At 72.0% G+C, this 230,686-nt stretch carries 188 protein-coding genes, 6 tRNA genes, 4 pseudogenes and 1 riboswitch (1 of these 199 only partly in view); of the genes and pseudogenes, 109 read left to right on the forward strand and 89 right to left on the reverse strand.

Annotated features, from left to right (window positions below; all coding sequences use genetic code 11):
- Nucleotides 1-2,307, forward strand: the 3' portion of a protein-coding gene (gene pepN / locus BX283_RS16270) for an aminopeptidase N (RefSeq protein ID WP_101388326.1). Its footprint begins 273 nt before the window's first position; 2,307 of the gene's 2,580 nt are visible here — the last part of the coding sequence; its start codon lies off the left edge, out of view; the stop codon is at nt 2,305-2,307.
- A gap of 135 nt (nt 2,308-2,442) precedes the next feature.
- Complete coding sequence (locus tag BX283_RS16275) at nt 2,443-3,522, forward strand: hypothetical protein (protein ID WP_101388327.1); 1,080 nt, start codon at nt 2,443-2,445, stop codon at nt 3,520-3,522.
- A gap of 19 nt (nt 3,523-3,541) precedes the next feature.
- On the opposite strand, the gene BX283_RS16280 is transcribed toward BX283_RS16275, so the two are convergent.
- From BX283_RS16280 to BX283_RS16290, 3 genes are all read right to left on the reverse strand, one after another.
- On the reverse strand, nt 3,542-4,759 hold the full coding sequence (locus BX283_RS16280; RefSeq protein ID WP_101388328.1) for a serine hydrolase: 1,218 nt from the start codon (nt 4,757-4,759) through the stop codon (nt 3,542-3,544).
- A 118-nt stretch (nt 4,760-4,877) separates the two neighbouring features.
- Nucleotides 4,878-5,765 (reverse strand): pyridoxamine 5'-phosphate oxidase family protein, encoded by an 888-nt coding sequence (locus BX283_RS16285; RefSeq protein WP_101388329.1) that lies wholly within the window; start codon nt 5,763-5,765, stop codon nt 4,878-4,880.
- Nucleotides 5,766-5,929: 164 nt separating this feature from the next.
- The gene (locus tag BX283_RS16290; RefSeq protein ID WP_101392379.1) at nt 5,930-6,385 is read right to left on the reverse strand and encodes a VOC family protein; all 456 of its coding nucleotides are present in this window, start codon (nt 6,383-6,385) and stop codon (nt 5,930-5,932) included.
- A gap of 150 nt (nt 6,386-6,535) precedes the next feature.
- Here BX283_RS16290 and BX283_RS16295 point away from each other — a divergent pair, with 150 nt between their 5' ends.
- Together BX283_RS16295 and BX283_RS16300 are read left to right on the forward strand one after the other, a co-directional pair.
- Entirely contained in the window at nt 6,536-7,078 is a 543-nt protein-coding gene (locus tag BX283_RS16295; protein ID WP_101388330.1) for a CGNR zinc finger domain-containing protein, read from the forward strand.
- A 157-nt stretch (nt 7,079-7,235) separates the two neighbouring features.
- Complete coding sequence (locus BX283_RS16300; protein WP_180357170.1) at nt 7,236-10,562, forward strand: S8 family serine peptidase; 3,327 nt, start codon at nt 7,236-7,238, stop codon at nt 10,560-10,562.
- A gap of 68 nt (nt 10,563-10,630) precedes the next feature.
- Here the strand turns inward: BX283_RS16300 and BX283_RS16305 are convergent, their stop codons facing one another.
- The gene (locus BX283_RS16305; protein ID WP_101388331.1) at nt 10,631-12,121 is read right to left on the reverse strand and encodes a M28 family metallopeptidase; all 1,491 of its coding nucleotides are present in this window, start codon (nt 12,119-12,121) and stop codon (nt 10,631-10,633) included.
- 268 nt (nt 12,122-12,389) lie between these two features.
- On the opposite strand from BX283_RS16305, the gene BX283_RS16310 reads away from it, so the two are divergent.
- Nucleotides 12,390-13,418 carry an aspartate-semialdehyde dehydrogenase gene (locus tag BX283_RS16310; protein WP_101388332.1) on the forward strand — a complete coding sequence of 343 codons (1,029 nt, stop codon included), beginning with the start codon at nt 12,390-12,392 and terminating at the stop codon, nt 13,416-13,418.
- A gap of 292 nt (nt 13,419-13,710) precedes the next feature.
- Here BX283_RS16310 and BX283_RS16315 read toward each other — a convergent pair whose 3' ends face one another.
- On the reverse strand, nt 13,711-14,886 hold the full coding sequence (locus BX283_RS16315) for an MFS transporter (RefSeq protein ID WP_101388333.1): 1,176 nt from the start codon (nt 14,884-14,886) through the stop codon (nt 13,711-13,713).
- A 111-nt stretch (nt 14,887-14,997) separates the two neighbouring features.
- Between BX283_RS16315 and BX283_RS16320 the strand changes: the two genes are divergently transcribed.
- Complete coding sequence (locus BX283_RS16320) at nt 14,998-15,930, forward strand: LysR family transcriptional regulator (protein WP_101388334.1); 933 nt, start codon at nt 14,998-15,000, stop codon at nt 15,928-15,930.
- Here the strand turns inward: BX283_RS16320 and BX283_RS16325 are convergent.
- Nucleotides 15,881-16,396: a DUF1203 domain-containing protein gene (locus tag BX283_RS16325; RefSeq protein ID WP_101388335.1), complete on the reverse strand. Its 516-nt coding sequence runs from the start codon at nt 16,394-16,396 to the stop codon at nt 15,881-15,883. The genes BX283_RS16320 and BX283_RS16325 overlap by 50 nt on opposite strands.
- 161 nt (nt 16,397-16,557) lie before the next feature.
- Between BX283_RS16325 and pepN (BX283_RS16330) the strand changes: the two genes are divergently transcribed.
- Entirely contained in the window at nt 16,558-19,128 is a 2,571-nt protein-coding gene (pepN, locus tag BX283_RS16330) for an aminopeptidase N (protein ID WP_101388336.1), read from the forward strand.
- Nucleotides 19,129-19,418: 290 nt separating this feature from the next.
- Here the strand turns inward: pepN (BX283_RS16330) and BX283_RS16335 are convergent, their stop codons facing one another.
- The 3 genes from BX283_RS16335 to BX283_RS16345 are packed head-to-tail and all read right to left on the reverse strand — an operon-like array spanning nt 19,419 to nt 22,376.
- A complete protein-coding gene (locus BX283_RS16335; RefSeq protein ID WP_101388337.1) occupies nt 19,419-20,381 on the reverse strand; it encodes a LysR family transcriptional regulator in 963 nt (320 codons plus the stop codon).
- Between the two features lie 10 nt (nt 20,382-20,391).
- On the reverse strand, nt 20,392-21,297 hold the full coding sequence (locus BX283_RS16340; RefSeq protein ID WP_257584309.1) for a DMT family transporter: 906 nt from the start codon (nt 21,295-21,297) through the stop codon (nt 20,392-20,394).
- A gap of 50 nt (nt 21,298-21,347) precedes the next feature.
- Nucleotides 21,348-22,376, reverse strand: a complete 1,029-nt coding sequence (locus BX283_RS16345; RefSeq protein WP_101388339.1) for an EamA family transporter — start codon at nt 22,374-22,376, stop codon at nt 21,348-21,350.
- Between the two features lie 80 nt (nt 22,377-22,456).
- Here BX283_RS16345 and BX283_RS16350 point away from each other — a divergent pair, with 80 nt between their 5' ends.
- A complete protein-coding gene (locus tag BX283_RS16350) occupies nt 22,457-22,954 on the forward strand; it encodes a MarR family winged helix-turn-helix transcriptional regulator (protein WP_101388340.1) in 498 nt (165 codons plus the stop codon).
- Nucleotides 22,955-23,057: 103 nt separating this feature from the next.
- Here the strand turns inward: BX283_RS16350 and BX283_RS16355 are convergent, their stop codons facing one another.
- Genes BX283_RS16355 through BX283_RS40640 form a run of 3 tightly spaced genes read right to left on the reverse strand, consistent with a single transcriptional unit; the run spans nt 23,058 to nt 25,637 of the window.
- Nucleotides 23,058-23,285: a hypothetical protein gene (locus BX283_RS16355; protein WP_101388341.1), complete on the reverse strand. Its 228-nt coding sequence runs from the start codon at nt 23,283-23,285 to the stop codon at nt 23,058-23,060.
- A 20-nt stretch (nt 23,286-23,305) separates the two neighbouring features.
- Nucleotides 23,306-25,450: a 4-alpha-glucanotransferase gene (malQ, locus tag BX283_RS16360; RefSeq protein ID WP_101388342.1), complete on the reverse strand. Its 2,145-nt coding sequence runs from the start codon at nt 25,448-25,450 to the stop codon at nt 23,306-23,308.
- 4 nt (nt 25,451-25,454) lie between these two features.
- Nucleotides 25,455-25,637 (reverse strand): hypothetical protein, encoded by a 183-nt coding sequence (locus BX283_RS40640; protein ID WP_373979583.1) that lies wholly within the window; start codon nt 25,635-25,637, stop codon nt 25,455-25,457.
- 201 nt (nt 25,638-25,838) lie between these two features.
- On the opposite strand from BX283_RS40640, the gene BX283_RS16370 reads away from it, so the two are divergent.
- A complete protein-coding gene (locus BX283_RS16370) occupies nt 25,839-28,910 on the forward strand; it encodes a beta-N-acetylglucosaminidase domain-containing protein (protein ID WP_180357171.1) in 3,072 nt (1,023 codons plus the stop codon).
- 62 nt (nt 28,911-28,972) lie between these two features.
- On the opposite strand, the gene BX283_RS16375 is transcribed toward BX283_RS16370, so the two are convergent.
- Nucleotides 28,973-29,509 carry an HNH endonuclease gene (locus BX283_RS16375; protein WP_101388345.1) on the reverse strand — a complete coding sequence of 179 codons (537 nt, stop codon included), beginning with the start codon at nt 29,507-29,509 and terminating at the stop codon, nt 28,973-28,975.
- A gap of 254 nt (nt 29,510-29,763) precedes the next feature.
- Here BX283_RS16375 and BX283_RS16380 point away from each other — a divergent pair, with 254 nt between their 5' ends.
- From BX283_RS16380 to BX283_RS16445, 14 genes are all read left to right on the forward strand, one after another.
- Nucleotides 29,764-30,846, forward strand: a complete 1,083-nt coding sequence (locus BX283_RS16380) for a mechanosensitive ion channel family protein (protein ID WP_101388346.1) — start codon at nt 29,764-29,766, stop codon at nt 30,844-30,846.
- 241 nt (nt 30,847-31,087) lie between these two features.
- Nucleotides 31,088-32,413 (forward strand): ROK family transcriptional regulator, encoded by a 1,326-nt coding sequence (locus tag BX283_RS16385; RefSeq protein ID WP_101388347.1) that lies wholly within the window; start codon nt 31,088-31,090, stop codon nt 32,411-32,413.
- A gap of 85 nt (nt 32,414-32,498) precedes the next feature.
- On the forward strand, nt 32,499-33,863 hold the full coding sequence (locus BX283_RS16390) for an ABC transporter substrate-binding protein (RefSeq protein ID WP_101388348.1): 1,365 nt from the start codon (nt 32,499-32,501) through the stop codon (nt 33,861-33,863).
- Between the two features lie 7 nt (nt 33,864-33,870).
- Nucleotides 33,871-34,812, forward strand: coding sequence for a carbohydrate ABC transporter permease (locus BX283_RS16395; protein ID WP_101388349.1), 942 nt, complete (start codon nt 33,871-33,873; stop codon nt 34,810-34,812).
- 13 nt (nt 34,813-34,825) lie between these two features.
- Nucleotides 34,826-35,707: a carbohydrate ABC transporter permease gene (locus BX283_RS16400; RefSeq protein WP_101392381.1), complete on the forward strand. Its 882-nt coding sequence runs from the start codon at nt 34,826-34,828 to the stop codon at nt 35,705-35,707.
- Between the two features lie 4 nt (nt 35,708-35,711).
- Nucleotides 35,712-36,977, forward strand: a complete 1,266-nt coding sequence (locus BX283_RS16405) for a 6-phospho-beta-glucosidase (RefSeq protein WP_101388350.1) — start codon at nt 35,712-35,714, stop codon at nt 36,975-36,977.
- The gene (locus BX283_RS16410) at nt 36,974-37,948 is read left to right on the forward strand and encodes an N-acetylglucosamine kinase (protein ID WP_101392382.1); all 975 of its coding nucleotides are present in this window, start codon (nt 36,974-36,976) and stop codon (nt 37,946-37,948) included. Before BX283_RS16405 ends, BX283_RS16410 begins: the two co-directional genes overlap by 4 nt.
- A gap of 264 nt (nt 37,949-38,212) precedes the next feature.
- On the forward strand, nt 38,213-39,613 hold the full coding sequence (locus BX283_RS16415) for a hypothetical protein (RefSeq protein ID WP_373979176.1): 1,401 nt from the start codon (nt 38,213-38,215) through the stop codon (nt 39,611-39,613).
- A gap of 61 nt (nt 39,614-39,674) precedes the next feature.
- Nucleotides 39,675-40,655 carry a glutamate ABC transporter substrate-binding protein gene (locus BX283_RS16420; protein WP_101388351.1) on the forward strand — a complete coding sequence of 327 codons (981 nt, stop codon included), beginning with the start codon at nt 39,675-39,677 and terminating at the stop codon, nt 40,653-40,655.
- Nucleotides 40,656-40,716: 61 nt separating this feature from the next.
- Nucleotides 40,717-42,045 (forward strand): hypothetical protein, encoded by a 1,329-nt coding sequence (locus BX283_RS16425; protein WP_101388352.1) that lies wholly within the window; start codon nt 40,717-40,719, stop codon nt 42,043-42,045.
- 50 nt (nt 42,046-42,095) lie between these two features.
- Nucleotides 42,096-44,786 carry a serine/threonine-protein kinase gene (locus tag BX283_RS16430; RefSeq protein ID WP_101392384.1) on the forward strand — a complete coding sequence of 897 codons (2,691 nt, stop codon included), beginning with the start codon at nt 42,096-42,098 and terminating at the stop codon, nt 44,784-44,786.
- A gap of 3 nt (nt 44,787-44,789) precedes the next feature.
- The gene (locus BX283_RS16435; protein WP_101392385.1) at nt 44,790-46,091 is read left to right on the forward strand and encodes a PP2C family serine/threonine-protein phosphatase; all 1,302 of its coding nucleotides are present in this window, start codon (nt 44,790-44,792) and stop codon (nt 46,089-46,091) included.
- Nucleotides 46,092-46,157: 66 nt separating this feature from the next.
- Nucleotides 46,158-47,516, forward strand: a complete 1,359-nt coding sequence (locus BX283_RS16440) for a VWA domain-containing protein (protein ID WP_101388353.1) — start codon at nt 46,158-46,160, stop codon at nt 47,514-47,516.
- A gap of 106 nt (nt 47,517-47,622) precedes the next feature.
- Nucleotides 47,623-48,777, forward strand: coding sequence for an FHA domain-containing protein (locus BX283_RS16445; protein WP_101388354.1), 1,155 nt, complete (start codon nt 47,623-47,625; stop codon nt 48,775-48,777).
- 19 nt (nt 48,778-48,796) lie between these two features.
- On the opposite strand, the gene BX283_RS16450 is transcribed toward BX283_RS16445, so the two are convergent.
- Complete coding sequence (locus BX283_RS16450; RefSeq protein WP_101388355.1) at nt 48,797-49,768, reverse strand: methyltransferase domain-containing protein; 972 nt, start codon at nt 49,766-49,768, stop codon at nt 48,797-48,799.
- 168 nt (nt 49,769-49,936) lie between these two features.
- Here BX283_RS16450 and BX283_RS16455 point away from each other — a divergent pair, with 168 nt between their 5' ends.
- From BX283_RS16455 to BX283_RS16470, 4 genes are all read left to right on the forward strand, one after another.
- The gene (locus BX283_RS16455; RefSeq protein ID WP_101388356.1) at nt 49,937-50,341 is read left to right on the forward strand and encodes a globin; all 405 of its coding nucleotides are present in this window, start codon (nt 49,937-49,939) and stop codon (nt 50,339-50,341) included.
- A gap of 159 nt (nt 50,342-50,500) precedes the next feature.
- Complete coding sequence (locus BX283_RS16460) at nt 50,501-53,815, forward strand: FtsX-like permease family protein (RefSeq protein WP_101388357.1); 3,315 nt, start codon at nt 50,501-50,503, stop codon at nt 53,813-53,815.
- Between the two features lies 1 nt (nt 53,816).
- Entirely contained in the window at nt 53,817-56,540 is a 2,724-nt protein-coding gene (locus BX283_RS16465; RefSeq protein WP_101388358.1) for an FtsX-like permease family protein, read from the forward strand.
- A complete protein-coding gene (locus tag BX283_RS16470) occupies nt 56,537-57,520 on the forward strand; it encodes an ATP-binding cassette domain-containing protein (RefSeq protein ID WP_101388359.1) in 984 nt (327 codons plus the stop codon). Before BX283_RS16465 ends, BX283_RS16470 begins: the two co-directional genes overlap by 4 nt.
- Before the next feature lie 267 nt (nt 57,521-57,787).
- Here BX283_RS16470 and BX283_RS16475 read toward each other — a convergent pair whose 3' ends face one another.
- The 7 genes from BX283_RS16475 to BX283_RS16505 form a co-directional block, all read right to left on the reverse strand.
- Nucleotides 57,788-58,462: a hypothetical protein gene (locus tag BX283_RS16475; RefSeq protein WP_101388360.1), complete on the reverse strand. Its 675-nt coding sequence runs from the start codon at nt 58,460-58,462 to the stop codon at nt 57,788-57,790.
- Entirely contained in the window at nt 58,459-58,926 is a 468-nt protein-coding gene (locus tag BX283_RS16480; RefSeq protein WP_101388361.1) for a thioesterase family protein, read from the reverse strand. Before BX283_RS16480 ends, BX283_RS16475 begins: the two co-directional genes overlap by 4 nt.
- A 5-nt stretch (nt 58,927-58,931) precedes the next feature.
- Nucleotides 58,932-60,596 (reverse strand): energy-dependent translational throttle protein EttA, encoded by a 1,665-nt coding sequence (gene ettA, locus BX283_RS16485; RefSeq protein ID WP_101388362.1) that lies wholly within the window; start codon nt 60,594-60,596, stop codon nt 58,932-58,934.
- Nucleotides 60,597-60,807: 211 nt separating this feature from the next.
- Nucleotides 60,808-62,247, reverse strand: a complete 1,440-nt coding sequence (locus BX283_RS16490) for an LAETG motif-containing sortase-dependent surface protein (protein ID WP_101388363.1) — start codon at nt 62,245-62,247, stop codon at nt 60,808-60,810.
- Between the two features lie 219 nt (nt 62,248-62,466).
- Nucleotides 62,467-63,078, reverse strand: coding sequence for a single-stranded DNA-binding protein (locus BX283_RS16495; protein WP_101392386.1), 612 nt, complete (start codon nt 63,076-63,078; stop codon nt 62,467-62,469).
- A gap of 331 nt (nt 63,079-63,409) precedes the next feature.
- Nucleotides 63,410-65,086 carry a GTPase gene (locus BX283_RS16500; RefSeq protein ID WP_257582943.1) on the reverse strand — a complete coding sequence of 559 codons (1,677 nt, stop codon included), beginning with the start codon at nt 65,084-65,086 and terminating at the stop codon, nt 63,410-63,412.
- An 857-nt stretch (nt 65,087-65,943) separates the two neighbouring features.
- Entirely contained in the window at nt 65,944-67,542 is a 1,599-nt protein-coding gene (locus tag BX283_RS16505; protein WP_101388364.1) for a dynamin family protein, read from the reverse strand.
- A 342-nt stretch (nt 67,543-67,884) separates the two neighbouring features.
- Between BX283_RS16505 and BX283_RS16510 the strand changes: the two genes are divergently transcribed.
- Nucleotides 67,885-67,957 (forward strand) — tRNA-Arg (locus BX283_RS16510).
- 146 nt (nt 67,958-68,103) lie between these two features.
- Here BX283_RS16510 and BX283_RS16515 read toward each other — a convergent pair.
- The 10 genes from BX283_RS16515 to iolC form a co-directional block, all read right to left on the reverse strand.
- Entirely contained in the window at nt 68,104-68,775 is a 672-nt protein-coding gene (locus BX283_RS16515) for an HNH endonuclease (protein ID WP_218976520.1), read from the reverse strand.
- Between the two features lie 119 nt (nt 68,776-68,894).
- Nucleotides 68,895-69,782 (reverse strand): ABC transporter permease, encoded by an 888-nt coding sequence (locus BX283_RS16520; RefSeq protein WP_101388365.1) that lies wholly within the window; start codon nt 69,780-69,782, stop codon nt 68,895-68,897.
- Nucleotides 69,779-72,400: an alpha/beta fold hydrolase gene (locus BX283_RS16525; protein ID WP_101388366.1), complete on the reverse strand. Its 2,622-nt coding sequence runs from the start codon at nt 72,398-72,400 to the stop codon at nt 69,779-69,781. The genes BX283_RS16520 and BX283_RS16525 overlap by 4 nt, the downstream gene beginning before the upstream one ends.
- Nucleotides 72,401-72,512: 112 nt before the next feature.
- Nucleotides 72,513-73,307: a maleylpyruvate isomerase family mycothiol-dependent enzyme gene (locus tag BX283_RS16530; protein WP_101388367.1), complete on the reverse strand. Its 795-nt coding sequence runs from the start codon at nt 73,305-73,307 to the stop codon at nt 72,513-72,515.
- Between the two features lie 84 nt (nt 73,308-73,391).
- Nucleotides 73,392-74,789: an APC family permease gene (locus tag BX283_RS16535; protein ID WP_101388368.1), complete on the reverse strand. Its 1,398-nt coding sequence runs from the start codon at nt 74,787-74,789 to the stop codon at nt 73,392-73,394.
- A 443-nt stretch (nt 74,790-75,232) separates the two neighbouring features.
- Nucleotides 75,233-76,735: a CoA-acylating methylmalonate-semialdehyde dehydrogenase gene (mmsA, locus tag BX283_RS16540; protein ID WP_101388369.1), complete on the reverse strand. Its 1,503-nt coding sequence runs from the start codon at nt 76,733-76,735 to the stop codon at nt 75,233-75,235.
- A 12-nt stretch (nt 76,736-76,747) separates the two neighbouring features.
- Nucleotides 76,748-78,628 carry a 3D-(3,5/4)-trihydroxycyclohexane-1,2-dione acylhydrolase (decyclizing) gene (iolD, locus tag BX283_RS16545; protein ID WP_101388370.1) on the reverse strand — a complete coding sequence of 627 codons (1,881 nt, stop codon included), beginning with the start codon at nt 78,626-78,628 and terminating at the stop codon, nt 76,748-76,750.
- Nucleotides 78,625-79,446: a 5-deoxy-glucuronate isomerase gene (gene iolB / locus BX283_RS16550; protein ID WP_101388371.1), complete on the reverse strand. Its 822-nt coding sequence runs from the start codon at nt 79,444-79,446 to the stop codon at nt 78,625-78,627. The genes iolD and iolB overlap by 4 nt, the downstream gene beginning before the upstream one ends.
- Before the next feature lie 9 nt (nt 79,447-79,455).
- Complete coding sequence (locus tag BX283_RS16555) at nt 79,456-80,349, reverse strand: deoxyribose-phosphate aldolase (protein ID WP_101392389.1); 894 nt, start codon at nt 80,347-80,349, stop codon at nt 79,456-79,458.
- Between the two features lie 2 nt (nt 80,350-80,351).
- Nucleotides 80,352-81,308, reverse strand: coding sequence for a 5-dehydro-2-deoxygluconokinase (gene iolC, locus BX283_RS16560; protein ID WP_101388372.1), 957 nt, complete (start codon nt 81,306-81,308; stop codon nt 80,352-80,354).
- A 140-nt stretch (nt 81,309-81,448) separates the two neighbouring features.
- Here iolC and BX283_RS16565 point away from each other — a divergent pair, with 140 nt between their 5' ends.
- The 5 genes from BX283_RS16565 (at nt 81,449) to BX283_RS16585 (ending at nt 86,796) form a co-directional block, all read left to right on the forward strand.
- Entirely contained in the window at nt 81,449-82,351 is a 903-nt protein-coding gene (locus tag BX283_RS16565) for a sugar phosphate isomerase/epimerase (RefSeq protein ID WP_101388373.1), read from the forward strand.
- 4 nt (nt 82,352-82,355) lie between these two features.
- Nucleotides 82,356-83,375 carry a Gfo/Idh/MocA family protein gene (locus tag BX283_RS16570; protein WP_101388374.1) on the forward strand — a complete coding sequence of 340 codons (1,020 nt, stop codon included), beginning with the start codon at nt 82,356-82,358 and terminating at the stop codon, nt 83,373-83,375.
- Nucleotides 83,376-83,722: 347 nt separating this feature from the next.
- Nucleotides 83,723-83,926, forward strand: a complete 204-nt coding sequence (locus tag BX283_RS16575; protein ID WP_101388375.1) for an AlpA family transcriptional regulator — start codon at nt 83,723-83,725, stop codon at nt 83,924-83,926.
- Between the two features lie 130 nt (nt 83,927-84,056).
- Nucleotides 84,057-84,368 carry a heavy-metal-associated domain-containing protein gene (locus BX283_RS16580; protein ID WP_101392390.1) on the forward strand — a complete coding sequence of 104 codons (312 nt, stop codon included), beginning with the start codon at nt 84,057-84,059 and terminating at the stop codon, nt 84,366-84,368.
- 79 nt (nt 84,369-84,447) lie between these two features.
- Nucleotides 84,448-86,796 (forward strand): cation-translocating P-type ATPase, encoded by a 2,349-nt coding sequence (locus tag BX283_RS16585; protein ID WP_101388376.1) that lies wholly within the window; start codon nt 84,448-84,450, stop codon nt 86,794-86,796.
- 422 nt (nt 86,797-87,218) lie between these two features.
- Here BX283_RS16585 and BX283_RS16590 read toward each other — a convergent pair whose 3' ends face one another.
- Both BX283_RS16590 and BX283_RS16595 read right to left on the reverse strand, forming a co-directional pair.
- Complete coding sequence (locus BX283_RS16590) at nt 87,219-88,517, reverse strand: citrate synthase (RefSeq protein WP_101388377.1); 1,299 nt, start codon at nt 88,515-88,517, stop codon at nt 87,219-87,221.
- A 179-nt stretch (nt 88,518-88,696) separates the two neighbouring features.
- Nucleotides 88,697-90,913 carry an ATP-dependent RecD-like DNA helicase gene (locus tag BX283_RS16595; RefSeq protein WP_101388378.1) on the reverse strand — a complete coding sequence of 739 codons (2,217 nt, stop codon included), beginning with the start codon at nt 90,911-90,913 and terminating at the stop codon, nt 88,697-88,699.
- 290 nt (nt 90,914-91,203) lie between these two features.
- Between BX283_RS16595 and BX283_RS16600 the strand changes: the two genes are divergently transcribed.
- A complete protein-coding gene (locus tag BX283_RS16600) occupies nt 91,204-91,614 on the forward strand; it encodes a DUF937 domain-containing protein (protein WP_101388379.1) in 411 nt (136 codons plus the stop codon).
- A gap of 69 nt (nt 91,615-91,683) precedes the next feature.
- On the opposite strand, the gene BX283_RS16605 is transcribed toward BX283_RS16600, so the two are convergent.
- Both BX283_RS16605 and BX283_RS16610 read right to left on the reverse strand, forming a co-directional pair.
- Nucleotides 91,684-92,490: an SDR family NAD(P)-dependent oxidoreductase gene (locus BX283_RS16605; RefSeq protein ID WP_101388380.1), complete on the reverse strand. Its 807-nt coding sequence runs from the start codon at nt 92,488-92,490 to the stop codon at nt 91,684-91,686.
- A 142-nt stretch (nt 92,491-92,632) separates the two neighbouring features.
- Nucleotides 92,633-93,700: a LacI family DNA-binding transcriptional regulator gene (locus tag BX283_RS16610; protein WP_101388381.1), complete on the reverse strand. Its 1,068-nt coding sequence runs from the start codon at nt 93,698-93,700 to the stop codon at nt 92,633-92,635.
- Between the two features lie 217 nt (nt 93,701-93,917).
- On the opposite strand from BX283_RS16610, the gene BX283_RS16615 reads away from it, so the two are divergent.
- From BX283_RS16615 to BX283_RS16635, 6 genes and pseudogenes are all read left to right on the forward strand, one after another.
- On the forward strand, nt 93,918-95,081 hold the full coding sequence (locus tag BX283_RS16615; RefSeq protein ID WP_257582953.1) for a Gfo/Idh/MocA family protein: 1,164 nt from the start codon (nt 93,918-93,920) through the stop codon (nt 95,079-95,081).
- Nucleotides 95,078-96,232 (forward strand): dihydrodipicolinate synthase family protein, encoded by a 1,155-nt coding sequence (locus tag BX283_RS16620; protein ID WP_101388382.1) that lies wholly within the window; start codon nt 95,078-95,080, stop codon nt 96,230-96,232. Before BX283_RS16615 ends, BX283_RS16620 begins: the two co-directional genes overlap by 4 nt.
- Nucleotides 96,229-97,062 (forward strand): annotated as a pseudogene (locus tag BX283_RS41590) (sugar phosphate isomerase/epimerase family protein); the annotation flags it as partial. The gene BX283_RS16620 and the pseudogene BX283_RS41590, both read left to right, overlap by 4 nt.
- A gap of 171 nt (nt 97,063-97,233) precedes the next feature.
- Nucleotides 97,234-97,992, forward strand: coding sequence for a sugar phosphate isomerase/epimerase (locus BX283_RS41595; protein WP_257584313.1), 759 nt, complete (start codon nt 97,234-97,236; stop codon nt 97,990-97,992).
- 344 nt (nt 97,993-98,336) lie between these two features.
- Nucleotides 98,337-100,157, forward strand: a complete 1,821-nt coding sequence (locus BX283_RS16630) for a glycoside hydrolase family 3 protein (RefSeq protein ID WP_101388383.1) — start codon at nt 98,337-98,339, stop codon at nt 100,155-100,157.
- A 60-nt stretch (nt 100,158-100,217) separates the two neighbouring features.
- Complete coding sequence (locus BX283_RS16635; RefSeq protein ID WP_101388384.1) at nt 100,218-100,793, forward strand: hypothetical protein; 576 nt, start codon at nt 100,218-100,220, stop codon at nt 100,791-100,793.
- 178 nt (nt 100,794-100,971) lie between these two features.
- Here the strand turns inward: BX283_RS16635 and BX283_RS16640 are convergent, their stop codons facing one another.
- From BX283_RS16640 to speB, 6 genes are all read right to left on the reverse strand, one after another.
- The gene (locus BX283_RS16640) at nt 100,972-102,378 is read right to left on the reverse strand and encodes a S28 family serine protease (RefSeq protein WP_101388385.1); all 1,407 of its coding nucleotides are present in this window, start codon (nt 102,376-102,378) and stop codon (nt 100,972-100,974) included.
- Between the two features lie 129 nt (nt 102,379-102,507).
- A complete protein-coding gene (locus tag BX283_RS16645; RefSeq protein WP_257582956.1) occupies nt 102,508-102,903 on the reverse strand; it encodes a hypothetical protein in 396 nt (131 codons plus the stop codon).
- Between the two features lie 137 nt (nt 102,904-103,040).
- A complete protein-coding gene (locus BX283_RS16650) occupies nt 103,041-106,748 on the reverse strand; it encodes an ABC transporter ATP-binding protein (RefSeq protein ID WP_101388387.1) in 3,708 nt (1,235 codons plus the stop codon).
- Nucleotides 106,749-106,888: 140 nt separating this feature from the next.
- A complete protein-coding gene (locus BX283_RS16655; RefSeq protein WP_101392392.1) occupies nt 106,889-107,797 on the reverse strand; it encodes a serine hydrolase in 909 nt (302 codons plus the stop codon).
- A 232-nt stretch (nt 107,798-108,029) separates the two neighbouring features.
- The gene (locus BX283_RS16660) at nt 108,030-109,697 is read right to left on the reverse strand and encodes a thiamine pyrophosphate-binding protein (protein WP_257582958.1); all 1,668 of its coding nucleotides are present in this window, start codon (nt 109,695-109,697) and stop codon (nt 108,030-108,032) included.
- 128 nt (nt 109,698-109,825) lie between these two features.
- Nucleotides 109,826-110,791 carry an agmatinase gene (gene speB, locus BX283_RS16665; RefSeq protein ID WP_101388389.1) on the reverse strand — a complete coding sequence of 322 codons (966 nt, stop codon included), beginning with the start codon at nt 110,789-110,791 and terminating at the stop codon, nt 109,826-109,828.
- Nucleotides 110,792-110,947: 156 nt separating this feature from the next.
- Here speB and BX283_RS16670 point away from each other — a divergent pair, with 156 nt between their 5' ends.
- The 3 genes from BX283_RS16670 to BX283_RS16680 all read left to right on the forward strand — a co-directional run bounded on the left by BX283_RS16670 (nt 110,948) and on the right by BX283_RS16680 (nt 114,518).
- The gene (locus BX283_RS16670; RefSeq protein ID WP_101388390.1) at nt 110,948-112,423 is read left to right on the forward strand and encodes a PucR family transcriptional regulator; all 1,476 of its coding nucleotides are present in this window, start codon (nt 110,948-110,950) and stop codon (nt 112,421-112,423) included.
- 77 nt (nt 112,424-112,500) lie between these two features.
- Complete coding sequence (locus tag BX283_RS16675) at nt 112,501-113,658, forward strand: acyl-CoA dehydrogenase family protein (RefSeq protein WP_101388391.1); 1,158 nt, start codon at nt 112,501-112,503, stop codon at nt 113,656-113,658.
- The gene (locus tag BX283_RS16680; protein WP_101388392.1) at nt 113,655-114,518 is read left to right on the forward strand and encodes an acyl-CoA thioesterase II; all 864 of its coding nucleotides are present in this window, start codon (nt 113,655-113,657) and stop codon (nt 114,516-114,518) included. Before BX283_RS16675 ends, BX283_RS16680 begins: the two co-directional genes overlap by 4 nt.
- A 130-nt stretch (nt 114,519-114,648) precedes the next feature.
- Here BX283_RS16680 and BX283_RS16685 read toward each other — a convergent pair whose 3' ends face one another.
- Both BX283_RS16685 and BX283_RS16690 read right to left on the reverse strand, forming a co-directional pair.
- On the reverse strand, nt 114,649-115,428 hold the full coding sequence (locus BX283_RS16685; RefSeq protein WP_101392393.1) for a phosphatase: 780 nt from the start codon (nt 115,426-115,428) through the stop codon (nt 114,649-114,651).
- Nucleotides 115,429-115,516: 88 nt separating this feature from the next.
- Nucleotides 115,517-116,110: a TetR/AcrR family transcriptional regulator gene (locus BX283_RS16690; protein ID WP_101388393.1), complete on the reverse strand. Its 594-nt coding sequence runs from the start codon at nt 116,108-116,110 to the stop codon at nt 115,517-115,519.
- A gap of 122 nt (nt 116,111-116,232) precedes the next feature.
- On the opposite strand from BX283_RS16690, the gene BX283_RS16695 reads away from it, so the two are divergent.
- From BX283_RS16695 to BX283_RS16745, 12 genes and pseudogenes are all read left to right on the forward strand, one after another.
- Complete coding sequence (locus BX283_RS16695) at nt 116,233-117,864, forward strand: carboxyl transferase domain-containing protein (RefSeq protein WP_101392395.1); 1,632 nt, start codon at nt 116,233-116,235, stop codon at nt 117,862-117,864.
- Between the two features lie 14 nt (nt 117,865-117,878).
- Entirely contained in the window at nt 117,879-119,834 is a 1,956-nt protein-coding gene (locus BX283_RS16700) for an acetyl-CoA carboxylase biotin carboxylase subunit (protein ID WP_101392394.1), read from the forward strand.
- 8 nt (nt 119,835-119,842) lie between these two features.
- Complete coding sequence (locus tag BX283_RS16705; protein ID WP_101392396.1) at nt 119,843-120,772, forward strand: hydroxymethylglutaryl-CoA lyase; 930 nt, start codon at nt 119,843-119,845, stop codon at nt 120,770-120,772.
- 6 nt (nt 120,773-120,778) lie between these two features.
- Nucleotides 120,779-121,077 (forward strand): annotated as a pseudogene (locus BX283_RS41600) (acyl-CoA dehydrogenase family protein); the annotation flags it as partial.
- Nucleotides 121,078-121,137: 60 nt separating this feature from the next.
- A complete protein-coding gene (locus BX283_RS16710; RefSeq protein ID WP_257584315.1) occupies nt 121,138-121,938 on the forward strand; it encodes an acyl-CoA dehydrogenase family protein in 801 nt (266 codons plus the stop codon).
- Nucleotides 121,939-122,296: 358 nt separating this feature from the next.
- Nucleotides 122,297-122,473 (forward strand): hypothetical protein, encoded by a 177-nt coding sequence (locus tag BX283_RS40650; protein WP_180357173.1) that lies wholly within the window; start codon nt 122,297-122,299, stop codon nt 122,471-122,473.
- A 98-nt stretch (nt 122,474-122,571) separates the two neighbouring features.
- On the forward strand, nt 122,572-123,606 hold the full coding sequence (locus tag BX283_RS16720) for an ABC transporter substrate-binding protein (RefSeq protein ID WP_101388395.1): 1,035 nt from the start codon (nt 122,572-122,574) through the stop codon (nt 123,604-123,606).
- A 2-nt stretch (nt 123,607-123,608) separates the two neighbouring features.
- Nucleotides 123,609-124,448, forward strand: a complete 840-nt coding sequence (locus BX283_RS16725) for a siderophore-interacting protein (RefSeq protein ID WP_101388396.1) — start codon at nt 123,609-123,611, stop codon at nt 124,446-124,448.
- Between the two features lie 208 nt (nt 124,449-124,656).
- Complete coding sequence (locus BX283_RS16730; RefSeq protein ID WP_101388397.1) at nt 124,657-126,102, forward strand: aspartate aminotransferase family protein; 1,446 nt, start codon at nt 124,657-124,659, stop codon at nt 126,100-126,102.
- Nucleotides 126,083-127,357, forward strand: coding sequence for a lysine N(6)-hydroxylase/L-ornithine N(5)-oxygenase family protein (locus BX283_RS16735; RefSeq protein ID WP_101388398.1), 1,275 nt, complete (start codon nt 126,083-126,085; stop codon nt 127,355-127,357). Before BX283_RS16730 ends, BX283_RS16735 begins: the two co-directional genes overlap by 20 nt.
- Entirely contained in the window at nt 127,354-127,905 is a 552-nt protein-coding gene (locus tag BX283_RS16740; RefSeq protein WP_101388399.1) for a GNAT family N-acetyltransferase, read from the forward strand. The genes BX283_RS16735 and BX283_RS16740 overlap by 4 nt, the downstream gene beginning before the upstream one ends.
- Complete coding sequence (locus tag BX283_RS16745; RefSeq protein WP_101388400.1) at nt 127,902-129,680, forward strand: IucA/IucC family siderophore biosynthesis protein; 1,779 nt, start codon at nt 127,902-127,904, stop codon at nt 129,678-129,680. Before BX283_RS16740 ends, BX283_RS16745 begins: the two co-directional genes overlap by 4 nt.
- Before the next feature lie 264 nt (nt 129,681-129,944).
- On the opposite strand, the gene BX283_RS16750 is transcribed toward BX283_RS16745, so the two are convergent.
- Nucleotides 129,945-131,528 carry a beta-N-acetylhexosaminidase gene (locus BX283_RS16750; RefSeq protein WP_101388401.1) on the reverse strand — a complete coding sequence of 528 codons (1,584 nt, stop codon included), beginning with the start codon at nt 131,526-131,528 and terminating at the stop codon, nt 129,945-129,947.
- A 144-nt stretch (nt 131,529-131,672) separates the two neighbouring features.
- On the opposite strand from BX283_RS16750, the gene BX283_RS16755 reads away from it, so the two are divergent.
- The 3 genes from BX283_RS16755 (at nt 131,673) to glmS (ending at nt 134,820) form a co-directional block, all read left to right on the forward strand.
- Nucleotides 131,673-132,548: a DUF4429 domain-containing protein gene (locus BX283_RS16755; protein WP_101388402.1), complete on the forward strand. Its 876-nt coding sequence runs from the start codon at nt 131,673-131,675 to the stop codon at nt 132,546-132,548.
- Between the two features lie 111 nt (nt 132,549-132,659).
- Nucleotides 132,660-132,941 (forward strand): hypothetical protein, encoded by a 282-nt coding sequence (locus BX283_RS16760; RefSeq protein WP_101388403.1) that lies wholly within the window; start codon nt 132,660-132,662, stop codon nt 132,939-132,941.
- Between the two features lie 61 nt (nt 132,942-133,002).
- Nucleotides 133,003-134,820 (forward strand): glutamine--fructose-6-phosphate transaminase (isomerizing), encoded by a 1,818-nt coding sequence (gene glmS, locus BX283_RS16765; protein WP_101388404.1) that lies wholly within the window; start codon nt 133,003-133,005, stop codon nt 134,818-134,820.
- Between the two features lie 139 nt (nt 134,821-134,959).
- On the opposite strand, the gene BX283_RS16770 is transcribed toward glmS, so the two are convergent.
- Together BX283_RS16770 and BX283_RS16775 are read right to left on the reverse strand one after the other, a co-directional pair.
- Nucleotides 134,960-135,529, reverse strand: a complete 570-nt coding sequence (locus BX283_RS16770) for a GPR1/FUN34/YaaH family transporter (RefSeq protein ID WP_101388405.1) — start codon at nt 135,527-135,529, stop codon at nt 134,960-134,962.
- 258 nt (nt 135,530-135,787) lie between these two features.
- Nucleotides 135,788-136,309, reverse strand: coding sequence for a universal stress protein (locus BX283_RS16775; protein WP_067159339.1), 522 nt, complete (start codon nt 136,307-136,309; stop codon nt 135,788-135,790).
- A 369-nt stretch (nt 136,310-136,678) separates the two neighbouring features.
- Between BX283_RS16775 and BX283_RS42445 the strand changes: the two genes are divergently transcribed.
- From BX283_RS42445 to BX283_RS16795, 4 genes are all read left to right on the forward strand, one after another.
- A complete protein-coding gene (locus BX283_RS42445; RefSeq protein WP_373979177.1) occupies nt 136,679-137,098 on the forward strand; it encodes a hypothetical protein in 420 nt (139 codons plus the stop codon).
- A gap of 387 nt (nt 137,099-137,485) precedes the next feature.
- The gene (locus BX283_RS16785; protein WP_101388406.1) at nt 137,486-138,718 is read left to right on the forward strand and encodes a helix-turn-helix domain-containing protein; all 1,233 of its coding nucleotides are present in this window, start codon (nt 137,486-137,488) and stop codon (nt 138,716-138,718) included.
- 5 nt (nt 138,719-138,723) lie between these two features.
- On the forward strand, nt 138,724-139,326 hold the full coding sequence (gene orn, locus BX283_RS16790) for an oligoribonuclease (RefSeq protein WP_101388407.1): 603 nt from the start codon (nt 138,724-138,726) through the stop codon (nt 139,324-139,326).
- 157 nt (nt 139,327-139,483) lie between these two features.
- A tRNA-His gene (locus tag BX283_RS16795) sits at nt 139,484-139,556 on the forward strand.
- A 79-nt stretch (nt 139,557-139,635) separates the two neighbouring features.
- On the opposite strand, the gene BX283_RS16800 is transcribed toward BX283_RS16795, so the two are convergent.
- Together BX283_RS16800 and BX283_RS42450 are read right to left on the reverse strand one after the other, a co-directional pair.
- Complete coding sequence (locus BX283_RS16800) at nt 139,636-140,487, reverse strand: helix-turn-helix transcriptional regulator (protein ID WP_101388408.1); 852 nt, start codon at nt 140,485-140,487, stop codon at nt 139,636-139,638.
- A gap of 24 nt (nt 140,488-140,511) precedes the next feature.
- Nucleotides 140,512-140,862: a DUF6879 family protein gene (locus BX283_RS42450; RefSeq protein ID WP_101388409.1), complete on the reverse strand. Its 351-nt coding sequence runs from the start codon at nt 140,860-140,862 to the stop codon at nt 140,512-140,514.
- 203 nt (nt 140,863-141,065) lie between these two features.
- Between BX283_RS42450 and BX283_RS16810 the strand changes: the two genes are divergently transcribed.
- Both BX283_RS16810 and BX283_RS16815 read left to right on the forward strand, forming a co-directional pair.
- Nucleotides 141,066-141,248 (forward strand): hypothetical protein, encoded by a 183-nt coding sequence (locus tag BX283_RS16810; RefSeq protein ID WP_101388410.1) that lies wholly within the window; start codon nt 141,066-141,068, stop codon nt 141,246-141,248.
- Entirely contained in the window at nt 141,245-141,562 is a 318-nt protein-coding gene (locus tag BX283_RS16815) for a hypothetical protein (RefSeq protein WP_101388411.1), read from the forward strand. Before BX283_RS16810 ends, BX283_RS16815 begins: the two co-directional genes overlap by 4 nt.
- A gap of 10 nt (nt 141,563-141,572) precedes the next feature.
- Here the strand turns inward: BX283_RS16815 and BX283_RS16820 are convergent, their stop codons facing one another.
- Complete coding sequence (locus BX283_RS16820) at nt 141,573-142,613, reverse strand: LacI family DNA-binding transcriptional regulator (protein WP_101388412.1); 1,041 nt, start codon at nt 142,611-142,613, stop codon at nt 141,573-141,575.
- Between the two features lie 236 nt (nt 142,614-142,849).
- Between BX283_RS16820 and BX283_RS16825 the strand changes: the two genes are divergently transcribed.
- From BX283_RS16825 to BX283_RS40065, 6 genes are read left to right on the forward strand one after another with little or no spacing between them, the layout of a single operon-like run.
- Nucleotides 142,850-144,202: an ABC transporter substrate-binding protein gene (locus BX283_RS16825; protein ID WP_101388413.1), complete on the forward strand. Its 1,353-nt coding sequence runs from the start codon at nt 142,850-142,852 to the stop codon at nt 144,200-144,202.
- Nucleotides 144,199-145,260, forward strand: a complete 1,062-nt coding sequence (locus BX283_RS16830; protein WP_373979178.1) for a carbohydrate ABC transporter permease — start codon at nt 144,199-144,201, stop codon at nt 145,258-145,260. Before BX283_RS16825 ends, BX283_RS16830 begins: the two co-directional genes overlap by 4 nt.
- Nucleotides 145,257-146,156 carry a carbohydrate ABC transporter permease gene (locus BX283_RS16835; protein WP_101388415.1) on the forward strand — a complete coding sequence of 300 codons (900 nt, stop codon included), beginning with the start codon at nt 145,257-145,259 and terminating at the stop codon, nt 146,154-146,156. The genes BX283_RS16830 and BX283_RS16835 overlap by 4 nt, the downstream gene beginning before the upstream one ends.
- Before the next feature lie 59 nt (nt 146,157-146,215).
- Nucleotides 146,216-147,709: a glycoside hydrolase family 1 protein gene (locus tag BX283_RS16840; protein ID WP_101388416.1), complete on the forward strand. Its 1,494-nt coding sequence runs from the start codon at nt 146,216-146,218 to the stop codon at nt 147,707-147,709.
- Between the two features lie 60 nt (nt 147,710-147,769).
- The gene (locus BX283_RS16845; RefSeq protein WP_101388417.1) at nt 147,770-148,540 is read left to right on the forward strand and encodes a MerR family transcriptional regulator; all 771 of its coding nucleotides are present in this window, start codon (nt 147,770-147,772) and stop codon (nt 148,538-148,540) included.
- Complete coding sequence (locus BX283_RS40065; RefSeq protein WP_143676430.1) at nt 148,537-148,725, forward strand: hypothetical protein; 189 nt, start codon at nt 148,537-148,539, stop codon at nt 148,723-148,725. The genes BX283_RS16845 and BX283_RS40065 overlap by 4 nt, the downstream gene beginning before the upstream one ends.
- Before the next feature lie 36 nt (nt 148,726-148,761).
- Here BX283_RS40065 and BX283_RS16850 read toward each other — a convergent pair whose 3' ends face one another.
- The 3 genes from BX283_RS16850 to BX283_RS16865 form a co-directional block, all read right to left on the reverse strand.
- A complete protein-coding gene (locus BX283_RS16850; protein ID WP_101388418.1) occupies nt 148,762-150,207 on the reverse strand; it encodes a cellulose binding domain-containing protein in 1,446 nt (481 codons plus the stop codon).
- Between the two features lie 433 nt (nt 150,208-150,640).
- The gene (locus BX283_RS16860) at nt 150,641-152,008 is read right to left on the reverse strand and encodes a HAMP domain-containing sensor histidine kinase (RefSeq protein ID WP_101388420.1); all 1,368 of its coding nucleotides are present in this window, start codon (nt 152,006-152,008) and stop codon (nt 150,641-150,643) included.
- Nucleotides 152,005-152,706 carry a response regulator transcription factor gene (locus BX283_RS16865; protein ID WP_180357174.1) on the reverse strand — a complete coding sequence of 234 codons (702 nt, stop codon included), beginning with the start codon at nt 152,704-152,706 and terminating at the stop codon, nt 152,005-152,007. Before BX283_RS16865 ends, BX283_RS16860 begins: the two co-directional genes overlap by 4 nt.
- Nucleotides 152,707-152,826: 120 nt before the next feature.
- Here BX283_RS16865 and BX283_RS16870 point away from each other — a divergent pair, with 120 nt between their 5' ends.
- Nucleotides 152,827-153,366, forward strand: coding sequence for a hypothetical protein (locus BX283_RS16870; RefSeq protein ID WP_101388421.1), 540 nt, complete (start codon nt 152,827-152,829; stop codon nt 153,364-153,366).
- A gap of 13 nt (nt 153,367-153,379) precedes the next feature.
- Here BX283_RS16870 and BX283_RS16875 read toward each other — a convergent pair whose 3' ends face one another.
- A complete protein-coding gene (locus BX283_RS16875; RefSeq protein ID WP_180357175.1) occupies nt 153,380-154,294 on the reverse strand; it encodes a spermidine synthase in 915 nt (304 codons plus the stop codon).
- Nucleotides 154,295-154,301: 7 nt separating this feature from the next.
- Complete coding sequence (locus BX283_RS16880; RefSeq protein WP_257582969.1) at nt 154,302-154,754, reverse strand: hypothetical protein; 453 nt, start codon at nt 154,752-154,754, stop codon at nt 154,302-154,304.
- A gap of 230 nt (nt 154,755-154,984) precedes the next feature.
- On the opposite strand from BX283_RS16880, the gene BX283_RS16885 reads away from it, so the two are divergent.
- Entirely contained in the window at nt 154,985-156,418 is a 1,434-nt protein-coding gene (locus BX283_RS16885) for a hypothetical protein (RefSeq protein ID WP_257582971.1), read from the forward strand.
- Nucleotides 156,419-156,459: 41 nt separating this feature from the next.
- Here BX283_RS16885 and BX283_RS16890 read toward each other — a convergent pair whose 3' ends face one another.
- Nucleotides 156,460-157,065 carry a histidine phosphatase family protein gene (locus BX283_RS16890; protein ID WP_101388422.1) on the reverse strand — a complete coding sequence of 202 codons (606 nt, stop codon included), beginning with the start codon at nt 157,063-157,065 and terminating at the stop codon, nt 156,460-156,462.
- Between the two features lie 193 nt (nt 157,066-157,258).
- Between BX283_RS16890 and BX283_RS16895 the strand changes: the two genes are divergently transcribed.
- From BX283_RS16895 to BX283_RS16925, 7 genes are all read left to right on the forward strand, one after another.
- On the forward strand, nt 157,259-158,140 hold the full coding sequence (locus tag BX283_RS16895) for a phosphatase PAP2 family protein (protein ID WP_101388423.1): 882 nt from the start codon (nt 157,259-157,261) through the stop codon (nt 158,138-158,140).
- On the forward strand, nt 158,031-159,236 hold the full coding sequence (locus tag BX283_RS16900; RefSeq protein WP_373979179.1) for a hypothetical protein: 1,206 nt from the start codon (nt 158,031-158,033) through the stop codon (nt 159,234-159,236). The genes BX283_RS16895 and BX283_RS16900 overlap by 110 nt, the downstream gene beginning before the upstream one ends.
- Nucleotides 159,227-160,813, forward strand: a complete 1,587-nt coding sequence (locus BX283_RS16905) for a hypothetical protein (RefSeq protein ID WP_101388425.1) — start codon at nt 159,227-159,229, stop codon at nt 160,811-160,813. Before BX283_RS16900 ends, BX283_RS16905 begins: the two co-directional genes overlap by 10 nt.
- Nucleotides 160,810-162,153 (forward strand): AAA domain-containing protein, encoded by a 1,344-nt coding sequence (locus tag BX283_RS16910; protein ID WP_101388426.1) that lies wholly within the window; start codon nt 160,810-160,812, stop codon nt 162,151-162,153. Before BX283_RS16905 ends, BX283_RS16910 begins: the two co-directional genes overlap by 4 nt.
- A 115-nt stretch (nt 162,154-162,268) precedes the next feature.
- Nucleotides 162,269-162,610: a hypothetical protein gene (locus tag BX283_RS16915; protein WP_101388427.1), complete on the forward strand. Its 342-nt coding sequence runs from the start codon at nt 162,269-162,271 to the stop codon at nt 162,608-162,610.
- Between the two features lie 365 nt (nt 162,611-162,975).
- Nucleotides 162,976-163,569, forward strand: a complete 594-nt coding sequence (locus BX283_RS16920) for a bifunctional DNA primase/polymerase (protein WP_180357176.1) — start codon at nt 162,976-162,978, stop codon at nt 163,567-163,569.
- Nucleotides 163,560-163,633 (forward strand) — tRNA-Lys (locus BX283_RS16925). The genes BX283_RS16920 and BX283_RS16925 overlap by 10 nt, the downstream gene beginning before the upstream one ends.
- Before the next feature lie 90 nt (nt 163,634-163,723).
- Here BX283_RS16925 and BX283_RS16930 read toward each other — a convergent pair.
- Entirely contained in the window at nt 163,724-164,992 is a 1,269-nt protein-coding gene (locus BX283_RS16930) for a M6 family metalloprotease domain-containing protein (protein ID WP_257582973.1), read from the reverse strand.
- Nucleotides 164,993-165,322: 330 nt separating this feature from the next.
- On the opposite strand from BX283_RS16930, the gene BX283_RS16935 reads away from it, so the two are divergent.
- Nucleotides 165,323-167,182 carry a putative bifunctional diguanylate cyclase/phosphodiesterase gene (locus BX283_RS16935; RefSeq protein WP_373979180.1) on the forward strand — a complete coding sequence of 620 codons (1,860 nt, stop codon included), beginning with the start codon at nt 165,323-165,325 and terminating at the stop codon, nt 167,180-167,182.
- Between the two features lie 94 nt (nt 167,183-167,276).
- Here the strand turns inward: BX283_RS16935 and BX283_RS16940 are convergent, their stop codons facing one another.
- Both BX283_RS16940 and BX283_RS16950 read right to left on the reverse strand, forming a co-directional pair.
- Entirely contained in the window at nt 167,277-168,989 is a 1,713-nt protein-coding gene (locus tag BX283_RS16940; protein WP_101388429.1) for a glycosyl hydrolase family 18 protein, read from the reverse strand.
- 303 nt (nt 168,990-169,292) lie between these two features.
- Entirely contained in the window at nt 169,293-170,399 is a 1,107-nt protein-coding gene (locus BX283_RS16950) for an LLM class flavin-dependent oxidoreductase (protein ID WP_180357457.1), read from the reverse strand.
- 93 nt (nt 170,400-170,492) lie between these two features.
- Between BX283_RS16950 and BX283_RS16955 the strand changes: the two genes are divergently transcribed.
- The 9 genes from BX283_RS16955 (at nt 170,493) to BX283_RS16995 (ending at nt 179,069) form a co-directional block, all read left to right on the forward strand.
- On the forward strand, nt 170,493-171,881 hold the full coding sequence (locus BX283_RS16955; protein ID WP_101388432.1) for an amidase: 1,389 nt from the start codon (nt 170,493-170,495) through the stop codon (nt 171,879-171,881).
- A 42-nt stretch (nt 171,882-171,923) separates the two neighbouring features.
- Nucleotides 171,924-172,778 carry an ectoine/hydroxyectoine ABC transporter substrate-binding protein EhuB gene (gene ehuB / locus BX283_RS16960; RefSeq protein ID WP_101392404.1) on the forward strand — a complete coding sequence of 285 codons (855 nt, stop codon included), beginning with the start codon at nt 171,924-171,926 and terminating at the stop codon, nt 172,776-172,778.
- Nucleotides 172,775-173,434, forward strand: coding sequence for an ectoine/hydroxyectoine ABC transporter permease subunit EhuC (gene ehuC / locus BX283_RS16965; protein WP_101388433.1), 660 nt, complete (start codon nt 172,775-172,777; stop codon nt 173,432-173,434). Before ehuB ends, ehuC begins: the two co-directional genes overlap by 4 nt.
- A complete protein-coding gene (ehuD, locus tag BX283_RS16970; protein ID WP_101388434.1) occupies nt 173,434-174,111 on the forward strand; it encodes an ectoine/hydroxyectoine ABC transporter permease subunit EhuD in 678 nt (225 codons plus the stop codon). Before ehuC ends, ehuD begins: the two co-directional genes overlap by 1 nt.
- On the forward strand, nt 174,101-174,886 hold the full coding sequence (gene ehuA / locus BX283_RS16975; protein WP_101388435.1) for an ectoine/hydroxyectoine ABC transporter ATP-binding protein EhuA: 786 nt from the start codon (nt 174,101-174,103) through the stop codon (nt 174,884-174,886). Before ehuD ends, ehuA begins: the two co-directional genes overlap by 11 nt.
- A 177-nt stretch (nt 174,887-175,063) precedes the next feature.
- Nucleotides 175,064-175,822: an IclR family transcriptional regulator gene (locus BX283_RS16980; RefSeq protein ID WP_101388436.1), complete on the forward strand. Its 759-nt coding sequence runs from the start codon at nt 175,064-175,066 to the stop codon at nt 175,820-175,822.
- Between the two features lie 73 nt (nt 175,823-175,895).
- Nucleotides 175,896-175,969: transfer RNA gene (locus BX283_RS16985), tRNA-Lys, on the forward strand.
- A 741-nt stretch (nt 175,970-176,710) separates the two neighbouring features.
- Nucleotides 176,711-177,796 carry a hypothetical protein gene (locus BX283_RS16990; RefSeq protein WP_101388437.1) on the forward strand — a complete coding sequence of 362 codons (1,086 nt, stop codon included), beginning with the start codon at nt 176,711-176,713 and terminating at the stop codon, nt 177,794-177,796.
- A gap of 592 nt (nt 177,797-178,388) precedes the next feature.
- Nucleotides 178,389-179,069: a DUF6082 family protein gene (locus tag BX283_RS16995; protein WP_143676431.1), complete on the forward strand. Its 681-nt coding sequence runs from the start codon at nt 178,389-178,391 to the stop codon at nt 179,067-179,069.
- Nucleotides 179,070-179,117: 48 nt separating this feature from the next.
- On the opposite strand, the gene BX283_RS17000 is transcribed toward BX283_RS16995, so the two are convergent.
- On the reverse strand, nt 179,118-179,306 hold the full coding sequence (locus BX283_RS17000; protein ID WP_306822807.1) for a hypothetical protein: 189 nt from the start codon (nt 179,304-179,306) through the stop codon (nt 179,118-179,120).
- A gap of 448 nt (nt 179,307-179,754) precedes the next feature.
- Between BX283_RS17000 and BX283_RS17005 the strand changes: the two genes are divergently transcribed.
- From BX283_RS17005 to BX283_RS17015, 3 genes are all read left to right on the forward strand, one after another.
- Entirely contained in the window at nt 179,755-180,306 is a 552-nt protein-coding gene (locus tag BX283_RS17005; protein ID WP_101388440.1) for a hypothetical protein, read from the forward strand.
- Complete coding sequence (locus tag BX283_RS17010) at nt 180,303-180,785, forward strand: group II truncated hemoglobin (protein ID WP_101388441.1); 483 nt, start codon at nt 180,303-180,305, stop codon at nt 180,783-180,785. The genes BX283_RS17005 and BX283_RS17010 overlap by 4 nt, the downstream gene beginning before the upstream one ends.
- Nucleotides 180,786-180,912: 127 nt before the next feature.
- Nucleotides 180,913-182,430, forward strand: coding sequence for an MFS transporter (locus BX283_RS17015; protein ID WP_101388442.1), 1,518 nt, complete (start codon nt 180,913-180,915; stop codon nt 182,428-182,430).
- Nucleotides 182,431-182,664: 234 nt separating this feature from the next.
- Here the strand turns inward: BX283_RS17015 and BX283_RS17020 are convergent, their stop codons facing one another.
- The 3 genes from BX283_RS17020 to BX283_RS17030 all read right to left on the reverse strand — a co-directional run bounded on the left by BX283_RS17020 (nt 182,665) and on the right by BX283_RS17030 (nt 186,148).
- Nucleotides 182,665-183,255 carry a lytic polysaccharide monooxygenase gene (locus tag BX283_RS17020; protein ID WP_101388443.1) on the reverse strand — a complete coding sequence of 197 codons (591 nt, stop codon included), beginning with the start codon at nt 183,253-183,255 and terminating at the stop codon, nt 182,665-182,667.
- Nucleotides 183,256-183,404: 149 nt separating this feature from the next.
- The gene (locus tag BX283_RS17025) at nt 183,405-184,556 is read right to left on the reverse strand and encodes an SPFH domain-containing protein (RefSeq protein ID WP_373979181.1); all 1,152 of its coding nucleotides are present in this window, start codon (nt 184,554-184,556) and stop codon (nt 183,405-183,407) included.
- An 11-nt stretch (nt 184,557-184,567) separates the two neighbouring features.
- Nucleotides 184,568-186,148 carry a peptidoglycan-binding protein gene (locus tag BX283_RS17030; protein ID WP_101388445.1) on the reverse strand — a complete coding sequence of 527 codons (1,581 nt, stop codon included), beginning with the start codon at nt 186,146-186,148 and terminating at the stop codon, nt 184,568-184,570.
- A gap of 193 nt (nt 186,149-186,341) precedes the next feature.
- On the opposite strand from BX283_RS17030, the gene BX283_RS17035 reads away from it, so the two are divergent.
- From BX283_RS17035 to BX283_RS17045, 3 genes are all read left to right on the forward strand, one after another.
- A tRNA-Lys gene (locus BX283_RS17035) sits at nt 186,342-186,415 on the forward strand.
- 504 nt (nt 186,416-186,919) lie between these two features.
- Nucleotides 186,920-188,911 (forward strand): glycosyltransferase family 2 protein, encoded by a 1,992-nt coding sequence (locus BX283_RS17040; protein WP_101388446.1) that lies wholly within the window; start codon nt 186,920-186,922, stop codon nt 188,909-188,911.
- A complete protein-coding gene (locus BX283_RS17045; protein WP_101388447.1) occupies nt 188,908-190,845 on the forward strand; it encodes a kelch motif-containing protein in 1,938 nt (645 codons plus the stop codon). Before BX283_RS17040 ends, BX283_RS17045 begins: the two co-directional genes overlap by 4 nt.
- A 208-nt stretch (nt 190,846-191,053) precedes the next feature.
- Here the strand turns inward: BX283_RS17045 and BX283_RS17050 are convergent, their stop codons facing one another.
- From BX283_RS17050 to BX283_RS17115, 14 genes are all read right to left on the reverse strand, one after another.
- Nucleotides 191,054-192,070 carry a glycoside hydrolase family 6 protein gene (locus BX283_RS17050; RefSeq protein WP_101388448.1) on the reverse strand — a complete coding sequence of 339 codons (1,017 nt, stop codon included), beginning with the start codon at nt 192,068-192,070 and terminating at the stop codon, nt 191,054-191,056.
- A 301-nt stretch (nt 192,071-192,371) separates the two neighbouring features.
- Nucleotides 192,372-193,058, reverse strand: a complete 687-nt coding sequence (locus tag BX283_RS17055; RefSeq protein WP_101388449.1) for a class F sortase — start codon at nt 193,056-193,058, stop codon at nt 192,372-192,374.
- 13 nt (nt 193,059-193,071) lie between these two features.
- The gene (locus BX283_RS17060; RefSeq protein WP_101388450.1) at nt 193,072-193,650 is read right to left on the reverse strand and encodes a hypothetical protein; all 579 of its coding nucleotides are present in this window, start codon (nt 193,648-193,650) and stop codon (nt 193,072-193,074) included.
- Between the two features lie 125 nt (nt 193,651-193,775).
- Nucleotides 193,776-194,555, reverse strand: a complete 780-nt coding sequence (locus BX283_RS17065) for an HAD-IIA family hydrolase (protein WP_101388451.1) — start codon at nt 194,553-194,555, stop codon at nt 193,776-193,778.
- A 91-nt stretch (nt 194,556-194,646) separates the two neighbouring features.
- Nucleotides 194,647-196,146 (reverse strand): alkaline phosphatase family protein, encoded by a 1,500-nt coding sequence (locus tag BX283_RS17070; protein WP_101388452.1) that lies wholly within the window; start codon nt 196,144-196,146, stop codon nt 194,647-194,649.
- A 112-nt stretch (nt 196,147-196,258) separates the two neighbouring features.
- Nucleotides 196,259-197,329: a 2-aminoethylphosphonate ABC transporter substrate-binding protein gene (locus BX283_RS17075; protein ID WP_101388453.1), complete on the reverse strand. Its 1,071-nt coding sequence runs from the start codon at nt 197,327-197,329 to the stop codon at nt 196,259-196,261.
- A 45-nt stretch (nt 197,330-197,374) separates the two neighbouring features.
- Nucleotides 197,375-198,172, reverse strand: coding sequence for an ABC transporter permease (locus tag BX283_RS17080; protein ID WP_101388454.1), 798 nt, complete (start codon nt 198,170-198,172; stop codon nt 197,375-197,377).
- Nucleotides 198,159-199,112 carry a 2-aminoethylphosphonate ABC transporter permease subunit gene (locus BX283_RS17085; protein ID WP_101388455.1) on the reverse strand — a complete coding sequence of 318 codons (954 nt, stop codon included), beginning with the start codon at nt 199,110-199,112 and terminating at the stop codon, nt 198,159-198,161. Before BX283_RS17085 ends, BX283_RS17080 begins: the two co-directional genes overlap by 14 nt.
- Entirely contained in the window at nt 199,105-200,190 is a 1,086-nt protein-coding gene (locus tag BX283_RS17090) for an ABC transporter ATP-binding protein (protein ID WP_101388456.1), read from the reverse strand. The genes BX283_RS17085 and BX283_RS17090 overlap by 8 nt, the downstream gene beginning before the upstream one ends.
- Complete coding sequence (locus tag BX283_RS17095; RefSeq protein WP_101392405.1) at nt 200,187-200,876, reverse strand: phosphonatase-like hydrolase; 690 nt, start codon at nt 200,874-200,876, stop codon at nt 200,187-200,189. Before BX283_RS17095 ends, BX283_RS17090 begins: the two co-directional genes overlap by 4 nt.
- A gap of 14 nt (nt 200,877-200,890) precedes the next feature.
- A complete protein-coding gene (locus BX283_RS17100) occupies nt 200,891-202,012 on the reverse strand; it encodes a TIGR03364 family FAD-dependent oxidoreductase (protein ID WP_101388457.1) in 1,122 nt (373 codons plus the stop codon).
- Between the two features lie 135 nt (nt 202,013-202,147).
- The gene (locus BX283_RS17105; protein ID WP_101392406.1) at nt 202,148-202,915 is read right to left on the reverse strand and encodes a GntR family transcriptional regulator; all 768 of its coding nucleotides are present in this window, start codon (nt 202,913-202,915) and stop codon (nt 202,148-202,150) included.
- Between the two features lie 64 nt (nt 202,916-202,979).
- Nucleotides 202,980-203,729: a hypothetical protein gene (locus tag BX283_RS17110; RefSeq protein ID WP_101388458.1), complete on the reverse strand. Its 750-nt coding sequence runs from the start codon at nt 203,727-203,729 to the stop codon at nt 202,980-202,982.
- 113 nt (nt 203,730-203,842) lie between these two features.
- A complete protein-coding gene (locus BX283_RS17115; RefSeq protein ID WP_101388459.1) occupies nt 203,843-204,976 on the reverse strand; it encodes an ROK family transcriptional regulator in 1,134 nt (377 codons plus the stop codon).
- Between the two features lie 56 nt (nt 204,977-205,032).
- On the opposite strand from BX283_RS17115, the gene BX283_RS17120 reads away from it, so the two are divergent.
- Both BX283_RS17120 and BX283_RS17125 read left to right on the forward strand, forming a co-directional pair.
- The gene (locus BX283_RS17120; RefSeq protein WP_101388460.1) at nt 205,033-206,136 is read left to right on the forward strand and encodes a Gfo/Idh/MocA family oxidoreductase; all 1,104 of its coding nucleotides are present in this window, start codon (nt 205,033-205,035) and stop codon (nt 206,134-206,136) included.
- On the forward strand, nt 206,133-206,600 hold the full coding sequence (locus BX283_RS17125) for a heme-degrading domain-containing protein (RefSeq protein ID WP_180357178.1): 468 nt from the start codon (nt 206,133-206,135) through the stop codon (nt 206,598-206,600). Before BX283_RS17120 ends, BX283_RS17125 begins: the two co-directional genes overlap by 4 nt.
- A gap of 178 nt (nt 206,601-206,778) precedes the next feature.
- Here the strand turns inward: BX283_RS17125 and BX283_RS17130 are convergent, their stop codons facing one another.
- The 4 genes from BX283_RS17130 to BX283_RS17145 form a co-directional block, all read right to left on the reverse strand.
- On the reverse strand, nt 206,779-207,636 hold the full coding sequence (locus tag BX283_RS17130; RefSeq protein WP_101388461.1) for a fumarylacetoacetate hydrolase family protein: 858 nt from the start codon (nt 207,634-207,636) through the stop codon (nt 206,779-206,781).
- A 116-nt stretch (nt 207,637-207,752) separates the two neighbouring features.
- Complete coding sequence (locus BX283_RS17135) at nt 207,753-208,508, reverse strand: YidC/Oxa1 family membrane protein insertase (RefSeq protein ID WP_101388462.1); 756 nt, start codon at nt 208,506-208,508, stop codon at nt 207,753-207,755.
- 161 nt (nt 208,509-208,669) lie between these two features.
- A complete protein-coding gene (locus tag BX283_RS17140; RefSeq protein ID WP_257582991.1) occupies nt 208,670-208,990 on the reverse strand; it encodes a DUF6412 domain-containing protein in 321 nt (106 codons plus the stop codon).
- A 229-nt stretch (nt 208,991-209,219) separates the two neighbouring features.
- Complete coding sequence (locus tag BX283_RS17145; RefSeq protein ID WP_101388463.1) at nt 209,220-209,750, reverse strand: helix-turn-helix domain-containing protein; 531 nt, start codon at nt 209,748-209,750, stop codon at nt 209,220-209,222.
- A gap of 156 nt (nt 209,751-209,906) precedes the next feature.
- Between BX283_RS17145 and BX283_RS17150 the strand changes: the two genes are divergently transcribed.
- Nucleotides 209,907-211,325 (forward strand): MFS transporter, encoded by a 1,419-nt coding sequence (locus BX283_RS17150; RefSeq protein WP_101388464.1) that lies wholly within the window; start codon nt 209,907-209,909, stop codon nt 211,323-211,325.
- Nucleotides 211,326-211,407: 82 nt separating this feature from the next.
- Here the strand turns inward: BX283_RS17150 and BX283_RS17155 are convergent, their stop codons facing one another.
- Nucleotides 211,408-212,253: a class E sortase gene (locus BX283_RS17155; protein WP_257582994.1), complete on the reverse strand. Its 846-nt coding sequence runs from the start codon at nt 212,251-212,253 to the stop codon at nt 211,408-211,410.
- A gap of 188 nt (nt 212,254-212,441) precedes the next feature.
- On the opposite strand from BX283_RS17155, the gene BX283_RS17160 reads away from it, so the two are divergent.
- From BX283_RS17160 to BX283_RS40070, 4 genes are all read left to right on the forward strand, one after another.
- Nucleotides 212,442-213,458 carry an SEC-C domain-containing protein gene (locus BX283_RS17160; RefSeq protein WP_101388465.1) on the forward strand — a complete coding sequence of 339 codons (1,017 nt, stop codon included), beginning with the start codon at nt 212,442-212,444 and terminating at the stop codon, nt 213,456-213,458.
- 82 nt (nt 213,459-213,540) lie between these two features.
- Nucleotides 213,541-216,705, forward strand: a complete 3,165-nt coding sequence (locus tag BX283_RS17165) for a DUF3427 domain-containing protein (RefSeq protein ID WP_180357179.1) — start codon at nt 213,541-213,543, stop codon at nt 216,703-216,705.
- Nucleotides 216,706-216,774: 69 nt separating this feature from the next.
- Nucleotides 216,775-217,992, forward strand: a complete 1,218-nt coding sequence (locus tag BX283_RS17170; RefSeq protein ID WP_180357180.1) for a DUF262 domain-containing protein — start codon at nt 216,775-216,777, stop codon at nt 217,990-217,992.
- A 12-nt stretch (nt 217,993-218,004) separates the two neighbouring features.
- On the forward strand, nt 218,005-218,625 hold the full coding sequence (locus BX283_RS40070; RefSeq protein WP_373979182.1) for a HEPN domain-containing protein: 621 nt from the start codon (nt 218,005-218,007) through the stop codon (nt 218,623-218,625).
- A gap of 6 nt (nt 218,626-218,631) precedes the next feature.
- Here the strand turns inward: BX283_RS40070 and BX283_RS17175 are convergent, their stop codons facing one another.
- The gene (locus BX283_RS17175; protein WP_101388467.1) at nt 218,632-219,282 is read right to left on the reverse strand and encodes an ATP-binding protein; all 651 of its coding nucleotides are present in this window, start codon (nt 219,280-219,282) and stop codon (nt 218,632-218,634) included.
- A 207-nt stretch (nt 219,283-219,489) separates the two neighbouring features.
- On the opposite strand from BX283_RS17175, the gene BX283_RS17180 reads away from it, so the two are divergent.
- From BX283_RS17180 to BX283_RS17190, 3 genes are read left to right on the forward strand one after another with little or no spacing between them, the layout of a single operon-like run.
- Nucleotides 219,490-220,335: a helix-turn-helix transcriptional regulator gene (locus BX283_RS17180; RefSeq protein WP_101388468.1), complete on the forward strand. Its 846-nt coding sequence runs from the start codon at nt 219,490-219,492 to the stop codon at nt 220,333-220,335.
- Complete coding sequence (locus BX283_RS17185; RefSeq protein WP_101388469.1) at nt 220,335-220,535, forward strand: DUF397 domain-containing protein; 201 nt, start codon at nt 220,335-220,337, stop codon at nt 220,533-220,535. The genes BX283_RS17180 and BX283_RS17185 overlap by 1 nt, the downstream gene beginning before the upstream one ends.
- Nucleotides 220,536-220,588: 53 nt before the next feature.
- Complete coding sequence (locus BX283_RS17190) at nt 220,589-220,912, forward strand: hypothetical protein (RefSeq protein ID WP_101388470.1); 324 nt, start codon at nt 220,589-220,591, stop codon at nt 220,910-220,912.
- Nucleotides 220,913-221,184: 272 nt separating this feature from the next.
- Here BX283_RS17190 and BX283_RS17195 read toward each other — a convergent pair whose 3' ends face one another.
- The 4 genes and pseudogenes from BX283_RS17195 to BX283_RS41605 all read right to left on the reverse strand — a co-directional run.
- Complete coding sequence (locus BX283_RS17195; RefSeq protein ID WP_101388471.1) at nt 221,185-222,495, reverse strand: DUF445 domain-containing protein; 1,311 nt, start codon at nt 222,493-222,495, stop codon at nt 221,185-221,187.
- Between the two features lie 135 nt (nt 222,496-222,630).
- On the reverse strand, nt 222,631-223,260 hold the full coding sequence (locus BX283_RS17200; RefSeq protein ID WP_101388472.1) for a DUF1707 domain-containing protein: 630 nt from the start codon (nt 223,258-223,260) through the stop codon (nt 222,631-222,633).
- Between the two features lie 51 nt (nt 223,261-223,311).
- A pseudogene (locus BX283_RS17205) lies at nt 223,312-224,250 on the reverse strand (ATP-binding cassette domain-containing protein); the annotation flags it as partial.
- A pseudogene (locus BX283_RS41605) lies at nt 224,237-224,798 on the reverse strand (ABC transporter permease); the annotation flags it as partial. The pseudogenes BX283_RS41605 and BX283_RS17205, both read right to left, overlap by 14 nt.
- Nucleotides 224,799-224,967: 169 nt before the next feature.
- On the opposite strand from BX283_RS41605, the gene BX283_RS17215 reads away from it, so the two are divergent.
- Nucleotides 224,968-227,493: a transglycosylase domain-containing protein gene (locus tag BX283_RS17215; RefSeq protein ID WP_101388473.1), complete on the forward strand. Its 2,526-nt coding sequence runs from the start codon at nt 224,968-224,970 to the stop codon at nt 227,491-227,493.
- On the opposite strand, the gene BX283_RS17220 is transcribed toward BX283_RS17215, so the two are convergent.
- From BX283_RS17220 to BX283_RS17230, 3 genes are all read right to left on the reverse strand, one after another.
- On the reverse strand, nt 227,490-227,810 hold the full coding sequence (locus BX283_RS17220; RefSeq protein WP_101388474.1) for a multidrug efflux SMR transporter: 321 nt from the start codon (nt 227,808-227,810) through the stop codon (nt 227,490-227,492). The two genes, BX283_RS17215 and BX283_RS17220, sit on opposite strands and share 4 nt — an antisense overlap.
- Nucleotides 227,811-227,858: 48 nt before the next feature.
- A riboswitch (guanidine-III (ykkC-III) riboswitch) is annotated at nt 227,859-227,923 on the reverse strand.
- 81 nt (nt 227,924-228,004) lie between these two features.
- Nucleotides 228,005-228,337, reverse strand: coding sequence for a co-chaperone GroES (locus tag BX283_RS17225; protein WP_067159470.1), 333 nt, complete (start codon nt 228,335-228,337; stop codon nt 228,005-228,007).
- Nucleotides 228,338-228,398: 61 nt separating this feature from the next.
- Entirely contained in the window at nt 228,399-228,722 is a 324-nt protein-coding gene (locus BX283_RS17230; RefSeq protein ID WP_101388475.1) for a DUF3618 domain-containing protein, read from the reverse strand.
- Nucleotides 228,723-228,876: 154 nt separating this feature from the next.
- Here BX283_RS17230 and bcp point away from each other — a divergent pair, with 154 nt between their 5' ends.
- From bcp to BX283_RS17245, 3 genes are all read left to right on the forward strand, one after another.
- Nucleotides 228,877-229,344, forward strand: a complete 468-nt coding sequence (gene bcp / locus BX283_RS17235) for a thioredoxin-dependent thiol peroxidase (protein WP_101388476.1) — start codon at nt 228,877-228,879, stop codon at nt 229,342-229,344.
- Nucleotides 229,345-229,487: 143 nt separating this feature from the next.
- Complete coding sequence (locus BX283_RS17240) at nt 229,488-230,561, forward strand: HNH endonuclease signature motif containing protein (RefSeq protein WP_257582998.1); 1,074 nt, start codon at nt 229,488-229,490, stop codon at nt 230,559-230,561.
- A 33-nt stretch (nt 230,562-230,594) separates the two neighbouring features.
- A tRNA-Leu gene (locus BX283_RS17245) sits at nt 230,595-230,677 on the forward strand.
- Nucleotides 230,678-230,686: the final 9 nt, after the last annotated feature.

The following is a 230,686-nucleotide window of genomic DNA, read 5'->3' on the forward strand; positions in this document are numbered from 1 at the left end:
CTGGCGGACCTGGCGGCGGAGAACGTGCTGGTGGTGGACGCGAACTGCGCGTACAGCCGCACCGGCGAGGGCCTGCACCGCTTCGTCGACCCGGAGGACGGGGAGGTCTACCTCTACACGCAGTACGAGCCGGCCGACTCCCGGCGGGTGTTCGCGAACTTCGAGCAGCCCGACCTGAAGGCCACCTTCCGCTTCGAGGCGACAGCGCCCGAGGGCTGGACGGTGTGGTCCAACGGCGAGGGCGCCCGGGGCGAGGACGGGGTCTGGCGGTTCGCCGAGACCAAGCCGATCTCCACGTACATCACCTGCGTGGTGGCCGGTCCGTACCACTACGTGACGGACAGCTACCGCCGCACCTTCGACGACGGCACCACCCTGGAGATCCCGCTCGGCGCGATGTGCCGCAAGGGCCTGGCCCGGCACTTCGACGCGGACGACGTGTTCCTCGTCACCAAGCAGGGCCTCGACTTCTTCCACGACCAGTTCGACTACCCGTACCCGTTCGGCAAGTACGACCAGGCCTTCGTGCCGGAGTACAACCTCGGGGCGATGGAGAACCCGGGCCTGGTGACCTTCCGCGAGGAGTTCATCTTCCGGGGCAAGGTGACGCAGGCGGCCTACGAGCGGCGCGCCAACGTCATCCTGCACGAGATGGCGCACATGTGGTTCGGCGACCTGGTCACCATGCAGTGGTGGGACGACCTGTGGCTGAAGGAGTCGTTCGCCGACTTCATGGGCAGCTTCTCGCAGGTCGAGGCGACCCGGTTCACCAACGGCTGGATCACCTTCGCCAACGGCCGCAAGTCCTGGGCGTACCGCGCGGACCAGCTGCCGTCCACGCACCCGATCACGGCCGACATCCGTGACCTGGAGGACGCCAAGCTCAACTTCGACGGCATCACCTACGCCAAGGGCGCCTCGGTCCTCAAGCAGCTGGTGGCGTACGTGGGGCGGGACGCGTTCCTGGAGGGCGCCCGGCGCTACTTCAAGCGCCACGCGTACGGGAACACGCGCCTGGGCGACCTCCTGTCGGTCCTGGAGGAGGTCTCCGGCCGGGACATGGCGTCCTGGTCGCGGTCCTGGCTCCAGACGGCGGGCGTCAACTCGCTCACCCCGGTGGTCACTTACGACGCCGGTGACCGCATCACCGAGCTCGCCGTGGTCCAGGAGGCCGTCGACGCCCATCCGACGCTGCGCCCGCACCGGGTCGCGGTCGGCCTCTACCGCTCCGAGGCCGGGGCGCTGGTGCGGTACGCACGCGCCGAGGTCGACGTGGACGGGCCGCGCACGGTGGTGGCGGAGCTGGCCGGGGCCGAGCGGCCCGAGCTGATCCTGGTCAACGACGACGACCTCACGTACTGCAAGATCCGCTTCGACGAGGGCTCGCTCGCCACCCTGCGGGCCCACCTCGGCGACATCACAGATCCGTTGGCGCGCGCCCTGTGCTGGTCGGCGCTGTGGAACCTGACGCGGGACGCGCTGATGCCCGCGCGGGACTTCATCGAGCTGGTGCTGGCGCACTCCGGGCGCGAGACGGACATCGGCGTGCTCCAGATGCTGCACGCCTGGACCCGCTCGGCGCAGACGTACTACGCGGCGCCCGAGTGGCGCGAGCAGGGCGGGCGGCTGCTGGCCGAGGGCGCGCTGCGCGAGCTGCGGATCGCGGCGCCGGGCAGCGAGCACCAGCTGGCCTGGGCCCGCTTCTTCGCCTCCACGGCGACGACCGACGCCGACTTCCAGCTCCTCGAAGGCCTCCTGGAGGGGACCGCGAAGATCGACGGGCTGGACGTGGACCAGGAGCTGCGCTGGGTGTTCCTGGAGCCGCTGGCCGCGCACGGCCGCGCCGACGAGTCGGTGATCGGCGCCGAGCTCGCCCGCGACGACACCGCCTCCGGCAAGCGCCACCAGGTGCGCTGTCTGGCGGCCCGGCCGTCGGCGGCGGTCAAGGCGCAGGCCTGGGCGCAGGTCGTCGAGTCGGACTCGCTCTCGAACGCGCTGGTGGAGGCCACCATCTCCGGCTTCGGCCAGCCCTCGCAGCGCGAGCTGATCGCTCCGTACGCGCCGAAGTACTTCGAGGTGATCGAGCGCCTGTGGGCCGAGCGGTCCATCCAGATCGGCATGGACGTCGTGCGGGGGCTCTTCCCGAGCCTGCGGGACAACCGCTCGACGCTCGATTCCACGGACGAATGGCTGGCCGCCCACCAGGACGCGGCCCCGGCACTGCGCCGCCTGGTCCTGGAGGCCCGTGACGACCTGGCCCGCACCCTGCGCGGCCAGGACTGCGACGCGGCGGCGGCCGCCCGCTGACGCCCGGCGGGGGGCCCGGCGACGGGCCCCCTGATCGGCACTCGAACGCCCGTACTTTAGGACGGGGTTGTCCGGAATTGTCGACGGGCTTGTAACAGCGGTTAAGGGCCGCTCCGGGCGCGGAACACCCCCGGCATGAACCACAACACCCCGACCTTCGGCGGCGAGACCCCCTCCCCGCTCTCCCCGCGCCCCCTCAGCCACCTCACCGACGTGCACCGGCGCGTCTACTCGGCAGCCCAGCTGCGCGCCCACGGCATCCCGGCCGCCAGCGCCGCCGCCCAGTGCCGCCCCGGCGGCCCCTGGCAGCAACTCCTGCCCGGTGTCTACGTGTTGCACCCGGGACCGCCCACCAGCGAGGAGCGGCTGCACGCGGCCCTGCTGTACGCGGGACGCCCGGCCCCCGAGCGCGCCAAGGCGGTCCCCGCCCAGGGCCAGGCGCACGCGGCGCCGTGCGACGCGGTCGTCACCGGCCTCGCCGCGCTCGCCCTGCACCGCTTCTCCTCCGCTCCCCCGCTGCTCTCGCTCGACCGGATCGACGTGCTGGTGCCGCGCACCCGGCGGCTGCGCTCGACCGGCTGCGTACGGCTGGTGCGGGCGCATGTGATGCCGGTGCCGGAGCCGGTGGCCGGGGTGCCGGTGGCGCCGGTGCCGAGGGCGCTGGCGGACGCGGTGGCCCAGCTCACCGACGCGCACGCGGTACGCCGGCTGCTCACCGAGGCCGTACGCGGCGGACACTGCGAACCGGCCGCACTGGTACGGGAGTTGACGCAGGCGCGGCTGCTGACACGGGCGCATGTGGTGGACGCGGTGGACTCGCTGCTCGCCGAGGGGCGGGCGATCGCCGAGAACCGCCTCTACGAGCTGGTGCGCGTCCACGACCTGCCCGACCCGCTGTGGAACGTGGACCTTCGGCTGCCGGGCGGGCCGCACATCGGGGGCCTGGACGCGTACTGGCCGGACCAGGCGGTGGCGCTGGAGCTCGACACCCGGGCGCCGCGCCAGGGCAGGCCGCGTGGGGAGGACGAGGACGAGCTGTGGTGCGAGTACACCCGCAAGCGGGACACGCTGGAACGGCTCGGGATCACCGTCGTGCACGTCACGCCCAGGAAGCTGCGCGAGTCGATGGAGCAGCAGGCGACCGTTGTGCGCACCGCCCTGATGGCCTCGGCGGACCGGGAGCCCGCCGCGTATGTGGTGGTGCTCCCCCGGTGAACGGGGGAGCACCACAAGGTCACTTGACGAGCGCGACGGGCTTGACCGGCTTGACCGCCTTGGCCGCCGGGGTGGTGCCGCAGAACTCGGCGAGGACGACCGCGTCGGCGTCGCCCGACCAGTCGCCGTTGAAGTTGAACGCCAGCGAATGGCGCCCGTCCCCGGTGGTGACCGCCATGGACGACGAGCCGTGGATCCCGCCGCCGTGGCCCCAGACCTCCGTGCCGCAGGGCAGCTTGTTCACCTGGAGACCGAGCCCGTAGCCGGCGTCGGGGGTGTCGGCGCTCATCGGGACGGCGGTCTTCATCTCCTTGAGCTGGCGGGAGGGAAGCAGCTCGCCGGCCAGCAGGGCGCGGTAGAAGCGGTTCAGATCGGCCGAGTCCGACACCATCTCACCGGCCGAGCCCGCCATAGACGGGTTGAGCGCGGTGACGTCGTACGTCCTGCCGACCGGCTCCGTGGACAGCTTGGAGTAGGCGCGGCCGCTGGGCCGCGGCATCCGGGAGTCGGTGCCCGGGAGCGTGGTGGAGCGCAGGTGCAGCGGGCGCAGGACGCGGCGCTCGATCTCGGTGGCGTAGGAGTGGCCGGTGGCCTTCTCGATCACCATTCCGGCCAGGACGAAGTTGGTGTTGGAGTAGCGCCAGGAGGTGCCCGGCTCGAACTCCGGCGCGTGCCGCATCGCGATGTCCACCAACTGCCGTGACGTGTAGGTGTCATAGCGGTGCTGGAGGAACTCCGTAGTGAAGATCCGCTGCCCGAAGGCCGGGTCCTGGGTGTAGTTGTAGATGCCGCTGGTGTGGTTGAGGAGCCGGCGCAAGGTGATCTTCGTGCCGTCGTGGCCGTTGCCCCGCACCACGCCCGGCAGCCAGTGCTCGACGGTGTCGTCCAGGCTCAGCCTGCCCTCGGCTTCGAGCTGGAGGACGACGGTGGCCACGAACGTCTTGGTGATGGACCCGACCCGGTAGCGGTCCTCGGCCTGCCGCTCGCGGCCGGTGCGCAGATCGGCGACGCCGGAGTCCCCGCTCCAGGCGCGCCCGTCCTGCTGAGCGATCCCGACGACGCCGGGCACGCCGTCGCGCACGGCCGCGTCCATCGCCTGCTGGGTGGCCCGGTGCGGGACCGGCGCCGCCTCCCGCGCGGCGGCCGGGCCCGCCGCGCACACGGTCGCGGTGATCCCCGCGGCCACCACCCCGGCGAAGACGGTGGTCCCGACTCTCCTGCCCGTACGTACCGACATGCGCTCTCCCTGTCGCCCGCGGCGCCCAGGACGGCGCCGTCGGCGGACAGGACTCCGTCCCCGCCGGACGCGTTGCCCGGCGGGGGCGGGGTTGAGCGGATTTCAGCCGATCCCGGATTCACCCCGCGGGGTTGGCCGGTGAGTAGTCGGGCGCGGACCACCGCAGCGGGCTCGCCCCCGGCGATTCCACCACCCGCTCGACGGTGAAGCGGACCGTGCGCTCCCCCGCCGAGAACGCGGTGCGGGCCGTGCCCGAGAGCTGGAGCGTGGTGCCGTGCGTCCAGTCCACGAGGAGCAGCCCGGCGCGCGGGTCGGCCTCCAGGTTGCCGAGGGTGAGGAACATGGAGTTGCCGGGGTAGTCGCGCCACTCCAGACCGGTGGGCGAAGTGACGTGCACGAAGCCGGGGTTGCCGCCCCGGTGGCTGGCGTCCACGCCGTCCGGCGCGGTGGTCGCGATGAAGAAGGTGTCGGCGGCGCGGACGAACTCCTCCTGGGCGGAGGTGAGTTTTTCCCCGCGCCGCACGGCACCGGCCTCGCCTTGCCCCTCCTCGTACGCCTCGATCTCGCGGTGCTGGAGGTACTTGGGGCAGTTCGAGAAGACCTGCTCGGCCTCGACTGCGAGGCCGCGCGGGGTCGGGCGGGCCGTGCCGTTGAGCCGCATCCGGCGCCGGGTGCGCGGGTCGAGCGCGATCGTGCCGACGGGGCCGCTCCCGGCCGCCAGGACCCCGGCGAGGGGGTCGCTCCCGGCGGGGCCGCCCGTGACCGAGATCTGGTGGGTCCCGGTGGCCCGGACGAACCCGGGGCGACCGGTCAGCAGCGAGGCCCACATCCGGCCGCCCTCGTCCGCGGCGCCGAGCACCAGCATCGGCTGGAGTTCGAGGAAGGCGGCGGCGACCGGCCGGATGCCGGGGCCGATCGCGCGCCCCACGTGGTCGGCGGCCTCCCGGACGCCGACACGGTCCTGCACGGCCCGGGAACCGGGGTGGTAGGGGGTGGGCACGGTCATCGGGCTGTCCTCCGTTTCGAGTTCGTCTGCGGGCCGTGCCGGGTTGCTCGCGCCCACGCGGCGGAGCCGCAAATGTCACAGCCCCGCGCCCCTTTAATGCCGCTCCGCGGCAACCCCCTGGGGCGCCCCGAAGGGGCGCGCTCATGGGCGCGGGAAGGCCGGGCCTAGAAGAAGCCGCAGGTGGGGGCCGCCGACGGGGCGGGGGCCAGGTCCGCGCCCAGGGGAGCCGAGATCTCCAGGCGGATCCCGTCCGGATCGTGGAAGAAGATCCCCCCGGAGGCCGCGCCCTCGCGGTGCGCCACGATCCCCTCGTACGCGAACTCCACGCCGTACGCCCGCAGTTCGCTCTCGTACGCCTTCACCTCCTCGATTGTGTCGACGGCGAAGGCGAGGTGGTGCAGCCCGGCGCGGTTCGGGGCGAAGGCGCCGTCGGCCTGCTGCCAGAGGGTGAGCGAGAGCTGTCCGGCGCGGCCGAGGAGGGCGAAGCGGCGGCCCTCCTCCTTGCCCTCGGACAGGACCTCGAAGCCGAGGAGGTCCCGGTAGAAGCCGAGGGAGCGGTCGAGGTCGGTCACATTGAGGCCGATGTGGCCGGTGCGGAACGTGCTGGTCGTCGCCGTCATGGCGGTCCCCTTCCCGAGCGAGGAGGTCAACTCGTATAACCTCTCAATTTGAGGTTAGAGGTTAGATGCGGGGGATGCAACCGGTCACGTAACCTTTAGTGGTTAGCGACCCCGCCCGCCGGGGCCCGCCGCCCACGAGAGGAGACCGGGATGTCCGCGCCCGATCCGCGTCCGCTCACCGGAGAGCCCGTCTCCCTCGACCTGCTGAACACACGGTGGATGCGCGACGGGGAGCGGCAGGACCTGCTGGCCTCGGAAGGCGGGCTGGCCGTCTGGCTCGCCGCCAACGGCCTCGACGCGCGCTTCCCCGCCGACGAGGCCGCGCTCGGGCCGCTGCTGCGGGCCCGGGAGGCGCTGCTGCGGGCTGTGGAGTCCCCCGGCGACCCCGCGGCGACGGCGTACGTCGACGCGATCCTCGAACACGGCCGTATTCGCGCCACTTTGTCCGCCGAGGGGCCGGGCGAGCGCGCCGAGTTCGCCGATCCGGCCTGGGGGCCCGCCTGGACGGCCGCGCGCGACTACCTCGATCTGCTGCGCACCGCGCCGGACCGGATCCGCGCCTGCGCCCATGACGCGTGCATCCTGCACTTCTTCGACGTCTCACGGAACGGGACCCGGCGCTGGTGCTCGATGGCGGGGTGCGGCAACCGAGCGAAGGCGTCCCGTCACTACGCCCGCACACGCGAGGGCTGATTCGCCCCGGTTCACCCCGCCTCGCTCCCGATGGCGTATGGCGGGATCACGCCATGTCCGTTTCCGGACCCGGTCAACTCTCCACAAACAACAGTCACATACGAAATGCTCAGCGGTCATCCGGCCCCGTATTCCGGACCCTTTCTGACCATTAGGGATGCTGATGACCTCCGATTCGCCGCGCGCCGTACCCGGCGCTAGACGCACGGCCCGAATAGCGGCCGCGGCCGGCCTGGTGGCCGCGCTCGTCGCCGCCGGTGCCGCCCCCGTCTTCGCCGCCCAGGCGGCCGATCCGACGCCCGCTCCGGTGAAGTCCACCCCCGCCAAATCCCCGGCGGACCCGGCGGCCAAGCTCGGCGCGGCCGACGAGCAGCGGCTCGCCGAGGCCGAGGCCAAGGGCGAGAAGACCGTCACCGTGATGGTGGCGACGGCCCCCGGCGCCACCGGCGCCGTCTCGCACCAGCTCGACTCGGTGCCGGGCGCCACCGTCGGCAAGACCGACGACAAGCTCGGCTATGTGCGCGCCACCCTGCCGACCGCCACCGCGGAGTCGACCCTGAAGGCCGCCGCGAAGCTGCCCTCCGTCCACGGGATCGACCTCAAGCAGGAGATCCAGCTGGACGACCCGACCCCGTCGGCCGACAGCGCCAAGGGCGCGAGCGCCCCGCGCAGGTCGCTCTCGGGCTCGTACCCGGCGCCGGGCAAGGACACCCCCGCGAAGAACCCGTACAACCCGTCCTTCGAGACGGGCGCGGTCGACTTCGTCAAGCAGCACCCCAAGGCCGACGGCCGCGGCATCACCATCGGCGTCCTGGACTCCGGCGTGGACCTGGGCCACCCGGCGCTCCAGAAGACCACCACCGGCGAGCGCAAGATCGTCGACTGGGTCACCGCAACCGACCCGGTGGCCGACGCCGACGGCACCTGGCGCCGGATGAACACCGCCGTCTCCGGACCGGAGTTCACCTTCCAGGGCCGCACCTGGAAGGCCCCGGCGGGCTCGTACGACGTCAGCCTGTTCTCGGAGAAGATCACCGCGGGCGGCGACGCCAAGGGCGACGTGAACCGCGACGGCGACACCACCGACACCTGGGGCGTGCTCTACGACCCGGTCGCCGGTACCGTCCGGGTGGACCTCAACAACAACGGTGACTTCACCGACGACGAGGCCATGAAGCCGTACAAGGACGGCTACCAGGTCGGCTACTTCGGTACCGACAACCCGGTGACCGACGTCGTCGAGCGGATGCCGTTCACCGTCGAGATCCGCAAGAACGTGAAGTACGACGCGGCCGGGCACACCTCCGACTACGTCAACATCGGCATCATCGAGTCCGAGCACGGCACTCACGTCGCGGGCATCACCGCCGCGAACGGCCTGTTCGGCGGCAAGATGAGCGGCGCCGCCCCCGGCGCCAAGATCGTCTCCTCGCGGGCCTGCAACTGGTCCGGCGGCTGCACCAACATCGCGCTGACCGAGGGCATGATCGACCTGGTCACCAACCGCCACGTCGACATCGTCAACATGTCGATCGGCGGTCTGCCGGCGCTCAACGACGGCAACAATGCGCGCGCGGAGCTCTACAAGCGCCTGATCGACAGCTACGGCGTCCAGCTGGTCATCTCGGCCGGCAACTCGGGCCCCGGCGTCAACACCATCGGCGACCCGGGCCTGGCCGACCACGTCATCTCGGTCGGCGCCTCCATCTCGCAGGAGACCTGGGCGGCCAACTACGGCTCCAACGTGTCGAAGAAGTACGACATGATGCCGTTCTCCTCGCGCGGTCCGCGTGAGGACGGCGGCTTCACGCCGACCCTGTCGGCGCCGGGTGCCGCGATCAACACCACGCAGACGTGGCTGGAGGGCTCCCCGGTCAAGGAGTCGGGCTACTCGCTGCCGGCCGGCTACTCGATGCTCCAGGGCACCTCGATGGCCTCGCCGCAGGCGACGGGCGCCGCGGCACTGCTGCTCTCGGCCGCCAAGCAGAAGCACCTCGACCTGGCCCCGGCCGACCTGCGCACCGCGCTGACGTCGACGGCCAAGCACATCAAGGGTGTCCAGGCGTACGCCGAGGGCGCGGGCCTGATCGACATCGTCGACGCGTGGGACGCGATCGAGGACGGCGCCACGGCGCACGAGTACAGCGTCAAGGCGCCGGTGAAGACCGCGATCGACTTCGCGCTGAAGACGCCGGGCTTCGGCACCGGCATCTACGACCGCGAGGGCGGCCTCAAGGCGGGCGAGAAGAAGACGTACGACGTCACCGTCACCCGCACCACGGGCCCGGACAAGGCCGTGAAGCACAAGCTGTCGTTCAAGAACAACGACGGCACCTTCAAGGTCCTGGGCTCCGACGAGGTCGCGCTGGCGCTGAACACGCCGGTCACCGTCAAGGTGCAGGCGCAGCCGAAGTCGGCGGGCATCCACAGCGCGATCCTGGAGGTCAACGACAAGCGGACCAAGGGCGTGGACCAGCAGATCCTCGCCACCGTGATCGTCGCCAAGCCGCTGGCCAAGCCGTCGTACACCTTCACGGACTCGTCCTCGGTGCAGCGCAACAGCACCAAGTCGTACTTCGTGAGCGTCCCGGCGGGCGCCAAGGCTCTTGAGGTGTCCATGGGCGCGCTGCGCTCGGGCAGCCAGACCCGGTTCATCGCGATCCACCCCTACGGTGTGCCGGTCGACGAGACGGGGACGCCCAACTGCTACCCGAACTACGACAACCCGGCCAACAAGTGCCGCCCCGACCTGCGCTCCTACGCGGACCCGCAGCCCGGTGTGTGGGAAATCGAGGTCGAGTCGCGCCGTACGTCGCCGTACCTCGACAACCCGTACAAGCTGGATGTCGCGCTGCTCGGCGCCGCCTTCGACCCGGCCGTGAAGACCGTGCCGGAGGCCAGGATCGGCACCGCGACGCCGGTCGAGTGGAAGGTCACCAACGGCTTCGCCGCCATCGACGGCAAGCTCCAGGGCGGTTCGCTGGGCTCCGCGAAGGTCGCCAAGCCGACCATCAAGGCCGGTGAGGTCCAGACGACCACGCTGACCGTCGGCGAGGGCGTGGAGCGCCTCGACGTCGCCATCGGCGGCGTCTCGGACACCGCGGCCGACCTGGACCTGACGGTCCTCAAGGACGGCGTGCAGGTCGGCTCGTCCGCGGACGGCGACTCCGAGGAGGCCGTCAGCCTGGTGAAGCCGGCCGCCGGCACCTACACCATCCAGGTCGCGGGCTACGCGATCCCGTCCGGCTCGACCACGTACAACTACCGCGACGTGTACTACGCGCCGTCGCTCGGCACCGTCAAGGTCGACGACTCCAAGGCCGTCAAGCTCGCCAACGGCGCCTCGGCGACCGTCGGCGCGCAGGTCCTGGTGAGCGGCGCGGCCCCCGAGGGACGCCAGTTCTTCGGCGACGTCAAGCTGGTCAACGCGCGCGGCACCGCCGCGGGCACCGGCAGCGTCGTGATCGAGAAGGTCACGCCGTAACGGTGTGAGCAGGCAGAAGGGCCCGGCGTTCGCGACGAACGCCGGGCCCTTTGCGCTGGGTACGGGGGTCAGCCCTTGAGCGAGCTCAGGTCCTGGGCGTAGGTGCCGACCGCGTGCGCGATGACGTCGATGTTGAGGTCGAAGTACCTGCGGTCGATGTTCTTCAGGGTGTCACCGGCCGCGTGGTAGTTGGCGTCGTAGGGCTGCTTGGCCGTGCCGCCCGCCTTGGCCGCCTGCTCCTCGGTCTTGAGGCCCTCGGCGCCGGTGAAGGTGCCGCCCGCCGGGATGCCCTGCTCGATGAACGGGCCGTAGTCGGAGCGGCCGTCGAAGTCGGTGCCCCAGTGCGGGACGCGCTTCTTGTCCAGGTAGCCGTTGATCAGCCGCTCGATCTGGGCGGAGCCGGCCGGGCCCGCGCCCGCGCCGGTCCGGTCGGAGTCGTCGCCGTCGTAGACGAGCTCGGCCGGGTTGGGCGAGCCGATCATGTCGAAGTTGAGGTACAGCTTGATCTGCTGCTTCTGCTTCTCCGTCAGGGACTTGACGTAGTGCTCGGAGCCCAGCAGGCCCAGCTCCTCGCCCGACCACCAGGCGAACCGCACCTTGTTGGCGGTGGGCCTGGGGTGCTTCTTGGTCTGCTTGGTTTCCTTGGCGAGCTTCAGGGCGACTTCGAGCAGACCGGCCGAGCCGGAGCCGTTGTCGTTGATGCCGGGCCCGGCCGGGACCGAGTCGAGGTGGCTGCCGAGCGCGACGACGTTCGACGGGTCGCCGCCCTTGGTCTCCGCGATCACGTTGCGGGTCTTGTGCGCGACCGCCTCGGTGGCCACGTCCAGGGTGACGGTGACCTCGCCCTTGGCGACCTGCGCGGCCAGCGCCTCGCCGTCGGCGAGCGAGATGCCGGTGGCCGGGATGTGCGCGTTCGCGGGGTCGCTGACGGTGCCGCGGACAGGGGCGTCGCCGGAGTGGTTGTAGAGGATGATCCCGGCGGCGCCCGCCTTGGCCGCGACGGCCTCCTTCTGCAGGAAGGTGCAGCTGCCGCGCTTGACCAGGGCGATCTTGCCGGTGAAGGTGTCCGACGCGTAGTCGTCGAGCTCGCAGCCCGGGGTGGCGTCGACGCGGGCCGCCTTGACCTGGGCGGTGAGGCCGCCGGCCGGGCTCGCCTTGCTGAACTGGAAGGCGGTGGTCTTGAGCTCGCGCGGCTGGGGGGAGACGACGGTGAGCTTCTCGCGCAGGGTCTTGGACTCGTAGATGTCGAAGTCCTGGTACGAGACGTCGTACCCGGCCTTCTTGAGCTGGCCGTAGACGTACGCGGCCGAGGCGTCGTAGCCCGGGGTGCCCGCGGCGCGGTTGCCGCCGTTGGCGTCGGCGATCTTCTGGAACTGCTCCAGGTGGCGGTAGGCACTCTCCCCCGACGCCTGCGACACGAGCTTCCTGGCGAGCCGCTCGGCCTGCTTGTGCGGGTCCTTGTGGCTGTGCGAGTGGGCCACGGCGGGGCTTGCGGCCGCCAGGAGTACGGGGGCTGCCGCCAGGACCGCTATGGCCCGGCTGCGGCGGGATGCGCGCACGGTTTCCTCCGGAATACGGGTGCTGGTGATCGTTTATCGGTGCTGACTGCAGGACCGTAACCAGCGAAAGGGCCGTCCGGGGGCATTCCGGGTCGGATGCAACAGAGCTGCCATGAACTCGTCACAAGTGGGAAGGGATCTTCAGGTTCCGGACCGGGGCGCTCCCCGGGCCGTCCCATCCCCCGGACAATGGATTGGACAAGTCCGCCGGGCTCCGACGCATGATGGGGGCGCCGGAGCCGTACATACGCGCACAGAAGGAGTCACCGTGAGGGTCGGAATCGTCGGAGCCACCGGACAGGTCGGCGGAGTCATGCGGAGCATCCTCGCCGAGCGGAAGTTCCCGGTCGACGAGCTGCGCCTGTTCGCCTCCGCGCGGTCCGCGGGCTCCACCCTCACGTGGGAGGGCCGCGAGATCACCATCGAGGACGCGTCCACGGCCGACTACACGGGCCTGGACATCGTGCTCTTCTCGGCGGGCGGCGCGACGTCGCGCGCGCTGGCGGAGAAGGTCGCCGGGCAGGGCGCGGTCGTGATCGACAACTCGTCGGCGTGGCGTGGGGACCCCGAGGTGCCGCTGGTCGTCTCCGAGGTGAACCCGGAAGCGATCAAGGACCGCCCCAAGGGGATCATCGCCAACCCGAACTGCACCACGATGGCCGCGATGCCGGTCCTGCGGCCGCTCCACGAGGAGGCCGGGCTGACCGCGATGGTCGCCACGACCTACCAGGCCGTGTCGGGCTCGGGCCTGGCGGGCGTGGCGGAGCTGCACACCCAGGCGTGCGCGGTGGCCGAGGCGGCGGACCAGCTCGCCTTCGACGGGGACGCGGTGTCGTTCCCGTCCCCCGGCGTCTACAAGCGGCCGATCGCCTTCAACGTGCTGCCGCTGGCCGGGTCGATCGTGGACGACGGGTCGTTCGAGACGGACGAGGAGCAGAAGCTCCGCAACGAGTCCCGCAAGATCCTCGGCATCCCGGAGCTGAAGGTGTCCGGCACGTGCGTACGGGTCCCGGTCTTCTCGGGCCACTCGCTCCAGGTGAACGCGCGGTTCTCGCGGCCGATCGGGGTGGAGCGGGCGTACGAGCTGCTGCGCTCGGCGCCGGGGGTGGAGCTGTCGGAGATTCCTACGCCGCTGGAGGCGGCGGGCAAGGACGCGTCGTATGTGGGGCGGATCCGGGTGGACGAGACCGTGGAGAACGGTCTCGCGCTGTTCCTCTCCAACGACAACCTCCGTAAGGGGGCTGCGCTGAACGCGGTGCAGATCGCGGAGCTGGTGGCGGAGGAGCTGCGCGGCTAGCCCACGGGGGTTTTGGCCCCACCCCGCCCCTTCCCTAAACCCTCCGGGGGCGGGAGGGGGCGGAGGTGTTTTCCCGGGGGCTTCGTCTGCGGGTTGTCTGTGGCTGGGCGCGCAGTTCCCCGCGCCCCTGAAAGGCTCGGCTTCGCCCTCGCCATCGCCCGCACCCCCTAGGGGCGCGGGGAACTGCGCGAGCAACCCAGCACGGTCCGCGGACGAACACGGGGCCCGGGGCGAAGCCCCCGGCCGTCCGCCAGAGGGCTTTAGGGAAGGGGCGGGGTGGGGGAAGGACACCTCAGCCCTGGGGCCGCGCGCACACCCCGATCGCCGCCGCCCCCAACCCCGCCCCCACCACAAGCACCCCCACCACCCCCACCCCGTCCACCACGCCCCCGCCCACCGCCGCCCCCAACGCGATCGCCGCGTTGAACACCGCCGTGAACAGGGCAGAGGCCGCCTCCGGGGCCTTGGGGGCCGCTTGGAGGAGCCAGGTCTGGGTGGTGACCGAGACGCCGCCGTACGCCAGGCCCCACAGGGCCAGGAGGGCCACGGACACGTAGGCGCTCCGGGACGACACCACCAGCCCGGCCAGCGTCAGCGCCAGCAGTCCCGAGATCACGAGCAGCACCCGGCGCGGACCACGCACCGCGCCCGCGAGGAAGTTGCCCGCCACCCCCGCCACCCCGTAGAGCAGCAGCAGCCCGCTCACGGCCCCCGCCCCGATCCCGTCGACCCGCTCAAGCACCGGGCGTACGTACGTGTACGCCGCGAAGTGACCCGTCACCAGCAGCAGGACCAGCGCCAGGCCCGTCCGGACGGACGGCACCCGGAGCAGGTCGAGCGCCCGGGACCGGCGCGCCGCCCGATCCGGCGGCAGCGGCGGCAGCAGGGCCGCCAGCAGGCCCGCCACCACCAGCGCCAGCACCCCCACCGCCGCGAAACCCCAGCGCCAGCCCGCCAGTTCACCCATGAGCGCGCCCGCGGGGACGCCCACCACCGACGCCACCGCTATCCCGCTGAAGATCACCGCCGTGGAACGGGCCACCGCTTCCGCGCGGACCAGCCGGGGCGCCAGGCCCGCCGCCACCGCCCAGACCCCGCCTATGCACACCCCGACCAGCAGCCGCGCCGCCAGCAGCACCCCGAAGCCGGGGGCCAGCGCCGAGGCCAGGTCGGCCGCCGCGAGCAGGAGGACGAGGGCGACCAGGAGCGTACGGCGGTCGGCGCGGCCCGCCAGGACCGGCAGGAGCGGGGCCGTCAGGGCCGCCACCACGCCCGGCAGGGTCACGGCGAGCCCCGCCCTGCCCTCGCTCACCCCCAGCGCGTCCCCGAGCGGGCTCAGCAGGCCGACCGGCAGCATCTCGGTGGTGACCACGGCGAACGTGGTGGCCGCGACCGCGAGCACGGCCGCCCGGCCGCGCGCCGGACTCCAACTACCGCTCCCCACGGGGCTTTCAGTGATCGTTTCCATGCCCCACAGCCTTCGCGCCCCGCGCCAGGGGAACAACGGCGGAGTTCTCATCCTTTGATTAGCCGGATTGATCAATCAACGGGATGGACCGATCAAGGTGAGGGGGATCCTTTGCGCGCCCTTGAAGTCCGCGCCCTCGAAGTCCGTGAGCTCGAATGCTTTCTCGTCCTCGCCGACGAGCTGCACTTCGGGCGCACCGGCGAGCGGCTGTACGTCTCGCAGAGCCGCGTCAGCCAGCTGCTCGCCGCCCTGGAACGGCGGCTCGGCGCGCGGCTCGTGGAGCGCACCAGCCGGCGCGTGCGGCTCACCCCGTTCGGGGAGGAGTTCCTCGCCGAGCTCCGGCCTGCCTATGACGCGCTGGCCGGTGTCGTCTCCCGCGCGCAGGCACACGCCCGGGGGCTCACCGGCACCCTTCGCATCGGCTTCCAGGGCACGGCCACCGCGTATCTCCTGCGGGCCATCGAGGCGTTCAGGGTCCGCCATCCCGACATCCGGCCGCACCTCGTCGAAATCCCTCTCTGCGATCCGTTCGGGGCACTGCGGCGCGGGGACGTCGACACCGCCGTCGTCCTGCTCCCGGTGGCCGAGCCGGATCTGGAGCTGGGGCCCGTCTTCTCCGAGCAGCGGCAGACCCTGGCCGTGTCGGTGCGGCACCCGTACGCCTCCCGCGACCGGCTGTCCGCCGCCGAACTGGCCGGGGCCGATCTGATCGCCCCGGCCGCGCCCGCCCCCTCCTACTGGCGTGCCGCCCAGGCGCCGGGCGCGGCGGGCGGGCCCTCCGTGGCCACGCTCCAGGAGGGGCTCACACTGGTCGCGGCGGACATCGGCGCGATGCTGCTGTGCCGCCCCACCGCCGACTACCACGCCCGCGACGACATCGCGTTCGTCCCGGTGGACGGGCTGCCCGACTCTGCCCTCGGGGTGGTGTGGCGCGCGGGCGGCGACACGGCGGCCGTGCGGGCCTTCGCGGGCGCGGTGGCGGGGACGCGCCCGGTCAGGGGCGGCGGACCTCGAAGTGGAAGCAGCCGTACTCCAGCGCCCTGACGTGGACCAGCGCCACCTCCGGGTCCGCGAACGCCTCCGCGAAGGCCGTCTCGTACCCCGCCGTGGTGTCCTCGGGGATCTCCAGGAGGCGGCCGCCCACGATGCGGCCCTCCGCGTCGTAGCGGCGGACCGTGCGCAGCGCGCCCGGGCGGGCGAAGGGGTACGACCGCGGCTCGCCGCCCGGCCCGTCGCACCGCTCGCAGATGAACACCGGGCCCTGCTCGTCGTACGCCCCCGGCTTCGCCCACGTCTCGGCCGCCCAGCGGCGCAGCGGCGCGTACGAGACGAGCGCGATGCGCTCGCCCGGCTCACTGAGGCGCAGACAGCAGCGCAGCGGGGCGCCGCCCTCCTCGTCGGTGAAGGGCGCGCAGGGGCGCCCGGCGTCGTCGGTGGCGCGCAGCTCCCCGAGCGCGGCGGGCGGGATGGGGCGGGCGTCGTAGGTCAGTGTTCCCGTCTTCGTGTTCATGGCTCCACGGTGCCGACCCGGCCCGCCCCGCACCGGCGGAATTCGGACCTGGAGCCCCCCGGGCAAAAGCCCTGTACGCCCCCGGGACGTCTCGTGCAAGGATGGCCGGAACCGTCACGATCTGATGGATCCAGCTGAGTTTTTCTGAAGGAGATGGCCGGGTGCCTGGCACGAATCTGACCCGTGAAGAGGCGCAGCGGCGCGCGGAGCTGCTGAGCGTCGACTCGTACGCGATCGAGCTCGATCTGAGCGGCGCGCAGGAGGGCGGGACCTACAGGTCCGTGACCACCGTGCGCTTCGACTCCGCCGAGGCCGGTGCGCAGACGTTCATCGACCTCGTCGCGCCCGCCGTGCACGAGGTCGTCCTCAACGGGACCGCGCTGGACGCGGCCGCCGTGTTCGCGGACTCGCGGATCGCGCTGACCGGTCTGGAGGCGGGCCCGAACGAGCTGAAGGTGGTCGCGGACTGCGCGTACACCAACACGGGCGAGGGCCTGCACCGCTTCGTCGACCCGGTCGACAACCAGGCGTACCTGTACACCCAGTTCGAGGTGCCGGACGCGCGCCGCGTCTTCGCCTCCTTCGAGCAGCCGGACCTGAAGGCGACCTTCCAGTTCACCGTGAAGGCCCCCTCGGGCTGGACGGTCATCTCCAACTCGCCGACGCCGGAGCCCTCCGACGACGTGTGGGTCTTCGAGCCGACCCCCCGGATCTCCAGCTACATCACGGCCCTGATCGTCGGTCCGTACCACTCGGTCCACTCCTCGTACGAGAAGGACGGGCAGTCGGTGCCGCTGGGCATCTACTGCCGCCCCTCGCTCGCCGAGTACCTCGACGCGGACGAGATCTTCGACGTGACCCGGCAGGGCTTCGACTGGTTCCAGGAGAAGTTCGACTACGCCTACCCGTTCGCCAAGTACGACCAGCTCTTCGTGCCGGAGTTCAACGCGGGCGCGATGGAGAACGCGGGCGCGGTGACCATCCGCGACCAGTACGTGTTCCGGTCCAAGGTGACCGACGCCGCGTACGAGGTGCGCGCCGAGACCATCCTGCACGAGCTCGCCCACATGTGGTTCGGCGACCTCGTCACCATGGAGTGGTGGAACGACCTGTGGCTGAACGAGTCGTTCGCCACCTACACCTCCATCGCCTGCCAGGCGTACGCGGAGGGCTCGAAGTGGCCGCACGCGTGGACCACCTTCGCCAACTCCATGAAGACCTGGGCGTACCGGCAGGACCAGCTGCCGTCCACGCACCCGATCATGGCGGACATCCGCGACCTCGACGACGTGCTCGTCAACTTCGACGGCATCACGTACGCCAAGGGCGCCTCGGTCCTCAAGCAGCTCGTCGCGTACGTCGGCATGGACGAGTTCTTCCAGGGCGTGCAGGCGTACTTCAAGGCGCACGCGTTCGGCAACACGCGCCTGTCCGACCTGCTGGGCGCCCTTGAGCGGACCTCGGGCCGCGACCTGACCGCCTGGTCGAAGGCGTGGCTGGAGACGGCGGGCATCAACATCCTGCGCCCGGAGATCGAGGTCGACGGCGAGGGTGCCATCACCTCGTTCACCGTCCTCCAGGAGGCCCCGGCGCTGCCCGCCGGCGCCCAGGGCGAGCCCACCCTGCGCCCGCACCGGATCGCGATCGGCTTCTACGAGCTGAACGAGACGGGCAAGCTGGTGCGCACCGACCGCTTCGAGCTGGACGTGGACGGGGCCCGTACGGCCGTCGAGCTCCCGGCGGGCACCCGCCGCCCGGCCGTCGTCCTCCTCAACGACGACGACCTCTCGTACGCGAAGGTGCGCCTGGACGAGGAGTCCCTGAAGGTCGTCACCGCGCACCTCGGCGACTTCGCCGAGTCGCTGCCGCGCGCGCTGTGCTGGGCCTCGGCGTGGGACATGACCCGCGACGGCGAGCTGGCGACCCGCGACTACCTGGCGCTGGTCCTGTCCGGCATCGCCAAGGAGTCCGACATCGGCGTCGTGCAGTCCCTGCACCGCCAGGTGAAGCTGGCCCTTGAGCTGTACGCGGCGCCCGAGTGGCGCGAGACGGGTCTGGCCCGCTGGACCGAGGCGGCCCTGGAGCAGCTGCGCGCGGCCGCGCCCGGCGGCGACCACCAGCTGGCGTGGGCGCGGGCGTTCGCGGCCACGGCCCGTACGGACGCGCAGCTCGACCTGTTGCAGGGGCTGCTCGACGGCACCGAGACGGTGGACGGCCTGGCCGTCGACACCGAGCTGCGCTGGGCGCTCCTGGAGCGGCTCGCGGCGACCGGCCGGGCCGACGAGAAGGCGATCGCGGCGGAGCTGGAGCGGGACCGTACGGCTGCGGGCGAGCGCCACGCGGCGACGGCGCGCGCGGCCCGTCCGACGGCCGAGGCGAAGGCCGAGGCGTGGGCGTCGGTGGTCGAGGGTGACACGCTGCCGAACGCCGTGCAGGAGGCGGTGATCGGGGGCTTCGTCCAGTTCGACCAGCGCGAGCTGCTCGCCCCGTACACGGAGAAGTTCTTCGCCTCGGTGAAGGGTGTGTGGGAGTCGCGTTCGCACGAGATCGCGCAGCAGATCGCGACGGGTCTCTACCCGTCGCTCCAGGTGTCGCAGGCGACGCTGGACACGACGGACGCGTGGCTGGCCTCGGCGTCGCCGAACGCGGCCCTGCGGCGGCTGATCTCGGAGTCCCGGGCGGGGGTTGAGCGGGCGCTGCGGGCGCGGGAGGCGGACGCGGCGTCGTCGTAGGTGGTTTTGCCCCCACCCCGCCCCTTCCCTGAACCCTCCGGGGGTGGGAGGGGGCGGAGGTGGCTCTCCCGGGGGCTACGCCCCCGGACCCCGTTTGCGGGGCCTGCGGCCCCTGCACCCCGCTGAGTTCGGCTGCGGACCGTGGGTGGCTGAGCGCGCAGTTCCCCGCGCCCCTAAAAGCGCCCCTCCGGGCCGCCCCGGGGATCGCCGCGCAGCGGCATCTAAGGGGCGCGGGGAACTGCGCGAGCAACCCACCACGGTCCGCGGCCGAACGGGATCCCCCGGAGAGTTTAGGGAAGGGGCGGGGTGGGGGAACTCTCCCGCAGCGCGGACAGCACCCGCCCCACCCCCGCCCCACCCTCCGCCCCCCTCCGCACCGCAGCCACCACATGCCGATACGGCCGACGATCCACGGGCAGCTCCCGCATCACCACACCCCCACGGGACACCGCCGCCATCCGCGGCACCAACGCCACCCCCATCCCCCCCGCCACCATCGACAGAATCGCCGTCCACCCCGCCGCACTGTGCGCCTGCTCCGGCACGAACCCCGCCGCCTCGCACGCCGCCGTCGTGATCTGGGACCACGGTCCGCTGCCGCCGAAGATCCACGGCTCGGCCGCGAGGTCGGACAGGCGCAGGTCCGGTGCGGTCGCGAGCGGGTGGTCGGCGGGGAGCGCGACGTCCAGCGGGTCGGCCAGCAGCGGGACCACCGTGAACCGGGGGTCCCGGGCGCTCGGGGCGTGCGCGGCCAGCGACAGGGCCAGATCCACCGCCCCGGCCGACAGCAGCTCGTACGCCTCGGCCGCCTCCGCCTCCCGTACCCGTACCTCAAGCGCGGGATGGCTGCGCCGCAGCCGCAGCGCCGCCGGGACGACCAGCGCGGGCACCGCCGTGGAGAAGGCCCCCACCCGCACCACACCCGCCTCGCCCCGCAGATACCCCGCCAACTCCGCGTCCGCCCGCTCCAGTTGGGCGAAGACCGCCTCGGCGTGGCGCAGTACGAGATGGGCTGCGTCGGTGAGGCGGACCCGGCGGCCGTCCGCCTCCAGGAGGGGGACGCCGAGCTGCTTCGCCAGGTTGGTCAGCTGCTGCGAGACCGCCGAGGGCGTCATCAGCAGCGCCTCGGCGGTCGCGGTCACGGTTCCCCGGTCGCGCAGGGTCCGCAGGATGTGGAGCTTCTTGATGTCCCAGTCGTGCCGTTGGCCCTCGTTCCGGTTGCCGAACAGCTCTGCGGGATCGTTCGCGCGCATGCCCGTCAACCTATCGGCGTGAGCCCAGCACCACGCCGCCCAGGATCAGCGCCATGGACACCAGCCCGCCCACCCCCGTCGCCTCGCCAAGGAGCGCGTAGGAGAGCAGGGCCACGAAGACCGGCTGGAGGTAGTAGACGACGCCCGCCCGGGCCGCGCCGATCAATGCGATCGCCTTGTTCCAGGCGAAGAAGGCGACGGCGGAGGAGAGGACGCCCACGTACACCAGCGGCCCGGCCGTCCCCGGCGTCACCGCGAAGCCGCCCTGCACCGCGAGGCTCACCCCGTACGCCGGCGCCAGCATCAGCGCGCCCAGCGCGAACGTGGTGAACAGGAAGGCCAGGCCGCCGAGTCCGGCGGGGCGGCGGCGCAGCAGGGCGCTGTACGAGGCGAAGGAGACGGCGGCGGCGACCATCCACAGGTCCCCGGCGGCGAAGCGCGGCGCGAGCGAGCCCTTGCTCATCAGGAGCAGCACCCCGGCGCAGGCGACGAGCATCCCGGTCGTCCGGCGCGCCCCGAGCCGCCCGCCGCCGAGCCGCTCGTACAGCGCCATCAGCACCGGCGACGCGGCCATGATCATGCCCATGTTGCCCGCGGAGGTGGAGAGTCCGGCCTGGTTGACGAGGGTGTTGTAGACCGTGACGCCGAGCAGGGCGGCCAGCAGGACGAAGCGGAAGTGGCGGCGGATCAGGGCCCGTTGGCGCCAGGTCTCGCGGGCCGCGAACGGGGCGACCGCCACCAGGGCGATGATCCAGCGCCAGAACGCGGCCTGGACGGGGGGCACCGAGTCGTGCAGGGCCCGGGAGGCGACGAAGCTGCCGGACCAGACGACGGTGGCAACGCCCGCGAGGGCGAGTCCGGGGCCTGTGGCCCGGCTCGCCCTCGCGATGATCGGGGTGGTGCGGTCTCGCTCCAGGACTGCCACGGCGGTCGCTGCTCCTTCGACGGTCGGCGGTGGGTGCCGGATTACCGTCGCACCGCGGGAACCATCGCGTCCATCGAATCTTTCTGACCGATTCGTTCAGTTGAAGTGAACGGTTCTGCGGGGAGGTCCACCCGGCGTTCCACCTTGGGCTCTGCCTTGAGCTCCGGCATGAGTTCCGCCTTGAGCTCCGGCTTCGCGGGCTTCGCCGTCCTCGGTACGTACTGGCCCGCCAGCGTCGCCCCGAAGGCGATCGCCATTCCCGTGAGCTGGAGCGGGGTGAGCGTCTGGCCGAGCGCGGCCCAGCCGAGGACGGCGGCGGTCAGCGGCGACAGCGGGCCGAGGAAGGTCACCGAGGTGGCGGTCAGGCGGCCGATGCCGCGGAACCAGAGCCAGTACGCGACGGCCGTGTTGACCAGGGCGAGGTAGAGGTAGCCCGCGAGGTTGCGCCCGTCGAGCGCCGGAGGCGCACCCTCGACCAGGAAGGCGACCGGCGCGATGAGCAGTCCGCCGGCGGTCAGCTGCCAGCCGGTCATCACCAGCGGACCGACCCCCTCGGGGCGCCCCCACCGCTTGGTGAAGACGGTCCCGGCGGCCATCGACACCGAGGAGGCGACGCCCGCGATCACTCCGACGGTGTCCAGTGCCCCGGTGGCCTTCAGGACGACCAGGCTGACCCCAAGGGCCGCCGCTATACCGGTGAGCAGCGTCCGCAGCGACGGCCGCTCCCCCAGGAAGAGCGCGGCGAGCCCGGCCACCCACAGCGGTCCGAGGGAGCCGATCACGGCGGCCATGCCGCCGGGCAGCCGGTAGGCGGCGAGGAAGAGGAGCGGGAAGAAGGCCCCGATGTTGAGCGCCCCCAGGACCACCGCCTTCCACCACCACTCCCCGCGCGGCAGTCTCCGGGTGACCAGGAGGAGCGCGAGCCCGGCGGGCAGTGCCCGCATCATGCCCGTGAACAACGGCCGGTCGGCGGGCAGGAATTCGGTGGTCACGGCGTAGGTGGAGCCCCAGGAGATCGGGGCGAGGGCGGTGAGGGCGACGGTGGCCATGCGGCTCTGGGTTCGCTTCATGGGAAGTAGCTTACTCCTAAGCTACTTTTAGTCAAGCAACTTTCTTGCGCCCGATCAAAATCGCTCGGATACTGGTGCCCATGACAACGACCCCCCGTGACCCCGTCGACGCCATCACCGCGCAGTGGGCGGAGGTGCGGCCCGACCTCGACACCGTTCCGATGGCCGTCTACGGGCGGATCTACCGCATCTCCCGGGCCATGGGCGACCGGATCGAGAAGGAGTACAAGCGGTTCGGGATCTCGCGCGGCGAGTTCGACGTCCTGGCGACGCTACGGCGCTCCGGCGAGCCGTACACGCTCTCGCCGCGCCAGCTCTCGGCGACCACGATGCTCACCACCGGCGGGATGACCGGGCGCCTGGACAAGTTGGAGAAGGCCGGGCTGCTCAGCCGCAGCCCGGACCCGAACGACCGGCGCGGGCTGCGCGTCACCCTCTCCGAGAAGGGCCGCGAGATCGTCGACGAGTCGGTGACGGCGGGCCTGGAGATGCAGCACGAGGTGCTGGACGGGGTGCTCGACGCGGCGGAGGCGGAGCAGCTGAACGGCCTGCTGCGCAAGCTGCTCTCGGCGCACTGAGCCGCCGGGAGGGGCCGCCGGGAGGGGAAAGAAGAAAAGGCGCTTCGCGGTACGAGTGGTACTCGTACCGCGAAGCGCCTCACAGCGCGTGAAGCGTGGTCGGTCAGGCCTTCTTCGACTTGTCGAGGACCATGACCAGACCGGCGATGACCGCGAACAGCGCGATGGGCGCGATCACGTACAGGCCGATCGTGTCGAACACGCTCAGGCCGGAGCCCGGGTCGTCGCCGTCGTCGCGGGTGACCGCGAGGGCGGGGGCCGACATGAGCAGCATCATCAGCGTCGTACCGGCTGCCACGGCGCCGGCGCGCAGGGTGTTCTTCTTGTCCACGGTGCAAACGTAGCGAACGCCTAAGCGGGGCGCGCGCCCGGGGGTGCCGTACGAGTCCCCGCGCCCGCCGCCGCGGTCTCCGGCCCGGACGCGAACACCCGCATCAGGCCGTGCAGCCGGGGCGAGGAGACCACGTCCTCCAGGGCGAGCGGGCGGCCGTCGGGACCCGCCACCGGCAGGCGCCAGTTGGGGTACTGGTCCCAGGTGCCCGGCAGGTTCTGCGGACGGCGGTCGCCCACCGCGTCCGGCAGCCACACGCCGACCATCCGGGCCGGGGTGCGCAGCAGGAAGCGGTAGACCGCCCGCACCGCGCCCTCCTCGCCCCGGGCGCCCTCGGGCAGCAGCCCGAGCCGGGCGAGATAGGCCAGCCACTCTCCCACCTCCGCCGCGTCCTCGGCCTGCTCCTCGGCCAGCGGGCGGGTGAGCAGCCCGAGGCGGTGGCGCAGACCGACGTGCTCGCCGGTGAGCCGAGCCGCCGTGGAGGGCAGGTCGTGGGTGGTGGCGGTGGCCACGCACGCCTCGCGCCAGGCGGCCGGGGGCAGCGGGCGGCCGGTGCCCTCCCAGTCGCGCTCGAACCAGAGCACCGAGGTGCCGAGCACTCCGCGCCGGCTCAGCGCCTCCCGTACGCCGGGCTCGACCGTGCCCAGGTCCTCCCCTATGACCACGGCGCCCGCCCGGTGGGCCTCCAGGACGAGCACGGCGAGCATCGCCTCGGCGTCGTAGCGCACATAGGTGCCCGCCGTCGGCTCCTCGCCGCGCGGCACCCACCACAGCCGGAACAGGCCCATCACATGGTCGATGCGCAGGGCTCCGGCGTGCCGCAGCAGATCGCGCAGCAGGCCGCGGTACGGGGCGTAGCCGGACGCGGCGAGGACGTCGGGGCGCCACGGCGGCAGGCCCCAGTCCTGGCCGCGCGCGTTGAAGGCGTCGGGCGGCGCGCCCACCGACATGCCCCGGGCGAAGGTGCGCTGCTGCGCCCAGGCGTCGGCGCCCTCCGGGTGCACGCCGACGGCGAGGTCGTGGACGAGGCCGACCGCCATCCCGGCGTCCTTGGCGGCCCGCTGGGCGGCGGCGAGCTGGGTGTCGGTGAGCCAGGCGAGCCGGGTGTGGAAGTCGATCCGGTCGATGAGCTCGCGCCGGGCGCGGGCGGTGGCGGCCGAGCGGGGGTCACGCAGGGCGCCCGGCCAGCGGGTCCAGTCCGGCCCGTACCGCTCGGCGAGCGCGCACCAGGTGGCGTGGTCCTCCAGGGCCTGGCCCTGGTGGGCCAGGTAGTCGCAGTACGCGGCCCGCCGCCCGGGGCCCAGCGGCACCGCGTGGACGGCCTCCAGGGCCTCCCGCTTCAGCGCCCACACCGCGTCCCGGTCGATCAGCTCGCCGCCGTCGAGCACCGACCGGCGCAGCGCGTCCGCCGCCTTCAGCAGCTCGTCGAGCCGCTTGCGCTCGCGTACGTAGGCGTATTCGGGGATGTCCTCGATCCGCAGGTGTACGGGGTCGGGGAAGCGGCGCGAGGAGGGGCGGTAGGGGGACGGGTCGGTGGGGGTGCCGGGGACGGCCGCGTGCAGCGGGTTGACCTGGAGGAACCCCGCGCCGACGGACCGCCCGGCCCAGCCGGCGACCTCGGCGAGGTCCCCGAGGTCGCCCATGCCCCAGGAGCGGGCGGAGAGCAGCGAGTACAGCTGCACGAGGAACCCGTGGGTGCGGGCGGGGGGTTGGGGGGTGCGGTCGGGGGCGACGACGAGGGTGGCGCGGGCCGTGCGGCCGTCGGGCGTGCGGGCGGTGGCCCGGTGGACGCCGAGGGGCAGGTCGGGCCAGGGGGCGGCCTCCTCGGCCCCGGCGCCCGGCACCGTCCAGTCGGCCGCGCCGCCGCCCTCCGCCTCGACCCGGACACGGCTGCCGGGCGGCAGGGCGGCGAGCGACGGGGGCGGGGGCGCGGACGGCGGGTCCGGGTCCTGCCAGTGGACCACGGTCGGGGGCAACAGCCGGGCGGCCAGCGCCCGTTCGGCGGCGTCGAGGGACGCGCTCACCGCCTCCGGGGTGGCCGCGTCGACGCCCAGCGCCGCGAGGACGGCGACGACCGTGGCGTCCGGGACCGGGACCGTGCGGTCGGCCGACGGGGCGTAGGACGTGGCGACGCCGTGCAGCGCGGCGAGCCGGGCGAGGGTCATGGCGTCAGGCTCCGGCTGGCGCGGCCACCGGGGTCGGTTCGCTGGTCAGGGGCGCCGCCTCGGTCAGCGGGGGCTCACTGGTCAGCGGTTCGGCGTCGGCCAGCGGAGGTTCGCTGGTCAGGGGCTGTTCAAGGGCGGAGACGGCCACGGAGGGCTCCACGAGGATCGGCAACGGGGGACACAGCAGCCCTACCCCGTGGGCGGGCTCCCAGACGTACAACGTGGGGGGTGTCACGACCGTCACCGCCACACTGTGACCCAGGTCACCGGAACGGGCAATTCCGGCACAACAGTCATGCGCGTTGACACCCTCACCACGGGGGTGGTGGGCTCGGGGCCGGTTGCGGCGGCGGGGGTGGCAAGAGCGGTGCCTAGGCTAGGAGATGCCGTGCGGTTCGGGCGCGGGAAGCGGGCGACGGCCGTCGCGGCCGCCGTCATCGGCGGGCTGCTCGGCGCGGCGCCCGGCGCGCTCGCGGCACCCGCGGACCCCCCGGCCCCCGAACAGCCCTCCGGCACGGGCCTGTCGACGGGCACGCCGAAGGACGCGGTACGGGACGAGAGCCCCGGGATCTGGCCCCGGCCGCAGTCCGTCAAGCGGGCCGGACCGGGGCTGCGCCTCGGCTCCGAGGCCGTCCTGATCGCCGAGGAGGACGCCGATCCGTACGCGGTGGCCGCGCTCGCGGACGTCCTGGACAAGGCCGGAGTCACCACCCTGCACTACGGACTCCGGGGCGCCGGGCCGGTGTTCCGCGTCGGCGGGAGCGGCGCGCGGGACGCGCTGCGCGCCCTGCGGGTGGCCGAGCGCGGGGACCTGCCGTCCGGCGGGTACCGGATCGGAGTGGGCCGGGTCGGCGGGCGGGACACGGTCGCGCTCGACGGGGTCGGCGAGGACGGGCTCTTCCACGCCGTGCAGACGCTGCGCCAGCTCCTGGGGCAGGACCGGCGGGGCGACGCCACGCTGCCCGGGGTACGGGTGCGGGACTGGCCCGCCACGGCCGTGCGCGGTACGACGGAAGGTTTCTACGGGCAGCCCTGGACACGCGAACAGCGCCTGGCGCAGCTCGACTTCATGGGCCGCACCAAGCAGAACCGGTACCTCTACGCGCCGGGCGACGACCCGTACCGCCAGGCCCGCTGGCGCGACCCCTACCCGGCCGACCAGCGCGCCGACTTCCGGGCGGTCGCGGCCCGCGCCGCCGCCAACCACGTCACGCTCGCCTGGGCGGTGGCGCCCGGCCAGGAGATGTGCCTGTCCTCCGACAAGGACCTCAAGGCGCTGCTGCGCAAGCTCGACTCGATGTGGGCGCTGGGCGTACGCGCCTTCCAGCTCCAGTTCCAGGACGTCAGCTACAGCGAGTGGCACTGCGGGCGGGACGCGGACACCTTCGGGCGCGGCCCCGCCGCCGCGGCCCGCGCCCACGCGCGCGTGGCCAACGCCGTCGCCGCGCACCTGGCCGAGCGCCACCCGGGCGCGCAGCCGCTGTCGCTGATGCCGACCGAGTACTACCAGGAGGGCGCCACCGCCTACCGCTCCGCGCTCGCGGACGGGCTCGACGCGCGCGTGCAGGTCGCCTGGACCGGCGTCGGGGTGGTGCCGCGCACCATCACCGGGCGCGAACTGGCGGGCGCGCGGGCCGCGTTCGGGCACCAGCTGGTGACGATGGACAACTACCCGGTGAACGACTGGGCGCCGGGCCGGATCTTCCTCGGCCCCTACACCGGCCGCGAGCCCGCCGCCGCCACCGGCTCGGCCGCGCTGCTCACCAACGCCATGGCGCAGGCCTCCGCCTCCCGCATCCCGCTGTTCACGGCGGCCGACTACGCCTGGAACCCGCAGGGTTACGAGCCGGAGGCCTCCTGGCGGGCGGCGATCGCCGACCTCTCGGGCGGGGACGCGCAGCTGGGCGAGGCCCTCACGGCGCTGGCGGGCAACGACTCCTCGTCGGTCCTCAGCAGCGCCGAGTCGGCCTATCTGCGTCCGCTGCTGGACGCGTTCTGGAACTCGCGCGGCTCGGGGGACGCGGCCGTACGGGACGGGGCGGCGGCGCGGCTGCGCGCGGCCTTCACGGTGATGCGGCAGACGCCCGCGCGGCTCGCGGGCAGCGGCGAGCTCGCCGACGAGGTGCGCCCGTGGGCCGACCGGCTCGCCCGGTACGGCCGGGCCGGGGAGAGCGCCGTCGACATGCTCCAGGCGCAGGCGCACGGCGACGGCGCGGCCGCCTGGCGGGCCACGCTCGCCCTGGAGCCGCTGCGCCGGGCCGCCGCCACCGGCTCGGTCACCGTCGGCAAGGGCGTCCTGGACGCGTTCCTGACCCGCGCGGCCCGGGCGTCGGCCACCTGGACGGGCGCGGACCGGCCGCCCGGCGACGTCAGCGTCTCGCCGGACGCGTACACCGTGCGCCTGGGCCGGGCCCGCCCGGTGGAGGCGGTCACGGTCATGGACGACTCGGGCGCCGGGCCGAGCCCCTCCGTCGGTCCGGGCTCGGGTCCGCCGGCCTGGGCCACGGCGGGCGCGCCGCCCGTCGAGGACGCCGCGTGGGGGCCGGGCCCCGGGCCGGGGCGGGTCGCCTGGGCCGAGGGCGGGGCGCTGGTGCAGGTGCATCTGCCCGGTGTGGGCTGGCGCAGCCTCGGGCCGCTCTCGCCCGGCGGCTGGACCCAGAGCTCCGCGCGCGGGGTGCACGCGGACGCCGTCCGGGTGACCGGCCCGACCGCCTCCGTACGGTCCGTACGGCATCTGGTCCCGTGGTTCGCGGACGAGCCGCGCGCCCGCCTTGAGCTGGCCCGGGACGAGACGGACGCGGAGATCGGCGGGAAGCCGCAGCGGGTGGCGGCCGTACTGACGTCCACCCGCCCGGCGGATGTGCGGGGCACGCTGAGCGCGAAGGCGCCCCGGGGCATCACCGTCAAGGTCCCCGGCGCGCTCACGGTGCCGCGCGGCGCGGCGGCGAGCGTGCCGGTGGAGGTGTCGGTGGCGCCGGGCACCCCGGCGGGCGAGTACCGGGTGCCGGTCGCCTTCAACGGGCAGGAGCGCGTCCTGACCGTACGGGCGTATCCGCGCACCGCCGGTCCCGATCTGATCGCGGGCGCCGCGGCCTCGTCGTCGGGCGACGAGACCCCGGCGTTCCCGGCGCGCGCGGCGGCCGACGGCGACCCGTCGACCCGCTGGTCCTCCCCGGCGCAGGACAACGCCTGGTGGCAGGCCGAGCTGCCCGCCCCCAGCCGGGTCGGCCTGGTGGTGCTGACCTGGCAGGACGCGTACGCGAGCGCCTACACCGTGCAGGTCTCCGCGGACGGCCGCACCTGGCGCACGGCGGCGACCGTGCGCGACGGCAAGGGGGGCCGGGAGGCGGTCCGCATGGACGCGCGCGGCGCCCGCTTCATCCGGGTGCAGGGCGTGACGCGGGCGACGCCGTACGGGTACTCGCTGTGGTCGGTGGAGGCCTACGGCGTGGCCCCGTAGCCGGGCACGGACGGGCCGGGGACCGGCGGGGGCCGGTCCCCGAAGACACCGAAGGCCCGGTCTCAGGCGGAGATGCCGTCGATCCGGGCCAGGGCGTCGTCGGCGCCGAACGGTTGGAGGTACGGGAGCCAGCGTGGGTCCCGGTGCCCCGTGCCGATGATGCGCCAGGCCAGACCGCTGGGCGGGGCGGGCTGGTGGCGCAGGCGCCAGCCGAGCTCCAGCAGGTGCCGGTCGGCCTTGACGTGGTTGCAGCGGCGGCAGGCCGCCACCACGTTGTCCCAGACGTGCTGACCGCCGCGGCTGCGCGGAATCACGTGGTCGACGCTGGTTGCGACGCCACCGCAGTACATACAGCGCCCGCCGTCGCGCGCGAAGAGCGCACGGCGGGTCAGCGGAACGGGCCCCCGGTAGGGGACCCGTACGAATCTCTTGAGCCGGACCACGCTGGGGGCGGCCACGACCCGGGTCGCGCTATGCATGAAGGCGCCGGATTCCTCTAGGCAGACTGCCTTGTTTTCGAGCACGAGGACGAGCGCGCGGCGGAGCGGTACGACGCCGAGCGGCTCGTACGACGCGTTGAGGACCAGGACGTGCGGCACGGTGGATGCCTCCTTGTACGCCGGCGGCGCGTGGCTCGCGCCGGGACGATCTGCCTTCAGTCTCTCCTCATGGCTGGTCGAAGCGCCACCACGTCCGGGTAACGGCCTTGAAGTGTTTTCGACCACACCCCACTACATCCCCAGCTCGGGGCGGACTCTCCCCCGAACACGGCAACGAAGCACACGCGTTGCCCCGTTAGTGTGGTTGGCCTGCCGTCGCACTGTCGGCAGCGCACTGCCTGGAGGTTCCCCCCGTGCACTGGCCCGCCGTACTGGCCGCCGGACCCCCGTCCGATCCCACCGCTCCGCCGACCACCCCGGTCACCCTCGACGACGCCCAGAAGTCGGCCACGGAGGCCGCGGGCTGGGTCGAGGAGAACTGGTCGACGTGGCTCGCCATCGGCCTGCGCATCCTCCTCATCGTGATCATCGCGTCCGTGCTGCGGGTGCTGGTGCGCCGGGCCCTGACCAAGCTCATAGACCGCATGAACCGCAGCGCCCAGGCCGTGGAGGGCACCGCGCTCGGCGGCCTGCTGGTCAACGCGGAGCGCCGCCGCCAGCGCTCGGAGGCCATCGGCTCGGTCCTGCGCTCGGTGGCGTCCTTCCTGATCATGGGCACCGCGGCCCTGATGGTCCTGGGCGTCCTCAACATCGACCTGGCGCCGCTGCTCGCCTCGGCGGGTGTCGCGGGTGTGGCGATCGGTTTCGGCGCGCGCAACCTCGTCACGGACTTCCTCTCCGGCGTCTTCATGATTCTGGAGGACCAGTACGGGGTCGGCGACTCGATCGACGCGGGTGTGGCCTCCGGCGAGGTGGTCGAGGTCGGGCTGCGCGTGACGAAGCTGCGCGGCGACAACGGCGAGATCTGGTACGTCCGCAACGGCGAGATCAAGCGCATCGGCAACCTCAGCCAGGGCTGGGCCACGGCGGCCGTCGACGTCCAGGTCCGCCCGACGGAGGACCTGGACCGCGTCCGCGCGGCCATCACGGAGGCCGCGGAGTCCATGGCCAAGGACGAGCCGTGGAACGAGCGCCTGTGGGGTCCCGTCGAGGTCCTCGGCCTCAACGAGGTGCTGCTCGACTCGATGGTGATCCGGGTGTCCGCGAAGACGATGCCGGGCAAGGCGCTGGGCGTGGAGCGGGAGCTGCGCTGGCGGATCAAGCGCGCCTTGGACGCGGCGGGCATCCGCATCGTGGGGGGTGTGCCGTTGGTGGACCCGGACGCGTCCGCCCCGGACCCGTCGGCCTCGGTGGCCGCGCCCTCGGCCCTGAACAACCCGACTTCCCCGCAGTCGCTGGCTGTGGCGCCGATCCCTCCGGGGGGGCTGGCGAAGTAGTTCGTTCGGCTGCGGGCCGGTTGCGGCTGGTCGCGCAGTTCCCCGCGTCCCTTGAGGGGTGCGGGCCGGCCCCGGTGCTCAGTGCGCCGGGGCCGTCGTGCGTCACGTAACGCTTTGGTAGACCCCCGGGCCCACACCATTGACGCCCCGGTGAACGCCCCCTACCTTCACTGCATCCGATAGGAAACTTTCCTAACAGTGGGTTGGGGAAGCCGAGACGTGAAGGGCAGGTGCAGCCGTCGTGGCCGGTACTACCCCCGGAACGCCGCGCGTACTCCGCGCCATGAACGACCGCGCCGCCCTCGATCTGCTCCTGGAGCACGGGCCCCTGTCCCGTACCCGGATCGGGAAGCTCACCGGGCTGTCCAAGCCGACCGCCTCCCAGCTGCTCGCGCGGCTGGAGGCGGCGGGGCTCGTCGTGGCGACCGGGACCACCGAGGGGCGGCCCGGGCCCAACGCCCAGCTGTACGCGGTCAACGCGCGCGCCGCGCACGTCGCCGGGCTCGATGTGACGCCCGAGCGGATCCGGGCCGCCGTCGCGGACGTCGCCGGGGACGTGGTCGGGGAGTTCGAGGTGCGCACCCCTGGGCGCAGGCCCGCCGAGTCCGTGGTGCGGCAGGTCACCGACGCGCTCGACGGGGCCGTGAAGGCCGCCGACCTCGTCCGGGGCGATCTGCACCGCGTCGTCATCGGCACGCCCGGCGCCTTCGACCCCGGCACCGGGCGGCTGCGGTACGCCTCCCATCTGCCCGGCTGGCACTCCCCCACCCTCCTCGACGAGCTCGCGGCGGCGCTGCCGATGCCGGTCGAGTACGAGAACGACGTCAACCTCGCGGCCATCGCCGAGCAGCGGCTCGGCGCCGCGCGCGGCCACGAGGACTTCGTGCTGCTGTGGAACGAGGGCGGGCTCGGTGCCGCGCTCGTCATCGGCGGGCGGCTGCACCGGGGGTTCACCGGCGGCGCCGGCGAGGTCGGCTTCCTGCCGGTGCCGGGCGCCCCGCTGGTGCGGCACGTCACCAAGGCGAACTCCGGCGGCTTCCAGGAGCTGGCGGGCGGGCAGGTACTGCCGCGCCTCGCCCGGGAGTTCGGCGTCGCGGACATCCCCGGCGGCACGTCCATCGAGGTCGCCACCGCCCTCGTCGCACGGGCGGCGCAGGCCGTACGGCGGCGGGACGAGGAGGGGAGCGCGGACAGCGGCCCCGGCGCCCGCAGCGTGCAGGACGGCCCCGGTTCTCCCGACTCCCTGGCCGCCCCCCGCGCCGGGAGCGAGCACGCCGACCCCGACGCCCCCTCCCGCCGCCTCCTCGAAACCTTCGCCACCGGTCTCGCCACCGGTCTCGCCTCCATGGTCGCCGTGCTCGACCCCGAGCTCGTCGTGCTGTCCGGTGCGCTGATAGCCGCCGGGGGCGAGCCGCTGCGCGCGCTCGTGCAGCACGAGCTGGGCGAGCTCGCCGCCTCCCGGCCGCGGCTCGTCATCGGCGAGGTGCGCCACCACCCCGTACTGCGCGGCGCGTTGGAGAGCGCCCTCGCCGCCACCCGCGACGAGGTCTTCGACACCTCGCGCTGATCCCTCCGCACACAAGAGCCGACCCCCTCCGCACGCGAGAACCGCACATCCCCGTTCGTCCGCCCCCGCCCCGGGAGACTTCGCCATGTCCGGAAACAGCCGAATCAGCCAAAGCAACCCAAGCCGCCGCCGCTCGGCCGCCGCGCTCGCCGTGACCGCCTCCATCGCCCTCTTCGCCTCCGCCTGTACGGGCCAGAGCAACTCCGCCGCGACGGACGACGCCTCCAAGGAGACGACGATCACCTTCTGGCACGGGTGGAGCGCCCCGGAGGAGGTCAAGGCGATCCAGGCCAACGTGGACGCCTTCCAGAAGGCGCACCCCAACATCCATGTGAAGGTCGTCGGCAACATCAACGACGACAAGATCAACCAGGCGCTGCGCGCGGGCGGTTCGAACGCGCCGGACGTCGTCTCCTCCTTCACCACCAACAACGTCGGCAAGTTCTGCTCGTCCAAGGCCTTCGTCGACCTCGCCCCTTTCCTGAAGAAGGACGGGATCGACCCCGCGAAGACCTTCCCGAAGGCGATGAACGAGTACACGCAGTTCGACGGCAGGCGCTGCACCCTCCCGCTGCTCGGCGACGCCTACGCGCTCTACTACAACAAGGACGCCTTCAAGGCCGCCGGGATCGCCAACCCGCCCAGGACGTGGGGCGAGTTCGCGGCCGACGCCAAGAAGCTGACCAAGGCCAAGGGCGACTCGTACGAGCAGCTCGGGTTCATGCCGACCTACCACGGCTACGAGTCGACGACCGAGCACTACCTTGCGCAGTGGTCGCCCACGTACTTCGACTCCAGCGGCAAGTCGAACATCGCCAAGGACCCGGCCTTCGCCAAGGGGCTCGCCTTCCAGAAGCAGCTGGTGGACGACCTCGGCGGGTTCCAGAAGCTGGAGAAGTTCCGGTCCGGCTTCGGCGACGAGTTCGGCGCCAAGCACCCCTTCCACCTGGGCCAGGTCGCCATGCAGCTGGACGGCGAGTGGCGGCTTGGCATGGCCGAGGACACCAAGCCGAAGTTCGAGATCGGGGTGGCGCCGCTGCCCGTACCGGACGACCAGGCCGCGACCTACGGCAAGGGGTACATCACCGGCACCATCGCGGGGATCGCCGCCACCTCGGCCAAGCAGAACGCCGCCTGGGAGCTGGTGAAGTACATGACGACCAACACCGAAGCGGTCGTGAACTTCGCCAACGCCATCCACAACGTGCCCTCCACGCTCGACGCGCTGAAGTCCCCGAACCTCAAGTACGACCCGCGCTTCAAGACGTTCCTGGACATCGCGCAGAACCCGGCCTCGACCACCAGCCCGGCCTCCGTCAACGGCGGCCAGTACCTGGTGTCGGTCCAGAACCTCGGCTACGACGTCGAGAAGGGCAAGCAGGGCGACATCAAGGCCGGTCTGGAGAAGACCGCCAAGGAGATCGACACCGCGATCGACCAGGCCAGGTAGGCCGGGAATGACCGCGTACACACTGCGCGCCAAGCGCCGCCGGGCGGCGCTGCGGACGACCGCCTTCATGTCCCCCTGGCTGATCGGCTTCGGCGTCTTCTTCGCCTACCCGCTGATCTCCACGGTCTACTTCTCCTTCACGCACTACGACGGGTTCGCGGACCCCACCTTCAACGGGCTCAAGAACTGGTCGTACGTCTTCAACGACTACCCGCTGTTCTGGCCCGCGCTGCGCAACACGCTGTGGCTGGTGGTGGTCATGGTGACCTGCCGGGTCGCCTTCGGGCTCGGCATCGGGCTGCTCATCACCAAGATCAAGACGGGTACCGGGGTCTTCCGGACGCTCTTCTACCTGCCCTACCTGGCGCCGCCGGTCGCCGCCACGCTCGCCTTCGTCTTCCTGCTCAACCCCGGTACGGGACCGGTCAACTCGGTCCTGTCCGACCTCGGGATACCGGCGCCGGACTGGTTCACCGACCCCGCCTGGTCCAAGCCCGCGCTGACCATGCTCGCGGTGTGGGGCGTCGGCGACCTGATGGTGATCTTCATGGCCGCGCTGCTCGACGTACCGAAGGAGCAGTACGAGGCCGCCGAGCTGGACGGGGCCTCGTCCTGGCAGCGGTTCCGGTTCGTGACGCTGCCGAACATCTCGCCCATCGTGATGTTCGCGGTGGTCACCGGGATCATCCAGACGATGCAGTACTACACCCAGCCGCTGGTGGCCGGGAAGGTCGCCTCGGGGGTCATCGGCAGCTCCGGGCAGCAGTTCGAGCCCGGCTACCCGGACAAGTCCACGCTGACCCTGCCGCAGCTGGTGTACAACCTCGGCTTCCAGCGCTTCGACTACGGCTCCGCCTGTGTGGTCGCCCTGGTCCTCTTCGCCCTCTCCATGGCCTTCACCGCGCTTCTGATGCGGCGCCGTGGCGGACTGATCCAGGCAGGTGACTAGGCCGATGGCCGAGATGACGTACGCGCTGGACGCCCCGGTGGCGGCCACCTCGGCGGCCCGCGTCGCGCGCCGCAAGGCGCTGCTGCACTGGATCGGCGTGCACGCCCTGGGCGTGGCGGCGGCGCTCTTCTTCGTGCTGCCGTTCGTGTTCATCGTGCTCACCTCGCTGATGGACAACCAGCAGACGCTGACCCGCGACCTGATCCCCGACCACTGGCAGTGGTCCAACTACAAGAAGGTGTGGGACACCCCGGGCTTCTTGACCTGGTGGCGCAACACCCTGCTCTACGCGGGGCTCGGCACCGTCCTGACCGTGGTGTCCTCGGTCCCCGTCGCCTACGCGCTCGCCAAGTTCCGCTTCCGCGGCCGCAATCTGTCGATGATGCTGGTCATCTCGATGATGATGCTGCCGCCGCAGGTGATCATCATCCCGATGTACCTGTTCTGGGCGAAGCAGCTCGACCTGTCCGGCACGCTCTGGCCGCTGATCGTCCCGATGGCGTTCGGCGACGCGTTCTCCATCTTCCTGCTGCGACAGTTCCTGATGACCATCCCGAACGAGTACCTGGACGCCGCCAAGGTCGACGGCTGCGGGGAGCTGCGCACCCTGCTGCGGGTCGTGCTGCCGATGGCCAAACCGGGGATCGCCGCCGTCGCGCTCTTCCAGTTCTTCTACGCCTGGAACGACTACTTCGGGCCGCAGATCTACGCCTCGGAGAACCCGGGCGCCTGGACCCTCTCGTACGGCCTGGAGTCCTTCAAGGGCGCGCACCACACCGACTGGAACCTGACCATGGCCGCGACCGTGCTGGTCATGGCCCCCGTGATCCTCGTGTTCTTCTTCGCGCAGAAGGCGTTCGTCGAGGGTGTCACGCTCACCGGAGTGAAGGGTTAGAGAAATGAAGCTCACCGTGGTCGGCGGGGGATCGACCTACACCCCCGAACTCATCGACGGATTCGCCCGGTTGCGCGACACGCTGCCCATCGAGGAGCTGGTCCTGGTCGACCCGGCGGCCGACCGGCTCGACCTGGTCGGCGGCCTCGCCCGGCGCATCTTCGCCAAGCAGGGCCACCCGGGCCGCATCACCACCACCTCCGACCTGGACGCGGGCGTGCAGGGCGCGGACGCGGTCCTGCTCCAGCTGCGCGTCGGCGGCCAGGCGGCCCGCGAGCGCGACGAGACATGGCCGCTGGAGTGCGGCTGCGTCGGCCAGGAGACCACCGGCGCGGGCGGCCTGGCCAAGGCGCTGCGGACCGTCCCGGTGGTCCTGGACATCGCGGAGCGGGTGCGGCGCACCAACCCGGACGCCTGGATCATCGACTTCACCAACCCGGTGGGCATCGTCACGCGCGCGCTGCTCCAGGCCGGCCACAAGGCGGTCGGGCTCTGCAACGTCGCCATCGGCTTCCAGCGCAAGTTCGCCGCGCTGCTCGGCGTCGCCCCGGGCGAAGTGCACCTGGACCACGTCGGCCTCAACCACCTCACCTGGGAGCTCGGGGTGCGCCTGGGCGGCCCCGACGGGGCGAACGTGCTGCCGAAGCTGCTCGCCGAGCACGGGGACGCGGTGGCGGACGACCTGCACCTGCCCCGGCAGGTCCTGGACCGGCTCGGCGTCGTCCCTTCGTACTATCTGCGCTACTACTACGCGCACGACGAGGTCGTACGGGAGCTGGGCAGCAAGCCGTCCCGCGCGGCGGAAGTCGCCGAGATGGAGCGGCGGTTGCTGAAGATGTACGGGGACCCGGCGCTGGACGAGAAGCCGGAGCTGCTCGCCGAGCGGGGCGGCGCCTTCTACTCGGAGGCGGCCGTGGACCTGGCCGCCTCGCTCCTTGGCAACGGGGGAAGCCCGGTGCAGGTCGTCAACACGTACAACAACGGCACCCTGCCGTTCCTGGCCGACGACGCGGTCATCGAGGTGCAGGCGCGGGTGGACGCGAGCGGGGCGGTCCCGCTGGCCGTGCCGGACCTGGACCCGCTGTACGCGGGGCTGATCGCGCACGTCACCGCGTATGAGGACCTGGCCCTGGAGGCCGCGCTGCGCGGCGGCCGCGACCGGGTGTTCCGGGCGCTCCTCGCCCACCCGCTGGTCGGCCAGTACGAGCACGCCGAGGGCCTCACCGACCGGCTGATCGCGCACAACCGGGAGCACCTCGCGTGGGCATGAGCGTGCTGGCGATCGACGCGGGCAACAGCAAGACCGACGCCGCCCTGATCGGCCCGGACGGCACGGTCCTGGGCACGGCCAGGGGCGGCGGCTTCCGGCCGCCCGCCGTGGGCGTCGAGACGGCGGTGGACGCCCTGGCGGACGCGGTCGTACGGGCCTGGGAGGCGGCCGGGAACACCGGTCCGGTGGCCGTCGACCACGTCTCGGCGTGTCTGGCCAACGCCGATCTGCCCGTGGAGGAGCGCCAGTTGGCCCGGGCGCTGACCGCCCGGGGCTGGGGCGGCACGGTCAAGGTGTACAACGACACCTTCGCGATCCTGCGGGCCGGGCTGCCGAGCGGCGCCGAACCGCGCGGGGTCGCGGTGGTGTGCGGGGCGGGGATCAACTGCGTCGGCATGACGCCGGACGGCCGCACCGCCCGCTTCCCCGCGCTCGGCAAGATCTCCGGGGACTGGGGCGGGGGCGGCGGACTCGCCGAGGAGGCCCTGTGGTTCGCCGCGCGGGCCGAGGACGGGCGGGGCGGGCCCACCGCGCTGGCGCGGGCGCTGCCGGAGCACTTCGGACTGCCGTCGGTGTACGCGCTGATCGAGGCGCTCCACCTGGAGCACGTGGCGCCCGCCCGCCGCCACGAGCTGGCGCCGGTGCTCTTCGCGGTCGCGGCGGCCGGGGACCCGGTGGCCCGCTCCCTGGTGGACCGCCAGGCCGAGGAGATCGTGGCGCTGGCCGTGGTCGCCCTGGAGCGCCTGGACCTGCTGGACGAGGAGACGCCGGTCCTGCTCGGCGGCAGCGTCCTGGCCGCCCGCCATCCGCAACTGGACGACGGCGTACGGACGTTGCTGGCCGCGCGGGCCCCCAAGGCGGTCCCGCTGGTGGTGGCGGCCTCGCCGGTGCTGGGGGCGGGGCTGCTCGGCCTTGACGCGGTGGGGGCCTCGGCGGAGGTGTTCGCGAGGCTGCGCGGGCAGTACGCGTAAGCATCGGGGGCGGGGCGCGCGCAGGCGCGGCGGGGGTTGCGCGCGTAGGCGCGGGGGGTGGTGCGCCTGGATGCGCGGGCGGCGCCGTCGCATCGGTTCGCGCCGAGTGGAACCGATCCGATCCCAGCGGCGTATACATGGTGGGGAGGCAGCGGGGGCAGGGGCGGAGCAAGCGGGTAACAAGATCAGGTCAACCCTTGTGTGGTGGCTGGTCCCTGCGTCCATACTGCTGGCCAGGCACTCGGTGACCAAGGGGGAGGTCAAGTGGCACACCCGCCGAGCACACGCGCACCGCAGGCGCCGGTGACGGCACCGGCTGGGGCACCACCGGCTCCGGGGCACCCGGCCGCCCCCGCTCCGCGCCGGGGCGGCTGGGCCGAGTCCCGGGAGCGGCTGCGGGCCGCCGCGACGACCGAGCCGGGACGGCTGTGGATCATCGGCACGGTGGTCGCGCTGCTCGTCGTGGCGTTCGGCGCGGTGACCGCGTGGGAGGTCTCGGACCGGGCGGCCGCCGCCGACGACGTGGTGAGCCGCAGCCAGCCGCTGAGCGCCGACGCGGCCTCCATCTACCGCTCGCTGGCGGACGCGGACACGGCGGCCGCCAGCGGCTTCCTCGCGGGCTCCAAGGAGCCCCACGCCGTCCGGCTGCGCTACGAGTCGGACATCGCCACCGCCTCCCGCCTGCTGGTGAAGGCCGCGGCCAACACGACGGGCGCCTCCGACTCCGGCCGCTCGATAGCCGCGCTCAACGAGCAACTGCCCCTCTACAACGGCCTGATCGAGCAGGCCCGCGCCAACAACCGCCAGGGCTTCCCGGTCGGCGGCGCCTATCTGCGGTACGCGAACGAGCGCATGACCCAGCAGCTGCTGCCCGCCGCCCAGAAGCTCTACGAGGCGGAGACCGGCCGGCTCTACGACGACTACGACCAGGCGGAGACCTGGCCGTACGCGGCGCTGGCGGTCGGCGCCGTGGCGCTCGGCGCGCTCTTCTGGGCCCAGCGGCGCACCTATCTGCGCACCAACCGGGTCCTCAACCACGGCCTGCTCGCCGCCAGCGCCGCCTCGGTGGTCGTGCTGCTGTGGCTGGTCGCGGGGCACGCGGTGGCCGCCGCCGACCTGTCGACCTCGCGGTCCAGCGGGCAGGAGTCGCTGAAGGTGCTCAACGACGCCCGCATCGACTCGCTGAAGGCCCGCGCCAACGAGAACCTGACGCTGGTGGCGCGCGGCGCGGTCCTGGACGGGAACGGCCACGACGCGTACGACACGCAGTACGGCACGGAGATGAAGGACCTGGTGGCCAAGCTCGGCTCGGCCGGGGAGCTCGCCGACGACAGCTCGGGGCGCACCCCCGTCAAGGACGCGCAGGACAGCGTCACCGAGTGGCAGAAGCAGCACGCGAGCGCCCGGAGCACGGACGACGCCGGTGACTACGAAGGCGCCCTGAACCAGGTCATCGGCGCCTCCGGCTCCACCGGCCAGTCCTTCGACCGGGTCGACGCGGCCCTGGAGAAGGCGATCGGCCACGAGCAGCGGGAGTTCACCCGGGCCGCCTCCGACGGCAAGGGCGCGCTGACCGGGCTCCCGCTGGGCGCCGCGGTGCTCGCGGTGCTGGGCGCGGCGGCCGCGGGCGTCGGCATCAGCCGCAGGCTCGCGGAGTACAGGTGAGCACCGTGGGATTCAGGGGAACACCGGCCCGAGGGGCACAGCGGTCCCGGGAGGAGGCGCGATGAACGGGAAGGGCAGGCTCCGCGGCTGGGGCGGCGTCGGCGGGATGGCGCTCGCGCTGGCCGCCGCCGCATCGCTGCTCGTTCCGCTGTCCCGGCACGGAGCGGGCGAGGACGCCGCGCAGGTCGGCGGGACCGGAGTCGGGCAGGGCGTCCAGGCGAAGGCCGACACCTGCAAGGACCCGGATGCCAGCCTGCCGCCCTCGGCCGACGGCGGCCCGACGATCGACCGGATCAAGCAGCGCGGCAAGCTCATCGTGGGCGTCGACCAGAACAGCTACCGCTGGGGGTACCGCAACCCGGCGACCGGGCAGCTCGAAGGGTTCGACATCGAGCTGGTGCGGGCCATCGCCAAGAACATCCTGGGCGACCCGGACGCGGTCATCTACCGTGCCATCCCCACCAGCCAGCGCATCCCGGCGATCCAGAAGAAGCAGGTCGACGTCGTCGTGCGGACGATGACCATCAACTGCAAGCGGATCGGCCAGGTCGCCTTCTCCTCCGCGTACTTCAAGGCCGGGCAGCAGGTGCTCGCGCCCAAGGAGTCCTCGATCACGGGGTACAACGACACGCTCAAGGGCAAGAAGGTCTGCGTGGCGGCCGGTTCGACGGCGTACGACAAGCTGGAGGAGAAGTCGTTCGGAGCGGTCTACAAGAGCCCGACCCTGCCCGTGGCCAATCAGCTGGACTGCCTGGTGCGCCTTCAGCTCGGCGAGGTCGACGCGGTGGTCACCGACAACGCGCTCGCCGCGGGCCAGGCCGCGCAGGACCCCGCGGTCAAGCTCCAGGGCGACCCCTTCACCGAGGAGTACTACGGGGTGGCCACCAACCTGGAGAGCACCGACCTGGTCCGGCGGATCAACCAGGTCCTGGAGGACTACCGCAGCGGCGGCGCGAACAGCCCGTGGATGAAGGCCTACCGCGACTGGCTCGCCGCCGACCTGCCCGGGATATCCGGCCCGCCCGCCCCCAAGTACCGTTGACCGCACCCGGTTTGACCCCGGATCGCAGACCGCAGAGCAACGCAGAGCAGAGAGGTGATCGATGGGCGCGGGATCCTTCCCCGGCTCCTCCTCGGGGAGGCCCGTCCGGCCGGTGCTCGACCGGGACGAGGTGGACCGTGCGCTGACCCGGCTCGACGCCGAGCACGAGGCGATCGAGACCTCGCTCCTCGCGCTCCAGGACCACGCGGGCCGGCGCCTGCTGGAGGGCGCCGAGCTGACCGGGGTGACCCGGGACCGCTGGGCCGCCACCGAGCAGTCGATCACCTTGCTGTGGACGTACTTCGACGCGTACAAGGCGGCCCTGGACGGCGCCCGTGAGCTGCGCGAGCGGCGCCGCTGGCCCTCCCGCGAGGACCTGGTGGAGCTGACCGAGCGGCTGCGCGGCGAGTCGGTGACGGTCGCCGGTTCGGCCTCCCAGGCCGCCACGCTGACGGGCCCGGCCCGGCTGACCGAGCGGTTCACCCTGGAGCGGCTGGTGAACCGGATGAACGAGCTGTACGCGCGCTCGCTCGACCTGGTGGTGGCCGCCGACGCGGTGTGGTCGGCGCTGCCCGCCCGGATAGACCTCCTGGCGGCCGAGCTGCACCGCACCCGGGGCCTGGCGCACTCGGTGGGCGTGCGCCCCGGGGAGCACCCGGCGGGCGACGACCTGGAGTCGATCACCGAGGAGCTCACCTCGCTGCGGGCCCAGGTGGTGTCGGACCCGCTGGCGTTCTGGGTGCCCTTCCCGGCCAGCTCCGCGCCGGGCGGCGGCCGCCCGGACACCGAGCGCTACGACCGGGCGGCCCGCGCCCTGGAGGACGTACGGCGGGAGATCGACGCGGTGCTGACGGTTCGTCAGGATGCCGAGCAGCGGCTGGTGCGGCTGCGGGACGTGCTGGTCCGGGCGGACCGCACCCTGACCGAGGCGCGGGCGGCGCGCGGCGAGGTGCTGGCGAAGATCGCCGCGTCCGAGGTGCCCGCGGTGAGCGGTCCGCCGACCGCGCTCCAGGAGCGCCTGGTGGCCGCCGCCGAGTACCGCAGGCACTCCCAGTGGCACCGGCTCTCGCCGCTGCTCGAATCCCTGGAGCGGGAGGCCGAGGACGAACTGCTGCGCGCCCGCGAGTCGTTGACGGCCGTCACCGCGCCGCTGGCGGTCCGCGCGGAGCTGCGCGGCAGGCTGGACGCGTACAAGGCGAAGGTCGCCCGGCACGGCATGGCCGAGGACCCGCTGCTCATCGAACGGTACGACGCGGCGCGCCGGATGCTGTGGTCCGCGCCCTGCGATCTGCGCGTCGCCGAGGAGGCGGTGCTGCGGTACCAGCGGGCGGCGGCGGAGGTGCTGGTTCCCCGGCAGTCCGGGCCCGTCGACCAGAGGGGGGAATCGTGAGCGACCAGAAGAAGTGCCAGCGCCCCGGCTGCGAGGGCGCCTACGAGGACATGGGCGGCGGCGAGCTGTACTGCGACACCTGCGGTCTGGCACCGGTGGTGTCCGCACTGGGGTCCCCCAAGGCCGAGCGCGGCCGGGAAAGCGGGGAAGGCTCGCTCTCCTCGCCCGCGACGGGGATCACCGGGGGCGGCCGCAAGGGCGGCGGCTCCTCGTCCGCGCGCTCCTCGGCCTCGTCCCGCTCCTCGCGCTCCTCGACGTCCCGGCGCTCGGTGTCGGGGCGCCTGTCCCGCTCCCTGACGGGGGCGGGCAGCGCGCGGTCGGTGTCGGTGCGCAGTTCGGGCTCGGCGACCGGCAGTTCGGGGCGCAGCAGACTCGGGGCCGGGCTCGTCACCGTGCCGGGAGTGCCGCGCCCCAACCCGGCCACGGCCGTGATGGAGCACCCGGAGGTCCCCGAGCGGAAGCGTTTCTGCTCGCGTTCGGACTGCGGGGCGCCGGTGGGCCGCTCGCGCGGGGAGCGGGCCGGGCGCACCGAGGGGTTCTGCACCAAGTGCGGCCACCCGTACTCGTTCGTGCCCAAGCTGCACCAGGGCGACATCGTGCACGGGCAGTACGAGGTGGTGGGCTGTCTGGCGCACGGCGGCCTCGGCTGGGTCTACCTCGCCGTGGACCGCGCGGTCTCGGACCGCTGGGTGGTCCTCAAGGGCCTGCTCGACACCGGCGACCAGGACGCGATGGCGGCGGCCATCTCCGAGCGCCGCTTCCTGGCCGAGATCGAGCACTCCAACATCGTGCGCATCTACAACTTCGTGGAGCACCTCGACCAGCGCACCGGCTCCATGGACGGCTACATCGTCATGGAGTACGTGGGCGGCAAGTCGCTCAAGGAGATCGCCAACGAGCGGCGCGGCCCCGAGGGCAAGCGCGACCCGCTCCCGGTCGAGCAGGCCTGCGCGTACGGCATCGAGGCCCTTGAGGCCCTCGGCCATCTGCACAGCCGCAACCTGCTCTACTGCGACTTCAAGGTCGACAACGCGATCCAGACCGAGGACCAGCTGAAGCTGATCGACATGGGCGCGGTGCGCCGGATGGACGACGACGAGTCGGCCATCTACGGCACGGTGGGCTACCAGGCCCCCGAGGTCGCCGAGGCGGGCCCCTCGGTCGCCTCCGACCTGTACACGGTCGCCCGCACGCTCGCCGTGCTCACCTTCGACTTCCAGGGCTACACGAACGTCTTCGCGGACAGCCTGCCGGACCCGGACAACATCGAGGTCTTCCGGACGTACGAGTCGTTCTACCGGCTGCTGGTGCGCGCCACCGACCCCGACCCGGCGCGCCGGTTCGCCTCCGCGCAGGAGATGGCCGAGCAGCTGACCGGGGTGCTGCGGGAGGTCGTGGCGCTCCAGACCGGCCGCCCGCGCCCGGCCCTGTCGACCCTGTTCGGGGCCGAACTGCGGGTCACGGACACAACGTTGTTCGCGGAGCTCACCGGGGACGTGTCGGCGCTCGGGGCGCGGGCGGTGCCCGAGAGCCGCTGGGCGCGCAGGCGCGCGGCGGCCAACGGCTCACCGAAGCCGGACGCGGGCGCGGCCGGCGCGCTGGTGTACACGGGCGCCGGCGCCGTGCCCGTCGCCGTGGCCGGACCGACCGTCACCGCCGCGCTGCACCCGGCCCCCGGCACCGGCGCGGCCGTCCCCGCCACCCCGACCGCGACGGCCGTCGTCCCCGCGCCCCGCACCGGCGGCGCCCCGGACGCGTACGGCCGGCCGGCGGACGGCGACGGCTATCTGCGGCCGCTCGACGCGCCCGCCACCGCGCTGGCGCTGCCGGTGCCGCACGTGGACCCGGGCGATCCCAACGCCGGTTTCCTGGCGGGCCTGATGGCCGCCGCGCCCAGCGAGCTCATCGCCGCGCTGCGCACCGCGCCCGCCAACTCGGTGGAGAAGCGGCTGCGCGAGCTGCGGGCCCGGCTCGACCTGGGCGAACTGGTCTCGGCGGCCCGGAGCCTGGAGTCCCTGGAGGCCGACCACCCCGACGACTGGCGGGTCGTCTGGTACCGGGGCGTGGCCTCGCTCGTCTCCGGCGACCACGAGAACGCCGCGCTGTCCTTCGACGCCGTCTACGACGCGTTCCCCGGCGAGCCGACGCCCAAGCTGGCGCTCGGGGTGTGCGCGGAGGTCCTGGGACAGCTGGACAACGCCGCCGAGTACTACCGGCTGGTGTGGACGACCGACCCGAGTTACGTCAGCGCCGCGTTCGGCCTGGCCCGGGTGCAGCTGGCCGCGGGCGACCGCACGGCGGCCGTGTCGACCCTGGAGTCGGTCCCGGAGGCCTCGATCCACTACACCGCGGCCCGGGTCGCCGCCGTGCGGGCGAGGCTGCGCAGGCGCGCCCCCGGTGACGCGCTCCTGGACGATCTGCGGGCCGCCGCGGGCCAGGTGGACGCGCTTCAGCACCTGGGCCTGGACGCGGTGCGCCGCGAGCGGCTGGCCACCGAGGTCCTCGGCACCGCGCTCGACTGGGTACTCTCCGGTAGCCGGGGCGGGCCCGGCAAGGGCGAGCGGAGCCGGGGCGGCCCGTCCGGCGAGACCATACTGCTGGGCAGCGAGCTGGACGAGCGGGGCCTGCGGTTCGGCCTGGAGCGTTCGTACCGGGTGCTCGCCCGGCTCGCCGGAAGCGGCGAGGAGCGGATCGAACTGGTGGAGCGGGCAAACCGTTTCCGCCCCCGGACGTGGGTGTGATTGATGGCGCAGATGCACCAGCCGGCAACGGGGTCGACGTGCCCCGGCTGCGCGGAGCCGCTGGAGTCGGGCGACCTGTACTGCGGGGCCTGCGGGTACGACCTGTCGGCCGTGCCCGCGGCCGCGGTGGACACCCCGACGGTGGTCATGGGCAGTCCGGTGGCGGGCGAGGCGTGGCCCGCCGCCCGCGCGGCCGAGGGCTCCGGCGCACCGGTGCAGCTGCCCACCGATCTGCCCGGCACCGACTCGGGCGGCTCCCCGCTGGCCCCGCACGCACGGTCCGACAGGCCGGAAGCGGAGCCCGATGAGTACCCCCTGCCCGCGCCCGACCCGCGCGCGGCCGACCTCGGGGAGCAGGCCACCCACGTCAGTACACCCGTGAAGGTCTGTGTGGCCTGCCGGGCCGGGCGGGTCGACGAGGACGGGTACTGCGAGAACTGCGGGCACGCCCAGCCGCGCGAGCGCGACCACATGGAGCAGGAGCTCGGCCCGGTGGCGGCGGTCAGCGACCGGGGCCTGCGCCACCACCGCAACGAGGACGCGTTCGCCGTGTCCACCACCGCGCTGCCCGACGGCTCGCCCGCCGTGGTGGCGATCGTCTGCGACGGCGTCTCCTCCGCGACCCGCCCCGACGAGGCGTCGGCGGCGGCCGCGGCCCGCGCCAACGAGTCGCTGCTCCAGGCGCTGCCCCAGGGCACGCACCCGCAGCAGGCGATGCACGAGGCGATCGTGGCGGCCGCCGAGGCCGTCAACTCCCTCGCCGCCGAGCCCTCCCTGGCCATGGAGCACGACCCGCACCGCCACCAGAACGCCCCGGCCTGCACCCTGGTCGGCGCGATCGCGGCAGGCGGTCTCCTGGTGGTCGGCTGGGTCGGCGACAGCCGGGCGTACTGGGTGCCCGACGACCGTACGACCCCGCCCGCCCGGCTCACCGAGGACGACTCGTGGGCCGCGCAGATGGTGGCGGCGGGCCTGATGAGCGAGGCGGACGCGTACGCGGACGAGCGGGCGCACGCGATCACGGGATGGCTGGGCGCCGACGCGTACGAACTCGACCCGCACACCGCCTCGTTCAAGCCGGACCGCTCCGGTGTGGTCGTGGTCTGCACGGACGGGCTGTGGAACTACGCGGAGGGCGCCGAGGAGATGGCCGGGGCCGTGCCGGTGGACGCCGCCGAGCGGCCGCTGCACAGCGCCCAGGTGCTGGTCGGCCACGCCCTGGACGGCGGCGGGCACGACAACGTAACAGTGGCGGTCGTGCCGTTCGCCGTCCCGCTGCCTGGGGCAGGATCCGCCTACAACTAGGCGTTGGTACCGGATTCCACCACATTCTTGTCTCTTCAGGCCCAGAAGCCTCAAGGAGCCCTTCAGATGGCCAACTTCTCCAAGCCCAACGCGCCGCGGTTCTCCGTCGAGGTCTACCAGAACGAGTATCTGCCGGAGGGCGGCCGCGAGGTCAACGCGATCGTCACCGTGACGTCGACGGGCGGGGGCACGGTCGGCGGGGCGGCGCTCACCGGAGCCGCGCTGACGCCCTCAGCCGTACCGGGGCAGACGCCCGGCGCCGCCGTGGTGATCATGGTCGACTGCTCGGGGTCGATGGACTACCCGCCGACGAAGATGCGCAACGCGCGCGACGCCACGGCGGCCGCGATCGACACCCTGCGCGACGGCGTGGCGTTCGCGGTGGTCGCGGGCACCCACCAGGCCAAGGAGGTCTACCCGGGCGACGGGCGCCTGGCCACCGCCGACGCGCAGTCGCGGGCCCAGGCCAAGGAGGCGCTGCGCAAGCTGAGCGCGGGCGGCGGCACCGCCATCGGCACCTGGCTGCGGCTCGCCGACCGGCTGCTGAACTCGGCCGACACCCCGATCCGGCACGGCATCCTGCTCACCGACGGCCGCAACGAGCACGAGTCGCCGGCCGACCTGGCGGCGGCGCTGGAGGCCTGCGCGGGCCGGTTCACCTGTGACGCGCGCGGGGTCGGCACCGACTGGGAGGTCAAGGAGGTCACCCAGATCGCCTCCGCGCTGCTCGGCACCGCCGACATCGTGGCCGACCCCTCGGGCCTGGCCGCGGACTTCACGCGGATGATGGAGGACGCGATGGGCAAGGAGGTCGCGGACGTCGCGCTGCGGCTGTGGACCCCGGTCGGCGTGGAGATCAAGTTCGTGAAGCAGGTCGCGCCCACCGTCGAGGAGCTGACGGGCCGTCGCACCGAGGCGGGGCCGCGCTCCGGGGACTACCCGACGGGCTCGTGGGGCGACGAGTCGCGCGACTACCACGTGTGCGTCCAGGTCCCGGAGGCCGGGATCGGCCAGGAGATGCTCGCCGCCCGGGTCTCGCTGATCCTGCCCGACCCGGCGGGCGGCACCCCGCAGACGCTGTCGCAGGGGCTGGTCCGCGCGGTGTGGACCGAGGACATGGCCGCCTCCACCGCGATCAACCCCCAGGTCGCCCACTACACGGGCCAGGCCGAACTGGCGCAAGTCATCCAACAGGGACTGGATGCCCGCAAGTCGGGCGATATCGATGGCGCCACCGCCAAGCTCGGCCGCGCCGTCCAGCTCGCCGCGGCCTCCGGAAACGCGGATACGGCGAAGCTGCTCGCGAAGGTGGTGGACGTCGTCGACGAGGCGACGGGTACTGTGCGACTGAAGGCGAAGGTCGCGGAGGCGGACGAGATGACTCTCGAAACCCGCTCCACCAAGACCGTACGCGTGAAGAAGTAGCCCGAGAAACGCCCAGCAGCGACGCCGCACCCAGCGGTACGCGGCAGCGAAACCACTTGAGTGCCTCGGCCCGAGGGGCCGGACGAGGAGAGGGGGAAGCGACTCCATGCCGACCTGCCCGAACGGACACCAGTCGGGTTCCGACGACTGGTGCGAGGTCTGCGGCCATCGCATGGGCGCCGTGCCGCCGCCTCCCCCGCCCCCGCCGGCCTTCCCGGGACCGCCCCCGCAGGGCGGCTACGGCTACCCCGCCCCCGAGGCCCCCGCCGCCCCGGCGGAGCTCTGCCCGCAGTGCCGCACGCCCCGGGAGGGCAACACGCCCTTCTGCGAGGAGTGCCGCTGGAACTACCTCACCCAGACGGCGACCTCGTACACGCCGCTGGCGCCCAACCCGGCCCCCGGCCGCGGCGAGGGCCTCAACCTGCCGCCCGGCTTCCAGTCGCCGCCGCGCCCGCAGCAGCCGCAGCCGCAGCGCGACCCGTTTGAGTACCAGAGCTCGCGGCCCTCGCAGGTCAACCGGCCCGCCGAGCCGCTCACCGGCGACCCCGCGCAGCAGGGCCCGCCGTCGTTCCGCCAGGGGCCGCCGCCACCGCCCAGCGGTGACCCGTCGCAGCGGCAGGGTCCGCCGCCGCACTTCCAGCAGGGGCCGCCGCCCTCGCCGGTCTTCCAGCAGGCGGGGCCGCCCGCGCCTCCGGCGTTCCCGCAGGTGCAGGCGCCGGCCCGGGCCGAGAACGACGACTGGATGATCCAGCCGCCCTCGCAGCCGCAGCCGCCGCAGCAGCAGACCCAGGCGCCGCAGGCTCCGCAGGCACCCCAGCCGCCGCAGCAGCAGTTCCAGGCGCCGCCGCAGCAGCAGCTCGGCTGGACGGTGACCATCGGGCCGGACCGCGACTACTTCATGGCGATGATGCAGCGCAGCGGGCCGGAGGCGTCCGGGCTCAACCTGCCCGCGTACTCGCCCGAGCAGCAGCGCCCGCTCACCGGCAACCAGCTCACCATCGGCCGCCGCCGCCACTCCACCGGCGAGGCGCCCGACATCGACCTGGCCGTGCCGCCGGAGGACCCGGGCGTCTCGCACCAGCACGCGGTCCTGGTCCAGCAGCCGGACGGCAGCTGGGCGGTGGTCGACCAGAACTCGACCAACGGGACCACGATCAACGGTGCGGAGGAGCCCATCCAGCCGTATGTGCCGGTGCCGCTCCAGGACGGCGACCGGGTGCACGTCGGCGCGTGGACGACGCTGACCGTGCGGCGGGGCTGAGCCCGGTTCCGCGCGGCCCCTAACGGGGCACCACATCCCGCAGGGGCCAGGTGTGCGGCCCCTGCGGGTCGTCCAGCCACGCCCACTGCCCCTCGTCCGTGACCGTCACGCCGAAGCGTTCCCGTACGGGCCTTCCCTCGCGGCGCCACAGCTCGTACGCCTCGTACGGGTCCAGGCTGTCCGCCGTGAGCGCCAGCAGGAAGCGGAAGAGTTCGTTCTCCAGGCTCGGACGGGGCAGGCCGGCGGTGTACGAGGCGCCGGGCGAGGGGGCCGCGCCCCGCAGCGGTACGAAGTAGGCCGGGGTGTGCAGGAAGCGGCCCTCGGCGTACCCGGCGTCGCGCACCTTCAGCAGGATCAGCCCGGTGGCCAGCGGGGCCTCGATCAGCGCGCCCGGTGTGCACTGCGCCAGCCACCCGGCCGGTACCGACGGCAGCGTGCAGGTGGCGATGATCCGGTCGAAGGGCGCCCGGGACGGGCAGCCGCGCGCCCCGTCGCCGGTCACCACCGCCGGGCGGTAGCCCGCCGCCGCCAGATGCGCCCGGGCCGACTCGGTGATCTCAGAGTCCAGGTCGACCGTGGTGACCCGCTCCGCGCCGAGCCGGTGGCTGAGCAGCGCCGCGTTGTAGCCGGTCCCGGCGCCGATCTCCAGGACCGTGTGCCCGTCCCGTACGTCCAGGACCTCCAGCATCCGGGCCATCAGCGACGGCTGGCTGCTGGAGGAGAGCAGCTCCCCGTCGCGCACCCGGGTGGCCAGCGGCATGTCCGTGTAGACCCCCTCCAGCCAGCGTGCCCGCCGGTCCGGGTCCGGGTCCTGGCCCCACAGCCGCTCGTAGCCGCCGGGGCGCCCCACGAAGTAGTACGGCACGAAGAGGTCGCGGGGCACCTCCTCGAAGGCGGCCCGCCAGGCCGGGTCGGCGAGCGCGCCCCCGGCCACGATCTCCGCGACGAGGACGGCCCGCGCCCCGGCGGCCGGATCCCGGTGTGCGCCCATATGTCCACTGTGCTGCGCCCGGGCCCGGGAGGCGAGTGGTCCTACGTCCCCGGTCCTCGGTCGTGGCGTCTGAGACCATGGACACGTGCTGCATCTCCCGGGGGACAACCCCCGGACCCCCGGCCGAGCCCAGGGGCCGGGCCGAATGACATTGCGAGGCATACACAGGTGAACGAGATTCCGCACGGCACGCTTCAGGAGCAGACCTTCTACGAGCAGGTCGGCGGCGAGGAGACCTTCCGGCGCCTGGTCCACCGGTTCTACCAGGGCGTCGCCGAGGACCCGCTGCTGCGGCCGATGTACCCGGAGGGCGATCTGGGCCCGGCCGAGGAGCGGCTCGTCCTCTTCCTGATCCAGTACTGGGGCGGCCCGCGCACCTACAGCGACCACCGGGGCCACCCCCGGCTGCGGATGCGCCACGCGCCGTTCACCGTCGACCGGGCCGCGCACGACGCCTGGCTGACCCATATGCGTACCGCCGTCGACGAGCTGGGGCTCTCCCAGGAGCACGAGACGACGCTCTGGAACTATCTGACGTACGCCGCCGCCTCGATGGTCAACACGGCGGAGTAGACCGGAAGTTCACGTTCCGCCCCTCCCGACCCCGGAATGCGGGAATCCGTCATCGCATTCCGGTCACGATCGGGCAAGGTCGGTCCGCAAGCGGTTTCCCTCGGCCCGTGCCCTCTGAAAGCATCCGGACAGACTTTCGGGGGCAAACCAGGGGGCCGGGTGACGGGGTTCGTGTTTCTGCGGGTGCGGGCGCACCGGCTGCTGCTCGCCGCCGCGCTCCTCGCGGTCCTGCTCACCACCTCGGTCCTGGCCGCCCTGACCGCCTTCTCCGGCTCGATCGGCGACGCGGCCCTGCGCCACACCCTGGCGACGAGGTCGGCCGCGCCCGCCTCGCTGATCGTCAAGGCGACCGTCCCCGAGGCCAAGCGGCAGGCCGCCGACGACGCCGTACGCGAGGGCGCGCGCCGCACCTTCGACGGACTCCCGGTCACCACAAGGACGTTGACCCAGTCCGGCCCGTACGCGCTGCCGCGCACCCTCCAGTCGCCGGACGCCCGCAAGGGCACCGACCCCGACCTCACGCTCTTCGCCGCCGTCGACCGCACCCGCGTCCGGCTCACCGGCGGCAGCTGGCCCGCCCCGCCCGGCACCGGCCGCGAGATCCAGGCCGCCCTCCCCGAGAACGCCGCCGCCCAGCTGGGCCTGCGCCACTGGCCCGTCGCGCTGACCCTCACCGACCGGCTGAACGGTCCCGCCGTGCGGGTCAGCGTCACCGGCGTCTACCGTCCCGTCGACGCCACCGAGGCGTACTGGCAGCTGGACGACCTCGGCGGCCGGGGCACGCGCCGGGTCAACTTCACCACGTACGGACCGCTGCTCACCGATCCCACCGCGCTCACCGGCGGGCGCCTCAGCGCGGGCCAGACGTCCTGGCTGGCCTCCGCCGACTTCTCCACCCTGACCACCCACCGGATCGGCGCCCTGCGCGCGGCGGCGACCCGCGGCCCCAAGTCCCTGGTGGAGGGCGGGGTGTTCGCGGGCGACGCGACCGCCGCCACCGCGCTGCCCGACGTACTCGACCGGGCCGAGCGCTCACTGCTCGTCTCCCGCTCGACGCTGCTGATCGTGGCCCTGCAACTGGTGCTGCTCGCCGGGTACGCGCTGCTGCTGGTGGCCCGGCTGCTGAGCAGCGAGCGGACCGGCGAGACCGAGCTGCTGCGGGCGCGCGGCGGCTCCCGCGCCCGGCTGCTCGGGCTGTCCGCGACCGAGGCGCTGCTGCTCGCCGCCCCGGCGGCGGTGTGCGCACCGCTGCTCTCCGACCCGCTGACCCGGCTCCTGGCGGGCCACGGCCCGCTCGCCCGGATCGGCATCCGCCTCGACACCGGCCCGACCGGCACGGTGTGGCTGGTGGCGGCGCTGGTCGCGCTGGGGTGCGCGGCGGCCGTGGTGGCCCCGGCGCTGTCGGCCGGGCGGGCCTCGCGGGGCCGGGCGGCGGCGCTGCCCGCCACCGTGCGCGCCGGGGCCGACATCGGGCTCCTGGTGATCGCCGGGATCGCCTACTGGCAGCTGGACCGGCAGACCTCCGGCTCCGGGGCGCTCAGCGGCGACCGCGCGGGCTCCCTCGGCATCGACCCGCTCCTGGTGGCCGCGCCCGCGCTGGCGCTGCTCGCCGGGACCGTACTGACCCTGCGGCTGCTGCCGCCCGCCGCCAAGCTCGCCGAACGGCGGGCGGCGGGCGGGCGCGGGCTCCCGGCGGCGCTGGCGGGCTGGCAGTTCAGCCGCCGCCCGCTGCGCGGCGCGGGCCCGGTGCTGCTGCTGGTGCTCGCGGTCGCCATGGGCATGCTGGCGATCGGGCAGTCCGCCTCCTGGGACCGCTCGCAGGAGGACCAGGCGGACTTCCGCGCGGGCACCTCGGTACGCGTCTTCGGCTCCAGCCTGAGCGGCTTCGGGCAGGCCGGTTCGTACGACAAGGTCCCGGGCGTACGGACGGTGGCCCCGGCCGCGCGCTCCTCGGTGCAGCTCTCCGGCAACCGCTCCGGGACGGTGCTCGCCCTGGACACCGCGCACACGGATGGGCTGCTGCTCCGCCACGACCTCGGCGACCGGCCCCCGGGCGAGCTGCTGGGCGAGCTGACCCCGCGCCGGACCGCCCGGCCCGGTGCGCTGCTCCCGGCGGACGCCGCCGAGCTCGGCCTCGGCCTGCGGCTCGGCGCCGGGGGCGGCCCCGGCGGGGCCTCCCCGAGCGGGGTCGCCGTGAACCTGACGGCGGTGGTCGAGGACCGCTTCGGCGTCCAGTACCGCCTTCCGGCCGGAAACCTGGAGGCCGACGGGCGCCCGGCCGAGCGCCGGATCTCCCTCGACCTGGCGGCGGGCGCACCGGTGGGCCGCCCGGCCGGGCCGCTCGCGCTCACCGGCTTCGAGCTGGACTTCAACGTGCCGTACGAGACGCCCGAGCAGCACCGCCTCACCGTGAGCGACCTGCGGACCGTGACGCGCGACGGGCGCACCGCTCCCGTCGCGCTGCCCGCCGCCGACCGCTGGCAGGCCACCGCGCACCAGTCCGACGACGGGCCGCGCGGCCTGATGAGCCTGACCCCGCGGACCGAGGGGCGGACCCTGTCGCTGGCGTACTCGACGGGGTCGACCCTGGAGGTCGCCGGCTCCATGGCGGGAATTCCGAGCCGGACCGTGCGGCTCACCGCCGTCCGCCCGGCGCCGCCCGCGCTGACGGCGATCGCCACCGACCGGTACCTGGCCTCCAGCGGAACCCGGGTCGGGCAGACCGTCACCGCGGTCCTGGCCGGGCAGACCCTGCGCGCGAAGGTCGTCGACCGGATGGCCGAGGTCCCCACGACCGGGCCCGGCGCCGGGACCACCGCCGACGGCGGCCGCGACGGCGGCACGCTCCTGCTCGACCTGAACGCGGTCAACCAGCGGCTCGCCGTCGACGCGGGCACCAGCCTCGCGCCGACCGAATGGTGGCTGGCCACCGACCCCGGCGACGAGGCCCGCGCGGCGGCGGCGCTGCGGGCCCGCCCGGACATCGACCCGCAGCAGGTGGTGGTGCGTGCGGAGGTCGCCGAGCAGCTGCGGGACGACCCGCTGGGCGCGGGCCCGCAGGCCGCGCTCGTCGCCGCCGCGATCGTGGCGGCGGCCCTGGCGGCGGTCGGCTTCGCGGTGGCCGCGGCGGGCTCGCTGCGCGAACGCGGCGCGGAGTTCGCCGTGCTGCGGGCGCTGGGCGCCCCGCGCCGCCAGCTGGCCCGGCTGATCGCGGCCGAGCAGGGGGTGCTGATCACGCTGGCGCTGCTCGTGGGCCTCGCCCTGGGCGAGGTGCTGACGCGTGCCGTGGTGCCGCTGATCGTGCTGACCGGGCAGGCCACCCAGCCGGTGCCGAAGGTGCTGGTGGAGCTGCCCGCCGGGCGGCTCGCCGTCCTGCTGGCGGGGGTCGCCGCCGTACCGCTGCTGATCGTCGCGACGCTGGCGCTGCGGCGGACCGACCCGGCGGTCTCGCTGCGCCACCAGGGGGACAACTGACATGACTGCCAAGGCCGTTGCCCCCTGGGTGCGCACCCGGCTGCGGACCGCGCCGGGCGCCGCGGGCGCGCTCGCCCTGCTGGTGCTGCTCACCGCGTTCCTGGCCGCGGCGCTGCCGCGCGGGGTGGACGCGTACGAGGACCGGGGCCTGCGCCACGCGGTGGCGTCGGCGGCGCCGGACAACTCGGTGATCCGGCTGGCCGGCCCGATGCCCCTGGGCGGCGACCCGCGCGATCCGGCGCTCGGCCCGCAGGCCATGGAAGAGGCCTACCGGGAACAGCTCAAGGCGATCCCGGCACCGCTGCGGGCGGACGGCGCGCAGTCCGCGTACGGGGTGCGCACCACGGAGAAGATCCCCGCCACCGACCCGCTGGACTCCTGGCTGCCGAGGCCCGAGGGCATGCCGCCGCGCCTGCTGATCGCCTCCCGGTCCTCGCTCTCCGACCACGCCCGGCTGGTGAGCGGACGCCTGCCCACGGCGAAGGCGGACGTGGCCTCGCACACGGCGGAGGCGGTGGTGACGGCGTCGACCGCCAAAGCGCTGCACATGGCCCCCGGTTCGGTCGTCCATGTGCCGGGCGGCAAGGGCGAGCCGCTGGCGATCCGCATCACCGGCGTCGTCCAGCCGCTGCTTCCCGAGGCCGGCTACTGGGGCTCCGCACCGGCGCTGCGCGACCCCCAGCTCGTCCCGGCCTCCCCCAAGCCGGACGAGCCGCACTACTGGTACGCGGGCCTGATCCTCGGCGACGGCTCGGCGCCCGTTCTCCTCCAGGCGGCGGGCAGCCCCGAGGTGTACGCGGACATCGCCCCGGCCGCGCACGCCATGAACGCCCGCCGGCTGCCCGGCCTCACCACCTCCGTGGCCTCCCTGGAAGGCGGCCCGGCGCTCGCCGCCCTGCGCCTGCTCGTCGGCCCCGGCACCACGGTCTCCACCGAACTCGACGCGATCCTGGAGGAGTACACCTCCGTACGCGACTCGATCACCCCGGTGATCGCGGTCGCCACCTTCGGCACGGCGACGGTCGCGGCCGTGGTCCTGCTGATGGCGGGCGGCCTGGCGGCGGCCCGGCGCGGCACCGAACTCGCCCTGCTGCGCGCCCGGGGCGGCTCGCTGCCCGGCATCGGCGGCCGGCTGGCCGCCGAGACGGCGGTGGTGACGGTCCCCTCGGCGGCGCTCGGCCTGGGCCTGGCGGTCCTGGTCGTACGCGGCGGCCGAATCGTCCCCGCCGTACTCGCCGTGACCACGGTCGCGCTGGTGTCCTGTCTGGCCCTCCCGGTACGGGCGATGGCCGCCCACCGTACGGTCCGCACCGCGTCCGACCGCGACGACCTCGTACGCGTCCGCCCCTCCCGGCGCCGTACCGTGGCCGAACTGACCCTGCTGGTGCTGGCGGTGGGCGCGGTGGTGGCGCTGCGCCGCCGCAGCACGGCGGCGGGCTCCGACACGCTCGTCAGCTCGGCGCCGGTGCTGATCGGCGTGATCGCGGCGCTGGTCCTCGTACGGCTGTATCCGCTGCCCCTGCGCTGGGCGGCCCGCCCGGCCGCGCGGCTGCGCAGCACGGTCGGCTTCCTCTCGCTGGCCCGCGCGGGCCGCGCGCCCGGCGGCGGAGTGCTCCCGCTGCTCGCCCTGCTCACGGCGCTGACCACGGCCGCGTTCGGCGGCTCGGTGCTCGCCGGGGTGGCGGACGCGCGGGAACGGGCGGCGCTGTACTCGACGGGCGCGGACGCCCGGGTCGACAGCGTGACCCCGCTGCCGCCGGGCCTGGCGGACCGGGTCGCCAAGGTCGACGGGGTGTCGCAGGTGGTGGCGGCCCGCGTCGAGTACGGCGTGCAGATGCCGGACGGCGACCGCATCGCGGTGATCGGCGCGGACCCGTCGGCGTACGCCCGCCTCACGGACCGCACCGGCCTGGGCGCGCTCGGGGCCGACGAGCTGAAGGCCCGCCCCGGCGGCAAGGCCCTGGCGGCGATCGCGTCACCGAAGGTGGCGGCGGGCCTGGGCCGGGGCCCGAGGGAGGTACGGGTGGCGGGCTACCGTCTGATGGTCCAGGTGGTGGGCGTCCGCGAGCGCACGCCCGCCGTCCCGCGCAGCGACTTCCTGCTGGTGGACACGGCCGGTCTCGGCGCACGGGAGCCGACGACGCTGCTGGTGGCGGGGACCGGAGTGGACGGGGAGGACCTGCGCCGCACGGTGACGACTCCCCGCACCGCCGGGGAGCGGCCCACGGTCCAACTGCGCACGGAGACGCGCCGCAAGCTCGTCGACTCACCGCTCCAGTCGGGCGCGGAACGGGTGTACGGGGCCGCGGTGGCGGCGGGCGCCGGGTACGCGGTGCTGGCGCTGCTGCTCTCGCTGCTGCGGGGCGCGCCGGAGCGTTCGGCGCTGCTCGCGAGGCTGCGGACGATGGGCCTGACCCGCCGCCAGGGCCGCCGCCTGCTGATCCTGGAGGCGCTGCCCCAGGCGGTACTGGCCGCACTGGGCGGCGCCCTGACGGGCTGGGCAGCGACGGAACTGCTTTCCCCCGGCGTGGACTTGACGGGCCTGGCCCTCGCGGCGTCCGCGCATACCGCCTCGGCGGGCGGTGATCTACGGCCGGACCCGATGTCCCTGCTGATACCGGCGGTGTGCGTGGTGGCGCTGGCGGTCGGGGTCGCGGCGACCCAGGCGTGGTGGACGAGCCGACGCGGCTCGGTGACGGAACTCAGGGCAGGAGATACGAGATGACGGGGACGAGGGAGGGGGCGTCGGCGGGAGCGGGATCGGCCGTGCGGACGCTGTCCGAACTGGAGGAACGGGCGGCCGCGCGGCGGGACCGCCCGGCGTACGGCCATGACGCCCTGATCGCCTGCGACCGGCTGGTCCGGATCTTCACGACGGATGGCGTGGAGGTCCAGGCCTTGCAGGGCCTTGATCTCCTGGTCACCGAGGGCGAGTTGATGGCCCTGGTGGGAGCGTCGGGCAGCGGGAAATCCACCCTGATGAACATCCTGGCGGGCCTGGACGTGCCGACGGCGGGCCAGGCGAAGGTGGCGGGCCGGGACCTGCTGTCGATGGACGCGAAGGCGCGGCTGGACTACCGGCGGGAGGTGGTGGGCTTCGTCTGGCAGCAGACGGCGAGGAACCTCCTCCCCTACCTGACCGCCGCCCAGAACGTGTCCCTCCCCCTCCAGCTCCGCGGCCGCCGAAGGGGCGGCGCGAAGGGCAAACCGCCCCGGGCGGACGAACTCCTCACCCTGCTGGGGGTGGCCCACTGCCGTGACCGCCGCCCGCACCAGATGTCCGGCGGCGAACAGCAGCGCGTGGCGATAGCGGTGGCCCTGGCCAACAATCCCTCGGTGCTCCTGGCCGACGAACCGACCGGCGAACTCGACTCCGCCACGGCGGAACAGATCTTCGCGGCGTTCCGCACGGCGAACGAGGAGCTCGGGACGACGATCGTCATCGTCACCCACGACCAGACGGTGGCGAACGAGGTCCGCCGCACGGTGGCCATCCGCGACGGCCGCACCTCCACGGAGGTCCTGCGCCGCACCCACCTCGACGAACACACGGGCGAGGAGTCCGTGATCTCCCGCGAATACGCCATGCTCGACAGAGCGGGCCGCCTGCAACTCCCCGCGGAGTACACGGAGGCGCTGGGGATGGAACGCCGGGTACTGCTGGAACTGGAACAGGACCATATCCAGGTGTGGCCGGACGCGTAGGACAGGGCCCGGGGTTCGTCTGCGGGTGTGTGGTGGGTTGCTCGCGCAGTTCCCCGCGCCCCTAGGAGGTACGGGCGATGGCGAAGCCGAGCACTCAAGGGGCGCGGGGAACTGCGCGACCAGTTGGGGACGGCCCGCAGACGAACACAGCGGGGTGCAGGGGCCGCAGGCCCCGCCAACAGGGTCCGGGGGCGCAGCCCCCGGGAAGCGAGCCTCAACCCCCCACCCACCCCCGGAGGGTCTAGGTGAAGGGGCGGGGTGGGGCCCTCAAAGCGGAGACAACGGCAGCGCCCCCACCCCCACCTTCCGAACCGCAACCGACCCATACGGCGTACGAAGCCGCAACCACGGCCCCGCCCCCAACAACGCCAACTCCGCCCCGGATCCACCGGATTCAGGGGAACCACGCAAGAACCCCAGGGACTGCGCCGCATGCACCACCCGAAGCGGCACCTCCGTACCCCCCAGCGTCCGCGACCAGATCTCCCGCCCGATCCGATCCCGCTCGGCCCGCGTACGCGCCTCCGCGGGCAACGCCTCGTCCCGCGCCCGGAACTCCGCGACGGCGGCCGCGACCACGCCACGTATCTCGGCGGCCGAGGGCAGCCCCGGCAGCTGCCGCCAGCCACCGCGCGGCGGCAGCACACCGGCCCACGGCGGCCCGGTCACGGCGGCGGGAACGACCACCGCGGACGCGGGCTCGTCGAGCGCCTCAAGGAGATCACCCGCCGAGACGGTGACGTCGAGCTCCACCACCGCGTCCAGCCGCACCGTACGAATCGCCAGCACCTCGAACGCCGGCGGACGCCCGAACACCGCCAGCGCACCGCCCCCGGCCTGCAGCCGGACGGCCGCCGACCGGTCGTAGTGGATCAGCCGGGCCAGGAAGGCGGCGAGATCCGCCACCTCCCCGGCATCGGCGAAGCCCAGCTTCACGGTCATGCAGCGGCCCGCTCCACGCGATCACCGCGGTCACCGCGACCGCCACGACCGCCCTCGGGCTCCTCCACGTACTCCTGCAGGAACGCCTTCTCCTCCGCGGAGATCCGCCGAGGCCGCCCCGCCGCGAGGTCGAACGGCACCACGACCGTCGACGCCCGCACATACACCTGCTCGGGGTCCTTGATCTCGTACGCGATCGTCAGCGACGCCGCGCCGATCTTCGTGACCCACGACTCGACGGTCACCGGCTCGTGGCGGTGCACCAGCGGCCGTACGTAGTCGATCTCGTGCCGGGCCACGACGGACCCGCCGGAGAACGACGGCGAGCCGTCCCCCGGCGCCAGCCGGAACATGAAGTCGATCCGGGCCTCTTCCAGATAGCGGAGGAAGACCACGTTGTTGACGTGCCCGAAGGCGTCCATGTCCGACCAGCGGAGCGGGCAGCTGTAGATGTGGCGAGCCAAGAGGATCAGCCCCGGGTCAGCTTCTTGTAGGTGGCGCGGTGCGGACGCGCCGCGTCGGCCCCGAGCCGCTCGATCTTGTTCTTCTCGTACGACTCGAAGTTGCCCTCGAACCAGTACCACTTCGAGTCGCCCTCGTACGCCAGGATGTGCGTCGCGACCCGGTCCAGGAACCAGCGGTCGTGGGAGATCACGACAGCGGCGCCCGGGAACTCCAGGAGCGCGTTCTCCAGCGAGGAGAGCGTCTCCACGTCCAGGTCGTTGGTGGGCTCGTCGAGGAGCAGCAGGTTGCCGCCCTCCTTGAGCGTCAGCGCCAGGTTGAGGCGGTTGCGCTCACCACCGGAGAGCACACCGGCCGGCTTCTGCTGGTCCGGGCCCTTGAAGCCGAACGCGCTGACGTACGCGCGCGACGGCATCTCGACCTGGCCGACGTTGATGTAGTCGAGCTCGTCCGACACGACCGCCCAGAGGGTCTTCTTGGGGTCGATGTTGGCGCGGCTCTGGTCGACGTACGAGATCTTGACGGTCTCGCCGACCCGGATGGAGCCCGAGTCGGGGGTCTCCAGGCCCTGGATCATCTTGAACAGCGTGGTCTTGCCCGCGCCGTTCGGACCGATGACGCCCACGATGCCGTTGCGCGGCAGCGTGAACGACAGGTCGTCGATGAGGACCTTGTCGCCGAAGGCCTTGGAGAGGTTCTCCACCTCGACGACGATCGAGCCCAGACGCGGGCCCGGCGGGATCTGGATCTCCTCGAAGTCCAGCTTCCGCATCTTGTCGGCCTCGGCCGCCATCTCCTCGTAACGGGCGAGGCGCGCCTTGGACTTGGTCTGCCGGCCCTTGGCGTTGGAGCGGACCCACTCCAGCTCTTCCTTGAGCCGCTTGGCGCGCTTGGCGTCCTTCTGGCCCTCGACCTTGAGGCGGGAGGCCTTCTTGTCCAGGTACGTGGAGTAGTTGCCCTCGTACGGGATCGCGCGGCCGCGGTCGAGCTCCAGGATCCACTCGGCGACGTTGTTCAGGAAGTACCGGTCGTGGGTGACCGCGACGACGGCGCCCGGATACTTCGAGAGGTGCTGCTCCAGCCAGTTCACCGACTCGGCGTCGAGGTGGTTGGTGGGCTCGTCGAGGAGGAGCAGGTCGGGCGCCTCGATCAGCAGCTTGCAGAGCGCCACACGGCGCTTCTCGCCACCGGAGAGGTTGACCACGGGCCAGTCGGCGGGCGGGCAGCCCAGCGCGTCCATGGCCTGCTCCAGCTGGGCGTCGAGGTCCCAGGCGTTGGCGTGGTCGAGGTCCTCCTGGAGCTTGCCCATCTCCTCGAGGAGCGCGTCCGAGTAGTCGGTCGCCATGAGCTCGGCGACCTCGTTGAAGCGCTTGAGCTTGCCCATGATCTCGGCGGCGCCGTCCTGCACGTTCTCCAGGACCGTCTTGGTCTCGTCGAGCTGCGGCTCCTGCATGAGGATGCCGACGCTGTAGCCCGGCGACAGGAACGCGTCACCGTTGGAGGGCTGCTCAAGGCCCGCCATGATCTTGAGAACGGTGGACTTACCGGCACCGTTGGGACCGACCACACCGATCTTCGCGCCGGGCAGGAAGCTCAGCGTGACGTCGTCAAGGATCACCTTGTCGCCGTGCGCCTTGCGCGTCTTGCGCATGGTGTAGATGTACTCAGCCAAGAGAAACCGTCCGGCAGTGTGAATCGGGCTGTGGGCAGATACACCCCATCTTGCCGTACCGCCACCCCCTGGCGGAAACGGGTACTTCCACGGAACGCCGACCGGCGCCGTCCGGGAACGCCAGTGGCCCCGGTGTGCCTGCGCTCACCGGGGCCACTGTCACAGGGTGGTCACTCTGAGTCCACGGTGGGGTGGCTCAGAGCCGCGGGGGTCAGTGCCCGGCGGTCCCGGCCTTCTTGCGGCGGAGGAAGAACACCGCGCCGCCGCCTATGACGACCAGGGCGACAGCGATGCCCGCGATCATCGGCGTGGAGCTGGAGGAACCGGTCTCGGCGAGGTCACCACCGGTGGTGGAGCCGGACGAGGTGCCGCCCGCCGAGGCGGGGCTGGGCTGCGACGACGGCTTGGTGGGGCTGGGGGTGCCGGCGGTCTTGCAGTCCAGGACGCCCTTGAACTCCTGCTTGAAGCCGTTCGGCCCAGTGATCACGAAGTCGTACGCCTGGTCCTCGGCGACCGGCACGGTGACGGTCTTCGACTTGCCGGCACCGATCGTGTACGAGAAGCCGGCCAGCTTGAAGGTGAAGGCCTCGTCGCCCTTGTTGGTCGCCGTGACGTCCACGCCGCCCTTGGCGCAGTTCTTCGCGGCCGTCAGGGCCGGAATGGCGCCCTGCTTGGCCCAGGTCGCCTTGGCCGCGGCGGTCACCGTGGAGTCGCTGGACCCGGCGAGGATCTGCGTCTGGCTCTTGGACTCACTGGCGAACGCACGGCCGACCGGCACCTGGGTGGTGGCCTGGACGGTCAGCGAGCCGGAGCCCGGCTGGGCGCCGGCGGGCACGTCGAAGAAGAGCTGCGAGCCGTTCTTGGCGGTCGTGGCGGCCTTGCCCGCCTTGTCGACGACCTTGACGCCGGCCGCCTTGAGCTCCTCGGACGGGGTCACCGAGACCTTGTCGGCGTTGGTGTGGACGGTCACCGGGCCGAGCTTGGAGCCCGCCTTGCCGGAGACGGCAGGGTTGTCGAGGGTCAGCGAGGCCTTGGGCTCGCCCACGTTCTGCGCGGACTTGGTCAGCCAGTCCGCCAGGTCCTTGGCCTGCGCGTCCACCGCGTCGACCTGGGCGTGGTCCGAGTAGCGCCAGATGGCGACCTGGGTGGCGGCGGCGGCCGTGCCATTGGTCAGCTGGCCCTTGAGGCCGGCCGACTTGGCGAGCGCCGTCAGGTCGTTCACCTGCGGGTACGAGTGCTCGAGGATCCAGCGGATCTTGCCCGCGTCGGGGTTCCCGCTCAGCGAGGTGCCGCTCCAGGGGGTCTCCTGGTACTTCGCGGCGGGCTGGGTCGGGTTGTGGATGTCGATGCAGTACGTACGCAGGGTGCCGCCGCCGTCGACGACCATCTGGAACAGACCGGCCGAGACGGGCCGGTCGCCGCCCTGCTGGTGGATGACGGCCTTGCCCGAGGCGTCCGGGTCCAGACCCTTGATGGTGGCGACCGCGCCACCCTGGTGCTGCTGACCGGGCTGGTCGGCGACCGCCGCGCCCGCACCGGCTATGGCGCCGCCGGCGACCAGACCCGAGACAGCGACAGCCGCAGCGAGGCGTGCGGCGCCGCGCTTGCGTACAGACTTGGGTACAGAAAGCCCGTGAACGACTGAAAACACAGAATTCCCCTTCGGGCGAGGAGCTTTCGCGTACGTGCGCGTGGGGGAAGTGCCTCGCCTGCTGACTCAAGTGCCCCGTGAGTAACGGGAATCCTATGGAGGCCGAGCCTCCTGATCCCCTGTCATGCGATCAGATAACCATTCCGAATCGCAATCGTTATCGCCGGTACCCGTTCCCACCTGGGGTTATCGACAAATCTCCAGTACGGAACGGGACGTTCAGGGCGCTGCGGCGGCCACGGCGGGCGGCTCCACGGGAGCCTTCCCGCGCGCCTCACCAGGGCTTTCTCCGGCCGCGGCCGGACTCGCCCCTGCCGCCCCATCACCCCCCGCTACCGCACCTGCACCGCCCGTTTCGGACCACCCCGCAGCGGCCGTCGGAGCCGGGGGCGGCACCGCTGTCCGCGTTCGCGAAACGGGCGAACCGCCCTCCCACGCCGGGCCCTTGGGCGGCTCCGTCAGGGACGGATCCGCCTTCACCACGCGCCGGAACGCCGACGTCCCCCGGGTCAGGTCGTGGCCCACCGCGATCGCCTCGACGTCGGCCGAGAACCGACGCTGTCCGTCCTGGTCCTCGTCACGCACCCGCAACCGGCCGTGCACCACCAGCGGTTCGCCCACGGCGACCGAACTCGCCAGGTTCTGCCCCAGCGTCCGCCAGGCCCAGACCGTGTAGAAACTGGAGTGCCCGTCCACCCAGGCGTCCTTCTGCCGGTCGAACCGGCGCGGAGTCACCGCCAGCCGGAACCGGGCCACTCCCCCCGTCGCCGTCTCCCGGTACTCCACCCGCGTCGCGGCGTTCCCCACCAGCGTCACCAGCGTGTCGTTCATCCCCACCACTCCCCCGTCATGCCGGCCGCGCGCACCCGTCGCACGCACGGCGTCCCCGTCTCGCAGCTCCGCCCGGCCCAGCCGGCCGATCGAACCCTTGCGCTGTCGATCTCCATGCTGGACCGGGCGGAGGACCTTGCGCCGAGGGCTGTGGACCACCCGGCGATTGTGGAAAACCTCGTCACCCGTACGAGGGTTGGCGGGGACGGCGTGCATCGGGCGGCGGGTGGGCGGGGGTCCACCAGGCGGCAGGGGGGCGGGGTCCGTCACGAGCCCCGGTCCCCTCAGGCCGCCCCGTGGTCCCCTCACGTCACCCCGTCACATCCCCCTCTCACGACACCCCCGCCCGCACCCCGGCCCCGCCGCCGCGCACCGCCACGTACTGCTCGCGCACCTCCCGGTACCGCAGCAGCTCCGCCGCGACCGGGTCCAGGACCTTCGCCCGGCCGCACCCGGCCGCCGCCTCCCGCAACCGCCGCTCGGCCTCCTGCCCGTAGCGCCGGCCGGGTCCGCGCGCCGCGACCCCGCAGGCCCACTCGACCAGCGGGCCCCCGACGATCCCGGCCAGCATCACCAGCGCGGGCACAAGGAGTCCGGGCTGGAGCACGCCCACGATCTGGCCGGCGAGCCAGAGCCCGCCCACGATCTGCACCAGCGTCATGGCCGCCTGCACCAGCACCGCCGCGGGCCACCAGGCGGGCCTGGGCGAGGTGCCCCGCTCCAGCTCGGCCCGTACCGCCAGCTCGTCCAGGGCCTGCGGCAGCCCCTCGGCGCCCCGCACCGCCGCTTCCCGCACCGCCTGCGCCCAGGGGGCGGGCAGTCCGGTGGCGGCCTCCTCCGCGACCAGGCGTACGGCCTGTTCGACACGTTGGCGGGCCGTCACCTCCTCCTCCGGAGGAGGAGTGGGCAGGGGCGACTCGCGGCCCGGGATGCGGATCCGCTCGTACCAGCGCCAGAGCCGCAGCCACGGGGTGCCGCAGGCGCGGCCCGCGTTGCGGCGCCACTCGCGTTCGGCCGCCTCCCCCGCCGCGGCCGCGCCCACCGCCGCCGCGAGCCGGTCGGTGAACGCCTCCCGGGCCCGCTCGTCCAGCCCCGTACGGCCGTCCGCGACGTACACCGGACGGAGTCCGGCGGCCGCCGCGTCCAGATCGGCCGCCACCCGGCGTTCCGGGGCGCCGCGCTCCTGCACGAACCGGCTGAGGAGGTCGCGCAGTTCACCGACGCCCTGGCCGGTGAGGGCGGACAGGGACACCACGGTGGCGCCGGGTTCGCCGTGCTCGCCGAGTGCCATGCCGTCCTCGTCGAGGAGGCGGCGCAGATCGTCGAGCACCTGGTCGGCGGCGTCGCCGGGCAGCCGGTCCACCTGGTTGAGCACGACGAACGTGACCTCCGCGTGCCCGGCCAGCGGCCGCAGATACCGCTCGTGGAGCACGGCGTCGGCGTACTTCTCCGGGTCCACGACCCAGACCACCGCGTCGACCAGGGCCAGTACGCGGTCGGCCTGGCGGCGGTGTTCGACGACCGCCGAGTCGAGGTCGGGCAGATCGACGAGGACCAGCCCCTGCAGGGCCTCGGCGTTCGGGTCGGTGGGCAGGGGCCTGCGCCGCAGCCTCCCCGGCAGCCCGAGCCGGTCGAGCAGACCCGCCGCACCGTCCGTCCAGCTGCACGCGATCGGCGCGGCGGTGGTGGGGCGGCGCAGCCCGGTCTCCGAAATGTGCGTACCGGCGAGGGCGTTGAACAGGGTGGATTTGCCGCTGCCGCTGGCTCCGGCGATGGCGACGACGGTGTGCCGCGCGGACAGCCGCTGCCGCGCGGCGGCCTCGTCGAGTACGCGTCCGGCCTCGGCGAGCGTCTTCCCGTCCAGCCGCGTCCGCGACAGCCCGACGAGCTCGCGCAGGGCTTCTAGGCGCCCGCGCAGCTCGCCGCCGTAGGGCCCGCCGATGGGTACGTACGCCTCCACCGGCTCGGGTTCCTCGACGGGAACCTCCGTCTCGGCGGGCTCGTTCACCCTTCGAGCGATCAGCCCGTCGTCCCAGGCGGGCGCGGACCGCGCGGGGCCGGTGCTGGGACCGGCACCGGCGGCCGCGCGCGCGTCGGGGGCGCGGCGGGAGGGGCTTCGGCCCGGCCGGGGCGGGATTGCCGCCGGGGCGAAGGCCGGTGGGGGCTTGGGGGGCGATTCGGGGCGCGGGGGTGCTGCGATGCGGGTGGCTGGGTTGTTCGGGGCGCTGCGGGTGTTGCGGGCGTTGCGGGGGCTTTTCGGGGCGCCGGTGGAGGGGGGCTTGGGCGCGTCGGCTGCGGACCGGTCGGCCTCCGTCGGGGCGGCCTTGGTCGGGGCGACCTCTGCCGGGACGGCTTCTGCCCTCGGGGCGGCCTCTGCCCTCCGGGCGACATCTGCCGTCGCGGACCCGGGCGCGTCGGCTCGGGGCGCGCCAGCCCCGGATTCACCAGGTCCGGATTCACCGGGTCCAGGTTCACCGGCTCCGGACTCCCCACTTCCGGATGTGCCGGTTCCAGGCGTTCCGGCGCCGGGCGTGTCGGCTTCCGGCACGTCGGCCTCTTCCGGCCCCTCCGGGAGGGGTTCCGTCCGCCGGGAAGGGGGCCGTTCGGCCCAGGGGCGGTCGAAGCCGAGCCACCCCGACGTCGGGGCGACGGCTTCCAGTCGGCCGATCGCGGGCCGCCCGGCGGCCCGTACCTCGACCGTCAGCGGTGCGGCCGCCGCCTGCGCGGACTCGGCCCCGCCGTCCGCCGAGGGCTCCGGCTCCCCCTCCTCCGGAGGGGGAGGAAACCCGGCCCCGGACTCCGGCTCCGGCCCTTCGGGCTCGGGCTGGCCGGCCCCCGGCCGATCCGTCAGAGCGGTCACCCCGCTCACCTCTCCTTCTGCAGTAGGGACAGCGCGGCGATCAGCCCGGCCTGGGGCTCGGGGGTCACCCGGAGCGCGTCCAGCGGGGCGAGCCGACGGTCGCGTTCGGCGTTCAGGACCCGGTCGATGTACGTCGTGACCAGCTCTCCGCCCTGGTCGCGCAGGCGCAGCGCGCGCTGGGCGCCGATGCGCTCGGCGAGCCGCTCCCCGGCCCTGCGGGCACGGCGCCCGCCGAGGAGCGCGGCCGCCAGCAGCGCCGCCACGGCCTCGGCGGAGGGCGCGACGGCCCGGTCCATCTCCCGTACCTCTTCCTCGGCGAGCTCCTCCAGGACCCGTCGCCAGCGCCGGACGTCGAGCTCGATGCGCTCACCGGTCTCCCGGTCGCGTACGCCCTCGGCCAGCTCGGCCGCCGCGGGTTCGCGGCCCCACGCCTCGCGAACCCGTTCGTCGGCGGCGTCGGCGGCGCATCCGAGCAGCTCGGCGAGGCTCTCGCAGAGTGCGTCGAGGAGCTCGACGGAGGTCGCGTCCCGGGGGTACGCACGCCAGCGGGTGAGCGCGTCCCCGGCGAGCACGCCCCCCGCCTGCAGCCTGCGCCGCACCCGTGCCCCTTCCCGCTCGTACGCCTCCTCGACCGCACTCGTCATCCGTACGGCGGCGGCGTACTGGGCGGCGACGGCGGAGGCGAGCTCGGGCATACGGGCGTTGAGCGAGTCGACGACGCCGACGGCGGTACGGACGACGGCCTGCTGCCGGGCGGCCGGGTCCTGGGCCCGGTGGGTGAGCCACTGGCCGAGCGGGGCGACCGCGGTGGCAGGCAGCAATCCGCTTCCGCCACCGGCCGATTCGGGCAGCTCCGGGATGGTGAACCGGGGCACGTCACCGAGCCCGGCCTTGGTCAGGAGCGCGGCGTACTGCCGGGACACCTCGGCGATGACCTGGTGCGGCACCCGGTCGAGGACGGTGATCAGCGTGGCGTCGTACTCCTTGGCGGTGCGCAGCAGATGCCACGGCACGGCGTCCGCGTACCGGGAGGCGGTCGTCACCATCACCCAGATGTCGGCGGCGCAGATCAGCTGGGCGGCGAGGAGGCGGTTGCTGACGACGAGTGAGTCGATGTCGGGCGCGTCGAGCAGGGCGAGCCCGACGGGCAGGTTCCGCGAGGTCTCGATCCGCAGCGAATTCTCCGCGTCATTGCCTCCGACGCCCTCCTCCACCTCCGTTTCTTCGTTCTGCTGGGGCAGCCAGACGCGGGTGAGCTGGGGCAGTACGCGGATCTCGGTGAACCAGTGGTGGTCGTCGGGGTGGCAGACGAGTACGGGGGTGCGGGTCGTCGGCCGCAGCACGCCGGCCTCGCTGACCCGCCGCCCCACAAGGGAGTTGACGAGGGTGGACTTACCGGCGCCGGTGGATCCGCCGACGACGGCGAGCAGCGGCGCTTCGGGGTCTTTGAGCCGGGGCAGCAAATAGTCGTCGAGCTGTGCGAGCAGCTCGACCCGGGTCTGCCGCGCGCGCGCCGCCCCCGGCAGGGGCAGGGGAAGACGCACGGCGGCGACCCTGTCGCGCAGGGCGGAGAGTGCGTCGATCAGCTGAGGCCGTACGTCCAAGGTCGCCACATGCGAAGAATGCCCAATTTTGGCGCCTTTTTGAAGCGTATGGAGGCCTTCGCGCGCCGACCGGACACATGGGGCAGACGGGATGAGTGGGACGCAGGCATAACGAGTGCACAACACCCGGCGCCACGAGCGTCAAAAGCGCTGCGTGTTCTGCGCTCGCCTGCGATTATCGGTTCGCTTCACCGAACCTCCACATCGTGCCACGCAGGTGAAGCAACCGGGACGAGGCGAGAGGAGCCCTATCCTTGTCCCCGGCAAGGTCACGGCCCGGAGCCCGCTCCGGACCACGCCCTTGCCCGCCCGGGGGCTCCAGGCCACCGCGGCCGCCATCCGGCCCCCGTAGCTCAGTGGATAGAGCAGGCGCCTTCTAAGCGCTTGGCCGCAGGTTCGAGTCCTGCCGGGGGCGCTTTCGCCCGTGCGGTGTCCGGCCCTCCCTCCGGGAGGGCCTTTTTGCTGCTCGGCAGCACCGTAGCGAGGGGGCCGTAGAGGCCGCGTAAGCGCCGTGCCCGCCCCCGGTGAGTGTCCGACTCGCGCTGCCGCCGCCGCGACGGCTTACGACCAGCCGTCCAGCCATACCCGGCCTGCCAAGGCGTCGTCAGGACCACTGACCGGGTGCAGATAGCGCTGGGGCGGCCAGCAGGGGTGCGCGAACGCGTACAGCGCCTTGGCCCCCAGCATCTGGCCCAGCGCGAGATGCACGTCGCTGGTGCGCCAGCCCCGTTGCCGGCAGACCTCGGCCACCGACAACGGGCCGTCGTCAGGGTCCAAGGCAGCCATGAGCTGCGCGATCCTCCGAGCCCTGATGCCGAGACCGGGTGGTGGCGTCATCGGCTGGCCGGGCGAGATGTACGTGTGCCGGTCCCGATCCGGGATCCACTCCTCGGCAAACAGATTCGCCTGCTTGCTGCTGTTGCACCGGCGGCATGCGACCACCACATTGTCCGCCGCATCCGCACCGCCCCGGCTGGTCGGCACGAAGTGATCGAGTGTCGCCTGTCTGCCGAGCAGGAGCGGCAGCGGGATGCCGGCCCTCTCCTCCTCGTCCAGCCCCGCCAGTCCGCAGGCGCAGTGGACACGGACCCGGCAGTACGTGCAGCGCAGATCGCCGCCGTCGAACCATCTGTGGACCGAGCACGTGGTGGCGAAGGGCCGGGGGCGGCGGGGATTCTCGTGGGGGACGATCGCGTTTCCCTCGGTCCAGTTCACGTACTCACCGATCGACACGGGCCCTCCCGAGAGGCGACAACTTCACCTTGAGGAAGGCAAGTTAGCGCCCGTCACCGACAGCGACAGCGACAGCGACAGCGACAAAGGCTCGGGCCCGCCGCCCTGCGACACGCCCCCTACGACACGATGTCCTTCTTCTCGAACCCCCGGAACGCCAGTGCCGTCAGCACCAGTGCGTACCCCACCGACACCCCCGCGCCCTGAGCCATGCCGCTCCACTCCAGATGGGGCTGGAGCGCGTCCGCCCAGGCGAACTGCCAGTGTGCGGGGAGGGCGTCGCGCCAGTCGCCCAGGGCCGTGATCGCGTCCAGGACGTTGCCGACGATCGTCAGGCCCACCGCGCCGCCGACCGCGCCGAGCGGCGCGTCCGTCTTGGTGGAGAGCCAGAACGCGAGCCCGGCGGTGACCAGTTGGGAGACGAAGACGAACGCCACAGCGATGGCCAGGCGCGGTACCGCCTCCCCGGCGCCCAGCGAGCCGCCGGTCGGGATCTCCAGTGGTCCCCAGCCGTACGCCGCCGTGCCCACCGCGAGCGCCACCAGCGGCAGCAGCACGATCGCCGCCGCGCTCAGGCCGAGCGCCACCGCCAGCTTGCTCCACAGCAGCCGGGCCCGGGGCACGGGCGCGGCCAGCAGATAGCGCAGGGACGACCAGCCGGCCTCCGAGGCGACGGTGTCGCCGCAGAACAGGGCGACGGGCACCACGAGGAGGAAGCCCGCCGAGACGAACAGGGCGGTCGCCGCGAAGTTCGCCCCGGACGCGGTCGCCGTGTCGATCAGCGTGATCCGGCCGTCCCGCCCGGACGGCGTGCCGCCGATCGCGAACGCCGTGACCAGGATGAACGGCAGCGCGACGAGGATGCCCCCCATCACCAGGGTGCGGCGGCGCCGCAGCTGGCGCGCCGCCTCCACCCGCAGGGGCAGGGTGCGGCGCGGGCGGTAGCCGGGGGCGGTCGCCCGCAGGTCCGGCGCGGGCTCGGCACCGGGGTGCGTCGGGGCACTCATGCCGATCCTCCGATCAGGGTCAGGAAGGCGTCCTCCAGGCGGCGGTGCGGGCCGACGCCCGTCAACGGCACGTCGAGGCGGACCAGTTCGGTGATCAGCTCCGTGGCCGTGGCGCCCTCCAGGCGCACCAGCATGCCCTCGTCGGTGCGGGTCGCCGCGCCGATGCCGGGCAACGCGCCCACCTTGTCGGCGAGCACCTCGGTGACCGGTCCTTCGACGGTGACCAGGAGCGTGTCGCCCCCGCCGGTGATCTCGGCGACCGGGCCCGCCTGGATCAGCCGGCCCCGGTCCATGACCACCAGATGGGTGCAGGACTGCTCCACCTCGGAGAGGAGGTGGCTGGAGACGATGACCGTGCGGCCGCCCTGGGCGTAACGGATCATCACGTCCCGCATCTCGCGGATCTGCGGCGGGTCCAGGCCGTTGGTCGGCTCGTCGAGGATCAGCAGGTCCGGCAGGCCCAGCATGGCCTGGGCGATGGCGAGGCGCTGGCGCATGCCCTGCGAGTACGTCCGCACCGCGCGCGAGAGGGCGTCGCCCAGGCCCGCGATCTCCAGGGCCTCGTCCATGTGGGAGTCCTCGGCGGGGCGGCCGGTGGCCTGCCAGTACAGCTCCAGGTTGGCGCGGCCCGACAGGTGCGGCAGGAAGCCCGCGCCCTCGACGAAGGCGCCGACCCGGGACAGGACCGGCGCGCCCGGCCGGATGGCGTGGCCGAAGACGCGGATCTCGCCGCTGTCGGGGCGGATCAGGCCCATCAGCATGCGCAGGGTGGTGGTCTTGCCCGCCCCGTTGGGCCCGAGCAGACCGAGCACCTGGCCCTTCTCGACGCGGAAGGAGAGGTCGCGGACCGCGTACCGGTCGGTCGACTTGGCGTACTTCTTGGTCAGATCGGTGATCTGGAGCGGGACTTCGGCCAGCTCCGGGTCGGGGGCGGGGGCCGTGGTACGCCGGGTGGCCAGCAGGCCGAGCGCGATGACGGCACCCGCGAGCGGCATGCCCCAGGCCCACCAGGGCACCCCGGCGGGCTCGGTCCTGACGCCGGGCGCGGTCGGCACGGCGAGGGAGCCGTCCACGAGCGAGACCTTGTACGTGCCGGGCGCGGCCGGGGAGGCGTAGCCGAGGTCGGTCGCGGCGACCACCAGGCGCAGCCGGTGGCCCGCCTCCACGTTGTGGTCGACGGCGGGCAGGGTGACCTCGACCTCCTTGCCCTCCTTGGCGCCGTCCACCCGGACGGGCGCGACCAGTTGGGCGGGGAGCACCTGCTGCTTGCCGTCGGGGCCGACGTCGTACACCTTGCCGAAGAGCACCGCGTCGTCGCCGCTGGAGGTCACCTTCAGCCGGACCGTGGGCGAGCCGGTGATGCGCAGGCCGGGCTTGAGCGGTGCGGAGTCGAAGCGCGCGTACTGCCCGGGGAAGTCGATGGAGAGGCCGCCCACGCCGAGCGAGGACAGGCCCGCGAGGCCGCCGCCGACGCCGGGCACGGCGGAGATGGCGGGCGGGGCGGCGCCCGCCGGGTTCTCGAAGGTCTGCTCGCGGCCGGTGAGCTCCACCGCGCGCGTGCCGTTCGCCAGGCCCGGGTAGCTGCCGCTGGTGGCGCCGCGCAGCTGGGCGGCGCCGTCGGTGGAGCTGATGCCGCCGGTCCTGGTGACCCGGAAGGCGGGGCCGGTGGAGGCGCCCTTGTCGCCCTTCAGGTAGTGGTCGAACCAGGAGGCGATACGGGCGTCGATCCGCCCGGTCTCCCGGTCGCCGCCGTCGTGGCCGCCGGTGATCCAGTCGACCGCGACCGGGGCGCCGTTGGCGCGGATCCGGCGGGCCATGGCGTCGGCCTGGCCGAGCGGGAAGAGGGAGTCGCTCTGGCCCTGGACGATCAGCGCGGGCACCTTGATGCGGTCGCCCACGGCGGACGGGGAGCGGGCCGCGAGCAGGTCGCGCGCCTGCGCGTCCGGCTTTCCGCTGACCGCGACCCTCTCGTACATGTCGCAGAGCTGCTTCTCGAAGGTCTTGCAGCCGCCGCCGGTGGAGAAGAAGATCCCGGCCCAGAGCTTCTTGAACACCCCGTCGGGGAAGAGCGCGTCCGCCAGGTTCCAGTAGGTGATCTGCGGCGCGATCGCGTCGATCCGCTTGTCGTGTCCGGCGGCCAGGAGCGAGATCGCGCCCCCGTACGACGCGCCGGTGACGCCCACGCGCGGGTCGCCCGCCGCGTCGAGCCTCACCTCGGGGCGCTTGGCCAGCCAGTCGACGAGCCGTGAGACGTCCTTCACCTCGTACGCCGGGTCGTTGAGGCCGATCTCGCCCGTGGAGTCGCCGAAGCCGCGCGCGGACCAGGTCAGCACCGCGAAGCCCTCGCGCGCGAGGCCGCGCGCCTGGCCGCGGACGTCGTCCTTGCTGCCGCCGAAGCCGTGGCCGAGGAGGACGGCGGGGCGCTTCTCCTTCGCGTCGCCCGCCGTGAAGTACGACGTGTCGATCTTCGCCCCGGGCATCTCCATCACCCGGTCCTCCTGGTGCACCGCGGGCGTGCCGCCGGCGCCGGAGGCCGTCCAGATGCCGGCGCCGGCGAGCACCGCGAGGGCGGCGGCCATCCCGGCCGCCGCCCTCCCACGAGGTCTGCGCAGTCTCATGGCTCCACGGTAAGCGCCGGGTCCGACAACCGAGCCTGCCGCCAGGTGGAGGTCGCGGGGGTACTCGCGGCGTACGGCACTCCCGCGCCGTACCGCACCGGGAGTACGTCCGTCAGCCGAAGGAGGCCCGCTGGAGCCAGAAGTCCAGGAGCTCGGCGTCGCCCAGGACCTCGACCCTGGGGCTGTCGGCGGGCAGCCGCCGGTAGAAGACGCCCAGGACGTCGGTGAGCGGGCCGCGCAGCGCCACCGTGGCCTTCTCGTGGCCGCGCCGCCAGCTCACCCCGTCCTCGCCGAGCTCGATCAGCCACTCGGCGCCGGGTGCGTCGGTGGCGTGCAGATGGATGCTGCGGCCGGGGCCGCGCAGTTCGGCGGCGGCCGGGGCCAGCTTGGCGGCCTGGACGTACGTGACGATGTCCAGCCACTCGTCGATGGTGTCGGCGGCCAGCTCCGGCGCGAGCCGGTACTCCGCGCCGACGGTGAGGGCCGCGTCCACGCGGTGGACCACGGTCTCGTGGGTCATCCGGCGCGCCCAGAACCCGGCGGTCGCCTCGCCCGCCCAGGTCCAGGCGGCCTGGTCGGGCCCGGCGTCGCGCAGGGCGTCGGCGCAGAGCGCGGCGCCCTGCGCGAGCCATTCGTCCAGCGCCTCCGGTGCGTCCTTCTCCGGGCCGGAGGAGTCGAGCACGCGCTCCTGGGGGACGACGGCGGTGGCCTTCGTACGGATGATCTCGGCGACCCAGCGGTGGGCGCCGCCGACGTGCACGGCGAGCTGCCGCAGTGTCCAGTCGGGGCAGGTCGGCACGGTGACGGAGAGGTCGGCACCGGTCAGGTGGTCCCTCAACTCGTCGGTCTGTCGCAGGATTTCGGAGCAGTAGAAGTCGTGGTCCAGAGGCGTGTGCGCGGCTGTCATACCTCAAACCCTAGGCGGGGCCCGCCCGTTGCGTCCCGCGGAAGTACCGCCGGATCCGGACAGACCCCGCCATGGGCCCCGGCGTCAGATCTGCTCGTCCTCGGGGATGCTCACCAGCCACCGCGTCTCGCGGCGCGGGCGCAGGTAGAAGGCCCAGTAGAGGGTGGCGGCGGCGGTGATGCCGCCGGTCCACAGCAGGTACCGCGTCTCCTGCTGGGTGAGGATGTACGCGAGGACGGCGATCAGGACCACCGGCACCGCGGGCCACAGCGGCATCCGCCAGGCGGCGGTCTCGCGGTGCGAGCCGCGGCGGCTGAGCAGCGCGGCGACCGCGACCAGCAGGTACATACCGGTGACCGAAACGCCGGTCACGCCGTACAGGGTGTCGAGGTTGACGAAGCAGAGGGCGGCTCCCGGGACGCCGACCAGGAGGGTGGCGACCCACGGGGAGCCGAACCGGCCCAGCCGGGACAGGCCGCGGTTGACCGGCTCGGGCCAGGCCTTGTCGCGGGCCGAGGCGAACAGGACGCGGGAGTTCTGGATGACCATCACGATGCCCGCGTTGACGATGGCGAGGGCCACGCAGAGGCTGACGAAGGTGCCGACGGCCGAGTTGGACCAGGCGGTGACCATGCCGCTGATGTCGCCGGAGGTGAGCGCCGTGAGGTCGGCGGCGCCCAGGGTGATGGCGATGACGGGGACGAGGATGACGGCGGTCGAGATGGCGAGGGTGGCGAGCACGGTCCGGGCCACGTTGCGGCGCGGGTGCTCCAGCTCCTCGGAAAGGTAGACGGCGGTCGAGAAGCCCTGGGTGATGAAGAGGGCGATGGCGAGTCCGGAGACCACCATCATCGCGGTGACCGTGGAGTGCGTACCGCCGTCCCCGGCGACCGTGCCGTGGACGAGGGAGGAGGCGCCGCGGTGGCTGTGGGAGAAGCCCAGTACGGCGACGACGGCCGCGGCGACGACTTCGAGCACCAGGAAGATGCCGGTGATCCAGGCGTTGGCCCGCAGGTCGAGCAGTCCGGCGAGGGTGGCGAGCAGCATCACGCCGCCGCCGGCGACCGGCGCCGGGATGTGGACGAGCGGGGCCAGGTAGTCGGCCGTGCCCATGGCGATGACCGGCGGGACGATCATCACCACGAGCAGCGAGAGGACGAACACCAGCCAACCCGCGAGCCGTCCGGCGAGCGTCGAGACCATCGCGTACTCGCCGCCCGCGCTGGGGATGAGGGTGCCCAGCTCCGAGTAGCAGAACGCGACGCCGATACAGAGCAGCGAGCCGATCGCGATGGTCAGCGCGGTGTACGTGCCGAGGCTGGAGAACAGGTCCGGCACGACCACGAAGAGGGTCGACGCGGGCGTCACGCAGGAGAGCGTGAGCAGGGTCCCGCCCACGACGCCGATGGAACGCTTGAGTTTCTTGGGGGCCTCGCCCGTGGCCGGGGAGAGTACGTGGGGCGGGCTGAGCGTTTCGGTCATCGAGGGTGCGTCCGATCGGCGGGTTGCGTGGATGCTGAGCGGGGAGCGCTATCGACCTCCGGGTGGTGCTCGCGGGGCCCGTCCGGCCCCGGTGGTGAGTGGTGGGTCGCTCCCGGGCCGCCATTTCAATCTCCGCGCGATCCGCAGGTCAATAGCTGTTCACCTACGGAATTCGTCGCTCCGGCACCCTTCTGGCACTGATACGGCGTTAAGAGCGCAATAAAAACGCGTGTTCCGGCGGTACGGGAACCGCAGCCTCCGCGCTGAGAAAGTTTGCGGAATTCCGAATACCGGAACGCTCTGGCACCCCGTGCCAGGCCTTCCGGTTACCCCCGGTCACCGCCGTACGCCAGCCGGTGCGCGGCCAGGGCCCGCCCCCGCAAACGCGGACGGCCGCGGAGCCCCTTCCCAGGGGTCCGCGGCCGTCCCGAACGGGCCGTACGTCAGTGGTTGCGCGGGAAGCCCAGATCGACGCCCGTGGGGCCCTCGGAGGGGTCCGGCCAGCGGGTGGTGACGACCTTGCCGCGGGTGTAGAAGTGCGTGCCGTCGTTGCCGTAGATGTGGTGGTCGCCGAAGAGCGAGTCCTTCCAGCCGCCGAAGGAGTGGTAGCCCACCGGGACCGGGATCGGCACGTTGACGCCGACCATGCCGGCCTCGACCTCCAACTGGAAGCGGCGGGCCGCGCCGCCGTCGCGGGTGAAGATCGCGGTGCCGTTGCCGAACGGCGAGGCGTTGATGAGCGCCAGGCCCTCGTCGTACGACTCCACGCGCAGCACGCACAGCACCGGGCCGAAGATCTCGTCGCGGTACGCGTCGGCGGACGTCGGCACCTTGTCGAGCAGCGAGAGGCCGATCCAGTGGCCGTTCTCGTAGCCCTCGACCGTGTAACCGGTGCCGTCCAGGACGACTTCGGAGCCCTGCGCCGCCGCGCCCTTCACATACGAGGCGACCTTGTCGCGGTGGGCGGCGGTGATCAGCGGGCCCATCTCGGACGTCGGGTCGTCGCCGGGGCCGATCTTGATCTTCTCGGCGCGCTCGCGGATCTTCGCCACCAGCTCGTCGCCGATGGCGCCCACCGCGACGACCGCCGAGATGGCCATGCAGCGCTCGCCCGCCGAGCCGTACGCGGCCGAGACGGCGGCGTCGGCGGCCGCGTCCAGGTCGGCGTCCGGCAGGACCAGCATGTGGTTCTTGGCGCCGCCGAGTGCCTGGACGCGCTTGCCGTTGGCGGAGGCGGTGGTGTGGATGTAGCGGGCGATCGGGGTGGAGCCGACGAAGGAGACGGCGGCCACGTCCGGGTGCTCCAGGAGGCGGTCGACGGCCACCTTGTCGCCGTGCACGACGTTGAAGACGCCGTCGGGCAGCCCGGCCTCGCTCAGCAGCTCCGCGATCTTCATCGACGCCGACGGGTCCTTCTCCGACGGCTTGAGGACGAAGGTGTTGCCGCAGGCGATGGCGAGCGGGAACATCCACATCGGCACCATCGCCGGGAAGTTGAACGGCGTGATGCCCGCGACCACGCCGAGCGGCTGGCGCAGCGAGGCCACGTCCACCCGGCTGGCTACCTGCGTCGACAGCTCGCCCTTGAGCTGGACGTTGATGCCGCACGCCAGGTCCACGATCTCCAGGCCGCGCGCGACCTCGCCGAGCGCGTCCGAGTGCACCTTGCCGTGCTCGGCGGTGATCAGCTCCGCGATCGCGTCGCGGTTGGCGTCGAGCAGCGCGCGGAACTTGAACAGCACCGTCGTACGTTGAGCCAGCGAGGACTGGCCCCAGGTGGCGTATGCCTCGCGGGCGGCGGCGACCGCCGCGTCCACCTCCTCGGTGTTCGCGAAGGCGACCTGGGTCGTGACGGCGCCGGTCGCGGGGTCGGTGACCGGACCGTACGAACCGGACGCGCCCTCGACGGTCTTGCCACCGATCCAGTGGTTGACAGTCTTCGTCATGACAGGAACTCCTTAGAGATGGCGGCGTCGGGCTGCGACTTGCCGGTCGTACTCCTCACGCGCCTCGACCGCCGACGAGCGGGTCGCGGTCTCGGCCACAGGAACATCCCACCACGCCTGTGCCGGGGGCGGGCCCGACACAGTGTCTGCCGTTTCGGTCTCGACGTAGACACATGTGGGGCGGTCCGCCGCGCGGGCGGCCGCGAGGTCTTCGCGCAGGTCACGAACGGTCTTGGGGCGCAGTACGGCCATCCCCAGGGAGGCCGCGTTGGCTGCCAGGTCCACCGGCAGCGGCGCGCCCGTGTAGGTCCCGTCGGGCGCCTTGAAGCGGTACGCGGTGCCGTAGCGCTCGCCGCCCACCGAAGCCGACAGGCCGCCGATGGAGGCGTACCCGTGGTTCTGCAGGATCACCACCTTGATGGGGATGTTCTCCTGCACCGCCGTGACGATCTCGGTGGGATTCATCAGATACGTGCCGTCGCCGACCAGCGCCCACACCGGACGGCCGGGCGCGGCGAGCGCCACCCCGATCGCCGCCGGGATCTCGTATCCCATGCAGGAGTAGCCGTACTCGACGTGGTACTGGTCGCGCGAGCGGGTCCGCCAGAGTTTGTGCAGGTCGCCGGGGAGCGAGCCCGCCGCGTTGATCAGGATGTCGTCGCCGGTGACCAACGTGTCGAGTACGCCCAGGACTTGGGCCTGGGTGGGGCGGGCGTCCTCGTCCTCGGGCGTGTACGCGGCGGTGACCCGGTCCTCCCAGGCGGCCTTCGCCTCGCCGTAGCCGGTCGTGTACGCGGGGGCGACGCGGTGCTCGCCGAGGGCGTCCGTGAGCGCTTCGAGGCCCGCGCGGGCGTCCGCGACGAGCTGGAGCGCGCCCAGCTTGTGGGCGTCGGCGCCGTTGACGTTGAGCCCGATGAAGCGGACGGACGGGTTCTGGAAGAGGGTCGAGGAGGCGGTGGTGAAGTCGGTCCAGCGGGTGCCGACCCCGAGGACGACATCGGCCTCGCGGGCGAGCGCGTCGGCCGTGGCGGTGCCGGTGTGGCCGATGCCGCCGACGTCGCAGGGGTGGTCGTGGGGCAGCGAGCCCTTGCCCGCCTGGGTGGACGCGACCGGGATGCCGGTCCGCTCGGCGAAGCGGCGCAGGGCGTCCTCGGCGCGGGCGTGGTGCACCCCGCCGCCCGCGACGAGCAGCGGCCGGCGGGCGGCGCGCAGCAAGCCCACGGCCTCGTCGAGCTCGACCGGGTCCGGCTCCTGGGCGCGCACCCGCCACACCCGCCGCCGGAAGAACTCCTCGGGCCAGTCGTACGCCTGCGCCTGCACGTCCTGCGGCAGCGCCAGCGTGACCGCGCCGGTCCTGGCCGGGTCCGCGAGCACGCTCATCGCGGCGAGCGCGGCCGGGATCAGCGCCTCGGGCCGGGTGATCCGGTCGAAGTAGCGCGAGACCGGACGCAGACAGTCGTTGACCGACACATCGCCCGCGTACGGGACTTCGAGCTGCTGGAGGACCGGGTCGGCCGGGCGGGAGGCGAAGACGTCGCCGGGCAGCAGCAGGACCGGAAGGTGGTTGACCGTGGCCAGGGCCGCGCCCGTGACCAGGTTGGTGGCGCCCGGCCCGATCGAGGTGGTCACCGCGTGCGCCGAGAGCCGCCCCGACTGACGGGCGTAGCCGACGGCCGCGTGCACCATGGCCTGTTCGTTGCGGCCCTGGTGGTACGGCATGTCGCTGCCGGGCTCCAGGAGCGCCTGGCCGATCCCGGCGACGTTGCCGTGGCCGAAGATGCCCCAGGTGGCGGCGATCAGGCGCTGCTCGGTACCGGCGCGGGCCGTGTACTGGCGGGAGAGGAAGGCGAGCAGCGCCTGCGCGGTGGTCAGGCGCCTGGTCGTACCGCTCATCGGTAGCCCTCCGAGTGATCGGGGTGGAAGCGGATGCGCCAGACGCGTTCCTCGCCCGGGCCCGCCATCACGTTGAGGTAGTACATGGGGTGGCCGGGCGCGGCGATGGAGGGGCCGTGCCAGCCGTCGGGAACGAGGACGGCGTCGCCGGTGCGGACCTCGGCGAGGACATCGGCGCCGCCGGGTCGCGACGGCGAGACGCGCTGGTAGCCGAAGCCCCGCTCGGTCGCGAACTCGAAGTAGTAGATCTCCTCCAGCTCCGACTCCTGCCCGGGGACGTGCTCGTCGTGCTTGTGGGGCGGGTAGGAGGACCAGTTGCCGCCCGGCGTGATCACCTCGACGGCGATCAGCCGGTCGCAGTCGAAGGTGTCGGCGGCGGCGAGGTTGCGGACCTCGCGGGCGCTGACGCCCGAGCCGCGCCGTTCGACGGGCACCTCCGGCGCGGGGCCGTGACGAGCGGGGAGTCGGCGCTCGCATCTCGCTCCTGCCAGGGCGAAGCGGCCTCCCGCGCCGGAGGCGATCTGTGCGTGGGCGTCACGCGGGAGGTACGCGAAGTCGGTGACTCCGGCGAACACGCTCTCCCTGCCCAGCAGTTCCATGGTCCGGTCTTCTACGTGTACCGTACAGCCACCTTGGAGGGGCAGCAGGATCCACTCGCTGTCACCCGTGGCGAAGGCATGGCTGGCGCCCGGCGCCAGCTCCAGCACGCGCAGCCCCGAGTAGCCCCAGCCGGCCCGCCCGGGGCCGATGTCGAGGGCGTACGCCTCGCGGGAGGTGGTTCCGGCCCGTACGAACAGCTCGTCCTTGTGCTCGTCCATGCCTCCTCCCTACCCCCTCAGCAGCCCGGCGGCGGTGTCGACCGCGCCCGCCACGTCGCCGTCGGCCGGATAGAGCAGGGTGCGCCCGGCCACCAGGCCCTGCACGGTGGGCAGTCGCAGCGCGCCGCGCCACTTCTCGTACGCCGCCTCCTGTTCCCCCGGCGTCTTGCCGATGTCCCCGCCGAGCAGCACGGCGGGCAGCGTGGTGGTCGCCATCACCCGGGCCATGTCGTCCGGGTCCTCGGTGACGGGCACCTTCAGCCAGGTGTACGCCGAGGTCCCGGCCAGTCCGGAGGCGATGGCGAGCGAGCGCGTGACCGCGTCCGCGCTGAGATCGTTGCGCAGCCGTCCGTCGCGCCGGTGACAGATGAACGGCTCCACGAAGACGGGGAGCCGACGCTCCGCCATCTCGTCGATGGCGCGGGCCGCCGAGTGCAGCGTGTTGAGCGAGCCGGGGTCGTCGTAGTCGACCCGCAGCAGCAGCTTGCCCGCGTCGAAGCCCAGCCGGGCGAGGTCCTGGGCCCGGTGGCCGGTGAAGCGGTCGTCCAGCTCGAAGGACGCCCCGGCGAGCCCGCCCCGGTTCATCGACCCCATGACGACCTTGTCCTCCAGGGCCCCGAGCAGCAGCAGGTCCTCCAGGATGTCGGCGCTGGCCAGCACCCCGTCGACGCCGGGCCGGGACAGTGCGAGGCAGAGCCGTTCGAGCAGGACGGAGCGGTCGGCCATGGCGAAGGCGTCGTCGCCGACGCCCAGCGCGCCGCGCGCCGGGTGGTCGGCCGCGATGATCAGGAGCCGCCCGGCGCCCCGCACGAGCGGGCGCCGACCGCGCCGGGCGGCGGCTTCGGCGACGGCCTCGGGGTTGCGGGTGCGCACCCGGGCGAGGTCGCCGGGGCTGATGCGGATGCTCACGCCGCTCCCCCCGCCAGGACGCGCTCGACCTCGGCCGGGTACGGCATGGCGGAGGAGCAGGCGAGCCGGGACGCGACGATCGCGCCGGCGGCGTTCGCGTACCGCGTCAGCCGCTCGGTGTCCCAGCCCGCCAGCAGCCCGTGGCAGAGCGCCCCGCCGAACGCGTCCCCGGCGCCTAGCCCGTTGACCACCTCGACCGGGACGGGCGGCACCTCGGCGGCGCTCCCGTCCCGGTGGACGGCGAGCACCCCCTCGGGCCCCTGTTTGACGACGGCGAGCTCCACCCCGGCCGTGAGCAGCGCCCGGGCGGCGGCGTGCGGATCCCGCTCCCCGGTGGCCACTTCGCACTCGTCGAGGTTGCCGACGGCGACGGTGGCGTGGCGCAGGGCCTCGCGGTAGTACGCCCGCGCCTCCTTCTGATCCCGCCAGAACATCGGCCGCCAGTCGAGGTCGAAGACCGTGGTGCCCGTGCGGGCGCGGGCGGCCAGCGCCGACAGCGTGGTGGACCGGCTCGGCTCGACGCTCAGCCCCGTGCCCGTGACCCAGAAGATCCGCGCCGCCCGGACCGCGTCCAGGTCGAGGTCCGCCTCGTACAGCTCCAGGTCGGGGGCCTTGGGCTCGCGGTAGAAGTAGAGCGGGAAGTCGTCCGGCGGGAAGATCTCGCAGAAGGTGATCGGGGTCGCCAGGCCCGGCACGCTCTTCACCCAGCGCGCGTCGACCCCGAACTCGCCCAGCTCGGCGCGCAGATACTCCCCGAAGGGGTCCTCGCCGGTGCCGGTGATCACGGCTGTGCGGCGCCCGAGCCGGGCCGCCGCGACCGCCACGTTGGAGGGCGAGCCGCCGAGGAACTTGCCGAACGACGTTACCTTCGCGAGCGGCACGCCGGTCTGGAGCGGGTAGAGGTCCACCCCGATCCGCCCCATGGTGATCACGTCGTACGGAACCGCCTCCATGCACGTCCCCTTCATCGGCACCCCTGGGCCTGTCCGGAGGTCCCAGGTCTAGCCGCCCTTCCCTGGCCCTGTCAATCTTTTGTCCTTACATTCGGACGTAGCCTTGACACCGTTCCGGCGCCCCCGGAAGGCTGGCTCCCATGACGACGGCCAAGACTCGTATCCGGATCGGCTCGGCCCCCGACTCCTGGGGCGTCTGGTTTCCCGACGACCCCCGCCAGGTCCCCTGGACCCGCTTCCTCGACGAGGTCGCCGGGGCCGGATACGGCTGGATCGAGCTCGGACCGTACGGCTATCTGCCCACCGACCCGGCGCGCCTCGCCGACGAGACCGCGCGCCGCAACCTGCGCGTCTCGGCCGGGACCGTCTTCACCGGTCTGCACCACGGCCCGGCGGTGTGGGACACGACCTGGGAGCACGTCGCGGACGTGGCCGAGCTGACCCGGGCGACCGGCGCCGGGCACCTCGTGGTCATCCCGGCGTTCTGGCGCGACGACAAGACCGGCGAGGTCCTGGAGAGCTCGACGCTCACCGCCGCCCAGTGGCGCGACCTCGCCGCCCAGACCGAGCGGCTCGCCCGCGAGGTGCGCGAGCGGTACGGACTGCGGATCGTCGTCCATCCGCACGCCGACACCCACATCGACAGCGAGGAGAACGTCGCCCGCTTCCTCGACGCCACCGACCCCGACCTGGTGAGCCTCTGCCTGGACACCGGGCACTACGCCTACTGCGGCGGCGACAGCGTCAAGCTGATCGAGACGTACGGGGAGCGGATCGGCTACCTCCACCTCAAGCAGGTGGACCCGGAGATCCTGGCCCAGGTGCACGCCGAGGAGCTGCCGTTCGGGCCCGCCGTGGCCCGGGGGGTGATGTGCGAGCCGCCCGCCGGGGTGCCCGCGCTGGAACCGGTGCTGGCCGCCGCGCAGGCGCTCGACGTCGACCTGTTCGCGATCGTGGAGCAGGACATGTACCCGTGCGACCCGGACCGCCCGCTGCCCATCGCCACCCGTACGCGCGCGTTCCTGCGCTCCTGCGGGGCGTGACGCGATGACCTCCGCACCGCTCGGGATCGCCGTCGTCGGCACCGGCAAGATGGGCGCCGACCACGTCCGCCGCCTCACCACCGTGATCGGCGGGGCCCGGGTCGCGGCCGTCGCCGACGTCGACGCGGAGCGCGCCAAGGCCGTCGCGGGCCCGATCGACGGCTGCGCCGCCCACACCGACCCGGCGGCCGCGATGGCCGCGCCGGGCGTCGACGCGGTCCTGATCGCCGCCTCGGGCCCGGCCCACGAGCCCGCGCTCCTGGAGGCGTTCCGGCGCGGCCTGCCGGTCCTGTGCGAGAAGCCGCTCACCCCGGACCCGGGCGGGGCCCTGCGGGTCCTGGAGGCGGAGACCCGGCTCGGCCGCCGCCTGGTGCAGGTGGGGTTCATGCGGCGGTACGACGCGGAGTACGTACGGCTCAAGGCGCTGCTCGACGAGGGGGGGCTCGGGCGCCCGCTGTTCCTGCACTGCCGCCACCGCAACGCCTCCTCCCCCTCGTTCTTCACCACCGAGATGCTGATCCGCGACTCCGTGGTCCACGAGGTCGACGCGGCCCGCTGGCTGCTCGGCCAGGAGCTCACCGCCGTCCAGGTGCTCCGCCCGCGCCCGTCCTCGTACGCCCCGGAGGGCCTGGGCGACCCGCAGCTCGTGCTGTTCGAGACGGCCGGCGGCGCGGTCGTCGACGTCGAGATCTTCGTCAACTGCGGCTTCGGGTACGAGGTGCGCTGCGAGGCCGTCTGCGAGCGCGGCGCCGCCTCGACCGGCGCCGGGACCGGTCCGGTGGTCCGCTCCGGCGGGCGCTGGGGCGGCGAGATCCCGCAGGACTTCACGACCCGTTTCGCCGACGCGTACGACCGCGAGGTGCAGGCGTGGGTGGACGCCACCCGGCAGGGCCGTGTCGAGGGCCCGAGCACCTGGGACGGCTATATGGCGGCCGTGGTCTGCGAGGCGGGCGTACGGGCCCAGCGCTCGGGCGAGCGGGTGGCCGTGGAGCCGGCGGTGGGACGGCCGGGCCTGTACGCGTAACCGGCGGGACACAGACGGCCGGGCCTGTACGCGTCACCGGCGGGACACAGCCGCACGGATCGCCGCAGCCGTACGCGTAGGGAGCGCGCGGCTGCGGTTTAGCGCGCCCGGGGCGTGCCCCGCCCCCTCCCGGCCGCCCCATTCATCACCTGCGTCACAACCGTCCCCTTCACGTCACACATGTCTCCATTACGCGGGTCTTGCGTCACAGGGAGTCGACAGCCGCACCCCTGCCTTCACTCTCCGTCGTTCAACGGGCACAGGCTGAGTGATCGTCAAGTGCCCGCGCCCAGCTCCCCCGACGGCCGCCAGACCGCCGCTGCGGCGCACGCAGGGAGGTGCCCACCATGACCGACCGACGGCTCTGGTCGTACAAGGAGATCGCCGCGCACATCCGGGTACAGCCGGACACGGTCCGCTCGTACCGCAAGCACGGGCTGCTGCCCCCGCCCGACACCGTCGAGAACGGCAAACCCTTCTGGTACGCCGACACCATCCGCACCTGGGTCGCACGCCGCCCGGGGAACCGGAGCCGTAGGGCCAACGACTGACTGAGGAGGTGGAGGGGGTACTGGATTAATACCCCCTAGGGGTATAACGTGGAACCTGTCAGTGGGCCTCGGCTTTCCCGTGACCCTCTGGTGCACCATGGATCCGTACCGCCCCACAGAGGAGAACTCCATGACCTCCGAGACCGAAGCCGCCGTCGCCACGACCGGCTCCTGCTGCTCGCCCGCCGGCTCCTGCCACAGCGACGGCCCGGCCGACGTCCAGGTCGGCTCCGTCACCACCGTGTACCGGGTCTCCGGCATGACCTGCGGGCACTGCGAGGGCGCCGTGTCCGGTGAGATCGGCGAGATCGCCGGCGTCGGTTCGGTGAAGGCGGTCGCCGCGACCGGCGAGGTGACCGTCGTCTCGGCCGCGCCGCTGGACGACGAGGCCGTCCGCGCGGCGGTCGACGAGGCCGGCTTCGAGCTGGTCGGCCGGGCCTGAACGGCCCGATCCTCCTCTTCCGGGCCGTACGACGAGCGCATCCGCGCCGTACGGCCCGGTTCCTTTTTCAGGAGCTCACATGGAGAGCAACATGGAAAGCAACCTGGTCGAGCTGACCATCGGCGGTATGACGTGCGCCTCGTGCGCGGCCCGCATCGAGAAGAAGCTGAACCGGATGGACGGGGTCGAGGCGACGGTCAACTACGCGACCGAGAAGGCGAAGGTCGCCTTCGTCGACGGGGTGGAGGTGGCGGGCCTGGTCGCGACGGTCGTGAAGATGGGGTACACGGCGGAGTCACTGACACCGCCGGAGCCCCCGCCGCCTCCTGCGCCCCCGGTGGCCTCAGAGCCCCCGGCGGCTTCGGTGGCCTCGGCGGCCTCCGTGGCCTCGGCGGCCGAGGAACTGCGGGAGGCGCCCGCAGCCCCCGCCGCCGCGCGGCCCGACGCGGCGGCCGCCGCCGAGAGCCGTGCCGCCCAGGCACTGGCCGCGCTGCGGCAGCGGCTCCAGGTCTCGGCGCTGCTCGCCGCGCCCGTGGTGCTGCTCGCCATGGTCCCCTCGCTGCAGTTCGACAACTGGCAGTGGCTGAGCCTCACCCTCGCCGCGCCGGTCGTCGTCTGGGGCGGGCTGCCCTTCCACAAGGCCGCCTGGACCAATCTGAAGCACAGCGCGGCCACTATGGACACCCTCGTCTCGGGGGGCACCCTCGCCGCCTTCCTCTGGTCCCTGTGGGCGCTGTTCTTCGGCGACGCGGGAATGTCCGGGATGCGCCACGGCTTCGACGCCACCGTCGGCCGCGCGGACGGCTCCTCCACCATCTACCTGGAGGTCGCAGCCGGAGTCGTCACCTTCATCCTGCTCGGCCGCTATCTGGAGGCCCGCTCCAAGCGGAAGGCGGGCACGGCCCTGCGGGCGCTGCTCGAACTCGGCGCCAAGGACGTGGCCGTCCTGCGCGGCGGCCGTGAAGTACGCGTCCCCATCGGCGAGTTGCGGGTCGGGGACCGGTTCGTGGTGCGGCCCGGTGAGACGGTCGCGACGGACGGCACGGTCGTGGAGGGCGCGTCCGCCGTGGACACGTCCATGCTGACCGGCGAGTCCGTCCCCGTGGACGTAAGTACGGGCGACGGCGTCACCGGCGCCACCGTCAACGTGGGCGGCCGACTCGTCGTCGAAGCGACCCGGGTCGGCGCCGACACCCAGCTGGCCCGGATGGCCCGTCTGGTGGAGGACGCGCAGAACGGCAAGGCCGAGGTCCAGCGCCTCGCCGACCGCATCTCCGGCGTCTTCGTCCCCATCGTGCTGCTGGTCTCGCTCGGCACGCTGGTCGGCTGGCTGCTCACCACCGACGACATCACCGCGTCCTTCACGGCCGCCGTGGCGGTCCTGATCATCGCCTGTCCGTGCGCCCTGGGGCTCGCGACCCCGACCGCGCTCATGGTCGGCACCGGGCGCGGTGCCCAGCTCGGCATCCTCATCAAGGGCCCCGAGGTCCTGGAGAGCACCCGCCGCGTCGACACCGTCGTCCTCGACAAGACGGGCACGGTCACCACGGGTCAGATGACGCTGTACGACGTGTACGCGGCGGACGGCGCCGACGAGAAGGAAGTCCTCCGGTACGCGGGCGCCCTGGAGCACTCCTCCGAGCACCCCATCGCCCGCGCGATCGCCGACGGCGCCGCCGAGCGGACCGGGGAGCTGCCCGCGCCCGAGTCCTTCCTGGCCCTGCCCGGGCGCGGGGTGGAGGGCGTGGTCGAGGGGCGCAAGGTCTTCGTGGGCCGGGGCGTCGAACTGCCCGCCGCGCTGGCGGACGCCAAGCAGGCCGCCGAGGCCGAGGGGCGCACCGCCGTCGTGGTGGCCTGGGACGGGGCCGCCCGGGGCGTCCTGACCGTCGCCGACGCCGTGAAGGAGACCAGCGCCGAGGCGGTGTCCCTGCTGCGCGGCCTCGGGCTGCGGCCGGTCCTGCTGACCGGGGACAACCGGGCGGTGGCCGAGTCGGTGGCGGCCAGGGTCGGGATCGCCGCCGAGGACGTGCACGCCGAGGTGCTGCCCGAGGAGAAGGTCGACGTGGTCAAGCGGCTCCAGGCCGAGGGCCGTTCGGTGGCGATGGTGGGCGACGGCGTCAACGACGCGGCCGCGCTGGCCACCGCCGATCTGGGTCTGGCGATGGGCACGGGTACCGACGCGGCGATAGAGGCGTCCGACCTGACCCTCGTACGGGGGGACTTGCGGGTCGCGGCCGACGCCATCCGGCTCTCCCGGCGCACCCTGTCGACCATCAAGGGCAACCTTTTCTGGGCCTTCGGCTACAACGTGGCCGCGGTTCCGCTCGCCGCGGCGGGCCTGCTGAACCCTATGATCGCGGGCGCGGCTATGGCGTTCTCCTCGGTCTTCGTGGTAACCAACAGCCTACGGTTGCGCTCCTTCACCTGATCTCCACAAAGAGAGCTAGATCACAGAGATTATGAGGTAACCATCGGACCGGTTCGGGAGTCTAAGTGGGCGATGCCGAGGATGTCTTGGGGGACGTCCATGGAATGTCTTGGGGGACGTTCCAGGCAGCGCGTTGGCCGGGGCACGTACAACGGGGAGCTTTGAGCGGCCCACCCGTTACGTACGTACCCCGGCAGACCGCCGGACTCCCGGCCGGATCCCGTGGGGGGAATCCGCACCGGGTATAGGGGAAGCGCCCCGCCCGCCAACCCGTGGGGGATTGGTGGGCGGGGCGCTTCTGTATGTGTTCGGGGGCGCTACGCGCCCCTTCAGGGGCGCGGGGCTGTGACATGTGCGGCCTGCCGCGTGGGCGCGACCAGCCACAGCCGGTCCGCAGTCGAATCACCAGCCCCAGCGAAGCGTTATCGCGCCTCGACCGGGACGAAGTCGCGCAGGACCTCGCCCGTGTAGATCTGGCGCGGGCGGCCGATGCGCGAACCCGGCTCCTTGATCATCTCGTGCCACTGGGCGATCCAGCCCGGGAGGCGGCCGAGGGCGAACAGGACCGTGAACATCTCGGTCGGGAAGCCCATCGCGCGGTAGATCAGACCCGTGTAGAAGTCCACGTTCGGGTACAGGTTGCGCGAGACGAAGTAGTCGTCGGAGAGCGCGTGCTCCTCCAGCTTCAGCGCGATGTCGAGCAGCTCGTCGGACTTGCCGAGGGCCGACAGGACGTCGTGCGCGGCAGCCTTGATGATCTTCGCGCGCGGGTCGAAGCTCTTGTAGACCCGGTGGCCGAAGCCCATCAGACGGACGCCGTCCTCCTTGTTCTTCACCTTGCGGATGAAGGAGTCGACGTCGCCGCCGTTGGCCTGGATGCCTTCCAGCATCTCCAGGACCGACTGGTTGGCGCCACCGTGCAGGGGGCCCCACAGCGCCGAGATGCCCGCCGAGATCGAGGCGAACATGTTGGCCTGCGACGAGCCGACCAGGCGGACCGTGGAGGTCGAGCAGTTCTGCTCGTGGTCCGCGTGCAGGATCAGCAGCTTGTCGAGCGCCGAGACGACGACCGGGTCCAGCTCGTACTCCTGCGCCGGGACCGAGAAGGTCATCCGCAGGAAGTTCTCGACGTAGCCGAGGTCGTTGCGCGGGTAGACGAACGGGTGGCCGATCGACTTCTTGTACGCGTACGCCGCGATCGTCGGAAGCTTGGCGAGCAGGCGGATCGTCGAGAGGTGGCGCTGCTTCTCGTCGAACGGGTTGTGGCTGTCCTGGTAGAACGTGGACAGCGCCGAGACGACCGAGGAGAGCATCGCCATCGGGTGGGCGTCCCGCGGGAAGCCGTCGAAGAAGCGCTTGACGTCCTCGTGCAGCAGCGTGTGCTGGGTGATCTCGCTCTTGAACGTCGACTGCTGGTCGACCGTCGGCAGCTCACCGTTGATGAGCAGGTACGCGACCTCCAGGAAGGTCGAGCGCTCGGCCAGCTGCTCGATCGGGTAGCCGCGGTAGCGCAGGATGCCCTGCTCGCCGTCGAGGTACGTGATCGCGGATTTATAGGCGGCAGTGTTGCCGTATCCGCTGTCCAGGGTCACGAGACCGGTCTGGGCCCGGAGCTTCCCGATGTCGAAGCCCTTGTCGCCGACGGTGCTGTCGATCACCGGGTAGGTGTACTCGCCATCGCCGAACCGCAGTACTACAGCGTTGTTAGCGTTCTCGCTCACGTCATCCCTCACCGACGTAGTGCCTCTTCTTCGAGGTGCCCTGACTGTCTCTACCATCCCCCATTTGGCTCAGCAGAGTGCACTCGGGGTCGCCCATTGGGCTTATTAGCGGCACTCAGTGCCGTCAACCTGCTCATCCTGCCCCCTTCGCCCCGGTTCTGGAAGCCCTGGGTGATGTTTCACACCAAGACGCCCCCTGACAGCCGATGAGCGAGTGCGGTAAAGCGTCTGCCTGCGGAAACCGTACGCACTGCCTGGCCGATCGCCTTGCGGGACCCCACCAGTACGACGAGTTTTCTGGCGCGCGTGACCGCCGTGTAGAGCAGGTTCCGCTGGAGCATCATCCAGGCGCCGGTGGTGACCGGGATCACCACCGCCGGGTATTCACTGCCCTGCGAGCGGTGGATCGTCACCGCGTACGCATGGGCCAGCTCGTCCAGTTCGTCGAAGTCGTACGGCACTTCCTCGTCCTCGTCCGTCAGCACCGTCAGGCGCTGTTCGTCCGGGTCGAGCGCGGTCACCACGCCGACGGTGCCGTTGAAGACACCGTTCTTGCCCTTCTCGTAATTGTTCCGGATCTGGGTGACCTTGTCGCCCACCCGGAACACCCTTCCGCCGAACCGCTTCTCCGGCAGGTCGGGGCGGCCCGGGGTGATGGCCTGCTGGAGGAGGCCGTTGAGGTTGCCGGCGCCCGCCGGGCCGCGGTGCATCGGGGCGAGCACCTGGATGTCGCGCCGGGGGTCGAGGCCGAACTTCGCCGGGATGCGCCGCGCCGCCACGTCCACGGTGAGCCGCCCGGCGTCCTCGGTCTCCTCCTCCACGAAGTGGAAGAAGTCGCTGAGGCCCTGGGTGAGCGGTGGGACGCCGGAGTTGATGCGGTGGGCGTTGGTGACCACGCCGGACTGCTGGGCCTGGCGGAAGATCCTGGTGAGGCGGACCCTCGGCACCGGGCCCCCCTCGGCGAGCAGATCGCGCAGCACCTCGCCGGCGCCGACCGAGGGCAGCTGGTCCACGTCGCCGACCATCAGCAGGTGAGCGCCGGGGGCGACCGCCTTCACCAGTTTGTTGGCGAGCAGCAGGTCGAGCATCGAGGCCTCGTCGACCACCACCAGGTCGGCGTCGAGCGGGCGGTCCTTGTCGTACGCCGCGTCGCCTCCCGGCTTCAGCTCCAGGAGCCGGTGGACGGTGGACGCCTCGGCGCCGGTGAGCTCGGCCAGGCGCTTGGCGGCCCGGCCGGTGGGCGCGGCGAGCACCACCTTGGCCTTCTTGGCCCGGGCGAGCTCGACGACGGAGCGCACGGTGAAGGACTTGCCGCAGCCGGGGCCGCCGGTGAGCACCGCGACCTTGCTGGTCAGGGCGAGCCGCACGGCTTCCTGCTGCTCGGGGGCGAGCTCGGCGCCGGTGCGGGTGGCGAGCCAGGACAGGGCCCGGTCCCAGTCCACGTCCTGGAAGCCCGGCATCCGGTCCTCGCCGGTGCGCAGCAGCCGGACGACCTGGGCGGCGAGGGAGATCTCGGCGCGGTGGAAGGGGACCAGATAGACGGCGGTGACCCGCTCGGCCCCGCCCTGCGGCCCCGGGACCGGCTCGCGGACGACCCCCTCCTCGGCGACCAGCTCGCCCAGGCAGTCGATCACCAGGCCGGTGTCGACCTGGAGGAGCTTCACCGAGTCCGCGATGAGCTGCTCCTCGGGCAGGAAGCAGTGGCCCTGGTCGGTGGACTGCGACAGGGCGTACTGAAGTCCCGCCTTCACCCGCTCCGGGCTGTCGTGCGGGATGCCGACGGCCTGGGCGATGCGGTCGGCGGTGAGGAAGCCGATGCCCCAGACGTCGGCGGCCAGCCGGTAGGGCTGGTTCTTCACCACGGAGATCGAGGCGTCCTCGTACTTCTTGTAGATGCGCACGGCGATCGAGGTGGAGACGCCCACTCCCTGGAGGAAGACCATCACTTCCTTGATGGCCTTCTGCTCCTCCCAGGCGGCTCCGATGAGCTTGGTGCGCTTGGGGCCCAGGCCCGGCACCTCCACGAGGCGCTTGGGCTGCTGCTCGATGATGTCGAGCGTGTCCGTGCCGAAGTGCTCCACGATGCGGTCGGCGATGCGCGGGCCGATGCCCTTGATGAGGCCCGAGCCGAGGTAGCGCCGGATGCCCTGGATGGTGGCGGGCAGGATCGTCGTGTAGTTCTCCACGGTGAACTGCTTGCCGTACTGCGGGTGGGAGCCCCAGCGGCCCTCCATCCGCAGCGACTCGCCCGGCTGCGCGCCGAGCAGCGAGCCGACCACCGTGAGGAGATCGCCGCCGCCGCGCCCGGTGTCGACGCGGGCGACCGTGTAGCCGTTCTCCTCGTTGGCGTAGGTGATCCGCTCCAGGACCCCTTCGAGCACCGCGAGATTGGACATGATCCGACGCTACCCGGGGGCTCGGACACCGCGGGGTGCCTGTGGACAACTTTCCGGCCGGCGACGGCCGGGGGGAATTCAAGGGGGCCCGGTCCGTATGACCGGGCCCCTCGATTCCCTCCCCTGTCCCTCCCCAATCGACGTCCCCCTGGATCCCCCCGGATCCCTCCCCTGGAACGCCGACGCAAAGTAAGACACCCGTCACCCCACAAGGGTTGCACGACTGCGGGCAGTAATTTTTCCGGAATCTCGACGTGCCGACAAAGGGGGGTGGTCGTAGCGTTTCGCCCATGAGTGACGATTCCAGCTTTGAACGGGATGTACTGAACGAGCTGGGGGACGACGGGCTGCGCGAGCTCGCCCAGCAGCTCGGTACGGATCCGGCCGGTGCCCAGCAGGTCGTCGAGTCGGCGGCCTCCGGCCTTGCGGACGAGCTGCCCCCGGACGCGGTGGCGTCGGAGGCGGCGGCGCCGCCCCAGGACCCGCCGCTGGAGGGCGTGGCCACGCTCGGCGGCCTCGGGGCGGTCGGCGGCGGTCTGATGGCCGGGGTCCTGGCGAAGGCGACGAAGCCGGTGGCCACGGCGGTCGCGAAGAAGACGGGCCTGCCGGTCGCGACCGTCACACGGGGGCTCGAACTGCTGGTGCCGGTGGTGCTGGCGGTGCTGAGCAAGAGGGCGGCGGGCGGCAAGGGGCCCAAGTAGCCAGCCCGGCCCGAGCCCCGCCCGCCCCGAGCCCCCTCCGGGGGCCTCACACCGCTGCCTCGCGCCGCCTCACACCGCCTTCAAGTACCCCCCGTCCACCACGAAGTCCGCCCCCGTCGTGCTGCCCGACCTCGGGGACACCAGGAGGGCCACCGCGTCCGCTATCTCCTCGGGGGTCACCAGGCGGCCGGTGGAGACGTTCATCATCTGGGGGGCCAGGGTGTCCATCACCGTGTCGCGGTCCGAGCCCGCCATCGCCGCGATGATGTCCGCCGCGCCGCCCTCCTCGGTCCACCACGCCGTCCGTACCGCCCCCGGCGACACCGTGTTGAAGCGGACGCCCTGCGGGGCGTACTCCTCCGACAGGACCTTCGTGAGGTTGGTCAGGGCCGCCTTCGCCGCGCCGTACTCGGCGTTGCCGACGGCGGGCTGACGCGCGAGGCCCGTCGAGACGCTGACGACGGCGCCGCCGCCGTCGGCCAGCAGGTGCGGCAGGGCCGCGCGGACCGCCCGTACCGCCGAGAACAGGTTGAACTCGAACATCGCGGGCCAGTCCGCGTCCGAGGCGTCCAGGAACGACGTGCGCGGCAGGGACACGCCGGGCGGCGGGCCGCCCGCGTTGTTGACCAGAATGTCCAGACCGCCGAACTCCTCGACGGCACGGGCCACCACGCGCGCGGGGGCCGCGGGGTCCATGAGGTCGGCCGCCACGTGGACGAGCTCGGGGCGGGCCAGCTTCTCCAGCTCCGGGCTGGTGCGGCGGGACACCGCGACCACGCGCGCGCCCTCGTCCAGCAGGGTGCGGACCACCGCGAGCCCGATGCCCTTCGAGGCGCCGGTGACGAGCGCGGAACGGCCGGAAAGGTGCAGGTCCATGGGGATGTCTCCTCGGGATGCGGCCCTCGCCCCGGACGGGCGAACCGGAGGCCGTGCACACGATCCTGGTGCGCCGGGCCCCCGCCCGCTGGCGGGAATCCGTCACCGAGCTGCACCCCGCCGAAGACCCCGGACACTGCCTCTACGCGCGCGTACGTCCCGTCGAGCCCCGGACCATCAACTCGCCGTGGACCGTGGCGATCCCGCCCGGCGGCACCGGCTCCTTGCCCATCGCGAGCCGGCCCGCGCGCGCCCCCGCCTCGTACAGCGGCAGCCGTACCGTCGTCAGGGCGGGCACCGCGTCCGTGCTGAACGGGAGGTCGTCGAAGCCCGCCACCGAGACGTCGTCCGGGATGGACAGGCCCCGGTCGCGCAGGGCCGCGCAGGCGCCGAGCGCGACCGTGTCGTTGGCGGCGACGACGGCCGTCAACGACGGCTCCAGGCGCAGGAGTTCGAGGGTCGCGTCGTAGCCGGAGCGGCGGTCGTACGAGCCGTGGACCAGCGGGCCCGGCGCCACGCCCGCGTCCGCGAGCGCCGCCAGGTGGCCTTCGACGCGGTGCCGGGTCGTGGTGCGCTCCTCGGGGCCCGCGACATAGCCGATGCGGCGGTGGCCGAGCGCGAGCAGGTGCTCCGTGAGGCGGCGGCTGCCGCCCCGGTTGTCGAAGGTGAGGGTGGCCGCGACGGGCCCGGCGGGCCGTCCGCCCGTACCGGCCGCGGGAAGCACCAGCGGCGGCCGCCCGCAGAGCACGATCCGGGCCCCCGCCTCCGCCAGCCGCCCCAGCTTCGCCGCGACCGCCGCCGCGTGCCCGGGGTCCTCCAGGGCGCCGCCGGTGAGGATGACCGCCGCCGCGCGCTGGCGCTGGAGCAGGGTGAGGTAGGTGAGTTCGCGCTCCGGGGAGCCGCCCGTGTTGCAGACCACGGCCAGTTTCTCGCGGGTCCCGGGGCCGCCGCCGATCTCCGACTGGGCCGCGCCCGCCATGATGCCGAAGAACGGGTCGGCGATGTCGTTGACGAGTATGCCGACCAGGTCGGAGGTGGCGGCGGCGAGCGAGCTCGCGGGGCCGTTCAGGACGTAGTCCAGTTCGTCGACGGCCCGCAGGACGCGCTCGCGGGTGGCCGCGGCGACCGGGTAGTTGCCGTTGAGCACCCGCGAGACGGTCGCCGGGGACACCCGGGCGCGCGCCGCCACATCCGCCAGGGTCGTTGTCATCTCTGCCTCCGGGCACGTCTGTTGGGCACTTGGGGTGGTCCGGCCGCGCGCCTCTTGTCCGCGGCGCTGTGCGCAGGCTAGCGTCCCCCCCGGTAGAAAGCGCTTGCTACGACTGTTACCAGTAGCTGAACGCTGAATCACGGCACCCCGGCCGCCGGTACGGAAGGACCCTTCACCGCCGGTACGCAAGGGGCACAAGGGATGGAGGGGACTTCGGATGACACCGGAAGCCGCACGCCGGACCGTGCGGATCGCCATGAACGGCGTCACCGGCCGCATGGGCTACCGCCAGCACCTCGTACGCTCCCTGCTCGCCCTGCGCGAGGAGGGCGGTCTCGACCTCGGCGACGGCAGGGTCCTGTGGCCCGAACCCGTCCTGGTGGGCCGCCGCGAGCCCGCGCTGCGCGCGATCGCCGAGCGGCACGGCCTCACCGAATGGTCCACGGACCTGGACGAGGTGCTCGCCGACGACACCGTGGAGATCTACTTCGACGCCCAGGTCACCTCCGCCCGCCAGGAGTCCCTGGCGAAGGCGATCGCGGCGGGCAAGCACGTCTACACCGAGAAGCCCACCTCCACCGGTCTGTCCGGCGCCCTGGAGCTGGCCCGGCTCGCCCGGGGCGCCGGGATCAAGCACGGCGTCGTCCAGGACAAGCTCTTCCTGCCGGGCCTGCTCAAGCTGAAACGGCTGGTCGACGGCGGCTTCTTCGGGCGGATCCTGTCGGTGCGGGGCGAGTTCGGCTACTGGGTCTTCGAGGGCGACTGGCAGAGCGCCCAGCGCCCGTCGTGGAACTACCGCGCCGAGGACGGCGGCGGCATCGTCGTCGACATGTTCCCGCACTGGGAGTACGTGCTGCACGAGCTCTTCGGCCGCGTCACCTCCGTACAGGCGCTGGCGACCACACACGTCCCGCAGCGCTGGGACGAGGGCGGCAAGCCGTACGACGCGACCGCCGACGACGCCGCGTACGGGATCTTCCAGCTGGAGGGCGGCGCGGTCGCCCAGATCAACTCCTCCTGGGCGGTCCGCGTGCACCGGGACGAGCTGGTCGAGTTCCAGGTCGACGGCACCGAGGGCTCCGCGGTGGCGGGCCTGCGCACCTGCCGCGCCCAGCACCGCGCCGCGACCCCCAAGCCGGTGTGGAACCCGGACCTGCCCGCGACCGAGCCGTTCCGCGAGCAGTGGCAGGAGGTGCCTGACAACACCGTGTTCGACAACGGCTTCAAGGCCCAGTGGGAGCTGTTCCTGCGCCATGTGGCCCTCGACACCCCTTACCGCTGGGACCTGTTGGCGGGTGCGCGCGGGGTGCAGCTGGCCGAGCTGGGGCTGCGGTCCTCGGCCGAGGGCCGTCGTGTCGAGGTGCCGGAGATCGCGCTGTGAGCCTGCTGCTGCCGCGCGCGGGCGGGGCGCTCGTACGGTACGAGCCGCGCCGGGATCCGGTCGTCGTCGCCCCGGGCGGCCCGCTTGCCTCCCGTACGGTCTTCGCGGCGGCGCACGTCGTCGCCGACCCGTACGCCGACACCGGGCCCGACGGACCGGCCGCCCTGGACTGGGAGACCACGCTCGCCTTCCGCCGCCATCTGTGGGCGCACGGGCTGGGGGTCGCGGAGGCGATGGACACCGCGCAGCGCGGCATGGGCCTGGACTGGCCGGTGGCCGCCGAGCTGATCCGGCGCTCGGCCGCCGAGGCGCGGGCGGTCGGCGGGCGCATCGCGTGCGGGGCGGGCACCGACCAACTCGCCCCGGGCGCCTCGCTCGCCGAGGTGACGGCCGCGTACGAGGAGCAGCTCGCGGTCGTCGAGGGCGCCGGGGCCCAGGCGGTCCTGATGGCGTCGCGGGCGCTGGCGGCGGTGGCGCGCGGCCCGGAGGACTATCTCGCGGTGTACGGACGGCTGCTGGAGCAGACCGCCCGGCCGGTGATCCTGCACTGGCTCGGCCCGATGTTCGACCCGGCGCTCACCGGCTACTGGGGCTCGTCCGACCTGGACACGGCCACCGAGGCGTTCCTGGCGATCGTCGTCGCCCATGCGGAGAAGGTCGACGGCGTCAAGGTGTCGCTGCTCGACGCCCGCCGGGAGGTGGAGCTCAGACGGCGCCTTCCGAACGGCGTGACGTGCTTCACGGGCGACGACTTCCACTACCCCGAGCTGATCGAGGGCGACGAACAGGGCTTCAGCCACGCCCTGTTGGGGATCTTCGACCCGCTGGGCCCGGTGGCCGCGGACGCGGTACGGGCGCTGGACGCGGGCGACCGGGCGGGCTTCCGCGAGCGGCTCGACCCGACCGTCGCGCTCGCCCGCCACCTCTTCGGGGCGCCGACCCGCTTCTACAAGACGGGCGTGGTCCTGCTCGCCTGGCTGGCGGGCCACCAGGACCACTTCACGATGGTCGGCGGCCTCCAGTCGGCCCGCTCGCTGCCGCATCTGGCACGGGCGTACGAACTGGCCGACGGTCTGGGCCTGTTCCCGGACCCGGAGGCGGCCGAGTCCCGTATGCGCACCCTCCTCACGGTCCACGGAGTCACCTCATGAGCCCCCATCCCCCGCTGGACCTCTCCCGCCTCAGCATCAACCAGATGACCGTCAAGCAGCTCTCGCTGCCCCAACTGTGCGACGCCTGTACGGAGTCGGGCGTGCCGGGGGTCGGCCTGTGGCGCGAGCCCGTGCGGGCGTACGGCGTCGAGGCGGCCGCGCGGCTGGTCCGGGACGCCGGGCTGAGCGTCACCACGCTGTGCCGGGGCGGCTTCTTCACGACGGACGAGCCCCACGCGCGCGTACGCGCGCTCGACGACAACCGGGCGGCGATCGACGAGGCGGCGGTCCTCGGCACGGACACGCTGGTGCTCGTCTCGGGCGGACTGCCCGAGGGCAGCCGGGACCTGGCCGGGGCGCGGGAGCGGGTCGCCGACGCCCTGGCCGAGCTCGGGCCGTACGCGCGCGCCCGGGGCGTACGCCTGGCGATCGAGCCGCTGCACCCGATGTACGCCTCGGACCGCTGTGTCGTCTCCACCCTCGGCCAGGCCCTGGACCTCGCCGAGCGGTTCCCGGCCGAGGAGGTCGGGGTCGTCGTCGACACCTACCACCTCTGGTGGGACGACCTGGCCCCGGCCGCCGTGGCCCGGGCCGGGGCGGCCGGGCGCATCCACGCCTTCCAACTGGCGGACTGGGTCACGCCGTTGCCCGCCGGAGTCCTGACGGGACGCGGCCAGCTCGGGGACGGGGTGATCGATCTGCCGGGCTGGTACGAGCGGGTGGGCGCGGCGGGATACACGGGCCCCGTGGAGGTCGAGCTGTTCAACGAGGGGCTGTGGGGACGGGAGGGGACCCAGGTGCTGCGAGAGACGGTGGAGCGGTTCGGGGAAGTGGTGCGGGGTGCGGAGGCGGTGCCGGGTGGATCGGTTGCGCCAGGTGGACCGGTTGCGCCAGGTGGGCCGGGGGAACCGCTCGCGCCCTTCGGGCGGACGGCCTCCGGATTGGCGGCTCGGCCTGGCGGACCAGTGAGCGGGGTGCGGTACGCGTTCTCCACCCTCGGCGTGCCCGGCCTGGCCGTCCCCGAGGTCGTCCGCCTCGCCGTCGCGCACGGCTACCACGGCGTCGAGCTCCGCGCCCACCCCGAGGAGCCGGTGCACCCCGGTATCGGCGCACGCCAACGGGCGGACGTGGCAGCCGAGTTCGCGGCCGGGGGCGTCCGCGTGCTCACCGTCGCCGGGTACGCGCGCGTGGCCGACCCCGACGACGCCGAGCGGCTGGACGCGCTGGTGGACCTCGCGTACGACCTCGGTGCCGCGTACGTACGCGTCTTCCCCGGCGGCCGGGGCGAGCCGGAGGACGACGGCGTCGCCGTGGAGCGGCTGCGGTCGGTGGCCGCGCTCGCCGCCGACCGGGGGGTGCGCGTCCTGCTCGAAACGCACGACTCGCACCGCACGGGCACGGCCGTCGCGCGCGTCCTGGACCGCGTCGGCGCGCCCTCGGTCGGCGCGCTGTGGGACGTGATGCACACCTGGCTCGGCGGCGAGAGCCCGGTCGAGTCGTATGCCGCGCTCGCCCCGCACCTGGGATATGTGCAGGTCAAGGACATCGCCTCGGCCGAGGACACCACCCCGCTGCCGCTCGGGGCCGGGGTGCTGCCGCTGGCGGACGCGCTGGCGCCGCTGGGTCCGGAGGGCTGGCTGTGCTGGGAGTACGAGAAGCGCTGGTACCCGCAGGCGGCGGAGCTGCCGGGGCTGCTGACGGCCGGGCGGGAGCGGCTGGCCGCCCTGCTCGCGCGGACCGCGACGCCGCGCCTGCCCTGACCCACCCGAACCCGCGGCCCCGGCAGCCCTGTTCCGTACCTTTTTCCCGCAGCGGGCCGTGACCCGGAACCCCTCGGTGGCGGGCTCCGTCCAAGTGCCGTACTGCCGGTGAGTCTCCGCAGAGCGGTGTCGGCCCTCGCTGTTGGCTGCGAACGACCGACTCCCCTCTCCCACCGCCTGCGGCCGGCAGCGCGGCCGCCATCGGTGCGCCCCCCTCCGACTGCGCCGGTGGCGGCCGCTCCCTTTTCCGGGCCCGGCGGTGCGCGCCCCCTTGACCGGCAATAACTTTCCGGTTATCCGTTCGGTTTGGAAGTTTCTTCCAGACCTAGGGATGGAGTGCCCCCGTGTCGTACCGCACCTCCAGACGCACCCTCCTCGCCACCGCCGCCGCGACGGCCGCCGCGGCGGCCGTCGGGCCCGCGCTCCCCGCTCACGCCGAGGCCCGGCGCGCCCCGAGTGACCGTCTGCGCCGGATCGTCTCCCGGATGTCCCTGGCGGAGAAGGTCGGCCAGCTCTTCGTGATGCGGGTGTACGGACACTCCGCGACCGCGCCCGACCAGGCCGACATCGACGCCAACATGAAGGAGCTGGGCGTGCGCACCGCCGCCGAGCTCATCGCCGAGTACCACGTCGGCGGCATCATCTACTTCAGCTGGGCGCACAACACCCGCGACCCGCACCAGATCGCCGAGCTCTCCAACGGCATCCAGCGGGCGGGCCTGTCCCAGCCCACGCCCGTCCCCCTGCTCATCGCCACCGACCAGGAGCACGGCATCGTCTGCCGGGTCGGCTACCCCGCCACCCTCTTCCCGGGCGCGATGGCGCTCGGCGCCGGGGGGTCGGCGCGCGACGCCCGTACGGTCGGGCGCATCGCCGGGACCGAGCTGCGGGCGCTGGGGATCCGGCAGAACTACTCCCCCGACGCCGATGTGAACGTCAACCCGGCCAACCCGGTCATCGGGGTGCGCTCCTTCGGCGCCGACCCGGCGGCGGTCGCCCGGATGGTGGCGGCGGAGGTGCGCGGCTACCAGGAGGCGGGGATCGCGGCGACCGCCAAGCACTTCCCCGGGCACGGCGACACCACGGTCGACAGCCACACCGGCATCCCGGTGATCACCCACACCCGGCAGCAGTGGGAGGAGCTGGACGCGCCACCGTTCCGGGCCGCGGTCGCCGCCGGGATCGACTCGATCATGACGGCGCACATCCAGTTCCCGGCGCTCGACGCGAGCAACGACCCGGCGACGCTGTCGCACCCGATCCTCACCGGGATCCTGCGCGAGGAGCTCGGCTACCGGGGGGTGATCGTCACCGACTCGCTCGGCATGCAGGGCGTACGGGACAAGTACGGCGACGACCGGGTGCCGGTGCTCGCCCTGAAGGCCGGGGCCGACCAGCTGCTCAACCCGCCGGACCTGGCGGTGGCCTGGAACGGTGTGATGGCTGCGGTCACCCGTGGCGAGATCGGTGTGGCCCGGCTCGACGAATCGATCCTGCGGATCCTCCAACTCAAGGAGCGACGGGGCCTGTTCAGCCATCCGTACGTGTCGGGGCCCGGCGTGGACCGGGTGGTCGGCATCCGGCCGCATCTGGCCGCCGCCGACGCGGTGGCCGAACGGACCACGACGCTGCTCGCCAACGCGGGCGGGCTGCTCCCGCTGTCGCGGCGGCGCCACCGGAACGTGCTGGTCGTGGGCGCGGACCCGGCGTCGCCGTCCGGGACGACGGGGCCCCCGACGGCGGTCCTGGCGAAGGCCTTCACGGAACTGGGCTTCACCGCGACCGCCCTGTCGACCGGAACCCTCCCGTCGCAGGCGCAGATCGACGCGGCGGTGGCGGCGGCGCGGGGCAGGGACGTGGTGGTCGTGGGCACGTACAACGCGGGTTCCGGCGGGGCGCAGGCCCGGCTGGTGGCGGCGCTCGGCGCGACGGGTGTGCCGGTGGTGCACCTCGCGATCCGCAACCCGTACGACATCGCGCACCTCAGCGGGTACGCGGCCTCGCTCGCCACCTACTCCTGGACGGACGTCGAACTGCGGGCGGCGGTACGGGTCCTGGCGGGGCGGGCCGCTCCGGCCGGGCGGCTGCCGGTGGCGGTGCCGCGCGAGGACGATCCGGCCCAGGTTCTGTACCCGATCGGCTACGGGCTGTCGTACCAGAGATAACCCCCGGGCCCTCTGGCGTGTTTTCGCGGTGAGCGGTCACGCTGAGGTGGGGGGTCGGACATGTACGAGTACGGTGCCGCAAGGTCGGTTTGGGTCGTTGTGGCGGCGGTCTTGGCGCTGCTCCTGACGGGCTGCGGCGGAACCCCGACCGCGTCGGCGCCGCCGCCCCCCACGCCCTCCTACGGCGCCACGTTCCTCGGGGCCGGGGACTGCGCGGCGCGGGGGCGGGCGTTCACCGAGGTGCCGTGCACCAGCGAGCGGGCGGTGGCGCGGGTGTCCGTGCGGAGCGAGGGGCGCCGGGCGGGCGGGGCGGCGGGGTGTCCGCTGGACACGGACTTCGTGCTGTACATCGGGGGTGAGGGGGCGGCCGGGTACGCGTGCATGCGCAACCTGGAGGCGCCGCATCCCGGGGACCCGGGGATGGGGGGCGGGCCGTTCACCGTGGTGGGGGACTGCGTGTACCGGGCGGGGGCGGGGCAGGTGAAGGAGGCCCCGTGCGACGGCTCGGGCGCCAACGCCCCGGAGTTCCGCGTGACTTCGTCGGTCCCGCGCCGCCCCGACTGCCCGGCGTCGACGGCCCTTTATGTGGAGCTGCCGGGGGGTGGGGAGGGGGTGGGGTGCGCGCGGCGCCTGTGAATCCCCCACCCCACCCCTTCCCGAAAGCCCTCTGGCGGGCGGCCGGGCTCGTTCGTCTGCGGACCGTGCTGGGTTGCTCGCGCAGTTCCCCGCGCCCCTAACTACCCAGGGGCGCGGGGAACTGCGCGGCCAGCCACCCACGGTCCGCAGACGAATTCCCGGTCCGGGGGAGTCGCTCCTACGGGCGCAGCGTCGGCTCGCGGTCGGGGCTCTGCCGGTCCAGGACCGCGTCGTAGCGCGCCAGCGGCTTCGGGGACGTCGTCGCCGGTACGCCCGCCCAGCGCAGGATCGCCGACGTCGCCGTCGCCTTCTCCTGGGCCGCCAGACCCGCCACCTTCGACCCGTGGTTGCCGCCCGCGACCGTGAACACGTACGAGTCACGCGCCCCCGCCCCGAGCCGGAAGCGCTCCGCGCCCCACGGGTCGTTCTGGCCGTACACGTACAGCATGTGGTCGGCGTGGTGCCGCACCCACATGTCGACCTGCGGCATCGCCGCCGGGTGGAAGCGCATCGGGATGGAGCGCGGGACGAAGTGGCGCGGCGGCTGGTAGCCGTAGCGGCTCAGGTCGCCGAGCCAGGGCTGCTGGATGGTGGGCGAGCCGAGCTGGGTGCCCGCCTGGTAGTAGTACGGCGTGTACGGCTCCAGGCCCTGGTCCGTGTAGAACGAGAAGCCGGAGATCGTGTCGACCGTGTCCCAGATCGCCTGGTCGCTCGCGTGCGGCGCGTCCGCCGGGATGGTCGCGCAGTCCGCCAGCAGGCTGTACTGCCAGAACGCCCACACGTAGTCGAGCACGACCGCCTCGTACGACTTGTCGAGGGAGCCGGTCGTGGTGAAGGTGTAGTTGTTGGCCTTGGCGTACTCCGCGTACTTGGCCTCCAGCGGCTTGCGGCGCACCAGCGCCTCGCGCTGCACCGCCTCCAGCTTGTCGCGGCACTCCTTGGTGCCGACGTTCTTGAAGAAGCGGTCGTACGCCGAGTCCTCGTTGTTCACGACGTCGTTGGGGGCGACGTACGCCACCACCCCGTCCATGTCCTTGGGGTAGAAGCGCTTGTAGTACGTCGCCGTCATCCCGCCCTTCGAGCCGCCGGTGGTCAGCCAGTTCTTGGCGTACACCGGCTTCAGGGCCTCGAAGATGCTGTGCTGGTCGCTGGCCGCCTGCCAGATGTCCAGCTTGTTCCAGTCCGCCGGGGCGGGCCGGGACGGGGTGAAGTAGCGGTACTCGACGGAGACCTGGTTGCCGTCCACGATCTGGGTCGGCTCGGAGCGGCTGGGGTTGGTCGAGACGTTGTAGCCGCTGGTGTACATGACCGTCGGGCGGGCGGTGTCCTTGTGCAGCAGGGTGATCCGCTGCTGGAAGGTGCCGGCGGCCGGGTCGTGGTGGTCCACCTGCTGGGTGAAGTTGAGGACGAAGTACCGGTAGCCGGGGTACGGCTTCTCCTCGATGAGGCTCACCCCGGGTATCGCCAGGATGCGGTCCTTTATGTCCGGCTCGGCGGCGGTGGCCGCCCCTGCCGCGGCTCCCGCCACGCTCACCGTGCCTATGAGCACGACGAGTGAAAGAAGCCATCTGAGCGTCTTGCGCATGCACTCTCCCCTGGGGTCACGACGTGACGCGATCGTCGTGAACCTAGCGGGGTGAACACCTGTGCCACCAGACCCAATTGCCCTGTCACCGGGTTATGGCAGCGTTGTCATCCTCCGTCCGGGACCGGCTCAGCACAGGATCCAGCCCGTGGAGCCGCCGCTGCCCGCCACCGATCCCGACGCCCGTACACAGCGGTTGATCGCGTGCACCGTGACCGGGCCCGCCTGCTGGGTGAACCGGCCGCTGTCCGAGACCGGACCGCCGCCGCGCGCCTGGATCGTCACCGACATCTGCCGTCTCGCGCCGGGCGACTTGGCGACGGCCAGCGCGCACGCGTAGCCGTGCGTCTTGTAGACGCGCAGCTCGCCGGTGGCGAACTTGACCGTCTTGACCTGCCGTCCGCCGCACGAGGCCGCCGCGTCGGCGCTCCCCGCGCCCGGCCCCAGCACAACCAGGGCGGCCGTCGCCAGGAGCACGGCGAGCCCCGGACCGGCCCGCCCGCCCCGCGTTCCCCCACCGAACACGTTTGCCACCTTCCGTCACATGAACGTATGTGAGTACGGACGCGCGGGGGCTACCGTCGGTTGCGCGGGGAGCGGGGACGGCCCGCCGCGCGGACCGCCCCCGCTCCTCCTTCGCGTACGTACGCGTACGCGGCCGCTCACACCGCCGCGGGCTCGTCCTCGCCGATGAAGGTGCGCCACAGGCTCGCGTACCGGCCGTCCTGGGCGAGGAGTTCGTCGTGGGTGCCGTCCTCGACGACCCGGCCGTGGTCCATCACCACGACCCGGTCCGCGCGGGCGGCCGTGGTGAGGCGGTGGGCGACTACCAGGGTGGTGCGGCGGCCGGTGAGCCGGTCGGTGGCCTGGTTGACCTGGGCCTCGGTGGCCAGGTCAAGGGCCGCGGTCGCCTCGTCGAGGAGCAGGACGTCCGGGTCGACGAGCTCGGCGCGGGCCAGCGCGATCAGCTGGCGCTGGCCGGCCGAGAGGTTGCGGCCGCGCTCGGCGACCTCGTGGAGGTAGCCGCCGTCCAGGGTGGCGATCATGTCGTGCGCGCCGACCGCGCGGGCCGCGGCCTCCACCTGGGCGTCGGTGGCGTCGGGCCGCCCGTAGGCGATGGCGTCCCGGACGGTCCCGGCGAACAGATACGCCTCCTGCGGGACCACGCCCAGGCGGTGGCGGTAGGCGGTGAGGTCGAGCGAGCGCAGATCGGTGCCGTCGGCGGTGACCCGGCCGCCGGTCGGGTCGTAGAACCGCGCGACCAGCTTGACCAGCGTCGACTTGCCCGCGCCGGTCTCGCCGACGAAGGCGACGGTCTGCCCGGCCGGGATCCGCAGGTTGACGCCCGACAGCGCCTCCTCCTCGTCGCCGTACGCGAAGTCGACGTCCTCGAAGGCGATCTCGCCGCGCAGCGAGAGGACGTCCAGCGGCTCGGCGGCCGCCTTCGTGGAGGTGGGCTCGCGCAGCAGCTCCTGGATGCGCTTGAGCGAGACGGCGGCCTGCTGGTAGCCGTCGAAGACCTGCGAGAGCTGCTGTACGGGGGCGAAGAACAGGTCGATGTAGAGCAGATAGGCGACCAGCGCGCCGGTCGTCAGGGTGCCCGCGTCGACCCGGTGGGCACCGACGATCAGCACCGAGGCCGCCGCGACCGACGACAGGAGCTGGACGAACGGGAAGTACACCGAGATCAGCCACTGGCCGCGGATGCGGGCCGTGCGGTAGTCGGCGCTGCGGGCGGTGAACCGCGCGGCGCCGTCGCGCTCGCGGCCGAAGGCCTGGACGATCCGCAGCCCGCTGACCGACTCCTGGAGGTCGGCGTTGACCCCGGCGACCCGCTCGCGGGCCAGCTCGTACGCCTTCACGCTCTGCTTGCGGAAGAAGTAGGTGCCGATGATCAGCGGCGGCAGGGTGGCGAAGACGACCAGGGCGAGCTGGAGGTCGATGACCAGGAGCGCCAGCATGATGCCGAAGAAGGTGACGACGGAGACGAACGCGGTGACCAGGCCGGTCTGCAGGAAGGTGGCCAGCGCGTCGACGTCGGTGGTCATCCGGGTCATGATCCGGCCGGTGAGCTCGCGCTCGTAGTAGTCCAGGCCGAGCCGCTGGAGCTGGGCGAAGATCTTCAGGCGGAGGCTGTAGAGGACGCGCTCGCCGGTGCGCCCGGTCATCCGGGTCTCGCCGAACTGCGCGGACCACTGGACCAGCACGGTCAGCAGGGCCAGGCCCGCGGCCGCCCACACCGCGCCGAGCGCCAGCTTGGATACACCTTGGTCGATGCCGTGCCGGATCAGGACCGGCAGCAGCAGGGACATGCCCGCGTCGACCGCGACGAGCGCGAGGCTGACGCAGAGCGGCTTGCCGAAGCCGCGCAGCAGCCGGCGCAGCCCGTACGACTCCTCGGGCTGTACAGCCCGGGCCTCGTCGATGCCCGGGGTGTCGTCGGCCGGGGGCAGCGCCTCGACCTGGGCGAGGAGTTCGGGGGTGGCCGGCATGCCGCCGGGGGCCGAGGAGACGGGCTTGTCCTCGCGGATCCACAGCGGGGGCGTGATGCCCCGCTCGGCGTCGAACTCGGCGTCCAGCTCGTCCCGTACCGTCCGGTCCTCCACCGCCTCGACGGGCACCACGTGGCCGGGCGAGACGGCGCCCAGCTCGTCGGGGTCGGTCAGCAGACGGCGGTAGAGCGCCGAGTCGCGCTGGAGCTCCTCGTGGGTGCCGAGCGCGGCCAGGCGGCCACCGTCGAGGACGGCGATGCGGTCGGCGAGGTTGAGGGTGGAGCGGCGGTGGGCGATGAGCAGCGTGGTGCGCCCGGCCATCACGGACTTCAGGGCCTCGTGGATCTCGTGCTCCACGCGCGCGTCCACGGCCGAGGTGGCGTCGTCCAGGACCAGCAGGCGCGGGTCGGTGAGGATGGCGCGGGCCAGGGCGACGCGCTGGCGCTGGCCGCCGGAGAGGGTCAGGCCGTGCTCGCCGACCGTGGTGTCGTAGCCGTCGGGCAGATCGGCGATGAAGCGGTCCGCCTGCGCGGCGCGCGCGGCGGCCTCGATCTCCTCCTGGGTGGCGTCCGGCTTCCCGTACGCGATGTTGGCGCGCACGGTGTCGGAGAAGAGGAAGCTGTCCTCCGGCACCAGGCCGATGGCGGCGCGCAGCGAGGCGAGGGTCAGCTCGCGCACGTCGTGGCCGCCGACAAGGACGGCGCCGTGGGTGACGTCGTAGAAGCGCGGCAGCAGCAGCGAGACGGTGGACTTGCCGGAGCCGGAGGCGCCGACCACGGCGACGGTCTCGCCGGGGCGGATCTCCAGGGAGAAGCCGTCCAGGACCGGGCGCCCGTCCTCGTAGCCGAAGCGCACGTCGTCGAACTCGACGGTGGCCGGGGCGTCGGCGGGCAGCTCCTTGGTGCCGTCGGCGATGGACGGCTCGGTGTCGATCAGCTCCAGGACGCGTTCGACGCCCGCGCGGGCCTGCTGGCCCACGGTGAGCACCATGGCCAGCATCCGCACCGGCCCGACGAGCTGCGCCAGATAGGTGGAGAACGCCACGAAGGTGCCGAGCGTGATCTCGCCGCGGGTGGCGAGCCAGCCGCCGAGCGCCAGCATGGCGACCTGGCCGAGCGCGGGGACGGCCTGGAGGGCCGGGGTGTAGCGGGAGTTCAGCTTGATGGTGCGCAGCCGCCCGGCGAAGAGCTTGCGGCCCACCTCGCGGAGCTTGCCGGTCTCCTGCTCCTCCTGGCCGAAGCCCTTGACCACGCGGACGCCGGAGACGGCGCCGTCGACGACGCCCGCGACGGCCGCCGCCTGGCCCTGGGCGTACCAGGTGGCGGGGAAGAGCCGGGTGCGGCTGAGCCGGGCGATGAACCACAGCGCGGGCGCCACGGCCAGCGCGACCAGGGTCAGCAGCGGGGAGAGCCAGGCCATGATCGCCAGGGAGATCAGGAAGAGCAGGATGTTGCCGATGGTCATCGGCAGCATGAAGAGCAGGCCCTGGATGAGCTGGAGGTCGCTGGTGGCGCGGCCGACGACCTGGCCGGTGGACAGCTCGTCCTGGCGCCGCCCGTCCAGCTTGGTGATCGTCGCGTACATCTCGGTGCGCAGGTCGTGCTGGACGTCGAGGGCGAGGCGGCCGCCGTAGTAGCGGCGTATGTACGTCAGGGCGTACACCACGACCGCCGCGGCTATGAGCAGGCCGGTCCAGACCGCGAGGGAGCGGGTGTGGGCCCCGATCACATCGTCGATGATCACCTTGGTGACCAGCGGGACCAGAGCCATCACCGCCATGCCGCCGAGCGACGACCCGAGCGCCAGCACGACATCGCGCCGGTACCGCCAGGCGTACCCGGTGAGCCGCCGTGCCCACCCCTGCTCTGCCGCCGCCACTGGTGCCTCCCGTTTGTCCGCTCCGCCGGAAGGCTCCAACGCCGTCACCGGCGGATTTCATCCCGCGGCAACATTCGGAAGCGAAAGACCCGCCTCTGGTCCTAGGACCGGGCGGGTCTTCCTGGGGGTGCTTACGGGCCCTAGTGGCTCTGGACCGTCGAGACGAGGTCGCGGCCCGCGGGTGCCTCGGGCACCGGCGGGACGGCCTCGCTCGCCACGGTCGGCCGCTTCGGCGGGTTCCAGGGCTTACCGCCCTCGGCCGGGCGGCCGAGGTCAGCGTGGACCGCGCGGGCGACGGCCTCGATGGTGCTGATGCCCTGGCCCATCGTGCCGTTGTCCTCGGTGAGGACGGCGATGCCGTAGTCGTGGCCGTTGTCGGTGAAGGCGCCGATGCTGTGCACCCGCCAGCCGTGCGTGGCGCGCGACAGCCAGCCGTTCTTGACGTGCACGGTCGTCCCGCCCTGGACGCCGGCCGGGGTGCCCCAGCGCTGGTCGGACCGGACGCGGTTCATCAGGCCCAGCTCGTACTCGCGGGCGTTCTCGCTGAGCACCGAGTTGGGGGAGGTCAGCAGCGCGAGCAGCTTGGCCTGGTCGCGGGCGGTGATCCGGGTCAGGCCCCAGTAGCCGCCGGAGCCCGGCGTCGTCTGGGTCATCCCGGCGGCCCTGAGGAACGCGGACACCTTGGCGGTGCCGAGCTGCTTCCACAGGGCGCTCGTCGAGTCGTTGTCCGACGCGGTGATCATCTTGGTGGCGAGGGTGCGCTCGGTGGAGGTGAGCGAGCGGTGCTGCTTGTCCGCGTCCCACAGCAGCGTCGCGAGCACGGTGGCCTTGACCACGCTCGCGGAGTCGAAGGTGTCGGTGGCCCGCAGCTCGCACCGGGTGTTGGTGGAGCGGTCGTACAGGGCGACGGCCGTCAGCGACGAGCGGCCGCCGAGCGCCGAGGTGATGTCCTTGGACAGCTTGGCCGCGAGCCCGGCCTTGCTGGACGTGCAGGTCACCGATGCCGCGGCGGAGGCCGGCGCGGCACCCGCGACCACCGGCGCGAGCACACCCGCGGCGACGGCCAAGGAGAGCGCGCCGCGCCGGGCGCGGCGGGATATTCGGGCCGTGCGGAGTTGTCTGGGCAAAGCGTCCCTGTCCCCTGGAAGTCGTGAGACGGGCGCGCCTGTGTGGTGCGCCCGTCTGAGATGACCAGCCGAGGACGGGAAAGTTGCCCGCCGAAGACGTTGAAATCTGTCACAGCTCTGTCACCGGCAGACCCAAAACGGTCCGATTCCGGCCTTACCGATGCGTCGGAGCGAACATCCTCAGTACGGCGGGCAGCACGACCACTGAGGGCCCGGGGGCCGCCAGCGCCTTGCCCAGGTCCTCCTGGAGCGACTCGACGCTGGTACGGACCGCCGGGACGCCGAAGGACCGCGCCAGCGCGACGAAGTCCGGGCGGGCCAGCTCGGTGGCGGTGGCCTCGCCGAACGCGTCCGTCATGTACTCGCGCAGGATCCCGTAGCCGCCGTCGTCCACGATCAGCCAGGTCACCGGCAGGTCGTACTGCTTCGCGGTGGCGAGCTCCGCGAGCGAGTACATCGCGCCGCCGTCGCCGGAGACCGCGAGCACCGGCCGCGTCGGGTCGGCGGTCGCGGCCCCGATCGCCGCCGGGAAGGCGTAGCCGAGGCCGCCCGCGCCCTGCGCCGAGTGCAGCGCGCCCGGCCAGGCGGACCAGGCCCAGTACGCCAGGATCGTCATGTCCCAGAAACTGGGCGCCTCGCGGGGCAGCGCCGCGCGCACATCGGCCAGGATCCGCTGCTCGGTGTCCAGGCCCTGCCCCGCGATGCGCTCGCGCACCTTCGCCAGGACGGTCCGCACGGAGTCGGCCGCCGCCGGGTCGGTGCGCTCGCCCACGGTCTCCAGGAGCGCGGAGAGCGCGATGCGGGCGTCCGCGTGGATGCCGAGCGCCGGGTGGTTGGACTCCAGCTTGCCGAGGTCCGCCTCGATCTGGATCACCCGGCCGCGCGGCCTGAACGTGTGGTAGTTCGAGGAGAGTTCACCCAGGCCCGAGCCCACCACGAGCAGGACGTCGGCGTCCTCCAGGAAGTCGGTGGTGTGCCGGTCCTCCATCCAGGACTGGAGCGAGAGCGGGTGCTCCCAGGGGAACGCGCCCTTGCCGCCGAAGGTGGTGACGACCGGCGCGTCCAGCCGCTCGGCGAGCGCGCGGAGCTTGCCGGAGGCGTCGGCGCGTACGACACCGCCGCCCGCGATGATCGCCGGGCGGGCCGCACGGGTCAGCAACTCGGCGGCCACGGCGGTCAGTTCGGGGCGCGGCACCAGGTCGCGCGGGGTCGCGTCGACGGCCGTGACGACCGGCAGGCGGGCCTCGGCGAGCAGCACGTCCTGCGGGATCTCCACCCAGACCGGGCCGTGCGGGGCGGTCAGCGCCGACTCCCAGGCCGCCGCGATCGCGGACGGGATCTGGGACTGGGTGCGGACGGTGTGCACGGACTTCACGACGTCCCGGAACGAGCTCTGCTGGTCGCGGAGTTCGTGCAGATGGCCGTGGCGCCCGCCGCCGAGCCCGGCCGTGGGCACCTGGCTGGCGATGGCGAGCACGGGGGCGCTCGCCGCGGCCGCCTCCTGGAGCGCGGCCAGCGACATCAGGGCGCCGGGCCCGGTGGACAGCAGCAGCGGGGCCGCCTCGCCGGTGACCCGGCCGTACGCGTCGGCGGCGAAGCCCGCGTTGTTCTCGGCGCGCAGCCCCACGTACGCCATCGACGAGCGCCGCAGCGCGTCGAACATCCCGAGGGCGTGCTGCCCGGGCAGCCCGAAGACGGTGGTGGCGCCGAGCCCCCGCAGGGTCTCGACGACCAGGTCACCGCCGATGCGGCCGGGCGGCGGATCGAGGGCGGCCCGCACCTGCGCCGGGGTGGGCCGCAGAACGAGGTCGTGATCGTGCACCTGCATGTCCTCTCCGAGCGCCCCGCGCCCCGTAAGGAGCGCGGGGCTGTGACATGTGCGGCTCCGCCGCGTGGGCGCGACCAGCCACATCCGGCCCGCAGCCGACTAACCACACGTCCAGCGGAGCGCTACGCGCGGCTCGCCGCGATCTGCCGGGACATGATCGTGGTGAGCTCGTACGCCGTGTGGGAGGCGGCCACCGAGGTGATCTCCGCGTGATCGTACGCCGGGGCGACCTCGACGACGTCGGCCGAGACCAGGTTGCAGGAGGCCAGGCCGCGCAGGATCTCCAGGAGCTCGCGGGAGGTCATGCCGCCCGCCTCCGGGGTGCCGGTGCCGGGGGCGTGCGCCGGGTCGAGGCAGTCGATGTCGATCGAGATGTAGAGCGGGCGGTCGCCGATGCGCTGGCGCAGCTGGTCGGCGACCTCGTCGGCGCCGCGGCGGTAGACGTCGGCCGAGGTGACGATGCCGAAGCCCATCTTCTCGTCGTCGGTCAGGTCCTGCTTGCCGTAGAGCGGGCCGCGGGTGCCGACGTGGGAGAGCGCCTCGGTGTCGAGGATGCCCTCCTCGACGGCGCGGCGGAACGGGGTGCCGTGGGTGTATTCGGCGCCGAAGTACGTGTCCCAGGTGTCCAGGTGCGCGTCGAAGTGGAGCAGCGCGACCGGGCCGTGCTTCTTGGCGACCGAGCGCAGCAGCGGCAGCGCGATGGTGTGGTCGCCGCCGAGCGTCATCAGCCGGGCGCCGGTGCCGAGCAGGTCGTCGGCGGCGGCCTCGATCGTGTCGACGGCCTCGTTGATGTTGAACGGGTTCACGGCGATGTCGCCGCCGTCCGCGACCTGGGCGAGCGCGAAGGGCGAGGCGTCCTGCGCCGGGTTGTACGGACGCAGCAGACGCGAGGCCTCGCGGATGGCGTTGCCGCCGAAGCGGGCGCCGGGGCGGTAGGAGACACCGCTGTCGAAGGGCACGCCGACCACGGCGACGTCGGCGGTGCCGACCTCGTCGAGGCGGGGCAGCCGGGCGAAGGTCGCGGGGCCCGCGTACCGCGGAACGCGGGACGAGTCGATCGGACCGCGCGGCGTTTCGTTGCTGCTCATGTCGGAGTGCCCTTCGTGATCGGCCTGCGTACGGGCCCGGCGGCCCGTGGTTCCTCCGGGCCGGTGCGGCCCGCGCTCGCCACCCTAGGTGGCCGTCCAGCGATACTGAAGTGTACGTTTCCTCCACTTACGGCCCCTCTGATGTACGGAGTGCCCATGCCTGCCGAGCCCGCGGCGGCCCCGCCCACCACTCCGGTCCCGCTCTCCGCCCTCCTCGCCCGCGCGGACCTGGGCCTCGTGCACCTCGCCGGGCCGCCGGACGCCGCCGTGCACGGGGTGCACGCCTCGGAGATGGCCGACCCGTATCCGTATCTGCTCGGCGGCGAGCTGCTGCTGACGGCGGGGGTGCAGCTCACCGACCCGGAGCGGTACGCGGCGCGGGTCGCCGAGGCGGGCGCGGCGGCGCTCGGCTTCGGTGTCACGCCGGTGTACGACACGGTCCCGGCCGAGCTGGTGGCCGCCTGCGAGCGGCACGGGCTGCCGCTGGTGGAGGTGCCGCCGCCGACCCCGTTCACGGCGATCGCCCGGGCGGTGTGGGGCCTGCTGACCGAGGCCCGCCACCACGAGCTGCGCCGGGTCGCCCGGGCCCAGCAGGCCCTCGCCTCGGCGGCCGCCCGGCCCGACCCCGTTCCGGCGGTGCTGCACCAGCTGGCGACGCGCCTGGGCGGCTGGGCGGCGCTGCTCGACCCGGAGGGGGCGGTGGTGCGCTCGGCGGGCCCCGAGCCGTCGGAGCGGGCGCGGGCGGCCCTGCGGCATCTGGCGGCAGTGGTCTCGGCGGGGGTGGGCCCCGAGCCCGGGCGGCCCGGCGCTCCCCCCGCGTCCGCTCCCCCCACGTCCGCGAGCGACACCTCGGGCGGCGCGCAGCTCGCCGTGTACGCCCTGGCCGGGGCGCGGGGTCTCGCGCTCGGGACCGTCACCGAGCGGCGCGAGGGCGGCGACCACACCATCGCCGGGGCCGCCTCGGTGCTGCTGTCGCTGCTCACCGCCGAACGGCCGGACGCGGGCCGGACGGCCCAGTCGGCCGCGCTGGTGCGGCTGCTGCTCGGCGCGGACCCCGCCGAGGTGGCCCCGCTGCTCGGCGAGGCGCCCTGGACCGTCGTCCACGCGCGCGGCGAGGGCGCCCCGCCCGACCTCGGCAGCCCGCTGGTGGAGGCGGGCGACGGCCACGCGCGCGTGCTCGTCCCCGGCGGGCAGGACGTCGGCCCGCACCCGGGCTGGACGCTGGGGGCGAGCGCGCCCGTGGCGGCCGGGGAGCTGGCCGCCGCCGACGCCCAGGCCGCCCGGGCGCTGCGCCGGGCGGAGGCGGCCCGCTCCCCCCTGGTCCGCCACCGCACCGGCGGCTACGCCTCGCTCGTGGACCCGGAGGAGGCCGCCGCGTACGCCCGCGCCCTGCTCGCCCCGCTCGCCGAGCCGCTGCTCACCACCCTGCGCACCTGGCTCTCGCTGCACGGCAGCTGGGACCGCACGGCGGTGGCCCTCGGCGTGCACCGCAACACCGTCCGCCAGCGCCTGGCCCGCTGCGCCGCGCTGCTCGACGCGGACCTGGACGACATGGACGTCCGCACGGAGCTTTGGCTCGCGCTCCGGAGTGCGCCGGGACGTGCTGAGGCTCACTCTGGACAGTGCGAGTGACCGCCGGGTAACTTCGTATTTCCATCCCTGAGCAAGCGCTTAGCCGAGCCGCCGCCACCGTCAGAAGGAGAGCGTCCGTGCGCCGCACCGTATTCAACGAGGACCACGAGGCGTTCCGGGAGACCATCCGGGCCTTCATCGAGGCCGAGGTCGTCCCCGTCTACGACGAGTGGTTCGCCGCAGGCCAGGCGCCGCGCGACTTCTACTACAAGCTCGCCGAGCTGGGCGTCTTCGGCATCCGCGTCGACGAGGAGTTCGGCGGCGCGGGCATCGACTCGTACAAGTTCGAGGCCGTGATGTACGAGGAGACGTCCCGCGCGGGCGTCCACTTCGGCGGCTCCGGCGTGCACGTGCTGCTCGGCCTGCCGTACATCAAGATGCTCGCCACCGACGAGCAGAAGAAGCGCTTCCTGCCGAAGTTCGTCTCCGGCGAGGAGATGTGGGCCCTGGCGATGACCGAGCCGGGCACCGGCTCCGACCTCGCGGGCATGAAGACCACCGCCAAGCTCTCCGAGGACGGCACGCACTACGTCCTCAACGGCTCCAAGACCTTCATCACCGGCGGCGTCCACGCCGACCGCGTGATCGTCTGCGCCCGCACCGCCGCGCCCACCGCCGAGGACCGCCGCCACGGCATCTCGCTGTTCGCCGTGGACACCAAGGCCGAGGGCTACTCCATCGGCCGCAAGCTCGACAAGCTCGGCCTGAAGACCTCCGACACCGCCGAGCTGGCGTTCGTCGATGTGAAGGTCCCGGTCGAGGACCTCCTCGGCGAGGAGAACAAGGGCTTCTACTACCTCGGCCACAACCTCGCCTCCGAGCGCTGGGGCATCGCCTTCGGCGCCTACGCGCAGGCCAAGGCCGCCGTCCGGTTCGCCAAGGAGTACGTGCAGGAGCGCACCGTCTTCGGCAAGCCGGTCGCGCACTTCCAGAACACCAAGTTCGAACTGGCCGCCTGCCAGGCCGAGGTGGACGCCGCCGAGGCGGTCGCCGACCGCGCCCTGGAGGCCCTGGACGCGGGCGAGCTGACGCCGGCCGAGGCCGCCTCCGCCAAGCTGTTCTGCACCGAGGTCGCCCACCGCGTCATCGACAAGTGCCTCCAGCTGCACGGCGGTTACGGCTTCATGAACGAGTACCCGATCGCCCGTCTGTACGCCGACAACCGCGTCAACCGGATCTACGGCGGCACCAGCGAGATCATGAAGTCGATCATCGCCAAGGACATGGGTCTGTGACCGAGGCTCTGGATGCCCTGCTCGATCTGCTCGACCTGGAGCAGATCGAGCGGGACTACTTCCGGGGCCGCTCACGCTCGGCGCTCGTCCCCCGGGTCTTCGGGGGCCAGGTGGCGGCCCAGGCGCTGGTCGCCGCCGGCCGCACCGTCCCCGAAGACCGGCCGCCGCACTCCCTGCACGCGTACTTCCTGCGCGCCGGGGACCCGGGCGCACCGATCGTCTACATGGTCGACCGCATCCGCGACGGCCGCTCGTTCACCACCCGAAGGGTGGTGGCGGTCCAGCACGGCAACCCGATCTTCCACCTCTCCGCGTCCTTCCAGACGTACGAGGAGGGTCTTGAGCACCAGACGGACATGCCGCCCGCGCCGGACCCCGAGTCGCTCCCGACGGCCGCCGAGATGCTGCCGCGCCACCTTCCGGCGGACGTCGCCGAGCGCCTGATCGAGGCCCGCGCGGCCGTCGACCTGCGGTACGCCGACGCGCCGCCGTGGGCCAGCGTCGGCACCGCGCGCGAGCCGCGCTCGCAGGTCTGGTTCCGCACGAACGGCAAGCTCGCGGACGACCCCCTGCTGCACATCGCGCTCGCCACCTACGTCTCCGACATGACCCTGCTCGACTCGGTGCTGCTCGCGCACGGCCGGGGCGGCTGGGCGGTCGGCGACGTGGTGGGCGCGTCCCTGGACCACGCGATGTGGTTCCACCGCCCGTTCCGGGCCGACGAATGGCTCCTGTACGACCAGGAGTCCCCCTCGGCCTCAGCGGGCCGGGGCCTGGGCCAGGCCCGCATCTACACCCAGGACGGCCGCTTGGCGGTGACGGTGATCCAGGAGGGCGTGGTGCGGGTCCCGCGCCCCTAGGAGGCGAGGATCGGGGCGCACCTTTACGTACCGTGCCCCCGGCCGCCTGCTTTTAGGGGCGCGGGGAACTGCGCGACCAGCCACGCACGGCCCGCACGGAACCACGAACCCCCGCCCCCACGGCGCAACTTCAGACCAACTCAGCCGCACCCAACAGATACTCGACCATCGGCTCGTAGAACCGCGGATCAACCACGTGGTCGTCCAGCGGCACAGCAACCTGAAGCGTCCCCTCCGCCTCCGCGAGGAACAGCGCGGGATCGTTGCAATCGGCGTACCCGACCGCGTCGATACCGCGCTGGGCCGCACACCCGGCCCACCCGTGATCCGCCACGACCAGATCCGGCAACGCCCGCCCCTCCCGCTCCAGCGCATCCAGAATCGCCGCCATCGGCGCAGGCGAATGCGTGTGCCAGAGGGACGCACCCCGCTCGTAGAGCGAGACGTCCGCGAACTGGACGACACACCCGTCGTCCGCGAGCACCCCGTCCGGAATCCGCACGATCTCGCACCCCGCGGCACGCAGCGCCGAAGCGGTCCGGCTGTGCACATCGATGAGCGCACCCGGGTGCCCGGTCGCGAACAGCACCCGCTCCCGCCCCGCCACGGCCTTCCGCAGCCGCGCCGCCATCCGCTCAAGGGCGTCGACGGTCAGCTCCGGGTCGATGGTGTCCTGGCCCGTGCGGTGCCCGGGGTCGTCGACGACCCCGCAGCGCTCGGCCATCACCGCGAGCACGTCCTGCTCGTCGGTCCAGCGGTCGCCCAGCTCCAGGCCCAGCCAGTAGTGGCGGTCGCCGTTGGCGAGCTTGCGGTAGTGGGAGAGGTTGTTGTCGCGGGGGGTGGCGACGTCTCCGGCGATACGGGTGCGGACGAGGTGGTCGACGAGAACGGCACGGCTGGGTATCGGCATGCGCCCCATTCTGCCCCGGTGCGCGGCGCCGGGCGCCGTCGTCCGCGCAGTGGACGGGCGCACGCGCGCGCGTGGGCGGCCGGGGCGCTCAGCCCGCGAGCGCCGCGAACGCCCCGTGCGCCAGGCGCCGCAGCAGCGCCTCCGTGGCCGCGCGGCCGGGCAGCCCCGCCCCGTACGCCCCCAGGTGCGGCGTCGAGTTGAGCAGGCCGAACACCGCGTGGACGGCCGTGCGGACCTCCGCCTCGGACCCCAGCGGGTACAGCTCCCGTACGACCCCGACCCACAGCTCCACGTACTGCCGCTGCAACTGCCGCACCAGCTTGCGGTCGCTGTCGCGCAGGCGGTCCAGCTCCCGGTCGTGGAGCGTGATGAGCGCCCGGTCGTCGAGGGCGAAGTCGATGTGGCCGTCGATGAGCGAGCCGAGCACCGCCTCCGGGCCCCCGTCGGCCTCGGCGACGCGCTTGCGGCCGCCGTCGTACAGCCGCCCGCTGATCCCCACCAGCAGCTCCGCCAGCATCGCGTCCTTGCCCGCGAAGTGCCGGTAGAGGCCGGGGCCGCTGATGCCGACCGCCGCGCCTATCTCGTCGACGCCCACGCCGTGGAAGCCGCGTTCGGCGAAGAGGCGGGCGGCCTCGCGCAGGATCTGCTCGCGGCGGGTGGGGGCATCGGTCCGGGTGCTCATGAGAATTCATTCTAGACAACGCGGTTAGCGCTCGTTAACCTGAAGGAAATGAGTTAACGGTCATTAACATGTGGCCGGAAGAGCTCACGGCGGACTTCGTACGGGCAAGGGGGCTCGACACGATGCAGCAGGCACCGGTCCTTGGGAGCGCGGCGGATCCCGCGTCCGAGGCGTGGCGGGCCAACGAGGCGGCGCACCGCGCCCTCGGCGAGGAGCTGCGCGCCAGACTGGCCGCGGCCCGCCTCGGCGGCGGCGAGCGGGCCCGCGAGCGCCATGTCGCGCGCGGCAAGCTGCTGCCGCGCGACCGGGTCGACACCCTGCTCGACCCCGGCTCGCCGTTCCTGGAGCTCGCGCCGCTCGCGGCGAGCGGGATGTACGGGGACCAGGCGCCCGCCGCCGGGGTGATCGCCGGGATCGGGCGGGTCAGCGGGCGCGAGTGCGTGATCGTGGCCAACGACGCCACGGTCAAGGGCGGCACGTACTACCCGATGACGGTGAAGAAGCACCTGCGCGCCCAGGAGGTGGCCCTGGAGAACCGGCTGCCGTGTCTGTACCTGGTGGACTCCGGCGGCGCCTTCCTGCCGATGCAGGACGAGGTCTTCCCCGACCGGGACCACTTCGGCCGGATCTTCTACAACCAGGCCCGGATGTCGGCCGCCGGGATCCCGCAGATCGCGGCGGTCCTGGGCTCCTGCACGGCGGGCGGGGCGTATGTCCCGGCCATGAGCGACGAGGCCGTGATCGTCCGCGGCCAGGGCACGATCTTCCTCGGCGGCCCGCCGCTGGTGAAGGCCGCCACCGGCGAGGTCGTCACCGCCGAGGAGCTCGGCGGCGGCGAGGTCCACTCGCGCACCTCCGGCGTGACCGACCACCTCGCCGAGGACGACGCGCACGCGCTGCGGATCGTCCGCAACATCGTGGCGACCCTCCCCGCGCGCGGTGAGCTCCCGTGGAGCGTGGAGCCCGTAGAGGAGCCCAAGGCCGACCCGTTCGGGCTGTACGGGGCGGTGCCGGTCGACTCCCGCACGCCGTACGACGTCCGCGAGGTCATCGCGCGCGTGGTCGACGGCTCCCGCTTCCAGGAGTTCAAGGCCGAGTTCGGCCAGACGCTGGTCACCGGCTTCGCCCGGATCCACGGCCACCCGGTCGGCATCGTCGCCAACAACGGCATCCTGTTCTCCGAATCCGCCCAGAAGGGCGCCCACTTCATCGAGCTGTGCGACCAGCGCGGCATCCCGCTGGTGTTCCTCCAGAACATCTCGGGCTTCATGGTCGGCCGGGACTACGAGGCGGGCGGCATCGCCAAGCACGGCGCCAAGATGGTGACGGCGGTGGCGAGCACCCGCGTGCCCAAACTGACGGTGATCGTCGGCGGGTCGTACGGGGCGGGCAACTACTCGATGTGCGGCCGCGCCTATTCGCCGCGCTTCCTGTGGATGTGGCCCAACGCCAAGATCTCGGTGATGGGCGGCGAGCAGGCCGCCTCGGTGCTCGCCACCGTCAAGCGCGACCAACTGGAGGCGCGCGGCGAGGAGTGGCCGACCGACGCCGAGGAGTCCTTCAAGGACCCCATCCGCGCCCAGTACGACCAGCAGGGCAACGCCTACTACGCGACGGCCCGGCTGTGGGACGACGGGGTGATCGACCCGATGGAGACCCGCCAGGTCCTCGGGCTCGCCCTGACGGCCTGTGCCAACGCCCCCCTCCCCCAGCGGGACTACTCGGCGCCCGGCTTCGGCGTCTTCCGGATGTGAGGCGGACCATGACGATGTTCGACACAGTCCTCGTCGCCAACCGGGGCGAGATCGCCGTCCGCGTCATCCGCACCCTGCGCGCCCTCGGGGTGCGCTCGGTCGCGGTGTTCAGCGACGCGGACGCGGACGCCCGGCATGTGCGGGAGGCGGACACGGCGGTGCGGATCGGCCCGGCGGCCGCGTCCGAGAGCTACCTCTCCATCGACCGGCTCCTGGAGGCGGCCGCGAAGAGCGGCGCCCAGGCCGTCCACCCCGGCTACGGCTTCCTCGCCGAGAACGCGGCCTTCGCGCGCGCGTGCGCCGAGGCGGGCCTGGTCTTCATCGGACCTCCGGCGGACGCGATCTCCCTGATGGGCGACAAGATCCGGGCCAAGGAGACCGTGAAGGCGGCCGGTGTCCCGGTGGTGCCCGGCTCCTCGGGCAGCGGCCTGACCGACGGCCAACTGGCCGACGCGGCCCGCGAGATCGGCATGCCCGTGCTCCTCAAGCCCAGCGCGGGCGGCGGCGGCAAGGGCATGCGGCTGGTCCGCGACGAGGCGGCGCTCGCCGACGAGATCGCGGCCGCCCGCCGCGAGGCCCGCGCCTCCTTCGGCGACGACACGCTCCTGGTGGAGCGGTGGATCGACCGCCCCCGCCACATCGAGATCCAGGTCCTCGCGGACGGCCACGGGAACGTGGTGCACCTGGGCGAGCGCGAGTGCTCCCTCCAGCGCCGCCATCAGAAGATCATCGAGGAGGCCCCCTCGGTCCTGCTCGACGAGGCGACCCGGGCCGCGATGGGCGAGGCGGCGGTCCAGGCGGCCCGCTCCTGCGGCTACGCGGGCGCGGGCACGGTGGAGTTCATCGTCCCGGGCAGCGACCCGTCCTCGTACTACTTCATGGAGATGAACACCCGCCTCCAGGTCGAGCACCCGGTCACCGAGCTCATCACGGGCCTGGACCTGGTGGAGTGGCAGGTGCGGGTCGCGGCGGGCGAGGAACTGCCGTACGGGCAGGAGGACATCACCCTCACCGGCCACGCCATAGAGGCCCGCATCTGCGCCGAGGACCCCTCCCGCGGCTTCCTGCCCTCGGGCGGTACGGTCCTGGCGCTGCGCGAGCCGCAGGGCGACGGGGTGCGCACGGACTCGGGTTTGAGCGAGGGCACGGAGGTCGGCAGCCTCTACGACCCGATGCTCTCCAAGGTCATCGCGTACGGGCCGGACCGGGCGACCGCGCTGCGCCGGCTGCGGGCGGCGCTGGCCGACACGGTCACCCTGGGCGTGCCCACCAACGCGGGCTTCCTGCGCCGCCTCCTGGCCCACCCGGACGTGGTCGCGGGCGACCTCGACACGGGCCTGGTGGAGCGCGAGGCGGACTCGCTGGTGCCGGAGGGGGTGCCGGAGGAGGTGTACGCGGCGGCGGCGCTGGTGCGGCAGGAGGGGCTGCGCCCCCGCGTCACGGGCGCGTGGCTGGACCCGTTCGCGGTGCCGAGCGGTTGGCGCATGGGCGGCGAACCGGCGCCCCTGGCCTTCCCGTTCCGAGTACCGGGACTCGAACCCGTTACTCACACGGTGCGCGGCACGGCCGTCGGCCGGGTCTCCCCCGGCCAGGTCTCCGTGGAGCTCGACGGCCTCACCCACACCTTCACCACCGTCCCCTCCCCGGAGGGGACCTGGCTCGGGCGGGACGGGGACAGCTGGCATGTGCTGGACCACGACCCCGTCGCGGCGAGCCTCACCGGCGGCGCGCGCGGCGGCCTCGACACGCTGGCCGCGCCGATGCCCGGCACCGTCACCGTCGTCAAGGTGGCCGTCGGCGACGAGGTCGACGCGGGCCAGAGCCTGCTGGTGGTGGAGGCGATGAAGATGGAGCACGTCATCTCCGCCCCGCACGCCGGCACCGTCACCGAGCTGGACGTCTCCCCCGGCTCGACCGTGGCCATGGACCAGGTCCTGGCCGTGGTGACCCCGAAGGAGGAGGACCAGTGACGCTGCCCATGGTCGTACCGGCGCGGGGCCTGCCCGCCTCGGTGCGGATCCACGAGGTCGGGGCCCGCGACGGCCTGCAGAACGAGAAGGCCGTCGTCCCCACCGAGATCAAGGCGGAGTTCATCCACCGCCTGGCGGACGCGGGCCTGACCACCATCGAGGCGACCAGCTTCGTCCACCCCAAGTGGGTGCCCCAACTGGCCGACGCCGAGCGGTTGTTCCCCATGCTCGACGGCATCGAGAGCGTGGCACTGCCCGTCCTGGTGCCCAACGAGCGGGGCCTGGACCGGGCGCTCGCGCTCGGCGCCCGCCGCATCGCGGTCTTCGCCAGCGCCACGGAGTCGTTCGCCAAGGCCAATCTGAACCGCACGGTGGACGAGTCGCTCCAGATGTTCGCGCCCGTCGTGGCCCGCGCCAAGGAGCAGAAGGTCCACGTCCGGGGCTATCTGTCGATGTGCTTCGGCGACCCGTGGGAGGGAGCCGTCCCCGTCCACCAGGTCGTCCGGGTCGCCAAGTCCCTGATGGACCTGGGCTGCGACGAGCTGAGCCTCGGGGACACGATCGGGGTCGCGACCCCGGCCCACGTCCAGAGCCTGCTCGCCGCGCTGAACGAGGAGGGCGTGCCGACCTCCGCGATCGGGGTGCACTTCCACGACACGTACGGCCAGGCGCTCGCCAACACCCTCGCCGCGCTCCAGCACGGCGTGGCCACCGTCGACGCCTCGGCGGGCGGCCTCGGCGGCTGTCCGTACGCCAAGTCCGCCACCGGAAACCTCGCCACCGAAGACCTCGTGTGGATGCTCCAGGGCCTCGGTATCGACACCGGGGTCGACCTCGGCAGGCTCACCGCCACCAGCGTCTGGCTCGCCGAGCAGCTGGGACGGCCGAGCCCGTCCCGCACCGTCCGCGCCCTCTCCCCCGACTCCCACAAGGAGTGACCCCCCATGTCCCTTGACCACCGGCTCTCCGACGAGCACGAAGAACTCCGCCGTACGGTCGAGGAGTTCGCGCACGACGTCATCGCCCCGAAGATCGGCGACTTCTACGAGCGCCACGAGTTCCCGTACGAGATCGTCCGCGAGATGGGCCGTATGGGCCTGTTCGGGCTGCCCTTCCCGAGGAGTACGGGGGCATGGGCGGCGACTACCTCGCGCTAGGCATCGCCCTGGAGGAGCTGGCCCGGGTCGACTCCTCGGTCGCCATCACCCTGGAGGCCGGGGTCTCGCTCGGCGCGATGCCGGTGTTCCGGTTCGGCACCGAGGAGCAGAAGCGGGAGTGGCTGCCCAAGCTCTGCTCCGGCGAGATGCTGGGCGCGTTCGGTCTGACCGAGCCGGACTGCGGCTCGGACGCGGGCGGCACGCGTACGACGGCGGTGCGCGACGGCGACGAGTGGGTCATCAACGGCACGAAGTGCTTCATCACCAACTCGGGTACGGACATCACGGGCCTGGTGACGGTGACGGCCGTGACCGGCCGCAAGGCGGACGGGCGCCCGCTGATCTCCTCGATCATCGTCCCGTCCGGCACGCCGGGCTTCACGGTGGCCGCGCCGTACTCGAAGGTGGGGTGGAACGCGTCGGACACCCGCGAGCTGTCCTTCCAGGACGTCCGCGTCCCGGCCGCCAACCTCCTGGGCGAGGAGGGCCGGGGCTACGCGCAGTTCCTGCGGATCCTCGACGAGGGCCGCGTCGCCATCTCGGCGCTGGCCACGGGTCTGGCGCAGGGCTGCGTCGACGAATCGGTGAAGTACGCGCACGAGCGCCACGCGTTCGGCCGCCCGATCGGCGACAACCAGGCGATCCAGTTCAAGATCGCCGACATGGAGATGCGGGCGCACATGGCCCGGGTGGGCTGGCGCGACGCGGCGTCCCGGCTGGTGCGGGGCGAGTCCTTCAAGAAGGAGGCGGCGCTGGCGAAGCTGTACTCGTCGACGGTCGCGGTCGACAACGCGCGCGATGCCACGCAGATCCACGGCGGGTACGGGTTCATGAACGAGTATCCGGTGGCGCGGATGTGGCGCGACTCCAAGATCCTGGAGATCGGGGAGGGCACGAGTGAGGTCCAGCGCATGCTGATCGCGCGGGAGTTGGGGCTGCCGGCGTAGCGCCCCTCTTCTGGCCCGGTGTTCGGCTGCGGGTCATGGGTGGCTGAGCACGCAGTTCCCCGCGCCCCTCAAAAGCCTCGTTCGTCCGCGGACCGTGGCCGGTTGCTCGCGCAGTTCCCCGCGCCCCTAAATGCGCCCCTTCGGGCCGCCCGGGGGATTGCCGCGCAGCGGCATCTAAGGGGCGCGGGGAACTGCGCGACCAGCCACAGACGGCCCGCAGACGAACCCCGGGCCAAAAGGGACGCGGGGAACTGCGCGCTCGGCCACCCACCGGTCCGCAGACAAAGACTTCGCTCGATGGGGTGGCCCCGTGCCGTACGGGCGACGCCACCCCGTCCCCGCCCCCACCCTGGGCAGCGTGACCCCGCCCACCTGCCCCGCCTGCCCCACGCGTCCGGCGCTGTGGAAGGACACCTCCACCACCGCCCCCGGCGCCGCCGACCACTGGCACTGGCACTGCGCCGGGTGCCGGACGCTCTACGAGCCGACCGCGTCCCACAAGGTCCGCTTCACGTACGCCCCGCTGCGGCGGTAGGCACTCCCGGGAGACCCCTCTACAGATCCTTGTGAGGTTAGGCTAACCTACCCAGGAACTGCCAGAGGCCGACCCCGGCACGTACGAAACGGATCGTCATGCCCATTTCCCGAGCGTCCTTCCTCTCCCGTCGCGGCCTGCTGGCCGCCGGCGGCGCCATCGGCCTCGGGGCCGCGCTGGCCGCGTGCGGGGACGACGACAAGAAAAAGGGCGACTCGCAGAAGGCCGCGGAGTCCGGCAAGTCCGGCCCCTGGTCCTTCAAGGACGACCGCGGCAAGACCGTCGAGACGAAGTCCACCCCCAAGACGATCGTGGCCTTCACCGGCACCGCCGCCGCCCTCCACGACTACGGCATCGAGGTCAAGGCCGTGTTCGGCCCGACCAAGGCCAAGGACGGCAAGCCGGACGTCCAGGCGGGCGACCTCGACATCAACAAGGTCGAGATCCTCGGCAACGTCTGGGGCGAGTTCAGCGTCGAGAAGTACGCGGCCCTCGCGCCCGACCTGCTCGTCACGGACATGTGGGAGAAGGACGCCCTCTGGTACGTGCCGGACAACAGCAAGGACAAGATCCTCAAGCTCGCCCCCAGCGTCGCGCTGTGGGCCGCGCAGATCAGCATGCCGGCCGCGCTCCAGCGCCGCGCCGACCTCGCCGCCTCGCTCGGCGCCGACCTGAAGGCCGCCAAGTTCACCGAGGCCAAGGCCCGCTTCGAGAAGGCCGCCGCCCGGCTGCGCGCCGCCACCAAGGCCAACCCGGGCGTCACGGTGATGATCGGCTCCGCCAGCGCCGACCTGTTCTACGTCTCCGCGGCCAAGACGTCCGCCGACACCGCGTACTTCCAGGAGCTGGGCGTCAAGTTCGTCGAGCCGAAGGTCAACGCGCAGGGCTTCTTCGAGGAGCTCAGCTGGGAGAACGTCGGCAAGTACAAGGCCGACGTGATCATGATGGACAACCGCTCCACCGCCCTCCAGCCGGACGCCCTGAAGTCCAAGCCGACCTGGACCGGGCTGCCCGCCGTCAAGGCCGGCCAGATCACCCCGCGCACCACCGAGCCGATCTACTCGTACGACAAGTGCACCCCGATCCTCGAAACCCTCGCCAAGGCCATCGAGACCGCGAAGAAGGTTGCCTGACCATGACGCTGACAGCCGAGACCGCCACCGTCCCCTTCCGTCTCTTCGACCTGAGCGTGGTACGGACCCGGCGGCTCGGCCCGTCGCTGGTCAGGATCACCTTCGGCGGCGAGCAGTTGGCGTACTTCGAGGGCGGCGGCCGGGACCAGAGCCTCTCGCTCTTCCTGCCGCACCCCGGCCAGGACGCGCCCGTACTGCCGCTGACCCAGAACCCCGAGACGTGGTTCGCGGAGTACCGGGCGCTGCCCGACGACGTCCGGGCCGTGATGCGCTCGTACACCCTGCGCGAGCAGCGCCGCGACCCCGACGAGGTCGACATCGACTTCGCGCTCCACGAGGACGGCGGCCCGGCGTGCCGCTGGGCGGCGCGCGCCGAGCCCGGGGACCGTGTGGCGGTCCTCGGTCCGGCGGTCGCCGACAACACGGCGGTACGGTTCCGGCCGCCGGCCGGTACGGACGGGGTCGTGCTCTGGGGTGACGAGACCGCGCTGCCCGCCGTCTCCGCCATCCTGGAGTGGCTGCCCGCCGGCACGCGCGCGCGGGTGTGGCTCGAAGTGCCGTTCAGCGGGGACCGGATGGCGCTGCCAACGGCTGCGGACGCGGAGATCACCTGGCTCGTACGCGAGGAGGGCGCACCCTCCGTCCTCGATGCCGTCCGCGCCGAGCCAGCTCTCCCCGGGGTCGACCCGTACGTATGGATCGCCGGTGAGGCCTCCACCATGCGCGAGCTGCGGCGGCACTTCGTGAATGAGCGTCAGGTCGACCGCAGGAACGTCACTTTCGTCGGCTACTGGCGGAGGGGGCGTTCGGAGGACCAGTTGCGCGAGGAAGAGGCCGCGTAGGGGCTGTTGCGCGACTGCCGGCCGTGTGTGGCCGATCGCGCAGTTCCCCGCGCCCCTAAGGGCATGCGGCGGAGCCCACTTCACAGGGGGCGAGGGCTTGTTGAGATCGAACTTAGGTTAGGCTAACCTTACTTCGAGATCGCGGTCCTCGCCCCCTTCCTTTCTGCCCGGAGGGCCCGACGAAGTCCCCGATCCGGGAGGACAGTTCATGCGTTCGCACCTGCTCAATGACACGACGGCGGAGAGCTACCGGCGCTCCGTGACCGAAGGAGTCGAGCGGGTGGCGTCGAAACTCGCCGCGACACGCCGCCCGTTCACCGGTGCGGGCGTCGAGGACATCGCCCCGCTCATCGACCGCGTCGACCTCGACCGGCCGCTGGGCGACACCTCCGCCGTCCTGGACGAGCTGGAGGACGTGTACCTGCGCGACGCCGTCTACTTCCACCACCCCCGCTACCTGGGCCACCTCAACTGCCCGGTCGTCATCCCCGCCGTCCTCGGCGAAGCGGTCCTCTCGGCCGTCAACTCCTCGCTGGACACCTGGGACCAGAGCGCCGGCGGCACCCTCATCGAGCGCCGGCTGATCGACTGGACCGCCGGCCGCGTCGGCTACGGCCCCTCCGCCGACGGCGTGTTCACCAGCGGCGGCAGCCAGTCCAACCTCCAGGCGCTGCTGCTCGCCCGCGAGGAGGCCAAGACCGACGACCTGTCGAAGCTGCGGATCTTCTCCTCCGAGTGCAGCCACTTCAGCGTCCAGAAGTCCGCCCAGCTGCTCGGTCTCGGCCGTGGCGCCGTCGTGTCGATCCCCTGCGACCACGACAAGCGGATGCAGACCGTGGCGCTCGCCCGCGCCCTGGAGCGCTGCGCCGCCGAGGGCAACGTCCCGATGGCCGTCGTCGCCACCGCGGGCACCACCGACTTCGGCTCCCTCGACCCGCTGCCGGAGATCGCCGACCTCTGCGCCCAGTACGGCGCGTGGATGCACGTGGACGCCGCGTACGGCTGCGGACTGCTGGTCTCGCCGACCCGCCGTCACCTCCTGAACGGCATCGAGCACGCCGACTCGGTCACCGTGGACTACCACAAGTCCTTTTTCCAGCCGGTGAGTTCGAGCGCGATCCTGGTCAAGGACGGCAGCACGCTGCGGCACGCCACGTACCACGCGGACTACCTCAACCCGCGCCGGGCCGCCGAGGAGCGCATCCCCAACCAGGTCGACAAGTCCCTCCAGACCACCCGCCGCTTCGACGCCCTGAAGCTGTGGATGACGCTGCGCACCATGGGCGCCGACGGCATCGGCTCGCTCTTCGACGAGGTGTGCGACCTGGCCGTGGAGGGCTGGCGGCTGCTCGCCGCCGACCCGCGCTACGACGTCGTCGTCGAGCCCACCCTGTCGACCCTGGTCTTCCGCTACATCCCGGACGCGGTCACCTCGCCCGCCGAGATCGACCGCGCCAACCTCTACGCCCGCAAGGCGCTGTTCGCGTCCGGCGAGGCCGTCGTCGCCGGCACCAAGACCGGCGGCCGCCAGTACCTGAAGTTCACCTTGCTCAACCCCGAGACGACGGTCTCCGACATCGCCGCCGTCCTCGATCTGATCGCCGGCCACGCCGAGCAGTACCTGGGAGAGAACCTTGTCCACGCAGCCTCGTGAGCCGTACGACTTCATCGGGATCGGCCTCGGGCCCTTCAACCTGGGCCTCGCCTGTCTGACCGAGCCGGTCGACGAGCTCCGCGGCCTCTTCCTGGAGACCAAGCCGGACTTCGAGTGGCACTCGGGCATGTTCCTGGAGGGCGCCCACCTCCAGACCCCGTTCATGTCGGACCTGGTCACCCTCGCCGACCCGACCTCGCCGTACTCCTTCCTCAACTACCTGAAGGAGTCGGGCCGCCTCTACTCGTTCTACATACGCGAGAACTTCTACCCGCTGCGCACCGAGTACAACGACTACTGCCGCTGGGCGGCCGGCAAGCTCTCCTCGATCCGCTTCAACCAGACGGTGAAGACGGTGACGTACGAGGACGAGGTGTACGTCGTACGCACCGAGGACGGCTCCGAGTTCCGCGCCCGGCGGCTGGTGCTCGGCACCGGCACCCCGCCGTTCGTCCCCGAGCCGTGCCAGGGCCTGGGCGGTGACTACCTGCACAACTCCCGCTATCTGGACCACAAGGAGGCGCTCCAGAAGAAGGAGTCGATCACCCTGGTGGGCAGCGGGCAGTCCGCGGCGGAGATCTACTACGACCTGCTGAGCGAGATCGACGTCCACGGCTACCGGCTGAACTGGGTCACCCGCTCGCCGCGCTTCTTCCCGCTCGAATACACCAAGCTGACGCTGGAGATGACCTCGCCGGAGTACGTGGACTACTTCCACGCGCTGCCCGAGGCCACCCGCTACCGCCTGGAGACGCAGCAGAAGGGCCTGTTCAAGGGCATCGACTCGGAGCTCATCGACGCGATCTTCGACCTGCTCTACCAGAAGAGCCTCAAGGGCCCCGTCGGCACCCGGCTGCTCACCAACTCCTCACTGAACGCGGCGAGCTACGACACCACGACCGGTACGTACACGCTGGGTCTGCGCCAGGAGGAGCAGGAGAAGGACTACACCCTCGACACCGAGGGCCTGGTCCTGGCCACCGGCTACAAGTACGCCGAGCCGGAGTTCCTCGCCCCGGTGGCCGACCGCCTCAGGCGCGACGGCCGCGGCCGCTTCGACGTGGCCCGCAACTACGCCATCGACACCAACGGCCGCGAGATCTTCCTCCAGAACGCCGCCGTGCACACCCACTCGATCACCTCGCCCGACCTGGGCATGGGCGCCTACCGCAACGCGTACATCATCGGCGAGCTGCTCGGCCGCGAGTACTACCCGGTCGAGAAGTCCATCGCCTTCCAGGAGTTCGCCGTATGAGCACCACGCACACCCCCTCCGGCATAGGTACCTTCACCGTCCGGGACCTCGATCCGCTGAAGGACGCCGAGCTGCTGCACGGCTGGGTCACCCACCCCAAGGCCGCGTTCTGGATGATGCAGGACGCGAAGCTGGAGGACGTCGAGCGGGCGTACATGGAGATCGCCGCCGACGAGCACCACCACGCGCTGCTCGGGCTGCACGACGGCGAGCCCGCCTTCCTGATGGAGAAGTACGACCCGGCCCACCGCGAGCTGGTCGGTCTGTACGAGAGCGAGCCGGGCGACGTCGGCATGCACTTCCTGGTCGCGCCGACCGGCACACCGATCCACGGCTTCACCCGCGCGGTGATCACCGCCGTGGTGGGGCACCTGTTCGCGGACCCGGCGACCCGGCGGGTCGTCGTGGAGCCGGACGTGGGCAACAAGCCCGTCCACGCGCTCAACGCCGCCGTCGGCTTCGAGGTCGTCGGCGAGATCACCAAGCCGGAGAAGAGGGCGCTGCTGAGCGTCTGCACGCGGGCCGCGTTCGAGGAGGCCACCCGATGACGACGACCCCCGACACCGGCGTCGCGCACCTCACCCCCGAGCTGTGGACGCGCGCCAACCGGCTGCTGATCCGCAAGGCGCTCGCCGAGTTCTCCCACGAGCGGCTGCTGAAGCCGCAGCCGCTGGGCGACGACCGGTACAGCGTGCGCAGCGACGACGGCACGGTGGAGTACCGCTTCACCGCCGCGCTGTACGCGCTGGACCACTGGCAGGTGGACCCGGAGTCGGTCACGCGGCACGGGTCCACCGGCCGGCTCCCCCTCGACGCCCTCGACTTCTTCATCGAGCTGCGCGCGACGCTGGGCCTGAGCGACGAGATCCTGCCGGTGTACCTGGAGGAGATCTCCTCCACGCTCTCCGGTACGGCGTACAAGCTCACCAAGGAGCAGACCCCGGCGGCCGAGCTCGCCCGTGCGGGCTTCCAGGCGATCGAGACGGGCATGACCGAGGGCCACCCGTGCTTCGTGGCCAACAACGGGCGGCTCGGGTTCGGTGTGCACGAGTACGCGGCGTACGCGCCGGAGGCCGCCGCGCCCGTCCGGCTGATCTGGCTGGCGGCGCGGCGCGACCGGGCGACCTTCACCTCGGGCGCGGGGCTCGACTACGAGACGCTGATCGAGGCGGAGCTGGGCGCGGCGACGCTGGAACGTTTCGCCGCGACGATGGCGGCGCGGGGGCTGGACCTCGCGGACTACCAGCTGCTGCCGGTCCACCCCTGGCAGTGGTGGAACAAGCTGTCGGTGACGTTCGCGGCGGAGGTGGCCCAGGACAGGCTGGTGCCGCTGGGAGCGGGCGACGACACGTACCTGGCCCAGCAGTCGATCCGAACTTTCTTCAACACGACAGACCCGACGAAGCACTACGTCAAGACGGCCCTTTCGGTCCTGAACATGGGCTTCATGCGCGGCCTGTCGGCGGCGTACATGGAGGCGACCCCGGCGATCAACGACTGGCTGGCGGGAGTGGTGGAGCGCGACTCCGTGCTTCAGGCGGCCCGCTTCTCGATCATCCGCGAGCGGGCGGCGATCGGCTACCACCACCGCCAGTACGAGCGCGCCACCGACCGCTACTCGCCGTACCGCAAGATGCTGGCGGCGCTGTGGCGGGAGAGCCCGGTCCCGTCGCTGGCGCCGGGCGAGCGCCTGGCGACGATGGCGTCGCTGCTGCACGTCGACGGGGCCGGGGCGTCGTTCGCGGGCGCGCTGATCGCGGAGTCGGGGGTGGGCGCGACGGAGTGGCTGCGCCGCTACCTGGACGCGTATCTGCTCCCCGTCCTGCACTCGTTCTACGCGTACGACCTGGCCTACATGCCGCACGGCGAGAACGTGATCCTGGTCCTGGCGGAGGACGGGACGGTGTCGCGGGCGATCTTCAAGGACATCGCCGAGGAGATCGTGGTCATGGACCCGGACGCGGTGCTGCCGCCGGCGGTCGAGCGGATCCGCGCGGACGTGCCGGACGACATGAAGCTGCTGTCCGTCTTCACGGACGTCTTCGACTGCTTCTTCCGCTTCCTGAACGCGACGCTCGTGAGCGAGGGCGTGATCGGGGAGGACGAGTTCTGGGCGGCGGTGGCGGAGTGCGTCACGTCGTACCAGGCGTCGGTACCGGAGCTGTCGGACAAGTTCAAGCAGTACGACATGTTCGCGCCGGAGTTCGCGCTGTCGTGCCTGAACCGTCTGCAACTGCGCAACAACAAGCAGATGGTGGACCTGGCGGACCCGGCGGGGGCACTGCAACTGGTGGGCACCTTGCCGAATCCGATCGCGGGTTGATTTCCCCCACCCCGCCCCTTCCCTGAACCCTCCGGGGGTGGGAGGGGGCGGAGGTGTTTTCCCGGGGGCTGCGGCCCCGGACCCCGTTTGCGGGGCCTGCGGCCCCTGCACCCCGCTTCTTTCATCTGCGGGCCGTCTGTGGCTGGTCGCGCAGTTCCCCGCGCCCCTAGGGGGTACGGCCGTCGGCGATGGCGAAGCCGAGCCTTTTAGGGGCGCGGGGAACTGCGCGACCAGTTGGGGACGGCCCGCAGACAAACCCCGGGCCTACTCCCATCGCACCACCGGCGACCGGTAGAAGTTCACCCCCAGCGCCTCCAGCCGCGGCCCCTGCGCCCCCAGCCGGGCCCGGTACGACGGCCAGTCGTGGGTCCGCGCCGGGGACCAGCCGAGCTCCGCGATCCCGGGGAGGCGCGGGAACGCCATGTACTCGACGTCCGCGCTCGCAGTCAGCGTCTCCGACCACAGCGGCGCCTCGACCCCGAGCACCGCCCCGGCCGGAAGCCCGGCGACAAAGGTGTCCGGGTCCCACCCGTACGACTTGTCCACCTCCACGAACCCCGCCCAGTCCAGACCGAGTTCCGTGTGCGCGTCGTACTTCATATCCAGGTACGCCCGATTCGCCGGCGACATCACCAGCTTCGTGCCCGCCTTCGCCGCCGCGACGACCTCTGCCTCGTCGCCGTCCGTGCCCCAGTACTGGGCCACCGCCCCGGCGACCGGCCGTGCCCCGGCCAGCTGGTGCCAGCCGAGGACCGTCTTGCCGTACTTGCCGACGATCGCCTGCGCCCGGTCCATGAAGGCCACGTAGTCCGCGTGCGCCGTCGAGTGCGCCTCGTCGCCGCCGATGTGGATATATCGACCCGGAGTCATCGCCGCCAGCTCCCGCACCACGTCGTCGAGGAACGCGTACGTCACCGGCTTCGGCACGCACAGTGAGCTGAAACCGACGTCCGTGCCGGTATAGAGGGAAGGCGCGACACCGTCGCAGTTCAGGTCGGCGTAGGAGGCGAGCGCCGCGTTGGTGTGGCCGGGAGTGTCGATCTCGGGGATCACTTCCAGATAGCGGCTCGCCGCGTACCGGACGATCTCCGCGTACTCCGCCTTCGTATAGAAGCCGCCCCTGCCACCGCCCACCTGCGTCTGCCCGCCGTACGCCGCGAGCCTCGGCCAGGAGTCGATCGCGATCCGCCAGCCCTGGTCGTCGCTGAGGTGCAGATGCAGCTTGTTGACCTTGTACAGCGCCAGCTGGTCGATGTACCGCTCCACCTGCCCGGGCGTGAAGAAGTGGCGCGAGACGTCGAGCATCGCGCCCCGGTAGGCGTACCGCGGGCTGTCCTCGATCGTCCCGCCCGCCACCTGCCACGGGCCCGGCTGCCGCGTCCTCCTCTCCACCGACGCGGGCAGCAGCTGCCGCAGCGTCTGGACGCCGTGGAAGAGCCCGGCCGCCCGGTGCGCCGTGAGGGTGACCGCGCCCCGGCCGCTCTCCAGCCGGTACCCCTCCTCCCCCAGCCGCGCGTCGCCGGTGAGCCGCAGCCGGATGCCGCCGGGGCCGTCCGCCCGCACCGGCAGCGCGTACCCGGTCGAGGGGCGCAGCACGTCCGCCAGATATCCGGCGATCCGGCGGCCCTCGGCGCCCGCGCCGGCGGCGACGCGGATCGGGGTGGTGGAGGTGATCGTGTACGCGGTGCCGCCCGGCGCGACGGACGCGGGCGCGGGGACGATCTGGCCGAGGGGTCGGGGGGCGCGGGCCGTGGTCGTGGAGCCCGTCGCGGCTCCGGCCGAGGTGCCCGCCGCCGCCACCAGCAGCAGGGCGCCGAGCAACAGGGACACAGTTCTGCGCTGACTCACTAGCGGTTCCCTTCAACGGGGTACGCCGAGCAACCGAACGGAACCCATCACAACCGCCCGCCCCACCGGCGGTCAAGGTGTAGACCAGTGCGGACCGGTCGCCCAACTGCCCGGCCCCGCAAGGCCGGATGGAAGAATCACCTCATGGCGGAAATCATCCAGAAGGACGGGACCTGGAGCTTCGACGGGGACGGCGTGCGCATCGTGCCCGGCAGCGACAAGGGCGTCAGCCTGCTGCGCCGCACGCTCGGCGAGGTCACGGTGCCGCTCGTGGCGCTGGCCGGGGTGGCGTACGAGCCGGGGCGCAAGACCGGGCGGCTTCGGCTGAGGCTGCGCGACGGGGCAGACCCGCTGCTCCAGGTGACCGGAGGCAAGCTGGACGACGCCTCCGACCCGTACACCCTGACCGTGGAGACGAAGGCGGCCGCGATAGCCGAGTACTTCGTGGACGAGGTCCGCAACGCCCTGCTGCTCGACTCGGTGCCCACGGGGCCGGTCGACCGCTATCTCCTGCCGGGGCCCTCGCTGCCGATGACCGTGAGCGCGGGCGACGCCACGGCCGGGTTCGACGGGCGGGTGGTCCGCCTGGAGTGGACCTGGCACACCGACGAGGTGAAGACGGGCGCCGGTCCGGCCACCCTCGCCGTGGAGGATCTGCACGCGGTGGAGTGGCTGCCCGCGCGGGGGCTGGTGGACGGGCATCTGCGCTTCGTGAGCTCGCCGAACGCGCCCCGGGTGCCCGCCGGGCGCGATCCGCACGCCGTGGAGCTCAACGGATTCAAGAAGGACCCGCTGATGGCGCTGCTCGCCGCGGCCGTGGTGGTGCGGATGCCGCACCCGCACGCGCCGGAGCCCGGACCCGCGCCGGAGCCCAAGGCGCTCGGCCCCGCGCCCGCCGCCGCCGACGACCCGGACGCCCTGCTGCGGCGGCTGCGCGAGCTCGGGGAACTGCACCAGTCCGGCATCCTCACGGAGGAGGAGTTCACCTTCGCCAAGCAGGCCGTGCTGAAGCGGCTGTGAGCGCCCCCTGAAGGAGCCTGGTCTGTACCAGGATGCGTATGATCATGAGAATCCTGCCCGATATCGGGCAGGATTCTTGCGTGAGGGCGGGATTCCCCGCAATATCGACGGGTGCTCGAACGCCGCAGCCCGTCGTCCCACGACGACCTCATCGACCATCTGGTGCGCAGCACCGCGCTCCAGCGCGGCGAAGCGGCCCGGGTGGTACTTGAGGTGCTGGCGTACTTCGACGAGACGTACGAGGAATTCGTCCGCCGCCGCCACCGTGAGCTGCAGTCCGGTGGTCTGGTGAACGCGGAGATCTTCGAGCGGATCGCGGCCGAGCTGCCGCACCGCGCCGTGGCGCCACCGGAGCTCTCGCTCCGGCAGCTGCGCCGCATCGTCTACGGCTGATACGGCTGAGCACACGCCGGAACTTGTTGGACTTGTACGTCGATGGAGGGGTCAAGACTCTATGTGCGGAATCGTCGGTTATATCGGTAAGCGTGATGTCGCTCCCCTGCTGCTCGAAGGTCTGCAGCGGCTGGAGTACCGGGGTTACGACTCCGCGGGCGTGGTCATCAACAGCCCCAAGTCGGGCGCGCTGAAGATGGTCAAGGCCAAGGGCCGCGTCCGCGACCTGGAGGCCCGCGTCCCCAAGCGCTTCACCGGCACCACCGGCATCGCGCACACCCGCTGGGCCACCCACGGCGCCCCGAGCGACGTGAACTCTCACCCGCACCTGGACCCGGAGAACAAGGTCGCCGTCGTCCACAACGGCATCGTCGACAACGCCGCCGAGCTGCGCGTCAAGCTGGAGGCCGAGGGCGTCGTCTTCGCGTCCGAGACCGACACCGAGGTCATCACCCACCTGATCGCCCGCTCCCAGGCCGACTCCCTGGAGGAGAAGGTCCGCGAGGCGCTCAAGGTCATCGAGGGCACCTACGGCATCGCCGTGATGCACGCCGACTTCGCCGACCGCATCGTGGTCGCCCGCAACGGCTCCCCGGTCATCCTCGGCATCGGCGAGAAGGAGATGCTCGTCGCCTCCGACGTCGCCGCGCTGATCGCCCACACCCGCCAGGTCGTGACCCTCAACGACGGCGAGATGGCCACCCTGAAGGCCGACGACTTCCGTACGTACACGACCTCGGGCACGCTCACCAACGCCACCCCCGAGACCGTCGAGTGGGAGGCCGCCTCCTACGACATGGGCGGCCACGACACGTACATGCACAAGGAGATGTCGGAGCAGGCCGACGCCGTGGACCGCGTGCTGCGCGGCCGCATCGACGACCGGTTCTCCACCGTCCACCTCGGCGGCCTCAACCTGGACGCCCGCGAGGCCCGCGGGGTGCGCCGGATCAAGATCCTCGGCTGCGGCACCTCGTACCACGCCGGCATGATCGGCGCCGGTCTCATCGAGGAGCTCGCCCGCATCCCCGCGGACGCCGAGCCGGCCTCCGAGTTCCGCTACCGCAACCCGGTCGTGGACCCCGACACACTGTACATCGCGGTCTCCCAGTCCGGTGAGACCTACGACGTGCTCGCCGCCGTCCAGGAGCTCAAGCGCAAGGGCGCCCGCGTCCTGGGTGTCGTGAACGTCGTCGGCTCGGCGATCGCCCGCGAGGCGGACGGCGGCACCTATGTGCACGCCGGACCCGAGGTCTGCGTCGTCTCCACCAAGTGCTTCACCAACACCGTCGTCGCCTTCGCGCTGCTCGCGCTGCACCTGGGCCGCATCCGCGACCTGTCGGTGGCCGACGGCAAGCGGATCATCGAGGGCCTGCGCAAGCTGCCCGCGCAGATCTCCGAGATCCTGGCGATGGAGCCGGAGATCGAGAAGCTGGCCAAGGAGTACGCGGGCGCCCAGTCGATGATGTTCATCGGCCGCGTCCGGGGCTACCCGGTCGCCCTGGAGGCCTCCCTGAAGCTCAAGGAGATCTCCTACATCCACGCCGAGGCCTACCCGGCCTCCGAGCTCAAGCACGGCCCGCTGGCCCTCATCGAGCCCGCGCTGCCGACGGTCGCGATCGTCCCCGACGACGACCTGCTGGAGAAGAACCGCGCGGCCCTGGAGGAGATCAAGGCCCGCAGCGGCCGCATCCTCGCCGTGGCCCACCGCGAGCAGGAGAAGGCCGACCACACCATCGTCGTCCCGAAGAACGAGGACGAGCTGGACCCGATCCTGATGGGCATCCCGCTCCAGCTCTTCGCGTACCACACGGCGCTGGCCATGGGCCGCGACATCGACAAGCCGCGCAACCTGGCGAAGTCCGTCACGGTCGAGTAGTCCAGGACCGGTACGGCTGGTTCCGTACCGCCCCTACGGCAGAAGACGTAGACACAGAAGCGGCCCCGCACGCGCCACCAGGCGTGCGGGGCCGCTCCCTTGCCTGCCGGTGCCGCCCATTGCACCGGCCTGCGGCTGCCTAGCCGGCGGCCGTCACCCCCCGGCCGGCAGCGCGTCGCGGAACCGCCGTCGGCCAGTTGGCCAGGCCCGCCGTCGCCCCGTACCAGGACACCGCGCCCGCGACCGCCGCCACCCAGCCGCCGGCCTTCGCGAGGCCGTCGTTGGTGGCGAAGTCGGCGATCGCGAGGAGCACCAGGGAGACGAACAGCAGGGCGTACGAGCCCTGCCGGATGGGTCCGGCGCCGGCCGCGCCCACCGCCAGGCTCAGCGCGAGGAGCCCGAACAGGAGCAGGAAAAGTCCTGCCGCGTTGGTGGAGAACTTCGCGTCCGCACCGCTGGCCCAGGTGAACCAGAAGGCGCCCAGGCCCGCGAAGGCGGTGCCGGTGAAGGCGTCCTGGTCACGGAACGCGACGATGCCGAGGACGAAGAGGCCGATGCCGCCGACGTAGGTCGCGATCGACACGGCGTCCGCCACGGTGACGCCGTCGACGACCTTGGTGGTGCCGAGGCCGAAGGCGAGCAGGGTGAGTCCGAGTGCGAGGTGGCCGAGAGTGGAAGTGACGCTTCCCGCGGGGGCTTCGTGGTCCACGGCGGGCTCCCTTCATGTGCAGTTGTGCTGCAGGTCGTGCTGCTTCCCAGCGACCCTTATGTACCCTTCACAAGGGCACAATCCACCCCCTACCGGAGGGTAGATTCGCCCTGGAACAAAGGGAGTTGACAGCGTCTCAGCTGGGACAACAAACGGACACGGCCGGGTTACGGAACGACGCCGCGGGACAGTCGCGGGGCATCGGGGAAGATCGGGAAAACCGGGAACGGCGTCGGGAAACGACGTCGGGAATCGGCGTTACGGGATGACGACCACGGGGCGCTGGGCCCGCCGGGCGAGGCGGCCGGCGACCGAGCCGAAGATCCGGCCGACGATGCCGTGCGTGGAGCCGACGACGATCGCGTCCGCCGCGTACTCCCGCCCGACTTCTTCCAGTTCGTGACAGATGTCCCCGCCGCGCTCGACCAGGATCCAGGAGACCTCGGCGAGGTAGTCCGCACAGGCGAGCTCCAGGCCGAGCACTTCCGTCCGGTGGTCCGGCACGTCCACGAAGACCGGCGGCTCGCAGCCGGCCCACACGGTGGTGGGCAGCCGGTTGGCGACGTGCACGATGATCAGACCGGAACCGGAGCGTCTGGCCATGCCGATGGCGTACGCGAGGGCGCGCTCGCTCGACGTGGAGCCGTCGAAGCCGACCACCACTCCGTGCCGGAAGGCCGGGTCACAGGAGAGACGTGGTTCTTCTGCCGCCTGGAGGTCCGACGTCGGGTCGGCTACCTGCTTGCGGTCCGCGGGTTCGGGGAATTCTTGACCGGCCATGGGTGTCTCGGCGTTTGGATCCTCATGGGAGGGCGACAGTTGGCGGCGGAGCTGTGTCCGGGAATCATCTTCCCAAGCCCATACCCCCAAGGGTACGGCGACACTCCTCTCCTGCCCAGAGCCGCCGATGCTGCACGGCGTTCCCCGGAGCATGCACGAGCCCGCCCCGGATGGCAATGGCCGATGGCCGGTACAGAGGTCCTTTCTTCAACATTCTGTGCACGTTCGATCCACTTCGGTGACATCCCGAGGCGCTCCGGCTGTGCTCCGGCTGTGGCCCCGCTGTGCACGCGCAGTGACCGGAACGCGTACCCGCCCGTTAGACACGCGGCCGTTCCGACGCTGTTTCGACACCCCTCCGTGGAGCCCATGCCCGTGCCCGTCCCGCCGCTCGCCCAGGACGCCTCCCCGCCCACCCCGCCCGGCGGCTCCCGCCGGGGCGCGCACGCCCCCCGGGGGCCGGGCGCGCCCGCGCCCGGGGAAGGGCCGCGGGGCGCCGAGGGGCGTGCGGAGGGGGGCTCGCACGGCGTACGGGCGGCTTCCGCGGTTGCCGGGGACTGCGCGGGCGACGTGGTGCGCTGGGCGGCGTTCAGCTGCGTCCTGGTGCCGGTGGTGCTCGTCGTCTACGGTTCCTCGTTCGCCGGGGCCACCGGCACGGCCGTCGGGCTCGCGGCGATCACCGCTGTCTGCCGACTGCTGCTGCGCCAGTCCGAGCGCGCGGCGGCCCGACCGGGCCCCGGCCGGCACCGCGACGGTGGGGCGAACGGCGAAAGTTCGCCGTTGGACTGACGCGTTCGTACACACGGACCCGTATGTTTTCAGCCAACTTCCCCTCCCCCCTCCCCCCTGCCCGAAATGGCCTGCCAACCCCCTTGCCACCAGCGGAAAACGGGCAGGGGTGGCGGCTTTGGCCATACGGGTACGGGCCATGCACGCGACGCCCACTTCCCTACGGGCGCCCTGGATGAAACCCTTCGTGATCGAACGCTTCGCGCCAAGTTGCCAAGTCGACATAGCGCTGAGTACCGGACTTGTCACGCCGACGCCACAGAACGCAGTAGATTCGATCATGCGTATCGAAGGCTGGGGGACTCGTGCAAAACCAAGGGGAAAAGTGCAGGAGCGACAAGCCCGACAAGAACGGGGAGCCGCGAACACCGAGGGGGGCTTAGCAAAATGAGCCAGGACTCCGCTGCCGCATCACCGGAGGCCACAAGGAAGCTCGCCGGCCGTCGACGCCGGGAAGTCGTAGCCGTACTGCTGTTCAGTGGCGGCCCCATCTTCGAGAGCTCCATTCCGCTCTCCGTGTTCGGGATCGACAGGCAGGACGCGGGCGTGCCCCGCTACCGCCTGCTGGTCTGTGCCGGAGAGGAGGGCCCCCTGCGGACCACAGGCGGGCTCGAACTGACCGCGCCCTATGGGCTGGAGGCCATCAACCGGGCAGGCACCGTGGTGGTGCCCGCCTGGCGGTCCATCACCTCGCCGCCACCGGCGGCCGCGCTCGACGCACTGCGCCGGGCGCACGAAGAAGGGGCCCGCATCGTGGGCCTCTGCACCGGGGCGTTCGTCCTCGCGGCTGCCGGGCTGCTCGACGGCCGCCCGGCGACCACGCACTGGATGTACGCGCCGACGCTCGCCAAGCGCTATCCGTCGGTCCATGTGGACCCGCGGGAGCTGTTCGTCGACGACGGGGACGTCCTCACGTCGGCGGGCACGGCGGCCGGGATCGACCTCTGTCTGCACATCGTGCGGACCGACCACGGCAGCGACGCCGCCGGAGCCCTCGCGCGCCGGCTCGTCGTCCCGCCGCGGCGCAGCGGCGGTCAGGAGCGCTATCTCGACAGGTCTTTACCTGAAGAGATCGGGTCCGACCCGCTGGCCGAGGTCGTGTCCTGGGCGCTGGAGCACCTCCACGAGCAGTTCGACGTGGAGACCCTCGCCGCTCGCGCGTACATGTCACGCCGTACGTTCGACCGGCGGTTCCGCTCGCTGACCGGATCGGCCCCGCTCCAGTGGCTGATCACCCAGCGGGTGCTCCAGGCCCAGCGTCTCCTGGAGACGTCGGACTACTCGGTCGACGAGGTCGCGGGCCGCTGCGGCTTCCGCTCGCCGGTCGCGCTGCGCGGGCACTTCCGCCGCCAGCTCGGCTCGTCCCCGGCGTCCTACCGGGCGGCGTACCGGGCGCGCCGGCCGCAGGCGGAGCCGTCCGGGGGTCCGCCGACCCTGGAGACGGTGCCGCCGCAGGCCCTGCCGCAGTCGCGGCGCACGGCCGCGGCAAGCGCTCTGGTCGGTCCGACGGCGATCTCGCACGCGCCGCCGCCGGACCCCGGCAAGTCCGTATCGGAGCTCTACGCCACCGGTTACATGCGTCCGAGTCTGCCGGGTCAGCGGAGCGGCCCCGTAGGCTGAGACACATGAACGACCGCATGGTGTGGATCGACTGCGAGATGACCGGGCTCTCGCTGGCGGACGACGCACTTATCGAGGTGGCCGCCCTGGTCACCGACTCGGAGCTGAACGTGCTCGGTGAAGGGGTGGACATCGTGATCCGTCCCCCGGACGCCGCGCTGGAGACCATGCCGGAGGTGGTGCGCGAGATGCACACCGCCTCCGGGCTCCTCGACGAGCTGGCCGGCGGCACCACGCTGGCCGACGCCGAGGCGCAGGTCCTGGCGTACGTCCGCGAGCATGTGAAGGAGCCGGGCAAGGCACCGCTGTGCGGGAACTCGGTCGGCACCGACCGCGGCTTCCTGTCGCGGGACATGAAGGCCCTGGAGGAGTACCTCCACTACCGGATCGTGGACGTCTCCTCGGTGAAGGAGCTCGCCCGCCGCTGGTACCCGAGGGCGTACTTCAACAGTCCGGACAAGAACGGCAACCACCGCGCGCTCGCGGACATCCGTGAATCCATCGCGGAGCTCCGCTACTACCGCGAGGCGATCTTCGTCGCCCAGCCGGGCCCGGACTCGGACACGGCGAAGTCGATCGCGGCGAAGCACGTCCTGCCTGCGGAGTAACCCCTTCGGGGGTACTCCGGGGGCACCGCAGGGCCACCCCGGGAGGGTGCCGCGAAACATGTGCGCGAGCACCCTCCCGGACCCTGTACACTTTTTCTCGGCCGGTAAGGAAAGCCCCCAGGGACTTTCCCAGACCACAACAGTCCGGCCACGCATGGTGGGTATAGCTCAGCTGGTAGAGCACCTGGTTGTGGTCCAGGATGTCGCGGGTTCGAGTCCCGTTACTCACCCTGATCGGGAAGACCCGGTCCGCTTCGGCGGACCGGGTCTTCTTCGTTTCCGGGGGTGTTCCCGTGGGAACGTCCGGCTTCAGCCCAGGGCTTCGATGGCCTTGAGGACGAGGGCGCGGGCGTCTGGGCCGTAGACGGCCATGGTGCGGAGCTGTTCGAAGGCTTTCAGGTAGAGGGCGACCTCGTTCGGCTGGGTGACGTTTACCTGGGCCGACAGCAGTTCCACCGACACGAACGTGTCGTCGTACACATGGAAGGTCTCCATCGGCCACAGCGCCCTCTCCCTCGTGGCCATCGGGATCACCCCGAGCGAGACGGACGGCAGCGCACCGGCGGTCAGCAGATAGCCGAGCTGTGCGGCCATCGCCTCCTCCTGCCCCATCCGGTAGTGGAGCGCCGACTCCTCGACGAGCAGGACGAACCTGTGGCCCGGCTCATGGATCACCCGGGACCGCTCGACCCGTGCCCTGGCGGCCGCCTCCGACTCGTCGGGGATCTCCCGGAACTCCGCGATCCGCTCGAACAGCGCCGTGACGTACCCCTCGGTCTGTACGAGCCCCGGCACCAGGGTGGCCGAGTACACCCGGAACAGCTGCGTCTCGTGGAAGAACTGCACCCAGCTGTCCTGGAGCTGCTTGAGCCCGTTGCGCAGTTGGAGGCGCCACTCGCTGTACATGGACTCGGCGTTGAGGGACTGGGCGATCAGCCCGGGTGCCTCAACGGCCGCGCCGCCCGCCTCGCACCACAGTCGTATGTCCGCCGCCGTCGGCGCGGTACGGGCGTTCTCGATACGGGAGGTCTTCGAGTGATGCCAGCCACACCGGGCAGCCAGCTCCGAGACCGTCAGCCCGGCCTCCTTGCGGATGTCGCGGAGCCGCCCGGCGACGAGCTTGCGGGCGGCCTGCGCCGAGGACGACGGCGAGATGGGCATGAGGTGTGCTGTCCGTACTTCCTGTCAGCGGATCTCGTACCGCTCATGCGGAACGGCCCTGGACCAGACTTCTTCGAAGGCGGCGGCGCACAGCCGCGCCGCGGCCGGGTCGTCGGTGATCTCCTCCCCCGTCGAGCTGCCGTCACCGGCGAAATGGTTCCAGTGCGCCATCCTGGCCGGGATCCGCACAACGGCCTCCCCCTCGGGAATCCCCTTCGCGTGGCCCGGCACGTCACACGCCGCGCACTCCGACTCAAGCTCCGCACCCGCCTTCCAGCCCTGGAAGACGATCTCCTTGTTCTTCTGATCCACCCAGACGGTCGGGCTCTGCTTGTCTCCCGTGTTGGGGTCGATTCCGACGAACAGTAACGACATGCCGTCCTCCTGTGAGGAGTTGTGCAGTGGTGTGCAGAACCATCCCGCAGCGGACAGAGCCGTTCAAGGGTGTGAAGTGGACAACGTGGTGCTCTACAGGGCGTGCGCACATATCTGCACAATGCTCGATGCGCGGCATGACACCCGCCTACCTTCCTGACCAGCGGCAGCCGCAACGCGCCGCACCCACGAAGGGAGGCTCCATGTCCGAGCCCGAATCCGGTAACGGCCCGGCGCCGTACCGGATCTGCCCCATCTGCCAAGAGCCCGGCGCCGACGCCCTCACTCATCTGCTCGTCACCGAGTCCGGCGGCGCGTACCCCCGTTACACGCATCCCGGCTGTGCCGCCGCCGTCGGCGCCCCGCAGGTGGGGGTCTCGCGGTGACGGGGGGCGGGCCGCTCCCGGACATCGGTGGGCTCTCGCAGGCGCAGCAGCGCGGCATCGACTGCGTCTGGTGCGGGGTGACGCTGACCCCGGCGACCGCCGTCGACCTGGGGCCGCGGCCGCTGCTGATCCTGGACTACCGGACCCACTGGTACCCCCGGGCCTGCCCCCGGCACGCGCGGCCCCGGATCTGCGTCGTCTGCGACGAACCCGCCCTGGGCGAAGCCGAGACCGTGCTCGGGTTCTCGTCGTGCGGGGCCCGGCCCGACAGCGTCCGGCATCCGGCCGGTACTCCGGGGTGCGTACGCAAGTGACCCCCGCCCCTCACGTCGAGGACCGCACCACCAGCTCCGTCGGCAGGACCAGGCGCGGGCGCGACGGTTCGGTTTCCGCTATCTGGGTCAGGAGCAGTTGGGCCATCGCCCGGCCCATCTCCTCGATCGGCTGGCGCACGCTCGTGAGCGGGGGGTCCATGTGGCGGGCTATCGCCGAGTCGTCGAAGCCGATGAGGGAGACGTCCTCGGGGACGCGGCGGCCGCGTTCGCGCAGTACCTGGCGGGCGCCCGACGCCATCACGTCCGAGGCCGCGAAGACCGCGTCCACCCCCGGGGCCCGGTCCAGCAGGTCCGTCATCGCCCGGCGGCCGCCCTCCTCCGTGAAGTCCGCCGGGGATATCAGGTGCGCGGCGGCGGGCAGACCGGCCTCGGCGAGGGCGGCGCGGTAGCCGTCCAGGCGGCGGCGGGCCCCGTACACGTCCAGCGGCCCGGTGATCGTGGCTATCGAACGGCGGCCGCGCGCCACCAGGTGTGCCACGGCCGCCCGCGCCCCGGCGAAGTTGTCCGAGTCCACCGACGCCAGCGGCTCCTCCTCCGAGCGCGGGCCGCTGATCACCACCGGCATGTCCAGCTGCTCCAGGAGCTCGGGCAGCGGGTCGTCGGCGTGGACGCCCACCAGCAGGACGCCGTCGACCCGGTGGCCGGTCAGGTACTGGGCGAGCCGGCGGCGCTCGCGGTCGCTGCCCACCAGGGTCAGCAGGAGCTGCATCTCCGTCTCCGCGAGCGCCTGGCCCACCCCCCGGACGACCTCCGAGAAGTACGGCTCCGCGAAGAAGCGCGTCTCCGTCTCGGGGACGACCAGGGCGATCGCGTCCGTACGGTTGGCGGCCAGGGCGCGGGCCGCGCGGTTGGGGACGTAACCGAGCTCGGCGACCGCCGCCTCGACGGCCGCGCGGGTACGGTCGCTGACCCGGGGCGAGCCGTTGATCACCCGTGACACCGTGCCCCGGCCGACCCCGGCACGCGCCGCCACCTCTTCAAGGGTGGGCCGCCCGGCCCCACGGCCCCGGACCGTGCGAGCTGCTGTCATGCCTGCCTCCCCGTCTCGCCGCGCATCGTGGAACTCGGGTGAAAACTAACAGCACGACCTCGTCGGCGGACTCCCTTTGCCCGCTCCCTTGACACCCTCCCGGACAGTCGCCACCCTTCAACACATCACGACTGGGAGCGCTCCCACCCCCACGTACCCGTACACCTTCCGCACCTTCCCCCACTGCACGACTGACCGTCAATCACCCCGCACGGCAAGCCAGTTGGAGGATCATCATGCGTACGAGAACACGTACGAGAGCCCGCGCGCGGCTGTCGGCTCTCGCCGTCGTCGCCGCGCTCGGCGCCTCGCTGCTCGCGGGCTGCGCCGACGACGGCGACAGCAAGGACTCCTCGCCGGGCTCCGGCTCCTCCGGCGGCAGCGGGGGCGGCGGGGCGAAGACGACGCTCACGGTCGGCGTCTTCGGCGCCTTCGGCCTGAAGGAGGCCGGGCTCTACGACGCGTATATGAAGCTCCACCCGGACATCGAGATCAAGCAGACCTCGATCGAGCGGAACGAGAACTACTACCCGCAGCTGCTCACCCACCTCGGCTCCGGCAGCGGGCTCGCCGACATCCAGGCCGTCGAGATCAACAACATCGCCGAGGTCACCGCCACCCAGGCGGGGCACCTGGAGGACCTCGGCAAGGTGAAGGGCGTCGACAAGGACGCCTTCCTGCCCTGGAAGTGGGGGCAGGCCACCACCAAGGACGGCAGGACCGTCGGCCTCGGCACCGACATCGGGCCGCAGGGCATCTGCTACCGCAAGGACCTGTTCGCCGCCGCCGGGCTGCCCACCGACCGGGAGGCCGTGGGGAAGCTGTGGGCGGGCAACTGGCAGAAGTACCTGGCCGCCGGTGACCGCTACAAGGCGAAGGCGCCCAAGGGCACGGCCTTCGTCGACTCCGCGTCCGGCGTCCTGAACGCCATCACCGGCAGCGGCGCCACCCGCTACTACGACGCGGACGGGAAGGTCGTCTACAAGTCCAACCCGGCCGTGAAGGAGGCCTGGAGCACGGCGGCCTCGTTCGCCACGCACGGACTGACCGCCAAGTTGCAGCAGTTCCAGCCCAGTTGGGACCAGGGCTTCGCCAACGGCTCCTTCGCCACCGTCTCCTGCCCCGCCTGGATGCTCGGCTACATCCAGGACAAGGCGGGCGCAGCGGGCAAGGGCAAGTGGGATGTGGCGGCCGCGCCCAAGCCGTCCAACTGGGGCGGCTCGTTCCTGGTCGTCCCGTCGGCGGGCAAGCACCGCGCCCAGGCCGCCGAGCTCGCGGCCTGGCTCACCGCCCCGGCCCAGCAGGCCACGTTCTTCGAGAAGCGCGGCAGCTTCCCGAGCGCCAAGGCCGCGTACGCCCTGCCCGCCGTCGCGAACGCCCGCCACGACTACTTCGGCGGCGCCCCCATCGGGCAGATCTTCGCCAAGGCCGCCGAGGGCACCCCGGTGCAGGTCCTCGGCCCGAAGGACCTGATCATCGCGCAGAACCTCGCGGACGTCGGCATGCTCCAGGTCGACCAGAAGGGCCGCTCCCCCGAGGCGGGCTGGAACGCGGCGGTGAAGGCCATCGACAACGCGCTGGACCAGTGAGGAGCGCGAGCGATACGGGGGCGGCGGAGCCGGGCGGGGGCGGCGGCCCGGCCGTGGTGGCCGCGGCCCCCGCGGGGGCCGGCGCCCCGGGCGGGGACCGCGTGGCCGCCGCCGACCCGGTCGGCCCCGCCGAGGCGCGGCGGCGCGAACGCCGCAGCCGGCGCTACCGGCGCGATGTGCGCTGGAGCCCGTACGCCCTCGTCGCGCCCTTCTTCCTCTTCTTCGCCGCGTTCGGGCTCTTCCCGCTCCTCTATACGGGCTGGGCCTCGCTGCACCAGGTCGAGCTGACCGCGCCCAACGAGATGCACTGGGTCGGGCTGCGCAACTTCTCCCGGCTCCTGTCCGACGAGTTCTTCTGGAACGCGCTGCGCAACACCTTCACCATCGGCGTCATCTCCACCGTCCCCCAACTCATGATCGCCCTCGGTATCGCGCATCTGCTCAACTACAAGCTGCGCGGCTCGATGTTCTTCCGGGTCGCGGTCCTCACCCCGTACGCCACCAGCGTCGCGGCGGCCACCCTGGTCTTCGTCCTCCTCTTCGGGCGCGACTACGGCATGGTCAACTGGGCGCTCGGGCAGCTCGGATGGGGTCCCGTCGACTGGCAGAACGGCACCTGGACCTCGCAGTTCGCCGTCTCCACCATCGTGGTGTGGCGCTGGACCGGCTACAACGCGCTCATCTATCTGGCCGCGATGCAGGCCATCCCGCCCGACCTGTACGAGTCCGCCGCACTCGACGGGGCCTCGCGCTGGCAGCAGTTCCGGCACGTCACCGTGCCCTCGCTGCGGCCGACCATCCTGTTCACCTGCGTCGTGTCCACGATCGGCGCGACCCAGCTGTTCGGCGAGCCGCTGCTCTTCAACGGCGGCGCCGGGGCCACCGGCGGCTCCGACCACCAGTTCCAGACGCTCGGCCTCTATCTGTACGAGCAGGGCTGGGTGAACCTCCACCTCGGCCGGGCCTCCGCGATCGCCTGGACGATGTTCCTGATCCTGCTGCTGATCGGCGCCGCGAACTGGCTGATCTCGCGCGCCCTGCGCAAGGAGACGACGTGAGCGCCAAGACGACGGCCCCGGCCGCCCCCCGATCCGCCCACCGATCCCGCCCCCGATCCGCCCACCGCGCCGGGCGCCAACTGCACGGCGGACGGCTGGCGTACGCGATCCTCATCCTCTTCACCGTGGGCTCGCTCTTCCCTCTGGTGTGGACGGCGGTCGCCGCCTCCCGCAGCAACGAGCGGCTCGCCCAGACCCCTCCTCCCTTCTGGTTCGGCGGCAACCTCTTCAAGAACCTGAAGATCGCCTGGACCGACGCCAACATGGGCACGGCCCTGCTCAACACCACGATCGTGGCGGGCTCGATCGCGCTCGGCACGGTCTTCTTCTCCACGCTCGCCGGTTTCGCCTTCGCCAAGCTGCGGTTCCGCTTCAAGAACCTGCTGCTCCTGCTGGTGATCGGGACGATGATGATCCCGCCCCAGCTCAGCGTCGTCCCCCTCTACATGGTGGTGGCCGAGCTGTCCTGGACCGATCAGCTCCAGGCGGTCATCCTGCCGACCCTGGTCAGCGCCTTCGGGGTCTTCTTCATGCGGCAGTTCCTCATCGAGGCGCTGCCCACCGAGCTGATCGAGGCCGCCCGGGTGGACGGCGCGAGCAGCTGGCGGGTGGTGTGGCACGTGGTCTTCCCGGCCGCCCGGCCCGCGATGGCCGTCCTGGGCATGCTGACCTTCGTGATGGCCTGGAACGACTTCTTCTGGCCGATCATCGCGCTGACCCAGAACGGCAGCCCCACGGTGCAGGTGGCGCTCACCGGACTCGGCCGCGGCTACATCCCCGACCAGTCGGTCATCATGGCCGGCGCCCTCCTCGGCACCCTGCCCCTGCTGCTCGCGTTCGTGCTGTTCGGCAAGCAGATCGTGGGCGGGATCATGCAGGGCGCGGTGAAGGGGTGACCAGCGATCACCCGCCCGACAGCAACCTCCTTCCGTACCGTCACGATGGGAGCGCCTCCATGCCCGACTCCGCCGCCGACTCCGCCGCCTCCGCCTCCACCTCCGCCTTCGACACCTTCCCGCCCGACTTCCTCTGGGGCGCCGCCACCTCCGCGTACCAGATCGAGGGCGCGGTCGCCGAGGGCGGCCGCACGCCGTCCATCTGGGACACCTTCTGCCGTACGCCCGGGAAGGTGACCGGCGGGGACAGCGGGGACGTCGCCGTCGACCACTACCACCGCTGGCGGGACGACATCCGGCTGATGGCGGACCTGAACCTCACGGCGTACCGCTTCTCGGTGTCCTGGTCGCGGGTGCAGCCGACCGGGCGCGGCCCCGCCGTACAGCGCGGGCTCGACTTCTACCGGGCGCTGGTGGACGGGCTCCTGGAGCAGGGCATCCGGCCCTCCCTCACGCTCTACCACTGGGACCTGCCGCAGGAGTTGGAGTCCGCGGGCGGCTGGCCCGAGCGGGACACCGCCCACCGGTTCGCGGACTACGCGGGGCTGGTCGCCCAGGCGCTCGGCGACCGGGTGGATATGTGGACCACCCTCAACGAGCCCTGGTGCAGCGCCTTCCTGGGATACGGCTCCGGCGTCCACGCACCCGGCCGCACCGATCCGGTGGCGGCGCTGCGGGCCGCGCACCACCTCAGCCTGGGCCACGGGCTCGCCGCGCGGGCGCTGCGCGCCACGCTGCCGAAGGCCGCGAAGCTGGCGATCAGCCTCAACCCGAGCGCGGTCAGGGCCCGCACCCAGTCGCCCGCCGACCTGGACGCGCGCCGCCGCATCGACGCGCTCGCCAACCGGGTGTTCACGGGGCCGATGTTCAAGGGCGCGTACGACGAGGACCTGCTGCGGGACACCGCGCGGCTCACCGACTGGTCGTTCGTCCACGACGGCGATCTGAGCATCACCAAGCACCCCCTCGATCTGCTGGGCATCAACTACTACGCACCCTCAGTTGTATCCGCCGCCACTGACAATCACCCCGACACCAGCCCTGAGCTGCGCAAACCCCGCCCGGACGGACACGGCGAGAGCGCGCATTCACCCTGGCCCGGCGCCGGATCCGTCCTGTTCCACCAGCCGCCGGGCGAGCTGACGGCCATGAACTGGTCGATCGACCCGACCGGCCTGTACGACCTGCTGATGCGCTATACGCGGGAGGCACCGGGCGTACCCCTGATGATCACGGAGAACGGCGCCGCGTACGACGACAAGCCTGCCCCCGACGGCGCGGTGCACGACCCGGACCGCATCCGCTATCTGCACGGCCACCTCGCGGCGGTGCGGCGGGCGATGCGGGACGGGGCGGACGTACGCGGGTACTTCCTGTGGTCGCTGCTGGACAACTTCGAGTGGGCGTACGGCTACGGCAAGCGGTTCGGCGCGGTGTACGTCGACTACGAGACGCAGGCCCGTACGCCCAAGTCCAGCGCGCGCTGGTACGAGGAGGTGGCGCGGACGGGGGTGCTGCCGCCGGCGCTGCCGGAGGTGCCGTCGGAGCCCTGAAGGCCGCCGCTCGGCCCCCGGACTTGAACCTCACGTCGCGTGAGGATGCATCGTGGGGTCATGACCGCTTCCACCACCTGGAAGGTGGGCCCGCTGGCCGAGGCCAGCGGGCTGACCGTCCGCACACTGCACCACTGGGACACCATCGGGCTGCTCTCGCCCTCGCGCCGCACGCCGGGCGGGCACCGGGAGTACACCGAGGACGACATCGTCCGCCTCTACCAGGTGCTCGCCCTGCGCGGCCTGGGCCTCGGCCTGGAGTCGATCGCCGTCTGCCTGGACTCCGGGGTCGACCCGACCCGGGTGCTGCGCGACCACCGCGCGAGCGTGGAAGAGGCGCTGGCGGGGCTCGACGCGCTGCGCGAGCGGCTGGTCCGCATCGAGGACGAGGTCGCCGCGGGGCGGGCGCCGACGACCGAGGCGGTGCTGGCCGCGCTGCGCGCGACCGGGGCGGCGGGCCCGGCGGCCGAGCGGGTGCTGCGGCGCCATCTGGACGACGAGCAGATGCGCACCCTGGGGGACCACGCCGCCGCGCTCGGCCCGACCGCGCACTACCTCCTGGAGGTCGAGTGGCCCGCGCTGTACCGGCGGGCCGAGGCGCTGCGCACGGCCGGGACGCCGCCGACGGCCGCCCCGGTGCGGAAGCTGGTGGCGCGCATGGACGAGCTGAGTGCGCTGTTCAGCGGCGGGGACACGACGATCTCGACGGGCGTCCGGACGGCCTGGCGCACGGACCCGGCGGCCCTGAGCGGCGAGGCGACGGCCCGCCCCGGCCAGTGGGACAACCTGGCGGACTATCTGGATGCCGCGAGGAAGGGCGAAGGCGCATGAGGGCCTTGTCGATGGTGCCGGTGCTGCCTCTGCTGCTGATCGGACTGCCGCTGCTGTGCGTGCTGGCCGCGGTGGGGGCGGTTCCCTGGGGAGCGGTGGCGGCGGTGGCGCTCGCCCTGGGCCTGCTCGCCCTGGTGCTCGTCCTCGTACGGAAGGAGCGCGCGCCCCGGCCGGACGGGGGGTGAACCGGCGGGACGCGCGCGGGGGTTGGAGCCGGGCCGCTACTTGTAGGCGGCGAACGCCTTCGTGAAGGCCAGCGGGTCCTGGAGGACGGAGGAGCAGGTCGGGTCGGCGGAGTTCTTCGCGCCGCCCGCGCACTGCTTGTCCCGGGCGCCGGACCACATGGCGAGCCGGCCCAGCCCCTTCGACTTGGCGAACTCCACCAGCTGGGCGGCGTCGTCGACCTTGAACGTCTCGGTGCTGACGTCGTTGACGCCGATCATCGGGGTGACGGCCACGGCCTTCCAGGCGGCGGCGTCGGAGAGCCCGAGGACGCCCTTGATCTGGGCCTGGGTGGCGGTCGCGGCCTGGATGGCGTACGTGCCCATGTCACCGCTGTACGCCGGGCCGTAGTCCATCGCCATGATGTTGACGGCCGAGACGGCGACGCCGTTCTTCTTGGCGTCGGCGACGAGGTCGACGCCCGGCTGGGTGAGACCCTCCGGCATCACGGGCAGCGTGAACGCCACGTCGAGACCCGGGTGGGACTTCTGGAGCTGCGCGATGGCCTGCGCGCGGCGGGAGTTGGCGGCGGTGTCCGGCAGGGCCGCGCCCTCGATGTCGAAGTCGACCTTGGTCAGCTTGTACGCGTCGATGACCTTGCCGTACGCGGCGGCGAGCTCGGCGGTGCTCTTGCAGGCGAGGCCGAGTTCGGAGCCGGCCGCGCCGCCGAACGAGACGCGCACGTCGCCGCCCTTGGCGCGCAGGGCGCCTATCTGCGCGGCGACGGCGTCGCTGTTGAGGTCGCTCACCCCGCCCCAGAGCGGGTTGCAGCCGCCACCGGAGGTGATGAAGGCGAGGTGGAACTCCTTCACGCCGGTCTTGGTGGCGGTGTCGACGAGGTCGTACGCGGGGTAGAGGGAGGTGTCGATGTAGGGGGCGAAGCGGGTCGTGGTGCCGGGGGTGGGGGGCTGGGGGGTGGTGGTCTTCGTGGGGGTCGAGGTGGGGGTGGGCTTGGCCGTGGGGGTCGGCTGGGTGGTCGGGCGGCCGGTGGGGGCGGGGGTGGCGCCGGTGTCGACCGAGCACTTCTCCTGGTTGATGAGACAGCCGGTCGGGTCGCCCGCGGTGCCGGTGGAGTTCGTGACGAAGCCGACGGTGACGGAGGCGCCGGGGGCGAGTCCGTTCTTGTCCCAGGCGGCGGGCTTCACGGTGACGTGCTGCCCCTTGACGGTCTGCTCGCCGTTCCAGAGGGAGGAGAGCTTGGTCCCGGCCGGGAGGTCGAACTCCAGGGTCCAGTCGGCGAGGGCCTTGCCGGAGTCGTTGGTGACGACGTACTGGCCGGTGTAGCCGCCGCCCCAGCTGCTGGTCTTGGTGTACGCGGCGCCGACGGAGGCGGCCTGGGCGGTGCCGGTGAGCGCGAAGGCCGCGCCGCCGATGACGGCCGCGGCGACCACGGCGCCGATGGCCTTCGTCTTGCCGGTCGCGCGGCGGCGGTGAGTGCGGGTCATTGTGGGTGCGCCTGCCTCTGGGGTTGGGTGTGTTTGCCGGGGGGGTGCGGGCAGCACGCTAGCTCTTGGGAAAGGGGCAAATGGGGTGCTGGGGGTGGGGGTTGGATCTTTTAGGGTGGGCTTAAGGGGTGGATGCGGCGCGGTTAATGCCCGGGGGGGGATTCCCCCACCCCGCCCCTTCCCTAAGGCCCTCTGGCGGGCGGCCGGTCATGTCGTCTGCGGGCCGTCCCCAACTGGTCGCGCAGTTCCCCGCGCCCCTAAAAGCGGATTGCCGCGGAGCGGCATCTAAGGGGCGCGGGGAACTGCGCGACCAGCCATCTACGGTCCGCAGACGAACGGCGTCCGGGGTCCGGGGGCGCAGCCCCCGGGAAACCCACCTCAACCCCCCACCCACCCCCGGAGGGTTTAGGTGAAGGGGCGGGGTGGGGCCCCCTCACGCCGGTGACGGGCGGCGGCGCCGTCTCCGCGGGCGGATCCGGGACGTCGGGCGCGGGGCGCCCAGGCCGATCCAGACCCGGACCTCCGTGCCGCCCAGCACCGACCGGCCAAGACGGACGTCACCCCCCGTCGACTCCGCCATCCGCCGCACGATGTCCAGCCCGAGCCCCGTCGAGCCACCCCCGCTCGACCCCCGCGCCAGCGCCGCCCGAGGATCCGCGATCCCGGCCCCCGCGTCCGAGACCAGCACGATCACCGCGTCCTCGCCGTTGTGGACGTCCACCGAGAACGCCGTCCCCTCCGGCGTGTGCCGGAACACGTTGCCGAGCATCGCGTCGAGCGCCGCGGCCAGTTCGGGCCGCGCGACCGGGATGCGGACCGGGCGTTCGACGCCCGCGAGCCGTACCTCCCGGCCCTCGTCCTCCGCCAGCGCCGACCAGAACGCCATCCGGTCCCGGATGACCTCGGACGCGTCGCACCCGGCGCCCGCCCCGGCGGGCTGGGTCTGCGGCTTGGCCTCCCGCGCCGTACGGATGATCGTGTCTACCTCGCGCTCCAGCTGCTCGACGGCCGCCCGCGTCTGCTCGGCCGCCGGACCCTCCCCCAGGGAGGCGGCGTTGAGCCGCAGAACCGTCAAGGGGGTGCGGAGCCGGTGCGACAGGTCCGCAGCCAACTCCCGCTCGTTCGCCAGGAGTTGCACCACCTGGTCGGCCATCGAGTTGAACGCCACCGCCGCCGACCGCAGTTCCGCCGGTCCCTCCTCCGGCACCCGCGCCCCCAGCTTCCCCTCCCCCAGGTCGTGCGCCGCCCCGGCCAGTCGCTGCGCGGGGCGCACCATGCGTACGCCCAGGCGGTCCGCCACCGCCACCGAGCCGACGACCAGGGCGATGCCCACGCCCGCCAGGACCAGCCACGCCGTGGCCACGCCGTTGGTGACCTCGGCCTCGGGCACGTACACCTCGACGATCGCGATCTCGCCCGAGCTGAGCGCGGTCGGCTGGAGCAGGGTGGAGCCGCCGGGAACACCGGAGATGTACGCGCGTACGACCTTCCGCGTCGCGTCCAGGTCCTTGCGCGGCGCCCGGCCCCGGCCGATCTCGACGGGCGCGCCGCCCGGCGGCGCCGGGATGTGCACGGCCATCCGGCCCGCCGCGCCCGCCTGGGTGGAGGCGACGGCCCGTTCCAGCGCGTCGCGGTCGGCGGTGATGGAGAGGGTCGGGCCGATCGCGGCGGCCTGCCGCTCGGCGTTGGAGAAGGCGCGGTCGCGCGCCATCTCCTTGATGACCAGGCCCAGCGGTACGGCGAAGGCGAGCACCACCATCAGCGTGACGGCGACCGCGACCTTCACCAGCGCCCACCTCATCGGCCGGGCTCCGGCCGGGGTGGCTCCAGCTTCACGCCCACCCCGCGCAGGGTGTGCAGATAGCGCGGCCGCGCGGCCGTCTCGCCCAGCTTGCGGCGCAGCCAGGACAGATGGACGTCGATGGTCTGGTCGTCGCCGTACGACTGCTGCCACACCTCGGCCAGCAGCTCCTTGCGCGGGACGACCACCCCGGGGCGCCCGGCGAGGAACGCCAGCAGGTCGAACTCGCGGCGGGTGAGGTCCAGGGGCAGCCCGTCCAGTTCGGCCTGGCGGCGCAGGGGGTCGATGGAGAGGCCGCCGACCCGGATCAGCGTCGGCGGCGGCTCGGCGCCGGCGGCCCGCGCACGGCGCAGCACGGCCGTCATCCGCGCGGACAGGTGCTCCACCGAGAACGGCTTGACCAGGTAGTCGTCCGCGCCGTCGTTGAGCAGCCGGACGATCTCCGTCTCGTCGTCCCGCGCGGTCGCGATGATCACCGGTACGTCGGTGATGCCGCGCAGCATCTTCAGCGCCTCGGCGCCGTCGAGATCGGGCAGTCCGAGGTCGAGGACGACCACGTCGAACCGGAAATGGGCCACCTCGCGCAGCGCCTCCAGGGCGGTGCCGACGCTCCGTACGGTGTGGGAGGCCTCGGTGAGGTGGCGGATGAGGGCGGAGCGAACGAACTGGTCGTCCTCGACCACGAGCACACTTGCCATGGGCGGCACCGTACGCCATGCGGAGTACACCGGTCCCGGCCGGGACGGGAGCGGGCGGGCCCCGGTGAGAGGGGACACGTGTGGGGCGTGTGGTGCAGTATGGCCCCCGTTATGACCCCCATGCACCGAGGAATCGTCCACGTCTGCGCCTGGTCGCTCGCCACCGGGGCGGCGGTCACGCTCTCCTGGTGGGGCGTCCACACGGTGATGGCCGGGACGGCGTACGACCCTCCGCGCGCGGTCCCGCTCACCGGCGACGGGCACACCACCCAGGGTGCGGTGCGGCCGTTGGCCTCCTCGACGCGGCGGCCGGATCAGTCGCCGTCGCCGTCCGGGCCGGGCAGCCCCTCCACCACGCCCTCGAAGCCGGGCGACGGCAAGCCGAGCCGTTCCCCCGCCGGGCCGTCCAAGTCGTCCCCTTCGTCCCGCTCTTCGGGGAACGTGAAGGGCTACAACGTCGCCGGCGGCCGCGTCGTCTTCGACATCGGCAGCGCGTCGGCGGAGCTGGTGACGGCGACGCCGGACACGGGCTGGCGGATGCAGGTGTGGAAGCAGCCGACCTGGATCCGGGTCACCTTCGGCAAGGGCTCGCGCGAGGTGTCGGTCTTCTGCACCTGGTACGACCACGCGCCCACGGTGGAGCTGGACGACCGGGGCTGACCGGCCGGTCCGCCTACCGGAACACCGACGGCGGCGGTACGGGCGACGGCTTGGCGGTCGCGTCCGTCACCGGGGTCGCCCCGCCCGTGAAGTCGGCCAGCGCACGGCCGTGTTCGACGCGCCCGGGGTGCGGGTCGCCCGCGATGCGGCGGGTGAACTCGGCCACCGGCAGCGGCACGTCCGAGGCGAGCAGGACCGCGTTGCCGAACCGCTTGCCGCGCAGCACGGTCGGGTCGGCGGCGAGCGCCAGCTCGGGGAAGAGCGCGGCGGCGGTGGCTATCTGGGCGCGCAGATGCGCCAGCGGCGGCCCGTCGGCGAGGTTGGCCGCGTACATCCCGCCGGGCCGCAGCACCCGGCGCACCTCGCCCAGGAACTCGGTGCTGGTCAGATGCGCGGGGGTGCGGGCGCCGCTGAAGACGTCGGCGACGACCAGGTCGGCCCAGCCGTCCGGGATCTTGGCGAGCCCTTCGCGGGCGTCCAGGGCGCGCACCCGTATCCGGGCCTGCGGATCGAGCGGCAGCTCGCGGCGGACCAGGCCCACCAGCGCCGCGTCGACCTCGACGACCTGCTGGGTGGAGCGGGGGCGGGTGGCGGCCGTGTAGCGGGCGAGGGTGAGGGCGCCGCCGCCCAGGTGCAGCACCTGGAGGGGGCGGCCCGGCTCGCCGGCGAGGTCGATGACGTGGCCCAGGCGCCGCTGGTACTCGAAGGTGAGCCGCTCCGGCGCGTCCAGGTCGACGTGGGACTGGGGTGCGCCGTCGAGCAGCAGGGTCCAGCCGCGCGGCCGGTCCCGGTCCGGTATCAGCTCGGCGAGGCCGCCGTCGACCGCCTCCACGAGGGCCTGCGGGGCGGCCGGACGACCGCGCCGCCCGCCCGGCGCGGCCTTCGGCCCGCCCTTCGCCCCGTTCTTCGTACCGCTTCGTGCCGCCATCCGACCATTATCGGCCGCCGGCCTCGGTGATGCCGTCCGCGGCCTCGATCAGCCGGGCCGCCTCGCCGAGCGCGACGCGCAGCACGGCGGGGTCGGTGACCGCCGCCGCGTCCGGCGGCAGCAGCCAGCCGCCGCCGGAGACCGGTGGCTCGGCGGGCAGCCCCGGGATGCGCAGGCCCCGCCCGCTGGTCTCGGTGCAGGCGCTGCCCGGCACGTCCCAGGCGGCGGCGGTGCCGGGCGGCACCAGGAAGCCCAGGGTGTCGCAGGCGCCGTCGTGCACGACCGGGCCGACGGCGGCCGGGGCGACGGCGCGGCGCAGGATGTCCACCGCCTCCAGGCCCTGGCGCGCGGGCACGGTGACGAGGTCGCAGGGCTCCTCGCCGCCCGGCGGTCCGCTGACGTCCTGGGTGGGCCGGTGCCGCGCGGTCGTCGTGGTCGTCCCGGTGCCATTGATGTCCATGCCGGCCTCCAACAAGGCAACCCCCACGTGGTTTTTGCGGGTTGGCGGTATCCGCATGGTTCAACGCGGGTCCGTGTCAACGGCTACGGCGGTACGCCGCCGCAAAGGATGGCAGTTCATAGCAGATCGCGGGTGAGATATCCCTTTTGTAGCCAAACTCCGGTTGTCGGAGCCGATGTTGCCGGTACGTTCTTCCTCCGCACCACCCCGCCAAAGAGAGCTGCTGAGCCATGGCGACGTCTACGGATCCCCGTGCCGGAGCGACCTCCGCCGCACGGGCCCCCGAACGGGGTCCCGCCAAGGGCCCCAACACCGCCTTCCGGGAGCTGCGGGGGCAGCGCTCGCCGGGTGAGTTCGCGGCGGCGGTACGCAGGGCGGCGCGCGAGATCGGCGAGCAGGTGGCCTGCGACGCGCGGTACGTCGGACGCGTGGAGGCCGGTGAGATCCGCTGCCCCAACTACGCGTACGAGCGCGTCTTCCGACACATGTTCCCGGGTTTGACGATGGCGGAGATGGGGTTCTCGGCCCGTGAGGCGGTACGGGGCCGGGGGGCGCGTGCGGGGTGTGGTGCGACCCCGTCGTACGCAACGCACCCGGAACAAGACGACGGCACCATCGACCACGAAGTAGAACGTAACGACGAGGAGAGCGACGTGCTGCGTCGCGCATTCATGACCGGCGGCTCCGCCACCCTGGCGGCCGTCTCCCTGGGACTGCTCCCCGAGCACGCGGCGGCCGCGCCCCAGGACTGCGTACCGCAGCCGGTACGGCGGGTCGGCGAGGCCGAGGTGGGCGCGGTCGAGGAGGCGGTGCGGCGGATCCGGCTGCTCGACGACCGCCACGGCGCGAACGGGCTCTACCGCAGAGCGGCCCAGCCGCTGCGCACCGCATACGCGCTGCTCGACGCGGGCACCGCGCGCCGCTCCACGGCCGAGCGGCTGCACGCGGGCGCAGGCGAGCTCGCCATCTCGGTGGGCTGGCTCGCCCATGACTCGGGCCATTACGAGGAGGCCCGCTCGCACTACGCGGAGGCGCTCGCGACCGCCCGGCTCGCGGGCGATCCGGCCCTTGAGGCGCATGCTTTCTGCAATATGTCGTTCCTGGCCAGGGACGCGGGGCGGCCGCGCGAGGCGCTGCGGGCCGCGCAGGCGGGCGCGCGCGCCGCACGCCGGCTCGGCTCGCCCCGGCTGCTCGCGCTGCTGAGCCTGCGGGAGGCGGGCGGCTGGGCCGGGCTCGGGGACCGGGGGGCGTGCGAGCAGTCGCTCGCCCGGGCGCACGCGCTGTTCGCGCGCGGGCCGGCCGAGCGGGACCCGGAGTGGATGACGTTCTTCGTGGAGGCGGAGCTGGAGATGCTGGAGGCGCAGTGCTGGTCGGCGCTGGGCGACTGGCCCCGCGCGGCCCGCCACGCCCGCCGCGCGGCCTGCCTCCAGGACCCGCACTTCGCCCGCAACCTGGCCCTGTACCGCGCGGAACTCGCCGACGACCTGGCCCGCGCGGGCGCCCCCACAGAGTCGGCGGCGGCGGGCCACCAGGTCCTGGACCTCCTCCCCGAGGTCCAGTCCACCCGGATCCAGGCGATGCTGGCCGACACGGCCCGCATCCTGGCGCCCCATGCGACGTGCCCGGAGGTGGCGGCGTTCCTGGACAGGAGGGCGACGCTGTAGCGCCCCGGAGAGGCGCGGGGCGAAGCCCCGCCGGAGGGGGCTCACACCTCCAAGTGGCCCGTATCGTTCCACCGCTCGACAGCCGGAGCCCCGTACGCCCAGCCAAGGACCGACAGCGACGTCGGATCGAGCTTGATCCGGGCCGCGAAGCCGATCGGCTCGCCGAGCCAGCGCGCCGCGATCGACCGCAGGATGTGCCCGTGCGCGAAGACCAGCACGTCCCGCGAGGCGGACCGCGCCCACTCCACGACCTCGTCCGCCCGCGCCGACACCTGCGCCAGCGTCTCGCCGCCCTCGACCCCGTCGCGCCAGATGAACCAGTCGGGCCGGCCCGCCTTGATCTCGGGCGGGGTGAGCCCCTCGTACGCCCCGTAGTCGAACTCCATCAGCGCGTCCCAGTCCGTCGCCCGCTCGCCGAACCCGGCCAGGTCGCACGTCTCACGCGCGCGTACCAGCGGGCTCGTTCGGACCTCGACGTCCGCCAGGCCGTCCCAGGGCGCCCGGTGCAGCCGCTCGCCGAGCAGCTTCGCGCCACGGCGGCCCTCTTCGAGCAGCGGGATGTCGGTACGGCCGGTGTGCTTGCCCAGGAGCGACCACTCGGTCTGCCCGTGCCGGGCGAGCAGGATGCGCGGTTCGGCGGCTGGCATGTCAGGTCACTCCCTGGTGCGCGTGCAGGACGCCGGAGTTCGGCGGAGGTTCACCTCCATCATCGCGCACCCTTCCGGCGCTCCTTCGCGTCCTTCGGGGGTGGGTGCGCATGCGCGCCCACGACCCCCGTACGGTTGAACACCTGAACGGGGCCCGACGGGGCCCTGAAGAAGAGATGGAGAGGGTCCGGAGATGCAGCACCCCGCGCCTCGGCCCCGCTGGTGGACCGAGCTGCCGCTCATCGCCATCGTCTATGCCGCCTATTCGGCGGGCCGCCTCCTGGTGAGCGGCAGCGAGTCGCAGGCAGTGGATCACGGCCTGGCGATCCTGCGCATGGAGAAGTACCTGCACATCAACGCCGAGCACCCGCTCAACCGGCTCTTCACCCGCACCCCGTCGCTCGGCATACCCGCCGACTTCGCCTACGCGTCGCTGCACTACCTGGTGACGCCCGCGATCCTGGTGTGGCTGTTCCGCCGCCGCCCGGTGCAGTACCGCGCCGCCCGCACCTGGCTGATGCTCTCCACCCTGCTGGGCCTGGTGGGCTTCTCGCTGCTGCCGACCTGCCCGCCGCGCCTGCTCGACGCCTCGCACGGGTTCGTCGACACGATGGCGCAGTACAGCTCGTACGGCTGGTGGGGCGGCGACGCCAGCGCGCCGCGCGGAATGGGCGGCATGACCAACCAGTACGCGGCGATGCCGAGCCTGCACGTGGGCTGGGCGCTGTGGTGCGGCGTGATGCTGTGGCGGTTCGGCGGCAGCCGGCTGACCCGGGTGCTGGGCGTCCTGTACCCGCTGACCATCACGTTCGTGGTGATGGGCACCGCCAACCACTATCTGCTCGACGCGGTCGCCGGGGCGGCCGTGATGGGGCTCGGCCTGCTGCTCTCGCGGCCCGCGATGCGGCTCGCGGACGCGGTGCGCGCCCGTGTCGCACCCGGCTCGTTCGGCGCACGGGCCCCGATTGTCAGTGCCGGATGCAAGACTTCCACGGGTGAGCGAATCCCAGGGCAGCGCACGTCCGACGACTCCACCGCGGGAGCGGACGACAGCCATCCGTCAGCGGCTCGCTGAGCTGCGCGGACCCACCGCCGTGCCACGCCCGCTGGACGCCCGGGCGCTGGCGGCCCTCGCCGCCAACCCGGGCTGCCGCCGACGCGCGCTGCTCGACGGGGCGGGCGTCGACAAGGGCGCGCTCGCCGAGGCGCTGGGCTCCCCGTCGGCGGCGTTCGGCCAGTCCCAGTTCGCCATCGCGCGCGGCAACACGTTCGAGTCCCGCGTGAAGTCCGACGGCGGTACGGAACTGCTGCGGCTGCTGCACGAGCACACCGGCGGCGAGGCCCCGAAGGACGCGGCCGTGCCCGACCTGGCCGCCGCCGGTCCCGAGGGCCGGGCCGCGAGGACCGCGCTCGCCCTGCGGGAGGCGACGGCGTCGGGCGGCTGGACGCTCCTGGACCACCCGATGCTGGCCCTGGAGGTGGCGGGCTCCCCCGCCTATCTGGAGCCGGACGCGGTGGTGGTCGCCCCCGACGGCCGCTGGACGGTCGTCGAGATCAAGTCCTTCCCGATGATCGACGCGGCGGCCGACCCGTCGAAGGTCGGCGCGGCGGCCCGCCAGGCGGCGGTGTACGTACTGGCGCTCGAACGGGTGGCGGGGCTACTGGGCGGCACCCCCGGCCCCGCCGACCGCGTGGCGCACTCCGTGCTGCTCGTCTGCCCCAAGGACTTCTCCAACCTGCCGACCGCCTCACTCGTCGACGTCCGCAAGCAGTTGTCGGTGACCCGGCGCCAGCTGGCCCGGCTCACCCGGATCGAGGAGATCGCCGACGCCCTGGCGCCCGGGGCCAGCTTCGCCCTCGACCGGCCCGCCCCCGAGCTGACCGAGACGGTCGAGTCGGTCCCGGCGACGTACGCGCCGGAGTGCCTGGCCGCCTGTGAGCTGGCCTTCCACTGCCGTGACCGGGCCCGCGCGGTGGACGCGGTGACGGCCCTGGGCCGGGGCCTGCGGGCCGAGCTGGGCGGGCTGACGAGCGTCGGCGCGGTCCTGGACGCCGCGCGCGGCCGGGCGGGCGACCCGTCGGACCCGGCGGTGGCGGCGCTGCGCAGGGCGGCCGCCCTGCGGGCCGAGGCGCTGGCAGGCGCGGCCGCGGGAGGCGCCGTATGTCGCTGATCGCCACCCTGGCCCGCCTTGAGGCCGTCGAGGCCGGGCGGGCCGTGCCGCTGGCCACCGTCCGCCACCGGCACCTGTCCGAGCGCCCGCTCGTCCTCGTACCGCTGACCACCTCCGGAGAGGCCGGGGCCCCGCTCGGAGCGCTGGTGGGGACCGACCGCGAGGCGCCCCGCCTGCTCGTCGTGCCGCAGCCGCGCGACCGCGAGCTGCGGTTCGCCTTCCTCGCCGAGCTGGCCGACGCGGTCCTGCCGCATCTGGACGCGTACGCGGACGAGGTGGAGGCCGCCGAGCGCAACGAGACCGACCCGGAGACCGGCAAGAAGGTCAAGGTCGAGGTCGAGCTGTGCGCCGACGCGCCGCAGATCGTGGTGCCGGGCCGGGCCGCGATCGACTTCGTCCGGCTGCTCGGCCGCTCCATGCGCTTTCGCCGGACCGCCGAGCAGGACCCGGACACCCCGCACCCCGCGCCCCCGCGCGTCCCGCTGCTCGGCCGCTGGCTGACGCACTACGGGGAGCGCGCCCGCGTCCCCGGCTCCGCGCTGCTGCTCGCCGCCACCGACCTGCTGGGCCGGCACTGGGCGACCGGCCAGTCCAGCCTGGAGGACCAGCACCTGGGGGCGCTGCTCGCCTGGATCGACCCGCCCGAGGGGGCGAGCGGCGCCGAGGCGGCCCTTAGGGCCGAGCTCGCCCGGGACCGGGACGGCCAGCTGCTGTGCCCGCCCGCGGGCCCCGCCACCGACCCGGCCTTCGACAACAAGCTGCTCGCCCCGGCCATCGACCGCTACGACCGCGCCCGCCAGGCGCTGTACGCGGCGCAGGACGGCGAGGCGGCCGACGCGCGGCTGGGCGAGCTGACCCGGGCCGAGCAGGAGATCCGCCGACTGGTCGGGGACCAGCTGCGGCCCACCTGGGAGGCGGTGTGGCAGGCCCTGGACCTGCTGCGGGAGCTGCCCGCGGCGCCGCGTACGGCGGACCGCTGGACCCGCGACCGCTGGTCGTTCACCGCCCACCGCGACCGGGTGCGGGCCGGTGAGCCCCCGCAGCCGCGTCGCGACGACGCGGTGACGGCGGCGGCCAAGCTCGCCTCGCGCGAGACCGCGCAGGCCCAGCTGGAGGCGCAGGAGGCGCTGGACGACCCGCTGGTGATGGCGGGGCGGCGGCTGGCCGGGGAGGCGTTCGCGGGCGAGGTCGTCGACGTGGTGCTGGCCTGGTCGGAGTCGAAGCGGCCGAGCCCGCGCCCGCTGGTCACCGTCCGCACCGACGACACGCCGCACCTGGCCGAGCGGGCGAAGGTGTTCCGCTCGCTGGACGGCAAGCCGCAGTCCGCCGAGTTCGTGGGATACGAGGCGGACGGCGCCCTGGTCCTGCGGCTGCTCGACAAGATGGGCCGGAGCAAGGACCCGGCGCCCGGTTCGGTGCCGGAGAAGGGCGACCGGGTGTGCTGGACGCTCTTCGAGCACGACCAGCGCGGCGGGCCCAAGCTGCCCGACCCGGAGGCAACCCCGTGGACCCACGGCGGCCCGCCGGGCGCCGACGCGGAACACCCCGACCCCCTCACCCCGGAGGACCTGCTGTGACCGTCACCGAGCGCGGCTTCGACCCGGGTGCGGCGGCGGCCGAGGCCACCGGGCGGATCCTGCGCGACACCCTGCACGGGCAGGCCCGGGGCGTCGTCGTGGACTCGCCGCCCGGCGCCGGCAAGTCGACGCTGGTGGTGCGCGCGGCGCTCGAACTGGCCGCCGCGGGGCGCCCGTTGATGGTGGTGGCGCAGACCAACGCCCAGGTCGACGACCTCGTCGTACGGCTCGCCGAGAAGGAGCCCGACCTGCCGGTGGGCCGCCTCCACAGCAGCGACGCCGACCCGTACGACAAGGCCCTGGACGACCTCCCGAACGTACGGAAGTCGTCGAAGGCCGGTGATCTGGCGGGTCTGGACGTGGTGCTCTCGACGGCCGCGAAGTGGGCGCACGTCAAGGACGTCGAGCCGTGGGCGCACGCGATCGTGGACGAGGCGTACCAGATGCGTTCGGACGCGCTGCTCGCCGTGGCCGGGCTGTTCGAGCGGGCGCTGTTCGTGGGCGACCCGGGCCAGCTGGACCCCTTCGCGATCGCGGACTCCGGGCAGTGGGCGGGGCTCTCCTACGACCCGTCGGCGAGCGCGGTGACGACGCTGCTCGCCCACAACCCCGAGCTGCCGCAGCACCGGCTGCCGGTCTCCTGGCGGCTGCCCGCGTCGGCGGCGCCGCTGGTCTCGGACGCGTTCTACCCGTACACACCGTTCCGCAGCGGTACGGACCACGGCGACCGGCGGCTCTCCTTCGGCGTCCCGTCCGACGGCTCGGCGCCGGACCGGGCGCTCGACGAGGCGGCGGAGTCGGGCTGGGCCCTGCTGGAGCTGCCCGCCCGGCACACCCCGCGCACCGACCCCGAGGCGGTACGGGCGGTGGCCCGGGTCGTCCGCAGGCTCCTGGACCGGGGCGGCGCGGCGACCAGCGAGCGCTCCCCCGATCCGGTACCGCTGACCGCCGCCCGGATAGCGGTCGGCACGGCCCACCGCGACCAGGCGGCAGCCGTGCGGGCGGCGCTCGCGGAGCTGGGGGTGACGGGGGTCGCGGTGGACACGGCGAACCGGCTCCAGGGCCGTGAGTTCGACGTGACGGTGGTCCTGCACCCGCTGTCGGGCCGCCCGGACGCGACGGCGTTCCACCTGGAGACGGGCCGCCTGTGCGTCCTGGCCTCCCGGCACCGGCACGCCTGCATCGTGGTGTGCCGCGCGGGCGTCGCGGACCTGCTCGACGAACACCCCTCGACGGAGCCGGTCCAGCTGGGCGTGACGGTGAAGTTCCCGGACGGCTGGGAGGCGAACCACGCGGTGCTGACGCATCTGGGGGAGCACCGGGTGGCGTGGCGGCCGTAGGGGGCGCAGTGGGGGCGCGCGCGGGGTGGGCGAGGCCCACTTGCGGGGAGCGCGACAATGGAGGGTGGCCCGGGGCGAACTCCGGGCCGTTGAACTGCGGCAGGAGGAGACCCCGATGGCGGAGCCCGAGCGGAAAGAGCAGCGGCTGAGGCCGGCGCCGTTGCTGTTCGAGCCGGCCGAGGCCGCCGCCGACCCGGAGCACTTCTTCGACCTGGAGTCGATCGAGGACCCCCGGGAGCTGCTGTCGCGCTCGACGGAGCTGGCGCTGGCGTTCCGCGCGGCGGCGGACCGGGCGGTGGAGTTCCAGGCGATCGCGGCGGCCCAGCTGGCCGACCCGCGCCGCTTCGACCGCCTCACGGCGGCGGACATCGCGGGGCGGGCGCAGTGGACCGAGGACTACGCGAAGAAGATGGTGGAGTTCGGGCGGGACCTGGCCCGGGGGGCGGAGCGGCAGTAGGTGCCCGGTCTTTGTCTGCGGGCCGGTGGGGGTTGCTCACGCCCCTGAACCCTCGTTCGTCTGCGGGTGGGTGGCTGGTCGCGCAGTTCCCCGCGCCCCTTATCGAGGCCGTCGTTCGTCTGCGGGCCGTGCCCGCTTCTCGCGCAGTTCCCCGCGCCCCTGAAAGCCTCTGGCTGAGCTTGGTTCTCCGGCTGCGGCCGGCCCCCTAGGGGCGCGGGGAACTGCGCGAGCAACCCACCACCCACCCGCAGACAAAGACCGGGCACATATGCCGGTGGCGCAAGATACACCACCCCGCCCCACCCCGTCCCGGTTTCCGGTAATCCCGTAGGGCGCCCGCACCCGGGGCCGTAGATCTAGTGCGTATGAGCATCATGCAGCGCGACGAGGCCCTGCTCCCCCTCGACGGCCTCGGCGTCGTGACCCCCGACGGCGCCGCCTGGCTGGCCTCGGCCGCCCCGTATCCGCGCAGCACACTCGCGCTGTGGGAGGACCGGCCCGGCGCCCCCGCCGTCCTCCCCTGCGGGTCGGCCTTCGACGTGGTCAACGTGCCCGCCGTCTTCGGGCGCCGGATGCTCGACCTGCTGTGGGGCGAGGGGTCCGGCTCCGGCCCCGTCGCCCTGCACCGGGGCCGGATGCTGCTCTTCGCCGCCCCCGGCACCGCCCACCGGCTGCCCGCCCTGCTCGACTGGGAGGAGTGGGCCGAGGTGCCGCCGCCGCTCTGCCACGGCACCGGCGACGCGGTCACCGTGCCGGGCCTCGCGCGCCCCGAGCACCCCGGCGCCGCCCGCTGGCTGGTCGCCCCGGACACCCGGCACCCCTGGCTCCCGGGCCCCGACGTACTGCTCTGGGCCTGCGTCCGCGCCGCCCGGGACACCACCCCGGCCGACCGGCGCTTATCGATTTTTCCTCCCGCCGATCAGGGTGCTAAGGTCTACGACGTCAGCAGGCGCCGCTAGCTCAGTTGGTTAGAGCAGCTGACTCTTAATCAGCGGGTCCGGGGTTCGAGTCCCTGGCGGCGCACAGACGGAAAAGGCCCCTCGCGCAAGCGGGGGGCCTTTTCGTGTCCTGCGACGAACAGCGCGAGCACCACGGGCACCACCCACCCCACACCTACGGCGTGACCCGCACCGTCCACCCCCCCGACCGCGTCCGCCCCGTCGCCTCGATCCGGATCCCGTCCCCCGGCACGGTGAACGTCTCGCCCACGTTCAGCGGCGCGTCCGCCAGCGCCGGGTAGACCGAGTGCTCCCAGCACGCCCCCGACTCCGGATGCGTGTCCAGGACCTCCACGGGGCCGGTCCCCGACGCCGACTCGCTGCGGACGCGGTAGACCAGCAGGCCCGCCGAACAGGTCGTACGGTCGTTGCCCGCCGGGTCCCGCGCCTCGATCGCGACCGCGCTGTCCTCCGAGGTCCGCACGACCGCGAGCCGGACCCCGCCCGGGCCCACCCGTTCGGGCGACTCCGAGAGCGGCGCCAGGGTCAGCCGGGTGGAGCCGCGCGTCGCCACGCACGCCACCTGGCGCCGGTCCAGCCACCCCAGCTTCCACTTCTGCCAGCCGAACAGGTCCGGCGCCATCCCGAACTGGCTGCCCATCACGTCCCAGTCGCCGACGTACGTGTCCCAGTCGCCCTTGCCGTCCATCGGGCGGTGGTAGAGATCCGGCAGGTCGAAGACGTGCCCGGTCTCGTGGGCCAGCACATTGCGGTCCGGCGGGTGCTGCTCGAAGACCGTGACGACCCGCTTCAGATCCGTCCCGTCGACCCGCAGCGGCTGGTCGAAGTTGACGACCTTGGTGGCGTCCGAGTCGACGCCCGGCGCGTACGGGTCCGCGACCAGGTAGACGATGTCGTACGCGGAGAAGTCGACCGTGGGGTCGGCGGCCGTGATGGCGTCGCGCAGGTACTCGGTGCGCCGGTCGGCGTCCCAGTCGCGCTCTATCCGGTACGCGGTGGACGGCTTCGGCATCTTCACCCAGTCCGGCTGCGGATGCGCCTCCAGCCGGAACTTGCCGTACGAGGCACGGGCGAAGAAGTCGCTGGTCGCGGGGAAGTAGTCGGCGGCCAGGTCCTTGGGGGCGGCGACCGGCGCCGAGTCCGGGAAGGAGAGGAAGACCATCACCGCGTTGAGCGTGCGCACCGGGCGCGGATAGGCGGTGTTCCAGCTGTCCACTCCCAGCGAGTGGTGGGCGGCGGTACGGGGCAGGGCGCAGGGGATCGCGGATCGGGCGGCCACGGCGGGGCCCGCCACGAGGGTGGTGGCGGCGACCGCCGTCAGGGAGGTGAGCGCGGCGGCGGCACTGCGCAGCCGGGCACGCTCCACTCCCCCGGGTGTCAGCTGACGCTCCACGTCGACCTCCGGGTACGGAATGCGGGACACCTCACCCACCTTGTGGTGGTTTGTGTGACTACGCCCTGTTCCGCTGCCCCAGGTGGGTGAGGAGCCCGACACCAGCCCGACACCCCGACGCCTTACAGAAAGTCACAATCGGTCACACGGGGATCGCCGCTGGCCAGGCGCGTGCAGAAACGATCGGCCTCGGCCCTCCGGTGCGCATGATCACGGTCGTGGAGCTGGATCGGCCGTTGCGCCTGCCTCTATGATCGGCACACTTTCCTGCGTGGATTCAGCCCTGGGCGGCTGTCGTCCACCCGTCCGACGGCCCCGACCACATCTCTGTACGACTCGAATGCACAGCGGGAGCGAGCGGTGAGCGGAACCCCCGAAGGACCGGGAGCAGCCCCCGGGACCATGCGGCCGCCGGTCACAGAGCGTCATCCAAAGGGGCCCGAACGGCCCGTCGGCCTGCCGCCCGAACGTCACGCGGCCGGGCGCACCACGGCCGAGCCGCGCGACTACCGCGCGGCCTTCGAGGCGGCCCATCTGGCGATGGCCGTCGTCGACCGGGACGGCACGGTGACCGCCGTCAACACCGCGCTGGCCGAGCTGCTCGGCTCCGAGCCCGCCGCGCTGTGCGGCCAGGCCGCCGCCGACCTCGTCGACCTCGCCGCCGACGCCCGCACCTGGCACATCTACCAGGAGGTGCTGGGCGGCAGCCGCTCCCGGTTCCGCTGCACCCGGCGCCTCAAGCACCCCGACGGGCACTCCCTGTGGGCCGAGGTCACCGTCTCACCGGTGCGCGACAGCACCGGCGCGCTGCTCTCGATCACCGACATCAGCGACCGCCGCGAGCTCCAGGCGCGGCTGCGCCACCTCCAGATGCACGACCCGGTGACCCGGCTGCCCAACCGCACCCTGTTCTTCGAGCGGCTCGCCGGCGCCATGGAGGCCTCCACGTACGGGCGCGGCGGCACCGGCCGGATCGGGATCTGCTACCTCGACCTCGACGGCTTCAAGGCCGTCAACGACACCCTGGGCCACCGCATCGGCGACCGGCTCCTGTCGGCGGTCGCGGCCCGCCTCACGCACTGTGCCGACCAGTGCGGCTACGCCCGCAGCGGCGGGCATCTGGTGGCGCGCCTGGGCGGCGACGAGTTCGCGGTCCTGGTCGAGGACTCGACGGGCACCGAGCAGCTGGCGGACCTGGCGCAGTCCGTACTGGCCGTGCTCCAGCAGCCGTTCGACCTGGCCGGGCAGCGGCTGTCGGTCTCCGCGTCCATCGGCGTGGTGGAGCGGGCGGTCGCCGGGACGACGGCGACGGGCCTGATGCAGGACGCCGACACCACCCTGTACTGGGCCAAGGCCGACGGAAAGGCCCGCTGGACCCTCTTCGACCCGGAGCGCAACGCGCACCGGATGACCCGTCAGGCGCTCTCCTCGACGTTGCGGCCGGCCGTGGACCGGGGCGAGTTCGGGCTGGAGTACCAGCCGCTGGTGGACATGGCGGACGGCGTCGTGGAGGGCGTCGAGGCGCTTGTCCGATGGAACCATCCGCAGTTCGGCACACTTGCGCCGAATCGGTTCATCGGAATTGCGGAAGAGGACGGCTCGATCGTCCAGCTCGGCCGCTGGGTGCTGCGGACCGCCTGCCAACAGGCGCGCCGCTGGCAGATCGAGCACCCCGGAGTGCCGCCGATCTTCGTCAGCGTGAACGTGGCCGTGCGCCAGGTCTGGGACTCCGACCTGGTCGCGGACGTGGCGGAGATCCTGGCCGAGACGGGCCTGGCGCCGCACCTGCTGCAACTGGAGCTCACGGAGTCCGCCGTGATGGGCTCGGCGGGCCGCCCCCTCCAGGCCCTCCAGGCCCTGTCCGACATGGGCGTACGGATCGCGATCGACGACTTCGGCACGGGGTACTCCAACCTCGCGTACCTCTCCCGCCTCCCGGTCTCCGTCCTCAAGCTCGACGGCTCCTTCGTCCGCGGCTTCCAGTACGACGAGGGCGGCACGCACCCCAACCCCGCCGACGAGACGATCGTCGAGGCGATGGTCCAGCTGGCGCACCGCCTCGGCCTGAAGGTGACGGCGGAGTGCGTCGAGACGTCCCACCAGGCGGGGCGCCTGCGGCGGATCGGCTGCGACACGGGACAGGGCTGGCTGTACTCACGGGCGGTGCACCCGGAGTTGATCGGGGCGATGCTGGGCGACCCGGGGTTCGTCCGCGGCTGAGCGGCGGGCCCCGGGCCGGGGCAGAGGAAAACCGCCCCACCCCCGGCACGGGGTGAGGCGGTCTCCCCCCGGAGGGGGCTCAATTCAGCTCACTTCAGCACGCGCCCAGGTCCTGCCACACTCCCCACTCCCCCGTCGTGCCCGGCTCCTCGCCCTGCGTCCACCACTTGGCCTTCCAGTTGTGGCCCTTGTGGGAGACCCGCGTACCTCCGGTGTACGTACCCGCCTTGTCCCAGGCCGCGGCCGTGCAGCCGGTCGGCGGCGTCGTGGGCGGAGTGGTCGGCGGGGTCGTCGGAGGCGTGGTCGGAGGCGTTGTGGGCGGCGTCGTCGGGTCCGGCGTGGAGGACGGCGACGAACCCACCGCCGTCACGATCTGGTTCAGCAGCGTCGTCTTGTCGTCGAGCCCCAGCAGCGAGTACATCATCGCGCCCGCGAGCCCCCGGCTGTGCGCGTAGTCCGCCCGCGCCTGGATCGACTTCTGGTTCAGGCCGGTGAAGAACTCGCCGTCCTTGTAGAAGTAGGACGCCTTCGCCTGGTCGTCCCAGAACGTCGTCGCCGCGTTGTCGACGATCCCGCCCAGCTCCTTGTAGTGGGCGATCCCCGGCTGCTGGCTCAGCGACCGCGCCCCGGACGGACCGGTCGCGGCCTGGGCGAGCCCGTTCGCGGAGCCCGCCGGGACGCCCTTCCAGCCGCGGTAGTAGAACTCGTACCCGAGGGTGAGCTTGTTCGCCGGGAAGCCGCCCGCGATCCCGTACGCCGCGTTCCCGTCCAGCCAGGAGTCGACCGCGTTGGCGATCGAGTACTTCTGGGTGCCCGGCTTGATGACGTCGGTCGGGTCGTTCGCGCCCGAGTACAGCGGCGACTGGTGGTATGTCGGCCCGTCGCCGTCCCAGGCGCCGTGCATGTCGTACGTCATGATGTTGGCGTAGTCGAGGTACTGCCCGACCTTGTCGGTCTCGATGTTCTTGATCTTGTCCTGGCCGGCCGGCATCGCCGCCGTCAGCAGGTACTTCTTGCCGCCGTGCGCCGCCCCGTACTCATCGAGCTGCTTGCGGAACTCGGCGAGCAGCAGCGTGAAGTTCTGCTTGTCCTCGGGCGCGTAGTGGTTGCCGAGGTGGCCGTCGGGCGAGCCCGGGTACTCCCAGTCGATGTCGATGCCGTCGAAGATCCCGGCGGCCGAACCGGCGCCGCCGAAGCCGCCGTCGACCGGCAGGTCGCCCTGGATGTACTGCTTGATGCAGGACGCCACCAGCTTCTTGCGGCTCGCGTCCGTCTTGGCCGCGTCCGAGAAGTACTTGGAGTAGCTCCAGCCGCCGATCGAGATGTTGATCTTCAGCTTGGGGTACTTGGCCTTGAGCTGCTTGAACTGGTTGAAGACGCCGACGATCGGCTGGTCCCACTTGTCGGCCACACCGCTGACGCTGTCCGCCGCGCTGAAGGACTTCTGGTAGTCGGCGTACGAGTCGCCCGCGCCATCACCGGCACTGGCGTTGTTGTCGTCACCCGCCGCCTTGTTGGCCTCGAAACAGGTGAGGTCGGTGGGGTGGATATTGCCGAACGAGTAGTTGATGACGTCCAGTTTGCCCGCGATGCCCCGGGTGTCGAGGTGCTTGGGGTAGAAGGCGTTCCCGTACACGCTCCACTGGTCGTAGTACGCGATCTTCACGCCACCGGTGGACGCGGCGACGTTCTGGGCGTCGGCGGCGGAGGCGGCGCCCGCCGGGCCGAGGCCCGCGAAGGCGGCCAGCGCGCCGGCGGCGAGCGTCGCGGTCGTGAGGGCTGCGGCTAGAGGTCTGCGGACGGGCACGGTCGGCCTCCGGGGGTGAGCGGAACGGCGGTTGGAGCAGTGATAGCGATCACGCCGGGGCCGCGTCAATGGTCTGAACCAAATTGAGGACTAGACCAATTTGAGCGCGAAACCGCTCGTCAGGGAGGTGGGCGGGATGCACGAACCGCCCGCCACCATCGGTGACGAGCGGTTTAAGGCTGGCTTATGGATCTTGGACGGGCCGGTGAACGGGTTGGACCACCGCCCCCGCGAAATCCAGGATTTACCGGCCGGTGACCGGTCCAGGGACGCCCCGGCGATCACCGCGCGGCGCTCCTCCGGTCACGCCGTCGGCGCCCCGTACACGTCCGCGATCAGCTCGTAGGAGCGCACTCGCACCTCCGGTCCGTGCGCGTTCGCGGTCAGCATCAGCTCGTCCGCGCCGGTCCGCTTCTGGAGCGCGTCGAGCCCGTCGCGCACCTCCTCGGCGGTCCCGGAGACCACGTTGGCGAGCCAGCCGTCGACGAACTCCCGCTCCAGCGGGCTGAAGGAGTACGCCGCCGCCTCCTCCGGGGTCGGCACGAGCCCCGGACGGCCGGTGCGCAGCCGCACCATCGACAGGGCGTTGGTGAGCGTCTGGCGGCGCGCCTCCTCCTCGCTGTCGGCGGCCAGCGCCGAGACGCCGATCAGCGCGTACGGCCGGTCGAGCACCGCCGACGGCCGGAACGACTCGCGGTAGAGGTCGAGCGCGGGCACGGTGTTGGCGGCCGAGAAGTGGTGCGCGAAGGCGAACGGCAGGCCAAGGACACCGGCGAGCCGGGCGCTGAAGCCGGAGGAGCCGAGCAGCCAGATCGGCGGGCGCCCGGTGGGTCCCTGCACCGGGCCGGGGACGGCGTGGATCTTCGCGTACGGGTGCCCGTCGGGGAAGTCGTCGTCCAGGAACCGGGTCAACTCGGCGAGCTGCTGCGGGAATTCGTCGGCCCCCTCGTTGAGGTGGTCCGTGCGGCGCAGGGCCGCCGCCGTCGCGCCGTCAGTGCCGGGCGCGCGCCCCAGACCCAGGTCGACGCGCCCCGGGGCCAGCGCCTCCAGGGTGCCGAACTGCTCCGCGATCACCAGTGGCGCGTGGTTGGGCAGCATGACGCCGCCCGAGCCGAGTCGGATGCGCTCGGTGTGGGCGGCGAGGTGGGCGAGGATCACGGCCGGGGACGAGGAGGCGACGCCGGGCATGGAGTGGTGCTCGGCGACCCAGTGGCGGGTGAAGCCGCGCCGCTCGGCGAGCCGCGCGATCTCCACGCTGGTGCGCAGGGCCCGCGTCGCGGTGTAGCCGCTGCCGACCGTCACCAGGTCCAGCACGGACAGGGGCACGGGCGCGCTGCCGAACGCCGTCCCTCGAATGTCGTCCACGTCCACCGGTCCGCTCCTCCAGTTCGTGCCGTACGGATACGACAGAAGCTAACAGGAGGCTGTCTCCGTTTTATTCCCGGCAGGTCCGCCGCCCGCCCCGGCCGCTGTCGATCAGCAAAGGCGGGTACGAACCCGGGCATGACCGATCCGACGACAGGCCTCACCACCTCACTCGCCGACCTGACTGCCCGTCAACTCCTGGCCGGATACGGCAAGGGCGACTTCTCCCCGGTCGAGGCGGTCCGGGCGGTGCTGGAGCGGACCGCCGCCGTACAGCCCCGGATCAACGCGTTCGTCCGGGTCGACGCCGAGGCCGCGCTCGCCGGGGCCGAGGCGTCCACCGCCCGCTGGCGGGCCGGGGAGCCGCTGGGGCTGCTCGACGGGGTGCCGGTGTCCGTCAAGGACGCGCTCCCGGTGGCCGGCGGCCCGACCCTGCGCGGCTCCACGGCCCCGGCGGGACCGGGGCCCTGGGACGTGGACGCGCCCGCCGTGGCGCGGCTGCGCGAGCACGGGGCGGTGTTCGTGGGGAAGACCACGATGCCCGAGTTCGGGTGGAAGGGGGTCACCGACTCGGCGCTCTCGGGGATCACCCGCAATCCGCACGACCCCGCGCGCACGGCGGGCGGCTCCAGCGGCGGCAGCGCGGCGGCGGTGGCGGCCGGGGCGGCGCCGCTCTCGCTCGGCACCGACGGCGGCGGCTCGGTGCGCATCCCCGCCGCGTTCTGCGGAGTGGTCGGGCTGAAGCCGACCTACGGGCGGGTGCCGATGTTCCCGCCGAGCCCCTTCGGTTCGCTGGCGCACATCGGGCCGCTGGCCCGGGACGCCGCCGACACGGCGCTGCTGCTCGACGTGATCAGCGGCGCCGACTGGCGCGACTGGTCGGCGAACGAGCGCGCCGAGCCCGTCTCGCCGGGCCTCGCGGAGGGCGTGAAGGGCCTGCGGATCGCCTACTCGCCGTCCTTCGGCGGCCAGGTGGCCGTGCGCCCCGAGGTCGCGGCGGCGATACGGGCGGCGGTGACCCGGCTCGCCGGGCTCGGCGCGTACGTCGAGGAGGCGGACCCGGACTTCGCGGACCCGGTGGCCGCCTTCCACACGCTGTGGTTCACCGGCGCGGCGCACATCGTGGGGCGGCTCCCGTCGGAGCGGCGGGCGGCCCTGGAGCCGGGGCTGCGGGAGATCGCCGAGCAGGGCGCGCGGTACACGGCGCTCGACTACCTGGCCGCGCTCGACGTCCGGGCTGCGCTCGGCTTCCGGATGGCCCGCTTCCACCACACCTACGACCTGCTGGCCACGCCGACCCTGCCGATCACCGCGTTCGAGGCGGGCACGGAGGTCCCGAACGGCTCCGGCCTGCGGCGATGGACGGGCTGGACCCCGTTCACGTACCCCTTCAACCTGACCTGCCAGCCCGCCCTGACGGTCCCGGTCGGCACGGACGCGGCGGGGCTGCCCATCGGCCTCCAGCTGGTCGCCGCGCGGCACCGCGACGACCTGGTGCTGAGGGCGGCGTACGCGCTGGAGGGCTGACCGGGAGGAATGGCGGCGTCGATCGCGGGTAGCGGCGCCGCCATGGTTCGAGCAACTGCACGACGAACGTTTCTCGCCGGAGGCATCGGCGCGGCCCTGGCCGCCGCCGGCTGCTCCCGGGTGCCCGAAGGCGACGCGCTCGGGCGCCTCAGATCGCAGGGCACGGTACGGCTCGGGATCGCCGGAGAGGTCCCGTACGGCTATGTCGACGAGGACGGCCGGTTCACCGGCGAGGCGCCGGAACTGGCCAAGGTGATCTTCAAGCGGCTCGGCATCGACCGCGTCCAGCCCGTCGCCACCGACTTCTCCTCGCTCATCCCCGGCCTCAACTCCCAGCAGTTCGACGTGGTCTCGGCCGGGATGTACATCAACAAGGAGCGCTGCGCGCAGGTCCTCTTCGCCGACCCCGAGTACCAGATGCTCGACGCGTTCATCGTGCGCAAGGGCAACCCCAAGGGGCTGCACACGTACGAGGACGTGGTGCGCACCCGCGCCCGCTTCGCCACCGGGACCGGCTACGCGGAGATCCAGTACGCGGTCGCCGCCGGGATACCGGAGAAGGACATCGTGATCCTCCAGGACCAGGTCGCCGGGCTGAACGCGGTGGAGTCCGGGCGCGTCGACGTGTTCGCCGGGACCGCGCTGACCACCCGCGCCGTGGTGCGCAAGAGCAGCCGCGCCGAGGCCACCACCCCCTTCGCCGCCGTCGTCGACGGCAGGAAGAAGGTCGACGGCGGCGGCTTCGCCTTCCGGCCCACCGACACCACGCTGCGCGACGCGTTCAACACCGAGCTGAACAAGCTGCGCTCCAGCGGCGAACTCTTCCGGATCCTGCGGCCGTTCGGCTTCACCCGGGCCGAGATGACCACCCTCACCGCCAAGGAGCTGTGCCGATGACGGCCGGACTGTGGCAGCACTGGGTGCTGCCGGGCATCTGGATCACCGTTCAGCTGACCGTGTACAGCGCGGCGCTGGCCGCCGCCGTCGCCTTCGGGATCGGCATGGCCCGCACCCACCGCTCGCGGCTCGTACGGTTCCTGGCCGGCTTCTACACCGAGGTCTTCCGGGGCACCTCCGCCCTGGTCCTGATGTTCTGGCTGTTCTTCGTGCTGCCGCCGCTGGTCGGCTGGCAGCTGGTGCCGATGTGGGCGGCCGTGCTGGCGCTCGGGCTCTCCTACGGGGCGTACGGCGCGGAGATCGTCCGGGGCGCCCTGAACGCCGTCCCGCGCGCCCAGCGCGAGGCGGGCATCGCGCTCAGCCTCACGCCGTGGCAGCGGATGCGGCTCGTATTGCTGCCGCAGGCGGTGCCGGAGATGATCCCGCCGTTCTGCAACCTGCTGGTCGAGCTGCTCAAGGGCACCGCCCTGGTCTCGCTGCTCGGGGTCGGCGACGTGTCGTTCGCCGCGTACCTGGTCCGGCTCGCCACCCAGGACAGCGCCCAGATCTACAGCGTCACCCTCGTCGTCTACTTCGTCCTCGCCTTCGGGATCACCCGGGGCATGAAGGCGCTGGAGCGCCGCACCAAGGCCAATCTGGGGGTGACGGTCAAGTGATGTACTCGGCTGGGGCGGCACAGTCCTCCTCCTGGGACTGGTCCGCCGTCTGGGACTTCATGCCGCGCTTCTGGGACGGGGTGCTCGTCACCCTCCAGGTCCTGGCGCTCGGCTCGCTCATCTCGTTCTCGCTGGGGCTGGTGTGGGCGCTCGGCCTGCGCGCGCCGTCGCGGCTGGTGCGCTGGCCGGTGACGGCCGTCACCGAGTTCATCCGCACCACCCCGCTGCTGGTGCAGCTGTTCTTCCTGTTCTTCGTGCTGCCCGAGTGGGGCGTGAAGTTCTCCGCCCTGACCACCGGCGTCCTCGCCATCGGGCTGCATTACTCGACGTACACCGCGCAGGTCTACCGGGCCGGTATCGACGCCGTGCCCAAGGGGCAGTGGGAGGCGGCCACCGCGCTCAGCCTGCCCATGCACCGGACCTGGCTGGCGGTGATCCTGCCGCAGGCGGTCCGCCGGATCGTTCCGGCACTCGGCAACTACGTGATCTCGATGCTCAAGGACACCCCGCTGCTCGCCGGGATCAGCGTCCTCGAACTCCTCCAGCAGTCGCGGCTGGAGGGCGCCTCGACCTTCCAGTACACCGAGCCGCTGACCGTCGTCGGCATCGCCTTCATCCTCATCGCCTATCCGGCTTCCCTTCTCGTACGAGCCCTGGAGCGCCGCCTTGCCCGCTGACCTCTCCCCCGCGCACACGCCCGTCCCCGCCGACTCCGACAGCCCCCTGATCACCTTCGACAACGTCACCAAGCGGTTCGGCTCCACCACCGTCCTGGACGACCTGTGCTTCTCGGTGCGGCCGGGGCGGCACGTCACGCTGATCGGCCCCTCCGGCTCCGGGAAGACCACGATCCTGCGGCTGCTGATGACGCTGGAGACGCCCGACTCCGGGACGATCCAGGTCAATGGGGACCGGCTGTTTCCGGCCGCCGAGAGAGAGCGCCGCGAGGCCCGGAAGAAGATCGGGATGGTCTTCCAGCAGTTCAACCTGTTCCCCAACATGAGCGTGCTGCGGAACATCACCGAGGCGCCGGTGCGGGTGCTCGGCCTCTCGCCCGACGAGGCCGAGGCGCGGGCGAAGGAGCTGCTGGACCTGGTGGGCCTCGCCGACCGCACCGACGCCAAGCCCGCGCAGCTCTCCGGCGGCCAGCAGCAGCGGGTGGCGATCGCCCGGGCCCTCGCCATGCGGCCCCAAGTGCTGCTTCTGGACGAGGTGACGTCCGCGCTCGACCCGGAGCTGGTGGCCGGGGTCCTGGACGTGCTGCGGGACATCGCGACGACGACGGACATCACCATGCTCTGCGTCACGCACGAGATGAACTTCGCGCGCGACATCTCCGACGAGGTCATGATGTTCGATTCCGGGAAGGTCATCGAGTCGGGTCCGCCGGAGAAAATCTTCGCGGCACCCGAGCACGAACGCACGCGCGAGTTCCTGGGTGCGGTGCTCTGACCTCACGTTCCGGCCAGTGACCCTGACTCTGGCATATGCCATACGGATGCGCCCCAGCTTGCGGGCCGGGGCGCATCATCAATCTCGTCAACACCCCCACCGCAAAGGGGCCTTGGCGGCTATCTTGGAAAGGTGAAGCTGTCCACCTTCGCAGCCTCGACCTGCTAGGGGGAAACCGTGGCGCTGAAGCCCGAGCCGACCGCGCCGTTCCACTCGGTGCAGTACGCCTTCCGCGTCCTGGAGACGATCTCCAAGCACGCAGGCGGAGTGACGGACGTCCAGATCGCACGAGAGACCGGTCTGCCGACCGCACACCTCGCCTCCCTCCTCCTCATGCTCCGCTGCGAGGGCTATGTGGAGCAGGTCGCCGACGGGGCGTACGTCATCGGCGACTCCACCGTCCTGCTCGGCTCCGGCATGGTGCGGCAGCAGGCCCTGGAGGCCAAGCTCCAGGCCACGCTCACCGAACTGCGCGACTCGGTCGGCGCGGCCGTCTACATCAGCCGGTACATCGACGGCGAAGTGAAGATCACGCAGTACGCGGACGGCCCGCGCGCACCGAAGGTGAACGAGTGGGTGGACTTCCGCTCGGCGGCCCACGCCAGCGCGGTCGGCAAGTGCCTGCTCACCCAGCTCGACCAGAACGGCCGGCGCGACCATCTCTCCCGCCACAAGATCGCCCGGCTCACCTCGCGCACCATCACCAACGAGCGCGTCCTCTTCAGCAAGCTGGACAGCCAGCCCGCGACGGTCCCGGTCCTCGACCTCCAGGAGTACGCGGTGGGCACGGTCTGCGCGGCCGTTCCGCTCACGGCGGGCGCGGCGGTCGGCTGCCTGGCCCTCTCCCTCCCGATCGAGCACGCCCACCGGCTGCGCTCGGCGGCGGACACGCTGAACCGACGGGCGGCGCCGGTGGTGCTCTCGCTGGCGATCTAGGCGTTTCGTTTCCGTAATCCGACGGAGTGCAGGAGCACCCCCTCGGACCAGGTAGTATTTTCTCTGTCAGCAGGCGCCGCTAGCTCAGTTGGTTAGAGCAGCTGACTCTTAATCAGCGGGTCCGGGGTTCGAGTCCCTGGCGGCGCACAGTCTGTGACCTGGGCGTTCTCCCTTCGGGGAGGACGCCCTTGGTCGTTTTCGGGGCCAAGTGCCAGCGAGGGACTGACGGCACCACTGGGACCCGCGCCGAGGCGAAGGCACCGGGCCGCGCCGACCGGACCTCGTCACCGTCGCCACCGCCCTGGGCGCACCAGAGCCTTCGTTGTTGGTCCGCCGCGGCGCGTTTCCGGTACGCCGGTACTGCGCGTCGGATCAACGTGGCGGGTCCCCACGGCACCGTTGCCTGGAGTGTTGGGCGCGGCCGCCTCGCCCCAGGCCCGCCCGCTGACAAGTTCCCGGGATCCGGGCGCACCCCCTATAACTCGTTCGGGGAGGGAATCCGGGAGCCCCATGACATGTTGCCATCAAGGGCTCCGGACGGTCGTACGTTGACTTCCGAGTCGCCGTGTTGGAAATTCCATCAAAACGACTACACAAAATGCCCGGTTTGGTGGCGATCACCCCAAAGAAGAAACGTTTTTTCTTTGGCCAAAGGACCGCGAATTTAATACTGATCGGAAAAACGCTTCCTCATGATCGAGGGGTGACGGGGCGCCCGCCCCGCTCGACCGACTACGCATGCACTAACCTTCGACGTAGCTCAAGGCGGCTCTCGTTCTACGCCTCCGCGAGCGGGTTCTACCGAGTGCGCGCCTGGAGACTTCTCCCACGGGGAAGCGCCACTCAAACTCCTTATACGGGCGGCATGAGCGAAGGGTTCAACGGCCAATGGCGCGTAAGGTTTCGCGCGAGCTCTCCGGGCGCCTGATCCGCCGGGGTCAGGTCGAACGCCTCGTTGAGGCGGTAGAACGTGAGTTCCCCTCATCTTCAGAGCGCAAGTTCTCCATAGTCAGCGAGGACGTCGTCTACACCGAGGCGTCCATTGAGATTGTCATGAGATCAGCAGGCCGACCAACCGTCGTCGATAACTTGACCGTTTCCGACAAGGCCGGGGATAAAGTCTTTGTTTTTGAGGCCAGACCAGATCGGATCAAGCTGACTGCTGAAGGGGGCGAGCAGCACTTCCCGGTGGGGTTCTGCGAGGAAGTCCAGGCGATCCTTCGGACCCGCACCATTCGGCTGCGTCGGCTCCTGCCTGCCCGTATGCGGCGCATCATCGACAGGTGTCTGCCGGTCGAAGCGGTCCTGGCTGTCATCGCCATCCTGATCGCCTCGGCCACGGCTGGGTGGCCGACGACCCTCAGCGTCACCTGCATCTCCGCGCTCGCGCTTCTGACGACCTGGGTCGCGAGGCGGCGCTTTTCGACCTACATCTTGTTGAAGGACGATGCTCGGGAGCCCTGGAAGCGGACGGAGAAGCTGGCCTTGGCGGGCACCCTCGTGGGCCTGACGGTCCCGATCACCGTGGCGCTGATCGTGAACGGCCCGAACTGGTTCAAGGACAACGGTCCACCGTCGACACCAAAGTCGGGCTCCACCGGCCATGCCTCAGGCTCCGCTGGGGGCTTGGGATCGCGTGGTGCGACCCCTGGCTTGTCGCGTGACAGCGAGCGCTCGCCGCTGACGAAGGTGACGGTCGAGCCTGCGGCGGGGTCGGCCGGCGAGGCCTTCTCGCTGACCGGTAAGGGTTTCGAGCCGGGTGCCGAGATCTGGGTGTCACTGCTGGCAGGTCCGGGGACGACCCTCTCATGGCATCGGACTGAGCGCCGTCTCGTTCGAGCGAACGACAAGGGTGAGATCGGGCCGGAGAAGATCACGGTGGGGCGGAACGTCTGCTGCCCCGGTGGGACGATCCGGGTCGTGGTCACCCCCGAGGGGAAGATGGCCGCCGAGACGACGTACACGCTGAAGTGATCAACAACGCCCGACGGCTCAGCGGATCGGTGCCGTCGGGCATCTCTGTACCCGCATTCGCGACAACCGGGGCATCCGCGCGGCTGAGAACCTGGTCCGCACGTGCCCACAGCCTTGCCTGCCCTCCCACGGACCGGGCGCGATCCTCATCCTTCGCCTGATCTCGATCGGCTACACGAGTTCGAGGGTTGCGTCACGGTAGCGTGCGTCTGCCCGGACACCACCAGTGACAGTTGCATCTACACCTGGGTGGACTGCCTCAGTTGACGTCGTGGTCGACCGTCGCGCCGGTAGCTGGTCATCCGAGGCGGGGGGCGCACAGAGGTCGCACGGGAGCACGATTTTGGGTTACGGCTACTTGCCGGTACAGCTCATGCGACCGCGTACCCGGCCATGGTTCTAACCGGTACGAATGCATTTGATGTACCGGGACGCAGCCGCCCCAGAGGTCGCACGCATTCTGGCGCCCCTGTAAAGGCACTCGAATATGGACGATTGGCGTCCGAATCGCTTTGCGCTTACGACGCAGAGTAGACGGATAATGGCTTGGCGGAGCCTGCCATGCGTCACCATTCCAGGGGGCGAGATTTCAGTGAATACCCGCGCCAAGCAGGTCGCTCTTGCGCTTGCCGCAATTTTTGCGGCCTGCTGCTCGTGCGTCGCGCTGAGCCTGTTACTCGTTCGCATTCCATGGCTTCAGACCCAGGACAGCAGTAACGCAGGTCAGGCACTGGGTGCCGCCTCGGCGGTGAGCTCCACAGCCGTGCTCATCTACATGGCCGGCGCCATTCGCGTTCAGATGCGCGAAGTGGAGTTCCACCGAGATGCGCTGAGGACTCAGCAGGAATCCCTGCAAGAGCAGTGCGAGGTAAGCGGGCTGACGAACGGCGAGCTCCACCGCACTTCAGAAGCCTTGATGCGGGGCATCCACATATCGATACTCAAGATGGCCGTCGATGACCCTGAACTTGCGGTCACCTGGCCTTTATACAGCTCGGGCGGATCAGAGCTAGAGCACAAGCAGTATCTATATATGAACCAAGTACTGTCCATGCATTTTCTATTCTACGAGACCGCGTACACCGCAGCTCACGTGGAAGCCTCCCTCCAGTATTTGTTTACCAACCCGCTATGGCGAGAATTCTGGGAGAGCTTGCGCGTCGCGCGATCCCGCGAAATTCCCCCGGACACGGTTGAGGCGGCGTTCTCAGAAATGGTCGAACGGGCGTATCAGGCGGCCCTCTTGGCGACCCCGTTGCGACGGAATGGGTGAGCCGAGGGCGAGTGGCTACCACCCCCCACCCTCGTTCGACCGGGTCGCCTAGGCCTTAGGGATATCCCGACGAGCCCTGACGAGAACGTCGCGCGGTACGACCACAACATGCTCCCCAGGGCCGACGCCTGCGTCGTCGGGCAGTTGGCCGCGAAGCCGGTCGGTCATGTCCTCGCCGATGACAGCGAAGTCACCGGTGCTCAGCTCGAAGACATCCGGGCAGTTGGTCTCGTTCATGCATCCCCGAACCCGTGGCGAATCCCCGAGGCGTCGCGCAATTTTCACTACGTAACCACTCACTGTTCTTGACATGGCCATGACGTGCGATTGGCCGGACGATTTGTGGGCCGCTGTGATGGGTGGCAGCTGGATCGCGCTCCTGATGGTCAGACCGACCGGCTGATGGCAGGCCGAAGCCCCCGAGTCAGGCGGTGGCCTGTGCTCGGGGGGACCGAGCGCGAAAGGAAAGTAGCGCATGATTACCGTGCGTGGTGGGCGCTTGGGGAGACCGGCGCGCCCGTGCACCTCTCGCGCCGTTCCACGTTAAGGGTCAGCGACCCCTGCGAGAACACGGCTGATCTTCACCTCGCCTGCGGGCGGCGGGGCTTCTTGCGTTGCCCATACATGTTTCCGGCCCACGGCGAACACCCTTGGCAGCCCGCCATGCGCGAGTAATGCTGATTACATGATTACAGCCGAACAGCACGAGCAGCTTCGCGGCTGGTTCTCCGGTCGCATTCCGGACGGTCTCTACGAGCGTCTGGTCGAGGTGGTGGTCGATCGCGAGGAGATCACCGTCATCGGGCGCGTCCCCGAGCCGGAGCTCGCGGACGACGCCTCCCCCGCCGAGCGCGCCGCCGCCCTCGACGGCCGTATCCAGGAGTTCCGCGAGCGCACCCGCGACGAGCGGATCGCCGTGGCCCGCGAGGCCGAGCACCGGTACGGGCGCAAGGTGTCGTGGGGTGCCGAGTGCGGTGGTCGGCGCGCGATGTTCACGCAGGTCGCGGCGCCCGTCATGACCCGCCTCAAGCAGCCCGAACGCCAGGTCCTGGACACCCTGGTGGCCGGCGGGGTGGCCCGCAGTCGCAGCGACGCCCTTGCCTGGTGCGTACGGCTCGTACAGAGTCACACCGACGACTGGCTCGGGGAGCTGCGCGACTCCCTGGAGCGCGTACGGGAAGTCCGCGCCCAGGGTCCCGACCGCGCGTCGGGGCCCGCCGAGGAGGAAAACGCATGAGCGACGCTCCGGGGATCCCCAGCGTCTACGAGTGGATGGGCGGCCAGGAGGCACTCGACCGCCTGACCGAGGTGTTCTACGGGCATGTGCACAAGGACCCGGTCCTGGCCCCGGTGTTCGCGGGCGCCCCGGCCGAGCACGCCCATCACGTGGCGATCTGGCTGGCCGAGGTCTTCGGCGGTCCCGCCGACTACACCGCGGCCCACGGCGGCCACGACCACATGGCCGGGCGCCACGTGGGCCGCGGCATCACCGAGGAGCAGCGGCGGCGCTGGATCTCGCTGCTGATGGACGCGGCGGACGAGGTGGGGCTGCCGGACGACCCGGAGTTCCGGGCGGTGTTCGCGTACTACATCGAGTGGGGCACGCGGATGGCGCTCGTCTACTCGGGCCCGAACCCGCCGCCGGTGGAGGGGACGGGGGCGACGGTGCCGAAGTGGGGCTGGAACCAGACCCCGCCGTGGCGCCCGAACGGTTAGCCCGGACCCCTCAACTCGCCTCAACTCGCTTGCGTACGGCCCCTCCCGGGGACTCCGGGAGGGGCCGTACGCATGTCTTATACATCTGTTCTAGACAGACGTATTAAACGCCCGTACAGTTCCTGTCATGACGCACTCACCGAGCACGAACCTCCGCGCCGGGCGCAAGGAGTGGACCGCCTTCGTCGTCCTCCTGCTGCCGCTCCTCCTGGTCTCGATGGACGTCTCCGTCCTCTACTTCGCGATCCCCTCGATCACCCGCGAGCTGGACCCGAGCGCCACCCAGCAGCTGTGGATCTTCGACATCTACGCCTTCGCGCTCGCCGGACTGCTGATCACGATGGGCTCGCTGGGCGACCGGATCGGCCGCCGCAAGCTGCTGATGATCGGAGCTGCGGCCTTCGGCCTGGCCTCGGTGACGGCGGCGTACGCGACCAGCGCCGAGATGCTCATCGCCGCCCGCGCCCTGCTCGGTGTCGGCGGCGCGACCCTGATGCCCTCCACGATGGGCCTGGTCCGCAGCATGTTCCGCGACGACAAGCAGCGCGGGCAGGCGATCGGCATCTGGTCCGGCGCCATGGCGGGCGGCATCGCGCTCGGCTCGGTGATGAGCGGCGTGATGCTGGAGCACTTCTGGTGGGGCTCGGTCTTCCTGATCAACGTGCCCGCGATGGTGCTGCTGCTCGTCCTGGTCCCGGCCCTGGTCCCCGAGTTCAAGGACCCGGCGCCGGGGCGGTTCGACCTGCTGAGCGTGCCGCTGTCGATGGGCGCGGTGCTGCCGGTGGTCTACGGGCTCAAGGAGTTCGCCGCCGAGGGCTTCAGCACGGCGCGGCTGCTGTCCGTCCTCGCGGGCCTCGCGGTCGGCTGGGTCTTCGTCCGCCGCCAGCGCACCCGGAAGGACGCGATGATCAGCCGCGAGCTGTTCCGCGACCGGGTCTTCGGCGCCGGGATCTCGCTCAACGCGGTCGCCGCCTTCGCGATGATGGGCTCGGCGTACTTCACCACGCAGTACCTCCAGTCGGTGCTCGGCATGGGGACGATGGAGGCGGCCCTGTGGTCGCTGGCCCCGTCGGTCGCGGTGGGCATCGCGGCCCCGACGGCGACCGCGGTCGCCGCCAAGGCGGGCAAGGGTCCGGTCATCGCGGCCGGCTTCGCGATCGCCTCGGTGGGCTACGGCGTCCTCGCCCTCACCGGCACCGACTCGCTCTGGATCCTGCTGACCGGCGCCGCGGTGATCGCCAGCGGCATCGTCACGGTGATGGCGCTGGTCTCCGACATGGCCCTGGCCTCCGCCCCGGCCGAGAAGGCCAGCTCGGCGGCCTCGCTCCTGGAGACCGGGCAGGAGTTCGGCGGCGCGCTCGGCATGGCGGTCCTGGGCTCGGTCGGCACCGCGGTCTACCGCTCCGACATGCCGAACTCCGCCCCGCCGGCCGCCCGCGAGACCCTGGGCGCGGCCGTCGCGAGCACCGACCACGCACTGGTGGCGACGGCCCGGGAGGCCTTCGTGCACGGCCTGCAGTACGCGGCGGTCGGCGGCACCGTCCTCCTCCTGGTCACGGCGGGCGTGGCGGTGGCCCTGCTGCGCGGGACCAGCGCGCAGGCCCCGGTGCCGGCCGCCGAGCCGGAGGGCGAGCTGGTGGCGTGAGCCTCAGATACGTACGCGAATACGTACGCGACCGCCGGGCGGGCTCACTTCGAGCCCGCCCGGCGGTCGTTCGCGTGTCGCCTGCGGGTGTGTGGGTGGCTGGTCGCGCAGTTCCCCGCGCCCCTAAGAGCGCCCTCCGGGCCGCCCCGGGGATTGCCGCGGAGCGCCATCTAAGGGGCGCGGGGGAACTGTGCGACCAGCCCACCACTCACCCGAAGACAAAGACCGGGCGATTCAGAACTGCACGTCAGAGCACGCGTAGAACGCGTTCCCCGTGTCCGCGATCGTCCACACCGCCAGGATCACATGATGCCCGCTCCTCCCGGAGGGAATCGTGCCGTCGTGGGACAGCGTCGGCGGCGGCTGCTTGCCGTTGAACGGGACCGTCAGGAACGGCTGCGGATCCAGCGCCGCCCGGGTGAGCTTCTGGGCCGGGTCCCAGCCCTGCTTGGTGAGGTAGTACCGGAAGTCCGTCGTGGCGTGCCGCGCGGTGAACTGCCAGCGGAAGGTGTACGTCTGACCCGCTGTCAGCCGTGTGGTCGGCCAGCCCGTACCGCCGCGCGGATCGTCGAGCTCCGCGAAGCGCGCGTTGCCGCCCGCACAGAGCCGGCCGTCCGCGGGTCCCGCGGCCGGGAACCCCTTGGGGCCTTCGACGGACTGCGGCTCCCACTGTATTTCGCCGCAGGCGTGCGCGTTGGCGCACACCTTCTGGCGGCTCAGGGGCTGGTCGGTGTAGCCGTGGCCGCTGGCGCTCGATGTGGCGAGCAGGGAGGTGCCCGCGGCCGCGAGCGCGACCGCGGCCGCGCCCAGCTTCTTCTTTCGCATGCTGACGCTCCTGGAGAACGTGGGGGAGTTCCGAGGCCGTGGCGCACGCGTGCGTAAATCTGGTCTGGACCAACTCACAGGCTATTCCCGCCAGTTGAGCATGTCCAGACCAATCACCACCCGGCTTCGGCCCCGCGGCTCCCCCGCGTTCAGGCGCCCTCGGACCCGCCCCGGCCCGTGTAGAACGCCACCGTCAGGTCCTTCACCAGCACCCTGCGCTCGTAGTCGTCCAGCTCGACCAGACCGCGCGAGGTGAGCCGGGCGACCGTGTCGTCGACCGCGTCCACCACCGAGCTCAGCACCTCGTCCCGGTGCCGGGCGTCGATCGCCGCGACCCGCCGCCGCCGCATCGCCGCCGCCACCTCGGGCGCGTACTCGATCCGGACGGGCTGCGCCGCGTACACCTCGATCCCGACCGGCTCCGCCTCCGCCTTCAGCAGACGGGTCAGCGCGTCCCCGACGGCCTCCGCGTCGCGCAGGGTCGGGGCGTCCTCGTGGAAGGCGTCGGCCGGGAGCCGGGACAGGACCCGGGCCATCGCCGCCTCCACCTGGTCGCGCAGATAGACCACGTGGTCCTCCACGGCCAGGGCCGCCCGCGCGGTGTCCCTGACCCGCCACACCACGAGCACCACGGCCCGCAGCGCCGTGCCGTCCGCGTCGACCGCGGGCATCGGCTCGCTGCGCCAGTGCCGCAGCCGTACGTCGACCGGGCGGCGCAGCAGCAGCGGGCTCGTCCACACCAGCCCCGTGCGCCGCACGCTCCCCCGGTAGTCGCCGCAGAGCGAGAGCACCCAGGCGCACCCGACCCGGCCGCGCCCGAGCCCGCCGAAGCAGACGACCGCGAGGGCCGTGCCGAGCACGAGCAGCGCCCAGCGCGCGGGCCCCATGCCGCCGTGCCCACCGGCGTACGTATACGACGGCAGCCGCAGCGCGTCCGTCACCGCCGCCGGAAGCAGCCCGGCCGACCAGACCACCGCCGCGCACCCCGCGAGCGCGGCCAGCCCCGCCGCGACGGCCACCGCCCCCGGCACCACGGGCCCGGGCCGCTCCACGAGTCCGGGGTCGCCGGGCGGGGCGGGCCGCCCCGGCACGGGCACCGGCCGGGCCGCGCGCCGGGCCGGGGCGGCCGTCGGCTTCGGCCCGGGCTGCGGGACCACGGGCGTGGGCGCGGTGTCGTCCCGGAACAGCAGGTGCACCGGGATCTCGGCGGTGGTCTCGCCCCTGATCACCGCGACCCGGCGGGGGCCGGGCCCGGGGACCCCGTCGTCGGGGGTGGGCACGGGGTCCGTCGTCTTCTGCATCGATGCCTCCGTCATGCGAACAGCCGCCGCCAGGTCTCGGGGCCGGGGTATCCGTCGGCCGCGCCGCCGCGCCAGCCCTGGGCGCGCTGGAACGCCTCGACGTTGCGCCGGTCGGCCTCGCTCCAGCGCGGGCCGGGGCCGGAGGTGTAGTACCGCCCGAACCCCTTGCGCAGGAGCTGCCGCCCGAGCTCGGTCACGTACGCGCTGGACTGCCCCGGCCGGAAGTACGCCTTGCCGGGGAAGGCGGGCACGTGCGTCCAGCCCGCCGCCGCGGCGACGGTCGGCCCGCCGGGAGCGCCGGGCGCGCCCAGCGGGCCCGGGGGGCCCTGCGCGGGAGGGGGCGGGCCGGTCGGGGCCGGGGCCGTGGGGGTCGAGGCCGCCGGGACCGGAGTTGCCGGGACTGGGGTTGCCGGAGGCTGGGCCACCGCGGGTTCGGCCACAGCGGGCTGAACCACCGGCACCTGCGCCACCGCGGGCTCGGCCGGTGGCTGGGGCGGGGTGGTCGCCGCCGGGGGCGGGCTCCCGGCCGGGATGTCCTTGCCCGCGCCCCGGACCAGCAGGCTCCAGGTCTGGGCGCCCGGCAGGCCGTCGGCCTCGCGGCCGGTCCAGCCCTGGGCGCGCTGGAACGCCTGGGTGGCCCTGCGGTCCGCCGCGCCCCAGCGCGGGCCGGGTCCCTCGGTGTAGAAGCGCTTGCCGCCGCGCGCCACCAGCATCTGGCCGAGCCGGGTGACGTACGCGTTGTTGGCGCCCGGCCCGAACGCGGCCGCGCCGGGGAAGTCCACGGCGAGCGCCGCCGACGCGGCGGGCGGGTCGACGGCCGGGCCGCCGGTGCCGGCGCCGACGCCCTTGTAGCGGTAGGGCAGATACCTGCTGGAATTGCTCCAGTACCCGTACGGCGTCGCCTGCTTCCGGGCCAGCGGGGGCGTCTGCTCGTACGCGATGTAGTAGGTGTGCGTGTAGTCCGTCCAGCCGCCGAAGATCACCACGTGCGAGCCGCGCGTCGGGTTGTCGGGGTTGTGGAAGAGCAGCATGTCGCCGGGCTGGAGCTCGTCCTTGGTGATCCGCACGGCGAAGTTGCCCAGACTGCCGGTCCACTCGTTGGTGCCGAGGTTCCAGGCCATCGAGACGAACCCGGAGCAGTCCTGCCGGTACCCGTCCGACCAGTACTTCTCCATGCTGTACGGGACCTGCGCGGCGATCCACTTCTTGGCCCGGTTGATGATGTCGGCCCGGGTCATCGGCTGGAGCTTGCGCGGCGGCGGTTCGTCGGGCGGCACGGCCGCGCCCCCGTGCAGCGCGCCTGCGGCGCCCTGCTCGGTCACGGGCCCGGCGTCCAGGCCGACGGCGTCGCCCCCGTCGGCGGCCCGGTCGTGACCGGTCTCCGGCCCCGGCGCGCGCACGGCGGCGGCCGCGGTCCCGGCGCCGAGGACCACGCCCGCCGCGGTCGCGAGCACCAGCGCGCGGCGGGCGCCGTGGGCGGCCGGGTGGCCCCCGGCGCGCAGCGGCAGGGCGGCCGTCCGCCGCCGGTCCGCGCACCCGGCGCAGCCGCACTCGCCCGCCGGCTCGTACTCCTCGAACACCGGCACCGTCATGGGCGTCACCTGCCGCTCTCGGCGATCTTGTGGTCGTTGAAGATCTTTTCTGCGCTTCTGCACGGGCCACAGCTTTCCAACCGTCCACATAAATCGCATTTTGACGGATCAAAACGGATGAAACGAACATCTCACCGCGTGGCGCTGGTCAGAACCACCCTTCCGAGTCCGGTAGAGTTCTCGGTGTCAGCAGGCGCCGCTAGCTCAGTTGGTTAGAGCAGCTGACTCTTAATCAGCGGGTCCGGGGTTCGAGTCCCTGGCGGCGCACAGACAGCCACAGTCCCCTCACCATCGGTGAGGGGACTGTGGTCGTTCTGGGGCGCGCGCCAGCGCCTCCCGCGCCGTGCGCCGCGTGGTGCTCCCACGGGAGCATCACCCAAAATCCGCACGCCCTGCACAAGCGCCCCGTAAAGCCCTCGTATGACCGGTAAACAGCGCGTTTCACCCTTGCGATCAAGCCGCTGGGCGTAGAAACCTGGCTGGGGGACATCGGTCCCAAGGGGGTGTGCGGCTCCATCACTTGGAGGCCGCGTGTGTGGTTCGGAGGGGAATGTCCCGGTTGCGCGGACCTCGGGGTGGGGGCCCTGTTCATGAATCGGTGCCGATGAAGGCATCATGCAACCGGAAGAGCCTCCTCCCATGTCTGGATCAAGGGGTGTGGCCCGCCCCTTGACCGCCCATCAGTACGTCCGCGGGGTCGAGGGGGACCGACGCGGACGACGGAACAACGACACACACGCAACGTGACCTTTGCGTGCGGGGGGATGACTCATGACGTCGACGCCGACCGGCGCCCGGCACCACGACGACCCGTCCCAGACCACTCAGCTCCGGCTCCCGCCGCATCTGCGGCCCGGGGCCAGGCAGCGGCTGAAGAAGTCGCTGCCGCGCTACGACTACGAGCACTACAGCAGGCTGGCCGGCCCGCTCACCCAGCCGGACCCGGCGAAGCCGTACCGCGTGCGCTACCGGTCGCTGCTCTCCCAGGAGCCGCACCGGATACGCGCGGCCCTGCTGCTCGGCGCGGCCCCGCTGGTCTCGCTCGGTCTGTTCGCCTGGCTGATGCAGCCCGAGCACTGGACCAAGCGCGACCACGCCTCGCAGTCCCTGCTGGTCCTGGACATCGTCATGCTGGTCTCGATCGGCCTGATCGAGCTCTTCCGGACGATGAACGTGCTCTCCAACGCGCACGCCACGCTGGTCGCGCGCGACCCCATCCCCGTGGTGCCCGAGACCGGCACCAAGGTCGCCTTCCTCACCTCCTTCGTGCCCGGCAAGGAGCCGCTGGAGATGGTGACCAAGACCCTGGAGGCCGCGGTCCGCATCCGCCACCGCGGTCTGATGCACGTCTGGCTGCTCGACGAGGGCGACGACCCGGCGGTCAAGGAAGTGTGCGCGCGCCTGGGCGTGCACCACTTCTCCCGCAAGGGCGTCGCGCGCTGGAACCAGCCCAAGGGCCCGCACCGCGCCAAGACCAAGCACGGCAACTACAACGCCTGGCTGGAGGCGCACGGCGGCGAGTACGACTTCTTCGCCTCGGTCGACACCGACCACGTGCCGCTGCCCAACTACCTGGAGCGGATGCTCGGTTACTTCCGCGACCCGGACGTCGGCTTCGTCATCGGCCCGCAGGTCTACGGCAACTACGACACCTTCGTCACCAAGGCCGCCGAGTCCCAGCAGTTCCTCTTCCACGCGCTGATCCAGCGGGCCGGCAACAAGTACGGCGCGCCCATGTTCGTCGGCACCAGCAACGCCGTGCGCATCAGCGCGCTGAAGCAGATCGGCGGCCTGTACGACTCGATCACCGAGGACATGGCGACCGGCTTCGAGATGCACCGCGCCACCAACCCGGCCACCGGCCGCAAATGGCGCTCGGTCTACACCCCGGACGTGCTGGCCGTCGGCGAGGGCCCGACCGCCTGGACCGACTTCTTCACCCAGCAGCTGCGCTGGTCCAGAGGCACGTACGAGACGATCCTCAAGCAGTACTGGAAGGGCTTCGGCACGCTGCCGACCGGCAAGCTCTTCAACTACACGATGATGATCATCTTCTACCCGATGTCGGCCCTCAACTGGATCCTGGCGGCGCTCAGTTGCGCCCTGTTCCTGGGCCTGGGCGCCTCGGGCGTGCAGATCGACCCCGTCATCTGGATGATGCTGTACGGCAACGCCTCGGCCCTCCAGATCGGCCTCTACATCTGGAACCGGCGCCACAACGTCTCCCCGCACGAGCCGGAGGGTTCCGGCGGAGTGGCCGGCATGGTGATGTCGGCGCTCTCCGCGCCCATCTACGCCCGCTCGCTGATGGACGCCGTACTGCGCCGCAAGAGCTCCTTCGTGGTGACCCCCAAGGGCGACTCGTCCAGCCCGGACACCCTCTTCGGCACCTTCCGCATCCACCTGTTCTTCATCGCCCTGTTCGGCGGCTCGCTCATATCCTCGTTCTTCAACGGCCACAGCCACCCCGCGATGATCACTTGGGCCACCCTGGCGATGCTGATCACGGCCGCGCCGATCCTCGGCTGGCGGTGGACCGTACGGGCGGAGAAGCGCAAGCGCGGCAAGCGCAGGCGCTCGCCGTCCGAGCCGCAGCAGGGGCCGCATCAGCAGGAACGCCCGCAGTGGACGCCGGGGGCGCCGCCGCAGCAGCCGCAGCCGCCGCAGGGCGAGCCCCAGCAGCCGCCCGCCGGACCGCCCGCCGAGCCAGCCGAGCCCGCCGACCAGACCGTGCAGATCGCCCTTGGGGGACGTAACCAATGAGATTCCGTCCGACCCGCCGTACCCGCCGCTGGGCGATCGGTACGGCGGTGGTCGTCGCGCTCGCGGGCGCCAACGGCCCCTGGCTGTACCGGTTCTCCTCGGACCAGTACCACGACTACAAGATCAACCAGCCGGGGTACAAGGCGGACAACGGCCACTGGGACATGGTCGCCATGCCCAAGGAGTTCCGGCTCAACACGATCCACGCGGCGCTGCTGCACACCGGCAAGGTGCTGCTGGTCGCCGGGTCGGGCAACAACGCCAAGAACTTCGACGCGAAGAAGTTCGACACGGTGCTGTGGGACCCGGACAAGAACACCTTCAAGAAGATCCCCACGCCCAACGACCTGTTCTGCACCGGCCACACCCAGCTCGCCGACGGCAAGCTGCTGATCGCGGGCGGCACCAAGCGGTACGAGAAGCTCAAGGGCGACGTCACCAAGGCCGGCGGCCTGATGATCGTCCACAACGAGGACCCGGACAAGCCGATCACGCTGCCCGCGGGCACCCGGTTCACCGGCAAGTCCAACGCCAAGACGTTCGTCTCCAAGGACCCCGTCCTCGTCCAGCGCGCCAAGAAGGTCTTCGACAAGAAGACCGGCAAGTTCCTGCGCACCGAGGCCGGGCTCGGGCGGATCTACGTCGAGGCCGAGGAGTCCGGCACCGAGCACGAGACCGGCACCGAGGACAACTACCGCATCCAGGGCCTCAAGGGCTCCGACACCCGCAACGTCTACGGCATCGCGCAGAAGCTCGCCCTGGACAAGAAGGACTTCCAGGGGATCAGGGACGCCTACGAGTTCGACCCGGTGGCCGAGCGGTACATCACGGTCGACCCGATGAACGAGGCCCGCTGGTACCCGACGCTGACGACGCTCGCCGACGGCAAGGTCCTCGCGCTCTCCGGGCTCGACGACATCGGGCAGCTGGTGCCGGGCAAGAACGAGGTGTACGACCCGAAGACGAAGAAGTGGACGTACACCAAGGGGATCATGCAGTTCCCGACCTACCCGGCGGTGTTCCTGCTGCAGAACGGCAAGCTGTTCTACTCCGGGTCGAACGCGGGGTACGGGCCGGACAACGTCGGCCGTGACCCGGGCATCTGGGACTTCGCCTCCAACAAGTTCACCAAGATCCCGGGGCTGAGCGACCCGGGCCGGATGGAGACGTCCGGGACGGTGCTGATGCCTCCGGCCCAGGACGAGAAGTACATGGTGATCGGCGGCGGCGGGGTCGGCGAGTCGGCCGAGTCGTCGAAGAAGACCCGGATCGTGGACCTCAAGGACCCCAACCCGTCGTTCAAGGACGGCCCTTCGCTGTCCGACGGGACGCGGTACCCGATGACGTCCGTGCTGCCCGACGACACCATGCTGATCAGCGGCGGCTCCAAGGACTACCGGGGCCGGGGCGGCTCCGACCTGCACCAGGCGCGGATCTACGACGCGAAGACGAACTCGATGCGGCGGGTGGCCGACCCGGAGGTGGGCCGCGACTACCACTCCGGGTCGATGCTGCTGCCCGACGGGCGGGTCGTCACGTTCGGCGGGGACTCGCTGTACGGGGACAAGGACGACACCAAGCCGGGTGTGTTCGAGCAGCGCATCGAGATCTACACGCCGCCGTACCTGTACAAGGGCGGCGACCGGCCCGACCTCGGGGAGGGGCCGAAGTCGCTCTCGCGGGGCGGGAGCGGGGTGTTCAAGTCGAAGGACGCGGGCGCGGTGAAGTCGGCCCGGCTGATCCGCCCCAGCGCGACGACGCACGTCACGGACATCGATCAGCGGTCGGTGGCGCTGGATGTGGCGAAGACGCCGGACGGCGTCAGGGTCACGGTCCCCAAGAACCGCAACCTCGTCCCTCCGGGGTGGTACATGCTGTTCGTGACGAACGGGGAGGGTGTGCCGTCGCGGGCGGTGTGGGTGGAGGTGCCGTAGCGGGTTGCCGGTGGTTCGTCCGCGGGCCGGTGGATGGCTGGTCGCGCAGTTCCCCGCGCCCCTGAAAGCGCCCCTTCGGGCCGCCCAGGGGATTGCCGCGCAGCGGCATCTAAGGGGCGCGGGGAACTGCGCGAGCAACCCAGCACGGTCCGCAGACGAACGAACCCGGCCGCCCGCCAGAGGGCTTTCGGGAACGGGCGGGGTGGGGCTACTTACTGTTCGCCGCCAAGCTCAGCGCATACTCCGCCCACCACTCCCCCGCCCGAGGCCCCCCCTTGCAGTCCCCGTCCGACTCCCCCGGCCGCTTCACCCACACATACGCGTCGACCAGCCCGTCCCCCGTCCGAGTCGTCGGACGGTCGCCCAGCGCCCGCCCCGGGGGGTTGCACCAGGTCTCCTTCGGGTCGCCGCCCGTATAGGGCCCGTTCCCGTTGCGGCTCGTGTCGATCACGAAGTGCTTGCCGGAGAGCTTCGCGGACAGCTGGTGGCCGAAGTCCCGGCTCGCCGCCGTCGTCTGGAAGTTGGAGACGTTGACGGCGAAGCCGTCGGCCGCCTCCACGCCCGCCCGCCGCAGCGGCTCGTCCAGCGCGTCCGGCCGCTGCCACCCCGCGTTGCCCGCGTCCACGTACACCTTCACGCCGGGCTGCCGCTTCAGCCGCTCGACCGCCTTCCTCAGCAGGTCGTACCGCTCCTCGGCGAACTGCTGCGGCGTGCACCCGTCGACCAGGTGCAGCACCGCGTCCGGCTCCAGGACCACCGTGGCGCCCCGGTCGCCGATCCCGGCGGCCACCTTGTCCACCCACGCCCGGTACGCGTCGCCGTCCGTCGCGCCGCCCTTGGAGAACTGGCCGCAGTCGCGGTGCGGGATGTTGTAGAGCACGAGCAGCGCCGTACGGTCGGCCTTCGCCGCCGCCTCGGTGAAGCCCTTCGCCTCCGACTCCGGGTTCTCCGGGCCGATCCACTCCCCGACCGGCTGCGCCGCGATCTTCCCGATCAGCGCGGCCTTGGCGTCGTCACCGCTCTTGCGGTACTTCGCTGCCTGCCGCGACGCGTTGCCGTCCGGGTTGACCCAGAACGGATCGGTGCCCTTCGGCTGCTGCGCCACGTCGGGCTTCTTGTCAGAGTCAGAGTCGGAAGAAGACGAACAGGACGTCAGCGCCAGCGCCGTACCCACGGCCGCCACCGCCACCCCGACCGCGCCCGTCCGCGCACCACTCCGGAACATCCGACCCCCTCAAACGTACTTTCCCGGACGCTTCCCCCGATCCATCGTGGCACACCCGCGCACACCCCCACGAGCCCGTTCCCACCGAGCGCGTACGGAAGGCGACTTGGCGTTATCCAGCCCTAGGCCGAAAGCGCACAACGGTTCTACAGTGGTCGCATCGGCCCCAGTCCCGGCCCGCGTTGGCGCTGGTCCCCTCGAAACCTCCCGTGGAGGTGCCGGGCTTCTCCCGCAGCCCGTGCACCCACGGTCGAGGACCGGCCCGGCCGGCGGCTCCGGGGGGAGCGGGCCGTCGGCCGGGCTAGGTTACGGACCTGGCCGCCGCCGCGGGCCGTACGTCCGTGAGATAGGCCGACACGACCACGTTCGCCGTGTACGCGCGCGCCTTGCGGTCGTAGGTGCCCCCGCAGGTGATCAGCCGCAGCTCGGCGCGCCCCGCCCGGCGCGGCCCGTACACCTTGTGCGCGTCGAACCGGTCCCGCCCGAAGACCTGCACGTCGTCGATGGTGAACTCGGCGACCGACCCGTCGGTCCTGGTCACCCGGACCTTCTCGCCGGGCCGGGCGGCGCTCAGGCCGTAGAAGACGGCCGGCTTGCTCTCGGTGTCGACGTGGCCGACGAACAGCGCCGCTCCCGGCCCGCCGGGCTGGACCCCGGCACCGAACCAGCCGACCGTGCCCGGCCGGTCGTACGGCGGCGGATCGACCGCACCCGCGGTGTCGAGGCCACGCGGCACGACGGGCGCGGTCACGCCTATCGAAGGGATCTCGACACGCTGCGGCGGCGCCGTCGTCACCGGGTCGTGCGCGGGCGGCAGCGGTACGCCCAGCGGGCGCCCCACGGCCGCCACGTCACCCGTGGTGGGCGCCGAGCTGCCGACGGGGCCCTCGGTGGCCTCCCGGCCCCACAGCCACAGGCCGAGCAGCAGGACCGCCCAGGCCAGGCCCGTCAGCAGCCGTCCGGTGCCGGACGTGTGCTCGGAGGACATCGCCCCGGTCGTCTCAGTCCGCGCGGCGCCGGCGCCGCACGCTGCGGCCCGCCACCGCGACCGCCGCCACGGCCGCCAGGGCCAGGCCGATCACCGCGTGCCGGGTGCCCGGGCCCTGCTCGGTGGCCTGCCGGTCGGCGAGGTGCGCGGCCCCGCCGCCGCCCGCGTGGACCGGGGCGTGCGGGGTGGCGTGGTGGTCGGGGTGCTCGTTGCCGTCGTGATGGCCGTCCTGGTGGCCGCCGCCGTGCACGACCGTGACGCGGCCGGAGGCCTGGCCCGGGCCGTCCTTGCAGTTCACCCAGATGTCGTAGCCGCGCGCCTGGGCATCCGACCGGATCCGGGCCTGCGCGAAGAGGCCCCCGTCCGCGGCCGGCGCGAACTGCGCCTGCGAGACGAAGGCCTCCGAGGTCCCGACGGCCTGGCGGCCGCCGCACACGCTGACCCGCAGGGCCACCTCACCGCCCGGGGCGATGGTGGACGGTGTCACCGTCAGTGACCCGTGCGACTCGGACTCCGCCGTGGCGGCCGCCACGGGCATCAGAGCGGTGGCGGCCGCCACGGCCGCACAGAGCGTGACCTGTCGAAAGCGCATCGTGAACCTCCTGTAGGAAGATTCACGCGGCAGAGGCTCTTCCGCATCCCGGGCACGTCCGAACGGTGCCCGCACCCATAGGGGCGCGGGGAACTGCGCGACCAGCCGCACACAACCCGCAGCGACTAGATCAGCTTCACCAGATCGGCGATCGAGTCCACGGTCTTGGACGGCCGGAACGGGAAGTTCTCGACATCCTCGGGCCGGGTGAGCCCGGTGAGCACCAGAAACGTCTGCATCCCCGCCTCAAGCCCCGCGAGGACGTCCGTGTCCATCCGGTCCCCGATCATCGCGCTGGTCTCCGAGTGCGCCCCGATCGCGTTCAGCCCCGTCCGCATCATCAGCGGATTCGGCTTGCCCGCGAAGTACGGCTTCTTGCCGGTCGCCTTGGTGATCAGCGCGGCGACCGCGCCGGTGGCGGGCAGCGGGCCCTCGGTGGAGGGGCCGGTCTCGTCCGGGTTGGTGCAGATGAACCGCGCCCCGCCGTTGATCAGCCGGATCGCCTTGGTGAGCGCCTCGAAGCTGTACGTACGGGTCTCGCCCAGGACCACGTAGTCCGGCTCGTGGTCGGTCAGGACGTACCCGATGTCGTGCAGCGCGGTGGTGAGCCCCGCCTCCCCGATCACATACGCCGTGCCGCCGGGCCGCTGGTCGTCCAGGAACTTGGCGGTGGCGAGCGCCGACGTCCAGATGTTCTCGACCGGCACGTGCAGGCCCATGCGGGCCAGGCGCGCCTGGAGGTCGCGGGGGGTGTAGATGGAGTTGTTGGTGAGGACGAGGAACGGCTTGCCCGACTCCTTCAGCCCGGTGAGGAAGGCGTCCGCCCCCGGGATCGGCGTGCCCTCGTGGATGAGGACCCCGTCCATGTCGGTGAGCCAGGATTCGATCGGCTTGCGCTCTGCCATGGGGCGGACTCTCCTGCGGTGTGCGCTGGACGAAGAACTGGACGGTGCCGGGGTGCACCGCGCTGTGCCGTACCGACACCGCCCAGCCTAGTCAGGAAGCCGAGATCTTGACCTGGTCGATCACCCAGTACCAGTTGTTGCCCCCGGTGTAGCGGAAGCGCACCTGGGCGGTGGTGGCCCCGGCGGGCACGTCCAGGGTGAGCGACTCGGCCTTGGCGACGGTGTCCGAGGCGTACGTCTTCACCGTCACCGGCGCCGCCCCGTCGTAGGAGACGAGCACCTCGCCCTTCTGCGGGCTCTCCTGGAGGTAGTGCGTCACGTACGAGAGCGTGGCGGGGGCGCCGCCGCGCACCGGCCAGGCGGGGCTGACGAGGGTGGAGTCGAAGGTGCCGGTGAAGGACTTGTCGGTCCACTCGTCGCCGTCGGCCACCGCGAAGACGCTGCGGGCCCGGACGTTGGACTCGCGCTGCTGGTCGCGCTGGGCCTTGGTCCAGAACTCGTCGGTGGTGAACGACCAGCCGCGCCACTCGGTGACCCCGCCGCCGCCCATCCGGGAGTTGTCGACGGACCAGCCGGCGGGCGGGGTGTGGGTGAAGCCGATGACACCCGCGCCGATGCCGCTCTCGTCGACCGGCGTCCTCAGCTGCGGGCGCAGGGAGTCGAAGTCATCCGGCGACGGCTGCTGGAGGGGGCGGCCGTCCAGGCCCCACGCCGGGTCGACGGCGATGCCGAGGTGGGCGAGGGCGGAGGCGGCGACGTCGGGCATCCGGATGTCGTGGCGGACCGAGCCGGGTGTGGTGGTCCCGCCGGTGGCGATCAGGAACGTCTGGCGTTCCTGCCAGGTGGAGCCGCCGTGGCCGCCCGGGTCGGTGTGGCCGTGGTCGGCGGTCACCAGGACCAGCCAGTCCTCGTCCGCGTACGTGGCCCGGGAGGCGATCGCGTCGACCAGCTGCCCGACCTGGGTGTCCACGCCGTGGATCGCGTCCAGGTACTGCTGGCTGGCGGCCCCGTACGTGTGCCCGGCGTGGTCGACGTTGTCGAGCTGGACGAAGACGGCGTCCGGACCGGGGGCGCCCTTGAGCTGGGCGACGGCCCGTGCGGTGGTGCCCGTGTCGTACTCGGCGCTCGGTGTCGAGACCCGGGTGTCGACCTTCGAGGAGAAGATCGTGTCGGTGATCGGCGCCCAGGAGGAGACCGCGTACGTGGAGAGCGAGGGCTTCGCCGTCTCGGCGCGGGTGAGGAAGTCCGGGTACTGGGCGAAGCGCTGGCCGGTGAAGCTGTTGTCCTTGACGTTGTGCTTGTCCGGCCAGACGCCCGTGATGATCGTGGACCACCCGGGGCCGGACATGGTGGGGGCGAAGGGGTTGGCGTAGATCGAGCTCGCGGCCGTGAGGCCGTTCGCCATCAGGGACTTGAGGCGGGGCGCGTCGGCGTCCTTGACGCGGTTGAGCAGCGTGCCGTCCAGGCCGACCACCAGCACCTTGGGGGTGCGGGCGGCGGCTCGGGCGACGGAGGCGAGGGGGCCCGCGGCGGCCGCGAGGGCGGCGGCGCCGGCGAGCAGTGAGCGGCGGGAGATTCCTGACGGGTTCACGTGGTCCTCCGGGGACGAAAGAGGGCGAGCGCGGGCAGGACGACGCCCCTGGCGGTGCAGGGGCGTCGGGGAGCGTTCTGGTGCGGGGGTGGAGCGGCGGATCGGCTGCGGATCAGCTGCCGGTCGCGGACTTCCAGGCGTCCACGTACGACGGCAGGTTGGTGCTGATGTCGAGCCAGTTCGGCTCGAAGACCTCGACGCCCTGGATCAGCTGGGCGAGGGCGGTGGCGTTGGGGTCGGTGGCCTTCACGTCCGTACGGGCCGCGAAGCCGCCGCCGATGGCGCTGACCTGCTGCTGGGCCTGCTCGGTGAGCATGAAGTCGAGCAGCTTCTTGCCGTTGGTGGTGTGCGGGGCCTTGTCGACGAGCGCGGCGGCGTACGGCAGCGCGAAGGTGGTGGGCTTGCCGGGGCCGGTCGCCGGGAACCAGATGCCGAGGTTGGGCATGGTCTTGGCCTGGGCGTAGTTCATCTGCACATCGCCGTTGGCGACGAGGAGTTCGCCCTTGTCCACCTTGGGGGCGAGCTTGCCGGTGGAGGCGGACGGGCCGACGTTGTTGGCCTGGAGCTTCTTCAGGTACTCCATGGCGGCCTCCTTGCCGCCGAAGTCGTGCATCGCCTTGATGACGACGGCGGTGCCGTCACCGGCGACGCCCGGGGTGGAGTACTGGAGCTTGTTCTTGTACTTGCCGCCGAGCAGCTCCTCCCAGGTCCTGGGGGCCTGCGGAAGCTCCTTCTTGTTGTAGACGAAGCCGAAGTAGTTGTTGACGACGGCCGTCCACTTGCCTTTGGCGTTCTTCTGCGCGTCCGGCACCTTGTCGGCGCCCGCCGGGGTGTACGGCTGGAGCAGGCCCTTGGTGTCGGCCTGCTGGATGAACGGGGGCAGTGTGACCAGCACGTCCGCCTGGGTGTTGGACTTCTCGCGGACGGCGCGCTGCACCATCTCGCCCGAGCCGCCCTCGACGTACTTGACCTTGATGCCGGTCTTCGCCTCGAAGTCCTTGAAGACCTTGTCGTACCAGCCGTCGCCCTTCTCCCCCTTCAGACCGTCGGCGCTGTAGACCGTGACGACCTTCTCGTCGGACTTGGAGTCGGCGGAGGAGGAGCCGCCGCAGGCGGTGAGGGCGGCGGCGAGGGCGAGGCTGCCGGTGACGGCGGCGAGCGGGGTGAGGAGGCTTGTGCGCATGACGTCTCGAACTCCTGGTGTCTGTATGCGGGTTGTCGGCGGCGGCTATCGGTAGCCGGCTTTGGTACGGATACGGGAGACCGCGAGCAGGACGAGCAGGGTCGTGCCCATGAGGACCACGGCGACGGCCGCGCCGGTGAAGAGCGAGCCCCGGTCGGTGGCGGCGAAGATCTGCACCGGCAGGGGTGTCCAGTCCGGCGGGTAGAGCATCATCGTGGCGCTCAACTCGCCCATGGACAGGGCGAAGCAGAGCCCCGCGGCCGCGTTCAGCGACGGCAGCAGCAGGGGCAGCCGCACGCGCCACAGCACGTACGAGGGCCGGGCGCCGAGGCTGGCGGCGGCCTGCTCGTACATCGGGTCGAGACGCAGGATGGCGGCCGAAACCGACTGGTAGGCGAACGCCGTGACAAGAACGGTGTGCGCGAGGATCACGATCCAGCGCGTCCCGTTGAGCAGGAACGGCGGCTTGGAGAACGCGACCAGGACGGCCAAGCCGACGACCACCGAAGGGACGGCGACGGGCAACACGAACAGGGCGTCCATGGCCCTCTTGCCGCGCTTGTTCAGCGAGGCGGCGGCGAGCGCCGCCCAGGCCCCGACGGTCAGGGCGAGCACGCTGGCCGTGAGCGCGGTGACCAGGCTGGTGGTGAGGGCCTGGAGGGAGTCGCCGGTGGTGGCGGCGTCGTAGTGCCCGGTGGTGAAGCCGGACGGGAAGGCGCCGGACCAGTTGGTCGCGAACGAGGCGGCGACCACCACGAGCAGCGGCAGGGCGAACAGGGGCAGGAAGAGGACGAAGAACACGGTCCAGGTGGCCCAGCGGCCGCCTCGGCTATGCACCAACACGTCGGCTCACCACCCGGTAGAGGCCGTACAGGCCCACGGAGATCGCGATGTTGACGACGGCGACGACACAGGCGGCCGGGTAGTCCGACTCCAGGATCGCCTTGCTGTAGACGAGCATGGGGAGGGTGGTGACCCCTTTCGCACCGGTGAAGAGCACGATGCCGAATTCGTTGAGGCACATCACGAGGACGAGCGAACCGCCCGCGGCGAGCGCGGGCAGCGCCTCGGGCAGCACGACCCGCCGCACGATCCGCCCGGGCCGGGCGCCCAGCGAGGAGGCGACCTCCAGCTGTGCCGTGTCGAGCTGCGAGAACGCGGCGAGCAGCGGGCGCATCACGAAGGGCGTGAAGTACGTGATCTCCGCGAGGAGTACGCCCCAGGGCGTGGTGAGGAACTGGAACGGCCCCGAGTGCGCGCCCGTGACGTCCGTCCACAGCCCGTTGGCCATGCCGACGGTTCCGTAGAGGAAGAGCAGCGCGAGCGTGATCAGGAAGGACGGGAAGGAGAGGAACACGTCGATGAACCGGGCGACGGCCTTCCCGCCGGGAAACGGTACGAACGCGATGACCAGCGCGAGCACGAACCCCAGCACCAGACACCCGGCGGTCGCCCCCACGGCCAGCCACACCGTGGTCCAGAGCGCGTCCCGGAAGGCGGCGGAGGCGAACACGTCCTGGTAGGGCGCGAGGGAGACCCCGTCGCTCCCGTCGGGGGTGAGCGACTGCTTGACGACGAGGAAGAGGGGATAGAGGAAGACGAGGGCGAGGGCGAGGACGGGAGGCAGGGCCCAGAGGGCGGTGGGCAGGCGCCCGGTCAACGAGCTTGCGCGGCCGCCCCGTTCCGCAGGCAGGCGCTCACCGCCCGACGGCTGGGTGGGACGGGTGGCCACAGCCCCCGGTCCCGGGTGCCCGGAGACTTTGGGGCCAGTTGGACTAGCCATGCCCCACCCCTGCCGACAGGAGCACCGCATCCTCCGACGCGAAGTGCAGGGTAACCTCATCGCCCAGCGCCGGAGGCCGACGCAGCTCGCGCACGTCCGCCTTCACGGCGTGCCCGTCCACCTCCACGTACAGGCGGTGCGTGGAGCCGCGCCACTGGACCTCGGAGATCCGCCCCCGCAGGGCGTTGGGCCCGTCCCCGAGGCCGACCAGGTGCGGGCGGACGCAGAGCGTCGCCGACGCCCCCACCGCCACCGACTCCGTGGCCACCTCCAGCGCCGTACCGCCGAACGACACGTACCCGGGACCGACCCGTACGGGCAGCAGGTTGGCGTTGCCGACGAAGGACGCCGTGAACTCCGTGCGCGGGCGCCGGTACAGCTCCTGCGGCGTGCCGCAGTCCCGCAGCCGCGCCCGGTCCATCACGGCGATCCGGTCGGCCAGGGTCAGCGCCTCGACCTGGTCGTGGGTGACGTACAGGATCGAGACGTCCGGCAACTCGCGGTGCAGCCGGGCGAGTTCGCTCAGCATGCCGGAGCGCAGCTGCGCGTCGAGCGCCGACAGGGGCTCGTCCAGGAGCAGCACGCCCGGCCGTATCGCCAGCGCCCGCGCGATCGCGACGCGCTGCTGCTGCCCGCCGGACAGCTCGCGCGGATAGCGCCGCGCGTACGCCGCCATCCCCGTCATCTCCAGCGCCTCGGCGACCCGCCCGGCGATCTCGCCCTTGGCGACGAGCTTCTGCGCCTTGAGCCCGAAGGCGACGTTGTCGGCGACGCGCATGTGCGGGAAGAGGGCGTACTGCTGGACGACCATCCCGATCCCGCGCCGGTGCGGCGGCAGCGCCGTGACGTCCCGGCCGCCGATGAACACCCGCCCGGAGGCGGGCCGCACGAACCCGGCGACCGCCCGCAGCGCGGTGGTCTTGCCGGACCCGGACGGCCCGAGCAGCGCCATGACCTCGCCGGGCTCCACGGTGAGGTCGAGCGAGTCGAGGACGGTGGTACCGCCGTAGGCGACGCTCACCCCGTCGAAGCGGATGCCGCCGACAGGGGTCCCGCCGGTGGGGGCCGCGCCGCTCACGACGCTTCCGCCCGCGCCAGCACGTCCGGCAGCTCCGCCACCGAGCCGAGCACATGGGTGGCCCCGGCCTCGTACAGCGCGTCCTTGCCGTGGGCGCCGGTCAGCACCCCCGCGACGACCCCCGCCCCGGCCCGGACCCCGCTGAGCATGTCGTACGAGGTGTCCCCGGCCAGCGCGATCCGCCGCACCGAGTCCACCGCCCCGGTGCGCAGGAGCGCGGCGAGCACCATGTCCGGGTACGGGCGCCCCCGGCCGCCCGCGTCGGCCGGGCACAGGGTCAGCCCGACCAGGTCGCGCCAGCCGAGCGCGCCGAGGATGGCATCCTGGGTGACCCGGGCGAAACCGGTGGTCAGGACGACCGTGCGGCCTTCGGAGCGCAGCTTCTCGATGGTTTCGCGGGCGCCGGGCAGCGCGCTGACGCGCCCGCCCGCGACGAGTTCCCCGTACGCCTCCTCGAAGGCGGTGTTGGCCTGCCGCGCCCGGCTCTCGTCCCCGAACAGGTGCCGGAAGACGGAGATCTTGGACTCGCCCATGGTGGCGCGGACGTAGTCGACCATCGTCCCGGGGTCCTCGCCGAGGCTGCGCGCGGCGGCCGCGAAGGCCTGCTCGACGAGTCCGCCGTCGGCGACGGTGGTGCCCGCCATGTCGAGCACGACCAGGTCGTACGTGGTGGTGGCGTTGCTCATGTCCATCGACTCCCTTACCAGCCCAGCTCGTTCGCGGTGCGTTCGGCGATCGCGGGCGAGCAGGTCATCCCGCGCCCGCCCGGTCCGGTGACCAGCCACACCCCGTCGCGCACCTGCTGCCGGTGGACGACCCGGGTGGTGTCGGTGCACTGCGCGTACACCCCGGCCCAGCGGTGCTTGATCCTCGGCAGCGGGCGGCCGAGGAAGGACTCGACGACGCGACCGAGGTGCTCGTACGGCTCCTCGGTGACGTCGAAGGCGAAGGGGTGCTCGTACTCGTGCGTGTCGCCGATGGTCAGCCCGCCGTCCTTGCGCTGGACCATCAGCAGCTGCATCTTGTGCGCGGCGGCCGTCGGGTCCTGCGCCTGGCCCGCGTTGAGCGCGTCGAGCGCCCCGCCCGCGTACGCCGGGTAGTAGCGGAAGCTGTCGGCGTCCGCGACGGATGTGGTCAGCGGCTCGCCGAGCGGCTCGGTCTGCATCATCTGGAGGCGTACGCGCCGCACCGGCAGGTCGGGCACCAGCTCGCGGACGAGTCCGCCGAGCCAGGCGCCCGTGCACAGGACGACGGCGTCGCCGGTGTGCACGTCACCGTGGTCGTCGCGGACGCCGTGGTCTCCGATGACTTCGCGCACTTCACGCCCGCCGAGGAAGGTGTACCGCCCCGACCTCAACAGCTCTGCCTTCAGAGCGAGTTGGGCGGTGCGAGGCTCCACGGCCGCGTCCCGCTCGCACCACAGGGCGGCGGTGAAGTCACCGCGCAGGGCCGGGTTGAGGGCGCGCGCCTCGTCGGCGGTGAGCAGCTTGTAGCCGCGCGCGGCCGCGTCCTCGCGCGCCAACGCGGCCTCGGCGACGGCGAGTTCGAGGTCGCCCCGGACCGGGGTGAGCGAGCCGCAGGGCCGGAAGCCCAGCTCCGGCACGCGCTCCCCGATCCCCTCCCACAGCTCGCGGGCCCGCAGGGCGGTGTCCAGCTCCTCACCTCCCGCCCGGCCGCTGACCCATATCTGCCCGAAGTTGCGGAGCGATGCCCCGCGCGCCTCGCTCTCGCGCTCGATCTGTACGACCTCGTGGCCGCGTTCCACTGCGTGCCAGGCGTGCATGGTTCCCACCACGCCGGCTCCAACGACGATGACTCTCACGGCGTGAACAGTCCTCGCGGCGGGTGGCCCGGACGGGTCGGGACGGCGACGGGACGGTGAACGCGCCTTCAATGTTGGGCTAGACCCGTTATCATTACGTTACCAAAGGCGTCCGTTTCGCCAGCACATGTCCGATCAGTTCTTCGCTGTCCCGAGGTGCGTGGTGAAGGAGAACCGGTCGCCGCGGTAGAGGGTGCGGACGCGCTCCAGGGGCTGTCCGTCGGGGTCGCGGGAGACGCGGTGGATGAGCAGCATGGGGAGCGCGGGCGGGGTGCCGATGAGCAGCGCCTCGCGCGGGGTGGCGAGGACGGTCTCGATGCGCTCGTCGGCGTCCCCGAAGGCGATGCCGAGCCGGTCGTGGAGGTAGGCGTAGAAGGACGAGTCCGGGGTGAACTCGCTGTCCAGACGCGGCACTCGGGCCACGGCGACGTAGGTGCTCTCCAGCCCCATGCGCTCGTCGTCGGCGAGCAGTACGCGCTCCATGTGCCAGACGGGCTCACCGCGCTCAAGGCCGGTCTCGGCGGCGAGCGCGGGCGGGCAGGGGAAGCGGTCGAGCGAGATCAGACTGCGCCCGGGCCGCCGCCCCTGCCGCCGTACGCCCTCGGTGTAGCTCGCGAGCGAGAGGGGCTGCTCCAGCTTGGGCCCGGCGACGACGGTGCCGCGCCCCTGCCGCCGCAGCCGCCCTTCGAGCAGCAGCTCGCGCAGCGCCTGCCGCACGGTCTCCCGGGCGACCTCGTACCGCTCGGCGAGGTCCCGCTCGGTGGGCAGCAGCCCACCTTCCCCCAACTCATCGATCAGGGCGGCCACTTGGGCCTTCACGGCGTAGTACTTGGGAATCCGCCCGTGCTCCGGAATGCCGGACCGAATGGGGGCGCCGGGGGCTTGGTCGTTCGGGTAGTCCACGGAGGGATCGTCGCACGTCACCGTGTGTGGCCGGGGACCCGGTTCCCCACGCCTCCGGGGTACGTCAGCGCCGCCGCAGCCGCCACGCCGCCGCGACCAGCGCCCCGCCCCCGACCAGCAGGCCCGCGGCGAGCCCGGGCGGAAACCGGGACCCCGTGTCCGCCAGCTCCGGCGGCCCCGCGAGCTGCGCCGCCGGCGCCTCGGGCGCGATCCCGAACCGATACCCCCCGGACTCCCCGATCCACTCCCCGTCCTCCCCCCGCCGCTGCACGACCGCCGCGTTCACGGTCACCTCGTTCGGCCGCGTATCGGCCGTGAACGCGAGCCGCACCTTCACGGTCACCGTCTCCCCCGCCCCGATCACGAACCCCGGGAACCCGTCGTCGAACACCCCGATGTGCTCGTCCGCGTCCGTCCGCTCGAACGGAACGGGCCGCGCCCGCCCGCCGCCGCCCGCCGCGTCGAAGAACTCCAGCTTCGCCTGGGAGTCCTTGAGCGTCCGGTCCCGGTCGACGAGGACGACCACGGGGTGGATGTTGCGGCAGGTGTGCGCGGTGGTGTTGGTGAGGTCGACGTACCAGAGCTGCGGGCCCCCGCCGGGGCGGTACTCGGCCGGACCGCCGTGGATCCGCGTGTCCACGGGGAAGTCGGCCCCGGCCCGGTCCCCGCAGACGGGCTGGTTGGCGGCGGAGAACGACGCGTGCCCCTGCCGCCCGCGCGGCTCGCTCTCGTCGGCCGTCGCGGCCGCGCCCGACGTTCCGGTCAGCGCGGCGGCGGCGGTCACGGAGATGGCGAGGGCGTTGCGCAGTCTCATGGGGGACCTCTGCTGCTCGCGGGCGTACGTGCTCCGGGACCCTGCCACGCGGCCGCGCCGACACTCCCCCGCCACGCCCGCCCGCCCCGGTACCGCTCCCGAAGTCCGCCCGATCAGCCCAATATCGGAAGGTCGGACGAACGGCCGGAAGCATGCAGCCGGGTGCCCGCGTCCCCGTGCCCGAACACCGGCCCCAGGATCAGCCGGGCCGCCCCCTCCGCCACCGCGTGCGGCCCGCCCGGCGCCACCGACACCGGGACCGCTCGCGCGTCCCCGCCCCGGCGGGCCCGCTCCTCCAGGACCGCGCGCACTCCTCGTACGAAACCGTCCTGCGCGCCCATGACCGTACGGCCGCCGAGCAGGACGCGGTCGATGTCCAGCAAGCCGACGAGGTTCGCGGCGCCGACGCCCAGGAAGCGGGCGGCGGCCGCGATGTCGCCGCGGGCCACCGACATCAGGCACAGCGCCTCGATGCAGCCGCGCGCGCCGCAGTCGCAGGCGGGGCCGCCGAGCAGGATCGTCTGGTGGCCGAACTCGCCCGCGCCGGTGCGCGAGCCGCGCAGCAGGGTGCCGCCGAGGACCAGACCCGCGCCCAGGCCCGTACCGAGGTGGAGGTAGGCGAAGGAGTCGGCCGGGCCGCGCAGGGCCAGGCCCAGGGCGGCGGCGTTGGTGTCCTTGTCGAGGACGACCGGCAGGCCCAGGCGCGCGGCGAGCGCGTCGCGCAGCGGGAACCCGTTCCACTGCGGGAAGCCGGTGACCCGGTGGAGCACCCCGGTGTGGTGGTCGAGCGGGCCGGGGCAGGCCACGCCCACGCCGAGTATCGGGCGCCCCCCGATCAGCGCCTCGGCCTGCTCGGCCGCGGTCCCCACCACCGTGTCGTGGCCCGCGCCTAGGTCGAGCGGCACGGTACGGACCCCGACGAGCGTGCCCGCCAGGTCGACCAGGACCACGGTGAGCTCGTCGCGGTCGAGGTGCAGCCCTATGGCGTGCCCGGCGGAGGGCACCAGTTTGAGCACCGTGCGCGGCTTGCCGCCGGTCGAGGCGCGGCGGCCCGCCTCGGTCGCCGTCCCCTCCGCCCGCAGCCGTGCGGTGATCTTGCTGACGGCCTGCGGGGTGAGCCCGGTGCGCTCGGCGAGCTCCAGTCTGCTGATCCCGGCGTCCCCGGCCGTACGCAGCAGATCGAGCACCAGCGCGGCGTTGTGGCTGCGCAGGGCCGGCAGATTGGCTCCCGAGTTACTCCTGTTCACCCTCCCATTGTCTCCTGCGCTTGCACTTTGGCAACAGCGTTGCTTAAGTGGGTGGCATGAATGCTCGTACGGACACTGACTTCCGCGCCGGAACGGATCTGCGCGTCGGACTCGTGGGCTACGGCCTGGCGGGATCCGTCTTCCACGCCCCGCTGATCGCCGCGACCGAGGGGCTGGTCCTCGACACGGTCGTCACGTCCAGCCCCGAGCGCCGGGAGCAGGCCCGCGCCGAGCACGGCGACGGGCTGCGGTTCGCCGCCTCCCCCGACGAGCTCCACGACGCCGGTCTCGACCTCGTCGTGATCGCCTCGCCCAACAAGACGCATGTGCCGATCGCCACCGACGCGCTGAAGGCCGGGATCCCGGTCGTCGTCGACAAACCGCTCGCGGGCACGGCCGCCGAGGCGCGCGGCCTCGCCGCCCTCGCCGAGGAGCGCGGCCTGCTGCTCTCGGTCTTCCAGAACCGCCGCTGGGACAACGACTTCCTCACGCTGCGCGCGCTGCTGGCGTCCGGCGAACTCGGCGAGATCCAGCGCTTCGAGTCCCGCTTCGAGCGCTGGCGCCCGCAGCCCAAGGGCGGCTGGCGCGAGTCGGGCGACCCGGCGGAGATCGGCGGTCTGCTGTACGACCTGGGCAGCCACCTCGTCGACCAGGCCCTGGTCCTGTTCGGCCCGGCGCTGCGGGTGTACGCGGAGGCCGACGTACGCCGTCCGGGCGCCCGGGCCGACGACGACACCTTCATCGCGATCACCCACGCGGGCGGCGTGCGCTCGCACCTCTATGTGAGCGCGACGACGGCCCAACTGGGCCCCCGCTTCCGGGTGCTGGGCTCCACCGCGGGCTACGTCAAGTACGGCCTCGACCCCCAGGAGTCCGCCCTGCGCGAGGGCCGGCGGCCGGGCGACGGCGAGCCGTGGGGCGTGGAGCCGGAAGGGATGTGGGGCCGCGTCGGCTCCGGAGAGTCCCCGCTGACGGGCGGCGGCGGCCCCGCCCCGACCCTGCCGGGCGACTACCCCGCGTACTACGCGGCGATCGCCGCCGCCCTGCGCGAGGGCGGCGAGCCGCCGGTCACCGCGCACGAGGCCGCGGCCGCCCTCGACGTCCTGGAGGCGGCGCGCAGGTCGGCGCGCGAGGGCGTGACGGTGGAGGTGGCGCTGTGACGGCCGTGTCCTTCTCGGTGCCCGAACTGGAGGCACAGGAAGCCGAACTGGAGCTGCCGCGCTTCACCTACGAGGACGCCTGGGCGCTCGGCTCACTGCTGCGGGAACTGGCGGTGGCCCGCCGCGCCCCGGTGACGATCGACATCCACCGGGGCACCCAGCAGCTGTTCCGCTGCGCCCTGCCGGGCTCGACCCCGGACAACGACGCCTGGGTCGACCGCAAACGCCGGGTCACCGAGCGGTACGCGGCCAGCTCGTACCTGGTCGGCGCCCGCTTCCGCGCCAAGAACACGACCTTCGAGGCTTCCTCGCGCCTGGACCCCGACACCTACGCGGCCCACGGCGGCTCGTTCCCCCTGCGGGTGACGGGCGCGGGCGTCATCGGCACGGTGACGGTCTCGGGCCTGCCGCAGGTGGAGGACCATGCGCTGGTGGTGGAGGGGTTGCGGGGGTTCAAGGGGTAAGGGGCGGGGCGGGCACGGGGTGGTCGCGGGGCCCCCTCCCGGGCCCCGGGTCATCACCCCCGGGACGAGCCGCACCCCCCGGGGCGCGGGGAGCTGCGCGACCAACCCACCACCGGGCCGCAGCAGACAACGGCCGGGACCGATCCACGGCCGCACCCCCGCCCCGCCTGCGCAGCGCCTACGCGTCCTTCAGTTCCTGGCGCTGCCTGCCCAGCCCCTCGATCTCCAGCTCCACCACATCCCCCGCCCGCAGATACGGCTTCGGCTCCGGCTGCCCCATCGCGACGCCCGCCGGGGTGCCCGTGTTGATGACGTCGCCCGGGTACAGGGTCATGAACTGGCTGACGTACCGGACGACTTCCGCGACCGGGAAGATCTGGGCCGCCGTGGAGCCGTCCTGCTTCAGCTCGCCGTTCACCCACAGCCGCAGCGACAGCGCCTGCGGGTCCGGGACCTCGTCGCGGGTGACCAGCCAGGGGCCCAGCGGGTTGAACGTCTCGCAGTTCTTGCCCTTGTCCCAGGTGCCGCCGCGCTCGATCTGGAACTCCCGCTCGGACACGTCGTGCGACACCGCGTACCCCGCGACGTACGCCAGCGGGTCCTCGTCGTCGGCCACATAGCGGGCCGTACGGCCGATGACGATCGCGAGCTCGACCTCCCAGTCGGTCTTCACCGACCTGCGCGGCACCAGGACCGTGTCGTTCGGGCCGACCACCGTGTCCGCCGCCTTGAAGAAGACGACCGGCTCGGCCGGGATCGCCGCCCCGGTCTCGGCGGCGTGGTCGTGGTAGTTCAGCCCGATGCACACGACCTTGCCGATCCGGGCGACCGGCGGCCCGACGCGCTGCCCGGCCGCGTCGAGCGCGGGCAGCACACCGGTGTCGGCCGCGGCCCGTATCCGGTCCAGGGCGAACTCGTCGGCGAGCAGGTCACCGTCGATGTCCGCCACTAGCCCGGACAGGTCCCGCAGGGTTCCGTCGGCGGCGAGCAGCGCGGGGCGCTCGTTGCCCGCCGTGCCTACGCGCAGCAGCTTCATGGTCTGTCTCCCTAGGTCGAGCCTGGCCCGGCCGATGGGTGGCGGCCATCGGAAGGATCGTTCGATCCTCCAAGGTCGGCGTCCACTCTGCAAGACCCCGTTCACACACTGGACTGTTACGCGGCGGTAGCGACGGGGGCCGCAGCCGCTCCCCGGTACAGGTACGCCCGCTCCAGCGCCGACCACGTCGTGCTCGTCACCACGTACAGCGCGGCCGCCAGCGGTACCACCGCCACCGTGATCAGCGTGCCGAACGACATCAGCGGCATGAACTTCGTGATCGTGTCCAGACCCGGCACCCCCTCCTGCTGGTCGGCCGGGACCAGCGGCTGGGTCGCGAGCTGCCGCTTCGTACGCCGGTAGGTGAAGGTCGCGATCCCGGCGACGAAGAGGAACAGGCCTATGTAGACCAGGCCCTGGCCGCCTATGAGACCGCCGTGGCCGAGCGCGTCCGTCCAGCGGCCGCGCAGCGGGGCGGAGAGCAGGGTGTGGTCCAGCAGCGTGGTGTGCCCGCCGCCGAAGCCGGAGTCCGAGAACAGCTGGTAGAGGAGGAAGAACGCGGGCAGCTGGAGCAGGCTCGGCAGGCACCCGGAGAACGGGGACACCTTCTCGGCGGCGTGCAGTTCCGCGACCGCCTCGCGCAGCCGCTCGGGGTCCTTGCGGTGCTTCTTGCGCAGCTCGGCCAGTTGCGGCTGGAGCTTGGCACGGGCCTGCTGGCCCCGGGCCGCCTGCCGGGACAGGGGGTGCACGGCGAGCCGTACGAGCATCGTGAACAGCACGATCGCGGCAGCGGCCGCGGAGCCGTGGAAGAGCGGCTGGACCAGGTCGGCGAGGCGCTCGACCAGGCCGGCGAATACAGCGAATACGGACATGGGAAGCCTCCGGAGGCACGTCTGAGCGTCTGGGGGCGCGCGGTACGGAGCTGCTGCGCTTCGGAGCGCAGGGCATACGTGGGTAGGGCATACGTGGGTACGCGCGCGGGACAGAGCGGTGTGACGGCCCGGCGGAGGGCGGAGAGAGGGGTGGTGCAGCCCTACGCGGCCGCGGCCGTCATGGCGAGGCGGCCGGGGGCTCGGGGCCTGGGCCGCCCAGAGGCGTCGGGATCGCGCTGCGGCAGGAAGGCGGTGCGCCGCTCGCGGTCCCGTATCGCGGTCCGTATGTGCGTACGCGGCACCTTGGGCACCGCGCGCGAGGCGAGCAGCGCGCAGACGGCGAGGGCGGAGGCGGTCGCGGCCGTGGCGGCCAGGGCGACGGCGCCGGAGAGGATGCCGCCCTCGATGAGGAGCAGCTCGGCGAGGAGGAAGAGGAGCAGGCCGAAGGAACAGCGCACCGATGCCATGCGGCTGCCGGTCATGCGTCCCCCCTCGCCCATGTCCCTGACCATCCACCCGAGCACGTGTCGCCCGAGCAGGTGTGCCAACTCTTGCTTCTCCTGCCGTTATACACGACCGCTCGGACAAGCGGGCAGCCTGTGGAAAAGTCTGCCGACGGTTGCCCGGGGCAGGTCAGCGGCTGGTGCGGTCCAGGTCAGCGGCAGGTGGGCGGCCGGTCCGCTCCGGGGCGGTGGCAGACCGGCGGGCTGGTCAGACCCGCTCGGCCTCGACCGGCTGGAGCAGCCGCCGGGGTGCCAGCAGCGCACGGCTGACCGGATCCTCCGGGTCCGGGTTCAGCCCGGGCCCCGGCCGCATCTCCACGTCCTTCGGCGGTACGACGGCCCCGCACGCGGGGCACTCGCCGTACGCGCCGAGCTCCGTACCGCACCGGGCGTGATGGAAGGTGCGCATCGGCTGCGCACCGGGGACGTTCTCGCGCCCCCACTGCCCGAGCGAGCGCAGCACGGGCCACAGGGCGAGGGCGCGGCCGGTCGGCACGTACTCGTCGCGCGGCGGCGACTCCTGGTAGCGGCGCTTCTCCAGGATCCCGGCGTCCAGGAGCGTCTGGAGGCGCGCGGCCAGCACCGCGCGCGGGATCCGCAGATGGACGAGGAAGTCGTTGTACCGCCGCACCCCGTACAGCGCGTCCCGCACCACCAGGAGCGTCCAGCGCTCGCCGACGATCTCCAGGGCGCGGGCGATCGAGCACTCCTGGTCCGCGTAGTCCTTGCCGAGAGCCATACGGCCAGTCTACCGGGAGGGTTCAGTGAACGAACCAACCGTGCTAGGGTCGGCGACCTGCACAAGTTCATTCACTGAACCTACCCGGGTGGAACCTGCCCGGCTGAACCTGCCGAGTTGAACCTGCCGAGTTGAACCTACGGAGTTCGGGACACCATGACCGGCCAGAACGTGCACACAGCGACCACCTCTTCGAGCCCTTCCTCTTCGACCGGTAGCGGGGCGCCCCCGAAGGGGGCCAGGGGGCCCGGGGCCACGCTCGCCGCGACCAGCGCCGCCACCGCCGTCGCGCTGATGAACTACACAGCGCCGATGCTGACCCTCCCCGGGATGACCGCGTCGTTCGGCACCCCCGTCTCGGCCCAGGCGTGGCTGCTCAACGGCACCCCGCTGGGCCTGGCCGCGCTCCTCCTCGTCGCGGGCAGCCTGGCCGACGACTACGGGCGCCGCCGGATCTTCCTCGCGGGCACGCTCTCGCTCGGCGTCACCATCGCGCTCGGCGCCGTCGCGCCCACCACCTTGCTGTTCACGCTCGCCCGGGTCGCCCAGGGCGCGGCCAGCGCGGCGATCCTCGCCAGCAGCCTCGGCCTGCTCGTCGCGGCCTTCCCGGCGGGAGCGGCGCGGATCCGGGCGACGGGGGTATGGGGCGCGTTCGTCAGCGGCGGCATCGCGGTCGGGCCGCTGCTCGCGGGCGGCCTGGCGACGGTCAACTGGCGCCTGGCGTACGCGGTCCTGGCCGTGGCCGCCCTCGTCTCCTTCGCGGTCGCCGCCCGCACCCTGACCGAGTCCCGCGCCCCGCGCGCGGGCGCGCGTGCCGACTGGGCCGGTGCCGTCACCCTCGCGCTCGCCTTCACCGCCCTGATCGGCGCGCTGACGCTGGGCCGCGACGGCTGGCTGCGTACACCGGTGGCCGTACTGCTCGCGGCGGCCGTCCTGCTCACGGCGGCCTTCGCGTACGTGGAGCGCCGCGCCGCGACCCCCATGATCGACCTCGGGCTCTTCCGCCGCCCGCTGTTCCTGGCGTCGTCGGCGGGCGCGCTGTTCACCGGTCTGTCGGTGATCGGCCTGTTCAGCTGCCTGCCGACGCTGCTGCACCAAGTACGCGGTACGACACCGATGTCCGCGGCCTGGCTGTTCGTGCTCTGGTCGGGCCTGGCGTTCGTGGTCGCGCTCCAGGCCAGGCGTCTGGCGGGCCGGGTCGCCGCCCGCCACCAGCTGGCGATCGGCTTCGCGCTGCACACGGTGGGCGTCCTGGCGATGCTGGGCGCGGTGCACCCCACGGGCGGGACGCTGTGGCGGCTGGTGCCGGGCCTGGTGGTCGGCGGGATCGGCAGCGGCCTGCTCAACGCGGCCCTGCCCCGCCTGGCCGTCGAGTCGGTCCCGGCGGACCGGGCGGCGATGGGGTCGGGCGCCAACAACACGGCCCGCTACATCGGTTCGTCGGCGGGCGTGGCCCTGACGATCGCGGTGGCCCCGGCCGGGGTGAACACGGCGCTGTGGGTGTCGGCGGGCCTTGCGGTCCCGGCGGCGGCGAGCGTACTGCTGCTGCGGCCGCGACGCGTTCAGGCTGACTAGCGGGGGGGGTGGCACACCGGGTCCGTATGGCTCACGGGGCCGCGTGGCCCACCGGGGCGCACGGCTCACCGAGGCGCACGGCTCACCGAGGCCGCATCGAGGCGAGCTTCCCCCACACGACGAGCCGGTACCGGGAGGTGAACTCCGGGGTGCAGGTGGTGAGGGTGATGTAGTAGCCGCGCTCCTCGTATCCGTACTTCGTACGGACGTCACTGCGCGGTACGGGCGCGATCACCGCACCGTCCTGGGCGGAGGTCTGCGGCAGCGTCCTGTCCACCAGATAGGTGAAAACGGCGTCCCGCGTCTCGACGACGAGCTTGTTCCCGGGCCGCAGCCGGTTGAGGTAACGGAAGGGCTCGCCGTGGGTGTTGCGATGCCCGGCGAGCGCGAAGTTCCCGGCCTGCCCGGGCTGCGCGGTCCCGGCGTAGTGCCCCACGTACCCCTTGTCGAGGACACCGCGCTTGCTGATCCCCTCGGCGACGGGGGCGGCGACGCCGAGGGAGGGGAGGCGGAGGACGGCGTAGGCGCGGTCGGGGCCCGGGCGGGAGTCGGCGGGGAGGTCGCGGGCAGGGGCGGCGGGCGGTTCGACGGGGGCGGACGGAGTGGCGGGCGCGACGGCTCCCACGGGCGCGGGTGCGGGGCTCCGCGTCTCCGCCTGACCTCCCCGCTCCCGACCTCCCCACTCCCGCTCCAGCGACCGTACGGTCTGCCGGGCCTCGTGCCGGGCCTCGCGGTTGGTCCACCACAGCTGATGGGCGACGAGCAGGAGGAGGACGAGCCCGAGGGTGACGACGGCTTCGGCACCGGTCCAGAGGACGCGGCCGAGGGGGCGAAGCCGTACGGGCTCCCGGGACGGGGGCTTCCGGTCCGGGGGCTTCCGCGCTCCCGGGAGGGCGCGCACGAAGGACGTACGCACTCCGGTACGCACACCCGTACGCCCTCCCGTACGCACTCCCCGTACGGACTGCCGGGCGCGCGCCAAAAAGGTCCGCCGCCGAGAGCGCCCCTGCACCACCACCGGTATCCGCACGCGCGCACCATAAGGGCTCCCCCGTCAACTCACCAGGGCCGGAACACCCCTCCGCTTGGGCCCCGCACAGCAGTACGGTGTCCCTCATGCGCCCCGACACGCCTGCCGATCACACCGATCACACCGCCGAAGCCGAGCGTCTGCTGCGCACCGCGGCCCAGTACCCCGAGGACCACGAGCCGCTCCTCCTCCAAGCGGCAGCCCACCTGGAACTGGCCGGCGACCGCGAGCGAGCCACGACGCTCTACGACCGCCTCCTCGCCGCCGAGCCCGAGCACCCGGCCCTGATCAAGGCCTTCAAGGCGGCGAACCTCTGGGAGTACGGGCACGAGGCGGAGGCGCGGGCGATCATCGAGGGCATCCGCGGCTCGGCGCCCCGGGACCCGGCCCCGTGGGAGATCGTCGCGGAGACACTGGAGACGCACGACGAGCTGGACGCGGCGCACGCGACCCTGACGACGGCGCTCACGCTCCTGCTCCCCGCCGACGACCCGACGGCGGACATCCCGTACCCCACCCAGTCCTTGCTCACGGCCCGCCACCGCGTACGCCGTCTGCTGGCCCTCGACCACGACTCCTGGGACGAACTCGCCGACCGCCTCCACCGCGCCGAGATCACCCTGGACGAACTCCACGACCCCAAGCGGCTGTGGTCCCTCGGCTCGGACGACCCGGCGGAACTGAAGGCGGAACTGGCCCGCCTGCGCACGGAGTTGGGCACGTACCGCGCCGCCCTCTCCCGCCCGTTCCCGGTGGCGGTCCTGCACTGGCCGGCCCCGGAACTGGACGAACTCCTCACGGCCTACCCGTCCTTGTCCACGGAATACCCCACCCACGCGGCCCACCTCCTGGACATCGAGGCGTCCCTCCGCGAACTGTCGGCGACGGGCACGGCGAACCTGGGCATCGTCACAGGCACGGTCCCGTCCTACGAGGCCTTCGCAGCGTCGGAGTCCTCTTCCCCGTCCAACGCGGACCTCCTCCCTCAGTACGCGACGACGCTTGCGGCCCGGGGGCGGGCTGTGGCCTGGCCGCCTCGGCGGGGGGAGGCTTGCTGGTGCGGGTCGGGGGTGGCTTATTCGGAGTGCCACGGGGCAATGTGACGGCCGCCGTCTGCGTTGTCAGTGGCCTTTGTTAGAACTGAGTCGCAACGGAATCAAAAACCCAGCGACCCAGGGAGAGGCCGTGGCGGATTCGGGGGATTTCACTCAACCGATCACCGGCGTGTACGAGGAACTGATCACGCAGCAGGTGCAGGACCGGATCGACAGCCTGGGCGCCAGCGGGTGGAAGGTGGTCGAGGCCGAGGTAAGCCCGGAGTCCTCGCCCCATGTACTCGCCCGGCACGTCGCCGCGGCCGTGCAGCGCCAACTGCGTCAGCTTCCGCAGGACAAGCAAGTGGCCGCGGCCAATCGCATCATGGCGGCGTTCGCCGAGGACCCGGAAGCGTCCTCGACGACCGGGGATCCCATGGACCTCATCGCCGACGGCCCCCGGCAGCTGCTCGCTCTCGCCGAGCGGGAAGCGCCGGGGGTCTACGCCATGCGGCCGCTCACTCCGCTCTCCGAAGCGGCCCTGATCACCAATGCCCCTGACGACCCCAGTCTGGGCAGCGAGCTGCGGGCAGAGCTCGCTACCGCCGACCGCATCGATCTGCTCTGCGCCTTCGTGAAGTGGTACGGCCTTCGTGTACTGGAAGACTCGTTGCGGGCCGCGAAGGAGCGGGGCGTCCCCATCCGGGTCATCACCACCACGTACATGGGCGCCACGGACCGGCACGCCCTCGACCGGCTGGTGCGGGAGTTCGGCGCGGAAGTACGCGTCAATTACGAAATCCGGTCCACCCGACTGCACGCCAAGGCGTGGCTGTTCCGGCGCAACACGGGATTCGACACCGCGTATGTCGGCAGCTCCAACCTCTCCCGAGCTGCGCTCCTCGACGGCCTGGAGTGGAATGTCAGGCTCTCCTCCGTGGCCACGCCGACCGTTCTCGACAAGTTCGAGTCGACCTTCGACGCGTACTGGAGTGACAACGCGTTCGAGCAGTACGACCCGGACACCCACGCGGAGCGCTTGGACGAGGCCCTGGGGCTTGCCGGTGGCACCCGTACCTCGGAAGAGTCGAAGATCAGCCTTTCGGGGCTCGAAGTACGTGCCTTTCCGCACCAGCGCGACATGCTGGAGCGTCTCAACGTCGAGCGTGAGGTTCACGGCCGTCGCCACAATCTGCTGGTGGCGGCGACCGGCACCGGCAAGACCGTGATGGCTGCGCTGGACTACCGGGATCTGCTCCAGAGCAAGGGCAAGGACCTGCGGCTCCTCTTCGTGGCGCACCGCAAGGAAATCCTCAAACAGGCGCGGCGCACCTATCGCGAGGTCCTGGACGACGCCTCGTTCGGGGAGTTTCTCTACAACGGCGAAGAGCCGCGCACCTGGAAGCATGTCTTCGCCAGCGTGCAATCACTCACCGAGCAGCGCTTGGCGCTGCTGGCTCCGGACCACTTCGACGTCATCGTCATCGACGAGTTCCACCACGCCACGGCGAACACGTACCGACAGGTGATCTCCCACTTCCAGCCCGAGGACGAGGACCGGGCGCCAGAGCTGCTGGGCCTGACGGCCACCCCGGAGCGGATGGACGGATTCAACGTCCAGGATGAGTTCTTCGACGGCCGCATCGCCGCCGAAATGCGCCTGTGGGAGGCGCTGGACAACGACCTGCTGTGCCCGTTCCACTATTTCGGCATCCCCGACGGTACCGATCTGAAGGCACTGTCCTGGCAGAAGGGCTCGTACGACGTCGGCGAGCTCGGCAGTATCTACACCGGCAACGACGCCCGAGTGCGACTGATCGTGAAGGCCATACAGGAGAAGATCTCCCGACCGGGCTCCATGCGTGCGCTCGGATTCTGCGTGACGAAGGCCCATGCGCGCTTCATGGCCAAACGCTTCAATGAAGCAGGCATCAAGGCCCATGCCCTCGACAGCGATTCATTCCCGGCGGAGCGCACCGAAACCCTACAGGCCCTGCGCGACGGTAGAATCCAAGTGATCTTCTCTGTCGACCTGTTCAACGAAGGACTCGACATCCCCGATGTCGACACCTTGCTGCTTCTGCGGCCCACGAACAGTGCCACGGTCTTCCTCCAGCAGTTGGGGCGCGGTCTGCGGCGCACCCCGAACAAGCCGGTTCTGACCGTGCTCGACTTCATCGGTGAGCACCGCGCCGAGTTCCGCTTCGAGGAGCAGTTCCGCGCTCTGACGAACCTCTCCCGCAACCGGCTGGTCGATAACCTGGAGCGCGGCTTCCCACAGCTCCCTTCCGGCTGCCAGATCGTCCTGGAGGGGGTGGCCAAGGACATCGTCCTGGACAACGTGCGCACCCAGCTGAAGGCAGGCATACGGACACTGGCCTCCGAGGTGAAGGGATACGCCGAGCTGGGCCTCTCCAAGTACCTGACCGAGAGCCGTCGAGAGATCAAGGAGCTCTACAAGGGCTCCAACTCCTGGACGGGCATTCTGCGTTACGCCAAGCTCATCCCGGACGAGGCGCCACCCGGCGAGGACCAGCTCCTCAAGCGCGTCCACGCCTTTCTGCACGCCGATGACCGCGAGCGCGTCGAGGCGTACACCCGGCTGCTGGAGGACGACGCCCCTGCGTACGCCGACCTGGACGCCAAGCAGCAGGGTTACGCCCGCATGCTCTTCTTCAACCTGTGGGACACAGCGGGCGGGTTCTCCAGCTACCAGGAAGGCCTCGACTCGCTCCGCGAGCAGCACGCGCTGCGAAGCGAGCTCCGCCAGGTGCTGGCGCACGTCCATGAGCGTACGGACCACCTCCCGCTGTCGATGGAATCGCCGCACCACGAGCTCCCGCTGAAGATCCACAGCTCGTACAACCGGTCGGAGATCCTGGCCGCGCTCGGTGTGGCCCGGCTGGGCGGCCAGATGCCCGGCTCGTTCGCGCAGGGTGTGACGTGGGTGGACGCGCTCAAGACCGACGCGCTGCTGATCACCTTGGAGAAGAACGAGAAGGACTTCTCCCCGACCGTTCGCTACAAAGACTTCGCCCAGAGCCCCTCGCTCTTCCACTGGGAGTCCCAGAACAGCACATCGGCCGAGTCCCCGACCGGGCGGCGCTACCGCAACCACGTCGAGCAGGGCAGCCACGTCCTGCTCTTCATGCGCCGCTACAAGGACACCGACATCGGGAAGTCCCAGCCCTGGATGCTCCTGGGTCCGGCGACGTATGTGAATCACCGTGGTAGCAAGCCAATGGCCATAACCTGGCGGCTGCACAACGACCTGCCGGCGGACGTGTGGACGTATGCGCACATCATTGCCGGATAGAGGTGGCCATCACACCCAGGCCATTCGCACTAGCCGAACATTCGAGCAAATCTACGAGAGAAGGAATCCGTGGCTCGCGTAATCGACAATGGCAATGACGCGTACGACGACATCGACGGAGAGGAGAACGAACCATCTGATGTGTCACGCAGTGATGTCACTCGGGCAGTCGTAACGGATACCGATTGGACCACAGAGACGATCCTCAGCCAGTTGCGTCGAGGAAACATTCAGCTCAATCCAAAATTCCAGAGGCGCGACGCTTGGGATAAGGCGAGGAAGAGCAAGTTCATCGAGTCCCTGATCCTCGGCCTTCCTATCCCTCAAATCGTGCTTGCCGAAGACAAAAGCAGGCGCGGTAAGTTTATTGTCCTCGACGGTAAACAACGGCTACTAGCACTACGTCAGTTTGCTGCAGGATCTTCTCTGGCCGTCTCAGATAACGAACGCGAATTCAAAGGCCTCAGCCTTACGAACCTTGACGTGCGGGGCGACTTGAGACTTCAAACCCTAGCAAAGATGGAGAACGATAGCGATCTCGTCGACGACTTGAACGCTTTCCTCAACGAAACCATTCGCACTGTCGTCGTGCGTCGCTGGCCCAACGAGGACTTCCTGAACCTGGTCTTCCTCCGATTGAATACTGGCAGCGTGCGATTGTCTCCCCAGGAGCTGCGTCAGGCTCTCCATCCTGGAGAATTCACGAACTATCTGGACGACGCCGCATCTGAGAGTGCGTGGCTGCAGCGGGCATTGCGCATCAAGAAGCCGGATTTCCGGATGCGCGACGTTGAAATAATGCTTCGCTACTTCGCGTTCCGCTATCGCCTCGACTCGTACACCGGAAACCTCAAGGGTTTCCTCGACAGTACTGTGAACCAGCTGAACGAGGCTTGGCCTGAAAACGAAGATGAAATCAGAGAAACCGGAAGGGGGTGCGAAAGGGCGATCCGCACAACATTCGAAATCTTCGGCGAAAATTCTTTCTACCGCTGGTCCGACGGTGACTATGAGGGTCGATTCAATCGTGCAGTCTTCGACATCATGACCTACTACTTCACCGATACCGAGGTTGCCGATCTCGCCACCTCGATGCGATCGGATGTCGAACACGCCTTTAGGCGCCTCTGTGATGATAACCCTCGCTTTGTCGAGTCCATTCAAACGACAACGAAGACTCCACTGGCCACGCATCGACGGCTTGCACTTTGGGGAGCGGCACTAGAGGAAGCGATCCAAACGTCAGTAAGAGTCCCTCAATTCGAAAATAATCGAATCTCTCCATGAGGGGTCTCGACTGTGCCTTCCACGCGCTACAGAACACTATCCCGAAGAGTTTCGGAGCTCCGTCGAAATCTACTGCCCGCCAACTTCAACTCCACAGGGCTATACTCGGACAGAGTGCACGAAAGGACGCGAGCTTTTCGCGTCCTTGCCCACGCAGAGTTTGAATCCTACATAGAAGACAGAGTTATCGAGGTCGTCCACAGGGCCCATCTCGAATGGAACGAAGATGGGACAATCCGCCCCTGCCTTCTCGCTCTAATGTCACATCGCGATTCGCGTCTCGATATACCAGATTCCCTAACCGAACTGAGAGACAGGAACGGGGCAAAATACCCAACCCTCAAGAGTCGAGTGGAGGCAGCGAAGCGACAATACAGCACATATGTGCGAACGAGTAACAATGGGATCAAGGAGAGAAACTTGCTCCTGCTTCTGCTTCCCATAGGTGTCACGAAGGACGAAATAGATACTGAGTGGCTAAACGATACGGAGGTATGGGCTACCGCGCGCGGCGAAGTGGCACACACCTCTGCCAAGATGCAGATTCAAGTAGATCCACGAGTGGAACTCTCAACTGTCAAGAATATCTTGGACGGTTTTAAGGTCATCGATGGAATCCTAGAGGATAAGTAGCTTTCTTCAGATCACGCCTTCGGCCGCGATATCAAAGTTTAGCTTCGCACGATCGAGCACCTTATCTGGGTCGCACCCATGCACTCGTAGCCAGTAGAGGAGATCAGCGATCACTCTGACGGTCGTCTGCACTCCCACTTCTGCGGTCAACGGGCCCAGGTCGGCGCGGCTGGGATCTAGGCAGCACAGAACCAACAGTGCCTCTGCCGCTTCGACTTGCGGATCGTCAACGTGGTCATCAGCCGCACAGAGCCCCGTATCCAGCTCGCACCAAGTGACCTTCGTGTCCGCCCTGAGGATCACGCCCCAACGCGTAGCCACGGAGTCCACCAGCGCCATGCCTCTTCCCGACTCCTCCTCGTCTCTCGCCGCGAGGAGGGTCGGAAGGGCTCGTGCATCCGGGTCGCTCACTTCGAGGCGCAGGAACTGCCCGTTCATCGACACCGTGAGAGTCGTAGGTGTTCCGCAGCCGACATGCGTGATGACGTTGGTGACCAGCTCGGTCACACACAGCTGAGCCAAGTCGATCAGGTCCGGCAGGCCCCAGAGGCCGAGGTGTAACCCGATCACGCGCCGGAGCCCGGCCAACTCCGCCGGCTCCGCCAAGAAGGGGAGGTCCCACGCCTTCCTGCGGATCTTGAACCTGCATCCAGCCATGTGAGCCGCCTTTCAGCTTGCACAGTGGGTGCGCCGCACGAGACAACGCGGCAGGACTTCAGCGTGACAGTGGAACTCTCAATTTGGAACTCTCATAGTGGAGTTGGTGAAGCGCGGGCCTTCTGGTGCGCCCCCGGCGTGCGCTGTCTTGCCCGCATCGCGATGCGCCGTGCAGGCTCGGGCAGATCTACATGAAGGGTCACGACCATGGCAGTTGGACCGACCACCCGCAGGCGCCAGCTCGGGGCCGACCTTCGGAGGCTGCGTGAGCGCAAGGGCCTCACTCTGGAGGAGGCCGGAACGCTCGTCGAGATCTCCAAAGCTACCTTGAGCCGCTACGAGACCAAGGAGGGCGCGGTCAAGTGGCCGACCGTGGATGCTCTCTGCCGCGAATACGGTGCCACCGAGGAGGAGCGGCTCGCTCTCGTCGAGTTGGCCAAGGGCGCCAGGATTCAGGGCTGGTGGCGATCGCTGGCCGACCCGATCCCGGAGTCGATGAACCTCATGCTGACTCTGGAGGACGAAGTGGTTCGCGAGGATCACTACGCCTGCATGTACGTCCCGGGCCTGCTCCAGACGCGCGCTTACGCCGAGGCCGTGCACCGCGCCTCCGAGATGCGGTGCACAGAGCAGGAGATCGTGCACATGGTCGACATCCGCATGAAGAGGCAGGAGTTGCTGACCCGCGAGGAGCCGCCGCACATCTGGGCCGTGATCGACGAGGCCGTTCTACGGCGGCTGGTCGGCGGGCGCGAGGTGATGCGCGAGCAGCTGCTGCACCTACGGAGCCAGGCCGAACAGCGTCAAGTGACCGTGCAAATCCTGCCTTTCGCCAGTGGAGCGCATGCCGCCGCCGTCGGCAGCTTCGTGATCCTCGGTGGTCCGACCCCCGAACTCGACGTCGTCTACGTGGACATCATCGGCGGTGGCCTGTTCATGGAGAAGCCTGAGGAACTCGCCCGTTATAAGTTGGCGTTCGAGTACCTGCGAGCGCAGGCGTTGGACATCGAAGCATCCGCTGCGCTCCTGGATCGAGCCTGCAAGGAGCTTTGATGGATCACGACGACGTCCGCTGGGTGAAGTCCTCGTACAGTGGCGGCAGCGGTACCGAATGCGTCGAGGCCACGTTCGCGGCGACGGGAACCGCCATACGCGACTCCAAGCGCCCCGCCGGCCCGCGCCTGCGATTCGCGGCCCCCACCTGGGAGGCGTTCCTCACCGCCCTCCAAGCAGACCGGATGCCGCCAGCCTGACGCCGCCCATTAGCCTCGCAGTGGACACTCCACAGACGCGCAGGAGGCACGACATGGCCAAGGTTTCGGCAGCAGTTATCGCCGCGGGTGGGCTTGTGGGTGGGTATGCCACCGCTCGGTGGACCAAGAAGCGGCCGCTCGGTGGGGTGGCGCTGGCCGCCGCCGGGGCCGTGGCCGCTCGGGAGTGGAAGCAGGCGGCCGGGACCAAGGCGGCCGTCGGGCTCACCGCGGCCTATGTCGCCGCGTTCGCCGGGTCGCATCCGCTCGCCAAGAAGGTCGGCGCCTGGCCGTCCGTGTTCGCTGTGGCGGGTGGGGTTGCCGTGGCCTCCTGGTCCGTCACCAGGAAAAATGCCCAGCCGGGAACGGGAACCGTTTGAACGCTGGGAGCGACTCGTACGTACGTAACAACGCACACTGCGACTCCCCGCAGGATGGACCGGCTGGGCGCGTGGCCACGCAGAGCAGGGACAGGACTGCGGTCACGCGCCCAGCAGGGGAGCCGAAGCAGACGTTGCCCGCCAGAGGCCCTGCCCGCCGGACCGCCGGTCCCGGCAACACCCCGCTTCCGGGCCACCGCCAGGCCCCGCACCACACCCCGGCCCGGCCGCCACGCCCCCGCACCACACCCCGGCCCCAAAAACACGCCCCCCTACCCCCCAACCCCCCTCGCCACAACAAAGATCACCAGCCCCGCCAACGCCCCCACCACCGTCCCGTTGATCCGGATGAACTGGAGGTCGCGGCCGATGTGGGCCTCGATCTTGCGGGATGTGTCCGTCGCGTCCCAGGAGCGGACCGTGTCCGTGATCAGGGACGTGATCTCCGTGCGGTACGTGGAGACCACGTACGCCGCCGCGTCCTGGACCCAGCCATCCACCTTCGACTGGAGGCGGGTGTCCGTCGACAGGCGGGCGCCCAGGGACAGCAGGGACGCCCTCGCCCGCAGGCGCAGCTCGCTGCGCTCGTCCTCCGCCGCCGCGATGATCATCGCGCGGACCGAGGACCAGGCCGACGCGATCACGTCCTGGACCTCCGGGCGGGACAGCACGTCCGACTTCAGGCGTTCCACCTTCGCCCGCGTCTCCGTGTCCGACTGGAGGTCCGCCGCGAAGTCCGCCAGGAAGCGGTCGAGCGCCCCGCGCGCGGGGTGCGACGGCATGTCGCGCATCTCCGTGACGAAGCGGAGCAGTTCCTTGTAGACCCGTTCGCCCACCTTCTTGTCCACGAAGCGGGGGGTCCAGCCGGGGGCGCCTCCCTGCACCGCCTCCATCACCGAGTCCCCGTGCGTCACCAGCCAGCCGTGCGCCCTCGCGCACACCAGGTCCACCACCCGGCGGTGGCCGCCGTCCGCGACCACCTTCTCCAGCGTCTTGCCGATGCCCGGCGCGATCTCCGCCGCGTCCGCCCGGCGGGTGATCGCCTCCCCGACCACCGCCTGTACGTCGGAGTCCCGCAGGACCGTCAGCGCGCCGCGCAACGCCGTCGCCAGTTCCGACGTCACCCTGTCCGCGTGGGACGGCTCCGCCAGCCATGTGCCCATCCGGGCGCCTATGCCCAGGGCGCCCAGCCGGGTGCGGACCACCTCCGGGGAGAGGAAGTTCTCGCCCACGAACGAGCCCAGCGACTCGCCCAGCTGGTCCTTCTTGTTCGGGATGATCGCCGTGTGCGGGATCGGGACGCCCAGCGGGTGGCGGAACAGGGCCGTCACCGCGAACCAGTCCGCCAGCGCGCCCACCATCCCCGCCTCGGCCGCCGCCGCGACGTACGCCGCCCAGGAGCCCGCGCCGGAGCGGTCCGCCCAGGTCGCCAGGGCGAAGACCAGCGCCACGAAGAGCAGCAGGCCCGTCGCCGTGGCCTTCATCCGGCGCACGCCGCGGCGCTTCTCCTCGTCCGCCGCCGTGTACGAGAACGGGGGCAGGTGCGCGGGCCCCGCCGCCCCGGCCGCATCAGTACGTTCCATTCGCTCCGCCCGTCCACGCGCACGCACCGCCCCGTACGCAATTGTCCCTACCTGAGGGACTCCCGGGACGCACGTCGAGTTCCCGTGGGAAGGGTGAATAAGGGTGAACCCGCCGCGCGCCTCGACAACCGGCTCTCAGCCCAGTTCCTTGCGCGGCGCCCCGCCCAGCCCCCGCTTCGCCGCCTTGCGCTGCTTGCGCTCCACGCCGATGCCGCCCATCAGGGCGAATCCCGTCACCGTCACCCGCGGCGAGCCCGGGGTGCCCTCGCCCGTCGCCTTGTCGCCGAAGCCGCCCATCAGGCCGAAGCCGCGAACCCTCACCGTCAGCTCGGGCGGGACCGTCACGCCCATGCCGCCCATGATCGTGAAGCAGCGGATCACCGTCTCGGCGGACTCGAAGCGGGCCTCGCGCAGGTCGATGTCGCCGCCGCCCCACATCGCGAACGCGGTGAACTTCCTGCCGACCGTCCACGTGCCCTTGCGGCCGAACCCGCCCCAGAAGGCGAAGGCGCCCCGCGAGGTCGCCGTGCCGCCGATCCTGGACGGCCAGTCGACAGCTCCGGAGGCTTCGGGAGAGGAGGGGGCCGGTGTACGTACGCCCGGCGTCGGCAGGTCCCGTACCAGCGGCGCCAACTCCCCGTGCGTACGCGCCTTGTACGCCGCCTCCAGGCGCTCCTCGAACTCCTCCATGTCGAGCCGTCCCTCGGCCACCGCCTCGCGCAGCGCCTCCGCCACCCGCTCGCGTTCCGCGTCCGATGCCCGCATCTCGGGGAGACCCGCCCCCGCCCCCGAAGGTTCACTCGTCATACCGCCAGCCTAATGAAGGCCCCGGTCGGCGTACATCCGGGCGATCACCGACTCGATGTCCGGCTCGCGCACCGAAAGGTCGACCAGCGGGTAGCGGTCCGCGATCCTCGCCACCAGCGGCGCCGCCGACGCCGGGAACGCCAGCCACTGACTCGGCCCCTCGACCTTCACCACGCGCGCGTCCGCGAGCTCGATCGGCGCCAGCTCGCGCTCCAGGGTGCGCTCGCTGCCCCCGATCTCGTGCAGCCCGGCCAGCGCGCCGTCGTACACCAGCCGGCCGTGGTCGATCACCATCACGCGCTCGCAGAGCTGCTCGATGTCGGTCAGGTCGTGGGTCGTCAGGAGGACGGTGGTGCCGCGCTCCTTGTTCAAGTCCCGCAGGAACGTGCGTACTTTCGCCTTGCTCACCACGTCCAGGCCGATCGTCGGCTCGTCCAGGTACAGCACCTCCGGGTCGTGCAGCAGGGCCGCCGCGATGTCGCCCCGCATCCGCTGCCCCAGCGACAGCTGACGTACGGGCACGTCCAACAGCTCGCCGAGGTCGAGGAGTTCGACGCAGCGGTCCAGGTTCGCGCGGAAGCGGTCGTCGGGGATGCGGTACATGCGGTGGACCAGGCGGTACGAGTCGTACAGCGGCAGGTCCCACCAGAGCGTGGTGCGCTGCCCGAAGACCACGCCGATGCGGCGGGCCAGGCGGGTGCGCTCGCGATGGGGGTATCCCCTGCTCGAGCGAAGCCGAGAGCTTGGGGAAGGGGCGAGGCCCGCCACGCGCACCCGGCCGCCGCTGGGGGTCAGGATGCCGGTCAGCATCTTGATGGTGGTGGACTTTCCGGCGCCGTTGGGGCCGATGTAGCCGACCATCTCGCCGCGCGGCACCGAGAAGCTGATCCCGTCGACCGCCCTGACCTGCCCGCGCTCGCGCCGCAGCCGCCGCCCGCCGCGTCGCCGCCGCCCGGAGCAGGCGCCCGGTGCCGAGCAGCAGCGCGGCCCAGCCGAGCTGGACGCCGTACGCCCGCGCCAGGCCCCAGCCCGGGTGGCGGCCGAGCAGGACGTCGGCCGGGATCTGGAGCAGCGACGACCAGGACAGCGCCCGGGCCACCTCGCCGAGGGCGCCCGGGAAGACGTTGAGCGGCAGCAGCATCCCGGAGCAGAAGATCCCGCCGAGCCAGGCCATCTGCGCCATGCCCGCCCCGTCGATCAGGGCGGTACAGGTCGATCGCGATGTCACCCGTACGGATGCGTTCGACGAGCTCGTCCTCGAAGCCGCCGCCCATCATGGCGATCGTCATGATCAGGGCCTGTCCCAGCCACACATAGGTCAGCGCCTCGGACTGGTCGTAGCCGCCAAGACGCGGGCGGGCGCTCCACAGGGCCATATAGGTGTACGCCATGATCACGCCGAAGACGGTGTTGGTGCACACTCCTGCCGCTGTGGCGATCCGGTACGTCGTATGGCGTCGGAACCCACCTGCGGCAACGATCGCGTAGAGCCGCATCACCTCATCTCCCCCTCCGGTCCGTGTATGAAGGGCCCGCGCCCCTGCGCGTCAAAGCGCACGACCCCAGTACCGCCCGGCGGTCCACCGCGACGGCTTTTCCCCGGCCGGGCGTGCAATATGGGCGTACAACGCGAATCACCCGATACAGCCCAGTGGCGAGAGAGACATGAGCGACGACGAGCAGCCACCCCGGCCCCCTCAACAGGGCTGGGCCCCTCGGGACCTCAGCGCCACCGGCCCCGACGCCCCCGCCGCCCCCGGCGACGGCGCACAGGGCCCCGGCGAGGAGGCCGGCCAGGGCGAGGGCGAGGGCAAGGGCAAGGGCAAGAAGAAGCGGCCCAAGCGGACCGGCTGGCGGCGCCTCGTCCCCACCTGGCGGATGGCCCTCGGCACCGTCCTCGTCGTCGTCCTGCTGCTCATCGGCGGCTTCATCGCCGGCTACACGCTCGTCCACATCCCGCCCGCCAACGCCACCGCGACCGCCCAGTCCAACGTCTTCCTGTACGCGGACGGCAGCCAGCTCGCCCGGGACGGCGAGATCAACCGTGAGAACGTCCGGCTCGCACAGATCCCGCTCACCGTCCAGCACACCGTGCTCGCCGCCGAGGACCGCGACTTCTACTCCGAACGGGCGGTCGACCCCAAGGCCATGGTCCGCGCCGCCTGGAACACCCTCACCGGCAAGGGCAAGCAGTCCGGCTCCACCATCACCCAGCAGTACGTGAAGAACTACTACCTGGGGCAGGAGCAGACGATCAGCCGCAAGGTGAAGGAGTTCTTCATCGCGATCAAGCTGAACCGCGAGGTCAGCAAGTCGGACATCCTGGAGGGCTACCTCAACACCAGCTACTTCGGCCGCAACGCCTACGGCATCCAGGCCGCCGCCCAGGCCTACTACGGCAAGGACATCGAGAAGGTCACCACCGCCGAGGGCGCCTATCTCGCCTCGCTGCTCAACGCCCCCAGCGCGTACGACGTGGTGACGCACCCGGAGAACAAGGCGAAGGCCGTGGCGCGCTGGAACTACGTGCTCGACGGCATGGTCAAGAAGAAGTGGATGACCCCGGCCGAGCGGGCCGCCGCCACCTTCCCGGTGCCGGGCAAGGCGCGGCCCGCGGCCGGGATGGCCGGCCAGCGCGGCTATGTCGTCGAGGCCGTCAAGGACTATCTGACCAGCAACGACGTCATCGACGAGAACACCCTGGCCAAGGGCGGCTACCGGATCACCACCACGCTCCAGAAGGCCAAGCAGGACGCGTTCGTCGCCGCCGTCGACGACAAGGTGATGTCGCAGGTGAGCAGCGACCGCAAGGTGGACCGCAACGTCCGCGTCGGCGGCGCCTCCATCGACCCGGACAGCGGCAAGGTGCTCGCGATGTACGGCGGCATCGACTACACCAAGCAGTACGTCAACAACGCGACCCGGCGCGACTACCAGGTCGGCTCGACCTTCAAGCCCTTCGTCTTCACCTCGGCCGTCGAGAACGGCTCCAAGACGCAGGACGGGCGCACGATCACCCCGAACACGGTCTACGACGGCACCAACAAGCGCTTCGTACAAGGCTGGTCGGGCACCGCGTACAACCCGTCGAACGAGGACGAGAAGTCGTACGGGCCGATCACCGTCCGGTCCGCCACCGACCTCTCGGTGAACGCGGTGTACGCGCAGATGGCCGTGGACGTCGGCCCCAAGACCGTCCGCAAGACCGCCGTCGACCTCGGCATCCCCTCCAGCACCCCGGACATGCCCAACGGGCCCTCCATCGCGCTCGGCACCGCGACCGCCTCCGTCCTGGACATGACCGAGGCGTACGCGACGCTCGCCAACCACGGCAAGCACGGCACGTACACGATGGTCGAGTCCGTCACCAAGGACGGCGAGAAGGTGGACCTGCCCTCGCAGGACGACAAGCAGGCCGTCAGCCGCGAGGCCGCCGACACCACCACCTCGATCCTGCAGAGCGTGGTGGAGGGCGGCACCGGTACGGCCGCGCAGGCCTCCGGCCGTGCGGCCGCGGGCAAGACGGGCACGGCCGAGGACGACAAGGCGGCCTGGTTCGCGGGCTACACGCCCGATCTGGCCACCGTGGTCGCCGTGATGGGCCAGGACCCCGACACGGGCGCCCAGAAGCCGCTGTACGGGGCGCTGGGGCTGGACCGGATGAACGGCGGCGGGCCGCCCGCGCGGGTGTGGGCGCAGTACACGGCGGGCGCGCTCAAGGGCACCGAGCCGCAGGACTTCGACCTCCAGCTCCAGGAGGGCGCGTCCGTGCCGCCGCCGGTCGAGACGCAGGCCCCCAACCCGAACAACCCGAACCCGCCCGGCCAGACCGAGGGCCAGGACCAGGGCCAGACGCAGGGGCAGACCCAGGGCGGGACGACCGGCGGCACCACCGGCGCCACCACGACCACGGGCGGCACGACGACGGGCGGGACGACCGGGGGCACCACCGGCTCCACGACCGACGGGGGCACCACGACCGGCGGCACCACGGGCGCCACGACCGACGGGGGCACCACCACGGGCGGCACCACCGACGGCGGCACCACCGGAGGGACCACGGACGGCGGACCCACCAACGGCGGGACCACGGCGGGCACGGAGGGCGGCACCACCACGGGCGGCACGACGACGGGGACGACGGCCGGCGGCGCCGACCGCCCGCGCCGCCAGCCGCGCGGCCGGGGCTAGTGGCCGGAGGTGGCCTTGAGGCCGACCACGGCCACCAGCAGCAGACAGACGAAGAAGATCCGGGCGGCGGTCGCGGGCTCACCGAGCACCACCATGCCGAGCACCGCCGCACCGGCCGCGCCGATGCCCACCCAGACGCCGTAGGCGGTACCGATGGGCAGGGTCTTGGCGGCCTGCGAGAGCAGCATCATCGAGGCGACGATCCCGGCGCCGGTGAAGAGGCTGGGCCACAGCCGGGTGAATCCGTCGGTGTACTTCATCCCGATCGACCAGCCGACTTCGAGCAGACCGGCGACGAGCAGCAGAACCCAGGCCATGACAGGCACCTCCGAGAGACGTACGCGCGCGTACGTCCGCACGCGCGGGGTGCGTCGTCTTGTCGTAACCCGGTACGACGCGTCTCGTCGGGGTGCTTCAAAGATAGCAAAGTGCGACGAAAGGGTGGCCACAAGGCAGCGAAAAGGGCTGGTGACAGCGGTCACCAGCCCTTGATCTGTCACTGCGGGGCGGGTCAGAGATACAGCCCGGTCGAGTCCTCCGACACCCGCTCCGAGGCGACGGCGTGCAGATCGCGCTCTCGCATCAGTACGTAGGCGATGCCGCGCACCTCGACCTCGGCGCGGTCCTCCGGGTCGTACAGCACCCGGTCGCCCGGCTCCACGGTCCGGACGTTCTGCCCGACCGCGACCACCTCGGCCCAGGCCAGCCGCTTGCCGACGGCCGCGGTCGCCGGGATGAGGATGCCGCCGCCGGAGCGCCGTTCGCCCTCGGGTGTGTCGGACCGGACCAGCACGCGGTCGTGGAGCATCCGGATGGGCAGCTTGTCGTGGGTGTTCTCGCTCACGGACCGAACCTACCTGCCCCGGCCCCCGGCGTATGCCGAAGGGCCGGGTCGGTCCGCGGCCTCAGTCCCGCCGCTTCCTGGCCGACGACATGGCGAGCAGCCCGACGAGGCCGACGGCGAGGAGCGCGACCGGCAGGATGCGCTCGACGCGGGGCGCGCCGTCCTCGCTCACGAACTGGGCCTTCACGTCCGAGACGGTCCGGTTCACCGCGACGAAGGCCCGGCCCGCGGTGCGGTCCACGGCCGAGGCGACCTTCGCCTTCGCGTCGCCGGCGATCGTCGACGGGTGCAGCCGCACGCCGATCTCGTCGAGCGTCACCGCGAGCTGCTCGCGACGGCTCCTGATGTCCGCCTCGATCTGCGCAGGGGTCCTGGCTTCCGACACTGCGCCGCCTCCGTCGTTTGCTGGGGTACGGGGTGTTGTACGGGGTGTCCCGTTCATCGACAGTCTGTCAGCTCTGCCGCCGATGCACTGTCACAGGCCCCCATTAGGCTCTGCTGGAGCAAGCCACACCCCCGCCCTTCCGGAGGAAGATCCCATGAGCGAGCGACTCGTCCCCGGCGACACCGCCCCCGCCTTCACCCTGCCCGACGCGGACGGCAACGAGGTCTCGCTCGCGGACCACAAGGGCCGCAAGGTCATCGTGTACTTCTACCCGGCGGCCCTCACCCCCGGCTGCACCAAGCAGGCCTGCGACTTCACGGACAACCTGGCCCTGCTGGCCACCGCGGGCTACGACGTGATCGGCGTCTCCCCCGACAAGCCGGAGAAGCTCGCGAAGTTCCGCGAGAAGGAGTCCCTCAAGGTCACCCTCGTCGGCGACCCGTCGAAGGAGGTCCTGGAGGCGTACGGGGCGTACGGCGAGAAGAAGCTGTACGGCAAGACGGTGACCGGCGTCATCCGCTCCACGGTGGTCGTGGACGAGGAGGGCAAGGTCGAGCGCGCGCTGTACAACGTGAAGGCGACGGGCCATGTCGCGAAGATCATCAAGGATCTGGGCATCTGAGGTTCCGCTCGACGCCCCCGACGGCCCGCACCGCGCGGTATGCGGTGCGGGCCGTTCCGCATTTCGGGCGTGACTGTCCGATTAACGGGTCGTTGGTCTGTACGGGGCTGCGAACGCGTGGCCGGGGGCGGAGGGGTGGGGGCATGGCGGGCACGCCGAAACCGGCAACAAGAGCCGACCGCAGAGGCACAGCGCCGAGTTCACACACGTACGACACGGAACAGCTGAAAGGGGCCATCGCCGAGTCCCGGAACTGGACGGATCTGATGCGGCGGCTCGGCCTGAAGACGAGCGGCGGTCAGCGACGCGTGCTCCAGGAGAAGGCCGCCGCGTACGAGCTGGACACGAGCCACTTCGTCAAAGGTAGCCCATGGCGCAAATACCCCGACGCGGCCATTGCCGAAGCCGCCGTATCGTCCTCGTCCCTGCGCGAGGTGGCACTGAAGATGGGCGCGACCCCGGCCACCGGAACTCTGTCCCACATCCGGCGCCGTATCGACGCCGCGGGCATCGACATCAGCCACTTCCCAGGCATCAACCAGTCCGAGTTGGATCTGCCCTTCACGGTCGATGAACTACGAGCGGCGGTTGCCTCGGCCGACAGCCTGCGCGCGGCGGCCCGCTCGCTGGGTGTGCCGGACGACAGCCGCTCACGCGCCACGCTGACTCGCATACTGCGCACACAGGACATCGACATGGAGCACTTCTCCCATCGGCGCGTCTCCCTCCCCGAGGACCGACTTCGTTGCCTCGTAGGGAGCTCCACAAGCTACGCGGCCGTCATGCGCGGTCTCGGACTGGAGGTCAACGACACCAATCACCGGCGTGTCCGGCGCGCGGCGGCCCGTCTCGGCCTCGATACCAGCCACTTCAAGCGCCGGGCCTGGGGACGGCCAGAGCGCACCGCGCCCCCGACGACAGCGGACAGGATCCTGGTCGTCCTGCCGAGGCACGCCGGCCGGACCAACAGGTCCCAGCTCCATCGAGCCCTGACCGAAATCGGAGTGCCGTACGTGTGCGCGGAGTGCGGCAACACCGGCGAGTGGCGGGGGCGGCCGATCACCTTGCAGATCGACCACATCAATGGGGAGTGGCGGGACAACCGCCGGGAGAATCTCCGGTATTTGTGCCCCAACTGCCACGCGCTGACGGAGACGTGGTGTCGCCGGAAAGGGGCGACGCGCCTCGCCGAAGAGCCCCCTCTGCCCGTACACTGAACTCCGCCGATCGAGCAGTTCGACTGGCAACAGGCGGCCTTGGCGGAACGGCAGACGCCTCGCATTTAGGGTGCGATGGGAGCAATCCCGTGAGGGTTCGAATCCCTCAGGCCGCACGGAGCGTG

Source organism: Streptomyces sp. TLI_146, from assembly GCF_002846415.1.
GTDB lineage: Bacteria > Actinomycetota > Actinomycetes > Streptomycetales > Streptomycetaceae > Streptomyces.

Bases quoted from the DNA above. Each gene is read 5' to 3' on its own strand.
- BX283_RS16275 (WP_101388327.1), top strand. From the start codon at position 2,443: ATGAACCACAACACCCCGACCTTCGGCGGCGAGACCCCCTCCCCGCTC.
- BX283_RS16280 (WP_101388328.1), bottom strand. From the start codon at position 4,759: ATGTCGGTACGTACGGGCAGGAGAGTCGGGACCACCGTCTTCGCCGGG.
- BX283_RS16285 (WP_101388329.1), bottom strand. From the start codon at position 5,765: ATGACCGTGCCCACCCCCTACCACCCCGGTTCCCGGGCCGTGCAGGAC.
- BX283_RS16290 (WP_101392379.1), bottom strand. From the start codon at position 6,385: ATGACGGCGACGACCAGCACGTTCCGCACCGGCCACATCGGCCTCAAT.
- BX283_RS16295 (WP_101388330.1), top strand. From the start codon at position 6,536: ATGTCCGCGCCCGATCCGCGTCCGCTCACCGGAGAGCCCGTCTCCCTC.
- BX283_RS16300 (WP_180357170.1), top strand. From the start codon at position 7,236: ATGCTGATGACCTCCGATTCGCCGCGCGCCGTACCCGGCGCTAGACGC.
- BX283_RS16315 (WP_101388333.1), bottom strand. From the start codon at position 14,886: ATGGAAACGATCACTGAAAGCCCCGTGGGGAGCGGTAGTTGGAGTCCG.
- BX283_RS16325 (WP_101388335.1), bottom strand. From the start codon at position 16,396: ATGAACACGAAGACGGGAACACTGACCTACGACGCCCGCCCCATCCCG.
- BX283_RS16335 (WP_101388337.1), bottom strand. From the start codon at position 20,381: ATGCGCGCGAACGATCCCGCAGAGCTGTTCGGCAACCGGAACGAGGGC.
- BX283_RS16345 (WP_101388339.1), bottom strand. From the start codon at position 22,376: ATGAAGCGAACCCAGAGCCGCATGGCCACCGTCGCCCTCACCGCCCTC.
- BX283_RS16350 (WP_101388340.1), top strand. From the start codon at position 22,457: ATGACAACGACCCCCCGTGACCCCGTCGACGCCATCACCGCGCAGTGG.
- malQ (WP_101388342.1), bottom strand. From the start codon at position 25,450: ATGACCCTCGCCCGGCTCGCCGCGCTGCACGGCGTCGCCACGTCCTAC.
- BX283_RS16390 (WP_101388348.1), top strand. From the start codon at position 32,499: ATGTCCGGAAACAGCCGAATCAGCCAAAGCAACCCAAGCCGCCGCCGC.
- BX283_RS16395 (WP_101388349.1), top strand. From the start codon at position 33,871: ATGACCGCGTACACACTGCGCGCCAAGCGCCGCCGGGCGGCGCTGCGG.
- BX283_RS16400 (WP_101392381.1), top strand. From the start codon at position 34,826: ATGACGTACGCGCTGGACGCCCCGGTGGCGGCCACCTCGGCGGCCCGC.
- BX283_RS16405 (WP_101388350.1), top strand. From the start codon at position 35,712: ATGAAGCTCACCGTGGTCGGCGGGGGATCGACCTACACCCCCGAACTC.
- BX283_RS16410 (WP_101392382.1), top strand. From the start codon at position 36,974: ATGAGCGTGCTGGCGATCGACGCGGGCAACAGCAAGACCGACGCCGCC.
- BX283_RS16420 (WP_101388351.1), top strand. From the start codon at position 39,675: ATGAACGGGAAGGGCAGGCTCCGCGGCTGGGGCGGCGTCGGCGGGATG.
- BX283_RS16425 (WP_101388352.1), top strand. From the start codon at position 40,717: ATGGGCGCGGGATCCTTCCCCGGCTCCTCCTCGGGGAGGCCCGTCCGG.
- BX283_RS16430 (WP_101392384.1), top strand. From the start codon at position 42,096: ATGGGCGGCGGCGAGCTGTACTGCGACACCTGCGGTCTGGCACCGGTG.
- BX283_RS16435 (WP_101392385.1), top strand. From the start codon at position 44,790: ATGGCGCAGATGCACCAGCCGGCAACGGGGTCGACGTGCCCCGGCTGC.
- BX283_RS16440 (WP_101388353.1), top strand. From the start codon at position 46,158: ATGGCCAACTTCTCCAAGCCCAACGCGCCGCGGTTCTCCGTCGAGGTC.
- BX283_RS16445 (WP_101388354.1), top strand. From the start codon at position 47,623: ATGCCGACCTGCCCGAACGGACACCAGTCGGGTTCCGACGACTGGTGC.
- BX283_RS16450 (WP_101388355.1), bottom strand. From the start codon at position 49,768: ATGGGCGCACACCGGGATCCGGCCGCCGGGGCGCGGGCCGTCCTCGTC.
- BX283_RS16465 (WP_101388358.1), top strand. From the start codon at position 53,817: ATGACTGCCAAGGCCGTTGCCCCCTGGGTGCGCACCCGGCTGCGGACC.
- BX283_RS16470 (WP_101388359.1), top strand. From the start codon at position 56,537: ATGACGGGGACGAGGGAGGGGGCGTCGGCGGGAGCGGGATCGGCCGTG.
- BX283_RS16475 (WP_101388360.1), bottom strand. From the start codon at position 58,462: ATGACCGTGAAGCTGGGCTTCGCCGATGCCGGGGAGGTGGCGGATCTC.
- BX283_RS16495 (WP_101392386.1), bottom strand. From the start codon at position 63,078: ATGAACGACACGCTGGTGACGCTGGTGGGGAACGCCGCGACGCGGGTG.
- BX283_RS16520 (WP_101388365.1), bottom strand. From the start codon at position 69,782: ATGAGTGCCCCGACGCACCCCGGTGCCGAGCCCGCGCCGGACCTGCGG.
- BX283_RS16525 (WP_101388366.1), bottom strand. From the start codon at position 72,400: ATGAGACTGCGCAGACCTCGTGGGAGGGCGGCGGCCGGGATGGCCGCC.
- BX283_RS16530 (WP_101388367.1), bottom strand. From the start codon at position 73,307: ATGACAGCCGCGCACACGCCTCTGGACCACGACTTCTACTGCTCCGAA.
- BX283_RS16535 (WP_101388368.1), bottom strand. From the start codon at position 74,789: ATGACCGAAACGCTCAGCCCGCCCCACGTACTCTCCCCGGCCACGGGC.
- mmsA (WP_101388369.1), bottom strand. From the start codon at position 76,735: ATGACGAAGACTGTCAACCACTGGATCGGTGGCAAGACCGTCGAGGGC.
- iolD (WP_101388370.1), bottom strand. From the start codon at position 78,628: ATGAGCGGTACGACCAGGCGCCTGACCACCGCGCAGGCGCTGCTCGCC.
- iolB (WP_101388371.1), bottom strand. From the start codon at position 79,446: ATGGACGAGCACAAGGACGAGCTGTTCGTACGGGCCGGAACCACCTCC.
- iolC (WP_101388372.1), bottom strand. From the start codon at position 81,308: ATGGAGGCGGTTCCGTACGACGTGATCACCATGGGGCGGATCGGGGTG.
- BX283_RS16565 (WP_101388373.1), top strand. From the start codon at position 81,449: ATGACGACGGCCAAGACTCGTATCCGGATCGGCTCGGCCCCCGACTCC.
- BX283_RS16570 (WP_101388374.1), top strand. From the start codon at position 82,356: ATGACCTCCGCACCGCTCGGGATCGCCGTCGTCGGCACCGGCAAGATG.
- BX283_RS16575 (WP_101388375.1), top strand. From the start codon at position 83,723: ATGACCGACCGACGGCTCTGGTCGTACAAGGAGATCGCCGCGCACATC.
- BX283_RS16580 (WP_101392390.1), top strand. From the start codon at position 84,057: ATGACCTCCGAGACCGAAGCCGCCGTCGCCACGACCGGCTCCTGCTGC.
- BX283_RS16585 (WP_101388376.1), top strand. From the start codon at position 84,448: ATGGAGAGCAACATGGAAAGCAACCTGGTCGAGCTGACCATCGGCGGT.
- BX283_RS16595 (WP_101388378.1), bottom strand. From the start codon at position 90,913: ATGTCCAATCTCGCGGTGCTCGAAGGGGTCCTGGAGCGGATCACCTAC.
- BX283_RS16600 (WP_101388379.1), top strand. From the start codon at position 91,204: ATGAGTGACGATTCCAGCTTTGAACGGGATGTACTGAACGAGCTGGGG.
- BX283_RS16605 (WP_101388380.1), bottom strand. From the start codon at position 92,490: ATGGACCTGCACCTTTCCGGCCGTTCCGCGCTCGTCACCGGCGCCTCG.
- BX283_RS16610 (WP_101388381.1), bottom strand. From the start codon at position 93,700: ATGACAACGACCCTGGCGGATGTGGCGGCGCGCGCCCGGGTGTCCCCG.
- BX283_RS16615 (WP_257582953.1), top strand. From the start codon at position 93,918: ATGACACCGGAAGCCGCACGCCGGACCGTGCGGATCGCCATGAACGGC.
- BX283_RS16635 (WP_101388384.1), top strand. From the start codon at position 100,218: ATGTACGAGTACGGTGCCGCAAGGTCGGTTTGGGTCGTTGTGGCGGCG.
- BX283_RS16640 (WP_101388385.1), bottom strand. From the start codon at position 102,378: ATGCGCAAGACGCTCAGATGGCTTCTTTCACTCGTCGTGCTCATAGGC.
- speB (WP_101388389.1), bottom strand. From the start codon at position 110,791: ATGAGCAGCAACGAAACGCCGCGCGGTCCGATCGACTCGTCCCGCGTT.
- BX283_RS16670 (WP_101388390.1), top strand. From the start codon at position 110,948: ATGCCTGCCGAGCCCGCGGCGGCCCCGCCCACCACTCCGGTCCCGCTC.
- BX283_RS16685 (WP_101392393.1), bottom strand. From the start codon at position 115,428: ATGCCGATACCCAGCCGTGCCGTTCTCGTCGACCACCTCGTCCGCACC.
- BX283_RS16690 (WP_101388393.1), bottom strand. From the start codon at position 116,110: ATGAGCACCCGGACCGATGCCCCCACCCGCCGCGAGCAGATCCTGCGC.
- BX283_RS16695 (WP_101392395.1), top strand. From the start codon at position 116,233: ATGCAGCAGGCACCGGTCCTTGGGAGCGCGGCGGATCCCGCGTCCGAG.
- BX283_RS16700 (WP_101392394.1), top strand. From the start codon at position 117,879: ATGTTCGACACAGTCCTCGTCGCCAACCGGGGCGAGATCGCCGTCCGC.
- BX283_RS16705 (WP_101392396.1), top strand. From the start codon at position 119,843: ATGGTCGTACCGGCGCGGGGCCTGCCCGCCTCGGTGCGGATCCACGAG.
- BX283_RS16710 (WP_257584315.1), top strand. From the start codon at position 121,138: ATGCTGGGCGCGTTCGGTCTGACCGAGCCGGACTGCGGCTCGGACGCG.
- BX283_RS16720 (WP_101388395.1), top strand. From the start codon at position 122,572: ATGCCCATTTCCCGAGCGTCCTTCCTCTCCCGTCGCGGCCTGCTGGCC.
- BX283_RS16725 (WP_101388396.1), top strand. From the start codon at position 123,609: ATGACGCTGACAGCCGAGACCGCCACCGTCCCCTTCCGTCTCTTCGAC.
- BX283_RS16730 (WP_101388397.1), top strand. From the start codon at position 124,657: ATGCGTTCGCACCTGCTCAATGACACGACGGCGGAGAGCTACCGGCGC.
- BX283_RS16740 (WP_101388399.1), top strand. From the start codon at position 127,354: ATGAGCACCACGCACACCCCCTCCGGCATAGGTACCTTCACCGTCCGG.
- BX283_RS16745 (WP_101388400.1), top strand. From the start codon at position 127,902: ATGACGACGACCCCCGACACCGGCGTCGCGCACCTCACCCCCGAGCTG.
- BX283_RS16755 (WP_101388402.1), top strand. From the start codon at position 131,673: ATGGCGGAAATCATCCAGAAGGACGGGACCTGGAGCTTCGACGGGGAC.
- glmS (WP_101388404.1), top strand. From the start codon at position 133,003: ATGTGCGGAATCGTCGGTTATATCGGTAAGCGTGATGTCGCTCCCCTG.
- BX283_RS16775 (WP_067159339.1), bottom strand. From the start codon at position 136,309: ATGGCCGGTCAAGAATTCCCCGAACCCGCGGACCGCAAGCAGGTAGCC.
- BX283_RS42445 (WP_373979177.1), top strand. From the start codon at position 136,679: ATGCCCGTGCCCGTCCCGCCGCTCGCCCAGGACGCCTCCCCGCCCACC.
- BX283_RS16785 (WP_101388406.1), top strand. From the start codon at position 137,486: ATGAGCCAGGACTCCGCTGCCGCATCACCGGAGGCCACAAGGAAGCTC.
- orn (WP_101388407.1), top strand. From the start codon at position 138,724: ATGAACGACCGCATGGTGTGGATCGACTGCGAGATGACCGGGCTCTCG.
- BX283_RS16800 (WP_101388408.1), bottom strand. From the start codon at position 140,487: ATGCCCATCTCGCCGTCGTCCTCGGCGCAGGCCGCCCGCAAGCTCGTC.
- BX283_RS42450 (WP_101388409.1), bottom strand. From the start codon at position 140,862: ATGTCGTTACTGTTCGTCGGAATCGACCCCAACACGGGAGACAAGCAG.
- BX283_RS16810 (WP_101388410.1), top strand. From the start codon at position 141,066: ATGTCCGAGCCCGAATCCGGTAACGGCCCGGCGCCGTACCGGATCTGC.
- BX283_RS16820 (WP_101388412.1), bottom strand. From the start codon at position 142,613: ATGACAGCAGCTCGCACGGTCCGGGGCCGTGGGGCCGGGCGGCCCACC.
- BX283_RS16825 (WP_101388413.1), top strand. From the start codon at position 142,850: ATGCGTACGAGAACACGTACGAGAGCCCGCGCGCGGCTGTCGGCTCTC.
- BX283_RS16840 (WP_101388416.1), top strand. From the start codon at position 146,216: ATGCCCGACTCCGCCGCCGACTCCGCCGCCTCCGCCTCCACCTCCGCC.
- BX283_RS16845 (WP_101388417.1), top strand. From the start codon at position 147,770: ATGACCGCTTCCACCACCTGGAAGGTGGGCCCGCTGGCCGAGGCCAGC.
- BX283_RS40065 (WP_143676430.1), top strand. From the start codon at position 148,537: ATGAGGGCCTTGTCGATGGTGCCGGTGCTGCCTCTGCTGCTGATCGGA.
- BX283_RS16850 (WP_101388418.1), bottom strand. From the start codon at position 150,207: ATGACCCGCACTCACCGCCGCCGCGCGACCGGCAAGACGAAGGCCATC.
- BX283_RS16860 (WP_101388420.1), bottom strand. From the start codon at position 152,008: ATGAGGTGGGCGCTGGTGAAGGTCGCGGTCGCCGTCACGCTGATGGTG.
- BX283_RS16865 (WP_180357174.1), bottom strand. From the start codon at position 152,706: ATGGCAAGTGTGCTCGTGGTCGAGGACGACCAGTTCGTTCGCTCCGCC.
- BX283_RS16870 (WP_101388421.1), top strand. From the start codon at position 152,827: ATGCACCGAGGAATCGTCCACGTCTGCGCCTGGTCGCTCGCCACCGGG.
- BX283_RS16875 (WP_180357175.1), bottom strand. From the start codon at position 154,294: ATGGCGGCACGAAGCGGTACGAAGAACGGGGCGAAGGGCGGGCCGAAG.
- BX283_RS16880 (WP_257582969.1), bottom strand. From the start codon at position 154,754: ATGGACATCAATGGCACCGGGACGACCACGACGACCGCGCGGCACCGG.
- BX283_RS16885 (WP_257582971.1), top strand. From the start codon at position 154,985: ATGGCGACGTCTACGGATCCCCGTGCCGGAGCGACCTCCGCCGCACGG.
- BX283_RS16890 (WP_101388422.1), bottom strand. From the start codon at position 157,065: ATGCCAGCCGCCGAACCGCGCATCCTGCTCGCCCGGCACGGGCAGACC.
- BX283_RS16895 (WP_101388423.1), top strand. From the start codon at position 157,259: ATGCAGCACCCCGCGCCTCGGCCCCGCTGGTGGACCGAGCTGCCGCTC.
- BX283_RS16905 (WP_101388425.1), top strand. From the start codon at position 159,227: ATGTCGCTGATCGCCACCCTGGCCCGCCTTGAGGCCGTCGAGGCCGGG.
- BX283_RS16915 (WP_101388427.1), top strand. From the start codon at position 162,269: ATGGCGGAGCCCGAGCGGAAAGAGCAGCGGCTGAGGCCGGCGCCGTTG.
- BX283_RS16920 (WP_180357176.1), top strand. From the start codon at position 162,976: ATGAGCATCATGCAGCGCGACGAGGCCCTGCTCCCCCTCGACGGCCTC.
- BX283_RS16955 (WP_101388432.1), top strand. From the start codon at position 170,493: ATGACCGATCCGACGACAGGCCTCACCACCTCACTCGCCGACCTGACT.
- ehuB (WP_101392404.1), top strand. From the start codon at position 171,924: ATGGTTCGAGCAACTGCACGACGAACGTTTCTCGCCGGAGGCATCGGC.
- ehuC (WP_101388433.1), top strand. From the start codon at position 172,775: ATGACGGCCGGACTGTGGCAGCACTGGGTGCTGCCGGGCATCTGGATC.
- ehuD (WP_101388434.1), top strand. From the start codon at position 173,434: ATGTACTCGGCTGGGGCGGCACAGTCCTCCTCCTGGGACTGGTCCGCC.
- BX283_RS16990 (WP_101388437.1), top strand. From the start codon at position 176,711: ATGGCGCGTAAGGTTTCGCGCGAGCTCTCCGGGCGCCTGATCCGCCGG.
- BX283_RS17000 (WP_306822807.1), bottom strand. From the start codon at position 179,306: ATGAACGAGACCAACTGCCCGGATGTCTTCGAGCTGAGCACCGGTGAC.
- BX283_RS17005 (WP_101388440.1), top strand. From the start codon at position 179,755: ATGATTACAGCCGAACAGCACGAGCAGCTTCGCGGCTGGTTCTCCGGT.
- BX283_RS17010 (WP_101388441.1), top strand. From the start codon at position 180,303: ATGAGCGACGCTCCGGGGATCCCCAGCGTCTACGAGTGGATGGGCGGC.
- BX283_RS17015 (WP_101388442.1), top strand. From the start codon at position 180,913: ATGACGCACTCACCGAGCACGAACCTCCGCGCCGGGCGCAAGGAGTGG.
- BX283_RS17020 (WP_101388443.1), bottom strand. From the start codon at position 183,255: ATGCGAAAGAAGAAGCTGGGCGCGGCCGCGGTCGCGCTCGCGGCCGCG.
- BX283_RS17025 (WP_373979181.1), bottom strand. From the start codon at position 184,556: ATGCAGAAGACGACGGACCCCGTGCCCACCCCCGACGACGGGGTCCCC.
- BX283_RS17030 (WP_101388445.1), bottom strand. From the start codon at position 186,148: ATGACGGTGCCGGTGTTCGAGGAGTACGAGCCGGCGGGCGAGTGCGGC.
- BX283_RS17040 (WP_101388446.1), top strand. From the start codon at position 186,920: ATGACGTCGACGCCGACCGGCGCCCGGCACCACGACGACCCGTCCCAG.
- BX283_RS17045 (WP_101388447.1), top strand. From the start codon at position 188,908: ATGAGATTCCGTCCGACCCGCCGTACCCGCCGCTGGGCGATCGGTACG.
- BX283_RS17050 (WP_101388448.1), bottom strand. From the start codon at position 192,070: ATGTTCCGGAGTGGTGCGCGGACGGGCGCGGTCGGGGTGGCGGTGGCG.
- BX283_RS17055 (WP_101388449.1), bottom strand. From the start codon at position 193,058: ATGTCCTCCGAGCACACGTCCGGCACCGGACGGCTGCTGACGGGCCTG.
- BX283_RS17060 (WP_101388450.1), bottom strand. From the start codon at position 193,650: ATGCGCTTTCGACAGGTCACGCTCTGTGCGGCCGTGGCGGCCGCCACC.
- BX283_RS17065 (WP_101388451.1), bottom strand. From the start codon at position 194,555: ATGGCAGAGCGCAAGCCGATCGAATCCTGGCTCACCGACATGGACGGG.
- BX283_RS17075 (WP_101388453.1), bottom strand. From the start codon at position 197,329: ATGCGCACAAGCCTCCTCACCCCGCTCGCCGCCGTCACCGGCAGCCTC.
- BX283_RS17085 (WP_101388455.1), bottom strand. From the start codon at position 199,112: ATGGCTAGTCCAACTGGCCCCAAAGTCTCCGGGCACCCGGGACCGGGG.
- BX283_RS17095 (WP_101392405.1), bottom strand. From the start codon at position 200,876: ATGAGCAACGCCACCACCACGTACGACCTGGTCGTGCTCGACATGGCG.
- BX283_RS17110 (WP_101388458.1), bottom strand. From the start codon at position 203,729: ATGAGACTGCGCAACGCCCTCGCCATCTCCGTGACCGCCGCCGCCGCG.
- BX283_RS17120 (WP_101388460.1), top strand. From the start codon at position 205,033: ATGAATGCTCGTACGGACACTGACTTCCGCGCCGGAACGGATCTGCGC.
- BX283_RS17130 (WP_101388461.1), bottom strand. From the start codon at position 207,636: ATGAAGCTGCTGCGCGTAGGCACGGCGGGCAACGAGCGCCCCGCGCTG.
- BX283_RS17135 (WP_101388462.1), bottom strand. From the start codon at position 208,508: ATGTCCGTATTCGCTGTATTCGCCGGCCTGGTCGAGCGCCTCGCCGAC.
- BX283_RS17140 (WP_257582991.1), bottom strand. From the start codon at position 208,990: ATGACCGGCAGCCGCATGGCATCGGTGCGCTGTTCCTTCGGCCTGCTC.
- BX283_RS17145 (WP_101388463.1), bottom strand. From the start codon at position 209,750: ATGGCTCTCGGCAAGGACTACGCGGACCAGGAGTGCTCGATCGCCCGC.
- BX283_RS17150 (WP_101388464.1), top strand. From the start codon at position 209,907: ATGACCGGCCAGAACGTGCACACAGCGACCACCTCTTCGAGCCCTTCC.
- BX283_RS17160 (WP_101388465.1), top strand. From the start codon at position 212,442: ATGCGCCCCGACACGCCTGCCGATCACACCGATCACACCGCCGAAGCC.
- BX283_RS17175 (WP_101388467.1), bottom strand. From the start codon at position 219,282: ATGGCTGGATGCAGGTTCAAGATCCGCAGGAAGGCGTGGGACCTCCCC.
- BX283_RS17180 (WP_101388468.1), top strand. From the start codon at position 219,490: ATGGCAGTTGGACCGACCACCCGCAGGCGCCAGCTCGGGGCCGACCTT.
- BX283_RS17185 (WP_101388469.1), top strand. From the start codon at position 220,335: ATGGATCACGACGACGTCCGCTGGGTGAAGTCCTCGTACAGTGGCGGC.
- BX283_RS17190 (WP_101388470.1), top strand. From the start codon at position 220,589: ATGGCCAAGGTTTCGGCAGCAGTTATCGCCGCGGGTGGGCTTGTGGGT.
- BX283_RS17195 (WP_101388471.1), bottom strand. From the start codon at position 222,495: ATGGAACGTACTGATGCGGCCGGGGCGGCGGGGCCCGCGCACCTGCCC.
- BX283_RS17200 (WP_101388472.1), bottom strand. From the start codon at position 223,260: ATGCGGGCATCGGACGCGGAACGCGAGCGGGTGGCGGAGGCGCTGCGC.
- BX283_RS17215 (WP_101388473.1), top strand. From the start codon at position 224,968: ATGAGCGACGACGAGCAGCCACCCCGGCCCCCTCAACAGGGCTGGGCC.
- BX283_RS17220 (WP_101388474.1), bottom strand. From the start codon at position 227,810: ATGGCCTGGGTTCTGCTGCTCGTCGCCGGTCTGCTCGAAGTCGGCTGG.
- bcp (WP_101388476.1), top strand. From the start codon at position 228,877: ATGAGCGAGCGACTCGTCCCCGGCGACACCGCCCCCGCCTTCACCCTG.
- BX283_RS17240 (WP_257582998.1), top strand. From the start codon at position 229,488: ATGGCGGGCACGCCGAAACCGGCAACAAGAGCCGACCGCAGAGGCACA.